The organism is Bifidobacterium olomucense (assembly GCF_012932375.1).
Taxonomy (GTDB): domain Bacteria; phylum Actinomycetota; class Actinomycetes; order Actinomycetales; family Bifidobacteriaceae; genus Bifidobacterium; species Bifidobacterium olomucense.
This window is the reverse complement of record NZ_JAAIIG010000002.1, coordinates 230686-415096: the sequence shown is the minus strand read 5'-3', so window position 1 is coordinate 415096 and position 184411 is coordinate 230686. Positions and strand designations below refer to the sequence as shown.

Annotated in this window: 143 protein-coding genes, 1 rRNA gene and 2 other RNA genes (1 of these 146 cut by a window edge); 107 read left to right on the top strand and 39 right to left on the bottom strand. The window is 58.7% G+C overall.

What is annotated here, in order from left to right; all coding sequences use genetic code 11:
* The first annotated feature begins 10 nt into the window (after positions 1-10).
* Positions 11-127, top strand: a 5S ribosomal RNA gene (gene rrf / locus G1C97_RS03680).
* A 257-nt stretch (positions 128-384) separates the two neighbouring features.
* Here rrf and G1C97_RS03675 read toward each other — a convergent pair.
* A complete protein-coding gene (locus G1C97_RS03675; protein ID WP_169240577.1) occupies positions 385-1212 on the bottom strand; it encodes an aldo/keto reductase in 828 nt (275 codons plus the stop codon).
* Positions 1213-1332: 120 nt separating this feature from the next.
* Here G1C97_RS03675 and G1C97_RS03670 point away from each other — a divergent pair, with 120 nt between their 5' ends.
* The 8 genes from G1C97_RS03670 (at position 1333) to priA (ending at position 9132) form a co-directional block, all read left to right on the top strand.
* Positions 1333-2790, top strand: coding sequence for a xylulokinase (locus tag G1C97_RS03670; RefSeq protein WP_169240576.1), 1458 nt, complete (start codon positions 1333-1335; stop codon positions 2788-2790).
* A 65-nt stretch (positions 2791-2855) separates the two neighbouring features.
* Entirely contained in the window at positions 2856-3140 is a 285-nt protein-coding gene (locus G1C97_RS03665; protein WP_205832505.1) for an acylphosphatase, read from the top strand.
* Positions 3141-3224: 84 nt separating this feature from the next.
* The gene (gene hisD, locus G1C97_RS03660) at positions 3225-4622 is read left to right on the top strand and encodes a histidinol dehydrogenase (protein ID WP_169240575.1); all 1398 of its coding nucleotides are present in this window, start codon (positions 3225-3227) and stop codon (positions 4620-4622) included.
* Positions 4623-4747: 125 nt separating this feature from the next.
* Positions 4748-5920 (top strand): histidinol-phosphate transaminase, encoded by a 1173-nt coding sequence (locus G1C97_RS03655; RefSeq protein ID WP_169240574.1) that lies wholly within the window; start codon positions 4748-4750, stop codon positions 5918-5920.
* A 170-nt stretch (positions 5921-6090) separates the two neighbouring features.
* Positions 6091-6693 carry an imidazoleglycerol-phosphate dehydratase HisB gene (gene hisB / locus G1C97_RS03650; RefSeq protein ID WP_169240573.1) on the top strand — a complete coding sequence of 201 codons (603 nt, stop codon included), beginning with the start codon at positions 6091-6093 and terminating at the stop codon, positions 6691-6693.
* Positions 6693-7484 (top strand): hypothetical protein, encoded by a 792-nt coding sequence (locus G1C97_RS03645; protein WP_169240572.1) that lies wholly within the window; start codon positions 6693-6695, stop codon positions 7482-7484. The genes hisB and G1C97_RS03645 overlap by 1 nt, the downstream gene beginning before the upstream one ends.
* Before the next feature lie 166 nt (positions 7485-7650).
* Positions 7651-8298, top strand: a complete 648-nt coding sequence (gene hisH, locus G1C97_RS03640) for an imidazole glycerol phosphate synthase subunit HisH (protein WP_169240571.1) — start codon at positions 7651-7653, stop codon at positions 8296-8298.
* Between the two features lie 108 nt (positions 8299-8406).
* The gene (priA, locus tag G1C97_RS03635) at positions 8407-9132 is read left to right on the top strand and encodes a bifunctional 1-(5-phosphoribosyl)-5-((5-phosphoribosylamino)methylideneamino)imidazole-4-carboxamide isomerase/phosphoribosylanthranilate isomerase PriA (protein WP_169240570.1); all 726 of its coding nucleotides are present in this window, start codon (positions 8407-8409) and stop codon (positions 9130-9132) included.
* Between the two features lie 321 nt (positions 9133-9453).
* Here the strand turns inward: priA and G1C97_RS03630 are convergent, their stop codons facing one another.
* Positions 9454-10893: a DUF2252 domain-containing protein gene (locus tag G1C97_RS03630; RefSeq protein WP_169240569.1), complete on the bottom strand. Its 1440-nt coding sequence runs from the start codon at positions 10891-10893 to the stop codon at positions 9454-9456.
* 178 nt (positions 10894-11071) lie between these two features.
* Between G1C97_RS03630 and glnA the strand changes: the two genes are divergently transcribed.
* The 7 genes from glnA to G1C97_RS03595 all read left to right on the top strand — a co-directional run bounded on the left by glnA (position 11072) and on the right by G1C97_RS03595 (position 20426).
* Positions 11072-12409: a type I glutamate--ammonia ligase gene (gene glnA / locus G1C97_RS03625; RefSeq protein WP_100495334.1), complete on the top strand. Its 1338-nt coding sequence runs from the start codon at positions 11072-11074 to the stop codon at positions 12407-12409.
* Between the two features lie 232 nt (positions 12410-12641).
* Positions 12642-13880 (top strand): MFS transporter, encoded by a 1239-nt coding sequence (locus G1C97_RS03620; protein ID WP_169240568.1) that lies wholly within the window; start codon positions 12642-12644, stop codon positions 13878-13880.
* A gap of 85 nt (positions 13881-13965) precedes the next feature.
* Positions 13966-14958 (top strand): LacI family DNA-binding transcriptional regulator, encoded by a 993-nt coding sequence (locus tag G1C97_RS03615; RefSeq protein ID WP_169240567.1) that lies wholly within the window; start codon positions 13966-13968, stop codon positions 14956-14958.
* Positions 14959-15151: 193 nt separating this feature from the next.
* On the top strand, positions 15152-16330 hold the full coding sequence (locus G1C97_RS03610) for an ABC transporter substrate-binding protein (protein ID WP_169240566.1): 1179 nt from the start codon (positions 15152-15154) through the stop codon (positions 16328-16330).
* A 188-nt stretch (positions 16331-16518) separates the two neighbouring features.
* Positions 16519-17442 carry a carbohydrate ABC transporter permease gene (locus G1C97_RS03605; protein ID WP_100495338.1) on the top strand — a complete coding sequence of 308 codons (924 nt, stop codon included), beginning with the start codon at positions 16519-16521 and terminating at the stop codon, positions 17440-17442.
* A gap of 5 nt (positions 17443-17447) precedes the next feature.
* Entirely contained in the window at positions 17448-18263 is an 816-nt protein-coding gene (locus G1C97_RS03600) for a carbohydrate ABC transporter permease (RefSeq protein WP_169240565.1), read from the top strand.
* A 90-nt stretch (positions 18264-18353) separates the two neighbouring features.
* Positions 18354-20426, top strand: coding sequence for a glycoside hydrolase family 31 protein (locus tag G1C97_RS03595; protein ID WP_169240564.1), 2073 nt, complete (start codon positions 18354-18356; stop codon positions 20424-20426).
* 129 nt (positions 20427-20555) lie between these two features.
* Here G1C97_RS03595 and G1C97_RS03590 read toward each other — a convergent pair whose 3' ends face one another.
* Genes G1C97_RS03590 through G1C97_RS03580 form a run of 3 tightly spaced genes read right to left on the bottom strand, consistent with a single transcriptional unit; the run spans position 20556 to position 26359 of the window.
* Complete coding sequence (locus G1C97_RS03590) at positions 20556-21533, bottom strand: hemagglutinin (protein ID WP_240950987.1); 978 nt, start codon at positions 21531-21533, stop codon at positions 20556-20558.
* 34 nt (positions 21534-21567) lie between these two features.
* The gene (locus tag G1C97_RS03585) at positions 21568-25713 is read right to left on the bottom strand and encodes a DUF3418 domain-containing protein (protein ID WP_169240563.1); all 4146 of its coding nucleotides are present in this window, start codon (positions 25711-25713) and stop codon (positions 21568-21570) included.
* Positions 25703-26359 carry a class I SAM-dependent methyltransferase gene (locus G1C97_RS03580; RefSeq protein ID WP_169240602.1) on the bottom strand — a complete coding sequence of 219 codons (657 nt, stop codon included), beginning with the start codon at positions 26357-26359 and terminating at the stop codon, positions 25703-25705. The genes G1C97_RS03585 and G1C97_RS03580 overlap by 11 nt, the downstream gene beginning before the upstream one ends.
* Before the next feature lie 203 nt (positions 26360-26562).
* Between G1C97_RS03580 and hflX the strand changes: the two genes are divergently transcribed.
* Positions 26563-28068, top strand: coding sequence for a GTPase HflX (gene hflX, locus G1C97_RS03575; RefSeq protein WP_169240562.1), 1506 nt, complete (start codon positions 26563-26565; stop codon positions 28066-28068).
* A 235-nt stretch (positions 28069-28303) separates the two neighbouring features.
* Positions 28304-29266: an L-lactate dehydrogenase gene (locus G1C97_RS03570; protein WP_100495345.1), complete on the top strand. Its 963-nt coding sequence runs from the start codon at positions 28304-28306 to the stop codon at positions 29264-29266.
* Positions 29267-29616: 350 nt separating this feature from the next.
* Here G1C97_RS03570 and G1C97_RS03565 read toward each other — a convergent pair whose 3' ends face one another.
* On the bottom strand, positions 29617-30564 hold the full coding sequence (locus G1C97_RS03565) for a cation diffusion facilitator family transporter (protein WP_169240561.1): 948 nt from the start codon (positions 30562-30564) through the stop codon (positions 29617-29619).
* A 215-nt stretch (positions 30565-30779) separates the two neighbouring features.
* The gene (gene lexA / locus G1C97_RS03560) at positions 30780-31499 is read right to left on the bottom strand and encodes a transcriptional repressor LexA (RefSeq protein ID WP_169240560.1); all 720 of its coding nucleotides are present in this window, start codon (positions 31497-31499) and stop codon (positions 30780-30782) included.
* A 148-nt stretch (positions 31500-31647) separates the two neighbouring features.
* Here lexA and G1C97_RS03555 point away from each other — a divergent pair, with 148 nt between their 5' ends.
* Entirely contained in the window at positions 31648-32016 is a 369-nt protein-coding gene (locus G1C97_RS03555; RefSeq protein WP_169240559.1) for a LysM peptidoglycan-binding domain-containing protein, read from the top strand.
* A gap of 221 nt (positions 32017-32237) precedes the next feature.
* Positions 32238-32678, top strand: coding sequence for a transcriptional regulator NrdR (gene nrdR / locus G1C97_RS03550; protein WP_100495910.1), 441 nt, complete (start codon positions 32238-32240; stop codon positions 32676-32678).
* Between the two features lie 357 nt (positions 32679-33035).
* Here nrdR and serA read toward each other — a convergent pair whose 3' ends face one another.
* Both serA and G1C97_RS03540 read right to left on the bottom strand, forming a co-directional pair.
* Entirely contained in the window at positions 33036-34235 is a 1200-nt protein-coding gene (serA, locus tag G1C97_RS03545) for a phosphoglycerate dehydrogenase (RefSeq protein ID WP_169240558.1), read from the bottom strand.
* Positions 34236-34246: 11 nt separating this feature from the next.
* On the bottom strand, positions 34247-36526 hold the full coding sequence (locus G1C97_RS03540; protein ID WP_169240557.1) for a HelD family protein: 2280 nt from the start codon (positions 36524-36526) through the stop codon (positions 34247-34249).
* Positions 36527-36937: 411 nt separating this feature from the next.
* On the opposite strand from G1C97_RS03540, the gene mraZ reads away from it, so the two are divergent.
* From mraZ to G1C97_RS03435, 21 genes are all read left to right on the top strand, one after another.
* Positions 36938-37387 carry a division/cell wall cluster transcriptional repressor MraZ gene (gene mraZ, locus G1C97_RS03535; RefSeq protein WP_240950996.1) on the top strand — a complete coding sequence of 150 codons (450 nt, stop codon included), beginning with the start codon at positions 36938-36940 and terminating at the stop codon, positions 37385-37387.
* Positions 37387-38481 (top strand): 16S rRNA (cytosine(1402)-N(4))-methyltransferase RsmH, encoded by a 1095-nt coding sequence (gene rsmH, locus G1C97_RS03530; protein WP_169240555.1) that lies wholly within the window; start codon positions 37387-37389, stop codon positions 38479-38481. The genes mraZ and rsmH overlap by 1 nt, the downstream gene beginning before the upstream one ends.
* A gap of 6 nt (positions 38482-38487) precedes the next feature.
* The gene (gene ftsL / locus G1C97_RS03525) at positions 38488-38940 is read left to right on the top strand and encodes a cell division protein FtsL (RefSeq protein WP_169240554.1); all 453 of its coding nucleotides are present in this window, start codon (positions 38488-38490) and stop codon (positions 38938-38940) included.
* Positions 38937-40739, top strand: a complete 1803-nt coding sequence (locus G1C97_RS03520) for a peptidoglycan D,D-transpeptidase FtsI family protein (RefSeq protein ID WP_169240553.1) — start codon at positions 38937-38939, stop codon at positions 40737-40739. Before ftsL ends, G1C97_RS03520 begins: the two co-directional genes overlap by 4 nt.
* Positions 40740-40763: 24 nt before the next feature.
* Positions 40764-41627, top strand: coding sequence for a hypothetical protein (locus G1C97_RS03515; protein WP_169240552.1), 864 nt, complete (start codon positions 40764-40766; stop codon positions 41625-41627).
* A 171-nt stretch (positions 41628-41798) separates the two neighbouring features.
* Positions 41799-43265, top strand: a complete 1467-nt coding sequence (locus G1C97_RS03510) for a UDP-N-acetylmuramoyl-tripeptide--D-alanyl-D-alanine ligase (protein WP_169240551.1) — start codon at positions 41799-41801, stop codon at positions 43263-43265.
* A 50-nt stretch (positions 43266-43315) separates the two neighbouring features.
* Positions 43316-44422 carry a phospho-N-acetylmuramoyl-pentapeptide-transferase gene (gene mraY / locus G1C97_RS03505; RefSeq protein WP_169240550.1) on the top strand — a complete coding sequence of 369 codons (1107 nt, stop codon included), beginning with the start codon at positions 43316-43318 and terminating at the stop codon, positions 44420-44422.
* A gap of 117 nt (positions 44423-44539) precedes the next feature.
* Positions 44540-45985 carry a UDP-N-acetylmuramoyl-L-alanine--D-glutamate ligase gene (gene murD / locus G1C97_RS03500; RefSeq protein ID WP_169240549.1) on the top strand — a complete coding sequence of 482 codons (1446 nt, stop codon included), beginning with the start codon at positions 44540-44542 and terminating at the stop codon, positions 45983-45985.
* Entirely contained in the window at positions 45972-47189 is a 1218-nt protein-coding gene (ftsW, locus tag G1C97_RS03495; protein WP_169240548.1) for a putative lipid II flippase FtsW, read from the top strand. The genes murD and ftsW overlap by 14 nt, the downstream gene beginning before the upstream one ends.
* Before the next feature lie 16 nt (positions 47190-47205).
* Positions 47206-48396 (top strand): UDP-N-acetylglucosamine--N-acetylmuramyl-(pentapeptide) pyrophosphoryl-undecaprenol N-acetylglucosamine transferase, encoded by a 1191-nt coding sequence (locus G1C97_RS03490; protein WP_169240547.1) that lies wholly within the window; start codon positions 47206-47208, stop codon positions 48394-48396.
* Between the two features lie 63 nt (positions 48397-48459).
* Positions 48460-49998, top strand: a complete 1539-nt coding sequence (gene murC, locus G1C97_RS03485; protein ID WP_205832504.1) for a UDP-N-acetylmuramate--L-alanine ligase — start codon at positions 48460-48462, stop codon at positions 49996-49998.
* 128 nt (positions 49999-50126) lie between these two features.
* A complete protein-coding gene (locus G1C97_RS03480; protein WP_335341325.1) occupies positions 50127-51158 on the top strand; it encodes a cell division protein FtsQ/DivIB in 1032 nt (343 codons plus the stop codon).
* Between the two features lie 149 nt (positions 51159-51307).
* Positions 51308-51704, top strand: a transfer-messenger RNA (tmRNA) gene (ssrA, locus tag G1C97_RS03475).
* A 912-nt stretch (positions 51705-52616) separates the two neighbouring features.
* A complete protein-coding gene (locus tag G1C97_RS03470) occupies positions 52617-55751 on the top strand; it encodes an alpha-mannosidase (RefSeq protein ID WP_169240544.1) in 3135 nt (1044 codons plus the stop codon).
* Positions 55752-56000: 249 nt separating this feature from the next.
* Positions 56001-59144, top strand: coding sequence for an alpha-mannosidase (locus tag G1C97_RS03465; RefSeq protein ID WP_169240543.1), 3144 nt, complete (start codon positions 56001-56003; stop codon positions 59142-59144).
* A gap of 333 nt (positions 59145-59477) precedes the next feature.
* Entirely contained in the window at positions 59478-60773 is a 1296-nt protein-coding gene (locus G1C97_RS03460; protein ID WP_169240542.1) for an ABC transporter substrate-binding protein, read from the top strand.
* Positions 60770-61738 carry a carbohydrate ABC transporter permease gene (locus G1C97_RS03455; protein WP_169240541.1) on the top strand — a complete coding sequence of 323 codons (969 nt, stop codon included), beginning with the start codon at positions 60770-60772 and terminating at the stop codon, positions 61736-61738. The genes G1C97_RS03460 and G1C97_RS03455 overlap by 4 nt, the downstream gene beginning before the upstream one ends.
* Positions 61738-62595, top strand: coding sequence for a carbohydrate ABC transporter permease (locus tag G1C97_RS03450; RefSeq protein ID WP_169240540.1), 858 nt, complete (start codon positions 61738-61740; stop codon positions 62593-62595). The genes G1C97_RS03455 and G1C97_RS03450 overlap by 1 nt, the downstream gene beginning before the upstream one ends.
* Positions 62596-62617: 22 nt before the next feature.
* A complete protein-coding gene (locus G1C97_RS03445) occupies positions 62618-63895 on the top strand; it encodes a glycoside hydrolase 5 family protein (RefSeq protein WP_169240539.1) in 1278 nt (425 codons plus the stop codon).
* Positions 63896-64020: 125 nt separating this feature from the next.
* Positions 64021-66246: a glycoside hydrolase family 3 protein gene (locus tag G1C97_RS03440; RefSeq protein WP_169240538.1), complete on the top strand. Its 2226-nt coding sequence runs from the start codon at positions 64021-64023 to the stop codon at positions 66244-66246.
* Positions 66247-66427: 181 nt separating this feature from the next.
* Complete coding sequence (locus G1C97_RS03435) at positions 66428-67543, top strand: LacI family DNA-binding transcriptional regulator (protein WP_169240537.1); 1116 nt, start codon at positions 66428-66430, stop codon at positions 67541-67543.
* A 98-nt stretch (positions 67544-67641) separates the two neighbouring features.
* Here the strand turns inward: G1C97_RS03435 and G1C97_RS03430 are convergent, their stop codons facing one another.
* The 7 genes from G1C97_RS03430 to G1C97_RS03400 form a co-directional block, all read right to left on the bottom strand.
* Complete coding sequence (locus G1C97_RS03430) at positions 67642-68874, bottom strand: AGE family epimerase/isomerase (RefSeq protein ID WP_169240536.1); 1233 nt, start codon at positions 68872-68874, stop codon at positions 67642-67644.
* Positions 68875-69051: 177 nt separating this feature from the next.
* A complete protein-coding gene (locus G1C97_RS03425; protein ID WP_169240535.1) occupies positions 69052-70350 on the bottom strand; it encodes a glycoside hydrolase family 125 protein in 1299 nt (432 codons plus the stop codon).
* A gap of 375 nt (positions 70351-70725) precedes the next feature.
* Positions 70726-72108: an L-fucose:H+ symporter permease gene (gene fucP / locus G1C97_RS03420; protein WP_205832503.1), complete on the bottom strand. Its 1383-nt coding sequence runs from the start codon at positions 72106-72108 to the stop codon at positions 70726-70728.
* A 129-nt stretch (positions 72109-72237) separates the two neighbouring features.
* A complete protein-coding gene (locus tag G1C97_RS03415) occupies positions 72238-72627 on the bottom strand; it encodes a VOC family protein (RefSeq protein WP_033496225.1) in 390 nt (129 codons plus the stop codon).
* 281 nt (positions 72628-72908) lie between these two features.
* Positions 72909-73805, bottom strand: coding sequence for a carbohydrate kinase family protein (locus G1C97_RS03410; RefSeq protein WP_169240533.1), 897 nt, complete (start codon positions 73803-73805; stop codon positions 72909-72911).
* A gap of 70 nt (positions 73806-73875) precedes the next feature.
* Positions 73876-75090 carry an ROK family transcriptional regulator gene (locus tag G1C97_RS03405; protein WP_169240532.1) on the bottom strand — a complete coding sequence of 405 codons (1215 nt, stop codon included), beginning with the start codon at positions 75088-75090 and terminating at the stop codon, positions 73876-73878.
* A gap of 149 nt (positions 75091-75239) precedes the next feature.
* Positions 75240-76364 (bottom strand): ROK family transcriptional regulator, encoded by a 1125-nt coding sequence (locus G1C97_RS03400; RefSeq protein WP_169240531.1) that lies wholly within the window; start codon positions 76362-76364, stop codon positions 75240-75242.
* A gap of 249 nt (positions 76365-76613) precedes the next feature.
* Here G1C97_RS03400 and nagB point away from each other — a divergent pair, with 249 nt between their 5' ends.
* Complete coding sequence (nagB, locus tag G1C97_RS03395) at positions 76614-77426, top strand: glucosamine-6-phosphate deaminase (protein WP_169240530.1); 813 nt, start codon at positions 76614-76616, stop codon at positions 77424-77426.
* Positions 77427-77570: 144 nt separating this feature from the next.
* Positions 77571-78881 carry an N-acetylglucosamine-6-phosphate deacetylase gene (locus G1C97_RS03390; protein ID WP_169240529.1) on the top strand — a complete coding sequence of 437 codons (1311 nt, stop codon included), beginning with the start codon at positions 77571-77573 and terminating at the stop codon, positions 78879-78881.
* 144 nt (positions 78882-79025) lie between these two features.
* Here G1C97_RS03390 and G1C97_RS03385 read toward each other — a convergent pair whose 3' ends face one another.
* The 4 genes from G1C97_RS03385 to G1C97_RS03370 all read right to left on the bottom strand — a co-directional run bounded on the left by G1C97_RS03385 (position 79026) and on the right by G1C97_RS03370 (position 82511).
* On the bottom strand, positions 79026-79547 hold the full coding sequence (locus G1C97_RS03385) for an NUDIX hydrolase (protein WP_169240528.1): 522 nt from the start codon (positions 79545-79547) through the stop codon (positions 79026-79028).
* Positions 79548-79549: 2 nt separating this feature from the next.
* The gene (locus tag G1C97_RS03380; RefSeq protein WP_169240527.1) at positions 79550-79696 is read right to left on the bottom strand and encodes a hypothetical protein; all 147 of its coding nucleotides are present in this window, start codon (positions 79694-79696) and stop codon (positions 79550-79552) included.
* Positions 79697-79753: 57 nt separating this feature from the next.
* On the bottom strand, positions 79754-81349 hold the full coding sequence (locus G1C97_RS03375; RefSeq protein WP_169240526.1) for an aminopeptidase P family protein: 1596 nt from the start codon (positions 81347-81349) through the stop codon (positions 79754-79756).
* A gap of 169 nt (positions 81350-81518) precedes the next feature.
* Complete coding sequence (locus G1C97_RS03370; protein WP_240950986.1) at positions 81519-82511, bottom strand: hypothetical protein; 993 nt, start codon at positions 82509-82511, stop codon at positions 81519-81521.
* Between the two features lie 935 nt (positions 82512-83446).
* Here G1C97_RS03370 and G1C97_RS03365 point away from each other — a divergent pair.
* Positions 83447-85048, top strand: a complete 1602-nt coding sequence (locus tag G1C97_RS03365; protein WP_169240525.1) for a bifunctional folylpolyglutamate synthase/dihydrofolate synthase — start codon at positions 83447-83449, stop codon at positions 85046-85048.
* 57 nt (positions 85049-85105) lie between these two features.
* A complete protein-coding gene (gene smc, locus G1C97_RS03360) occupies positions 85106-88801 on the top strand; it encodes a chromosome segregation protein SMC (protein WP_169240524.1) in 3696 nt (1231 codons plus the stop codon).
* Positions 88802-88953: 152 nt separating this feature from the next.
* Here the strand turns inward: smc and G1C97_RS03355 are convergent, their stop codons facing one another.
* Together G1C97_RS03355 and G1C97_RS03350 are read right to left on the bottom strand one after the other, a co-directional pair.
* On the bottom strand, positions 88954-89952 hold the full coding sequence (locus tag G1C97_RS03355) for a lipid II:glycine glycyltransferase FemX (RefSeq protein WP_169240523.1): 999 nt from the start codon (positions 89950-89952) through the stop codon (positions 88954-88956).
* Between the two features lie 93 nt (positions 89953-90045).
* Positions 90046-91599: a UDP-N-acetylmuramoyl-L-alanyl-D-glutamate--2,6-diaminopimelate ligase gene (locus tag G1C97_RS03350; RefSeq protein WP_169240522.1), complete on the bottom strand. Its 1554-nt coding sequence runs from the start codon at positions 91597-91599 to the stop codon at positions 90046-90048.
* Between the two features lie 182 nt (positions 91600-91781).
* Here G1C97_RS03350 and G1C97_RS03345 point away from each other — a divergent pair, with 182 nt between their 5' ends.
* Positions 91782-92498 carry a sigma-70 family RNA polymerase sigma factor gene (locus G1C97_RS03345; RefSeq protein WP_169240600.1) on the top strand — a complete coding sequence of 239 codons (717 nt, stop codon included), beginning with the start codon at positions 91782-91784 and terminating at the stop codon, positions 92496-92498.
* Entirely contained in the window at positions 92498-92851 is a 354-nt protein-coding gene (locus G1C97_RS03340) for a hypothetical protein (RefSeq protein ID WP_169240521.1), read from the top strand. Before G1C97_RS03345 ends, G1C97_RS03340 begins: the two co-directional genes overlap by 1 nt.
* Positions 92852-92984: 133 nt before the next feature.
* Here G1C97_RS03340 and G1C97_RS12470 read toward each other — a convergent pair whose 3' ends face one another.
* Together G1C97_RS12470 and G1C97_RS03330 are read right to left on the bottom strand one after the other, a co-directional pair.
* The gene (locus G1C97_RS12470; protein WP_003817083.1) at positions 92985-93059 is read right to left on the bottom strand and encodes a 50S ribosomal protein bL37; all 75 of its coding nucleotides are present in this window, start codon (positions 93057-93059) and stop codon (positions 92985-92987) included.
* Between the two features lie 124 nt (positions 93060-93183).
* Complete coding sequence (locus tag G1C97_RS03330; RefSeq protein ID WP_100495385.1) at positions 93184-94131, bottom strand: aldose 1-epimerase family protein; 948 nt, start codon at positions 94129-94131, stop codon at positions 93184-93186.
* Positions 94132-94292: 161 nt separating this feature from the next.
* On the opposite strand from G1C97_RS03330, the gene G1C97_RS03325 reads away from it, so the two are divergent.
* Complete coding sequence (locus tag G1C97_RS03325) at positions 94293-95288, top strand: 4-hydroxy-3-methylbut-2-enyl diphosphate reductase (RefSeq protein ID WP_169240520.1); 996 nt, start codon at positions 94293-94295, stop codon at positions 95286-95288.
* Between the two features lie 177 nt (positions 95289-95465).
* Positions 95466-96821 (top strand): zinc ribbon domain-containing protein, encoded by a 1356-nt coding sequence (locus G1C97_RS03320; RefSeq protein ID WP_169240519.1) that lies wholly within the window; start codon positions 95466-95468, stop codon positions 96819-96821.
* Between the two features lie 158 nt (positions 96822-96979).
* On the opposite strand, the gene ybaK is transcribed toward G1C97_RS03320, so the two are convergent.
* From ybaK to G1C97_RS03305, 3 genes are all read right to left on the bottom strand, one after another.
* Entirely contained in the window at positions 96980-97489 is a 510-nt protein-coding gene (ybaK, locus tag G1C97_RS03315; RefSeq protein ID WP_169240518.1) for a Cys-tRNA(Pro) deacylase, read from the bottom strand.
* A 296-nt stretch (positions 97490-97785) separates the two neighbouring features.
* A complete protein-coding gene (gene gap / locus G1C97_RS03310) occupies positions 97786-98844 on the bottom strand; it encodes a type I glyceraldehyde-3-phosphate dehydrogenase (RefSeq protein ID WP_100495389.1) in 1059 nt (352 codons plus the stop codon).
* A gap of 216 nt (positions 98845-99060) precedes the next feature.
* Complete coding sequence (locus tag G1C97_RS03305; RefSeq protein ID WP_169240517.1) at positions 99061-99786, bottom strand: thiamine diphosphokinase; 726 nt, start codon at positions 99784-99786, stop codon at positions 99061-99063.
* Between the two features lie 105 nt (positions 99787-99891).
* On the opposite strand from G1C97_RS03305, the gene G1C97_RS03300 reads away from it, so the two are divergent.
* The 25 genes from G1C97_RS03300 (at position 99892) to G1C97_RS03175 (ending at position 126974) form a co-directional block, all read left to right on the top strand.
* Positions 99892-101568, top strand: a complete 1677-nt coding sequence (locus tag G1C97_RS03300) for a spermidine synthase (protein WP_169240516.1) — start codon at positions 99892-99894, stop codon at positions 101566-101568.
* A 372-nt stretch (positions 101569-101940) separates the two neighbouring features.
* On the top strand, positions 101941-102693 hold the full coding sequence (infC, locus tag G1C97_RS03295; RefSeq protein WP_100495391.1) for a translation initiation factor IF-3: 753 nt from the start codon (positions 101941-101943) through the stop codon (positions 102691-102693).
* Positions 102674-102868, top strand: coding sequence for a 50S ribosomal protein L35 (gene rpmI, locus G1C97_RS03290; protein WP_100495392.1), 195 nt, complete (start codon positions 102674-102676; stop codon positions 102866-102868). The genes infC and rpmI overlap by 20 nt, the downstream gene beginning before the upstream one ends.
* Positions 102869-102920: 52 nt before the next feature.
* Positions 102921-103304 carry a 50S ribosomal protein L20 gene (rplT, locus tag G1C97_RS03285; RefSeq protein WP_100495393.1) on the top strand — a complete coding sequence of 128 codons (384 nt, stop codon included), beginning with the start codon at positions 102921-102923 and terminating at the stop codon, positions 103302-103304.
* Between the two features lie 218 nt (positions 103305-103522).
* Positions 103523-104464, top strand: a complete 942-nt coding sequence (xerD, locus tag G1C97_RS03280) for a site-specific tyrosine recombinase XerD (RefSeq protein WP_169240515.1) — start codon at positions 103523-103525, stop codon at positions 104462-104464.
* Between the two features lie 241 nt (positions 104465-104705).
* On the top strand, positions 104706-105545 hold the full coding sequence (locus tag G1C97_RS03275) for a ParA family protein (protein ID WP_165775804.1): 840 nt from the start codon (positions 104706-104708) through the stop codon (positions 105543-105545).
* Between the two features lie 87 nt (positions 105546-105632).
* Positions 105633-106526 (top strand): segregation and condensation protein A, encoded by an 894-nt coding sequence (locus tag G1C97_RS03270; protein WP_169240599.1) that lies wholly within the window; start codon positions 105633-105635, stop codon positions 106524-106526.
* On the top strand, positions 106526-107155 hold the full coding sequence (scpB, locus tag G1C97_RS03265; protein WP_169240514.1) for an SMC-Scp complex subunit ScpB: 630 nt from the start codon (positions 106526-106528) through the stop codon (positions 107153-107155). Before G1C97_RS03270 ends, scpB begins: the two co-directional genes overlap by 1 nt.
* Positions 107156-107268: 113 nt before the next feature.
* Entirely contained in the window at positions 107269-108120 is an 852-nt protein-coding gene (locus G1C97_RS03260; protein ID WP_169240513.1) for an NUDIX hydrolase, read from the top strand.
* A 182-nt stretch (positions 108121-108302) separates the two neighbouring features.
* On the top strand, positions 108303-109757 hold the full coding sequence (locus G1C97_RS03255; protein ID WP_169240512.1) for a purine-cytosine permease family protein: 1455 nt from the start codon (positions 108303-108305) through the stop codon (positions 109755-109757).
* Position 109758: 1 nt separating this feature from the next.
* Positions 109759-110322, top strand: a complete 564-nt coding sequence (locus G1C97_RS03250) for an isochorismatase family protein (protein WP_169240511.1) — start codon at positions 109759-109761, stop codon at positions 110320-110322.
* A gap of 407 nt (positions 110323-110729) precedes the next feature.
* Positions 110730-111233, top strand: coding sequence for an HTH domain-containing protein (locus G1C97_RS12080; protein WP_205832501.1), 504 nt, complete (start codon positions 110730-110732; stop codon positions 111231-111233).
* Positions 111230-112777: a tyrosine-protein kinase domain-containing protein gene (locus G1C97_RS03240; RefSeq protein WP_169240510.1), complete on the top strand. Its 1548-nt coding sequence runs from the start codon at positions 111230-111232 to the stop codon at positions 112775-112777. Before G1C97_RS12080 ends, G1C97_RS03240 begins: the two co-directional genes overlap by 4 nt.
* Complete coding sequence (locus G1C97_RS03235) at positions 112774-114063, top strand: glycosyltransferase (RefSeq protein ID WP_169240509.1); 1290 nt, start codon at positions 112774-112776, stop codon at positions 114061-114063. The genes G1C97_RS03240 and G1C97_RS03235 overlap by 4 nt, the downstream gene beginning before the upstream one ends.
* Positions 114060-115772 carry a glycosyltransferase gene (locus G1C97_RS03225; protein ID WP_277348141.1) on the top strand — a complete coding sequence of 571 codons (1713 nt, stop codon included), beginning with the start codon at positions 114060-114062 and terminating at the stop codon, positions 115770-115772. Before G1C97_RS03235 ends, G1C97_RS03225 begins: the two co-directional genes overlap by 4 nt.
* Entirely contained in the window at positions 115765-117018 is a 1254-nt protein-coding gene (locus G1C97_RS03220) for a hypothetical protein (protein WP_169240508.1), read from the top strand. The genes G1C97_RS03225 and G1C97_RS03220 overlap by 8 nt, the downstream gene beginning before the upstream one ends.
* A complete protein-coding gene (locus tag G1C97_RS03215) occupies positions 117015-117644 on the top strand; it encodes a serine acetyltransferase (protein ID WP_169240507.1) in 630 nt (209 codons plus the stop codon). The genes G1C97_RS03220 and G1C97_RS03215 overlap by 4 nt, the downstream gene beginning before the upstream one ends.
* Complete coding sequence (locus tag G1C97_RS03210) at positions 117641-118822, top strand: glycosyltransferase family 4 protein (RefSeq protein ID WP_169240506.1); 1182 nt, start codon at positions 117641-117643, stop codon at positions 118820-118822. Before G1C97_RS03215 ends, G1C97_RS03210 begins: the two co-directional genes overlap by 4 nt.
* Positions 118819-119850, top strand: a complete 1032-nt coding sequence (locus G1C97_RS03205) for a glycosyltransferase (RefSeq protein ID WP_169240505.1) — start codon at positions 118819-118821, stop codon at positions 119848-119850. The genes G1C97_RS03210 and G1C97_RS03205 overlap by 4 nt, the downstream gene beginning before the upstream one ends.
* Entirely contained in the window at positions 119847-120863 is a 1017-nt protein-coding gene (locus tag G1C97_RS03200; RefSeq protein WP_169240504.1) for a glycosyltransferase family 2 protein, read from the top strand. Before G1C97_RS03205 ends, G1C97_RS03200 begins: the two co-directional genes overlap by 4 nt.
* 92 nt (positions 120864-120955) lie before the next feature.
* A complete protein-coding gene (locus tag G1C97_RS03195) occupies positions 120956-121963 on the top strand; it encodes a DUF6625 family protein (RefSeq protein ID WP_169240503.1) in 1008 nt (335 codons plus the stop codon).
* A complete protein-coding gene (locus G1C97_RS03190) occupies positions 121950-123107 on the top strand; it encodes a glycosyltransferase (RefSeq protein WP_169240502.1) in 1158 nt (385 codons plus the stop codon). The genes G1C97_RS03195 and G1C97_RS03190 overlap by 14 nt, the downstream gene beginning before the upstream one ends.
* Positions 123104-124237, top strand: coding sequence for a glycosyltransferase (locus tag G1C97_RS03185; protein ID WP_169240501.1), 1134 nt, complete (start codon positions 123104-123106; stop codon positions 124235-124237). Before G1C97_RS03190 ends, G1C97_RS03185 begins: the two co-directional genes overlap by 4 nt.
* A complete protein-coding gene (locus G1C97_RS03180) occupies positions 124234-125802 on the top strand; it encodes an oligosaccharide flippase family protein (RefSeq protein WP_169240500.1) in 1569 nt (522 codons plus the stop codon). The genes G1C97_RS03185 and G1C97_RS03180 overlap by 4 nt, the downstream gene beginning before the upstream one ends.
* Positions 125803-125852: 50 nt before the next feature.
* A complete protein-coding gene (locus G1C97_RS03175) occupies positions 125853-126974 on the top strand; it encodes a glycosyltransferase (RefSeq protein WP_169240499.1) in 1122 nt (373 codons plus the stop codon).
* An 8-nt stretch (positions 126975-126982) separates the two neighbouring features.
* Here G1C97_RS03175 and G1C97_RS03170 read toward each other — a convergent pair whose 3' ends face one another.
* Positions 126983-128068 carry a glycosyltransferase family 2 protein gene (locus G1C97_RS03170; protein ID WP_169240498.1) on the bottom strand — a complete coding sequence of 362 codons (1086 nt, stop codon included), beginning with the start codon at positions 128066-128068 and terminating at the stop codon, positions 126983-126985.
* 233 nt (positions 128069-128301) lie between these two features.
* On the opposite strand from G1C97_RS03170, the gene typA reads away from it, so the two are divergent.
* From typA to G1C97_RS03145, 5 genes are all read left to right on the top strand, one after another.
* Positions 128302-130227 (top strand): translational GTPase TypA, encoded by a 1926-nt coding sequence (typA, locus tag G1C97_RS03165; protein WP_169240497.1) that lies wholly within the window; start codon positions 128302-128304, stop codon positions 130225-130227.
* A gap of 193 nt (positions 130228-130420) precedes the next feature.
* Positions 130421-130858, top strand: a complete 438-nt coding sequence (locus G1C97_RS03160; protein WP_169240496.1) for an alcohol dehydrogenase — start codon at positions 130421-130423, stop codon at positions 130856-130858.
* Positions 130859-131127: 269 nt separating this feature from the next.
* Positions 131128-132108: a prephenate dehydratase gene (locus G1C97_RS03155; protein ID WP_169240495.1), complete on the top strand. Its 981-nt coding sequence runs from the start codon at positions 131128-131130 to the stop codon at positions 132106-132108.
* Positions 132102-133106, top strand: a complete 1005-nt coding sequence (locus G1C97_RS03150) for a prephenate dehydrogenase (protein WP_169240494.1) — start codon at positions 132102-132104, stop codon at positions 133104-133106. The genes G1C97_RS03155 and G1C97_RS03150 overlap by 7 nt, the downstream gene beginning before the upstream one ends.
* Positions 133107-133279: 173 nt before the next feature.
* A complete protein-coding gene (locus G1C97_RS03145) occupies positions 133280-133537 on the top strand; it encodes a DUF6725 family protein (protein ID WP_100495916.1) in 258 nt (85 codons plus the stop codon).
* A gap of 35 nt (positions 133538-133572) precedes the next feature.
* Here the strand turns inward: G1C97_RS03145 and G1C97_RS03140 are convergent, their stop codons facing one another.
* Positions 133573-136479: an ABC transporter permease gene (locus tag G1C97_RS03140; RefSeq protein ID WP_169240493.1), complete on the bottom strand. Its 2907-nt coding sequence runs from the start codon at positions 136477-136479 to the stop codon at positions 133573-133575.
* Positions 136476-137396 carry an ABC transporter ATP-binding protein gene (locus G1C97_RS03135; protein WP_169240492.1) on the bottom strand — a complete coding sequence of 307 codons (921 nt, stop codon included), beginning with the start codon at positions 137394-137396 and terminating at the stop codon, positions 136476-136478. Before G1C97_RS03135 ends, G1C97_RS03140 begins: the two co-directional genes overlap by 4 nt.
* 187 nt (positions 137397-137583) lie before the next feature.
* On the opposite strand from G1C97_RS03135, the gene G1C97_RS03130 reads away from it, so the two are divergent.
* From G1C97_RS03130 to G1C97_RS03110, 5 genes are all read left to right on the top strand, one after another.
* Complete coding sequence (locus tag G1C97_RS03130; protein WP_169240491.1) at positions 137584-138564, top strand: tyrosine recombinase XerC; 981 nt, start codon at positions 137584-137586, stop codon at positions 138562-138564.
* A gap of 412 nt (positions 138565-138976) precedes the next feature.
* Positions 138977-140620 carry a peptide ABC transporter substrate-binding protein gene (locus G1C97_RS03125; protein WP_169240490.1) on the top strand — a complete coding sequence of 548 codons (1644 nt, stop codon included), beginning with the start codon at positions 138977-138979 and terminating at the stop codon, positions 140618-140620.
* A gap of 292 nt (positions 140621-140912) precedes the next feature.
* A complete protein-coding gene (locus G1C97_RS03120; protein WP_169240489.1) occupies positions 140913-141839 on the top strand; it encodes an ABC transporter permease in 927 nt (308 codons plus the stop codon).
* A gap of 21 nt (positions 141840-141860) precedes the next feature.
* Positions 141861-142865, top strand: a complete 1005-nt coding sequence (locus G1C97_RS03115; RefSeq protein ID WP_205832499.1) for an ABC transporter permease — start codon at positions 141861-141863, stop codon at positions 142863-142865.
* A gap of 22 nt (positions 142866-142887) precedes the next feature.
* Positions 142888-144903: a dipeptide ABC transporter ATP-binding protein gene (locus tag G1C97_RS03110; RefSeq protein ID WP_169240488.1), complete on the top strand. Its 2016-nt coding sequence runs from the start codon at positions 142888-142890 to the stop codon at positions 144901-144903.
* 384 nt (positions 144904-145287) lie between these two features.
* Here G1C97_RS03110 and G1C97_RS03105 read toward each other — a convergent pair whose 3' ends face one another.
* Positions 145288-146148 carry an exodeoxyribonuclease III gene (locus tag G1C97_RS03105; protein WP_169240487.1) on the bottom strand — a complete coding sequence of 287 codons (861 nt, stop codon included), beginning with the start codon at positions 146146-146148 and terminating at the stop codon, positions 145288-145290.
* A gap of 136 nt (positions 146149-146284) precedes the next feature.
* Here G1C97_RS03105 and G1C97_RS03100 point away from each other — a divergent pair, with 136 nt between their 5' ends.
* From G1C97_RS03100 to acnA, 6 genes are all read left to right on the top strand, one after another.
* Complete coding sequence (locus G1C97_RS03100) at positions 146285-147142, top strand: DUF3710 domain-containing protein (RefSeq protein ID WP_169240486.1); 858 nt, start codon at positions 146285-146287, stop codon at positions 147140-147142.
* 3 nt (positions 147143-147145) lie between these two features.
* A complete protein-coding gene (locus G1C97_RS03095; RefSeq protein WP_169240485.1) occupies positions 147146-147859 on the top strand; it encodes a DUF3159 domain-containing protein in 714 nt (237 codons plus the stop codon).
* 23 nt (positions 147860-147882) lie between these two features.
* Complete coding sequence (locus tag G1C97_RS03090) at positions 147883-149148, top strand: class I SAM-dependent RNA methyltransferase (protein WP_169240484.1); 1266 nt, start codon at positions 147883-147885, stop codon at positions 149146-149148.
* Between the two features lie 107 nt (positions 149149-149255).
* Entirely contained in the window at positions 149256-149861 is a 606-nt protein-coding gene (locus G1C97_RS03085; protein WP_169240483.1) for a hypothetical protein, read from the top strand.
* 127 nt (positions 149862-149988) lie between these two features.
* Positions 149989-152499 (top strand): HAD-IC family P-type ATPase, encoded by a 2511-nt coding sequence (locus G1C97_RS03080; RefSeq protein WP_417852202.1) that lies wholly within the window; start codon positions 149989-149991, stop codon positions 152497-152499.
* 201 nt (positions 152500-152700) lie between these two features.
* Positions 152701-155400 carry an aconitate hydratase AcnA gene (gene acnA, locus G1C97_RS03075; protein ID WP_169240482.1) on the top strand — a complete coding sequence of 900 codons (2700 nt, stop codon included), beginning with the start codon at positions 152701-152703 and terminating at the stop codon, positions 155398-155400.
* Positions 155401-155534: 134 nt separating this feature from the next.
* On the opposite strand, the gene G1C97_RS03070 is transcribed toward acnA, so the two are convergent.
* On the bottom strand, positions 155535-156185 hold the full coding sequence (locus G1C97_RS03070; protein WP_169240481.1) for a GNAT family N-acetyltransferase: 651 nt from the start codon (positions 156183-156185) through the stop codon (positions 155535-155537).
* A gap of 154 nt (positions 156186-156339) precedes the next feature.
* Between G1C97_RS03070 and G1C97_RS03065 the strand changes: the two genes are divergently transcribed.
* On the top strand, positions 156340-158445 hold the full coding sequence (locus G1C97_RS03065) for a GmrSD restriction endonuclease domain-containing protein (RefSeq protein WP_169240480.1): 2106 nt from the start codon (positions 156340-156342) through the stop codon (positions 158443-158445).
* A 102-nt stretch (positions 158446-158547) separates the two neighbouring features.
* On the opposite strand, the gene G1C97_RS03060 is transcribed toward G1C97_RS03065, so the two are convergent.
* Entirely contained in the window at positions 158548-159273 is a 726-nt protein-coding gene (locus G1C97_RS03060; protein WP_169240595.1) for a response regulator, read from the bottom strand.
* 52 nt (positions 159274-159325) lie between these two features.
* On the bottom strand, positions 159326-160546 hold the full coding sequence (locus tag G1C97_RS03055) for a sensor histidine kinase (RefSeq protein WP_169240594.1): 1221 nt from the start codon (positions 160544-160546) through the stop codon (positions 159326-159328).
* Positions 160547-160886: 340 nt separating this feature from the next.
* On the opposite strand from G1C97_RS03055, the gene G1C97_RS03050 reads away from it, so the two are divergent.
* The 3 genes from G1C97_RS03050 to G1C97_RS03040 all read left to right on the top strand — a co-directional run bounded on the left by G1C97_RS03050 (position 160887) and on the right by G1C97_RS03040 (position 163909).
* On the top strand, positions 160887-161699 hold the full coding sequence (locus G1C97_RS03050) for a DUF5067 domain-containing protein (RefSeq protein WP_169240479.1): 813 nt from the start codon (positions 160887-160889) through the stop codon (positions 161697-161699).
* Between the two features lie 177 nt (positions 161700-161876).
* Positions 161877-162773 carry a Bax inhibitor-1/YccA family protein gene (locus G1C97_RS03045; protein WP_169240478.1) on the top strand — a complete coding sequence of 299 codons (897 nt, stop codon included), beginning with the start codon at positions 161877-161879 and terminating at the stop codon, positions 162771-162773.
* Positions 162774-162931: 158 nt separating this feature from the next.
* Positions 162932-163909: a DMT family transporter gene (locus G1C97_RS03040; RefSeq protein WP_169240593.1), complete on the top strand. Its 978-nt coding sequence runs from the start codon at positions 162932-162934 to the stop codon at positions 163907-163909.
* A gap of 116 nt (positions 163910-164025) precedes the next feature.
* On the opposite strand, the gene G1C97_RS03035 is transcribed toward G1C97_RS03040, so the two are convergent.
* Positions 164026-164766, bottom strand: a complete 741-nt coding sequence (locus G1C97_RS03035; RefSeq protein WP_169240592.1) for a GTP pyrophosphokinase — start codon at positions 164764-164766, stop codon at positions 164026-164028.
* A 126-nt stretch (positions 164767-164892) separates the two neighbouring features.
* On the opposite strand from G1C97_RS03035, the gene G1C97_RS03030 reads away from it, so the two are divergent.
* From G1C97_RS03030 to miaA, 3 genes are all read left to right on the top strand, one after another.
* Entirely contained in the window at positions 164893-166305 is a 1413-nt protein-coding gene (locus G1C97_RS03030) for an LLM class flavin-dependent oxidoreductase (protein WP_169240477.1), read from the top strand.
* A gap of 66 nt (positions 166306-166371) precedes the next feature.
* On the top strand, positions 166372-167826 hold the full coding sequence (gene miaB / locus G1C97_RS03025; protein WP_169240476.1) for a tRNA (N6-isopentenyl adenosine(37)-C2)-methylthiotransferase MiaB: 1455 nt from the start codon (positions 166372-166374) through the stop codon (positions 167824-167826).
* A gap of 29 nt (positions 167827-167855) precedes the next feature.
* Positions 167856-168848: a tRNA (adenosine(37)-N6)-dimethylallyltransferase MiaA gene (gene miaA / locus G1C97_RS03020; protein WP_169240475.1), complete on the top strand. Its 993-nt coding sequence runs from the start codon at positions 167856-167858 to the stop codon at positions 168846-168848.
* A 48-nt stretch (positions 168849-168896) separates the two neighbouring features.
* Here miaA and G1C97_RS03015 read toward each other — a convergent pair whose 3' ends face one another.
* Entirely contained in the window at positions 168897-169646 is a 750-nt protein-coding gene (locus tag G1C97_RS03015; RefSeq protein WP_240950992.1) for a Fic/DOC family protein, read from the bottom strand.
* A gap of 183 nt (positions 169647-169829) precedes the next feature.
* Here G1C97_RS03015 and G1C97_RS03010 point away from each other — a divergent pair, with 183 nt between their 5' ends.
* The 8 genes from G1C97_RS03010 (at position 169830) to rnpB (ending at position 177960) form a co-directional block, all read left to right on the top strand.
* The gene (locus tag G1C97_RS03010) at positions 169830-172829 is read left to right on the top strand and encodes a DNA translocase FtsK (protein WP_169240473.1); all 3000 of its coding nucleotides are present in this window, start codon (positions 169830-169832) and stop codon (positions 172827-172829) included.
* Positions 172830-172907: 78 nt separating this feature from the next.
* Complete coding sequence (pgsA, locus tag G1C97_RS03005; protein ID WP_169240472.1) at positions 172908-173591, top strand: CDP-diacylglycerol--glycerol-3-phosphate 3-phosphatidyltransferase; 684 nt, start codon at positions 172908-172910, stop codon at positions 173589-173591.
* A 106-nt stretch (positions 173592-173697) separates the two neighbouring features.
* Positions 173698-174243, top strand: a complete 546-nt coding sequence (locus G1C97_RS03000; RefSeq protein WP_169240471.1) for a CinA family protein — start codon at positions 173698-173700, stop codon at positions 174241-174243.
* Positions 174244-174360: 117 nt separating this feature from the next.
* Entirely contained in the window at positions 174361-174876 is a 516-nt protein-coding gene (locus G1C97_RS02995; protein WP_169240470.1) for a helix-turn-helix domain-containing protein, read from the top strand.
* A 286-nt stretch (positions 174877-175162) separates the two neighbouring features.
* A complete protein-coding gene (locus G1C97_RS02990) occupies positions 175163-175396 on the top strand; it encodes a DUF3046 domain-containing protein (RefSeq protein ID WP_169240469.1) in 234 nt (77 codons plus the stop codon).
* Positions 175397-175665: 269 nt separating this feature from the next.
* Positions 175666-176871, top strand: coding sequence for a recombinase RecA (gene recA, locus G1C97_RS02985; RefSeq protein WP_169240468.1), 1206 nt, complete (start codon positions 175666-175668; stop codon positions 176869-176871).
* 2 nt (positions 176872-176873) lie between these two features.
* The gene (locus G1C97_RS02980) at positions 176874-177551 is read left to right on the top strand and encodes a regulatory protein RecX (RefSeq protein WP_169240467.1); all 678 of its coding nucleotides are present in this window, start codon (positions 176874-176876) and stop codon (positions 177549-177551) included.
* A gap of 34 nt (positions 177552-177585) precedes the next feature.
* Positions 177586-177960, top strand: an RNA gene (gene rnpB / locus G1C97_RS02975) — RNase P RNA component class A.
* A gap of 41 nt (positions 177961-178001) precedes the next feature.
* Here the strand turns inward: rnpB and G1C97_RS02970 are convergent.
* Positions 178002-178331 (bottom strand): transcriptional regulator, encoded by a 330-nt coding sequence (locus tag G1C97_RS02970; protein ID WP_205832498.1) that lies wholly within the window; start codon positions 178329-178331, stop codon positions 178002-178004.
* A gap of 2 nt (positions 178332-178333) precedes the next feature.
* Positions 178334-179098 carry a hypothetical protein gene (locus G1C97_RS02965; RefSeq protein WP_169240466.1) on the bottom strand — a complete coding sequence of 255 codons (765 nt, stop codon included), beginning with the start codon at positions 179096-179098 and terminating at the stop codon, positions 178334-178336.
* A gap of 296 nt (positions 179099-179394) precedes the next feature.
* On the opposite strand from G1C97_RS02965, the gene hpf reads away from it, so the two are divergent.
* On the top strand, positions 179395-180057 hold the full coding sequence (gene hpf, locus G1C97_RS02960; protein WP_169240465.1) for a ribosome hibernation-promoting factor, HPF/YfiA family: 663 nt from the start codon (positions 179395-179397) through the stop codon (positions 180055-180057).
* Between the two features lie 250 nt (positions 180058-180307).
* On the top strand, positions 180308-183244 hold the full coding sequence (gene secA / locus G1C97_RS02955) for a preprotein translocase subunit SecA (RefSeq protein ID WP_169240464.1): 2937 nt from the start codon (positions 180308-180310) through the stop codon (positions 183242-183244).
* 98 nt (positions 183245-183342) lie between these two features.
* Here secA and G1C97_RS02950 read toward each other — a convergent pair whose 3' ends face one another.
* Positions 183343-184411, bottom strand: the 3' portion of a protein-coding gene (locus tag G1C97_RS02950; RefSeq protein ID WP_169240463.1) for an extracellular solute-binding protein. It continues 1187 nt past the right edge of the window; 1069 of the gene's 2256 nt are visible here — the last part of the coding sequence; its start codon lies off the right edge, out of view; the stop codon is at positions 183343-183345.

The following is a 184411-nucleotide window of genomic DNA, read 5'->3' as shown; positions in this document are numbered from 1 at the left end:
ATCTAGGTTTTGCGGTGGTCATGGCCCAGGTGAGACGCCCGGTCCCTTTCCGAACCCGGAAGCTAAGGCCTGGCACGGCGATGGTACTGCACTCGATAGGGTGTGGGAGAGTAGCACGCCGCCGCAATATTCGTCACAGGGGGGTGGTCCCAACAGACCACCCCCCTTTTTTGTATTCGTGTCTTTTGCCGGCCCGCCTCTCGTGCTTGCACGGGAAGCCCGATGAAGGGGATCCCCGGGTTGCCCCTGTGGGGTTGATATTGCCAAAGACCCACCGACTTCCCCGTAGAGAAAATCAATGAACCGTTCATCCGATTTATTGGTACTGATTTATATCAAACCAATAAATCGGATGAACGGTTCGCGCTTATTGTGCAAGCCGTATTAGAAATCGAAGTTGTCCGGGTCGGCGCCGTTGCGCTTACCAGTATTGAGCGCGGTGATCGCGGCCATATCCTCTGGCGAGAGGTTGAAGTCAAACACATCGAAGTTCTGCTTGATACGCTCGGCGTGCGTGGACTTCGGCAGTACGATGATGCCGCGCTGGATATGCCAGCGAATCACCACCTGAGCTGCGGACTTGCCATACTTGGCACCGATTTCAGCCAGCACCGGCTCGGCAAGCAAATTGCCGCCAGTGCCGCCCAGCGGGCTCCATGCCTCGGTGTGAATGCTCTTACCGGCAAGGAAGTCAATCAGCTCCTGATTGGTGAACTGCGGGGAGGATTCGATCTGATCCACCGCGGGCACCACGTCACTGTTCTTCAGCAGCTCCTCGATATGATGCTGCTGGAAATTGCTCACACCAATCGCCTTCGCACGGCCGGACGCATAGATCTTCTGCAGATCATCCCAAGCCTGCTGCCAACCGTCCGCCGGCCAATGAATCAGGTACAAATCCACATAATCCAGTCCCAAGCGGTCAAGGCTTTCCTGGAAAGCGTCAAGCCCACGGTGAGCGCGAATGTCATCATTCCAGAGCTTGGTGGTCAGGAAGAAATCCTTGCGCGGCACGCCGGCACGGCGAATACCTTCGCCTACGGAAGCCTCGTTGCGGTAGATCATCGCCGTGTCGATGTGACGGTAGCCGTTCTCCAGCGCCGTCTGCACAGCGTTGATGGTGGTTTCACCATCAGGAGTCTGGAATACACCCAAGCCAACCTGAGGAATCACCGTGCCATTGTTGAGAGTAATCGTCGATTGAATCGCCATAATGCCTCGCTTAACTCAACGTCAATACTTTCCTGAGCTATTCTACGAAGCAGAGCAGCTGATTATGCGGATTTTGCTGGGTGAGGAATCTCATCACGGCTGAGATAACGGAGCGGATATATGCAATATGCGGCAGCGTTTGATGCGGGAACCACGGCGCTGAAAGGTGCGCTGGTAGCCGAAGACGGCCGGATTGTGGCCAGCACCAGCAGTAATCTCACGCTGGTTATCAACGGTGATTTCCGCGAGCAGGACCCGGGCGAATGGTGGCAGGCATTCTGCGAGGTATCTCAAGCGATGCTGAGTCAAGCGCGGGAATGCGAGCCCGGATTTAATACCTCACAAGTTGCCGGCATCATTTTCAGTGGACAGATGCAGGATGTTATCGCATTGGATGCCGAGCTACAGCCGGTATGTAATGCAATCCTGTATTCAGATGGTCGCGCGGATGCCGAGGCCGAGCAGCTCGGCAGCGCTTATGCAGGTGACACGGCACGATTCCTTGACGTTGTAGGCAATCGTCTGGAAGGTTGCTTGCCGCTGCCAAAGTTGATGTGGCTACGTGATCACGAACCGGAAACGTTCGCGCGTATGCGTCACGTACTGATCGGTTCCAAGGATTATCTCATCGCACAGCTGACGGGTAATTGCATTGGTGATGTGGCCGCGTGCGCTACCGCCGGTGCGATGAACATTCGTGAAGGCCATTGGGATAAGGAATTGTGCGAGGCCGCGGGCATTGATCTTGCATTGCTGCCCGAATTGCATAGACCACAGGATTGCATTGGCACCGTATCTGCTGCAGCCGCGCAATCTATCGGATTTGATACCGGCACTGCGGTGTACGCCGGCATCGGCGACGCCGGTGCCACCACGTTTGCCAGCGGTGTGAGCAAACCCGGACAATACAACATCAATATCGGCACATCCGGTTGGATTGCCACCGTGTCTCCTGAACCATTCGTCAACAAACCTGGTGCTGCGAACTTGGCATTCGGTGTGACACCAGGGTTTGTGAATGCTGTGCCGTTCCTTAATGCCGGCGACGTGCACAAGTGGGTGACCGGCATATTTGCCGGCGGCGATTATGCCGAAGCGCATCAGTTGTTAGAAGCATCGACACCCGGTGCCAATGGCGTGCTCTGCCTGCCGTACTTGGTAGGGGAGCGGTTCCCGGTCATGAACGCTACCATTCGTGGTGCATACGTTGGGATCACTCCAGACACCACCGCAGCGGACTTGGCGAGAGCGGCATTGGAAGGCGTGGCGTTCTCGATTCGTCAAGGCATGGAAAGCTTCGACACCACGCCGGTTTCCATATCCCTGATTGGCGGTGGTGCTCGCGAAAGCGCATGGTGCCAGATCCTAGCCGATGTGCTCGGCCATGCAATCGAGGTCTATGCCAACGCCGATATTCTGCCGGCAGTGGCACTCGCCTCTCTGGTGTTTGATCAGCCCAACCTTGCTGCGACCATCGCCGAAACCACAACCTACGTGCCGAATCCAGCGGCCGTGCGTGCATATAGTGAGTGCTATCCGCAGTTCGCCGAGCTCTACCCGGCATTGCAGGGTCTGTAGTGATCCCACCATGAGTTTTTGGCAAACATGAGATTGCCAGCAGAACACAGTGCGAGGCATTATTGATGAATATGGTGCGTAAACATATTGTCGTCGAAGGATTGGTGCAGGGCGTCGGCTTTCGCTATTTCGCGGTGATGCAGGCTTGCAAACTCGGCATTACCGGATGGGTGCGCAATCGCCGGGATGGGGCGGTGGAAGTCGAGGCACAGGGGAAGCCCGAATCGATGGAGAACTTCGTATCCGCGTTGCGGCAAGGGCCGCGGTGGGCTGAAGTACAGCATGTGAGCGTAACCGATATGACTCCGTCTGATGACGCTTCCCGTGTTTTTTCCGTTCGCATGGATTAACGAAACAGCGTGATATCTCACGATACGGGTGAAAGTGAGCGTTTCAAGGCGCTTCGTGGCTTTACGTTGCTACGATGAGGCGTTATGAGCGAGAACATCATGCGAATCATCGACCTTCGTGGTCAGAAATTGTCCCGTGCCGAACTGCTGGCCGCGATGCCGCGCGCCGCAATGGGCACTTCCGAAGCCACCGATCTGGTGCGCCCGATTCTTGACGATGTCAAGGAGCGCGGTGCCGCCGCCCTGCGTGACTTCGAGGAAAAGTTCGACCATGTACGCCCCAAGAATCTGCGCGTGCCGGCCGAAGCGATTGCCGATGCACTCACCACGCTCGATCCTGAAGTCCGTGCCGCCATCGAGGAGTCGGTGCGTCGCGCCCGTGCCGTAGCCAAGAACCAGGTGCCGAAGGACTTCCACACGGATCTGGCCCCCGGCGCTCGCGTTGCCGAACGTTGGATTCCGATTCAGCGCGTCGGCCTGTACGTGCCCGGTGGCAAAGCCGTCTACCCGTCTTCCGTGATCATGAACGCCGTGCCGGCACAGGCTGCCGGAGTCGAATCCCTGGCCATCGCCACCCCGCCCGCCCGCGATAACGCAGAAGGCCTGCCGAACAAGACCATCCTCGCCACCTGCGCCATCCTCGGCGTCGACGAGGTGTATGCGGTCGGTGGCGCACAGGCCATCGCCATGTTCGCTTACGGTGCCAAGGGCTCCGAACCGCAGGACGGCGACGTGCTGTGCGATCCGGTTGATAAGATCACCGGCCCGGGCAACATTTTCGTAGCCACCGCCAAGTCCCTGGTTTCCGCCTTCGTGGGCATCGATGCCGTGGCCGGCCCCACCGAAATCGGCATCATCGCAGACAAGACGGCGAATCCGAGCTTGCTGGCCGCCGATCTTATCGGTCAGGCCGAACATGACGAGCTCGCCGGTTCCGTGCTGTTCACCGATTCCCCCGAGCTTGCTGAGAAGGTTCAGGAGAACCTCAACTACCGTGTGCCGAAGACCGAGCACGCCGAACGCGTACACACGTCCCTGTCCGGCACCCAGTCCGCCATTGTGCTGACCGACGGTCTTGATCAGTCCATCGATGCCGCCAATGCGTACGCCGCCGAACACTTGGAAATCCAGACCGAAGACGCCGATGCCGTAGTCAAGCGCATCAAGAACGCGGGCGCTATCTTCCGTGGCCCCTATTCTCCAGTGCCGCTGGGCGATTACATGTCCGGCTCCAACCACGTGTTGCCCACCGGCGGCACCGCACGTTTCGCCGCAGGCCTTGGCGTACACACGTTCATGAAGCCGGTTGAGGTTATCGAATACGACGAGGAAGGTCTGAAGGCTCTTGCCGCACGTATCAACGCCTTCGCTGTTTCGGAGGACCTGCCCGCTCACGGCGAGTGTGTGCTGAGTCGTTTCGTGAAGGATCCGTACGACAAGGCTACTCTGCGCGAGCAGGAGATCGAAGCCGGCCTGCGCTGAACCGACTTGAGACAGTTATATCTTGACTCCTCTTACTGGAACATCGTCATCAGATAAACAACGAGATTGCGATGATGATGCACCACAAGAGGAGCCGAGAATATGAAAGGTAATAGGGAAGAGCAATGACTGAAGCAACGAATGCGATCCCGGCGAATCTGCCGCTGCGCAACGATCTGATCGGCGAGGAACCCTACGGCGCGCCGCAACTCGACGTACCGGTATGCCTGAACGTCAACGAGAATCCATATGCGCCGGATCCAGCGGTCTGCGAGACCATCGCCAAGCGTGTGCTGGAGATCGCGCCGACGCTCAACCGTTACCCCGACCGTGAGCATATCGCTTTGCGACAGGCATTCAGCGACTATTTGACCCGCGAATCCGGTACCCATCTGGATGTGGATGAGCTGTGGGGTGCCAACGGCTCCAACGAGATCATGCTTCAGCTGTTCCAGGCGTTCGGTGGCCCGGGCCGTACCGCCTTGGGTGCCGACCCCACCTATTCCATGTATCCGGAATACGCGCGAGACACGTTCACCGGCTGGAAACTGGCGCATCGCAACGCCGACTTCACGCTGAACGTGGACAAGACCATCGAGGCCATCCACGAGGTCAAGCCCTCCATGGTGCTGCTCACCAGCCCGAACAATCCGACCGGTACCCCGTTGCCGATGGAGGATATCGAACGTATTCTTGCCGCTTGTGAAACTGCGGAAGTAGCTGGCGCGCCTGAAGGCGTACATCCGATTTTGGTGATCGACGAAGCGTATGTCGAGTTCCGCAAGCCCGGCACCCCAAGCGCGGTCTGCCTGATCAAGGACCATCCGAATCTGGCCGTCAGCCGCACCATGAGCAAGGCATTCGCCTTCGCCGGCGCGCGTGTAGGCTATCTGGCAGCATCCAAAGGCATCATCGACTGCGTGCGTATCGTGCGCATGCCGTATCACCTGTCCGCTGTAACCCAAGCTGCTGCTTTGGCTGCTTTCGAACATACCGACGAGCAACTGAGCCGCGTGGAACACTTGCGTGAAACACGCGAAGCCACAGCCGAATGGCTCAAGTCGCAAACGTATAAGGGACAGCCGCTCGAAGTAGCCGAATCCGGATCCAATTTCCTGCTGTTCGGCGGTCACTTCGATGATCGTGATGCCATCTTCGACGAACTGCTCAAGCGTGGCGTGCTCATCCGCGTGGTGGGCCCCGATGGCTGGCTACGTGTCTGCATGGGCACCGACGAGGAGATGGAACAGTTCCGCAACGCGCTTGCTGAGACGTTGCGCATCGTCGAATCCAAGTGACTCAACCCTGCTCGGGTCTAGGCGAAAAGCCGCGGCACCCAAGTTGCCGGAGACCGACGGTTGGATGAACGGCGGCAGGCGTTTGATAGGCGGGTTCTTCAGCATTCATTGCCCACCGCCTTTCCGCTGCCGCTACATATCGAATGACCTTTACAAGAAGGAGGGATGACATGGCACGCACCGCGCATATCGTCCGTGAAACCAGCGAATCACATATCGATCTTGAACTGAACCTTGACGGTACCGGACAGACCGACATCGACACTTCGGTGCCGTTCTATAACCATATGATGACTGCGCTCGGTAAGCATTCGCTGATCGATCTGAAGATCCATGCCCATGGCGACACCGATATCGACGTGCATCACACCGTGGAAGACACGGCCATCGTATTCGGCGAGGCGCTCAAGCAAGCTCTGGGAGACAAGCGCGGCATTCGTCGCTTTGCTGACGCCACTGTACCTCTGGATGAAGCGCTCGCCAAGGCCGTGGTGGACATCTCCGGCCGCCCCTACTGTGTGTGCAGCGGTGAGCCGGCAGGGTATGAATACTGCATGATGGGCGGTCATTTCACCGGCTCATTGGTGCGTCATGTCATGGAATCCATTGCGTTCCATGCCGGTATCTGCCTGCACATGCAAGTGCTTGCCGGCCGTGATCCGCATCATATCGCCGAAGCTGAATTCAAAGCCTTGGCGCGCGCATTGCGTTTCGCCATTGAGCCCGATACCCGTATTGAGGGACTGATCCCCAGCACCAAGGGGGCTTTGTGATGTCCGCAAACGACGACGATATCAACAGCAATGGTGTCGGCCGCGGCTCTGACTCGGAATTCAATGCAGACGATGAGTCGCATTTCTCCGACGAGGAGCTGGAGGCGGCTCTGGCTGGTTTCGAGCAGGAATTCGCTGATCAGTCAGCATCGGAGCAAGCGTCGCCACAAGCCGATTCCCAAAGCGGTGATACTGCATCTGATACGACCGACGCTACTGCGGATGACCTCGATGCCGCGTCAGTGGCAGACGCAGTCAACGAGGCCATGGCCGATGTGGTGGACCCCTCGGATGGTTTTGAAAACGAGTTGGCCGGATTGCTCGGCAACCGGGCGAAAACCGCATTGCTGGTTACACGAGTGGCTTCCGCGGATCTGCTGGCCGCGTTCTGTCAGCTGTCAGATATCGCCGCATCTTGTATCGGTTCCAATCAGGGTGCCGTCGCGGTGTTGAAGAATCTTGACGGTGACGGTCCTGAGGCCGCTGCCAAGGATCTGACCACTGTCGTTTCCGGTATGGCGGTTATTCTGGCGGTCAATCGTGCCGACAAGCTTGAAGTGACCATGTATGTACAGGGTGAAGCTGGTCAAAGCTTTGCGCCGCCGGTGCTGTTTACCTCCACTCCTCGGTTCGTGGAGGATTTGATGCTGGGCATCGTGACATTGCCTCAGCTGAGAACCCAAGGATTCGAGGTAGTGGATTCCGCAAGCCTGAGCCATGATCAAGCTATGCAGATTCTGGCTGACCATACCAAACGTGGCCGTGGCGGGCGAGGCAGCCGTATCGAGTAGTGCTGCATCGATTCCGCAAGCTTCGCAGACTCTATGGACGCTCAGAATTCTACGGATCTTGCATATTCACGCTGACCAATCAATCGGATAATCATTCTGCTGCGTCGCCAGACATACGTTGACGATTACAGCAGACTACGAACTTGAAGAGAAAGGCACCAAGACAATGACCACGGCTGTTGTCTTCGATTACGGTTTCGGCAACGTGCGTTCCATGGTGCGTGCGCTATCCAATTTGGGAGTGGACACCACACTCACCTCTGACTACCGTCAGGCACTTGAAGCCGACGGACTGGTGGTGCCCGGAGTCGGCGCGTTCGCGGCCTGCATGGATGGCCTGAAACAAGTGGACGGCGATCGGGTGATCTACGATCGCATCCGTGCCGGCCGACCGGTGCTCGGTGTGTGCGTGGGTGAACAGATCATGTTCGAACATGGTCATGAACATGGTGCGGATGCCGAAGGCGTAGGTCTGATCGGTGGCTCGGTCGATTTGTTGGATGCCGATGTGGTGCCGCATATGGGATGGGATACCGTTGACGCGGCCCCCGGCTCCGTTCTGCTCAAGGGCGTGGAGCAGGAGCGATTCTACTTCGTGCACTCATATGCCGCGATGGGAGTGCGCGCCGCGGATACTACTCGCTTCGAGATCGATTTCGCAGATGCGCCGGAGCATGTGAGCTGGTGCGAATATGGACGTTCACGTTTTGTGGCCGCCTATGAGCACGGGCCGTTGTCTGCCACGCAGTTCCATCCGGAAAAATCCGGAGACGCCGGCGCTCAGCTGCTGAAGAATTGGATCGCTACGTTCTGATCGAGCCAGCTGCTGCGTTTGCCGTGACCGTGCGGTGGCGCTTGAGTCAATGCAACGGTGATTCGTGATTGTTCGTGATTGTTACAGAAGTACAGAAAGGTTGTTCTCATGTCTTTGACGCTGCTCCCCGCCGTTGACGTTCGCGACGGCAAGGCCGTGCGCCTTCGTCAGGGCGAATCCGGCTCCGAAACCGATTACGGTTCACCGTTCGAGGCGGCCCGCACGTGGGTCGAGGCCGGTGCCGAGTGGATTCATCTGGTTGATCTGGACGCCGCTTTCGGCACGGGCAACAACCGTGACCAGCTGCGTGAGATTGTGCATGAACTGGGTGACAAGGTCAACATCGAACTGTCCGGTGGCGTGCGTGACGATGATTCGCTGGAAGCCGCTCTGGAGGCGGGTGCCGCTCGCGTGAACATCGGTACGGCCGCATTGGAGAATCCGGATTGGACCGCGTCGGTGATCAAGAAGTATGGTGATCGCGTGGCTGTCGGTCTCGATGTGCGCGGACATACGTTGGCCGCACGTGGCTGGACCCGTGAAGGCGGAGATCTGTTTGAAACCATGAAGTTCCTTGACTCCGTGGGCTGCTCGCGCTATGTGGTGACCGACGTGGCCAAGGACGGCATGATGTCCGGTCCGAACATCGAACTGCTGCGCGAAGTGGCCGAACGTACCGACGCCAAGGTGACGGCATCCGGCGGCATCTCGAAGCTTGATGATCTCAAAGCCATCAAGACACTGGCTGATTTGGGCGTGGATGCCGCGATTCTCGGCAAATCCCTGTACGCTCGTGCTTTTACTCTCCAAGAAGCGCTGGAAGTGGCGAAGTAAAACTACGGGGGTTGACGGGTTCTATGAATTCGTCAACCTCTGAAGCTCTTTGACGTCTTTTGAACACCACGGGAGTCTATTGTGAAGTCTCCCGGAGTGTTCTGGGGGTTCTTGAAGCTTTTTGGAAGCTATTGGCGCGGTAAATTCTCGAAATGATCCCTAGCTTCGAGAAATTACCGCGCTGAGCAATCGTCAGTGCGGGAAATTCTCGCGCAGTGGGTTGTTCTCGAGAATAAGTTGCACTGAGCAATCGTCAGTGCGGTAAATTCTCGGGAATGACCTTGCTCGTCGCGGGGAACTATGCGCCGAGATCCTCGACCGCTACTTGGTGCACGGCAGCTCGCCGGATTTGATGAGTTTCTTGAATACTGCGTAATCCTCGTCGTTCTGCTCGGCGTAGCTCACGGCGAACGATGCGATGGCTTGGTCGAACTCATCGGTGCCGCCCATGTAATTGGCGATGGCGATGGAATCGCCGGTACGGGCATGCGCATGAGCCAGCGACCAAGCACACATGCGCGACAGATCACTTAAACCCGAAGCGTTGAGATTGTCAATGTCGATTGATCCCTTGCCGTTCCACAGCTGACGCACGTAATAATCGCGTTTGCGACCATCCTCGGCTATGAAGCTCGACCATCCGAGCAGTACATCGGCGGTGCTCTGAATCAGTTTCTGCCCCTGCACCACACGCTCGCCATGTGTGGCGTAACGGGAAGCACCGCAGTAATGTTCAAGCACGGAATATGTGGCCTCCTTCATCTGCAGCATCATCGGATCGTCGATATCGCGGGCGATCCATACCGACGTCCACGCACGCTGACCAACCGACCCGACGCCCACCACCTTGCGGGCGGAGTCCTGATACCTCAGATGATCGAACACCATGCGGCGGTCATCGTACAGGGAATGCTTATAGCTTTCGAGCAGGGTGCTGATACGTGCCTGCAGCGCCTCCGGATCGGCATACTCCTGCAGCTCGTTGATCGGCACCAATTCCGGAGGATTGGACTTGAACCGTAGCTTGCCGCCCTCATAGCGGCATAGTTTGGCAGCCGCCGCATCGTTGTCCTTCAGCAATGCCTTCATCGCGGCTTCTCGCAATACGGGGCTGCGCCTAGAACCACTGGTTTCGAACCGGTCCAATGTTTCCTCAACATCCAGATGCTCGTACCAGGCATCCAGATAGTCCATTTCGGAGAACCATTTCATGCGCTCGCGGTATGTGCGTACGCATTGCAACACCGCGGTACGGCGATCCTTGGTCTTCAACTTATTGGCCCGCCCGCAAATCTCCACGGAAACAGCCAAGCGTTTCAAATCCCATTCCCACGGTCCGATGGCGGTTTCGTCGAAATCATTGATATCGAACACCAGACGGGCGGAAGGGGAACGGAAGATGCCGAAGTTGCCGATATGCGCATCGCCCACGCACTGCACCGGAATGCCGGTAACCGGCGTGGAAGCCAGATCGTTGGTCATGATAAGCACCGTGCCGCGGTAGAACGTGAACGAGCTTACGCTCATGCGCTTATAGCGCAACGGAACCAATTCCGGTACACGAATCGCAGACTGTTCCTCCAGCAAGCTGATGGCTTCACGCCGGCCTTCGCGCACCTGCCAGATGGCATGTGACTCAAGCGGTGCCGAGTTACGTGCCGCAATGCCGGCTCGCGAACGGTCGCGAGGATTAACGGCCTGCTTCCAGCTGGTCACATCAATGGGTGGGTTTGCGGACGGGGCCAGATGATCTTCGCTCATAACCTATAACTGTAACGCCGAACAGCTGTGATAAGACACTGGAGTCGCCGATGCTGAGAATTCGGTGTACATTACGAGCCTCTGATATGGGAGCGGAGGTGCTTAAGCGAAAGGAAGCGCAAGACAAGCATGAGATGTTAACGCTGAACGTAACACGATTATGGAACCATAGGCAATTATGGATAAACAGCAGGAGTTTGCGCTGCGCACGGTCGAAGAACGCGACGTGCGCTTCATTCGTCTTTGGTTCACGGATGTGTTGGGAACATTGAAGTCCGTGGCCATCGCGCCAGCTGAACTGGAGGCCGCATTCGAAGAGGGGCTTGGCTTCGACGGTTCCGCCATCGAAGGCATGACCAGAATCTCCGAAGACGACATGATCGTTCAGCCCGATCCATCCACGTTCCAGATTCTGCCTTGGCGTGGCGGTCCGCAAGGCACCGCGCGCATGTTCTGCGATATTCTGACCCCGGACGGCGAGCCTTCGCTCGGCGACCCCCGTCACGTGTTGAAGCGTGCGCTCGCCAAAGCCAAGGAAAAGGGATTCACGTTCTACGTACACCCGGAGATCGAGTTCTATCTGTTCGAAAGTCAGGATGACTGGTCCAAGGCCCCCACGCCGATCGATGAGGGCGGCTACTTCGATCATGTGCCGCGTAGCCCAGGCATGGATTTCCGTCGTGCCACCGTGAACATGCTCGAACAGATGGGCATCTCGGTGGAGTACTCGCATCATGAGGCGGGCCCCGGCCAGAACGAGATCGACCTGCGATACGCAGACGCGCTCACCACGGCCGACAACATCATGACCTTCCGCACGGTGGTCAAGGAGATCTCGCTGGAGCGTGGCATCCACGCCAGCTTCATGCCCAAGCCTTTGGCCGATGCACCTGGCTCGGGCATGCACACGCATCTGAGCTTGTTCGAGGGGGATTCCAACGCCTTCTATGAGGCCGGTCAGGAATTCAACATGTCCCTGACCGCCCGCCAGTTCGCGGCCGGCATCCTCTACCATGCTGCGGAAATCTGCGCCGTCACCGACCAGTACGTCAACTCGTACAAGCGCCTGTGGGGCGGCAATGAGGCGCCGAGCTACATTTGCTGGGGACACAACAACCGTTCCGCTTTGCTGCGCATCCCGCAGTACAAGCCGGGCAAGGGCAATTCCGCGCGCATGGAGTTCCGTGCGCTCGACCCGGTGGCCAACCCGTATCTGGCGTACTCGGTGCTGCTGGCCGCCGGCCTTGATGGCATCGACAAGCAGATGCAGCTGGGCGAGCCCACCAGCGATGATGTCTGGGAGCTCACCGACGGAGAACGTCAAGCTATGGGCATCCAGCCGTTGCCGCGCTCGCTGGACGAGGCGTTGAAGGTTATGGAGAAGTCCGATTTCGTGGCGGAAGTGCTCGGTGAGCATGCCTTCGGCTACTTCCTGGACAACAAGCACCAGGAGTGGGAGGAATACAACCAGCAGGTCACGCCGTTTGAGTTGAAGAAATATCTGCCTAGGTTGTGATCGGCCGGCCCTCTGCTCAAACCGACACCATACGATGTGAAGTGGCTCTCCTCGGATACTGAGGAGAGCCACTTCACATATCGGCCCCGGCCCCATTTCGCGGACTTGTTTTCATCTGCGGTATGGCTTGCAGGAGGGGGGCGAGTCCATCAGCGTGTCTCGGCATGGCGTTTGTAGACGTTGCCGCATACCATGCAACTCGGTAAACACGAGCACTGAAGGAGCCTCTACCATGGCCAATACGCAGACGCCCACGTCCGAGGCACCGCATGGCGACGTGCGCGAGGATCGATTTTTCACGCTGCCGGTCAACATTTTGATCTTCGCCAGCTTCATGCTCGGCATGAGTGAGTTTGTGGTCGTCGGCATTCTGCCGGATATTGCGGCGGGACTTCAGGTTTCCGAGGTGACGGTCGGCAATCTGGTGGCCATCTTCGCGTTCGTATACGCGCCGTGTACGCCGCTCGGATCGGCGTTGAGCGCGCGATTCCCTCGGTTTGTCACCTATCTGACGTTGATGAGCGTATTCCTTCTCGGCAATGTGTTGTGCGCGTTCGCTCCGAACTATCCGGTGCTGCTGATCGCTCGACTGATCATCGCATCCGTCTCCGGCACATTGGTGGCCATCGCCATGACATTCGCGCCGGATGTGACGCATGAGCGCTACCGCACCAAATTCATCGCATGGGTGTTCTCGGGATTCTCCATCGCCTCCGTAGTGGGCGTGCCGATCGGCACGGCCGTGGCCAATGCGTTCGGATGGCGCTGGACCTTCCATATCATCAATCTGCTGACCGTGGTGTTGCTGATCGCGATGTTCCCTGTCCTGCCGCGCAACAGCCATATCGTACAGGTGGGATTCCTTTCCCAGTTCCGCTTGTTCTTCGATCAACGTATTCATCTGGGCGTGCTGGCCGTAGTGTTCGGTGCCGCGTCCAGCTACGTGTTCTATACGTATCTGACGCCGATCATGCGCGATGAAGTGCATCTGCCTGAGCAATATGTCAGCCTTGGTCTGGTGATCTATGGCGTGGCCTGTCTGTGCAGCAACCTGACCGCCGGAAAACTCGCCGAACATGGCAGGGGAGTGGAGCCATTGTTCCACTTGCGTTGGGTGTACTTGGTTCATGCGGTATTGCTGTGCTCATTGGCGCTGGTTCATTGGGTTCCGTGGTATGGTGCGGCCCTGTTGGTGGTTCTAGGCCTGCTCATGTATCACTTCAACGCTTCGTCGCAGGTGCTGTATATGGATGTGGCTGCACAGTCCCACCCGGGTTCGATGAATCTTGCCTCGTCGCTCAATTCAATGTCCTTCAACATCGGCATCGCCGTCGGTTCGGCGGTCGGTGGCCTGACGAACGACCATCTGGGATTGACCTGGCTGGGGCCGGTGGGCGCTGTATTCGCGCTGCTGGGCATGGCCGTCACCATGGCGATGCGTCCTTATGTGGGACGCCATCTGGAACGTTGACGCGAGTCGTGCAGATGAGTCAACGCATATGCCGGTAAAGTAGCGGGCATAAACAGCGTTGTTATGCAGGTGAAAGGCGTTCCCCATGGTCAATATATCGGATGTGGCCCGGGCGGCGGGAGTATCGAAGGCGACCGTATCGTACGTATTGTCGAACGACCCGAGAATCACCGAGCAGACGGCGAACAAAGTCCGCAAAGCAGTCAAGGAACTGGGGTATACGGTCAATCATGCGGCACGTGCGTTGTCCGCGAACGAAACCAAAACGTTCGGCATCGTCTCCCCGGCCTACCACAGCAACTATCTTTCGGCCCTGTTCGGTCTGCATGTGTATTTGATGTCGGAATGCGCGGCGCAATACGGTTACGATACGTTGTTCATCGGCAACGATGATGGTGCCGAGGCGATGCTCAAGGCATGGAATTCCCGCAAGGTCGATGGATTCATTCTGATGGATGTGCGCGATGACGATCCCCGTATGCGCATCGCTGCGAAAATGAACATGCCGACCGTGGTGTTCGGCTCTCCCAAAGACTCCTTTGGCCTTGATGTCGTCGATTCCGATTTCGTCAAGGAATCGGCGAAAATCATTAACTTTCTTGCATCCGAGAACCATGCCGAGATCACGCTGGTATTGTGGTCGAAGCAGATTTTCAAACGGCACATGGGCTTTGCCTTGCGGTTCTATGATGCAATGACAGCCATAGCCGACCGTCATGGACTTGTTGTGCATACAGTCAGTCCGGATGATGACAACGCCGGTCCGACGCAAATCATCGAGCAGGCTTTGGATACCTATCCGCAATCCACGGCAATGGTGATACATAATGAGCCTGCCACCATAGTTGGCCCGCAGACATTCGCACAACTGGATATCAGAGTTCCCGATGATTTGCGTGTGGTTACGTTGTTCCCCAAACAGTTGACTACCACAATGAAAATACCTTTTGCCACTGTGCAGACCGACGTCAATCAGTTGGCGCAGACCGCCATCCAGCTGTTGATGTCACGAGTTGCCAATCGCGACGCGCCGAAGGCTGAGGTGTTGTTTGATTTTCCTCTAGTGATTGAGCCATAACGGGTTTAGCGCTAACAGTCGCCGGCGGTAATGGTTAATTCGTTGCACTAATTTGCATTTGCGTGATCCGTGGTGTATATTAAATAACTGTTGAACCGGTTAAACGAAATCAGGACAACCGTTCGAGCTCTATGCGATTGTTCTGGAAATATTGTTGCACGCAGTGTTGCGTGGCGATGAAAGGAATCAAGAGATGACCAATTCAACTTCCCGTCGTGCCCTTGCTTTCGTGGTCGCGGCCGCCGCCGTGATGAGCTTGGCCGCCTGTGGTGGCTCCTCGTCTGCCAAGGACGACAAAACCATCGAATTCTGGGATCCGTACCCGCAGAAGACCGCCGACAGCACCTGGCAGGCCTTCGTGGAGAAGTGCGCTCCCGACGGATACACCGTCAAGCGAGTCGGCTACGCGCAGTCCGATCTGCTGAACAACCTCACCACTGCCGTGAAGGCGAACAACGCCCCTGAAATCGCCCTTATCGATAACCCGAAGATGCCGACCGCCGTCGATGCCGGTCTGGTCACGGATATCAAGGCCGCTGGCGTGGACGTCTCCGGATACGACGCGAACATCGAGGGCCCGGGCATCGTGGACGGCGTGCAGTACGGCGTCTCCTATGGCTCCAACGCGCTCGGCTTGTACTACAACCCGACCGTCCTGCAGAAGGCGGGCGTGGATCCGGCTTCCATTACCGATTGGGATTCCCTCAACGCCGCAATCGAGAAGGTCGTGAACGCCGGATTCAAGGGCATCACCTTCGCCGGCATCTCCGGCGAGGAAGGTACCTTCCAGTTCCTGCCCTGGTTCTGGGGCGCGGGCGGCAAGCTGGCGGACGCTTCCGGTTCCACCGCCGAACAGGATGCGCTCGATCTGGTCTCCGGCTGGGTGCAGAAGGGCTGGGCTCCGAAGTCCGTGGCCACCGACAACCAGTCCGCCGCATGGGATCTCTTCCTCACCGGCGAGTACGGCTTCTCCGAGAACGGTTCTTGGCAGGCTGAGTCCGCGGCCCAGGAAGGCTACGAGATGATTCCGATCCCAGGCAAGGACGGCGGCGTCGCCCCGGTGCCGACCGGTGGCGAGTTCATCACCATCCCCACGCAGAAGAACATGAGCGATGAAAAGCTGGCCGCAACGGTCAAGGTCATCGAATGCCTCGTTGACGGTGACAACCTCAAGTCCCTGAACGACGAAATGGTCTACTTGGCCGCCAAGAGCGACGTGCGCGCCCAGCAGGTCAAGGAGAACGAGGTGTGGAAGCCGTGGGTCAAGATCGTGGAAAGCGCCTCCGGCCGCACCACCGACGTTGGCCTCAAGTACGAGGACATCTCCGCTCAGCTCTCCGAGGATCTGCAGGCCGCTCTGAACAAGGCCTGATTCTCAAAAGCCGGAGCAATCCGGCTGGTCCACCATCTTTCTTCCTTTCTCCTTCCTCCTCCGGGTGCCCGGCTCCGAGCCGCTTCCTCTAGCCGGTGCCGGGCACCTTCCTTGTTCACGTCATTGACGACGTTCTCCTGTTCGGATTCTTTCCGTTTTTCGATTTTTGTTTCACGATAGGCGGCATAATGTCAACCACACAAACGCATGCGCCCAAGCCGGCCAAGCGCATCAAACCAACCACTTGGGCGGCCATAGGATTCGCCGCTCCGCTCATCATCTACATGCTGGTGTTCTACGTTTCCCCGTTGGTCCAGAACATCTCGATGAGCTTGCACCGTTACACCCGTCGTACCTTCGTCACCGGAGAAGCTCCTTGGACCGGACTTGACGTCTACAAAGAGGTCGTGTCCACCCCTGAATTCTGGACCACCTTGCGTCAGACCCTGATCTTCGTGGTGCTCTCCATCGTGTTCCAATACTCGATCGGTTTGGCTTTGGCTGTGTTCTTCAACCAGAACTTCAAACTGTCCGCCGGTTTGCGCGGCGCGTTCCTGGTGCCGTGGCTGCTGCCGCCGATGATCTCCGGCACCATCTGGCAGTGGATGATGGACGCGGACAGCGGTCTGGTCAACAACCTGCTCGGTGTATTCGGATTGGATCCGGTCTGGTGGCTGCAGGCCGACAAATCCCTATGGGCCGTGATCATCGCCAACATCTGGCTGGGTATTCCGTTCAACCTCGTGATCCTCTACTCCGGTCTGCAGAACATCAACGGCGATCTGTACGAGGCGGCCTCGCTGGACGGCTGCAACGCCTGGCAGCGTTTCTGGAAGATCACCTTCCCGCTGCTCAAGCCGGTCACGATGATCACCCTGCTGCTCGGCTTCGTCTACACGCTACGCACCGTGGACATCATCTGGATCATGACCAAGGGCACCGGCACCTCCCGCACGCTGGCCACCTGGGCCTATGAGATGGCGTTCGGCAAGGGCACTTCCGCAACCATCAAGTATTCCGAAGCCTCCGTGGTCGGTACGATCCTGATTCTGGTGGCGCTCGCCTTCGCCCTGATCTATCTGTGGGCGCAGGGCAAAGAGGAAGAGAGGTAATCGACATGCAGCATCGTTCAACTTGGTGGAAAACCGCAATCGGCATCGTGCTGACGCTGATCATGCTCTTCCCTGTCTACTGGATGATCAATATCTCCTTCACCCAGCGTCGCTCCATCCGCTCCGGCGACCTTGTCCCGATGGACTTCACGCTGGACAATTACGCCGCCGCGTTCAACTCGCAGCTGCCATACCTCGGTACGTCACTGATCATCGCGCTCGGCTGTGTGATCGTGACCCTGCTTATCGCCCTTCCTTCCTCGTATGCACTGGCCATCCTGCATATCAAGGGGCGTAAAACCCTCAACTTCCTGCTGATCGTAGCCCAGATGATTCCCGCCGTGGTCATGGCACTCGGCTTCTACCAGATCTTCAGTGATCTGAATCTGCTGGACACCTTGCCTGGTCTGATCGTCGCCGACTCGACCATCGCAGTGCCGTTCGCGGTGATGTTGTTGACCGGATTCATGACCGGCATGCCACGCTCGCTGATCGAAGCCGCACAGATCGACGGCGCATCCCAGTGGACCGTATTCACTCGAATTGTGATTCCGCTGAGCCGCAACACCATCGTCACCACCTCGCTGTTCAGCTTCCTGTGGGCATGGAGCGACTTCATGTTTGCTTCCACGCTGGATTCCGGCGGTGGCAAGATGCGCCCGATCACGATGGGCATCTACGACTTCATCGGATCGCAGAATCAGGAATGGGGTCCGATGATGGCCACGGCCGTGCTGGCTTCGGTGCCTACTGCACTGCTGCTCATCGTGGCTCAGAAATATGTGGCTGCCGGTGTGACCGCCGGTGCCATCAAGGATTGATGACATGGGATGCGAGCTGAATTTGAGGCTCGCATCCATATAGACAACACGACAACGTCACCATAGCGATAACGTCAAAGGAGACTTACCATGACACTGCTTACCTTCCACACCGATGGCCACGCCCTGACCTGGACCGGCGACGGCGAATACCTGCGCATCGAACCGTGGGGCGACGATTCCATCCGCGTTCGCTCGGCGCAAATGCACGAGGTGGAGAATCCCGAATGGGCGCTGCTGGATAACCCGAAGCAGGACCCCGATGCCGTATCGGTGAATATCGATGAGGAGCACTCCACCGCCGAGCTGCGCAATGGAGGTATCGTGGTCAAGGCCGAGGCCTCTTACGATGTCTACGGTGGTGCAGGCTATGAGGAGCCCCGTTGCGAGCTGAGCTTCTTCAAGGCGGATGGCACGCCGCTGTTCCGTGAATCGGCGCGCGGTGGTTCGCTGGACTTGCATGCCCGCCGGTTCAAGCCGATCATCGGCGGCGATCACGCCGTGACGGTGTCGTTCGAGGCGCCGACAGATGAACGACTGTACGGTATGGGCGAATACCAGCAGAACGTTATGGACCTGAAGGGATGCACGCTGGAACTCGCCCATCGCAACTCCCAAGCATCCGTACCGTTCGTCGTCTCTTCAGCCGGCTACGGCTTCCTGTGGAACAATCCGGCTGTCGGCTCGGTGACCTTCGGCAAGAACCGCACCGAATGGAAGGCTGATGCCACCAGGCAGATCGACTACTGGATCACCGTGGGCTCCACGCCGGCCGTGATCATGGAACACTACGCGGACGCCACCGGTCATGCGCCGGTGATGCCCGAATGGGGCTTGGGCTTCTGGCAATGCAAGCTGCGCTACTGGAATCAGGAGCAGCTGCTTGAAGTGGCACGCGGCTTCAAGCAGCGCAACATCCCGCTGGACCTCATCGTCATTGACTTCTTCCACTGGCCGTACATGGGCGACTTCCGTTTCGAGAAGGAATTCTGGCCCGATCCGAAGGCCATGTGCGACGAACTGCACGAGATGGGCGTCAAGGTCATGGCCTCCGTGTGGCCGCAGGTCGCCATTGCTTCGGAGAACTACGCCGAGATGAAGGCGAACAATCTGCTGGTGCGCGCCGATCGTGGACAGGACATCGGCATGATGTTCGAAGGCCCCAGCCAGTTCTTCGATGCCACCAACCCGGCAGCCCGCGACTATGTGTGGAGCAAGTGCCGCGCCAACTACGCCGACCTGGGCATTGACGCATTCTGGCTGGACGAGGCCGAGCCTGAATACGGCACCTACGATTTCGAGAACTATCGTTACTATGCCGGCCCCAACCAGCAGGTGGCGAATGTCTATCCGCGCGAATACAACCGCGGCTTCTATGAAGGACAGGCGGCATACGGGCGTACGGACGAGATCGTCAACCTGACCCGTTGCGCTTGGGCAGGCTCCCAGCGCTACGGCGCTCTGGTCTGGAGCGGTGATGTCGGCTCCACTTTCGCCGATCTGAAGGCGCAGATCACCTGTGGCATCCACATGGGCATGGCCGGCATCCCGTGGTTCACCACCGATATGGGCGGCTTCCATGACGGCGACATCAACAGCGATTCGTTCAAGGAACTGCTGGCTCGCTGGTGCCAGTTCTCCTGCTTCTCCCCGGTGATGCGCAACCACGGCGATCGTTCGGCCCTCCAGCCGGACGGCACGATGAAGGAGACCATCACGAACGCCTCCGGTGAGCATCGTTCTCCCTCCGGCGCGGACAACGAACCGTGGAGCTACGGCGAGGACATCGAACGCATCATGGTCAAGTTCATCAACGTGCGTGAACGTCTGCGCGACTACATGCGTGAGCTGTTCGCCGAAGCCCACGAGAGCGGACATCCGCTGATTCGCGGCCTGTTCTTCGAATTCCCGAACGATGCCGCCGCCGCGGATATCGCCGACGAATACATGCTCGGAGCGGATCTGCTGGTCGCTCCTGTGGTCGAGGAAGGCGCACGCTCCCGCGAAGTGTACCTGCCCGGCGACGGCGAGACGAGCTGGACAGATCTGCGCGACGGCACCGTATACGCCGCCGGCCAGACGATCACGGCGAATGCACCGCTCGACTCGGTGCCGGTGTTCGCCCGCAACGGACACGACCACGGTCTGGCGGGAGCACTGTAAACACTGACTTTCAGGTCGCTGCATCAGCCACGCGGTCTGATTGATAACACTTGACCGTACCGGTTTATCCCTGCCGGTACGGTCAAGTCATATGCGGCGCGGCTGATGCATCGGCATGCTGACGCGTGTTCAGTTGCCCGACGAGCGAGCTGTACCGAACCAGCTGGTATAGATCAGTGAGAAATTACGGTTGCCGTAGCTGGAACAGGAATCGCCTTCGCCGTTGCCGGCGGCCAGCGCCGCAGTATTCGGCTGGTAGGGCGTATAGATGTACAGCAATGCGGTGGCTTTGTTCTCGATGTACACCTCGGTGCCGCCGCAAGCCGCATTCGGATGATACTGCACGTAATTCAACGTCTTTGCCTGATATCCGTACTGGCTTTCGTGGGCCACATAATATTGATACCGTTGCGCGGCTCCATACACTTGGCGGAAGAAACCGGCGTATTTCGGATCACAGTTGGCGGTATCCGGACAGCTCAGCCCCATCGCCGCCTGATATTGAAAATCGGTGACGTTGGTGGCTGTGACCAGATGCTGCTCCTTCTGCATTACGGTGAGCAACACTTTGGGACTGATGCCGCATGCTCTGGCCGATTTGACGATGATGGCGGCCGCCCGCTCACCCTTCTTGCCCTCATAGGCATTGCAGTATTCATCGGCCGGCTGATCGGTGGTGTCAAAGGTTTTCGATTTCAAGCAGCTCGTGTCGGTGCATGCCGCACCCTGCTCGTCAAGGAACGATTGCACTTCTGATTCGCTCATCGCATTGCCGTTGAAGAACTGGCCGTCGGAGATGATGTTGCCCGGGTCGAAACCATAGTCCTGCGCAAGCTGCAGCTGACGAGCCTCGGCCGCCTGCACCGAATGCCGCCATCCGACAAACCATACGGTTCCCGTTACCAGCGCCACAATGCAGACCAGTGCCACCACCGTAGCCAGTACGATTTTGATTCGTCGCCATAATGATGCACGACGCCACCGTTTCGCCAACGACAGATGACGCGTGGCTGCGCGTGAGGATCTACGTGATTTTCTCCGCTGTGCCTTCTGTGGTGTTTTATGTGGCGCTTTCCGTCGCGTCTTCCGCTGTTTCGTCTGTGCCATGGAGAGATTGCTTAGTTATGTATCAGTGGAAACCTTATGCCAGAACCTTTTTGATGCGGTTTAAGGACGCCGGCCCCTTGGTGCCAAGCTCCTGCGCCCACAGGCTCACATAAAACTCCTCAAGCATCCATCGGGCCTGTTCGGCCTGTTGCATCAGCGTCTCATGCTTGGGGCCGGCCGGTTCGGCCTTGGCATGCGCCACGGCCTTATCTACCAGCTGTTTCGCTTCGTCGGCCTGCCAGGCCCACTTGACGTCACGGTTCTTGTCGGTTTTCGCCTTGCTCAGTCGGCTCCAATCAGCCTTGAGATATCGACTGATCGAGGTAAGCGCATCCGGGGGAGTGCGGCCTACGAATCCGGGGTAGACCAGTGTGGCGATGTGATCGCGAATCGACTGGAGTACGGAAAGCATCGGCAGATCAGCTTTGCCGGACGTGGCTTTGTCTACTTCTGCGTACGACTTGAGGATGGCGATAACGTCACGAGCCACCTGATAAACGGTATCCTCATACACTTCCTGTACATCAAGTACGGCGTTCGCCAAGGCTTCGTCATTCGCAAGGGTGTCCACCTTGGGCAGCAGACGTTTGACGGCGGCCAGCTGCAGGTCTTCGACCAAGTCGGCAGTGGACTTGTACGGTGCCGAGGCCAACATCAGCGCCTCGGTGCCCAACCAACGTGAAGAGACGCGTTCGGATGGCAGACGCAGCGCATCCAGTGCGCCGCGCCACAACATGACGGCACGTGACTCGGTGGTGGCGCCGGCCTTATGCAGCAGGTTGGCGCGTTGCACCAGCTTGCCTTGTTCACCGGCCTGTTCGGCCTGCTTCTTGACCATCTGACGTGCGGAGGCCTCCGCCTGTTCGGCGAATTTGCGCTGCAGGGCCTTGAGATCCTTGGATGTGCCCAATACCTTGACCGGGCCGCGCGCATGTCTGCGACCTCGCTGATTGCGGCTGGGCGGCAATTGCTGCTCCACTGCGAACGTGACCCTGAGATAGGGGGAGAGTCGTTCGACCAGTTCCGGTCCCAAAACTTCAGGATGAATCTGCGCGCCCACGGTGGCGATGGCCGCCCGCGTGAACACATGCGCCAGATCAGGCCAGAGCGCGGTATCCGCACCCTCTGGCCCAACTGGCGGCAGATTCGGCTTCTGCTGAGAGCCGGAGCCGGGAAGATCGGGATACTGTTCGTCGATCCAGTTGCGAATCTTCTTGGCGGCATCCGGGGCCGGCACGAATTGCACACGCAACTGCTTGGGCAGCGCTTTGATCATCGCCAGAATCAGTTCATCCAGCAGACCAGGCACATTCCAGGTAAACTGTTCCGGGCTGATACGTGAAAGCGCTTTCAACGGCACATGCACCGTCACGCCGTCGGTCGGATCGGCCGGATCGTAGACGTAGCTCAATCGCAGATCGATAGGCTGACCGTCCGATCCGAGCGTATGCCAGTGATCGGGATAGTCATCCAAGCTCACCGACTCGCTGGACGCCAAACGCTCCACTTTGGCGGGGTCGAAGGTCAGCAGATTCGGATGTTCATCATGCTCACGCTTCCACCATTTGGCCAGATCGGCGACGGACGTCACATCTGCGGGAATGACCGCGTTATAGAAGTCGAACAGATCCTCGTCAGACACGGTGTCCGCCAGCTGACGGGTGCGGCTGGCGTCATCGGCGGCATCTTCAAGAATGTCGCGGTTGCCGTTGACGAACTCGTCGTAACTGAACCGCTGCTGGATATCGCCGTCCACCAGACCCTGACGGATCAGGAAATCACGCGCCTCAGGCGGATTGATTCGTCCCCACTGCACCGCGCGGTCCTGCACGATCGGCAGACCATACAGCAGGACACGGGCCGTAGCCACCGCAGAGCCACGGGAAGCGGACCAATGCGGCTCCGCATACGTGGTGCGTGTCAGCTGACCGGCCAAAGGTTCGGCCCACGCCGGATCAATGGCCGCCGAATAACGGGCCCACAGTCGCGAAGTCTCCACCAATTCCGTGCTCATCACCCAAGCGGGTGTTTTCTTGGCCACTGCCGAGGCCGGGAACAGCGCGAAACGAGTGCCTCGGGCACCCTGATACTCGTTCTTCGACTGTTTCTGCGCGCGTTTCATCGCGCGAGCGCGAGCAGCCCCGGTAAGTCCGGCGAAATCGGAGGCCTTCGGTTCGCGAATCACCTGCATGCCCATCATCGACAGCAGACCGGCAAGCATTGATTTGTGGATACCGTCCGCATCCCACGAACAGCATAACGAATGAGCGGCTTGCTGATTCAACGGAAGCTGGCGGATCTGCAGACCAGGGCGGGAGGACGGCAACGGCTCGCCGACCTTGAACTTCAGCTCGTGGCACATCTGCGTCAACTGAGAGACCAGATCCTTCCACTGACGCATACGCAGCCAGCTGAAATATTCGGTCTTGCAGATACGGCGCAATGCGTTGTTGCTGGGATTGCCATCCGCTTGGAATACACGATCCCAGATGTTCAACGCCGTGAGAAAATCACTGGTCTCATCCGCGTACCGATTATGAATACGGTCCGCGTCCTCACGCTTGTCATCCGGACGCTCCCGCGGATCCTGAAGGCTCAAGAAGGAGACGATGACCAGCACGGCGGCCAACGTATTCGGCGAACCGATGCGGGCCGCTTCGATAACCATGCGACCGAGACGCACATCGATGGGGATGCGCGCCAGCTGGCGGCCGATATGCGTCAGCGTCACCTCGCCATGCTTGCGTCCGATGGCCTTGAGCTCGGTGAGCTCGTTGAAACCATCCGATACGGCTTTCATATCCGGCGGATCGATGAAGCCGAAACTGGTGACGTCTTCGGCGGTACGGGCCACGCCCACCGAAAGCATATGCAACACCACAGCGCCCAGCGAGGTACGCAGAATCTCCGGTTCGGTGAAGCGCGGACGAGTTTCGTAGTCCTCGCGCGAATACAAGCGAATCGCAATACCGTCCGCCACACGGCCGCATCGGCCGCTTCGCTGATCGGCGCTGGCCTGACTGATCGGTTCGATAGGAAGCCGCTGCACCTTGGCGGTCTTCGAATATCGGGAGATACGGGCGGTGCCCGGATCGACCACGTAGCGAATGCCGGGCACGGTCAGCGAGGTTTCGGCCACGTTCGTGGCGATGACGATGCGCTGATGCGTATGCGGCTCGAACACCTTGTGCTGGTCGGACGCCGAAAGTCTGGCGAACAGCGGCATGATCTCGATGGCATCCGGGCGGCGCATATCCTCCACGCGCGGCCCGTAATGGTGCCGCAATGCCGCCTCGAATTCGTGGATGTCGCGCTCGCCGGAAGCGAAGACCAAAATGTCGCGGGCTCCACGTTCGTGCGAGGAATGAATCACCAGTTCGGCGCAGGCACGAGCCACGGCGGTGGGCATATCCGTAATGGCGTCTTCGGCATATCCGGCGTTGCTGCGTCCATTGCCCGAATGCGGGCGGTCTTCGGACTGCGCGACCGCGGACGCCAGCTCATCGTAATCGGCGTCACCGGGGCGCGCGCCCACAGCGAAGCCGGGCACCTCGCGCATCAGCGCCGGAGCGGTCCCCAGCGGCTCATACACCACCTGCACCGGGAATGTGCGACCGGAGACCTCGATAACCGGCACCTTCTCGTGCAGCGCATGCTCGAAATGCTCTTGGAATTTCACCGAATCGATGGTTGCGGAGGTGATTACCAGCTTCAGATCGCGTCTGCGGGGCAGCAGCGCGGTGAGATAGCCGAGCAGGAAGTCGATGTTCAGGCTGCGCTCGTGCGCCTCATCGATGATGATCGTATCGTACTGGCTCAGATTCGGATCGCGTTGAATCTGAGCCAGAAGAATACCGTCGGTAACCACGCGCAGACGAGTGTTGGGGGAGCTCTCGTCGGTGAATCGCACCTGATAGCCCACTTCCGCGCCGAGCGGCACGTCCATTTCAGCGGCGATGCGTTCGGCCACGGTACGCGCGGCGATACGACGTGGCTGGGTGTGCACGATCTGCCGGCCGTGCGTGCCGCGCCCCAGTTCCAACAGGATCTTCGGCAACTGGGTGGTCTTGCCGGAACCGGTCTGTCCGGAAACAATAACGACTTGGGAATGCCGGACCGCGTTCGCTATCTCATCGTGTGCGGCGGAAACCGGAAGTTCAACGGGATACTCATATTTCATGACGGACTTCAATAATACGGAAGCCCTTGGAGCTGGCGTATTTGCTTACCGCGAATCCGTCTCCCAGCGCCTCGTCCAGCCAGGGGATCAGCGAATCGGAGCCCAGATTCCTCTGCACCACCAGATAGGCGGCGCCATCATTGTTGAGGCGTGGCAGCCAAGTCATCAGCAAGGTGTGCAACGCTTCCTTGCCGATGCGGATCGGCGGATTCGACCAGATGACATCGAACATGGTGTCGACAGGCACGGCGGCGGCAAACGACGGCTGCTGTGCTGCGGGCAGACAGGCGCCCGTTTCATCGGTCTGCGAGACATGGATATTCGAACGGTTGTTGGACTGCGCGTTGCCGTGCGTCAGTTCCAAGGCGCGTTCGTTGACATCCACCGCCCATACGTTCGCTTCGGGACTCTCAGCAGCCAGGGTCAAGGCAATCGGACCCCAGCCACAGCCCAAATCGAGAAAATCGCCGGTCAACGGCGGCTCCGGCGCATGCTTGAGCAATACGGAAGTGCCCAAATCCAGTCGTGAACCGGAGAAGACGCCGTTGGACACCTGAACCTGTGTGTCACGGCCACGCAGCGAAACGTGCAGCGTGCGCCTGACGTCCTTGGACGAAGGATCCGCGGAGAAATACTGCTCTGCCATCATCAACTCCATTTCCGCGGGGCGTTTCCGCACTCGCCGCAACCGTTTCGTTGCTGTTCTGTGTATTGGTTCTGTGTGTTGGTTCCGTACACTGGTTGTGTGCACTGGTTCTGTGTACTGCGCCCATATCGGGCATGTCACCTCATTTGATGATAATAAGAAGCCATACAAGAATCGGGAACCATTGATTTGAAGAGGCGTCTTTGACTGACAACAACCAGTACACCGACATCGACCACGGCAGCTCCGGCATTACCGCTCAAGGAGTGCTTTCCTCACAGTCGGATGTGTTGCTTGACAATAATCAACGTCCTTCGGGATGGCACGAAGACACCAATCAGGAGTGGGAAGAACGCGAGGCCCGCAACGAGCTCAAGCATGTGGCCGGGCTCGGCGAACTCGAAGATGTCACCGAAGTCGAATATCGCAAGGTTCGTCTGGAACGTGTGGTGCTTGTCGGCGTCTGGTCTTCACGCGAGACCACACAGGCCAAGGCGGAGGAGTCATTGAGGGAGCTTGCCGCGCTCGCCGAAACCGCTGGCGCGGTGGTGTGCGACGGTCTGTTGCAGCATCGTCTGCGCCCGGACGCCGCCACGTATGTCGGTTCCGGCAAAGCGCGGGAGATCGCGGATATCGTGGCGAGGGAAGAGGCCGATACCATCATCGTGGACGATGATCTGCCGCCTTCGCAACGTCGAGCTCTGGAAGATACGGCCAAGGTCAAAGTGGTCGATCGTACGGCTGTGATTCTGGACATTTTCGCCCAGCACGCCACTTCCCGTGAAGGCAAGGCGCAGGTGGAGCTCGCCCAGCTCGAATACATGCTGCCTCGACTGCGCGGATGGGGCGGTTCCCTGTCCCGCCAGGCCGGTGGTCGAGCGGCCGGTGCCGACGCGGGCATTGGCTCACGTGGACCTGGCGAAACGAAAATCGAGATGGACCGCCGCGTGATCCGTACGCGTATCGCCCGTCTGAAACGGCAGATTCGCGAGATGGCACCCGCTCGTGAGGTCAAACGTGGGTCCAGACGACGTTTCGGATTGCCGACGGTGGCTGTGGTCGGGTACACGAACGCCGGCAAATCGTCGTTGACCAATCGGCTGACCGGTTCGGCCGAATTGGTGGAGAACGCGTTGTTCGCCACGCTGGATACGGCGGTCAGACGCGCGAAAACCCGTGATGGACGTGCCTACGCTTATGTGGACACGGTGGGCTTCGTGCGCAGGCTGCCCACTCAGCTGGTCGAGGCGTTCAAGTCAACACTGGAGGAAGTGGCCGAGGCGGATATCATCGTGCACGTGGTGGATGGTTCGCACCCGGATCCGTTCTCGCAGATCGAAGCTGTGAACGATGTGTTGGCGGACATCGAAGGGACCGCATCCATACCACGCGTGCTGGTGTTCAACAAGGCGGATCAGATCGATGATGCGGCTCGCGAACGATTGGCGGCTCTGGAACCGCAGGCACATATCGTCTCCGCGTTCAGCGGAGAGGGACTTGAATCTCTGCGTGCCGCGGTAGAGGATCTGTTGCCGGTGCCGCATGTACATGTGGATGCGCTGCTTCCCTATACTGCAGGATCGTTGTTGTCCCAGGTGCGTGAATACGGCTTGGTGGAACGGGTGGAATATCGCGATGACGGCGTCAAGCTGGAGGCGAATGTGGATTCGCATCTGGCGGCGCGTGTGATTGATCAGGCCATCGGTTGAGCGGGTGACTGAGCGGGTGGCTTAACGGGTGACGAATATCACAGTGTGGATCGAGTCCGCCCGCGTTGGACGCGAAAATCCGTGAGCGCTAACAACGGTTGGAAAATATATGGTTTTGTGATGCTTGTACGGCGGTTCGCTGTGTGGAACGTCGCACTGGGCTTATACAGTAAAGTCGTAAGTGATTAGGCCTGCCCAAAGTCGCAGACCGCCTTTGAAGAGAGGTTAACCTATCATGGCGGAAACTACCGTTAAGCCCACGAAGCTTGCTGTTATTGGTGCCGGTGCTGTTGGCTCCACCCTTGCTTTCGCTGCTGCACAGCGCGGCGTTGCCCGTGAGATCGTGCTTGAGGATATCGCCAAGGAGCGTGTGGAGGCCGAGGTGCTCGACATGCAGCACGGCTCCAGCTTCTACCCGACCGTGTCCATCGACGGTTCTGATGATCCGGAGATCTGCCGTGACGCCGACATGGTCGTCATCACCGCAGGCCCTCGCCAGAAGCCGGGTCAGTCTCGTCTGGAGCTCGTTGGTGCCACCATCAAGATTCTTCAGGCCATTATGCCGAACCTTGTCAAGGTCGCCCCGAACGCCATCTACATGCTGATCACCAACCCGGTGGATATTGCCACCCATGTCGCCCAGAAGATCTCCGGGCTGCCCGAGAACCAGATCTTCGGTTCCGGCACCAATCTGGATTCCGCTCGTCTGCGCTTCCTGATCGCCCAGCAGACCGGCGTCAACGTTAAGAACGTGCACGCCTACATCGCTGGTGAGCATGGCGACTCCGAAGTCCCGCTGTGGGCTTCCGCCACCATCGGTGGCGTCCCGATGTGCGACTGGACCCCGCTGCCTGGCCACGAGCCGCTGGATGCCGTCAAGCGTGAGGAGATCCATCAGGAAGTCAAGAACGCTGCCTACAAGATCATCAACGGTAAGGGTGCCACCAACTACGCCATCGGCATGTCCGGCGTGGACATCATCGAGGCCGTGCTTCGCGACACCAACCGCATCCTGCCGGTGAGCTCCATGCTCAAGGACTTCCACGGCATTTCCGACATCTGCATGTCTGTGCCGACCCTGCTCAACCGTTCCGGCGTCAACACCGCCATCAACACCCCGGTCTCCGATAAGGAGCTCGCTGCCCTGAAGCGCTCTGCCGAGACGCTGAAGGAAACCGCCGCTCAGTTCGGCTTCTGATAAAAATCGTTCCACGGGGCGGTCTCGTCGTTGCGGCATATCTGGCGTTTTCTGTACGCCTGCGTCTGCCGCGTATAGAGACTGCACGCGTGGGACGATTTTTTATAACGAGAGAATCGCTATGTGTGTTGCATGTGTGCTGCGCATATGGCGATTTCCTATATGCCGAGTTGTCCGTTCGCAGTTTCGCGGTATTGTTCTTGTGCGCTTTGCGGCCGAATGGCTGCTTACGTCGATTGACTATGTGTCGATACATTGATTGATATGGGTAGGCGCTGCGCGGATCTGATTTCCATGCAGCGCCTACTCGTTCTGTCTTGATACTGTTCTGTCTTGATACCGTTTTCCGGTTATTCGTGAAAATTGCCGGCTGAGGGCGTGGTGTAGCCTTCCGGTTCGAGTTGGAATGTGGTGTGGGGAACTGAAACCGGAAAGTGTTCGCGTAGGCAGTCTTGCAGTTGGGTGAGGATCTGCGCCGCCTGATCCATGGTGAGTCCTCGTTCCACTACGACATGTGCCATGAGAATCGGCATGCCAGTGGATACCGTGCTGGCATGTAAATCATGAACGGCCACCACATGCGGCACACTTTCCAGATGCGTGCGCACTGCATCCAGATCTAGCCCTTCAGGAGTTTCCTCCAACAACACTTTCACTGCGTTCGACAACAGTTTGACGGCTCGTGGAATCATCAGCAGCGCGATGATGGCACCGGCAACGGCATCGAAGCCATTCCACCCGGTAGACAGCATCACCAGAGCGGATGTCACCACCGCTACGGAGCCAAGCGCATCATTCATGACCTCCAGGAATGCGGCCTTCATGTTCATATTGTCTTCGCGCTGTGAAGCAAGGATGAATATGGAGATAATATTCGCCGCCAGACCGAGCAATCCCACGAAGAGCAGCAGATGTATGTCTTCGATGCCGTCCGGCGTGCCGCCGAACAATCGCATGCCTGCTTCCACCAAGGCATATATTCCGACGATCAGCAGCACAAGCGCGCCGGCGGCTGCCGTCAGTACCTCAAGACGGGCCCAACCCCATGTTCTCGTGTTACTTGGCTTGCGTTGCATCAGAATGGCGGTGACGGTCGAAGCTACCAGCACCGACATGTCGGTAAGCATATGTCCTGCATCTACCAGCAGCGCCAAGGAACCGGTCAAGATTGACGCCACAACTTCAATGAGAAACACGGAGCTGGTCACGCATAGTGTAGCGATGAGGCGGCGTCTGTGCGCCTTCGCTCCCTCGGCTGTAGAAGGAGGCATCTGCGTATGGGAATGTTCGTGAGTCATAGAATCCTTTCATGCCGCGGATGCATTGATCAGCAGTGAAATCGCTTCTCAATACCATTCCCGTTATGGTCTATATACAACAGGACCCCGGTGTATGGCCGGGGTCCTGCTATGCTGTGCGCCACTCTAGCACATGGTGCTGGGCTTGGTGCTCCGATGATTGTTGTGGCGTTTCTGCCGGTGCTGCAGATGAAGTCCGTAGACTTGGCGCCGCATTACAGTTTGCGCAGCACCGTCACGACTCTGCCCATGATGGTGGCGTGGGTGCCATCGATGGGAGAGTACGCAGGATTGTGCGGCATAAGCCAGATATGGCCATTTTCCTTGCGGAATGTTTTGACGGTGGCCTCGTCGTCGAGCAGCGCGGCCACGATATCTCCGTTGACTGCGGTGCTTTGCTCTCTGACCACAACGAAATCGCCATCGCAGATGGCGGCATCTACCATCGAATCGCCGTGAACCTCCAACATGAATAAGGTTCCCCCGCTGCCGGTGAGGCGCTCAGGCAGCCGCATGACATCTTCTACGTGTTGTTCAGCCGTAATGGGAATGCCGGCGGCGATACGACCTACCAGTGGAACATCGCGGGAATCATCAATCGGCTCGGTGGGGAATTGGAATATTTGTGCTGCGGTACCCGGATGAGAAGGTCTGTTCTCGTCATCCAAGGGGGCGGTGACATCGCCGGCGATGACTTCGATGGCACGGCCTTTGTTGGCGTTCACGCGAATGAAGCCCTTTTCCTCCAGTGTTTTGAGCTGATGCTTGACCGAGGAGGGGCTTTTGAGGCCGGCTGCTTCACCGATTTCCCTGAACGAAGGGGCGAAGCCCTGTTCGTTGATGTGCTTGCGTATGGCATCCAGCACTCGGTGCTGACGGTCGGTCAATGCTGACTCGTCTGGCTTGCTCTGTTCGGGGAAGGCCAAGGTGTTCACGTCCGGGCTCCTTTCGGTAATAGCACTAGCATAACGGAATTATTCATAATATCAAACATCTGTTCGAGTGTCGGTTTGACAGTGTCGAACATCTGTGCCATGATAAGAACACCTGTTCGATAGAACACATGTTCGAGAGGTGATTGCGATGACGATTTCTCATGCGATAACGTTGCGTAGCGGCAGGCATGAAGTGGATCTGCCAAATCGTGTGATGCGTGGCGTGGCTGGTCGAAGCAGATCAAAGCATGCTGGTGTGCTTATCGTGATGTTGCTCGTAGCGCTTTACGGTATGGGGTTGGGGGCGATGCTCGGTCAACAGGATGATCATGTTGGCACTGCGCAGGTGACCAGTCATATTGTGCAACCGGGGGAGACGCTGTGGGGATACGCCACACGTATTACTCCTGCCGGGCAGGATGTATCCGAGACAGTGGATGAACTGATGGCGTTGAACGATCTGGATTCCGGGGAGCTGCGAGTCGGTCAGCATATTGTCGTGCCGGTCGAACAGTGATGGACCGTGCAGTGATGGGCTGCATGGTGATGGACTGCATAGTAATGACCGTATGGCTGACGTGGTGATGATTCGTAATATGCGATGACTTTATAAGGCAACTTATAAGTCAATGGATGACGAGAATGGATGGCGAGGTGATGATGCAGCAATGTGGTGTTCGATATAGCGAAACCCCGAAGGAAAATGGGTTTTCCCACCATGCACGTTATTCTTGTGGCATGCATTGTCCTTTTTGCCAGAATCCAGATACCAAAGTCATCGACACCCGCATCAGTGATGACGGCCATTCCATCCGTCGTCGCCGTGTCTGTCCGAAATGCAATAAGCGTTTCACTACGGTGGAGACCAGTATGCTGCTAGTCACCAAGCGGTCAGGGGGTGTAGAACCGTTTAGCCGGGATAAGGTGATCACTGGTGTACGGAAGGCATGTCAGGGACGGCCCGTCAAAGAAGATGCGTTGAAAATGCTCGGGCAAAAGGTTGAGGAGGATTTGCGCTCTCGTGGATTGGCGGAGGTTACATCCGACGAGGTGGGTAAGGCCATATTGAAGCCTTTGAAGGATTTGGATGTCGTGGCGTATCTGCGTTTTGCGAGCGTGTATCAGAATTTTTCCAACTTGGAGGATTTCCAGAACGCCATCGATCAGTTGCGTGATTGATCAATGTGCCGACTGCTGATATGTCGATCCACGGCGTAATGGATTAATGCCTGACGCCATAATGGGTGTTCTGGCTGTCGCGTCGTGAGTATTGCAGTGCGGCCGTGTGATAACGCCCTGTGTAGATGGCAGCCCTTGTGAATGACAACGCTGCGTGTTGATGCCCTGTGTGATGGCGACTTTGCGCTGATCCGCGAGTGGGATCTTCTTATACGGCTCATTGCCGCACGGACTGAACTTGGGGCCGGTAGTAGCAATTTGGGACCGGTAGTAGCAATGGCCTATATGCTGCTTGCCCCATTGCTGTGGCTGGTAGCACATAAGCCATTGCTATCGACGATATATATGGTGCAGCGATCAGCTGATCACGCGCATGCGAATCGTGCCCTCGATATTGCGCAGCGCCTCTAGAGTGTCGGCGCTCGGCTTGGTGGACACGTCGGTGACCACATAGCCAAGCTCACCTTCCGTGGCCAATGACTGGAAGGAGATATTGATGTTCTCCTCACCCAGCACATGGTTGACGCGAGCCAGCACACCGGGCAGATTATCGTGCAGATGCGCAATACGGCAAACGCCCTTGCACGTCCCCAAATTGATTTGCGGCATGTTGACGGACAATGAAGTCGATCCCTTGAACCAGTAATCCTCAAGGCGCTGCGAAACGAAGTGACCGATGGATTCCTGCGCCTCCAACGTGGAACCGCCGATATGGGGCGTCAGAATCATGTTGTCTTCATTCGCCAGAGCGGTCTCAAACGGGTCTCCGCTCTTCTTCGGCTCCACGGGGAACACATCGACGGCGGCACCGGCGAGATGACCGGAATCAAGATGCTGCTTGAGTGCGCCCAAGTCGGCCACGAAGCCACGAGACAAATTGATGAAGATGGCATCCTGCTTCATATGGGCGAACTGGTCTTCACCGAAGAATCCGGTATTCGACTTACGACCATCGACATGCAAGGTCACGGCGTCGGATTGCTCCAGCAGCTCGTTCAGCGTAGCGCAACGATGGGCGTTGCCAAGGGCAAGCTTCTCTTCGATGTCGTAGAACACCACACGCATGCCCAGCGCTTCAGCCAGCACGGACAGCTGGGAGCCGATGTTGCCGTAGCCGATGATGCCCAACGTCTTGCCGCGTACCTCATGGGAGCCGGAAGCGGACTTGTCCCACACACCATGCTTGATGTGGTGGGTATGGGCGGGGATGCGGCGCATCAGGCAGATGATGTCGCAGATGACCAGCTCCACCACGGATCGTGTGTTGGAGTAAGGAGCGTTGAACACGGCGATGCCGTGTTTGCCGGCATACGTGAGATCGACTTGGTTGGTGCCGATGCAGAAGCATCCGACCGCACTCAGCTTCGGACGAGCCTCCAATACACGCGCGGTGACATTGGTCTTTGACCGCACGCCGACCAGATCCACGCCGTCGAGGGCGTCGATGAGTTCGTCCTCGTTGAGCGCTCCCTTCATCGTTTCGACTTCGAATCCATGATCGCGCAGTGATTTCGCCGCATCGGGATGGATATTCTCCAATAACAGTGCTTTGGGCATAATTTCCTACCTTAGATATTCAATGATGTTTCGTCGTCTTTTGTCCGAACTATAACCAGACGCTGGGTCGGACGGGTCATGGCTACATACAAATCGGCAGCCGCCACAAGACGGCTTGGAGCACTGTCTTCGATCAAGCCGGGTTCAACCACCACCACGGCATCGAACTCCAGTCCCTTTACTGTTTCGGTACCGCAGACGCTGATCTGTTCGTCCCATGCGGGCTGCTCAGTCAATCTCTGGAACTCGGCTGCGTCAACCGTTGCGGCCAACTGCTTGCGAACGGTGGCGCGCACCGGATCGATCAACTCATCTGGACAGATCACGGCGATACGGCCCGTGCCATCCGAGGATACGAACTCCTTGGCCAGCTGCACAGCTTGAACGGCGGCTTCGTGCAGCAGTGCATCCCGGTCGGCGACTACACGCCGGGATACGGAGTCTTCAATGGTGCGGACGGCGTTCACCGTGGAGATGTACAGTCCTTCGGATTGCGCGAACCGGGAGGCCAAATCCGAAACTTCTTTCGGATTACGGTAATTGATGGTCAGCTCATTAAGATCCCAGTGGCCCTCCCCGAAGAGACGGTTCATGGTCTTGCTCCAACGACGAGTACCGGCAAGCGCCGAAGTCTGTGCGACGTCACCCACGATGGTGAACGATCGTGACGGGCAGCGACGCATCAGCATGCGCCAGTCCATCGCGGTCAGCTCCTGGGCTTCATCTACCACGATATGACCATATGTCCATTCTCGATCGGCCGCTGCTTTCTGCGCGGTGATTTCAGAGGCGTCTCCATTCATCTGGTCCAGCAGCATCTGGCCGGAGACAATGCCTTGACCGAGACCGGTGGCCGCCAACGTGTCTTTGGCGTATTGTTCCTCGGCGGCACGTCGCGCATCGGCGGCCGCCTGCTTGGCGACGGTCTTGGGATCAGGGCCAAGCAGATCCATGGCCTCATCGAGCAGTGGAATATCGGAGCGGGTCATGGGGGAGCCTTTCGGACGGGCCAGTGCTGCGATATCCTCATCGCTCATCCATCCGGCAAGCGTTTTGAGTCGTTCCGGGCGAGCGAACAGTTGGTCGATAAGCCAAGGCGCTGTCATCGGCAGCCAGCACAGGTTCAGGGTCTTGCGTATCTGTTCGTTCATGCGCAACAGCGACAGGGTGCGGTTCATCTCCGCCTGATCCGGCGTGTAGTCAAGCTGCTCGGCGTATCGGGCGCACATGCTGGCAAGCATGGAACGCACGAAGGTCTCGCGAGCTTTGTTATGAGGCTGACGAGTGCGCTTGGCGTCGGCTTGCGCCTGCTCGATGTCCGCGGCCAGCATCGGCACCGGAATACCGCTGATGGTTACGGTGGGCAGCGACTGCGGCACTCGGATGCGTGAAGCGATGGCGTTGGCGACCACATGCGCCATGCGGCGATCGCCTTTGATCTTTGCTGCCTGTGCGGTATCGGTGCCTTCGGCGGTGATACCGGGAATGAGATCCGCGATGGTGCGGGACACCACTCCGGTTTCGCCCAGAGATGGCAGCACCTGATCGATGTAATGCAAGAAGGTGGAACTTGGTCCCACCACCAGCACGCCGGAGTGTTCAAGCTTGCGCCTATGCGTGTACAGCAGATAGGCGGCACGATGCAGCGCCACAGCGGTCTTACCGGTACCGGGACCGCCTTGCACCACCACGGCGCGATTCATATCGGATCGGATGATGCGGTCCTGCTCGGCCTGAATCGTGGCCACGATATCGGTCATTTTGCCGGTGCGGCGGGAACTTAAGGAGGCGAGCAATGCACCTTCGCCGGTCAAGGTGCCGGATTCGGAGGCTTTGCCGACCTGCTCGGAGTGCACGTCAAGCACTTCATCTTCGACGCCCACTACTTCCCTGAAGCTCAGCGTGATATGTCGGCGCATTACGATGTCGCCATGATTGGACGGTGTGGCTTCATAGAAGGGACGTGCCGCTTCGGCTCGCCAATCGGTGAGTACCGGTTCATGATCGGTGCTGGACAGCCCGATTCGTCCTATGTAACGTCGGGTGCCGTTCATGGTGTCCAAACGGCCGAACACCAAACGATCCTCCACACTGCGTAGCTGCGTAAGCCTGTCCTCATACATGGTGGCAAAGGAATCGCGTTCTGTACGCTGTGTGGGCGATCCATGGGATCCTGCAGCCCGGACGGTGTTCAGGCGCTGCCACATTTCGGCGCGCAAATCGTCCAAACGTCCATAGGCGCGATCGACGGCCTGTTGCTCCTCGTGGAGCTGTGAGGCATAACTCGACATGCTGTTCTCTTCGTTTCCGTTTCTTGGAGGTTGCTGACTCAAGGCATTCAAATTTACCGCACGCTCCCTACGTTGAGGGCGATGACCGAGATTCCTCATAGTGAATTCGTGATGAATATCTGGCTGTCGTGATGGTTTTCACCTTGCGCGGGTCTTGGTCCAACGGGTTGCGGCAGCACTCAACATGCCTGAAATAAGCCGATTTCGTCAAAAAGAGTGCGCAAATCGTGTATGTGTGGGGAAAAATGGGGAATTGTGGGGTAAAGTGGTGAGCCAGTCGGTCGAAGTGTATTTTCAAGCATCCAAACGAGGGGAGGTGGAGCCATGGCACAGGAGCATGATGCCTTTGAAGCCGGTGCCGGCACCGGTGCCGGCGCACAGGGCTCCTCCTCTGCTTCCGTATCCGACCTGATGGCCGGCCTGAACCTGCTGCTGGGCACTTATACACCGAAGATCGACGCAAAAGGTCGAATGGCGCTTCCCGCCAAATTTCGTGCGCAGCTGGGGCAGGGGCTGGTGATGGCCCGCGGTCAGGAGCGGTGCGTGTATCTGCTGCCGTTCGACGAATTCCGCAGAATCGCCGCGCAGATCCAACGAGTCTCTGTCGGCAACAAGGCCGCCCGTGAGTATTTGCGTGTGTTTCTTTCCGGTGCCGTCGATCAGCAGCCGGACAAACAAGGCAGGGTGCTGGTGCCGCAAATGCTGCGCGACTACGCCGATCTCGGGTCGGACGTAGTGGTGATCGGCGTGGGCACGCGCGCCGAACTGTGGAACAAGGACGCATGGGAATCCTATCTGGCCGAAAAGGAAGAAGGATATTCCGATATTGCCGATGATGTATTGCCGGAGGTGGAGTTCTGATGGTGGATGTGACGACGATTCATCAGCCGGTGTTGCTCAACGATTGCGTGAATCTGATGGTGCCCGCGTTGCGCAAGGAAGGCGCGATAGCGGTGGATTGCACCTTGGGACTTGCCGGCCATTCCACGGCCTTCCTCAAAGCCGTCCCCTCGGCCACGCTGATCGGCATTGATCGAGACAGCGAGGCATTGGCGCTGGCGACCCAGCGGATGGAACAGGAAGGTCTGGCTGACCGGTTCATACCGGTGCATGCCGCCTTCGACCAGCTTGACCAGGTGCTTGCCGATCGTGGCGTCGAACGAGTGGATGCCGTATTCATGGATCTTGGATTGTCCAGTCTGCAGATCGATGAAGCCGATCGCGGCTTCTCCTATTCCCATAATGCCCCACTCGATATGCGCATGGACGTCAGCCAGAGTTTGACCGCCGAGCAGATTCTCGCCACCTATGATGCCGCGGATCTGGCGCGTATCTTCACCCAGTACGGTGAAGAACGCTTCTCCCGTCAGATCGCACGCGAAATCGTCGCTCGTCGCTCACGTACGCCGCTGACTACCACAGGACAGCTCAATCAGCTCGTCGACGAAGTGGTGCCACAGGCCCATCGTCCGGCCGGCAATCCCGCCAAGCGTGTGTTTCAGGCGTTGCGCATCGAAGTCAACGGCGAGTTGGACAAACTCGCGTCCACACTGCCGCAGGCCGCGAACCGCCTCAATGTAGGTGGACGTTTGGTGGTCGAGTCCTACCATTCGTTGGAAGACAAAACCGTCAAATCATTCATGGCGCAGGGTTTACGCGTGGACGTGCCCGCCGGCATGCCGGTTATTCCGCCGGATGCGCAGCCGTTCTTCAAAGAACTCACCCGCGGCGCCATCAAGGCGGATGACGAAGAGATCGCGTTCAACCCGCGGTCGGCCTCCGTCCGCTTGCGGGCCGTGGAGGTGAGCCGCCCGATCCCCGAACGGTGGAGAAGCCGCTTCGCCTATGATGCGCAGCACCCCAACGAAAACGCACGGCGTTCGGGACGAAACCGGGCGCATGGCAGCCATGCTGGCGGTCAGACGAACATCAAGAACCATACGAGGAGGGGCTGAAAGCCCATGGCAATGGCACGAAGCATTCGGTCAAATGCGGCTCCGGCACACAATCGGCCCCAATCAAAAGCATCCACTACCTCCTCTCGTCCGGAACTGCGGGTCATCTCCAATCCTCGCCCTGAACCCAGCGGCAACGTGGTGACCCGGGTTCTGGAATGGACCCGCACACGTACCGCTCCGTTGGTGCATGTCATTATCGCCGTGGCGTTTCTTATGGCCACGCTGCTTGGCGCGCTGATGTTGCGTACCCAGATGGTGCAGAACTCGTTCGAAGCGGCACAGATCGAGGCGAATATCAGCCGACTCACCCAGGACGTCGAGGATGATCAGGCCAAGCTGGATCAGCTGGTCGCTTCCCTTCCCGACAAGGCCAGCGATATGGGCATGGTTCCCCAGCAGGGGTCCGTGTCCATCGATTTGAATGGATATCAATCCAGCAAAGGTGGAACCCAGTGAAGACCTTTCAGCGTATCGTGCAGTTCGCGAAGGTGAAGACCTTCGCCTGCAAATGCATCGCCATCGGTGCGGCGCTGGCCGTGGTGGCTACGGCATGCTTGATTCAGCTGGCTTCCACGCAGCTTATCGGCGGCAGACAGACCGCTCAGGCCGCTACGGCCAGCCGTACCCTGACCGTGACGCTCAGCGCGAAGCGCGGACGCATTCTGGACACCAATGGAACGGTGCTCGCCCAAAGCGTCGAACGGTACACGATAGTGGGCAATCCGGAGGCCGCTCAGGAATTCAAACCGATCACCTGCAATGACGACACCCGTGATTACTGCCACGAGATCGATGGCAAGCCGGTAGGCACCACGGGCGCGGCCGCAGTAGGACGTCTGCTTGCCGGTGTGCTTGACATGAATGCCATGGAACTGGGGGCGGCCCTGGCGGGTACCGGACAATACGTGATTCTGAAGAAGGACGTCACACCGCAAGTCAAGCGGAGCATCGAGGCCTTGCATCTGGGCGGCATCATATGGGGTGAGCTGAGCAGCGAACGCCTGTATTCGGACGGTGATCTGATGGGTGCGTTGCTCGGTGGCGTCAACGATGAAGGCACCGGAGTGGCCGGTATCGAACAAATCGAAAACGATGCCCTCACCGGCACCGACGGCCATGAGACCTATCAGCGTGGCAACGGCGGCGAGGAGATTCCCGGAACCATGACCGAATCGGTGGCCGCCAAAAACGGCGATGACGTGAATCTGACCATCGATCGAGACGTGCAATGGTATGTCAAAAAGACGCTGAAGGAAGCCAAATCCAAGTATGGTGCCGCTTGGGCCATCGCCGTGGTGCAGGATGTCCGGACCGGTGAGATTATGGCTCTGGCCGACAGCGATGAGGTGACCGCCGGCACCGATGAGGCGAAGATGGGCACGTCCCGCGCGGTGTCCGAAACGTTCGAACCCGGCTCGGTGGGCAAGGTGATCTCCATGTCCGGCTATCTGCAGACGGGTCTGCACAAGATGACCGACCAGTTCACGGTGCCGGACCATATGACCGTTGAGGGACAGACCTATCAGGATTCGTCCGACCACGGCACCCAGCGCTGGACGCTTGCCGGCATATTGCAGAATTCCTCGAACATCGGCATGATCATGGCCGCCTCGAACTTTACTGACGAACAGCGTTATGAGTATCTGACCAAGTTCGGCATCGGCCAGTCCACCGGGCTCAACCTGCCCGGCGAATCAGCAGGTTGGCTGACCTCGGCTTCCGCATGGGATTTGCGCACGCGCAACACCGTGCTGTTCGGCCAGGGATATACGGTCAACATCATGCAGCTGAACAACGCGGTGGCCACGATAGCCAACAAAGGGGTCAAGGAGCAGCAGTCCATCATCAAATCGACCACGGATGCCAACGGCACGACCACGCAGACCAAAAAAGGCGAATCTACGCGCATCATCGACGAGCAGGTGGCTTCGGATATGATGAATGCCATGGAATCGGTGGCGGAAAGCTACAGCAAATTCGTACACGTCGATGGGTATCGTATGGCGGCCAAATCCGGTACCGCAGAAGTGCAGGGTTCCGACGGCAAACTGTCGTCCATCATCTCCGACTACTCCGTGGTGATTCCGGCGGACAATCCGCGCTATGCGGTCACCGTGGTGATGAAGGATCCTGACGGTACCTATGGCGGCCTGACCGCAGGTCCTGTGTCCGCACAGATTTGTGAGTTCCTTATGCAGAAGTATGAGGTGCCTGTATCCAGTGCCCGTAAAAATGCTATTCCAGTCACGTGGTGAAGTCCGAGGCGGAAAGGTGAAGTCATGAGCGTAGTGAGCGAATCCATCGCCCAACGGGTGACCTTGGGCCTATTGGTCGAACAATATGGTTTTGAACTGGACCCGCCGTTCGCCTCGAACGTTACGGTGACTTCGTTGAGCGATGCCATGGATACGGTGTTTCCAGGTTCGTTGTTCGTCTGCCGGAAGACCGCCGATCTGGCCTATGCCGAGCGGGCGGGGGCGTATGCGGCGTTGATGCCCCGTTCGATGAAAGGACAGGTGCACGCCGATATTCCGGTGATGTACGGTGACTGCGATGATCGTGTCCTGGGCGAGCTGGCGTCAGGCCTTGCGGGAAACCCCTCCAACACCATGGCGTTGTTCGCGGTGACCGGGGTGGATGACGACACTATCGAGGCCGATGTATCGCAGCTTGCCGAATTCCTGCACATGCTGGGCAATCCGGTGGCGGTAATCTCCGCAGCCGGTTCCACCTCCATGACCCACACGATGGCCTTGAACTACCCATTGGGCATTCTTGACGTCGAACGCACGTTGTCGGTGTGCGCCGAGGACGGTGTGGCCGCGGTAATCGTGGCGTTGAACGGCAGGACTCTGGCCAAGCACGCGCTGGCGTCGGTGAATGTGGATGTATTGGGCGCTCAGCATGCGCAATTGATGGAGGATGTCGATGCGCTCAAAGAACGGTACTCATTCGTCGCCGATCAGAAATTGACCATGACCACTACGACGTTCGAATCCGACGAGATCGCAGCGGAATCCCCGGCCATGAACGATCGCGGACGGCTTGGGCATCTGTCTTTGGCCGTGGCCATGGTGCTGGCGGCCGGAGTGAGGAAGAACAATATACGAAGCGCTTTGCGCGTGGCCGGGAACCTGAAGTAACGGCCTGAGCCAAGGAGAGTACCCCCGGTCGGGTGCCGAGGCCGGCAAGGAAGAACGTCATAACGGTCGGCTGCACCATTGGCGAGCGGCATGCTCGCCGTCAGACGGAGCGTCCGGCAGCGCGGTGAGACGGCAGGAACGTAAGAACAACGCAGGGAAGGAATGAGGAACATGGTTCCCATGAATGTGGAGGAGATCGCCGAGGCGGTCAACGGGCGGTTGGTCGCAGGACCGGCGTCGGAGCGCTTGGCCACCAGCGCGGTGAGCGACTCCCGGCAGGCTGGCGAAGGATCGGTATTCGTGGCCATCAAGGGCGAGCGCGTGGATGGCCACGATTTCGTGCCTGCCGTAGCCGCGCAAGGTGCGGTGGCGGCAATTGTGGATCATGAGGTTGCCGATGCCGCCTTGTCCCAGATCGTGGTGGAGGACACCGTCGAGGCGCTGGGTGAACTGGCCAGGCACAATATCGAACGCAGACGTGCGTTGGATACGGATTTCGACATCATCGGTCTGACCGGCTCGGTGGGCAAAACCACTACCAAGGATCTGCTCGCCGCACTGCTTGCACACGTAGGCCCCACGGTTGCGCCGGTCGGTTCGTTCAACAACGAGATCGGTTTGCCTCTGACCGCATTGAAGGTAGATGAGCACACCCGGTTCTTCGTGGCGGAGATGGGTGCCAGCCACCTTGGCGAAATCGCTCGGCTGACGCGTATCGCCCCGCCTGATACGGCCATTGTGCTTAAGGTGGGTGTGGCTCATCTTGGCGAATTCGGCTCCCGGGAGCGTATCGCCCAAGCGAAAAGCGAGATCGTCAAGGGCCTGTTGCCCGGTGGCACTGCAGTGCTGAACGCCGATGATGAACATGTGGCGCCGATGGCTGCTTTGGCTGCCGGCCCGGTGCTCTGGTTCGGCCTTGACCGTACGCGCGACGGTGAAGTGAGCGCGGAGAACATCACCTCCGATCATGCCGATCATGCGCAATTCACCTTGGAGAACGCTCAGGGTGACACGGTGCAGGTGCATCTGGGCATACCGGGACGCCACAATGTGATGAACGCGTTGGCCGCCGCCACAGTGGCGATGCGTTATGGCATGACCATGAATGAAGTGGCTGACGTGCTGGCCGCACAGCACGTGATCAGCCCGCATCGTATGGCATTGTCTACGGTGAAGCGTCAGGATGCCTCGTTCACCTTGATCGATGACTCCTTCAACGCCAATCCCGATTCCATGAAGGCCGGTCTTGAAGGTCTCAAGGCATGGACCAGTGCCGACGGCGGCACTCCGTTCCGAGTGGCGTTGCTGGGTGCCATGTTGGAATTGGGGCCCGACGAGACTGCGCTGCATGCGTCCGTGGGCTCATATGCCGCAGGACTGGGACTGGACGCCATCATCGCTGTGGGGTCTGACCACGATGCTCATCTGGATGCCATGGCCGCGGCTTTGGCCCAAGGTGCAAAGGATGCCGGTGATGCAGCCGATGCTCGCGCCACGGTCGAATGTGTTCATGGCATCGATCAGGCTGAGCGTCTGGTGCTGGCCATGGCCGATGAACATCCGGATACCGTGGTGCTGCTCAAAGGATCCCATGCCTCGGGTCTGAGCGCCCTTGCCGAACGTTGGACAAGCAACTGATGCAGCTGGCATAGTCTGTACGAAGAACGAACGAGAAAGAGAAGCCGCACGTGATTGCTCTGATCATTGGAATGTTGGTGTCGTTGATCGTCACCTTGGTCGGCACGCCGATGCTGATACGTTTGGTGCACCGGCTGCATTACGGACAGTACATCCGTCAGGATGGCCCCAAGTCTCATCTGGTCAAGCGTGGCACACCTACGCTGGGTGGCGTAGTCATCAATTTCGCGATCCTGTTGGGGTGGGCCTCATCTGCACTGTACCGGTACCTTCATTCGGGCGATGTGCCTTCATGGTCTGCGGTGCTGGTGCTGTTCGCCATGATGTCCATGGGCGTGCTGGGCTTCATCGATGATTTCGCCAAGGTGCGTAAGAAGCAGAACGAAGGACTGTCCGTGGCCGGCAAATTCATCGGCCAGTTCATCTTCGCCACCATCTATGCCGTATTGGCGCTGCTGATTCCCACCAAAACGGGATTCCCGAGTGCGCAGGCGGGCATCAGTTTCATTGAAAAGCCGTTCTTCAGCTTCGATTTTGCCGGACGTGCCGTGTCGATCGTGCTGTTCGTGATCTGGGTGAACTTCCTGATGACCGCGTGGACGAATGCGGTGAACCTGACCGACGGATTGGACGGATTGGCCGCCGGATCGTCCATGATCGCCTTCACTGGTTTTGGTGTCATCGCATTCTGGGAAAGCTATCACATTAAAGGCGGAAGCCATGGCGGTTACTCGTACGCTGTTTCGGATCCGTTGGATCTGACCGTTATCGCGATCTGCGCGGCCGTGGCGTGCTTTGGATTCCTGTGGTACAACTCGAATCCTGCTTCCATCTTCATGGGAGACACCGGCTCATTGGCGCTTGGCGGATTGTTCGCCGCGCTGTCGATCGCCACGCATACGGAGTTTCTTGCCGTGATTCTGGGCGGCCTGTACGTCATGGAGGCAATGAGCGATGTCATTCAGGTGGGATACTTCAAGATGACCCACAAACGTGTGTTCAAGATGGCGCCCATCCATCATCATTTCGAGCTGAAGGGATGGACGGAAACCAAGGTGGTGGTACGTTTCTGGATGATCGAACTCATCTTCGTGCTGCTCGCCCTGACCATTTTCTATGGCGATTGGGTTACCCGGTCCGGTCTGCTGTTCAGCTGACGGCACCGGGAATCATCTGGATCGAGGGCATCGAAACACAGCCCGAATCTACGAGGTCGAATACATGGGGCTTGCCGCGGTTCTAGCGCGTGAAAACTCCAATTGCAAGGAGGAACAATGCAGGTAGCAGGTACAACAGTGGTCATCGCCGGATTGGGGGTATCCGGCACATCGTTGGCCCAGGTGTTGCGTGAGCGCGGCGCCCATGTCATCGGCGTTGATGAGCGCAAGCCGCAAGCGGATCTGAAGAGCTTCGATGATGTGGACTGGCAGAACGTCGACTATGTGATGACCTCACCGGTGTTCAACCCACGCACGCCGTTCATCGTGGAGGCTCAGCGACGTGGCATTCCGGTGATGAGCGAGGTGGAGTTCGCATGGCGTCTTCGTGCGGACAATGCTCGCACCGGCAAGCCGGCCCCTTGGATCGGCATCACCGGCACCAACGGCAAGACATCCACCACGGAGATGACTTCGGCCATGTTGACCGCCTGCGGATTGGACGCGCCGACGGCTGGCAATATCGCCTCCGGAGACATGTCGATGAGCCTGTCCCGTTGCGCCACGAATCCGGGGCATGACGTGCTCTGCGTCGAGCTGAGCTCCTTCCAGCTGCATTTCACCGATTCCCTGGAATTGGAATGCGCCGCGATCACCAATATCGCCGACGATCATCTGGATTGGCACGGTGGACGTGAACGCTACGCCGCCGACAAGGCGAAAGTCTTCCACCGCGCCCGTAACGTCGTCGTCTACAATGCGCAGGATACTCAGGTCACTGCACTGGCTCTGGCGGCTGAAACTGCTGAAGGATGCCGCAAAGTAGGCTTTACTCTGGAGTCGCCCGAAGCCGGACAGATCGGCATCGCCGACGGGTGGATCGTGGACAAAAGCGGCGTGGCCGGCGGATCAGCCGAGTCGCCACGTCGCATCGCTCCCATCCGCGAGTTCACGCATCTCGCGGAACCGGACGGTTCTCTGTACCCTCATCTGGTGGCGGACGCGCTAACCGCCTTGGCTCTGGTGCTGGGCCATGGTGCGGATCTTGATACCGCGCTTGCCGCACTGCGTGAATTCAAGCCCGGCGGCCATCGCATCCAGACCGTAGCTGAAGCGAAACTCGCCGACGGTACCGTTCGCTTTGTGGATGACTCCAAAGCCACGAACGCGCATGCCGCACATGCATCGCTGTCCAGCTTCCCCGCCAAGTCCGTGGTTTGGATTGCCGGAGGACTCGCCAAAGGCAGTCGATTCGAGGATCTGGTCAAGAATCAGGCGCATACCATCAAGGCTGCCGTGATCATCGGACGTGATCAGGCACCGATGATCGAGGCTTTCGCCAGCCAAGCACCGGAAATTCCGACTACCGTGATCGACCCGGCAGACAACGCCACGGTGATGGATCGTGCGGTCGAGGCCGCCGGCAGCTATGCGACCGGCGGAGACGTGGTGCTGATGGCCCCGGCCTGCGCCTCAATGGACCAGTTCGTCTCCTATGCGGATCGCGGCAACCGATTCGCCAAAGCCGCCAAGACGTGGAGCGAGGTGCATGGTCTTCACTGAGTCCTCCACGCGCAAAATACGCAGAATACCGGAAGAACCGGCCCTGACCATTACCGATTACACCGGATGGCGAAGTCTGCTCAATCCATTGTGGTGCTATCACGGCTTCCGCATGGCAGTGGTGGGACTGACCTGCTTCGGTCTGATCATGGTGTTCTCCAGCTCCACCGTCACCATGACGGCGCAAGGCAGGTCGCCGTTCGTTCAGCTCATCAGCCAGGGAGGATTCTGCCTGATAGGTCTGCTGGCGGGATTCCTCGTGATGATCATGCCGGTGAAATTCTGGAAGCATGCCGGTGCCATGTTCGTGATCGCCTCTCTGATCGTGCAGGCTCTGACCTTCACGCCGCTGGGCATTGACGTATACGGCAACAAGGGTTGGCTGAATCTGGGCTTCACTACGGTGCAGCCGGCGGAATTCATGAAATTCGCCATGTGCGTCTGGCTTCCTTCGGCGTTGCATGTATGCGCTCAGAGATACCGGCGTGAAGGGATGAGGGCCTACCGTGCTCCAATCCTGATCTATGCTGCCGGCCTGGGCCTTGTCGTCGGCGGCAAGGATCTGGGTACCGCCATGATTCTGGGATTCATCGGCGTAGTGGCTTTTCTGGTGGCCGGATTCCCTGGCAAGTGGATGGCCGCCGGCGTTGTGGCGCTTGTGGGTCTGGTGGCCGTGCTGGCGATTTCCAGCCCTAACCGTATGCGGCGCATTCTGGCCACGTACGGCGACTGCACGGCCGCCGATGCGCAAACGGTGTGCTACCAGTCCACACATGCGAAATACGCCATCGCCTCCGGCGGTTTCCTCGGCGTGGGTATCGGCAACTCGCGCGAGAAGTGGAACTATCTGCCAGCCGCGCACAACGACTTCATCTTCGCCATCATTGGCGAGGAGACCGGATTCGTCGGTTGTGCCGTTGTGCTGTTGTTCTTCATGATTCTTGGATGGTGCATGATCGTCATCGCTCTGCAGGTCAACGACCGTTATGTGGCTATGGTGCTCATGTGCGTCACCATCTGGATCGTCGGTCAGGCCATGGTGAACATTGGCGTGGTCGTAGGAGTGTTTCCGGTGCTCGGCGTACCGATGCCATTTGTCTCGGCCGGTGGCTCGTCGATGATCATGTGTCTGATGGCTGCGGGACTGGTTGTGGGGCTTATGCGCTCGCAGCCGCAGATCAGACAGGCCAGGCAAAGCGCGTAGAGTACACTCGATAACCATGAGTCAGGGCAATATGCATATCGTTCTCGCCGGCGGAGGCACCGCCGGACACGTCAATCCGCTGCTTGCGGTCGCCGGCGCGATTCACGAGCTGGAGCCTTCCGCCCAGGTGACCGTCGTGGGAACGGCGGTGGGGCTGGAGAAAGATCTCGTACCCGCCGCCGGACTGGAACTGGACACCATCGACAAGGTTCCCTTCCCACGCAGACCGAATCTGTACATGCTGAAATTCCCGATGAAGTGGCGTCGGGAGACCGCCAAGGTGCGTTCGATTCTCCAACGTCGCAAGGCGGATGTGGTGGCCGGCTTCGGCGGGTACGCGTCGGCACCGGTGTATGCCACCGCACATCGTATGGGCATACCCATCGTCATCCACGAGCAGAACGCCCGCGCCGGCATGGCCAACAAGCTGGGGGCCCGTTGGGCCGATTTCATCGGCACCGTATATGAACATACCGGTTTGAAGCCACGGCAGGGAGCGGTAGTACAGCGCGTAGGTCTGCCGCTGCGTCCTGCTATCGCAGCATTGGCGAAACAGTTCGAGCAGGATCGTGCAGCTGTGCGTCGTCAGGCTGCCGAAGCGTTGGGCGTGGATCCGAACCGTCCGCTGGTACTGGTCACCGGCGGCTCGCTCGGCGCTCAAAGCCTCAATCGTGCCATCGCATCCGCGGCAGGTGATCTGCTTGCCCATGCCCAGATCATCCATCTGACCGGTCGCGGCAAAATCGACGAGGTGCGGACGCTCGTTTCCAAGTCGGCAGGGGAGCAGGTGCTTACCGGCATCGGCGCTGAGACCGCGGGACAAGGAGACTACCATACCGCCGAATATCTGGAACGCATCGACCTGGCTTTCGCCTGCGCCGATCTGGTGATTTGCCGCGCGGGTGCCGGTTCCGTCTCCGAATTGGCTGCACTGGGTCTGCCGGCCATCTATGTGCCGCTTCCCATCGGCAACGGCGAACAGCGTTTCAACGCCGAACCGGTGGTCAACGCCGGTGGCGGTCTCATGGTGGCAGACAAGGATATGACGTCCGATTGGGTGCGCGCCCATGTGCCCGATCTGCTGGCAGATGCCGATCGTCTGGCCGAATACGGTCGCAAAGCATGGCAGTACGGCATTCGTGATGCCGCGCAGATCATGGCCCGTCAGGTGCTGAATCTCGCGAAGAGAAGCGCGTCAAATCGCTGACCGCTGGTACAAGGTTTGCATGCCGGCCATAATAGATGCCGGGAATTCATGAAGGAGCGTCAATTGTCTCAGGAACAATCCATTGTGCTTGATCCTACTCACGCCGGGTTTGATGCCGATGCGCGACCGTCCGATTTGGGGGCGACGCATTTTATCGGCATCGGTGGCGCCGGTATGAGTGTTCTTGCGGAAATGCTGCATGCGCAAGGCGTGCCAGTGGACGGATCCGACCGTGAGCGCAGCGCCAAAACCGATCGTCTGCAGTCGTTGGGCATCACTGTGGAGTTCGGCCAGCAGGCGGATCATGTGGCGAATGCACAAACCGTGGTCTACTCCAGTGCCATCAAACCAGACAATCCGGAAATCATTGCGGCCCATGAGGGCGGCAAGCGCATCGTACACCGCAGCGACATCCTCGCTCTGCTGATGAACGGCAAGCAGGCGGTTACCGTTGCCGGTGCCCATGGCAAAACCACCACCAGCTCTATGCTGGCGCATATTCTCGTTCATGTCGGTGCCGATCCCAGCTACGCCATCGGCGGTTCCATTCAGGGGCCGGATGGCACGACACTTGATGGCGGCCATGCCGGTCAGGGTTCAGTGCTAGTGGCCGAGGCCGATGAATCGGACGGCAGCTTTGCCAAATATCATCCGACCATCGCGATTATCACCAACTGCGAGGCTGATCATCTGGACCATTATGGCGATGAGGCGCATTACCGTGCCGCTTTCGTACAACACGCCGGTCATGCCACGGGTCATGTGATCATCTGCGCCGACGACGCGGATGCTCTTGCTGTGCTGCAGTCACTGCCGGAAGAGGTCAAGTCGCATACCGTGGCCTACGGCACCACGCCTCAGGCCGAGTTGCCGGATCTTGGCGGCGCAGCATATGTGTCGATCAGCTCCGAAAGCGAGAGCGTCGGCAGTGGTGCCGAGCATATGGTGCTGCACCTGCCGGAAGCGGTGACCGGTGGGGCTCCGGTCGATCAGCATGTGACGTTGAAGGTGCCGGGCATCCATAACGCACGCAATGCGGCGGCTGCAATTACGGCTGCGGTGCTGCTCGGCGTGGCCCCTGCCGAGGCTGCGTCCGCGGCGGGTACATTCCTCGGAGCTGCGCGTCGTTTCCAGATACGCGGTACGGTCAAGCAGGTGACAGTGGTGGATGATTATGCACATCATCCCACCGAAATCGCGGCCCTGCTCGATGCCGCACGACGTCGATATCCGGAGCACGTCATTCGCGTGATCTTCCAACCGCACCTGTTCTCCCGTACCAAATTCTTCGCGAGCCAGTTCGCCGAGGCCCTGTCCAAGGCGGATGACGTCATTGTCACGGGCATCTTCCCGGCGCGCGAGAAGCAGGAGGACTTCCCGGATGTGACCGCCTCCACCATTGTGGACGCGGCCAGCCAGCTCGGCGATGCCAGAACGTCTTCATGGATTCAGGCGGTCGACGACATGCGTCTGGCCGCCCAGATGATGGCCATGCGCGCTCACCATGGCGACGTGATCATCACCGTGGGCGCCGGCGACATCACGCAGATGGATGACGTGCTGCTTGCGGCTCTTGAAGCGCACAGGGAGCGTTGCGAGTAATGGCCTCCCGTACGGTCAGATCGGTCTCCTCGCATACGACGGGCAATCACCACGCATCGGACGAGCCACGTCGATTGCCGCAGACGGGCGAAGCGCATCAGTCGCGTGGGGTGCGACGGCCATATGGTGTGGTTCGCTCATCCCAGAAAACTCGTAAGCCGCATCGTGGACGCACCATCGAATCGTATACGGGATCCAAGGCCAGCGGCGCGCGCTTGGCCCGCAGTCGCAAGCCTCGCACCGTGACCTCGGACGCCAGCGACGTGCAAGCGGAACTCGTGCCTGACGTCACCGTGGCCAATGGGCCCGCCGGGGCGTTCGTAGACGCCAGACGATTGCCGAGCGAGGACTACGTAACCGAGACGCTGCGGCAGACCACCGGCATGCTTGGAGTTGCTTCGCGCCCGAAAGTGGTGAATTTCGCCGAACGCACCAAAGAACATAGGCGCGCGAGCGCGCGGGTGATCGCATTGCGGGCGTTGGTTGCCGTTGCGGTCGTTGCAGCGCTGGTGGCGCTGTTCTGGCTGTTGTTCTTCTCTTCGGTATTTCGTTTGGAAACGAATCGCATCGAAGTCTCCGGTGCCAACGAATGGGTGAGTGCCAGCACGATTCATAAGATCGCGGACCAGCAGTCCGGCAAATCATTGTTTATGGTTTCCACCAACGATGTTGCCGAACAGCTCAAAGACATTCCCGGTGTCTCGCAAGCCAAAGTGACCAAGCATTTCCCCAAGGCGATGAGTGTCGAGGTCACCGCGCAACGACCTGCTGCCATGCTCAAAAGCGGCGATACGCTGGTCGCGGTGGATTCTGATGCGCGTGTGCTCAACTCCGTAACCGCCAAGGACGTCAGTGGCATACCGGTTATCGAAACCAAGGATGCGCAAGCAAGCCTGAAGAATCGTTCGATCAAGGAGGCACTGGCCATTCTGGGTGCGTTGCCGGAATCGATGCGACAGTCCATTACCAAGGTCACCGCAGAAACGCAGGATTCAGTGACCACCGTATTGGATGATGGCGCACGGGTGATCGTCTGGGGTGACTCCTCACAGCTTAAGCTGAAGATGGCTGTGGTCGATAAGATCATCAACGATCCGAAAGTCATCGGCAACAAGCAGCAGGTGGATGTTTCCGCGCCGTTGAAGCCGATTATCAAATGATGATTGCTGTTTCGCGTGGACCGCTGCGTCCGCCCGTGTTCGCTAGCGTCGCCTTCGCGTTCGGCGGAAACATGCAGGTTGCGGATTTAAGGGGAGAGGTGTAGTCTGAAAAGTCCGGTCTGAAGGCCGGAGCTTGATAATTCAAGATTGGGGGCGATCGGTTTCGACGGTGACCTGTTCGCTGCAGGGAAGCGTGCCGAGAACGTCGGGTCCACTCGTGGATGACCCCGACAAAAGAATAAGTGCTAAATCTAACCGCACTGAGTTCGCTCTCGCTGCCTGAGCTTCGCGCCAGGATTAACCAGTGAGCAGCCGCTCCGTTCACTCCTTCTCGTCTTTGGGAGGATGTTGAGCGTCGTTAAGAAGACTTGCTGATACAGCTGAGCCTCAGGGCTGTGTCGGGACTTTAACTGCGGATATGCTCGCCATCAGTTGTCTGCGACATCGATGGGGGCAGAAAAACCGCCGCACGGCCAGCAGACTACGCACGTAGAAGACTGTGGGCTCGGTCATCGGACCGGGGTTCAATTCCCCGCGCCTCCACTATCTCCGCAATCGCGGAAACAAGCCGCAAGGCCTTACGAGAGTAGGGCTTAGCGGCTTTTTGTTTGCTGTTTTCCGAAGGGCTAGGGTTTCGGGTCAAAACGTGGATGTTATCCGCATGCGTCGCCGACGTGGCGTGTGCCGTTTTGAGCGCTCGGGTTTTGGGCCGGGCGTAGTGTTCTTGCTTTGGTTTCCGTTCGGTTTTGGGTGTGGAGGCTTGTTCCGGATGATATGGGTGTTGATTTGGACTTGGCATCCTTGGATTAGGGGGTCTGACGGGTTTTGGCGGGGTTCATGGGGCAACTGTGGAACAAACTCGGTTACAAGGGGCTGGTACACCGGTTGCGCGGAGACCTATCTGCGTTACAAGGGGCTGCACCGGAATGATAACACTCATATTCGGCCCTATGCGCCGACGTAGTTCCGCCGCTCTTCCGTCGAAGTTACTTGGGCATCAGCCCCTTGTAACGCAGATAGGTATTTTGTGCAGCGGAAATTCGCCCCTTGTAAGCGGGAAAGAACAGCAGGGGCATGAACACTGCAGAAAGTTCCTATAGGCCAATAGTCAAACATCCGCACGGATCGGCATCCGGAACGATAAACGGTAATCGTGCCACGCCATGTTACGCCCTGCATTCCGGGAGAATGATTCACGTCAGATTGAAAACCCATATTTTTACTCAACACAAATTCCTGCTATGCCCAAACAATGTGGGCGCAATACAGGCCAATGCAGCAAGAGGAACACGCGCGGGAAGGGGCGGCTTGACATCGCTGGGGAGAGCGTCCAAACTTAATGTACTAAAGCGCTTTAGTTCCGAAAGGGCGGCGCATGCCGAAACGTCCTATGCACCAGGGGCGGCGGCACGATGAGGTGACCGCGAATCGCGGCGACACACAAGGGGAAAGGTCAAGATGTTTCTCAAACCAGAGCAACAGCTCGAACGATGCAAGCGCGTGCTGCGTCAACGAGTCAACCCGCATATTCATCCGGTAATTGAACACCTGAAGGTGGAAGCCTTCGATATTCCCGGTGAACCGATGCCGTCCGACGAGTTCTTCGACAAGGTCGGTCGCGGGGAAATCACCTTCCATCCGTTCACGCTCGGCAACGAATGGGGCACCACGTGGGGTACGGTCTGGTTCCGTCTGACCGGCGCTGTGCCGGCCGGTTATCCTCAGGGCCGCCCGTTGGAGCTGATGATTGACCTCGGTTGGTATCCGCACTCCTGCGGCGGCCACATCGAAGGACTCGTCTACCGTGAGGACGGTACCGCCATCAAGGCCGTGCATCCGCTCAACCATTGGGTGCCGTTCGTGGACGCCGATGGCAATGCCCAGGTGCCGATCGCCGAGGATGGCAGCTTCACCGTATATCTGGAAGCCGCATGCAATCCGCTGCTGCTCGGTGTTCCGCCGTTCATCGTGACCGAGCTCGGCGAGAAGGCCACGGGCAAGCCTGATGAGCCCTATGTGTTCAAGTCCGCCGACCTGACCGAATTCGACCAGCGTTTCGAGAACTATTCCGTGGACCTTGATGTGGTTTCGCAGCTCATGGAGGCGGCCGACAAGCAGTCGCCCCGCTACTGGCAGCTCGCCAAGGCCTTGCAGCGCTCGATCAATGTTTTCGACGAGCAGCGTCTTGACTCCGTGGCCTCGGCGCGCGAACAGCTCGCCGGTGTACTTGCCAAGCCGGCGAACGCCTCCGCGATGAACGTCAGTGCGATCGGACATGCGCATATCGATTCCGCGTGGTTGTGGCCGGTGCGCGAGACCCGCCGCAAGGTGGCCCGTACCGTGTCCAACGCTCTGGCGTTGATGGACGCGGATCCTGATTTCAAGTACGCGATGAGCTCCGCCCAGCAGTATGCATGGCTGGAGGAGGATCATCCCGATATCTTTGCCCGTATGAAGCAGCGCATAGCCGAAGGTCGGTTCATTCCGGTCGGCGGCATGTGGGTCGAGTCCGACGGCATGCTGCCCACCGGCGAATCGCTGATTCGTCAGATCAGCTATGGTCGTCGCTACTTCAAGGAGCATCTTGGTGTGGAGCCGAAGGGCGTTTGGCTTCCCGACAGCTTCGGCTACACGGGCGCATGGCCGCAGATCGCTCGTCGTGCCGGGTACGAGTGGTTCCTCACCCAGAAGATCTCCTGGAACGACACCACCAAGTTCCCGCACCACTCGTTCATGTGGGAGGGCATCGACGGTTCGCGCATCTTCACGCATTTCCCGCCTTCGGACACGTATGCGGCATGGTGCAAGGTCCAGGAGCTCGACTACGCCGAGAAGAACTTCCAAAACAAGGATCTTGCCGACCGCTCGATTCTGCTCTTCGGCTTCGGCGATGGCGGCGGCGGCCCCACGCGCGACATGATGGAGCACCTGCATCGCTATGAGAACCTTGAAGGCGTCTCCCGTGTGAACATCGAGACCCCCAACGAGTTCTTCGACAAGGCGCACCGGCAGATCGAAGAGAACGCCGGACCTGAAATGCCGGTATATAAGGGTGAGCTGTATCTGGAGCTGCATCGCGGTACATTGACCTCCCAGCAGGATATGAAGCGTGGGTGCCGCACGGAGGAATCGCTGCTGCGCACGGTTGAATACCTGGGCGCTGCCGCCTCGATCGCCGATCCAAACTTCGTCTATCCGAGCGAGGAGATGGACCGCATCTGGAAGACGCTGCTGTTGAACCAGTTCCACGATATTCTTCCCGGTTCAGGTATCGCTTGGGTGCATCGCGAAGCGCGTGAGGATTACCGCCGTGATATTCAGCGGCTGCGGGAGATCGCCGAACAGATTTGCGCAGTGCTGCGTGCCTCGCATCCTGATCGCGACCTGTTGCCGGCCGCGCGCATCAGTCAATATCGCGCGGACGGTGGTTCGTGGCAGGTCCGTTCGATTTGCTCGCAAGGGGAGGCGTTGCCGGCGCGGGTCGAAAATCTCGATGACGGTCGCATTCGTATCTCCAACGGTGTACTTTCGACGGTCGTCGAATCGGACGGCAGCATCTCCTCTCTGATCGACGAGGCTCGTGGACGTGAGCTGGTTCCCGCCGGCACTCGTTTGGGGCGATACGAATTGATGAAGGACGAACCTGCAGTCTGGGACGCTTGGGAGATCGAGCGCGAATCCCTGCTGATGGCCGAAGGTCTGAACGGTGAAATCGTTGAGGCGTCTATCGATGAACGAGGTTCTGCCGTAGTCGTTACGCGTACTACTGTGGGACAGACGGTAATCAATACGACGATTACGCTCCGTCCCGGTGCCAAGCAGCTTGATTTTCATACGAGCGTCGATTGGCAAGCCAAGGAACGCTTCCTCAAGGTCGATGTGCCGTTGGCCGTTACCGCTGATCGCGCGGTATACGACTGCCAGTACGGTCTGGTCGAACGTCCGATCGTCAAGAACAGCGCCTCCGATGAAGCCAAGTTCGAAAGCAGCACGAACCGGTTCACGATTCTGCGTGAAGCTGGATATGCGGCTGCGGTGGTGAACGGATCGATATACGGTTCCGATGCACTGCAGCTTCCTGTGGATGCTGCGCGGGGCTTGGGCGGCGGCACGATGTTCCGTCTGTCTCTGGTTTCCGCACCCACCTTCCCCGATCCGCGTACTGATGTGGGACATCACGACTACGACTGGTCAGTCGTGGCCGACGCCACGGTGGAACGCGCTGTGGACGCCGCGTGTGAGCTCAATGCTCCGGTGCTCCATGACGCGCCTGCTGTCGAACCGTTGGTCGGTCTCGATGTAACGGATGGGATGGCTGTGATCGACTGGGTGAAGCTGGCGGATGATGGCTCCGGCGACCTCATTGTTCGCGTCTATGAAGCTGCAGGTGGCCAAGCTGATGCCAGTGTGAATGTGTGCGACGCGTTGCGGGACGCTACGATTCGCGAGACGAACGTGTTGGAAGGCGATGCCATCGCCGCAGATCTGCCCGTGGCCCTTGTCCCGGACGGCATTGACGGTGAGCAGCCCGCCGAAGGCGCTCGCCTGCATCTTGGCCCGTTCCAGCTCGCCACGTTGCGCATTCGCCGCTGACTTGCCTTGCAATGCATGGTGCGGAAAGCATCCTGCGGCGTAGTTGAACGACAGAGCCGAAATCGTGAGATTCATGAAATGAAACCAATTCGCGAGACTGCGTCGTACAGGTTGCGTCACGCCATGCCTGGCATGAGCGATGACTGACATACTGTCGGAGAAGGACTCTGTGCCTTCTTCGACAGTATGTGCCCTGGAAAAACCAATCATTCAATTAATGTACGTATAAGCAAAGGAGCTCAGAATCATATGTTTCTTCTGCCCAATCAGCAGTTAGAGCGCTGCGATCGCGTGATGTGGCAGCGGGTCGAACCGCACATTCATACCGTATTGAGCGCATGCACGCTACGCTCGTTCGATAACCCCGGAGAACCCGTGCCATCAGGAGAATTTCTGGCTAAGGTGCGTGCCGGCGAAATCAATTTCAAACCGTTCTCAATTCCCGGAACATGGGGTACCACATGGGGCACCACATGGTTCGAGGTGACCGGTCGCATCGACCGAGAAGCCACCAAGGGACACAAGGTCGAGCTTATGGTCGATCTCGGCTGGCTCGGTCACCGTGGCCCAGGTTTCCAGTCTGAAGGCCTTGTCTATCGCGCTGATGGTACCGCAATCAAATCTGCGAACCCGAAGAATCATTGGGTTCCGCTTATATATGCGGATGGCGCCAGCACTATTGACCTTGATGATGACGGCCGTTTCACCATCTATATCGAAGCGGCTGCCAACCCATTTGTTGAAGGTCCTACTCCTTTCTCGCCCACCGAACTCGGCGAGGGGCCGACCGGCAAATACGACTTCCCATACACGTTGAGTCGCATGGATGTCACCATCTTCAATGAAGACGTATTCGCCTACTACATGGACCTTGAAACCGTGTCATCGCTCATGCGCGAACTCAAGGACGATGATCCTCGGTATTGGCAGCTTGCCAAGGCGTTGCAGCGTTCACTGAATGCCTATGACGAGCGTGATATCGATGGAACGCTTGCCGCGGCCCGCGAAGAGCTGGCAGGTGTGCTAGCCGAACATGCCTCCTCCAGCGCAATCAACCATATTGCCATTGGCCACGCGCATATCGATTCCGCATGGCTGTGGCCGGTGCGTGAGACCCGCCGTAAGGTGGCCCGTACTGTGTCCAACGTGCTTGCGCTGATGGATGAAGACCCGGACTTCAAGTACGCGATGAGCTCCGCGCAGCAGTATGAATGGCTTGAAGCCGAGCATCCCGATTTGTTCCGCCGTATGATGGAGCGTGTTAAAGAAGGTCGATTCATTCCCGTTGGCGGTATGTGGGTCGAATCCGACAACATGATTCCCGCCGGCGAATCGCTGGTGCGTCAGATTACGTTCGGACGCCGTTACTTCAAAAAACATCTTGGTGTGGAGCCACGTGGCGTATGGCTGCCGGACAGCTTCGGATATACCGGATCGTGGCCGCAGATCGCACGCCGTGCCGGCTTCGATTGGTTCCTCACGCAGAAAATCTCGTGGAACGACACCACCAAGTTCCCGCACCACTCGTTCATGTGGGAAGGCGTCGACGGTACGCGTATCCTCACGCATTTCCCGCCGTCCGATACGTATTGCTCATCCATGAGTATGCATGAGCTTATGTATTCGCAGCGTAATTTCCTCGACAAAGATCTGTCTCGCAACGCGATTCTATTGTACGGTTTTGGTGATGGCGGCGGCGGCCCCACTCGTGAGATGACCGCGCGCATTCGCCGCGACCGAGACCTTGCTGGCACCCCGAAGATCGACTTTGGTACGCCTGACGAGCTGTTTGACCGCGTTCGTAAGGACATCGTCGATGATGCACGCGGTGAGACCCCCGTATTCAAGGGTGAGCTGTACCTTGAGTTGCACCGTGGCACGCTCACTGCTCAGCAGGATATGAAGCGTGGTTGCCGCAACGAGGAATCCATGCTGCGCGTCACCGAATATCTTTGTGCTGCGGCCCGCATCAAGAACCCGGATTATGTGTATCCGCGTGAGGAAATGGACCGTATTTGGAAGACGTTGCTGTTGAACCAGTTCCACGATATTCTTCCCGGTTCGGCTATCGCTTGGGTGCATCGTCAAGCACGCGAGGAATATGCTCGTGACATTGCCCGCTTGCGGCAGATCGCCGCTGAGGCAGGAAATGCCATTGCCGCAGTGGAATCCGATGACGATCTTGTTGCTGATGCGGTCATTGTTCCGTATTCCCGCCAAACATGCGATGCTTGGAAAGTCCGTTCGTCTGCGCCGGTATCGAAATCCGGGCAGGCTGGCACAGTCAGCGTCTCGCATGATGGCGACGCAATTGTCGTTGATAACGGACGTCTTCGAGTGCGAGCCGAACAGGATGGCACGGTATCTTCACTGGTTGACCTCAACGTCGAACGTGAACTGGTTCCTGCCGGAACGCGGCTCGGTCGATACGAATTGCTGAAGGATGAACCATTCCACTGGGATGCTTGGGATATCCAGCGCGACGCCTTCTTGGCGGCAGAGGGACTGAACGATTCCATTGTGGAACACGTGGGCTCTGACGCGGATGGCAGTGTGACTGTGCATACAGCGACTCGTGCCGAAGGTGTGACGATTCGGACCCGCATCACTTTGCGTCCGGATGCTAATGTTCTTGATTTCGCCGCCGATGTGGATTGGCATGCGGCCGAGAAGTTCCTCAAGGTCGATCTGCCTGTGACGGTACAAGCGGTGAATGCGCAATATGAATGCCAGTACGGCATGGTGGAGCGTCCGATTAATAAGAACACGCGATCCGATGACGCCAAGTTCGAAAGCTGCACGCATCGCTTCGTTCGCGTGGCCGATGCCGGATATGCTGCTGCCATCATTAACGCATCGACCTATGGCTCTGACGTAAGTCCTCTTCATGGGGATGCTGCACACGGTTGTGGGCGCGGCACCATGGTGAGGTTGTCGTTGCTGTCGGCTCCGCTGTATCCGGATCCGCGAACCGATCAAGGTAAGCATGCGTTTGCCTGGAGTGTGGTGGCCGATGCCGATATGGATTCCGTGCTGAGCGAAGCTTCACGTTTGAACAGCCCTGTGCTCGAACAACTGCCGGCATTCACGCCGCTTGTCGCGCTTGATGATGTGCATGGATCGCCGGTGGTCGATTGGATCAAGCTTGCGGACGATGGGTCGGGTGATGTCATTGTGCGTCTGTACGAGGCCGCCGGCGGTAACGCCTCGGCTGTGCTGCGTTGCACCGATGAATTGCGCGATGCAGCTGTGCAGGAAGTCAACCTGATGGAGGTGCCTGATCTTCCGGAGGAACTGCCTCGCGCGCTCGCTAAAGAAGGTGATATTCGCGCAGACGGTGCGACTGTGACTCTTGCCCCGTTCCAGTTGGCGACCTTGCGTATTCGTCGTTGATGATGTAAGCCAATTTATTTGAGTTTCGGCCTCCTCTCGAATCATATCGAGAGGAGGCCGAAACCGTTATGGGGCTCTGAATCCGACACGCCGAGGGAGACTGGAGGCATTGATGATTTTGCGTTTTTGAGGTTCGATGCTATTCTGTAACTAAACCGCTTTAGTGAACAGTTTGAAAGGTATCGTCTACTAAAGCGCTTTAGCCTCAGCGATGAGGTGAACGAACCGCAGGAACATCGAAATCCGATATCGGTCCGGTCTTTCAAGGGCTTCCGTTGTTGTGGATGCCTGACGAAGGGCCGGTCGAATGAGGAAAGAAAGAAGGAAGAAACCATGTTCTCTGTCAAGAAAGCCGTGGCCATCGTCGGTGCCGGTGCCATGATCTTCTCTGTGGCTGCTTGTGGCAATAGCTCCTCCAGCAGTGACGGTAAGAAGGAGATCTCTTTCCAGACTTGGAACCTCAAGAACGATAAGTACACGCCGTACTTCACTGAGCTGATTGCAGCCTATGAGAAGGATCACCCGGATGTCAAGATCAAGTGGCTTGACGCTCCTTCCGATGGTTATGAGGACAAGCTGTCCAGCCAGGCCGCTTCCGGAGAGCTGCCCGATATTGTGGATGGCGGCAACTCCATCCTGTACGGCTTGGCAAAGGCCGGGGCCTTGGTCAATATCAATGATGCGGCATCCGATGCCAAGAATGACTACTATGAAGGCGCTTGGGAAGCTGTGACCATGAAAGGCAACGGCATTCAGGAAGGTGCATACGGTCTGCCGTGGTATGTCAATGACGGCCCGACGTATTGGAACACCGCTCTCATGGAGGAATGCGGACTTGATCCGAACAACATTCCGACCACGTGGGATGAGTACTTCGCTGCTGGCGACACCATCGTCAAGAACTGCAAGGATAAGGGCATTTACCTGGGCACCACAATGGGCTACAACGCCGAAGATCTGCTGACCGCTGGCGTCAAGTCCTTCATGAACGATGACCACAGCAAGTACACTTTCAACGATGCCGCCGGCGTTAAGCAGCTGACCCGCTTCGTTGATCTGTACAAGGCCGGTGGCATCCCGCCGGAGGCGCTGGACTCTTCTTGGAGTCAGGCTGCTGATCTCTTCCAGCGTGGCAACCTTGTTGCGATGGCCGGCTCCGCTTACTCCGCCGATGGCTTCAAGCAGAATGCTCCTGATCTGTACAAGAACCTTGCCGTGGGACCTCGTATCTCTGACGACGGTCGTTCCGCATCGCTCGCTTACGAGATGCTCGGCATCAGCGCCACCTCGAAGCATCAGGATGTCGCTATCGATTTCGCTCGTTATGTGACCAACGCCAAGAACCAGGTTGCTTTCGATAAGAAGGCATCTGTGTTCCCGTCCGCTCAGGGTGGTCTTGACGATCCGTACTTCTCCAACATTGATGAAACCACTCTTGAAGGTAAGGCGCTGAAGATCACGCTCGACCAAGTCAAGAACGGCTACGGCTCGCGTCCGGCAGAGTTCACCGACAACAACGGCTACAAGAACTTCCAGCAGCAGATTGCCCTTGCCATGCAGGGCAAGCAGACTCCGAAGGAAGCCCTTGACAAGTCCGTCGAGTTCGCGAACGAGAAGCTTGCACAATGAGCACTACGGCATACGCCGCTGACAGGCCGGAGGCTCGCAAGGCCTCCGGCCGGCCTGAACTGACGAACGCCACCCACGAAAAGCCGCACCGCAGCTTCGGTACTATTATTGCTCCGTATCTGTTTGTTCTTCCGGCATTTGTGATTGTGTTCGTGTTCGTCGTACTTGCGGCATTGAATACGTTCAGGCTTGCCTTCACTGACGCCAGGTTGCTTGTTCCGGGCAAGTTCGTCGGATTTGACAACTTCATCAAACTGTTCCATGACGAGTACTTCCTTACCGCGCTGCTGAACTCCACTTTGTATGTGATCTGCGTGGTGCCGTTCATGGTTATCCTGCCGTTGATTCTGGCCAATCTGGTCAAAGGCAACTCAAAGATCATGGGATTCTTCCGCACGGCTTTCTATATGCCGGTGGTCATGTCCGCTGTTGTGGTGGGTATGATTTGGACCAATCTGTTGGATTCCGCGGGCTTGGTGAATTCGTTGCTCAAGGCCATGAAGATCATCAGCAAACCGATTCCCTTCCTGACTGATCGTTGGGGCGTCTTGTTCAGCTCCATGTTCGTGACGATCTGGCTTGGCCTTGGCTATTACATGGTTATCTATCTGACAGCGCTCGCCAATATCGACGAATCATTGTACGAGGCGGCCGCTCTTGATGGTGCCGGCCCTGTCCGCCAGTTCATTTCCGTGACCATGCCCGGTGTGCGTTCCACCATGATGCTCATCATGATGCTTTCCACCATTGCCGCATTCCGAGTCTTCAACGAAATCTACGTGTTGACCAACGGTTCTGCCGGTCCTGGCGGTATGGATATGACAATGTCCATGTTGATCAAGAGGGAAGGCACGGGCATTCAGGCCCGCACCGGATATGCAAGCGCCATCTCCATCGTTGTGCTCGTTATCGTGGGCACCCTGCTCATTGTTCAGCAGATCATCCAGAAGCGAGGTGAGGACTGATGTCCGCGGATATCGTCAAGCCAAACCGGCATAGGAAAGTAACTGTCGGTAAAGTCGTCCAGTACGTGATCCTGCTGCTCATGTTCCTGTTGCTGGTCGGACCATTCGTCTGGGAGCTGTCTCTGTCATTCAAGGGCAAGGGAGACAACGTCTACGCGGTGCCGCCTTATCTGTTTCCCAAGACTCCGACTATTGACAACTATCTGAGCGTATTCCGTCAGGTACCGGTGTTCCACTATATGCTGAACACCTTGATCGTCTGCGTCATCTCCATCGCGGGAAATGTCATCTTCTCCACGATGGCCGGATATGCACTGGGTCGTTTGAAGTGGCGTGGTCGCGGATTCGTGTTCGCTCTGTTCATGGGCACCATGGTCATCCCGATCGAAGGCGTGATGATTTCTCAGTTCCTTATCATTCGTCAGCTGAACCTGCAGAACACACTGCTGGCAGTGGCTCTTCCTGGTCTGTGTGGTGCCATCAACATTTTGTTGATGACCAATGCGTTCAAGTCAATCCCAATGGAACTCGAAGAGGCAGCTATGGTGGATGGAGCAAACCTGTGGCAACGTTTCTTCCATATCTGCGTTCCTCAGGTCAAGGGCACTATGACTGTTGTGGGCATTTTTGCCTTCGTGGGTGCGTGGAATGACTTCCTCTGGCCATTGATCGCAATTTCCGATGAGAGCAAATACACCCTGACCTTGGGCATGAACCGACTGAAGGGCATGTTCATCCAGGATCCGCGACTTATTGCAGCTGGTGCGCTTGTCTCTCTTATCCCGATCATCGTGTTCTTCTGCTGCTTCCAGCGCTACTTCTTCCGCGGTCTGGAACAAGGTGGTTTGAAGGGCTGATCGCTCGCGAAAGGACAATACTATGAAATTCGGCGTTGACTATACGCCTTCACATGGCTGGTTCCATTCGTGGCTGAATCCTGATTGGTCGAGCATCGACAACGATCTCAAGCAGATCGCTGACCTCGGTATGGATCATGTTCGCATCTTCCCGATCTGGCCGTATCTGCAGCCGAACCGCACCTGGATCAATATGAAGGGTGTCGACGATGTACGCCGCATGGTGCACATGGCCGGAGAGCATGGACTGGATGCATATGTGGATGTGTTCCAAGGGCACCTGTCCAGCTTTGATTTCCTTCCTTCTTGGCTGGTTACTTGGCATAAAGGCAACATGTTCACCGACCCGGACGCTGTGGCCTCCGAGCGTGAGCTGATCACGGTTGTGGCCGATGAGCTCTCCAAGGAGGATGCTTTCAAGGGGCTCACGCTGGGCAATGAGGTCAATCAGCTTTCTGATCGTCCGCATCCGACCAAGATGACGGCTACCAGCGAGCAGATCGACGCATGGCTGGACACGCTGCTGCCGGCCGCCAAGCGCGGCGATGCGCTTTCGCTCTACAGCGTCAACGACGGCACTTGGTTCATCGACGGTCACCCGTTCACGCCGGTGCAGTCCGCCACCAAAGGCGATCTGACCACCATCCACTCGTGGGTGTTCAACGGCATCGGCCAGGGCTATGGCGACAAAAGCGAAGAATGCTATTCGTATGCGCTGTATCTGGCCGAGCTGGCGAAGGCGTTCGGTCCGGCGGACCGTCCGGTATGGCTGCAAGAGGTGGGCGCACCCGAGAACGTGCTCGCTACCGAAGATACGCCGGAATTCTGCCGTCGCGCCGTGACCAAGGCGCTTGACTGCCCGAATCTGTGGGGCATCACGTGGTGGTGCTCGCATGATGTGCCGTCTACGCTGGCGGACTTCCCCCAGCTGGAATATTCGCTCGGTTTGTTCGACGAGCACGGCAATCTGAAGCCCATCGGACGCGAATTCGGCGAACTGGCCAAGCAGTATCGCGATATGAAGCCTGCAGACGCCAAGTCCGTGGCAGTGGTCGTTGACGTGGACGACACCGGCAACCCGGTCCACCGTGGCTCGCTGGGCCCGGGAGGCTCGCTATGCGACCTGTGGATGAAACTCGAAGTCGCCGGCAGACGGCCGACCATCGTCACCTCCACCGTCGCCTCCGATGCAGACGAACTGCGACGCCGCGGCATCGACGAGATCCACCGAGACACGGCTCCGTATCAGGCACGGTTCTATTCGGCGGTCTCTGACCCCGCGTTCGAATCCGTCGACTGATTGAATCACCGGTTGCGGGACTTATCGCAGTCCCCGCGACCGGTTTTATCATTGATAATTCATTTCTTCTTATTCCCTTTCACCTCATTATCAGGGAAATCAGCACTACAGCGAGGTAGAACAATATGGCCAGCAGCCAGCAGAGCATTGAACGCATCATCGCACAGATGAGTTTCACCGAAAAGGTCGGACAGCTCAATCAGCGGCTGCTCGGCTGGAAAACAGTGACCCGAGATTCAGCCGGTCGGCTTATTGCCACTGATGAACTCAAACGCGAAATCGATCGTTGGGGTGGGCTCGGTCTCTTGTACGGACTGTTGCGTGCTGACCCCTGGTCGGGCCAGCATTGGGGCAACGGCATTCGTCCTGAAGAACGAGCGGAAGCGGTGAACCTGATCCAGCAGACCGTGCTGGAACGAGGCAGTCATGGCATCGGCGTGCTGCTCAGTGAAGAGGCGCCGCACGGCCATCAGGCACTGGGCGGCACCGTGTTGCCGACGAATCTTGCACTTGGCGCGACCTTTGACCCGCAAGCCGTGCGAGAAGCCGAAGCGGCTGTCGCTGCGGAATTGGCGGCCAGCGGCATCCATATCGCATTGGTTTCCGGGCTGGACATTGCCCGTGACCCACGATGGGGACGTTGCGAGGAATGCTTTGGTGAAGACCCGCTGATGGCATCTCGCCTGTGCGAGGCCATCGTATTGGGCATGCAAGGCGACAATCGCTCCAAGGTCGGCAACGGGGGAGTGGCCGTGGTGCTCAAGCATCTCGCCGCGCAAGGCGAGGCGGTCGGAGGACGCAACGGACAATCCGCGGTGCTCGGCGAACATGATCTGCATGAGATTCATCTGGCACCGGTTGCGGCCGGCGCCAAGGCCGGCGCTTGGGGCTTCATGGCCGCCTACAACGACATCGATTCAGTACCTTGCTGTGCCAACCCGTGGTTGCTCAAAGACTATCTGAGAGAAACTCTTGGCTTTGACGGCATCGTGATGGCCGACGGTGTGGCCGTGGACCGTCTCGAAGGCATGACCGGCTCCATTCCGGCCGCTGGTCGTGCCGCGCTGCTTGCAGGTGTTGACGTATCACTATGGGACGAAGGCTTCACTCATCTTGTGGAATATGCCGATGACGAAGCTGTAGCCAACGCGGTCGATGCGTCGTTGCGTCGTGTGCTCGAACTCAAATCGCGATTCGGTCTGCTGCCGGAAGAAGGCAAGAACCTTGCCGATATACCAGTGCCGCAGACCGGACAGATCGAATACGCATTGCAGGAAGGACGTGAACACGCCCGCAGCATCGCGCGTGAAACCGTGACATTGCTGAGCGACAACCGTGAGACTGGGACGGCTGCGGCTCCGCTCGACGGCATCGCCGGCGATGTTGTCGTCGCAGGACCTTTCGCGGATGATTTCGATTGTTTCGTGGGTGACTACACCGCACCGGTGCGTCCGGAGGAACGTTCAAGCATCTATCGAGAACTGCGTGATCGGCTTGGAGCGCAGCGGGTGCATCTTGCCGCCTCACCCTCGGATCTGGCGTCGGAAATCTGGAATAAGGCGGCAACGGTGGTATTCGTCTGCGGCGGCACCAGCGAGCGCAGCTACGATAGCGAGTTCGACAACAACGGTGCGGCAAAGGCTGTGGCCGAATATGGCGCAACCTGTGGCGAAGGCGTTGATCTGGCTGATATCAGTCTGCCGTGGCGTCAGGATACGATGCTCGACGAGATTCGTACCTTGACCGATGCGCCGATCATATCCGTAGCGGTATGCGGACGTGCGCATGTGCTGACTCGTGTCAAGGCATTGTCCGCCATGACGGTCTGGGCTGGCTATGCCGGTCAGTTCGGGCCGCAGGTGGTTGCCGATGCCCTTGTTGCCGGTGCGACGATGCCTGGACGGTTGCCGGTCACGTTGCCCGCATTCGCCGGAGCTGTTCCGGTTCGCTATAACGACCGGCAAAGCGCCGCTCACGTCTATAAAGACGCCGTCGAACCGGTATTGTGCGCTTTTGGCTATGGCAAGGGTGCGCTGGACGGTGTGACGGTTACTGATGTCCGGGCTTGGGCGCAGCGCGATGCGGTTATGGTTGTTGCGGATATTCAAGCCGGTGAGCGTAAGGCACAGGGTGCATTGAACCTGTTTGCCCATTGCACCGGTGGACATCGTATTCCGCGACTGTCGATGCTGGTCGATTCCACGTATCTCGATTTAATGCCGAGCGAGCATTGCGAAGCATGCTTCACTGTGCCTGTGGAGCATCTGGCTGATTGCGGGGATGGCGAGGTGCGTGTGAGCTTCTCCGTGTTGGATCAGGCTGACTGTGCTGCCGTGACTGTACGACGCTGAATGGGATGAACTAAATTAGTTTAGTTTGCCGTTCGGTATACTGCTGGTAAACCGTATTCAACGATGCGAACGGGGCAGCCATGGTTGTTGGTCGCATCGTCAGATCGCAGTGCGTGCAGCCGTAATAACAGTGGTGCGACAGGTTGGTCATGCTGACCCCTACCAAAGACAGGAGTGGACGATGAAGTCTTCGAAGGAGCCCTCCCAAACCTCCGGTGCAGGGACTACGCGCGTCAGCCTGAAGGATATCGCCGATGAATTGGGCATATCGCAGACTGCGGTATCATTCGCCATCAACGATCGACCTGGCGTTTCGGCCGAAACCAAGCGGCGAGTCAAGGAGGCGGCCGCCAAACTCGGCTGGACGCCGGTCTACGCCGCTCAGGCGCTGGGCTCCTCGAAAACGATGACCGTGGGCTTTGCCCCGGCCCGATTCAAGCAGGGATTGAACGAGGAAGCGTTCATGCTGCATTTCATGGCTGGTGTACAGGCTTCGCTGAGCCGTAAAGGCTACGGTCTGCTGTACCGGCCGTGCTCTTCCGCCAGAGAAGAGGCTGCGGTGTATCGTGATTGGTCTGCACGCAAGCGTGTGGACGGTGTGATCCTGGTCGACCTGCGCACGGATGATCCCCGTCCCGAACTGCTGACGTCAATGGGCATGCCTGCGGTGCTTGCCGGCGGTCCTGACCCGAACAATCTGATACCTTCGCTGTCCATCGACGATTCCAAAACGATGGATACGATTCTTGACCATCTGCGTTCCATGGGGCATCGCCGCATAGCCTATCTTTCCGGCGATCCCACGCTGGACTATTCGCGTGGCCGTGAGGCGGCCTTCCGTGAATTCGCAGTCAAGAACGGCCTTGAATCCATCTACGTGGAATATACGGATTTTGATGCGGAACGAGCCAGCGAACAGACCTTGGCCCTGCTGCAGTCGTCGAATCCGCCCACGGCGTTCATCTACGAAAGCGAGACGCTGGCGGCGGCGAGTCTGCACTCCATCACCGAATGGTATGTGCTGGACAACTATGAACGGACTGTGCAAGGCGTCGGGGAATTGTCGGGGCCACGTTACCCGTTCAACCTGCCGGCGATCGTGAGCTTCGAGGACAGCTTCGTATGCGAAGCCGCCTACCCTTCAATCACTTCTGTGCATCGTGACGCCAGCGAATACGGTGCCAAAGTCGCCAAACTGTTGCTTAAGATGTTCGCGGGGGACAAAGTCTCAGGCAATCGCAAGATTCTCACGCCGAGCTTGGTGGTGCGCGACAGTACTGCGCGAAGCATCAACTAGCCTTACGGCGCTATGTACGGCAAGGGCCGCAACTCCAACAATAGGTAGGAGTTGCGGCCCTTATCTTTTGCTCAAAGAGCGTCGCTCTGAAATTCGTATCACTCAGCGTTCTTGACGGCCGTCGCGACGGAAACAGCCGGATCGAGGAACGGGATGAGCGTGGACTGGAAGGCGTGGTACAGGTCGGACTTGCCCGGCCATACCGTGCCGATCACCTTGTTGTCCTTGTCGAGCTGGTGGAACCAAGAGCCGCCCTCATGGTCGATGAGATGCTCATCCACGTATTCGGCGAAGGTGGCGTACCAGTTGGCGTACTCCTCCTTGCCGGTGGCCGCGTACAGCGTCGCCGAGGTGTTCAAGCCTTCGGCAAGCGTCCAGTGCATGCGGTCGGTGACCACAGGCTTGCCGGACCAGTCGGTGGTGTAGGCCAAGCCCACGGTGCCATCGGCGTTCCAGCCATCGGCCACGGCACGGGCGAACAGCAGCTCGGCGGCCTCGATGTATGGCTCTGCGCCTTCAGCGTTGGCGAAGGAGCTCAGCGCCCACTGGGTGATCAGGCGAGCCCATTCGATGCCGTGGCCGGGGGTGGCGCCGTACGGCTTGAACTGGTCATCCTTCTTGTCGGCGTTGAACTCAAGGTTGATGGACCAGTCGGAGTTGAAGTGCTCGGGGATGCGCCATTCGTTGTTCTTCGCCCAGCCGATGACATGATCGATGATGCGGCCGGCACGTACGCGGTAGGTGTTGTCTCCGGTGGCATCCGCCACGGCGAGGAAGGCCTCGGTGGTGTGCATGTTGGCGTTGAGGCCGCGATATGGATCCAGCTTGGTGAATTCGGTGTTCCATGTGTCGACGGCAAGACCGGTCTCGTCATCCCAGAAACGCTCGTTGAAGGTCTTCAGAGCCTCGTCCAGCAGCTCCTTGGCTCCGGGACGCCCGGCCAACAGCGCGGAGGATGCTGCGAGAATCACAAAGGCGTGGGTGTAGCAGATCTTGTCCGGGGTGGGGGAGCCGTCCTCGTTGATCTGCGGATACCAACCGCCATGCTCGTCATCGTGCAGAATGCCGGTCAGGCCATTGAGCGCCTTGTCGACCAGTTCGCCGGCGCCGGGGTAGCCAAGCAGCGCTCCGATGGAATACACGTGAGCCATGCGGCAGGTGATCCAAGTCTGCACGCCTTGGGACGGATCCAGCGAACCGTCCCCGTTCAGCCAACCGGAACCGCCGTTCGGGGCGGGGAATCCGGTGCCGAACTTCAACAGCTCATAGGTCTCGGAGGCCATGAAAATGCGGTTGGCTTCGGTGCCGAGAGAATACTTGGGATTGGTCATTGGTTGGATTCCTTCCTTCCTTGGGAGAGATACGTCGTGCGTGTGATTCGTTGTGGAACGTGACCGCACGCACTCCATCCGTGGTCTAGTATTCCACGGCTTGGGTATTTTTCAAGCACGGAATATGGGCTGTGACGCATTGCACATCCCACTGTTCGTCCGTGGATGGAAAGGTCATCAGCGCTTCACGCGAATGTCGAAATAGTCCATGACCAGCTCGCAGAACATCATGTTCGACCAGCTGAACCATTCGCGTGTGTATTTGGTCGGATCATCCACGTCGATGCCTTCATGCATGAGATGCGTGCCGGCGTCCGTGGCTACGAGACGGTCAAGGGTCTCGGCTTCGAATTCCTTGCTCGCGCTGGTCATCGCCTCGATCGACAGCGCGATCGGCCAGACGTAACGTGGCGGCGTGTGCGGCGAGCCGATGCCCTTGAGATATTTGCCCTCGTAATAGTACGGGTTTTCGTCACTGAGTATCGTGCGGCGCGTGGCGAGATACACCGGGTCGTCCGTGGCGCAGTAGCCCAAGTAGGGTGCGGCCATCAGGTCGGGAACGTTGCTGTCCGCCATGATGTTGTAGTTGCCCAGGCCGTCGGTCTCGAAGGCGTAGATTGTTTCGCCGGCGCGATTCGTGGTCTTGCCGTAGGTTTCGATGCCGTTTTTCACCGACGAGCGCAGGGCTGCAGCGCGCTCCGCGATTGCGGGGTCGTTGAGGAGATCCTCTCCGAAGATGCGTTCGAGGTACTCCATCACCACGACGACGAACATGTTCGCCGGTACCAGATAGTGATAGGTGCAGGCGTCATCGCTGGGGCGGAATCCGGACCAGGTCATGCCGGTGACGGCGACGGGTGAGCCCTTGCCATCGTTGTCCAACGTTTCGGTGGGCAGGTCGGTCTGACGAATGAAGAAGTACGGCGACTTTGAGTGATCCTGTTCGGTTTCGAAGACGTCGAGGATCTTGCGCACGCCGGAGACGAATTCATCGTCGAACTGGTCGGTGCGTCCGGTGTTGGCATAGAGCAGCCATGCGAGCTGAATCGGGTAGCACAGGGAGTCCACCTCGTATTTGCGCTCCCACAGCCACGGGCTGGAGAAGTTGGACTGATCGTGCGGGTCCCAGGTATTGCCGTTGGGCTCCTCGTTGAAGGCGTTCGCATACGGGTCGATGTTGATGTATCGGAACTGTCGGCGCACCAGTCCGCAGATCATGTCCGCCAACTCGGGATCGTGTTGTGCCAGCACCAGATACGGACGGACCTGCGCGGTCGAATCGCGCAGCCACATGGCGGGGATGTCGCCGGTGAGCAGGAACGTGGTTCCGTCGTCGTGTCGACGGACGGTGGTGGTCAGCGTGTTGGCGAAGCAGGCATTGAAATTCTCGGCCCAACGGGCGTGTTCGGTGCCGCACAGTTCGGTGATGTGCTGCATGAAGTCCGAAACCGACTTCGGGACTGGGGCTGTGCTCATAACAGTCAACTTCTTTGTTTTTCTTTGGTTGGTATGAATGTGAGATCAAGGGATACATCTCAGGGACGGCACCATTCTAAACCGGTTTAGTTGATCGACACGCCACAGGTGCATGCTTAGGCTGGTCCAGGGCCGGAGCCACGCGTGGCGACGGTAAATAGCTCGGCGGCAATCAGCGGACGATGAACGGTGGGGAGTGGGCGCAAACAATAGGGCATAGCAATAGGGCATGGGCTCTCCGCACGCAATGCGTATAGCGGAAGGCCCATGCCCTATCGCTGTTATGCTGATTGGCTTGTGCGCCGTCAGCGTTGGCTGGTCGCTTGTTCGGCTGTCATGCGGCCGCAGCCATGGACTGACGTCGCAACCGGTGAATCAGTTGGCGATTTCGCCCTTCTCGGTCATTTCCTTGAGCTGAGCCGGAGTGTACTTATCGCGCTTGAATTCGCTGATGAAGTAGAGACCCACAATCAGCAGCTCGATGGCCGGCAGAATGAAGGAGAACTGCATCGAGGTGGCGTCGGAGAGAGCGCCCTGAGCCATCGGCAGGATGGCGCCGCCTACCAGAGCCATCACGATGATGGCACCGGCGGTCTCGGTGTGGCGACGATCCTCGACGGTCTTCAAGGTACGAGAGTAGATCGTCGGCCAGCCCGGGCCGAGGAACAGGGAGACCAGTACGGCCAGCCAGACAGAGGCCATGCCCGGTACGAATGCCGTGCCGATGAGCACCACGCAGCCGACGACCATGTACACCGCCAGAACACGAGTCTCGCGGAACTTCGAAAGCAGGTAGCTGGCAGAGATACGTCCCACGAAGAAGACGATGTAGCTCATGATCATGTAGTTGGCCGAGTCGCGGTCGGTGACCTTGATGCCGGTCTGGTCGGCGACGTTGAGCACCAGACGCATGGTGAACGACCAGATGCCGGTCTGCGCGCCGATATAGATGAACTGGACCGCAATGCCCTGCCAGAAGCGGCCGTTGTGCGCCAGATAGGTCATGGTCTCGCCGAGCTTGGCCTTGGCCACATCGCCTTCCTTGGTCTGCGGGCGGCACTTCGGGAACTTGACGACCGCAAACAGCGCGATGAAGATGAGCATGACGATCATGACCACGATGTACGGCTGCAGCGTACGGCCGAGCTGCTCGGAGGCGAGGTCAAGAGCGGCCTGCGGATTGGTCTTGCGCAGCTCCTCCATCTGGGTGTGCAGGTTGGAATCCTGGAACACGAAGAACTTGCCGAGCAGCACGCCGGTGATCAGACCGAGTGCGTTCATGGTCTGCGCCACATTCAGTCGCAGCGTGCTCAGGCGCTTCGGGCCAAGCAGGGTGGCATAGGTGTCGGCCGAGGTCTCCAAGAAGCTCAGGCCGATGGCCTCAACGAAGATGGCGAACAGGAAGACCTCGTATGTGATCAGACGCGAGGCCGGGAAGAAGATGAAGCAGCCGAGCGCGAAGAACGCGAGGCCGGTCATGATGCCCGCCTTGTAGCTCGTCTTCTTGATGAACAGCGAAGCGGGGATGGCGATGATGAAGTAGCCGGCATAGAATGCGGACTGCACCAGAGCGGTCTGCATATCAGTCAGCTCAAACACCGGCTTGAACTGGGTGATCAGTACGTCGTTGAGGCTTTGGGCGATCGCCCAGAACGCGAACAGGATCGAAGTCATCGCGAACTGCAGAACGGGCGTACGGTCAAGGTAGCCGTCGGAGCTTTCTACCCACGCCTCTTTCTTGGATGTGGTCTTGTCCATGATTGTGTATCCCTTTTTCTCCATATGGACTTGAACGGTTGAATATGACTGAAAACTGTTGACCCATGAGGGGTGCCATAGCGCCGGCGTGTGCGTGGCGCATCTCTGCCGGCGCTATGGCACGTCGACCTACATGATCTGGCAGAACTCGATGACCTCGTGGTTGGGGCCGAGCACGTTGAAGTAACGGATGCCGTGCTCCCAGAAGGTATCGATGTGCTGGATAGAGCCTTCCACGAAGTTCAGGCCGAGCTTCTGCGCTTCGGCGAACGAGGCTTCGATGTCGGTGGAGTCGAGCGCGAAGTGGTTGATTGCGCCATTTTCCATCGGAGTGGGGTTCATGGTCCACACTTCAAGCGTCAGATTGTTCAGACGCAGGAAGGTGCAACGATCTTCTCCGTTGGGGTAGATGCCGAGGCATTCGAAGCCGAGCTTCTCGTAGTAGGCGATGGTGCCCTCAAGATCGGTGGTGGGGATGCCGACATGCTGAACTCCGGTGACGGTATCGCGAATGGACATGATAACTCCTTTGTATATGCCGCGAATACGGCGGCGGTGTGTGCTGATGCAATAACAAGGTGACTGCAACGTCCGCGGAAAGCCGACGAATGCCACGCGTCTGTTGCATGGAATTCGTAAGGTTCGTATGCGACGAATCGCAGTCGTCGCCTCCAAGTGGCGTGCGCATCATTGCTGTGTGCCGTGCGGGGGAGGCGGAAAGGGGAGGGGCTATGCGGGTACAGCCAACATCGTCTGTACCCGCATGAATGCCGTCAGTGTTGAATTGCGGGTGTGGCGGATTACTTGCCGGCTTCGGCCAGATAATCAGGCATCGCGGCCGGGTACTCGGGCCATGCGCCGGCCTGGGTGCACACGAAAGCGGCGGTGTTGACGGCCTTGCGATGTGCTTCAGACAGCGAATCGCCCAGCAGGATGCGTGCGGTGAACGTGCCGGAGAAGGAATCGCCAGCGCCGACGGTGTCGTTCACGGTGACGTGAGGAGTGTCCACAGTGGAGGACTCACCCTTGCGGGAGATGATGGTGGAGTAGGCGGAACCGGCGGTCAGGATCACGTAGTCCAGGTTGAACTCCTCGATGAACCAACGGGAGGCGTCTTCGCCGGAGGTGCCGCGAATGTCGAACATGTCGCGCAGCAGAAGCAGCTCTTCGTCATTGATCTTGAAGACGGTGGCGTAACCGAGCAGCTCTTCGATGAGCTCCTTGGAGTAGTGGTCTCCACGCAGGTTGATGTCGAAGAACTTCATGGCGCCGGGCTTGGCGTGCTTGAGCAGCTCGGTGATGGTGGCATGGGTTTCGGGGGAGCGCAAAGCCAAGGTGCCGTAGCAGATGGCGTCGGCCTTGGAGACCACGTCGATGAGCTGGCGGGTGTACAGGATGTGATCCCAAGCCACGTTCTTGACGATGGTGTACTCCGGAATGCCGTTCTTCAGCGCCACCTCAACGGTGGAGGTCGGCCATGCGTTGCGCTGGATGACGGTGTTGATGCCGGCTTCGTTGGCCTTGGCGATCAGCTCGTCACCGAGCTCGTCTTCGCCGACCGCGCTGATTGCCCAGCCTTCGGTGCCGTTCTTCATTGCATGGTAGGCGAAGTTGACGGGGGCGCCGCCGGCGCGCTTTCCGCTCGGCAGCATATCCCACAGCAGTTCGCCAAGGCTCAGGACGATCGGGGTGGTCATGGTTGGTTCCTTTCCTTTGATTCCTTGTTTGGTGTTTTTCGAATGGAAATCTTTCAGTGGGGTGTCGCGTTCAGGACAAGTCGAAGAACACGGAAGGGTGTTCCAGGAATTGGGTGACCGCAACGGCGGCCGCACCGGAAACCGCCGCATCGGCGGATAGCGCGGACAGGGTGATGGACGTGGATTCGTTGATTTCGGGGATGGCTCGCTCGGCCACCGTGGCGCGCACCTCTTCAAGCAGCATCGGTCCGGCTTCGGACACGATGTCGCCGATGATGATGTGCTTGGGATTGAAGCCGTTGAATATCGTTACGCAGCCGTAGCCTACATATCGGGCGATGGTGCGCACCATCGCGCAAGCGCAGGCGTCGCCTTCGTTCGCCTTGGCGAACAGTGCCCGGGTGGCGTCGGTGTGCGTCATTTCGGCGGCGTCGGGAACGATCTTGCCGTCGCCGATCAGCATGGTGTGGATGGAAGGGGTGGAGCAGTAGCGCTCCAGGCATCCGTAGTTGCCGCAGTCGCAGGGTCTGCCGTTGACGTCGATGGAGATATGCCCTATCTCGGTGGCGGCACCGAGTGCGCCGTTGATAAGGAAGCCATTGTCTATGACGCCGAGGCCGACGCCTTCGCCGACCAGATAATAGGCGAGATTGCCGTCTTCGTGCACGTCGGGATCGAACAGGAAGTGGGCGAGTGCCCCGGCGCGTGCGTCTTGTTCGATGAACACCGGGACACGGAAAGCGTGGGCGAATTCATCGATGAAGTTGATCTTGCGCCAGCCTTGCATGCTGGAAACCACGGCGGTGCGCCCGACGTGACGGAGATACGGGCCGGGAACCGCCATGCCGATGGCCACGATGGCGGGATCGTCGGTGAGCAGACCATTGACTCGCTGGTGGATGATGGCGATGGTGTCGTTGATGGTGTTGTCGTAGACAGTCGGCAGGTTTTCGAAGCTCAGGGCGTTGCCGCACAGATCGAATACGCCGATCTGCACCAACGAACGGGCGAACTTGATGCCGATGATATGGAATCGTGCGGTATCAAGCTTCAAACCGATTGAGCGACGGTTCTTCGAGCCTTCGAGATCCCCTGCCTCCTCGATCATGCCGGCTTCGATGAGTCGTGCGGTGATTTTGGTGATGGCGGCCGGGGTGAGTTCCAAGGCTTTGGCGATTTGCGCTCGCGAGCTGATGCCGTAGTGATAGAGGTGCTTGACGATACGTGAGCGGTTGGATTCGGAGACGCTGGCTTGGGATGTAGCATGATTGGCTTCGTCTGCCATGTGTCCTCCTTGCCTTGCGTCGTTGCGATTAACGTCCGCTCGCCTTCGAATCTGAACTTGATTAAGATATTAACTACGTTAATTGATTCACGCAATCAACTTAGTATCGGCGTGTCGCGGAGTGGGCAGGAGTGTGATGAGGTGACGCACTACTTGGCAAGGTGATGGAGCACGACAGCGATCGCCTGACCTTGAATCGTGATGTCCGGACCACATTCGCACCGGCGTATCGTCGTGTGCTTATGGAAGGCCGAGGCCGTGGCGTCATCCATATACTGTTGCGCTGCATCGATGAATATCGGATTGACGATGTCCGGCTGGCCATATACGCAGACATCCGCCAGGTCCAGCAACCCTACCGGCATGGCGAGGGCTTGGGCGAGACGGTATCCGGCTTGAGTGAGCATGCGCTGCTGTTCGTCGCGTGCGGCGGATTCCATCTGTTTGCGCAATACCGCTCCAGAGATCAGGGTCTCCAGACATCCTCGCTTGCCGCAGGGGCATTGCGGTCCGTGAAGGTCGATGGAAATGTGTCCGATTTCTCCGGCGGCGTGCAATTCGCCGATAATGGGGGCGTCGTTGAGCAATACCGCCGAGCCGATACCCCGTCCAATGCGCACGAACAGCATGTTGGAGCCGCCCTTGCCGAAGAATCGTTCGGTGAGCATGCCTGCGGTGGCGTCGTTGCCGGCGGTGACGTCGATGCCGAAATGTGTTTCGATGGGTGTACGCAGATCGACGTTGGTCCATCCGCGCATCGTTGCGGACAGCACCACGCCGTTGCTGATCACGCCGGGGGATGCGATGCCGATGCCGATGACCGGTCCATCGGCCATGGTCAGCGTCTCTTCGATAAGAGCGATGATGTCGGCTATGGAGACGATGGCATTCGGTTCTAAGGCGATTTCCGTATGGCGTAACGGTTGGCCCAGCAGATTGGTTACTGCGCCGTGAAGCAGGAACTCCTGCGTCAGATCGAGGCTGATGATGCGTAGCCGGTCGGTGTCGACGCTCAGCAGGGTGCCCCGCTTGCCTTTGCCTGTGCTGGGTGCCTGACCGGTTTCGCGCAGCAGCCCTTCTTCCAGCATTTGGCTGACGACTTCGGAGACCGCTACGCGGCTCAGCCCGGTACGCCTTCCCAGTTCGGCGCGGGAGTATTGGTTGGTGGGGAAGAGCAGAGAGAAGATCAGCTGCCTATTGCGTCTGCGCGCATCTGCGGGAGAAGCCTTGCCGTTATGCCCGTCGGGTGTTGGGTTGAGGGCAAACTGCGGCATGATTCCTCCCGGTCGCTGCGCCACGTATGCGGCGAGCCGACTGTGGCGGGCATGTGCGTGGCGATTGTCTGCGATATGCGTAGACAAGTGAATGATACTAACATGACACAGTTTACCGATGAAAAACGAAGCGAAACACCGTGGAAACTCGCGAAATTTTTAATTGTAAGTATTATTAACAATTAACGGGTCGAAGATGGCTCCGTACCACGTTCAACAGATTGCGTTGCAGATAAGAAGGAAAAACCGATGTCGGAAATCATCATTGTGAAGAATCAGTCCGAAGCGGGCGAAATCTACGGCCGCTGCGTGGCGGACCTTATCAAGGCCAAGCCGAACGCGGTGCTGGGCCTCGCTACGGGTTCCAGCCCATTGGCGGCCTATCAGGCGCTTGCCAAGATCGTGCATGAGGAGCACATCGACGTCTCCCAGGTGCGTGGCTTCGCGCTGGACGAGTATCTGGGTCTGCCGCTGACACACCCGGAGTCCTACCACTCCACCATCCACCGCACGGTTGTGGAACCTTTGGGACTTGACCCGGCCAAGGTCCACGTGCCCGGCGACGTGCTGAACGGTGCCCCGCTGGAGGACGGCGACAAGATCGCCGCCGCCGGCCCGGCCTATGACGCGGCGATCGAAGCCGCAGGCGGCATCGACGTGCAGATCCTCGGCATCGGCACCGACGGCCACATCGGCTTCAATGAGCCCGGCTCCTCGCTGGCATCCGCCACGCGCGTCAAGACCCTCGCCGAGCAGACCCGCATCGACAACGCGCGCTTCTTCGACAACGACATCAACCAGGTGCCCACCCACTGCATCACGCAGGGCATCGGCACGGTGTTGAAGGCCCGTCACCTCGTGTTGCTCGCGTTCGGCGCGGGCAAGGCCGAGGCCATCGAGGAGACCGTCGAGGGCGGCGTCTCCGCGTTCTGCCCGGCCTCCGCGCTGCAGCTGCACCCGCACGCCACGATCATCATCGACGAGGAGGCGGCCAGCCGTCTGCGTCACAAGGACTACTATCGTTACGCCTTCGCGCACAAGCCTGCCTGGCAGGGCATCTGATCGGACGATACGTTTACCGTGCGCGATAATCAGCCGTTGCCGCGGTATGCCTGTTTTCTTATGGGAATCAGTGGTCGGGGCGGCGGCTGTTGTCGCGCATGGGGGGCTTTACCCAAGCTTGCAGGCAAAGGAGCATCAGGAAACATGGCGGACAGAAGTGAAATCGTCGCCCAAGTGACGGCGGCGTTGGAGGGCGAGGCCAAGCCGGTCGCGATCCGCGGGGCACGCAAGGTGGACGCCCGTGGCGAGCAATCCGGCTACTGGGTGGTTTCGGACGCGCAAGGCGTGATTGTGGCCACGGGCGCCGCGGCCGCGGACGGCACCGGCGAGGAGGCGTTCGAGCATGCCTGCCGCACGGTCGGCATAGACCCGGCCGCTCCATCGGGCTCGGACGGAGCGGTCATCGACGCGGCCGGCCGTATCCTCACGCCCGGCTATATGGACATCCATTCGCACGGCGCATGGGAGAAGTCGTTCGACGATGGCCCTGACGGCATCGACGTGGCGCGCGCCGGCCATGCGGTCCACGGCACCACCCGTCAGGTGCTCTCGCTCATCACCAACCCGATGGATGTGATCTGCCGCAACATCCGCACCGTGCACGAGAAGATGGCCACCCGCCCCGACATCCTCGGCTGCCACCTCGAAGGCCCGTTCCTCGCCCTGAAGCGCAAGGGCGCGCACGACCCGAACTGTCTCAAGGACCCGGTACCCGAACTCGTGGGAGCCATGCTCGACGCCTCGGGCGCCGACCCCGCCGCGGGGCGTCTCGGCTGCATCCGCCAGATCACCATCGCCCCCGAGCTTGAGCACGGCATCGGTGCCATCCGCCAGTTCGCGGCCGCCGGCGTGGTGCCCGCGGTCGGCCACTGCGACGCCGACTACGCCACCGCCCAGGCCGGCTTCAACGCGGGCGCCGGCATCATGACCCACATGTTCAACGCGATGAACGGCCTGCACCACCGCGAACCCGGTCCCATCCCGGCCGCCGTCGAGGACCCGCGCGTCACCATCGAGCTGATTAATGACGGCTTCCACGTGCAGAACCCGATGGTCAAGCTCGGCTTCGGACTGGCGCCCCACCGCATCGCGTTCGTCACCGACGCCATGGCCGCCACCGACTGCCCCGACGGCGCGTACAAGCTCGGCGAACTCGACGTGAACGTCATCGACGGCCACGCCCGGCTCGTGTCCAACGGCGCCATCGCCGGTTCCACGCTTACCTTGGAGGTCGCGGTCCAGCGCGCGGTCAACGAACTCGGCTTCAGTCCGGTCGCCGCCGTCGAGGCCGCCACCCTCACCCCGGCGCGCGCCTTCGGATTCGACAAGCCCAATGCTGTGACCGGAGCTCCGCTCGGCCTGATCGCTCCCGGATTCGCAGGTGATTTCAACCTGCTTGATGCGGCAAGCTGGAAGGTCGAGCACGTTTGGTGCGCCGGTCGCCGGGTGAGGTAGTGCGTGCTCCATTCCATGGAGTAGCTGCATGATGGCGTGTGCCGGTCGTATTGCCCGGTATGACCAGAACGATTGAGGGAGCCGCGGTTCAGATGCCGTGGCTCCCTCAATCGTATTGTTCGACGAACAGGGCAGTCTGAAATGTCAGTATTGCTTGCCGTCGAAACGGAAGAACGCGTGCGCGTCCCCGTGTTGCTTATTCGTGATGTACTTTTGGAATAGTTGCAAGCGTTCCACCGTACTTTCGGCTAGAGGCTGAGGAAGGTCATCTACATCAAACCAGCCGACGTTGAGGCTCTCCTCGTCTCCAACGAATGGCTTGGCATTGCCGCCGGGCTTCACTTTGCACAGGAACGAATGATCCATGTACATGGTGTTATCGCCATTGGCATAGGTGATGACCCTATCGGAGGAGGTCACGGCCACCAGATCGGTGACGATGGCGTCCACGCCGGTCTCCTCTTTGATCTCGCGTACGACGGTATCCGCAGGTTGCTCGCCGGGTTCGTTGATGCCGTAAACCATGGCCCATTCGCCGGTATCCGAGCGACGGCCGAGCAGCAACTGACCTTGGTCGTTCAGCACGCAGCCAGTTACGCCGTTAAGCCATAGGAGATCATGGCCGATTTTCTTACGTAGTTCGAGTACGAATTCTGGTGTTGGCATGATTATCTTTCTTCCGGCCATGATCCTTCGCGGCTGCTTGTGGTGCAGCCGCTCACTTCGCCTGTAAACAGTCCACTGGACTGTTTACTTAACGGCTCAGCATGGCCGATCTTTTCACGTAGCTTGAGTACGAATTCTGGTGTTGGCATGATTACCGCCTTTCTACACAAAATGGCTCCCCTTGTTGAGGGGAGCCGGAATTCTCGTTACTTAGTGGCGGCGGCGCGGTCGGCAATCCAAGCCTCAACGTCGTCAATTTCCTTCGGGATGCCGGCGGAAATCCACTCAGGACCGTTTTCGGTCATAAGCACGTCGTCCTCGATGCGGATGCCGATGCCGCGGTACTCCGGCGGAATGAGAAGATCATCCTCGCGGAAGTACAGGCCAGGCTCGATGGTGAAGATCATGCCCGGACGAATCGGCGCGCCCTGATAGGCCTCGAAACGAGCCTGCGCGCAGTCGTGCACATCAAGACCCAGATGATGGGCCACACCACAGGCCAGCCAACGACGGTGCTGCTGGCCTTCGGGGGAGAGGGATTCCTCAACGCTGACCGGCAGCAGACCCCAATCGTGCAGACGCTCGGCGATCACGCGCATGCAAGCGTGGTGGATGTCGGAGTAGGTGGCACCGGGCCTGGCAGCCTCGAATCCGGCCTGCTGGGAATCCAACACCGCCTGATACAGGCGCTTCTGCAGGTCGGTGAACTTGCCATTGGTCGGGAAGGTGCGGGTGATGTCGGCCGTGTAAAGGGAATCGACCTCTACGCCGGCGTCCACCAGCAGCATGTCACCGGTTTTCACCACACCGGTGTTGCGCATCCAATGCAGAATAGGAGCGTGAGGGCCGGAAGCCACAATGGAGTCGTAGCCCACTGCATTGCCCAGTTCGCGGGAGACCGCGTTGAACGCGCCCTCAAGAATACGCTCGGAACGCGGCTTATCCAGCGCGGACGGCAGCGAGGACAGCAGACGGTCGAAACCATGCTTGGTGGCGTCCACGGCCTTGCGCATCTCATTGATCTCGTAGGAGTCCTTGACCATGCGCGCTTCAGACGTGAACTCGTGCAGCTTATCGTCCGAAGCGGCGTTCTTGTCCGGATCGGCTGCGCCATTGGCCTCGCGAATCGACTCGACCAAGGCGGTGATCTGCGGGTCGGTCTCACGCATCACGCGGACGCGAACAGCACCAGCTTCCGTACCGACATCCTTGCTCAGCGCATCGGCGAGCTGAGCGATATCGTGGGTTTCGATGCCGGTCATGGCAGTCATTTCCTTCAAGCCGGCACGCGGTCCCACCCAGTACTCGCCATAATGCGGGTTCATGAAGAAGTCCGTGGTGGAATTATCGGCGCGCGGTGCCACGAACAGTTCCGGCGTATGGGTCTGACCGGCCTTGGCCTCTTCGGAATCCGGATCCACCGGGTTCAGCACCAGTACAGCACCGGCCTCGTAATCTACACCCAGACCGGTGTAGTAGGCGAAGGCCGTATCCGGACGGAACATGTAATCGCAATCGTTGTTGCGTACTTTCGGCTGACCCGCGGGAATCACCAGACGTTCACCGGGGAAGGCCTTGCCGAGCGCGGCAAGACGTGCGGGCGTGAACTTGGAGGATTCCAAGGGTTCGATATCGGGCTCGTCATCCGCCCAGCCGGACTTCATGAAATCTTTGAAGGCCTCGGAGCGGGGGCGCAACGAGCGATTGTTCACACGATCGCTCATCGCCTGATCGGCGCCAGGAGCTGCCTTACGCTCTTCGGCCTCGTATTCCTTGTCCTTCTCGGTGACTACCTCACCCATCAATACTCCTTTGGAAGAGTCTCATGTTACCGTTCCCATAGTAGTCACCCGCCCGTCAAGCTTCCCCTGTAATTCAGAAAGCCAAGGTACCGGGTTGTACAATCTCGAACTCTTGTCTTGACGAGTTCCAGCAAGATGTCGCCGAGGAAAGGCCGGTGACGTATGCGAGTCATGACATACCGGCCGTCGTGCCGGTCCTACGGGGTATTCCGGCTTTCAACAGTTTCAGGTGCAGCGGAACTCGATCAATCACTTCGGGATAAGTAACGTGGAGTATCTCAGTAGCTCCGGCGCGCCGTAATCCGTCATCTCGTTCGCGTTCCTTGACAATCATTTCCTGGATGCTGCGATTGCCGGTCATGGACGGATCTATGTATTTTTGCGTTCCGTCATATTCCGCGACTACGACACGTCCGTTGTTTAGCCGCCAGACAAAATCCACCCGGTATTCCGAACTGGTTTTCGGATCCTTGACGGAAACCTGAATGCGCGGCATGACGAATCGGTCCTCATATATGGTTCCGCGCATCAAGGATTCGCCTCCGTTCTCGCTACGAGGATTCGCTTGCTGCAACAGGTGAAAGACCGGGACGATGCTATGGTGCGATTTGCCGTAGGCTTTTATGATTTCTTCGACGGTGACCCCTCGTGCGAGAGCTGAATCGAAGAAAGGCAACGCGAAACGGAAATCATACTCATGGGCGCATTCGATAAGTGCATGGGCAGGCGAAACCAATAGCAACCCAGTGGCGGAATCCCGTCTCGTATGTGCAACGGCCCTTGGCATATATACACGCTTAAGCCCTTGGTGGAGCCGCTGCGTACCGTGATGCCGCGTCGCAATGGAGACTGATCCGTTATGCAGACACCACTGATGCTCAAAACCATATGCGGTTGCGGCCGTCAGACCGCTGAATATCCAATCCGGATGCACGTGTGCCAATCCTTTGGCGATGTGCAGCGTTTGCTCGGGCGGCGTAAGCCGGTTCCAATACGATGAGTCGGAATAGAGGCTGGGGGAGCCTCGATAGGTATTGACAAGTTCCCCTGCTTGCGCGCGACGCTGCAGTGCCGATTGCTCTGAGGGAATATGTGAGTATGCGCATCGGCGTTCGGCTTGCGCATCTTGGAGCAGCTGCATTATGGCTTTGTGTGTTCTCATGACGGTAACGGTATCTGTTGGCGCAGCAGATCACGAGCCGATCCCGCTTATGTGGTTCCAGCTTCATAGTCAACCCGTTCTTGGTGCGTGCAGCGTTGGAATGCAGCGGATTGCGACATTGCGTGACGAATGTGGATAATTCAGCTTGATGATGCCCGAAAGAATCCTGAAGAAGACTGATCGGGGGGTAATCGCGGGGTAATCGAACATATGTATACGCGCTGGAGGCGATGCTTGCCATTATGCGGCACGATACCTTCGCTGTAGTGCTGATAGGAGGGGAGTGCGCCACGTTTTGGCATGACGGCCACGGTATAAGCGCCTCAAATGGGGCATTCGGGCCATTGTCTGGCACGGTGACGTCGCTACATGGTGCTCTGGAGGGTTTAGCATGCCAAAGTCTGGCTGTGAGACGTCAAAAGCGCCGCTTGCAGACGGTATTCTGCCAGGAGCTATTGTGCTGACGTCGCTTTGCCGGGGCTCTGATTGGATCGGATTGGATCGGATTGGATCCCATTAATCTGATCGGCCTGATTGGATGAGCCATCGCAATATGATGAGCCATCATAATCGGCATGATGGCCTGATTCACCGCTCGATTAATCGATATGAAGGCGGAGCGGGCGGTGGATTATGGGGTAAGGACGGCAGAATCCTCTTTGAGCGATGAAGGAGGTGAAAGGGATGGAGGTGATGAAAAGACTATGCCTTAAGCCGATAAACCACCCCGACGGCTAAGATGAGTGAAGTTTGCCTATAGGCATTCCACACGGCGTGATGACCGGACCATGGGAATGGGCCGCAGCGACCGGTGAAAGGAGCGACTGTCGGAAGCTGATGCGAATGTCGCACGAACGTGGCGGCAAGGCCGACGGCGAATCAGGCGGCATAGGCAGAAGGCATCAGACAGAAGGTCAAGAGGAGGAACAGGCGGTATGTCATTCGAGCATCCGAACAGGAACAATGAGACGATCCGAGACGTTGAGCTGGATATCATGAGCCGTCCGCCGGAGCATAACACCACCAATCTCGATCTGGATCGCATGAATCTGATGCTTGACCTGTTGGGACACCCTGAACAGTCGTTCCGCGTCATCCACATCACCGGCACTAACGGCAAGGGGTCTACCGCCCGCATGGCCGAGGCCATTTGCCGTGCCTATGGTATGCGTACCGGCCTGTACACCTCGCCGCATCTGGAGAAGGTCAACGAGCGTATCTGCATCGACGGCCAGCAGCTCTCTGATGATGATTTCATCGACATCTGGGACCAGACCAAGGACCTTGTGGCGCTTGTGGACGCCAAAATGGAAGAGCAGGGCAAACCGAAGATGAGCTTCTTCGAGGTCCTGACCGCCATGGCCATATGGAAGTTCGCCGATGCTCCGGTGGACGTGGCCATCGTAGAGGTCGGCATGGGCGGCGCATGGGACGCCACGAATGTACTCAACGCGGACGCCGCCATCATTGGCCCGGTGGATATGGACCACATGCAGTGGCTCGGGAATACGGTCGAGAAGATCGCGGGCGAGAAGGTCGGCATCATCAAACCCGGTTGCACCGCCGTGATCGGTCCTCAGCCGCATGAAGAAGCGGTAATGCCGATTATCGAAGAGGCTGCCGCGCGCAACCATGCCACGCTGGTACGTGACGGATACGAGATGACCGTGACCGACCGTATGGCCGCAGTCGGCGGACAGGTCGCCACGCTTACCACGCCAAACGGCACTTATGAGGGCGTGCCCATCGCCAAGTTCGGTGAGCATCAGGCCCATAACGCGCTTGCCGCGCTCGCCGCCGCCGAAGTGGTCATTCCGGTCAACGGTCCTCTGGATGGCGATCTGGTGGCCGAAGCCTTGAGCTCGGTCAAGATTCCGGGCCGCATCGAGCAGATTCGCACCTCGCCCACCATCATCCTGGATGGCGGGCATAACGTGAATGCCGCCGAAGCCCTGCGCAAGGCCATTGAGGAGACCTACGATTTCAAGCAGCTGGTAGGCGTGGTCGCCATGATGCGCGACAAGCAGGTCGAAGAGTACCTCGGTGTGCTGGAACCGATGCTGAGTTCCGTGGTGGTGACCGAAAATTCGTGGCGTGATCGTGTGATGCCAGCCGACGAGCTGGAGAAGATCGCCGTGGAGGTATTCGGCCGCGACCGCGTGGTCAAGGAGGCGAACCTGCCGGACGCCATCCAGACCGCCGTGAACATGGTAGATGCCGAGGATGAGCTGGGTGTGGGATATGGTCACGGCGTGCTCATCTGCGGCAGCTTCGTGACCGCCGGAGATGCCCGCACAATGCTTGAAGAGCACGCCAGCCCCACGATGCAGCAGGCGATGGCGATTCATCAGCCGGTGGTCGATCCCGATGGCGAACAGACCCGGCAAGATGCCGATGACCAGGAAGCGGCCGACAATCTCGACGATCAGGTGAGCCCCGACGATTTCGATGTGTTCGATGTGCTCGGCCTTGGGCATGCGTCCGCGCAGCAGCATGGCGATGACGGGACCGAGACGACCGAATCCGATGTGCGGTAGCGCGAAGACTTCGCGTCATCAGCCGGTAGCCATCATCAGGTAACGGAACAGCCCGCCATGTACCTTAAGGAACTCACCTTACGCGGATTCAAATCTTTTGCGTCCGCGACCACGCTGCGCTTCGAGCCCGGTATTACCGCAGTCGTAGGGCCCAATGGCTCGGGAAAGTCGAACATCGTGGATGCGCTGACTTGGGTGATGGGTGAGCAGGGTGCGAAAAATCTGCGTGGCACGTCCATGGAGGATGTGATCTTTGCCGGCACATCCTCCAGACCGCCGCTTGGTCGCGCCCAGGTGAGCTTGACAATCGACAACTCGGATCACACGCTGGATATCGATTACTCCGAGGTGACCATTTCGCGCACCATTTTTCGCAATGGCGGCTCGGAATATGCGATCAACGGTTCAGCTTGTCGTCTGCTCGATATTCAGGAGCTCTTGTCGGACACCGGTCTTGGCCAGCAGATGCACGTCATCGTGGGGCAGGGACGGCTCGATGCGATTTTGAAGGCCGATCCCACCGGACATAGGGCTTTCATCGAAGAGGCGGCCGGCATCCTCAAACATCGCAAACGCAAGGAACGTGCGCTGCGTAAGCTGGCCAACACTGAAGCAAACCTGAATCGGCTGGATGATCTGCTGCACGAGTTGCATCGACAGTTGGGACCATTGGGGCGTCAGGCGCGCATCTCCCGTAGGGCGGATGCGATTCAGGTTTCCGTGCGCGATGCTCAGGCGCGCCTGTACGCCGACGACGCGCAGCGGTCGATGACCCGTCGTGCAACCGTACGCGAAGAACTTGGACAGGTACGCTCCGCACTTGCCGATGCGCAGCAACAACTGGCTCGGCTCAAGGTGCGTATTGAACAGGTCGAAGCGATGGGATCTGAGGCCAGTCCCGCTGTAGCGCGCATTAACCAGCAATGGCATGATCTCGCCCGAATGCAGGAGCGATTGCAATCATTGGCGCAACTCGCCGAAGAGCGCAGCACCTCGATCGCCGGACAGATCACGACGAATCTCGGCGAGGATCCGGATCTGCTTTCCGCCCGTGCAGCCGAACTGGAGGCTCAGGCCGAGCGGCAAAACGGAATTGTGTCAGACATGCGTCTTGCGTTTGACAAGGCCACCGAGGAACGTGCCGGCAACGAAAAACAGCTTGCCGCCATACGCCAGACGTTGACCGAACTGCGTCGAACGGTCCAGCAGCGGGATCAGCAGATCACGCGATTGCGTGAGCTCATCGCCCGAGAGAAATCGGCCGTGGAACTGGCGGAGAACAGATTGCAGGACCATGCCGGACAGCGTGAAACGTTGATGCGCCAGCGTGATGAAGTACACGAACAACTGATGTCGCTGCAAGCCGAAACCTCGACGCACAGCGATGACGATAGCGTCGCGCTCGATGCGGCCCGCGCTCGACTTGCCGAATGCCGGGATACGCTCAATGAGCTCACCAACCGTCAGCGTGACATGCAATCCCGCATCATCTCCCTCAAGGCCAAGGCCGATGCGTTGCAAGAGACGCTTGGCAGTCGCAATGCGTCCGGCGCTTTGGAACATGACGATGCCGTGGATAGCCTGGGGCGACTCACCGATTTCATCCATGTGACTGAAGGATGGGAGGAAGCCGTCGCCCATGCGCTCGATCAGTTCGCCGGCGCGATGGTGGTGCCTGGAATCGACAATATGCTGCATGCGATGGCTCGCGCACGCGAGGATAGGCTTGGCAAAGCCGCGGTGATCGCGATGGACGGCTCTGGTGATATGGCCGACGACATGTCGGGCAATGCGGCAGACAATGCATCCGATGGCGGTTTCCGCACGCTGTCAGACCTGATTATGCCCAATCCCGACGCGCCCGATGCCACGCAGGCCATGGCGGTCGTGCGCGCGGTACGCCGGCTGCTGACCGGTATCGCGGCAGTTGATACAGCGGAGCATGCTCAGCGCGTAGTGAGCTCAGGACAGGCCGTGCGCGCAGTGACGCAACATGGAGAGATATTCGCCTATGGTGTGGCGGCTATGGGCGGTTCTTCCATGGCTCAGTCGGATTTGCTGCTCGCATCCCGACGAGACAAGGCGCTGGCACAGATCAAGGAACTTGATGCCGCGCTCGCCGCATTGGATGCGCAGGTGGTGCCGGCTATGGCCGAATGTGACGACGCCGCACGCCTTGTGGATCATGAGTCGGCTCGGCGTACCGAAACGCGTCTCAAAGCGCAGCAGGTGAAACGTGAACTGGCTGCGGCAGACGCTCATATCACCGCCATCGACAAGCAGCTCAAGCAGCTGGACGCATCCGAAACCGCTGTTGAAGATGATCGGGACGCGCACCGGATGAAACTGGCTGATCTTCATGAGGCGTTACAGGCCGTGCGGCAATCAACCGCGGACCATGCCGACTTCGATACGCTTGCCAAGCGGGAACATGCGCTGGAACAGGCGTTGAGCCAGTCCCGAGATCATGAGATGACGGCAAAGATTGATTGGAATGACGCCAGCCGTAAAGCGGAATCATTGACTCGTCAGGCCGGATTGCTTCGAGACAACGCCAAGGAGGCGGCCGAGAGACGGGCGCGTCTTGAAGCGGTGAACGAACGTCGTCGTGCTGATGTGGCGCGCCTTCAGGCTGTGGCTGGTGATGCGCGCGGGGTGGCCGCCATGATTGCGCGTTCCTTGAACGATGTGGCAACCGAGCGAGACCGTCTGCAAGCAGAAGTATCGGAACATAATGAGGAATTGAAAACCTTGCGCGCCGAGCGGGACGTCCTCGAACCGAAGGTTTCCGATCTGATCGCACGGGAGCATGTTCTGGACGTCAATCGCGAACGTCTGGCTTCCGAAGCCGGCCAGCTCACCCAAAAAGTCGCCGATGAACTCGGCCTGGGACTGGAGGAGCTGATACGTGACTATGGTCCGAATCAGCCGGTTCCGGTACTGGATGAGAACGGTACTCCCATACCGTTGGACGACGATGATCCACAGGGTGGTGAATCGGACGGTGGTGCGATCACAGACGCGGGCATGGCACATCCTATGGAACCTGCAGATTCCGACATCGGACCCGACTCGCGACGCCGATATCAAACCGTGCCCTACGTCCGCGACGAACAGCGCAAGCGTCTGGACAAGGCGCGTCGTGATCTGGCGGCGTTAGGCAAAATCAATCCGCTGGCCACCGAGGAATATGAGGCGTTGGAGGAACGCAACAAATACCTCAACGATCAGCGCAACGATGTCGTCAAATCACGTGACGATCTGATGCAGCTGATCAAAGACTTGGATGCCACGATGGTATCGGTGTTCCAATCGGCATTTGACGATACCGCCCAAGCCTTTGAACAGGTGTTCGCCACGCTGTTCCCCGGCGGCACCGGTCGTTTGCGGTTGGAGAATCCGGACGATCTGCTGACCACAGGCGTGCTGGTGGAGGCTAGCCCTGCAGGCAAACGCGTCAAGCAATTGAGCCTGCTGTCCGGTGGAGAGCGTTCCTTGACCGCGTTGGCTCTGCTGTTTGCGATTTTCACCGCGAGGCCCAGTCCGTTCTATGTGATGGATGAGGTTGAAGCGGCGTTGGACGATGTGAACCTGACACGACTGATCAACGCGCTCAATGAGTTGCGTGAGCATGCCCAGCTCATCATCATCACCCATCAGCAGCGCACGATGTCCATTGCCGACGCGCTATACGGTGTGACGATGCGAGCCGATGGCGTGACCGCAGTCATCAGTCAGAAACTGCGGGAATAATATCGTCGCAAGTCGCAAGACGCGGATGAGCAGCATGACGGACGATACAGCAGAGCAGTAAAAAGGAATCGGCCGGAAACGACCGATTCCTCAAACAGCTTATGGCCTTGCGCAAGACAAGCAGAATGGCACAAGCCAGAACAGGAGATTGGCTACTTGCGCAGCGACTTGCGCACGCTTTGCGCGGTTTGCAGCGCCCAGTAGAAGAGTTTCTTGATCGGCACATCGCGGGCCGGTGCCACCGGGGTGATTTCCTCGGTGAACTTGGTCTTGAACTCGTTCAGACCTTTCAGCGACGGCGCGAAATCGGAGCCGATGCCCATGAGGTCGTAGTCGGCGATGCCCTGAGCTCCCAGAATGCAGCACTCCGAGTAAAGCAGCTTGTCCGTGACGTGAAGACGCATCACCTCACTGCGCATGCCGGCGTAATAGCGCACGGCGCGCGTGCCGTTTACGGTGACAATCGACCACGCCACCACACGGCCCTCGATACGGGCGGCAAACACGCGGCAATGATCGGCGCCCAGCGCGCGAATCATATCGGAATAGTCGCTCATCGGTGCCGGACGGAACCCGTCGCGTTCGCCGGTCTCGACCATCACATCGTAATATTCGGTGAAATCAGCCAACGCCTGCTCGGTCTCATCCGACACTTCGGCCGGGCACTCACGCAACGACTTACGCACATCGCGACGGCCGCGACGCTTCATACGGCTCAGAATTGCATCGTCGCCGCCGGTCACGTCGATGACTACGGTGAAATCGTACGGCACGGTGGAAAGCACCTTCTGCGTGCCGCCGGTATACCACGTGTCGATGCGCAGGAACGCCACCTTGTTGTCGGTTTTCCTGACCATGGCCACGATGGCGTCGATGACCTCGCGCTCTTCGGCCTCGCCGGGCTTGACGGCCCATGCCGGGCCGTGCATCGAACGCAGGTAGTGATAGCCGTGCGTCTCGAAGTCGATGAACGAGATCACAGCGATGAGCTGACCGTCACGCTTGATGAGATAGTCGCCCCACGGTGTGCGTCCCTCGATATCCGCTTGGAACGCCGACCACACCTTGGTCTGCTCGATTGGCAGGGCGATGGCTGCCTTCGCCGCCTCATCCTCCAGGGTCTGTCCGTCAACCTTCTCCAACGTAATCATTGATAGTATGCCTTTTCCTTTTCCTTCGTACTTGCCCGATTACTCGAACCGTCGTTATTGCGCTGTCCGAATGACACTGTCCGAATCCGGCCGTCACAGGCCAAACATGCGTTCGACGATGCGATCGTCACCTTCGAATGGCACATGCTTGTTATGCTCCTTGATCCAACGTTCGTCGCCCTTGCCGATGATCAGCAGGATGTTGAAGCGGTCGGCGTGGGCGCGTGCATCGTAAATGCCGTTCGTAATGGCGGTCGGACGGTCGGAAATCACCGTGGAAGACACGTTCTTGTTCGTAATATAGCCCTGCATCTCCATGCAGATGTCGATGAACGGCTCACTGTCCGTATCCTCGGCCGTGAAGATGAAGCTGCTGATGCGATCCTGCGCGGCCTCGACGATCTCCTTGCGGCGGTCGTACGCCTTGTTGCCGGCCGAACCGGTAATCAACGTGATATGCGGATGCTCGGCTCCCCAACGCTCATATACGAAATCGAGCAGCGCGGTCACGGACGCGAAGTTGTGGGCGTAGTCCACGATCGCCAGCGTATTGGACTGCGGGTCGCGGAACTGTTCCATACGGCCGGCGATCCGTACCGGTTCAACGGCATGCAACGGTTCGGCCTGGTCCAGATTCACGCCTGCCGCGTGAGCGATGGCGATGGCCGCCGCGGCGTTGAGATAGTTGAAATCACCGTCGATGGACAGGTGGAAGTCTCCCAGATCAACGCCGTTCGCGGCAATGCGGAATGTGGAATGCGTGGCGTCGGCAGGACGAGCGGTGACCGTCGCCGCGGTGCCATGGTCACCGGCATCGTGCAAGGCGAATGTGGTGACCGGAATGCCGGCAAGCTCGGCGTCCTGACGAATCAGATCCGCGTGCATGCTGTCGGCACCCAGCACCAGGGACTTCGCGTTGGCCACAATCCGGCGCTTGCAATACAGGTAGTCCTCGAACGTGGGGTGTTCGATGGGGCTGATGTGGTCGGGGGAGATGTTGAGGAAAGCCGCCACGTCGAAGGTGAGTCCGTAAACGCGATCCACCTTGTACGCCTGGGAGGAGACCTCCATGACCAGATACTTCATGCCGTTATCTGCGGCTTCGCGCATCATGCGGAAAGCGTCCATCGATTCGGGTGTGGTCAGATCGGATTCCACATAGGTGTGGCCGTCAAGGCAGTTGTCCACGGACGAGAACAGCGCGGCCTTTCCGTCGGATACGGCGTTGAGCAGCGCCTGCGTGAAGTAGGTGGTGGTGGTCTTGCCCTTGGTGCCGGTGATGCCGATCACCGTCAACTCGTCCTGCGGACGTCCATAGAACGCCGCAGACAGCAGACTCATCGCCTTGCGAGAGTCGTTGACAATCAAGCCGGGGGCGTCGGTCACCGCGGAATAGTCGGTTTCGGCCATGTATGCCTGAAGGCCTTTGCCGTCAATGCCATTCAAGTATTCGGCCTTGAAGCGTCCTTTGCAGCACAGAAGCGTGCCGGGGGTGACCTTGCGCGTGTCGTATGTGATTGCCGTGAATGGTTCATCGGCGGCGGCGATGAGTGCGGCGTCGTCGGTCCATACGTCATGCTGAATAATCTCGCGCAGCAGATGATGCTCCCTGAGCAGCGCGGCGGCAGAAGCCAAAGTCAAAGCCATAAGTCGTTCTCCCTGTTGTTAGCCGATTAGTCATTCTACAAGGAGACTGTATCGTGACATGACTCACGCGGTATCAGCCACGATATAGGCACATGATTTGGCTAGAATGAGCAATCGTGACGACAAGCGAAACGATCGAGCAACCCGGGCGGGAACCCGCGGCACCCGTGGCGGGGGAGTCCATGGCGGCCAAACGTGCGCGATTCGAGCGTCTTGCCATGCCGGCCGTCAATGCTCTGTACCGTCAGGCCATGCGTCTGACCAACAATCCCGACGACGCTCAGGATCTGGTGCAGGACACATTCGAACGCGGGTTCAAAGCATTCGATTCCTTCCAGGACGGTTCGAACTTCGAGGCATGGATGACCACCATCGAACGCAACGCCTACTTCAACCAGTACGCCAAAGCCAAGCGCCGTCCGCAACGAGCCAATGATTCGACAGGCGAGTATGACGACTGGGACATCTACGATGCCGCGGAGCATACGTCGGACGGTCTCAAATCCGCTGAGGAGGAGTATCTGGACGCCTTCGCCCCCGAGGAGATCATGAAGGCGCTCGCCAAGCTGTCCCCCGAACGCCGTCAGGTGTTTATCGACGCGGCCATCGACGGTAAGTCCTACCAACAGGTGGCGGATGAGCAGGGAGTGAAAATCGGCACGGTGATGAGCCGGCTGAACCGTGCGCGTACTCAGCTGAAGCGGGAATTGGCGGCATACGCCCGTGAACGAGGGTATGTGACAGCGGATCAGGGCCGCCAAGCTAGCCGACAGTCGCAATCGCCCGTCGGAGCGAATGCGCCGAGGCGTGCCGGCAGTTCACCGTCCGCGAAGTCTTCAAGCGGCGTTGTTCAAACCACGCGAAACGGCGATAATGAAAATACAGGAAAGGAGATCTGATGAACGAGCGCAATATCGAAACCCGTCATATCTCCATTACCAGTGCGAGCGCCGATGGAACGGTGACCAGAACTGAGGTGCATATCACTTCGCAGCAGCGCCGCATAGACGTTGACGGCGGCTGCGGGAGCGGTGACGGCCGTTATGGTTCGGCTTGTGGCGAAGAGATGCCGTCTTTCACGAATGCTTCGGATGAGGTGAGTGCAGCTGACTGTTTCGACCCCTCCACATGTTGTGATGCGCGTGAACAGGCGTTGATCGCCGCGCTCCGCGCGTACCTGCGACCGGATGAGGCCCCTGAATGCCTGATGGCTCGTCTGAAAGCCACGTTGGACCATTGCTGTGGTGAGTAGCTTGGTCGTCACGGCTGGTTCGATGTGGGTTGATGGCCGTGACTACAAGCAAAAAGCCCGTCTGCATTGCAGATCGACGCAAAATCGATGCAAAGCAGACGGGCTTTTCGTGTTCCTGAAAGGAACTCAAGAATCAGGCGTTAGGACGCTTGCCGTGGTTGGCGGCCTTCTTACGACGATCCTTACGCTTACGTCCGCGCATGCCCATGATGGACTCCTTTACTTCAAGAAAAAATAAGCCTTCGGAATTATGCCACATCGTCGGGACCCGATGCAACACGGGTGTCATCGGGTCCGTATCGCAAGGGGTCTGAGGGGCGGGATCTTGACGATCAGTGCTGCTCGGCTTTGATGAACAGCGTGGTGGTGCTTGACTCGCCCGGCTTGATCACGATGAGATCCTTGCCGGTGTTGAACGCGTTCGCATAGGCGGTCTGCGGTTCAACGGCGGTGCCGGCCGGGTGCATGTAGGCCGGGAAGCCGGTACCGGTGCACACTTGGAAGGAGGTGATGGTCTCATCGCCGCCGACCTTGATCACCAGTCCGTCCGGACGGGTGAACGTGGCGGTCACCGTGCCGTCGGCGTCGTGCTTCAGGTCGGTCCACGCGTCGTCGAACGGCTGCTCGGTCAGCAACGGGTTGGAGTTGAGATCGTACTTGGTGCCGGCCACCGGCTCGGTGCCGGTCGGAATCAGGTTCTCATCCACGGTGACATGGGTTTCGGCGGGCACGGTCAGACGGCACTGGGCGTTCTGTCCGTCGATTTCGTCGCCGTAGCCGTTGAAGCCGTTGTCAAGCCAAGGATGGATCGCCAGGGCCCAAGGTGCATCTACGTCGCCGTTGTTCTCGGCCGTCACTGTGATCTTCAGACCGTCCTCGGTGATCTCATGCGTGGCATAGACCGTGATGTTGAACGGGTATCCCAGCAGGAACGGCGGACGCCAGGACTGGGTGACTGACGTTTCGCTCAGGGACTCCAGCTTCCAGAACGCGCGGTATCCATAGCCGTGGATGGCGGTGTTGCGGTCGTGCTCGTCGATCGGCAGTGTGTACGTCGTGCCCTCGAACTCGTAGGTGCCTGCGGCGATGCGGTTCGGGAAGGGAACCAGCAGCTGGCCATGGCAGCAGGTGACCGGATCGTCCGGGCCGAGCGGCACGATCACGTTCTTGCCCTGATAGGTGACCTTGCGCATGGTGGCACCCAGTTCGGTGATCACGGCCTCGTAATCACCGCAGGAGATGCTGTACTGCTGGCCGGTGCGCGGCATTGTCTTCGTCATAGAATCACTCCCATAGTGAGATGTGGATGGTCGGCAACCGATTGTTACCGCTAACGTAACAGTCTACCGTGCGTTATCGGCATTCGTGCGGGGGCCGGCGCGTGTCTTTGCCTTAGACTTGAGAGCAGTGTTGTGACGGATGCCGTTCGCGAGGAGGAACGATGACCAAAAGTGTGGTGCTGGCCGATCCAAGAGGATTTTGCGCAGGTGTCGATCGGGCGATTCTGACCGTGCAGACGATTCTCAAGGCCGCGCAATCCGCCGGAAAACTGCACCGGGAGGACGGGTTGCCGCCGGTATATGTGCGCCGTCAGATCGTGCATAACAAGCATGTGGTCGAGGATCTGGCCAATCAGGGCGCGGTATTCGTGCAGGAGCTGGGGGAGGTGCCGGATGCTGCGGCGCAAGCCGGCATACCGGTGGTGTTTTCCGCTCATGGCGTATCTCCTGTGGTGAAGGCGGAGGCCGAGCGACGTGGCATGCATGTGGTGGATGCCACCTGCCCGCTGGTGGGCAAGGTGCATCGCGAGGTGCTGCGCTTTGTGAAGGAAGGATACGAGATCGTCTACATCGGCCACAAAGGTCATGATGAGGCGGTCGGCGTGGTGGGGGAGAGCCCCGAGCACGTGCATCTGATCGAGCATGCCGACGACGTAACGTCGCTGGAGTTCGCTCCGGACACCAAATTGGTGCTGCTTTCGCAGACGACATTGAGCGTGGATGAAACGGCTGACACCATCGCCGCGTTGAAGGCACGGTTCCCCTGGATAGAGGAGCCGCCGAGCTCCGACATCTGCTATGCAACTTCAAACCGTCAGGCGGCGGTCAAGCTGGTCGCCGAGCAATCCGACTGCGTGGTGATCGTCGGATCGGCCAATTCCTCGAATTCCGTGCGTCTGATGGAAGTCGCGCAGGAAGGCCTGGGGCAACGCGGCAAGGCGTATCGCGTCGATGATGCCGGAGAATTGGCCCCAGCATGGTTCGATGGCGTGGAATCCGTCGGCATTTCGTCTGGTGCCTCGGTGCCGGACGAACTGGTGTCCGGCGTGATTGAGGCCTTGCGCGATTTGGGATTCACCGGTGTGAAATCCGTGGAAACCATCAAGGAGAACATGCATTTCGTGTTGCCGCCCCAGGTGCGAGCGTTGGCGAAGTGAAGCGACGATGAAATGGTTCGGCAAGGTGGCGGTACAGTGCCGCAGTATGGCCGTCGTAATGCCGGCTCGATGGCTTCGACCTAGTATGGCGTAGACATCGAATGGCGTGCGAAATGGAATAATGCCAGGCGTTTGTGAGATTTGTGAGAGATCGGCGAGGAGAAGAGAGGCCAGGAGATGAGGTTCTGTACCAATTGCGGTGCCCAGCTTGGAGAGAATGACCGATTCTGCATCCAGTGTGGTCAGGAGCAGGAACCGGCGCAGCTCGGAACGACTGCGCCGGTTGCCGGTGCCGGCACGCCGGTGCCGAATGGTGCTGCCGTGCCCGGTGGCGGTCCGGGTATGGCAGCGATGCCGGAACCGGCATCTGATTCCGATGCCACGATGATCGATCCTTCCGCCGCCCTGCCGACTGCGCCGGACGTACCGATGCCCGCACAGTATGCGACGGCTCCCACGCATCCCGCACAACCCATCCAGCCGATGGCCGCGGCTTCTGTACCACCCTCCGCCGTTCCCGGAACATACCCGTCGTCCTCGGGCAAAGCCGAAGGCAAGGGGAAGAAGGGCCGTATCGCTGCCATCATTGTGGCGGTCGTAGCGGTTCTGGCTATCGTTGGCGCTCTGGTGTGGTTCTTCGTAATTCGCCCGCATATGGAAGGTTCCGCTTCATCGCAGAACAGTTCGTCGCAAACCGCGGATGCTTCGGGCAGTGGCGGTAAATCCGATGACAAGAATGCCACGAAATCAGAGAAGGGTGAAAGGGATTCCAAGCAGGCGAAAGCTTGTGACAAGGCACCGGATTTCACTATTTCTTCCCATGCCGTACACGGCACTGATCTGGTGGTTAAGCTGGAGGCTACGGCGTCCTGCGGGGCAGACAGCACCTTGAAGCTGGACGGCAGCACCGTCCGTTTGACGTTGACCGATAACGATAAGGCCACGCTCGCTGACGCCGTATACGACTTTTCCGATGATCCGGTGACTGCCGACGCCGGTGAGTCCGCCAACGTTTCGGTCGCGTTTGTGCAAGGCCAGTACTGGCTTATACCGGATCAGGTCAGCTGGGATGATCTGAGCGTTACTTGCGATCTCAAGGGCACGGCACAAGGCAAGGCGGCAACGCCGAGCAAGTCGGATGATTTTACCGGTGCCGATGCTTTGGACAAGGACGGCAGGGAACAGGTCGCCAAAGCCGCCATTGATCGTCAGATCGAGCATGACAAGGATGCGGTCAGCGATATTGCCAGCACGTATACTACGCAGCTTTCCAGCAAGCAGCTCAACATGCAGGTGGATGGCAAAACCTGGACCTATCAGGATATCTGGCAGCAGTTCGTCGATCTCAAGAACCAGTGGCCGAGCGCATTGTTCGTCTGGTCCGGGGACTGGGGCAACTACCAGCGCAGCGGAACCACCGATTACTATGTGATTCTTTCCGGCGAAAGCTTCTCCGATCGCGATGAGGGCTGGGATTGGTGCAGCGACAATGGTTTCGGCCAGAACGACTGCATGCCGGTCACTGTGGGTTGACCCTAGTCAGTCATCCCGAAGCCAGCCGGTCATGATCGTGCAGCTTCCAAAAGCGCTTTTCAGCATGAACAAGGCGGTTGTCGGACGATACCATGTCGTCCGGCAACCGCCTTGTTCATTCGCCGGCGGAGCGTCAGCATGTGCGTCTCCCAGGGGTGTCACCATGTGCCGATCGGGGCGGCTATAGCGTTTAATACTGTGAGCAGATCCTGAGGATGAACGCCTACGGACAGTCCGCGTTTGCCTCCGGAGACCAGAATCTGATCAAACTGCAGGGCGCTTTCATCCAATACCGTCTTATGGTGGGTTTTCTGCCCGAGCGGGGAGATGCCGCCGACGACATAGCCGGATTCACGCATGGCGACCTTCGGATCCGCCATGGCGGCCTTCTTGGCACCGACTGCCGCGGCCAGCGCCTTCAGATCCATATGCCCGCTGACCGGCACCACACCGACCACACGTTCGGAACCGGTGTCCGCCATCAGGGTCTTGAACACCTGATGCTCGTCGAATCCGAGTTTTGTGGCCGCCTCTACGCCATATCCGTCGTCCATATGGTCGTTCGAATGCTCGTATTCGTATACGTGGAATTCCACGCCGGCCTTCTCCAGCTGGACGGTTGCCGGCGTGGAGCCGGCACCTTTGTCATATTTGTTTTTCTTAGCCATGGTTTCTGTTCTACACCACTGACGGTGACGGATAAAAGCGACTGAAGCTCATCGCGGTCCTTTGTATGTTCGCGCTACTTACGAAGCCGCCGCGAACATACAAAGGTTTGAGGTGGATAAATCCTTTGTATGTTCGCGCAAGTCCCGTAAAGAACGCGAACATACAAAGGATCAAATACGCTTGATCGCCCGGTCGAGGTCTTGCCCGGTATGAAAAATCCCGCCTCACTCAACAGTGGGGCGGGATCCATGAGCTCAGCTCTCACATGAACCTATGCGGGCAGACCCGCACGGATTCACTCGGAGATCTCAGCGAAGTACAGCAGGGTACGGATCATGTTGGAGGTGAAGCCGTACTCGTTGTCGTAGAAGGACACGGTGCGAGCCAGGGTCACGCCGTCAACGGTGTTGACGTCGGTCTGGGTCGGGTCGAAGACGCCACCGTGGGTGTCGCCGAGGATATCGGAGGAGACGATGCCCTCATCGTTGTAGCCGTAGTAATCGGTGTTGGAGAAGGCTTCCTTGAAGGCGGCGTTGATCTCGTCGGCGGTGGTCTCGGTGTTCAGCACGGTGGTCAGCTCGGTGACGGAGCCGTCCGGGACCTGAACGCGCTGAGCGTGACCCTGCAGCTTGCCGTTCACGGACGGAACGACCTTGCCGATGGCCTTGGCAGCGCCGGTGGAGTGGGCGATGGTGTTGATGGCGGCAGCGCGCAGGTTGCGGCCGGTCTTGGTGCCACGCGGGCCATCGAGCAGCATCTGGGTGCCGGTGTAAGCGTGGATGGTGGTCATGAAGCCAGCCTTGATGCCGAACTTCTCGTCCAGCAGCTTGACCATGGCGGCCATGGAGTTGGTGGTGCAGGAGCCGGCAGAGACGATCACGTCGGAAGGCTTGAGGATGTCGTGGTTCACACCGAACACGACGGTCGGGGTGACGTCATCCTTGGCCGGAGCGGAGATCAGGACCTTCTTGGCGCCAGCGTTGATGTGGGCCTGGGACTTCTCGGCGGAAGTGTAGAAGCCGGTGCACTCAAGCACATACTCAACACCGTCGTTCTTGACCCACGGAATGTTGTTGGCGTCCTTCTCGGCGTAGACCTTGTATTCCTTGCCGTCCACCACGATGGAGTCCTCGGTGGCCTTCACATCGACCGGGGTGCCGTCGTCGTGACGGAAGGTGCCGTGGGTGGAATCGTACTTCAGCAGGTAAGCCAGGGTGGCCGGGGTGGTCAGATCGTTGATGGCGGCAACTTCGATGTCACCAGCCTGGCCGCCGCGAGCCTGCAGCTCGAAGATGCGACGGAAGGCGAGACGACCAATGCGACCGAAGCCGTTGATACCAATCTTAACTGTCATGTAATTCTCCCTTGTAGGGTGGCCGTGACATGCAGACGCACGTCGGACCATTGTTTACCAACGCTTGTTACTTTAATGCCTCGCCTGTACACAAATCAACGTTGCAGCATGTGTTTTGGGCAAAATCGTCCGTTTTTTTGTGAGCGTTCACATCCCGTTTGGCATGCGGACGTCCATCGGCTCTCGAAAGGGCGCAGCGCTGGTCTGCGACTACAGTCAGCGCACCAGCAGTTTGGACACTGCGGTATCCAGTTCGCCGATGCCTCCGTCAAAGTCGTGGAGCCGATCCACCTTGGGCAGAGCAACTTCGATGGGGAAGGTGACGATCAGCGTGCCATGGTTCACGCTGATCGTCGCATCCACGTTATCGCGGAACTCGTTGCTGACTCCCTGTACCATCGTGTTGGTCAATGTGCCGTCCCTCAGTTCGTACTTGAGCCCAGGTTCGTTCACGCCAAGCGAAACGTCGGAGTGGGAGAACACCGACACCATACGTCCGTCTTCGGGTACGGGATGCGCGCGGAAGAAGAGACTGCCGTCGGTGATGGCCGTAACGATCAGCCCGTCCCCGTACAGGTATCCGCTCGCCCCGTGGCGCGAAAGCAACGCCATGAGTTGCATGCATGAAATGGAATGGTCAATGCGTCCGCCGAGACCGCCGTAGACGCGGAACTCTCGGCAGCCCGCCGCCCAACCGACCTTGAGCGCGGACAACATATCCGGGTCGTCCTTCAGCGGCGGCAGCGCAATGGTATATGTGCCATCCTGCGGAAGATGTCCCGCCAACGAATCGAAGTCACCCACGATCACGTCGGGCGCGATACCCAACTGACGCGTATGGTCGAGTCCTCCGTCGGCCGCCACCACATACGCGCCGTCCGGCACCATGGGATCGCCGGCGTAGTATTCGCCGGCACCGAAAATTACGCAAATCTTGCTCATGCGTCCAACTGTAGCCCGCCGTGCCGCTCGCCGCCGCATATCGCTGCTAGGCTGGGCGAAGCGAAACAGCATTGGAAACCGGACAGACAGGCGAAGGGGAGAGGCATGGCGCACATTACCGAGGCGAGCGAGAGGCCCATCCTGAAATCAAAGGTGTTCCTGTACGTCACTGAATTCTTCTCGGGGCTTTCGGTTATGGCCGCCGAACTCGGCGCTTCCCGTCTGCTGGCGCCGTATTTCTCCAGCTCGCAGATCGTGTGGACCATCATCATCGGCACCATCATGATCGCCCTTGCTCTGGGTGCCGTGTTCGGCGGACGTTGGGCGGACCGTGATCCCAATCCTGACAAGCTGTACATGCGCATCATGGTGGCCGCCGTATGGATTTCGCTGATTCCGCTGGTCGGCAAATATCTGATTCTGCTGATTTCCGGCATGCTCATCGTCACCGTCTCGACGAACTTCCTGATCATCGCCGCGTTCGTCAGCTGCGCGATCATCTTCGTGCCGCCGCTGTTTCTGTTGGGTACCGTGACCGCCGGCCTTAACAAGTTCGCCACCACGTCCCTGGAAGACAACGCCTCAGTGGTGGGACGCCTGTCCGCATGCAACACGATCGGTTCCATTTTGGGTACTTTCCTGCCCACGTTCGTCACGATTCCCGCAGTCGGCACGTTCGTCAGCTTCCTCATCTTCTCCGGGTCGCTGCTAGTCATCCCGCTGATCTACTTCATCTCCATCCGCGCCCGGCGCGTGACCTGCGCGGTCTGCGCGCTGATCTTCGCCGTCACCAGCTGCCTGTCGCCGCTCACTGGCTTCGCGTTCTGGGAGAACTCCTCGACCCTGGCCTACGAAGGGGAGTCCATATACAACTATCTGCAGGTCAAGAACCTGTCCGACCGGACCATATTGTCCACCAACGTGCTTTTCGGCGTCCAGTCCGTCACGATGAAGGATCGGGGGCTGACCGGCATGTACTACGACACCGCCCTCGCCGCTCCCGCGCTCGCCGACCATGCCGACTCCGCGCTGATTCTCGGCATGGGCACCGGCACCTACGCCCGTCAGCTCAAGCAGTACTACCCGGATATGAAGGTCACCGGCGTGGAGATCGACCAGAAAATCACCGATCTGGCCGGCCGGTATTTCGACGAGCCATCCTCGATTCCGGTCTCCACCTATGACGGCCGCGCCTGGCTGGCGGCATCCGACCAGACATATGACGTCATCATGGTCGATGCGTATCAAGACATCACCATACCGTTTCAGATGAGTTCCACCGAATTTTTCACCATGGTGAAGAGCCATCTCAATCCCGGTGGCGTGATGGTGGTGAACATGAACATGATTTCGGATGGTGCGGGCTCGATTAACGAGGCGCTCACCGATACCATCGCCAGTGTGTTCGGAGAGCGCAACATGCTGACCGCCGACGTGCCGGGCACCACGAATCGCGAACTGTTCGCCAAAACCATCGGCGAAGACAGGTCCACCAAAGGAGCAAGCGACATCAAACGAGACGCCAAGGCCATTCCGCTGCGTTCGGTGACCTATATGCGCACCGGTTCCGAAGACCTCAAATGGTACATGAACAAGGTCGCCGAGCGATTCGAGGAAGTTGAGGCACCGGGCTCGGCTTCGACCATCCTCACCGACGACAAGGCCCCGGTCGAGGTGCTCGGCATGCGCGCCATCGACCAGCTCATCGCCAAGGAGGCCGGCCCATATCGGGAGATTCTGAAAACCGAGGGCATCGGCGGGCTGTTGCGGACCGTGCAGTGATTGCGAGGACGCTGTTGCCGGGTGCTGCGGTTGTTTCGTGCGGCTATCGTGGTCGGCGCTGTCGTTGCGATGCTTGCCGTTGCCGCCGTCAACTGAGCGTTGGTGTCGTGCACTGTGCGTTGACATCGCATACTGTGCGTGTCGATGTCCGAGGCTGTGGTAGACTTTCCATTTGGCTTGAGAAATCAAGAAAGCGGGGCAACCCCACCTGGAAGCCTTTCAAGGCCTCGGGTCCAAGGCAAAAGCCTTTCCGATTGCGAAAACAGTGTACGATCGGTGTGATGCGCTTGTGACGCGTCCGATGTGATGACATGCGTTTGATAAACGCAGGTTTCGGCTTGCCATGGATCTGAAGCTTTGTATGACTTTCTGATGGAGCCTCGCGAGGAACAGCAGAGGATTGGAGTCATCATCAGCGACGAACCACGTATTAACGACGAGATTCGCGTCCCGCAGGTACGTCTGATCGGCCCTAAGGGTGAGCAGGTCGGCGTCATCGCGACCACCGTCGCGCTGAACCTGGCCAAGGAGGCTAACCTCGATCTCGTCGAGGTGGCCCCCAACGCGAAGCCTCCGGTCGCCAAACTCATCGACTACGGCAAGTTCAAGTACAACGAGAAGATCAAGGCTCGTGAAGCTCGCCGCAACCAGAGCACCGCGGAAATCAAGGAAATCCGTTTCCGCCTGAAGATCGACGACCACGATTTCGATGTGAAGAAGGGTCATGTGACCCGCTTCCTGAACGGCGGCGACAAGGTCAAGGTCACCATCATGCTGCGTGGCCGTGAAATCTCCCGCCCCATTGGCGGTGTGGAACTGCTGCAGCGTCTGGCTGACGATGTGGCGGAGTTCGGCACCATCGAGTCCAAGCCGAAGCAGGAGGGTCGCAACATCATCATGACCCTCGCTCCGAAGGGCAAGAAGGTGCATACGCAGTCCGAGCAGCGCCGTCGTGGTGCGGAGTCCCGCGCCGAGCGTCAGGCTCGTCAGGCCGCTCGCCTGGCTGCCAAGCAGGAGGCGCAGGCCCAGGCCGTGGCTGAGGCGAAGGCCTCGGTTTCCCCCGTGACTTCCGAAACGAAGAAGCAAACCAGCAAGGAGGGCAGCAATGCCGAAGATGAAAACTAATTCCGCCGCTTCCAAGCGCGTCAAGATCACCGGCACCGGCAAGGTGAAGCACGTCGGTTCCGCCATGCGTCACAACCTTGAGCACAAGTCCGCTCGCAAGCGCCGCATGCTGTCTGCCGACGACGTGCTGCGCGGTGGCAACGCCCTGAAGCTCAAGCAGCTGCTGGGCAAATGAGCCAGAACTCTCACAAGAACGAATAAGACTTTAGAAAGCTGAGGAATAGATTATGGCACGTGTCAAGCGCGCAGTGAACGCCCACAAGAAGCGTCGCGTTGTTCTGGAGAGGGCTTCCGGCTACCGTGGCCAGCGCTCCCGCCTGTACCGCAAGGCCAAGGAACAGCTGCTGCACTCCTTTAACTACAACTTCCGCGACCGCAAGGCTCGCAAGGGTGACTTCCGCAAGCTGTGGATCCAGCGCATCAACGCTGCCGTCCGCGCTGAGGGCATCACCTACAACCGCTTCATCCAGGGCCTGCGTCTGGCCGGTATCGAGCTGGATCGTCGCGCTCTCGCCGAGATCGCCGTTTCCGATGCCGAGACCTTCAAGACCATCGTCGAGGCTGCCAAGGCCGCTCTGCCTGAGGATGTCAACGCTCCTGCTGAGGCGTGAAACGGACAATCCAGTGGATTGCTTATAGGCTGATATCTTGATAAGACCCCGCACTACGCGGGGTCTTATCATATCCGTTGCCCTTCAGAGGATTCTGCCCACGGTTCTCGATGCCTTTGCGCAACGCACACCGGCAGATGGCACGCGTATTCTTCCGAAAGAACATGTGGTTGTATGACCGTATGACCGTATGACCGTATGACCTACCATAGGACCTCATGACCAGCAGTTTCGACAGACTTACCGAACAGTTCCTCGTCCACATCGGAGTGGAACGGGGACTGGCCGACGCCACGGTAGGTGCCTACAAGTCGGATATCACCAAATACGTGGGCTGGTTGCAATCCCGTGGCATCAGCAACCCGGAAGACATCGGCAGACAGGATGTGGAAGATTACGTCGCCGCGCTGGATATCGCAGGGGAATCCGCCCGTTCCAAAGCACGGCGTCTCGCTTCATTGCATGAATTCCATCGTTTCGCCCTAGCCCAACACATGGTCTCGGATGATGTCTCCGCTTCGATCAAGGCACCCAAAGGAATATCCACACTGCCGGACGTATTGAGCGTCGATGAAGTGGCGCGTCTGCTCGATGCGGTTCTGCCTGACGAAACCGCAGCCGGCGTGAGCGCCGATCCCGTTCAGCTGCGCAACAAGGCGTTGCTTGAATTCATGTATGCCACCGGCTGCCGTGTTTCGGAAGCCGCCGGCGCGAACCTCGACGACATCGACTTGACGGAACATGTCGCCCGGCTCATGGGCAAGGGATCCAAACAACGGCTCGTGCCCATCGGCGGATACGCATGCGAGGCGCTGACCAGGTACCTCAATGCCGCGCGAGGAGAGCTGGAACGCCGTACCACGGCAAAAGTCCCCGAACGGCGCGCTGTTTTCCTCAATAAACGCGGCCGCCGCATCTCCCGCCAATCCATTTGGGAAGTGGTCAAGGAAGCGGGGGAGAAGGCCGGCATCACCCGTCCGCTGCACCCGCACACACTGCGCCACTCCTTTGCCACCCACCTCATTCAGGGCGGGGCAGACGTGCGCACGGTGCAGGAGCTGCTTGGCCATGCCAGCGTGACCACCACGCAGATATATACGCATGTGAGCCCGGAACATCTCATCGAGGCGTACCTCATGGCCCATCCGCGTGCCCGTTAAGAGGTTTGTAAGCGGTAGCGGGCTCACAGGAATCGCATATGCAATAAGTCCCTGGATCACTGGCCGAGCCCCACGAGTAGTCTGGATGAGTGGTGAGCGGTGTGTTCGGCGAGGAGACGAGGCTGGCATGGGTGATTGGCGCGACGATCGAGGAGAGGATTTCCGTCAGGGGACTTTGCCTATGGCGGGAACGTATGTCGTTGCTCCACCTCATGGCGAGGATGTTGATAAGGTAGACGGTATGCCTACCGATCAGCTTGGACGTGAATACGAAACCTTCCCTGCCCCTGCACCCCTGCAGCAGCATGGCCCGGCGCGGGTCATCGCCATGTGCAATCAGAAGGGCGGCGTAGGCAAGACCACCAGTTCCATCAACATCGCCGGCGCGTTGGCCCAATATGGCCGCCGCGTACTCATCGTGGATTTCGATCCGCAGGGTGCCGCCACCGTGGGGTTGGGCATCAACGCGAACGCCGTGGAGAATACCATCTATACGGCCCTGTTCGACATTTCCGTGGACCCGCACGATGTGATACAACACACGGCGTTCGAGAACATCGATGTGATTCCGGCGAACATCGACCTGTCCGCCGCCGAAGTCCAACTGGTTACCGAAGTGGGGCGAGAGCAGATTCTCGCCGGTGTGCTGCGTAAACTCAAGAACGAATACGATCTCATCATCGTTGACTGCCAGCCCTCGCTCGGTCTGCTCACCGTCAACGCGTTGACCGCCGCGGACGGTGTGATCATCCCCGTCGCCGCAGAGTTCTTCGCTTTGCGAGGCGTGGCCCTGCTGATGCAATCCATCGAAAAGGTACAGTCCCGTATCAATCCGTCGCTGGAGGTATACGGCGTGCTGGTGACCATGTACACCAAGACGTTGCACTGCGAAGAGGTCTGCCAACGCATCTACGAGGCATTCCAAGACAAGGTCTTCCACACGGTGATCTCCCGTTCCATCAAACTGCCGGATTCCACGGTGGCCGCGGCTCCCGTGGTGGTGTTCGCCCCCGAGCATAAAACCGCCAAGGAATACCGTGAGGTCGCGCGAGAGCTTGTGGCCCGTGGCATTGTGGCCTGAACCTGCTGCCTGCGATGGCAGATGGCGGGTCGAGTATGTGGCTGAACCGACAAGAGCGGAAAAGAAGCGTCGATGAACGGTTCTGCCATGTCTGACGCGTTTGCCTCCCAGTATGATGATGCTGCTGGCTCGCCGACCATCGGTTTCCGCGTGGATTTGCCGGTCTATTCCGGTCCGTTCGATGCGCTGCTCGGCTTGATCGCCAACAATCGGCTGGAGCTGACCGAAGTGTCGCTGTCCTCAATCACCGAGGAATTCCTGACCTATGTGCGCGCATTGGACTTCACGCGCAACATGGACGAGGCCAGCGCTTTTCTGGATGTGGCCTCGATCCTGGTAGAGGCCAAAAGCGCCGCACTGCTGCCTTCCGGACAGGAAGGCCAACGTGACGAGCAAAGCCTCGCAGCCTTGCGAGAACGGGATCTGCTGTTCGCGCGATTGCTGCAATACCGTGCCTACAAACAAGCCGCCGGCGATTTCAGTGCGCGTATGGCCGCCAATGCCGGCCGGTTCCCGCATCCCGCCATAGTGGATGACACCGTGGCCGCGCTGCTGCCCGAACTCGTCTGGACGGTGAGTGCGGACGAGCTGGCGCGTCTTGCCGCGCGCGTGATCGCCAACGCACCTGTGCAGCAGGTGTCCGTCCACCAGCTTCATGTGCCGTTGGTTGATCTGCGTGCGCAGTCCTTGCTGGTACGCGAACGGCTCAAAGCCGCGCTGGAGCAGGAGAACGCGGACCACGGTGGACCGGATGGCGGCGATGATAATGCCGGCTCGTTGAGTTTCCGCGAACTTACCGCCGATTGCACGACGCGTATCGAAGTGGTGGCTCGATTCATGGCCATACTGTTGTTCTTCAAACAAGGGTCGTTGCGATACCGGCAAGATGGGCCGTTCGAGGATCTTCGGTTACGCTGGGTGCCCGGCGTGCATGACGACGATGACGGGTACGGCGCAGTCAGTGAGGAGGATTTCGCCTGATGCATCAGCAGACTTTCGCCACGAATTCTGTCGCCGGTGAATATCCCGGTGGGCTGCCCGCCTGTTTGGAGGCGATATTGATGGCCGCCGATGAGCCGCAGACCTCAGCCGATCTGGCTCGCATACTCGGTTGCGGAGCGCGTACCGTGGAGTTGGCACTGGAATCCCTCCGCGAGGAATACGAAGGCAACCCGGAACAAGGCGTTCGCCCGCGCGGTTTTGAACTACGTCTGACCGCCAGCGGTTGGCAGTTCGCCAGCCGTGCCGCCTATGAGCCTTTGGTCGGAGCGTTCGTCACCGATGGTCAGACCGCTCGTCTCAGTCAGGCGGCTCTTGAAGCATTGGCCATTATCGCGTATCGACAGCCTGTGACCCGTGCGCAGGTCGCCGCCATCCGTGGCGTTAACTCGGATGGCGTAATCCGCTCGCTGACCGTACGCGGTCTGGTCAAGGAAGATGGCGTCGATCCCGACTCCCATGCCGCGCTGTTGACGACGTCCGCCCTGTTTCTGGACAAGATGGGACTGACGTCGCTTGATGACCTGCCCTCGCTGGCACCATTCCTACCGCCCGTGGACGATGTCACCGGGGATGAGCCGGTGATGCAGCCGGGCCGTGCGGACGATTGACGTGCGATTGCTCGCCACGTCCTGTCTCATATTCGACTAGTTATAGTCATAGTGACTATAACTAGTGCTATGCTGTCCTACCAGGGGGAAGGCTCGCCGGAAGGAGGCATGGCATGGGATTCGGCAACGTATCCGAACGCCGCAACGCGCCGCCGCAAATTGGCGTATCCGTGGTGATTCTCGCACTCGGTCCTCGCTCGCATGACGTTCGCGATACTTCCGCATCGCATTGCCAGCTGTGGCTGCCGCTTGTCAGACGGGTTCGTCAGCCGTTTCTCGGTTGCTGGGCGCTGCCGGGAGGGGATTTGAGGGCGGACCGTTCTTTGGAGCAATCCGCGTACATGGCGCTGGAATCCACCACGTCCCTGCATCCTCGCTATCTGGAGCAGTTGTACACGTTCGGAGACCCGGCACGTTCGCATGGCGGGCTGCCGATGGTTTCCATCGTGTACTGGGCGCTGGTCGAGCAACGTGAGGCGGTGGATGCCGAGGACGACGACAACGTGCGTTGGTTCCCGGAAGACGATTTGCCACCGTTGGCCTTCGACCATCGTGACATCATCGACTACGCGTTGGCTCGTCTTCGTTCCAAAATCGAGTATTCGGATGTGGCTACCCGTCTGCTCGGACCCACTTTCACGTTGCGTCAGTTGCATGGCGTCTATGAGGCCATCGCCGGTCAAAGCCTTGATCTGGCGAATTTCCGCCGCAAGATGCTTGCCTCCGGTGACCTTGAAGATACCGGTCGGAAAGTGCGTGAAGGGCGACAGCGTCCTGCCGCGGTCTATCGGTATGTGCCTTCGGACACTCTGGGCATCGCTTCGCCATGGCAGGGGAATGCTTCAACGTACTCCCGCCAAGACATGATCGAGTCCGCCGATTCGCAGATCGATCATGAAGCGGAGCATGCCACGACTCATGCCGACGACGCCTTGTCTCCGTTGATTCCCGCTGCGCACGGGTGACTCGCCTGTGCGCAGCGTGGACGCACAAGCGGAATGATCGCAATCCGAGGCAAACGCGAATCCAGTGAGAGACAACGCATGTGCCTCGCACGGTCTCAATCGCGGCATCAAATCGGCAGCAATGACTCTTAGCCAAATCAACATAACCAAAACACAAGGAAAACAAGAGAAGAAGGTTCACTATGAGTGACGCCAAGGAGAAGAGCTCCGCGCTCTCCGTGGAGGAGCAGGGCATCGACACCATCGCCGAGTCCGACCGCCACGGCAGCCCGAAGGATCTGTTCTGGCCATGGTTCGCCGCAAACATCTCCGTGCTCGCCATGTCGTACGGTGCATGGGCGCTTGGCTTCGGTATTTCGTTCTGGCAGGCGACGCTCGCCGCCATCCTGGGTATTGTCGTCTCGTTCCTGCTGGTGGGCATCGTATCCATCGCCGGCAAGCGCGCCAATGCTCCGACGATGGTCATCACACGCGCTACCTTCGGCGTCGAGGGAGCCAAGGTCCCGTCCGTGCTGAGCTGGATTGCCACACTCGGTTGGGAGATCTCGCTGACCACCACCGCCGTGCTGGCGCTTGCCTCCACATTCCAGCGTCTCGGCTGGGGAACCGGTGCCGCGCCGAAGATCATTTCCACCATCATCGTGGTGGGGCTTGTGGTGGTCGCCGGCATCTTCGGCTACGACCTCATCATGAAAGCGCAGCAGGCCATTACCGTGATCAGCGGTGTGGTGACCATCGGTTTCTTGGTTCTCGGCTGGTCTCACATTGATTTCGCCGCAGTCGGCGCGTCTCAGGCCGGCTCCGCTCCGGCAGTGCTGGGCGCATTCCTGTTCGTCATGACCGGCTTCGGCTTGGGCTGGGTGAACGTGGCAGCCGATTACTCCCGCTATCTGCCGCGCAAGTCCTCCAACGCCGGCATCGTATTCTGGTCCACGTTCGGCGCCTCGCTGGCCCCGGTGCTGCTCGTCATTTACGGTGGTCTGCTGGCCGTATCCAACCAGAAGCTCTCCGAAGCCGTGGGCAATGACCCGATCGGTGCCATGGCTTCCATTCTGCCGACCTGGTACCTTGTGCCGTTCACTCTCGTGGCGGTGCTCGGTCTCATGTCCGGTGCCATTATGGATAACTATTCCAATGGCCTGGCTTTGCTGAGCTTCGGCATCAAGCTGCCGCGCGTGGCCGCCGCCGGATTGACCGCGGCCCTGACTGTGCTTGGCGTGGTCTACGTCACCTTCTTCTCGGATACCTTCATCGGCCCGTTCCAGGGCTTCCTCATCACTCTGGGCGTACCGATGGCCGTGTGGACCGGTCTGTTCATCGCCGATGTGCTGCTGCGCAACAAGGACTACAACACCGAAGACCTATACAAGGCCGATGGTCGCTACGGTGCGTGGAACGTGAAGTCCTTGGTGATTCTCGTGGTCGGCACGTTGCTTGGTTGGGGCCTTGTGGTCAATACCTCCGCCAGCTGGCTCGAATGGCAAGGATACTTCCTTGGACTTTTCGGAGGCAAGGAAGGCGCTTGGGCGTCCGCCAACCTCGGTGTGATCGTGGCCTTGGTGATTGGTTTTGTGGGCGCAGTGCTGTTCCAGCGTGGCGACATCGCAGCTCAGGAAGCACAGGAAGGGGAGAACTGACATGGCAATTCCGTCCGATGAATGGCTGGTCGTCATCGACCGTCAGAAAGTGTTCGCCGAGTCCGACTGGTCCGACTGGGCCTGCCCCGATGGCTCATTCCACACTACTGACGCTCCGTTCGCCGCGCTCGCCAGGGCTTACGGGGATCGTGTAGCCTACACCCGTTACGTGGCACCCACGCCCGCATTGGACGCATGGGTGGACTACTTCAAAGACTGGCCGCAGTTCCTGGTTCCCCCGGATGATCCGATGTACGACTTGACTGAGGATACGGCCGCGCTTGCCGCAGGCCATCCGATTGTGAGCCGTGATACGTTCGGTAAGTGGGGCAGTGCGTTGTCCGAGGCGATCGGCGGGGCCAAGAAGATTGCGCTTGCGGGAGTCGCCACCGACTGCTGTGTGATCACTACCGCATTGGCCGCCGCGGACGCCGGCGTCGCCGTACGTGTGGTGGCTGACGCATGCGCCGGTTCCAGCCCTGAGAACCATCAACGGGCTCTCGATACGATGGCGTTGTTCGCGCCGCTGATCACCATCACCGATTCGGCTGCCGTACTCGGCTGATCGGTGCCTTTCTTGGCTATATGGCCTGCACGCTTGACGTGCAGGCCATATTTTATACCTATCGACACTCGGCAACCGCTGGCATGAACGGTCAGGCATATGTCATGTCTCATATTTCGACGGTTTATCCCCCTTATGGACACGCCAATAATTGCAATACCTGTCAAGCCCCATACCCCCGAAAACAGAGCTGAAGGGTTACAGTAGTACGTCTCTTAACTTTTGGCCCCGATGTTGGTACGAGCGGGAACGAGTGGTGAATATCATGTGTTGTCGATATGAAATTGCTCGGGGGGGGGGTGCTTTTTATGGCATCCTTCCTTCCAGAAATACAAACGCCTGTTATAAGGGCATCTACCGTCGTTCGGCAATCGGGAATCTTCGTATCTTGCTGTGCATAGGGGTTCATGATGGCTAGCGGCAGGTTCACCGACGAGGAGCGCCGATATCTGCGTTCGCTCGCTGCGGTTTCACGAGTCACCGAAACGCGAATCACATATACCATGGCGTTTCGTGAGGAATGCATGCGTCGATATTGGAACGGCGAATCCAGTACCAAGATTTTTCGCGAGGCCGGACTTGGCCCGGAGATCATCGGCCACAAGCGCATCGAACGGTGCATCGCCCGATGGCGCAATGATGGCGTAGCGTCCGGCGCACATAACGATTATCGTCACCGTTCGATGACATCAGGCGTTGAAAACGAATCGCAACTGCGCCAGCGGGTGAAGGAAGACGAACGCATCATCGTGCTGCAGGCACGCAGAATCCAGGCGCTGGAGGACCAGCTCAATCAATTGCATGCGGATTATCGCAAGTTGAGGCGTGCGGGACTATCCGGACGCTCCATCCATACGGACATGCTCGATCAAGATTCCGATGCCGGGACAGGGGCGGAGCGTGCATCATGAGCATTCAGGACATAATCTCTACGCTCCGCAGACGGTGGAGATTCGAGCTGGTGGTGCTGATCGCGGCGGCTGCCGTTATTGCCGTATACCTCTATGTGCAGGTGCCGGTGTATTCCGCGACGACGCGCGTGTACATCAGCTTCAGCGGGGAGGGCGCCGCCGCCGATGGTCCGGTGGATGACACCGGAGCCAGTGAGCCGGCAACTTCGGGCGTAATCGGAGACTCGTCATTCCAATACACGCCAAGCGAATATGTGAACCAGCAGTTGTCGTTGATCCCCGCGCTGGTCACTACGCCGGCTGTGCTGGATGGTGCGGCTGACCAGCTTGGTTTGCCGTCATCCCAAGGACTGGAGAAGAGCCTGAGCGCAGCCGTGTCCGACGGATATTTCGTCACGATCACCGCCACGGACGAGCAGGCGCAGCATGCGGCGGACATCGCGAACGCCGCTGCATCGAGCTTGGCCAGTCAGCTGGCGTCGCCGAATCGCAGCGATACGAACCTGTACATTCCCTCCCACTTGCGATTGTCCATCGTGAACAAGGCCGAGGCGGAAAAGACACCGTCATCTCCGAACACCAAGGCGATCATCGGCGTCGGGGGACTGGCCGCGTGCGCGTTGGCATGTTTCGCCGGCATCGTTCGTGAACTGTGCGACAACAGGATTCGACGGGCATCCGAGGTGCAACGGCTGCTGCACGCGCCATTGTTGGGCACGGTACCCAAGTCGTCATCCTTCCAACCGGGTGTCCCCGTGATCATTCGGTCCTCCGACACCTTGGAGGCGGAGATGATCCGGCGCATCGCCTCCAACCTGACCTTCGTGGTTCCCGATCGCACCGAATTGTCCAATGTGTTCGTCATCGCGTCGTATGGCCCGGGCGAAGGCAAGACGACGCTGTCGATCGAACTGGCGGCGGCATTCGCCGAACAGGGGCGCAGGGTGCTGCTTATCGGCGCGGATTTCCGTCACCCGTCCATCGCGCAGCGGCTTGGCCTGGCCGATGAGGTGGGATTGAGCCACCTGCTGACCGGTCAGGTCGATATGCGCTCCGCCGCAAGACAGTATTGGAAACCGGGATTCCACGTGCTGCCTGCGGGCCGGCGAGTAGCCAACCCCGGAATTCTGATCAACTCCCAATCCATGCGCACCTTGCTGCACGAGGTATCTCGGCAATACGAATGGGTGATCGTGGACGCCGAACCGATGACGGTGGCCAACGATGCCGCCGTATTCGCCAAAGAAGGAGCGAAACTGGTGCTGGTCGCTGGGCGAGGCCTGTCCGATCGTTCCCAGCTGCGGGACATGGACCGCGAATTTGAAATCATCAACGTACAGCCTGTGGGCGTTATCTGGAATTTCGCCGATCAGGACCGTGGGGCGGTGAAAACCCATGACAAATACTACGGAGGGACGAAGCGCCGTAGCGGAAACGAGCGTGAGGCTCATCCCGAGATCGGTCCTATCCCCGAAACCAGAAACGGCCCCACGGTTGCGCCGGCTGACCAATTGGCGGCCGGTGCCTTGACCGGGAGACCATGATGAACACGACGAAGAGGCATGACGGCACGGCAGTCGCTGATCGTGGAGACGCCCGACTGCGTGTACTGATCGTCCAAGAAGCCATGGGCGGTTGCGGACGGCATGTGGCCGATCTGATAGCCGGACTTGACCATTCACGATTCGATGCGACGTTGCTCTATGGCACAGGACGTGTGGATGCGTATTTCAGATCGCGCATTGCACAACTGCAACAGTGCGCCCATCTGATCGGATGCGACGATCTATGCCGGGAAATCGATCCCGTGCGTGATCTGCGGGCGTTTATCGAAACGGTGCGCGTGATTCGTCGTGTCCGTCCGGATATCGTGCATTGCCACAGTACGAAAGGTGGGGCGATAGGGCGTACGGCGGCGTGGCTATGCCGCGTGCCTGCCGTGTTCTATACGCCGCACGCCTATGCGTTTCAATCGCCACAGGTGAAGTCATGGAAACGGCATCTGTATGTGGCGGTGGAGTTGATATTGGCGCGCGTGGCCACTACGCGCACCTTGAATGTGTCCGCCGGGGAACGCCGTGAAGCGTTGAAGCATCGCTTGGGCCGGCCGGACCGATTCCATGTGGTGATCAATGGGTTGACTGACGTCATGTTACCTCACAAAACCGTGATACGGGAGCGGCTTGGTCTGCCTCAGCATGTTCCTATCGTCGGGGTCGTGGCGCGTCTGGTGGACCAGAAATGTCCGATGACGGCGGCACGTATCGCCCAGCGGCTGATTGCGCATGATGCTCACGTACACGTTGCGTTTGTAGGATCCGGTCCGTTGGAATCCGAAGTACGCGCATTCTGCATCGAAAGCGGCATCGAACATAATGTGCATTTTCTCGGTGAACGGGATGACGCTGACCTGATCGTAGGCGCATTCGATGTGTCTCTGCTGTGCTCCTTGTATGAGGGTCTACCGTATTCGCTTATCGAATCGGTTCGTGCCGGTGTGCCGATTGCGGCAAGCGCTGTGACCGGTAACGAAGACGTTGTCCGGGAAGGGGTTAATGGTTGGACGTTCCCGGTGGAGGATGTCGATGCCGGGGCCGCGGCAGTGGAGCGTCTGCTGATGAACCCACCTACAGCGGATGACATTCGTAAGGACTTCAGCACGCGATTCCGCATCGAGAACATGTTGACGGATATTACCGAACAGTATGAGTCGGTGCAGGATAAGGCCGTACGGCACGAATCCATACGGTATGGATCCGCGTCGTCCTCGTTCACAGCAGTCGCGAAATGGAACAAGACACGTTTCGTGACGGAAACGGGGGAGCAATGACGCTGGTCAAGATGTGGTATCGTCTCGTCGGACTGCTGACCAAACTGCTGTATCGACTGATCTATGGTCGCAAAATCCGCTGGGGCAAGGCCGTGCATATGCGTCACGGCTTCCGTGCCACCGTAGACGGTGACGGCCGGATCGTGATCGGCGATGACGTGTTCTTCAACAACGGATGCGCATTGCATGCCATGCGTGAGATTCGTATCGGAGCCGGCACGGTGTTCGGTGAGAATGTGCTCGTCTACGACCACAACCATCGATTTTCCGAACCCCAGATGTCGTTCAAGGATCAGGGATACAGCATTGATCCGGTACGAATCGGTCGTCATTGCTGGATCGGCTCGAACGCGACCATTCTCAAAGGTGTGACCATCGGCGACAATTGCGTGGTCGGGGCCGGCTGCGTCATCGACCATTCCATCCCCTCCGGCTCGCTGGTCAAACTGTCGAAACAGAACGTGATCGAACGCATCGCATTCTCCGCTCCCATTGCCGAAGCTGGCGAACAGGCGAATGGTGCAGATGCCGCCTCCCACGGTGCGGGCCCGGTGCGGGTGCTGGTACTGGACACGGTGATGGATCGCGGCGGCGCGGAAACCATGACAATGAACTATCTGCGTCATATGGATCGCAGCAAAGTCGTATATGACGTGCTCGTCAACCGGCCGTGGCGCGGTGCCTACGAGGATGAGTTCGAAGAGCTTGGCGGTCGAGTCTGGCGCATGTGCCCGATGTACCCGCAAAGCTTCGCCCGGTACAAGCGCGAGTTCAGAGCATTCCTCAAACAGCATCCCGAGTATCGCATCATCCATTCCAATCTTGAGGAGCGCAGCTATTTCCCGTTGCGTATCGCGGCTGAAGAAGGAATTCCGGTGCGTATCGCCCATGCACACAACCGTCCACGTGGTGTTGATGCGAAACTGGTGTTCCGCGAGTATTTCCGTCTGCGTCTGCGCCTAGGCAAATATGCCACGCATCAGTTCGCATGCGGGCGTGAAGCAGGCGAATGGCTGTTCGGCCGCGCCCGGCGCTCGCAGATGACGTTGCTGCACAACGCCATAGACACCGCGCAATATCGGTATGATCCCGACATTGCCGCCCAAGTCAGACGCGAACTCGGCGTCGAGGATTCCGAGATGCTGGTGGTGGGCCATGTCGGCCGGTTCTTCCCCCAGAAGAACCATACGTTCCTATTGGACGTATTCGAGGCCGTGCATCGCATGCACCCGAACAGTGTGCTATGGCTGATCGGTGGCGGCGAACAGGACGACCGGCTCAAGCATGAGATGCGGCGCAAGGCCGAACGTCTCGGCATCGCCGACGCGGTGCGTTTCCTGGGCGTGCGCAGCGATGTGCCACGGCTTATGCAAGGCATGGACGTATTCGTGCTGCCCAGCCTGTATGAAGGACTGCCGGTCACGATGATCGAGGCGCAGACGGCCGGTCTGCCCTGCGTGATTTCCAGCGCTGTGCCCGCCGAATGCGATGTGACCGGTCGAGTGCGTTCGCTGGCATTGTGCGAGCCAGCCGATCGCTGGGCGCAGGTCATTCTTGACCAAGCCGGATCGAACAAGGGCACGTCATGGCGTATTGAAGGAGCTTCTCTGGTGACGCGTGCCGGGTATGACATCGTCTCCAATGCGCGCCGGATGCAGGATTTCTATCTGAAGGCGCTGACCGAAGTGGAAGGCGACCGTGATGAATGATCGGCGTGCCACCCGGTCAATGCGCCCCCAGTACCGGCATGAATACGTGACGACCTCCCATGATCGGCGCGCTCATCGAATGCGTCGATCGGCCGTGGGGGAGCGGATGCGTAACCTGCTTATCATCGGTACTCCGCTGGTGATGGTTGTGGCGAAACTCATGGTCGCATTCGTACTGCCGCCAAAATACTTCTACGACAACAACCGCATTCTTGCCATGTCCACTGGCCAATCCAGCCCATTGGCCGCATGGGGAGGATCGTACCGTATCGCCGCGGATCTGTTCGCTGCAATCAACGTATTCGATATCGATACGATGATCGGCTGGTCGGTGTCCATGGGCGTGATCTTCACTGTGGTGATGCTGTGGCTGATGTTACGCGCCGACGCGCCGGACATGGCGCAGCTGATGTTCCTGCTGGCCACGGTGGGATTGCTGAACATCTACGTGTTCACCATCGGCAAAGACATCATCCAGTTCATGGTTTTCCTGGCTGTGTATCTGGTGCTGACCATGCCGATTCGGCGTACAGCCGTGAGGATTGTGCTCGCCGCGGTGATTCTGTATGCCGAAAGCCTGTTTTTCCGTGCCTATTACGTGCTGATCGCCGCACTGGTGCTGGCCGTGTATGCGATATTGTTCGCATTCCGCGCCAAAAAACAACGGCTGGGGTCGGCTCATGTGGCGGCGATCATTGCACTGATGATTGCTTCCGTAGGGGTGATGCTGGCTGTATCCGCCCGTGTGATGCCTGCTGACTATGCACAAGTGATGACGTTGCGTGATGGCTACGATCAGGTGATGGACGGCAACGCCGATTCCTCCACCTATATACGCAATCTGGTGCCCGGCGAGGGCTTGCCGGTATTCATGGTCAATTATGTGATCAACGCGCTGCGCATGATGGTTCCGGTGGAACTGGCGATGCGCGGAGCATACTATCTGCCGTTCTTCGTATTCCAACTCATGGTGAGCGCATATTTGGTGAATCTGTTGCGTCAGGTCAACGAGATCCGGGACCCGGCGCTGTTGCTCGCCCTATGCGTGTTCCTTGGCTATGTGCTCGCTTCGTTCATCTTCGAGCCTGACTTTGGCTCATGGACGCGCCACGAAGCAGCCACCTTCCCTGTGCTGCATCTGCTGGTGCTGAACCGGTATCAGCAGATGCCGGTCGCCGGGGTGAACAGCTTCTCGACCCGGTACGAGAGAACGGCGGTGCCGCTGGCGATGAAGGGCGGTGAATGATGAGGAAAGAACATTGCGGCATTCGTGAACTGGACCGCCTGATTCGCTCCGACTGCTACCGTTATGCCGGTTCCGTCACCAACGAAGATCTGATACGGACGTGGTTGGTGCAATGGGGATTCCGATACACCCGTCTGCTGCGCAAGGCGCAAGCTCATCGACACGGTCCGGCATATTGCTGGTATCGGCTGCGTCTGCTCGTGGCCTCCCGCAAAACCGGTTTCCAGATCGGCTATGGCGCTCGCATCGGCGCAGGCCTGTTTCTTGGACACCGAGGAACGATCATCGTCAATGAACAGGCTCGGCTGGGCAGCAACGTGAATCTCAGTCCCGGTGTCGTCATCGGGCAGGAGAACCGTGGCAGCCGTCGTGGTGCTCCCGTGCTCGGCAATCGCGTGTGGGTGGGGCCGAACGCGGTGATTGTCGGCGCGGTGCATATCGGCAACGATGTGCTGATCGCGCCGAATGCCTTCGTCAATCGCGATGTACCGGACCACAGCATCGCACTCGGCAATCCGATACAGATCATCGCGCGAGACCGGGCCACCGAGGGGTATTGCCATCATCTTGTGGCTCCAATGGAATCCGACGACCAATACGCGGTCGGGGAGAAGGGCTTGAGATGAACGACTGTAGCGCTTCATGTCGCCGTGCACCGCATATCGCGTTCTTCTCCGGCGACATCACTCGTTCGGGCGGCACTGAGCGCGTCGCCACATGGCTTGCCGGTGCTCTGGCCGAGGCGTTTGATGCGTCTCGTTCCAGTCAGGGCGTCCGTGGTGCCGCCCGGACCCGTATCTCTATCGTGAGCCTGTTCGAGGAACGTGCCGCGCCTGCTTTCCCCATTGATGCCCGCATACGGCGTTTCACGCTCTACCCGGCCGTCTCGCATGGCATATGGCGTTATTTCGCTACTGTGCGGCGGTTGGTCACCCTCGTTCGGCAGCAGCATATCGATGTGCTGATCGACATTGACGGCATTCTTGACATGTACGCGTTGCCGGTAAAACGTCTGGCTGGCGTTCAGGTCATCTCATGGGAGCATTTCAATTGCCTGACCAATCCGGGTGTGCCATACCGCAAGCTGACGCGACGTTGGGCAGCACGCCGGGCCGATGCGATCGTGACGCTCACCGGCACCGACCGTGCGTTGTACGAACGTCGATTCACGCCGCGTTGCCCGGTCGCTGCCATCGCCAATCCAATGCCGGTCGTCACACCGACACCGGTTTACGACGACAGCTCCCGGCTCATCCTCAGTGCCGGACGTCTGACCCGCCAGAAAGGTTTCGACCTGCTCGTGGATGTGGCCGCACGGGTGCTGCCGAAACATTCCGATTGGCGGTGGGTGATTCTCGGCGAGGGCGAGGAGCGGGCGTTGCTTGAGCGGCGCATCGCGGACGCCGACTTGGATGGTCGGCTGATCCTGGCCGGCCGAACGGACGACATGGACGGTTGGATGCGCCGCGCTGCCCTGTTCGTACTCACTTCGCGCTACGAGGGACTGCCGATGGTGTTGCTGGAGGCCAAAGCGTATCGTGTGCCGATCGTCGCGTTCGACTGCCCGACCGGTCCGTCGGACATCGTTGCGGACAATGTGAACGGACGGTTGATCGCGGGGCTGTCGGTGCCGGCAATGGCCGACGCCATGGAGCCGTTGACGGACGACGATGCGCTGCGGCGACGGTTCTCGCAGCATGCGCAGGATGGCGCGGAACGCTTCGATGAATCCATGATTCTTACGCAATGGATGTCGTTACTGCATGATGTTGCGGCGTATGGCGACAAGGAGCGGGAAGGATGAACAGGCAACCGTTGGTCAGCGTCATCGTACCGGTCTATAACGTCGAACGATTCCTCGACCGGTGCATGAGCAGCATTACGTGCCAAACGTACCGCAATATGGAAATCATTCTCATCGATGATGAATCCACGGATGGCAGCTTGCGCGTTTGTGACGAATGGCAGAGGAAGGATGCTCGGGTACGGGTTATCCATAAGAGCAACGGCGGCGTGGCCTCCGCCCGCAATGCCGGACTGGATGCGGCGGCGGGTGAGTATATCGCTTTTGTGGACCCGGACGACATCGCCGAACCCCATATGATGCAGACCATGCTGGGGTTGGCGACATCGCGGAATTGCCAGATGGTGGTCTGCGGCAACCGTAACGTACGGTATGCCAAAGGAGTCTATCGGGAAACCGGACGGCATGCGATGACCATGCCCGCGACGACATCCCACGAACAGATCAGGCCGCATCTTTTCGACATGATGCGGCAGTACTACCTGAATCCGGTGTGGAACAAGCTGTACGAGCGGTCATTCATCGAACGTAACCATGTGCGTTTCGACGAGACGTTCCATGTCGGCGAGGATCAGCTGTTCAATCTGACGCTGATCGTGGCGGCTGATCGTATGGCATGCATCCCTGACTTGCTGTACCGGTATGTGTCTCGTGCGTACAGTCTCTGCAACACTCTGAGTCGGGATCGGTTCCGTAATCGTCGCATAGCGTATGAGGAGACGCTTCGTCTGATAGGCGGATGGGACGATCGATGCGTCAACATGCTTGGAGACCTGTTTGTGTATCAGACGGGCGTCATCGTGGGACGACTGTACGATCCCGCGAACATGCAGATGAGGCACGCGATGATTGCGGAAATCGCACGGGATAAGACCGTATATGATGCCGCGCGGCGATGTCGAAACGCCATGGATCCGGTGACCGTGTTGACGGCGTGGGCGCTGTCGTTGCACAGTCCCGTTGTACTGAGTCTGTATGGTCGGTGCCGGTGGACGCTGCAGCGTGCGATTGAGTGGGCGAGATCATGAGTGATCAGCCTGTGGTAAGCGTGATTATTCCCGTCTATCGTGTGGCGGCGTATCTTGACGAATGCGTCGCCAGCGTTACGGGGCAGACTTACGGCAATCTGGAGATCATTCTCGTGGATGACGGGTCGGACGATGCCTGTCCCGCAATGTGCGACCGGTGGGCGGCGAAGGATGCTCGTATCCGTACCATCCATCAGACGAATCAAGGACTATCCGCCGCACGTAATGCGGGACTGTCCGTATCGCATGGGCAATACGTCGCATTCGTGGACAGCGACGACATCATCGAAGCAACGATGATCGACATGCTGATGGACGATATGAGCCGGTATCGAGCGGATGTCGCGGTATGCGGCCTGCGCGTGGTTTCGGACGACGGAACGACGACGCTGGACGTGCCCCGATATGAGACGTGTCGGTACACCGGTCTGCAGGCCCTTCTCGATCTGCTGTATATCGGTCGGCGTATTCCCGATGCGGCATGGGGGCGGTTGTATCGTCGGGGCGTATTGGAACGAGGATCGGTGCTGCGTTTTCCGGAGGGGTTGACCAGTGAGGACTATTACTTCAACGCCATCGCCTACTACCGAGCGCATACGGTGCATATGAACGAGCGGCCGCTATACCGTTATCGCATCCGTGAACAATCGATTTGCGCCAACTTCGTAGGAACGATCGAGGACAAGATCGACATCGCCGAGCTCACTGGCGAACGGCTGAACGCGGAAGGATACGAGGACACTGCGGCACTTGCACTCTATCGAACAATGCGTTGCTACGACGTGCTGTTCACCTACCTGATGGGAGGCGAATATCCGCAGGAGGTACGGCGGTATGCGCGAGTCATCCGCGGGTATTCGCGTGCGGTATATGCCGACGTCCGGGTTTCCCTGGCACGCAAGGCGAAAATCTGGATGATCGGGCATATGCCGTATTGCTTCAGATGGTGTGCGCGATCATGGCACTCCGCGAGAAGCCTGATGGGCGTGCGGGAGGTTCCCGATGGGCGATAGGCCGATACGCATGGTGTGGTGGGAAATACGTGATCCCATGGACGGCATGGGGCGGTTGCCATATGACAGAGGACGGGAAGGAGTCAGTGGCCGTGAATAGGTGTGTCATCATATTGCCGTACTACGGTCGTCTTCCGAATTACTTCCAGCTGTTTCTGAACTCGTGCGGCACGAACGCAGACTACGACTGGCTGATCTTCACCGATGATCGAACCCCGTACGCGTATCCCGCCAACGTGACGGTTCATTATGAGTCGTTTGCCGATATGCAGGCCCGGGTGCGAGACGCGTTCGCCTTCGCGCCGGAGATGCGGAGCCCGTATAAGCTATGCGATCTGAGACCGATGTACGGCTATCTGTTCCATGACTATGTGAGCGGATATGAGTTCTGGGGACATTGCGATTGTGATCTCATCTTCGGGAAGCTGAGCCATTTCATCACCAGTGACATGCTTGATCGTTACGACAAGCTATTCCCGGTCGGTCACTTGGCGCTGTACCGCAACACTGAAGAAAACAACCGTCGGTTCATGCTGCCGCTGGATGGGCGAAACCTGTATCGCGAAGTGCTGGAATCATCGCGCGGCTTTACTTTCGATGAAAGTTATCTGCCGGCTAACATCAATCGCATCTATCAGACATACGGTTTCCCGATTTACATGCGGGATCGTTCCGGCAATGCGTCGTCCCGGAGCACATCGATTCGACTGACCCGATATGACGACGATCTCAACATGTTCCTGACGGAACCGCCCCTACGCGCGGTATATGAGTGGGACAACGGCACGTTGCGCCGCAGCTTCGTCAGGCTGGGCACGTTCGAACAGCAGGAGCTGATGTACCTGCATTTCCAACGGCGCGCGATGCGTGTTACTTGCAGCATGGATGCGGACAGGTTCCAGATACTGCCGAACTCGTTCGAACCGATGCCTGTGGAACGGGTGAGCGTGGACAATATCCGCTCCGTGCGATGGCGGCGAAGGCTCGACGGATTACGCCACCGTATCGGAATGATCGCAGGTGATGCGCGGTTCTGGTGGAACCGTCTGCGAACGGTGCTCCCCGTTCGTGTTGGGAAAAGGAGACATGATGGCTGCTGACAAACCGATTCGCATCATGCAGTGGGGTATGTTCGGCTCTATCGGAGGCATCGAGCGATTCATGATGGATCTTTACCGCAACATGGACCGCGACCTGGTGCAATTCGATTTTCTTGCGGCTCATGATGCGCCGAAACTGGCCTTCGAAGAGGAGATTGCCGACTATGGGGGCCGGATCTTCCGGGCGCAGTACTCGCAGTCGGAATCGGCGTATCAAGCAAGGCATTCGTTGCTGAAGGTGTACCGCGAGCATCCGGACATTGTCGGAGTGCATGTACATGCTTGCTTCCCTTATGCCTATCCGCTGGCGGTTGCTCGGGAGTGCGGTATTCGGCTGCGGATCCTGCATGCGCATGGGGCCTTCGATGTGCAACCCAAGCTGGATATCCATAGCAGGGTTGCCGCTGCGGTACGTGACCGACTGGTTCGCGGACAGATCGATCGGCATCCCACCCGATATCTGGCATGTTCGGACAGCGCTGCGCGATATATGTTCCCGGGGAAACCGTATCTGTGGGCGAAAAACGGCATCGATGTCGAGCGGTTCGGATTCTCGCCGGACGTTCGGCAGCGGTATCGGCGCAGATATGACATTGGCGAGAGCACGCATGTTCTGGGGTTCTGCGGATATCTGACTGGTCGCAAAAATCCTTTGCTGGCGTTGGAGGTGTTCGCGCATTATCGCAGGATGCAGCCGGATAGCGTGCTGATGATGATAGGTTGCGGCGAGTTGTCCGACAGGCTGGAGCAACGAGTGCGCGAATTGGCGTTGCCGGAACGGTCTGTATTGTTCATGGGCGGTAATCGTGATGACGTCAACTGCCTGTACCAGATGATGGACGGATTTCTGCTGACTTCGTTGTACGAGGGGCTTCCCATGGTGCTGGTGGAGGCGCAGTGTGCGGGGTTGCCGTGTGTGGCGTCGCGTGAGGCGGTGACTGATCAGGCTGCGATCACCGATCTGTTGCGGTTCTGCTCGTTGCAGGATGATGCCCTGATATGGGCGCGGGCGTTGCGTGAGGGTGTTGTTCGGCGGCGCGATCGTGGGTCGTATGCGTCGCGTGTGGCGATGGCCGGTTTTGACATGCGTGCCACCGCGGCGATGCTGCAACGCATCTATCTGACCGAAGGTGGAAGATCATGACTCGTAATGAGCCGTTGCATATCCTTCAGCAGGGAATGACATGGGTACGCGGCGGCGTCGAGCGGTTCATCATGAATCTGTATCGACGGATCGACCGTGATCTGGTGCAGTTCGACTTTCTGATCCCCTACGACATGTCGCCCATGGCGTACGAGGAGGAAGCGCGCGATCTGGGAGGAAGAATATTCCGCGCCATCTACCCGGCCCGCCGTGCCCCATGGCGCGCCGAGAGGGAGTTGCGGCGTCTGTTCGCCGAGCATCCGGAGATCGGCGGCATACATATGAACGTCTGCTTCCCCTATGTGTATCCGCTGGCGGTGGCAGCGAAAAGCGGCGTGAGCCTGCGCATCCTGCATTCGCATGAGGGCGACGGCTTCTTCGAGAATCAGCATCAGGGATGGCGTGCCCGATTGGTCGAACGTCAGGTGCATCGGTATCCGACCAGATACTTTGCTTGCTCGGACAATGCGGCGTATCTGTTCCCCGGCAAGGCATATACATGGGTGAAGAACGGCATTGATACCGATCGTTTTCGCTTTGATGAAACGGCACGGCATATGGTCCGTGCTTGGTTCGGCATACCGGACGGCGTACACGTCATCGGGTTCTGCGGACATCTGAACAATCGCAAGAATCCACTGTTCGCTTTGGATGTGTTTGCGGCGTATCGCCGAATGGAACCGAAAAGCGTGTTCATCATTATCGGGCAAGGCGAACTGGAAGGTGAATTGCGCCGCAGGATATCGGCGATAGGTTTGCCTGAAGGCTCTGTGTTGATGCTTGGTGGGGGACGCGCGGACATGCATGAGCTGTATCAGGCGATGGATGGATTTGTGATGCCGTCCACCCTTGAAGGTCTGCCGTTCGTGCTGGTGGAGGCGCGGTGTGCGGGGTTGCCGTGTGTGGCGTCGCGTGAGGCGGTGACTGATCAGGCTGCGATCACCGATCTGTTGCGGTTCTGCTCGTTGCAGGATGATGCCCTGATATGGGCGCGGGCGTTGCGTGAGGGTGTTGTTCGGCGGCGCGATCGTGGGTCGTATGCGTCGCGTGTGGCGATGGCCGGTTTTGACATGCGTGCCACCGCGGCGATGCTGCAGCACATCTATCTGACCGAAGGCGGAAGATCATGAACGATCGAGACGACGAACGCCGTCGTCTGGTGATCAGCATGACGGCGACGATCATCGCGTTTCTTGTGCAACTCGGTGTGAACTTCCTGCTCACACCGTACATCATCGCCACGCTTGGGGCGGAGGCGTACGGATTCATCCCACTGGTGAACAACCTCATCGGCTATGCAGGGATTCTTACCAGCGCGTTGAACGCGATGGCCGGACGATTCATCGGCGTCGCCTACAACCGTGGCGACATTGCAAAGGCCAACGAGTACTTCAGCTCGGTGATGATTGCCGATATGGCGCTCGCCATCGCATTCGCCGTGCCGTATGCGCTGATCGTCATGTTCCCGCAAACCGTGATGAACATTCCGTCGAATCTGGTGGAGGATGTGCGTCTGACCTTCCTGTTTTGCGCCATCGGCATGGAATTCGCACTGGTCACGTCCGTGTATGGCGGCGTGTATTACATCAGCGACCGGCTCGACCGCAACGCGGTGCGCAATATAGAAGGCAATGTGCTGCGCGTCGGCGTGCTGTTGGTGCTGTTCTGCCTGTGGAAGCCGATGCTCTGCTTCGTCGCCGCGTCCATGCTGGCGCTCAACCTGTACCAGTGCGTGGCCAACGTGTACTACACGCGCAGACTGACGCCGCAGTTGGCGGTGCGCCGGTCGTCGTTCCGTATGCGCGCGGTTCGTGAACTGGTGAGTTCCGGCGTATGGAATTCGGTCGATTCGGCGAGCTATACGCTGCTGATAGCGTTGGATATCTTTCTGGCCAACCGTTTTCTGGGGGCGCTGGTGGCCGGGCAATATTCCATCGCCAAAACCATGCCGCAGTTCATGACGAACGTGGCCTCGATGCTCTCCTCGGTATTCGCTCCACGTGTGCTCCGCCTGTACGCCCAGGACAGACGGGATGACATGGCCTGTTCTCTGGACCGCGCCATTCGGTTCATGGGATTGACGTTGTCGTTGCCCTGCGGGTTCCTCATCGTATACGGCACGGACTTCTTCCGCCTATGGGCCCCCGGCGAAGACGCCGGATGGCTGCAGTCGATGGGCGTAGTCTCCCTGCTCGCCATGCTGCTCGGCAGCTGCGGGCGTCCCATAAGCAACGTATATACGGCGATGAACAAGGTGAAGGTGCCGTCGTTGATGTTTCTGACGTGCGGCGTACTCAACATCGTGCTGGTGATCCCGATGCTGATGTGGACCGATTGGGGCATCTGGTCGATCATCATCGTGGCCGCCGTACTTGACACGGCCAAGAACATGGTTGCGTTACCGCTGTACGCATCGTGGTGCATGGAAATCCCGGCGAAGCACGTGTTCTCCGCCGAGGTGAGGGGACTGGCCACATTGCCCATCATGCTTGCGGTGACGGTGCTATGCCGTGCCTTCATCCCCGCGCGCAGTTGGGCCATGCTGGTGGCAACGGCGTTGGGCTGTGCGGTGGTGGCGAGCGTGCCATGCGCGTTCGCGGTGTTGCGCCGTGAGGAGCGTGCACGGATATGGAAACTGGCATGCGGATTCGTAACGCCGAGGCACGATGTCGATGAATGGGGCGGGCGGCGATGAACAAGCGTATTGCGGTATGCGGTTGCCACCGTATGCGAGGCGGCACGGAAATGGCGATGTTCAGAATGATGTCGTTATTATGCCGGCAAGGATGCGACGTGGTGTTCGTGACGCGAGCAAATGTCAAGGTGATAGGGGACCTGTTGCCCAAAGGTGCGACGGTGGCATATGTCCGCGCCGATAGCATGCTGAGTCGTTTCCTCGGCACATTGCTGATGAAGGGAGAGCATCCGGAATGGTGGATGCGTCTGATGCGCAAGACGTTGCATCTGCTGAGCGGCAAACGGAACCGTCTGGCGTTCGAATACGCTGGAAGACACCTGACTGGAATTCCTGCAGGACCTTTTGACGCCGTGCTGGATTTCGAAGGATATGACAATATCAACACCATCATCGGCGGGCATATCAGTGCACCGGTTCATGCAACATGGGTACACAATGAGGATGTGGACCTGAAGGACACGTATAGGTGCTTGGCAAGATGCTATGACCGTATTTTCTGCGTATCGAATACGGTATTGGATGCATTCACTCGGCGGTACCCGCATCTTGCCGAGCGTGCCCGCGTGCTGCGCAATCCCGTTGATGCTAATAAAGTCCGTCGTAAGGCGATGCTTGCTGTGACGCCGCCGCCAACGCGGACGAGCGCCGCGGCATTGCGAATCGTAACCGTCTGCAGACTGGTGCGGGAGAAGAATCTTGCATTGAGCGTGCGCATCGCCGCCGCATTGCGTGAACGTGGTTTGTCGTTCCTGTGGGAGGTGTATGGCGAGGGAGTGAGCCGTGATGAACTGCAGATCCTGATCGACGGACTCGGGCTCAACGAACGATTCATATTGCGCGGAGAGGTGCGCAATCCGTATCCATATATGAAACAGGCCGACGTGTACGTGCAGACTTCGCGGTGTGAAGGATTCGGCTTGACGGTGCAGGAGGCGAAGATTCTGGGGGTTCCTGCGGTCGTCACCGATATTCCGGCATTCCGCGAGCAGATCGTCGATGGACAGACGGGATTCATTCGTGCCGCTGATGCGGAGTCGTTTGCCGATGTGATTATCCGTCTGGCCGACCATCCTGAGGAGCGGCAGCGCATAACGGAAAACCTTGCGGCGTTGGATTGGACGGATGCGCAGAACGAATCGCCGCTCTTCGAATTGCTGGGATTGCGCTAAGCCACGAGTCAAGCCATGATACCGGCTTGGCGCCGGGTCATATGCTCGATGAATGCGACAATCGGCGACAGTTTCCAGCGCATCAGTTGCCAGCGTAGACGTGTGCCTAAAGGCAGTCGTGATACATCAATGTGTGTGGCGAACGATTGCGCCAGTGAGTTGACATACCGTGCTTGCGTGGCACTGTCGTCATTGTGTCGATATGAGGAGCGATCTCGCAGCAGGGTGTAATGGCATGCGATGAGGATTTCAAAATAACGGCAACGGATATCCATGGCGTCGTTTTCCGGCAATCCAAGGTCATCGACCGTCTTGAGTATCCTCGTGCAATTCAGAATGGACCCTTGGGTGATGGCTGGATTGTTGCCGTCCATGGTCGAGCCTGCGCGTATGCGATATTGGTAGACGCTGACGGGCAAGTATACGAGCCGCGAACCGTTGGCCATGGCCCGATAGGTGGTGGCAGCGTCTTCCATGACCTGACCTTCGGGAAACCGTACATGGTACGGTCCGTTATAGAGCGTGCTTTTGGCCGCATACGACCACGGGAATGACTCCAGTCGGTTGGTGAGTATCAGGACAAGGGCTTGTTCCCTGTTGAGCGTGACGATGGTGTCATACCGGTTATGCGGGGCATGCCGCTCGATCGGCCGCCCGTTTTGGTCGATATGACTGAACCGAATCGTGGCCATGTCTGCGTCATGGTCCTCCATGCCGCGTACCAGAGTCTCTACGTACTTGCGGTTCGGTATGTCATCCGCGTCCACAAAACAGATGTATTCGCCTTGCGCGCGGTCAAGTCCCGCATTGCGTGCCGCGCTTTGCCCCCGGTTGGTCTGATGGATCACATGTACACGTTCATCTCTCGCGGCGTACACGTCGCAGATCGCCGCCGACCCGTCCGTCGATCCGTCGTCGATCAGCATAATCTCCAGAGTCTGATAAGTCTGGCCAATCAATGCGTCCAAACAAGCCGGCAGATATCGCTCGACGTTGTACACCGGAACAATCACGCTGACGAGATCCCGTGGCACGCTCGACGGCGCGTGCTGTGTACTGTTGAGGGATTCCACGGACGGCGTGACATGTTCCATAGCATGCAATCTATGATGCGGCTGATATTTTCAGGGGTGTACCCCGTCCGGTGACCCTGTCGAGCCTGAACGGAATGGACCATATGCCGGGTTGCGCCAAAGGGTGGGACAATGAGAGTCCGTCGCAACGTGTGGGTATGCTTGTGCCGGTTTGTGTGTGAATGCAGGTAGAACCAAATACACGTACTGAAGAATTACGCAAGCAACGACAATCGATATTAAGAGAGGTTTCGATGGCGGTTCGTGGTGATATTCGAAATGTGGCTATTGTGGCACACGTCGATCACGGCAAGACCACGCTGGTGAACGCGATGCTCCAGCAGTCCCACGTGTTCAACGAGCGTGAGGAAGTGCCGGACCGTGTAATGGACTCCAACGATCTGGAACGCGAGAAGGGCATCACCATTCTGGCCAAGAACACGGCCGTGGAATACACCGGTCCGCTGGCCGCCAAGTATGGTCACCCGGAAGGCATCACCCTCAACATCATCGATACCCCCGGCCACGCTGACTTCGGTGGCGAGGTGGAGCGCGGTATCTCCATGGTCGATGGCGTCGTCCTGCTGGTGGACGCCTCCGAAGGCCCTCTGCCGCAGACTCGTTTCGTGCTGCGCAAGGCTCTGGAAGCCAAGCTGCCTGTCATCCTGTGCGTGAACAAGGTGGACCGTCCGGATGCCCGTATCTCCGAGGTTGTGGGGGAGACCTCCGACCTGCTGCTCGGTCTGGCCGACGACGTGCAGCACGAGGGCATCGACCTGAACCTCGACCAGCTGCTCGAAATGCCGGTCATCTACTGCGCCGCCAAGGCCGGTTACGCTTCCGTGAACCAGCCTGCCGACGGAGGCCTGCCGGACAACGACAACCTTGAGCCGCTGTTCGAGGCCATCATCTCCAACATTCCGGCTCCGGAATACGAGGAAGGCGCTCCGCTGCAGGCTCACGTGGCCAACATCGACTCCTCCGACTTCCTCGGCCGACTCGGTCTGGTCCGCATCTACAACGGCACTTTGGAGAAGGGCAAGACCTACGGCCTGTCCCGTGTGGACGGCTCTCTGGAGAACTTCCGTGTCTCCGAGCTGCTGCGTACCCAGGGCCTTGAGCGTATCCCGGTCGCTTCCGCGGGTCCCGGCGATATCGTGGCCGTCGCCGGCGTCAACGACATCATGATCGGCGAGACCATCGTCGACCCGAACGACCCGAAGCCGCTGCCGCTTATCCACGTGGACGATCCGGCCATCTCCATGACCTTCGGCGTCAACGACTCCCCGCTGGCCGGCACCGAAGGCAAGGACCACAAGCTCACCGCCCGTATGATCAAGGATCGTCTCGATCGCGAGCTCATCGGCAACGTGTCCATCAAGGTACTGCCCACCGATCGTCCGGACGCCTGGGAGGTTCAGGGCCGTGGTGAGCTGGCTTTGGCCGTGCTCGCCGAGCAGATGCGTCGTGAGGGCTACGAGCTGACCGTCGGCCGCCCACAGGTGGTCACCAAGAAGATCGACGGCGTGGTCAACGAGCCGATGGAAAACACCACCATCGACGTGCCGGAAGAGTACATGGGTACCGTCACCCAGCTCATGGCCGACCGCAAGGGCCGTATGGACGGCATGACCAACCACGGCTCCGGCTGGGTCCGTCTGCAGTTCACCGTGCCGTCCCGTGGTCTGATCGGCTTCCGCACCGCACTGTTGTCCGCAACGCGCGGCACCGGCATCTCCTCCTCCATCTCCGCGGGCTACGCACCGTGGGCCGGCGAGATCACCATCCGTCAGAACGGCTCCATGGTTTCCGACCGTAAGGGTGTGGCCACCCCGTACGCCATGCAGCGTCTGCAGGCTCGCGGCAACTTCTTCGTCGAGCCGCAGTCTCCGGTCTACGAGGGTCAGGTCGTGGGTGTGAACAACAAGCCCGACGAGCTGGATGTGAACATCACGCTGGCCAAGCACATGACCAACATGCGTTCCTCCACCGCCGACGTGCTGGAAACCCTCACCCCGCCGATCAAGATGAGCCTTGAGGAGTCTCTGGACTTCGCCAACGAGGACGAGTGCGTGGAAGTGACCCCGGAGTCCATCCGCGTGCGCAAGATCATCCTCGGCCGCGAGGATTGGTACAAGTGGCGCGCCAAGCAGCGTCGTCAGAATAATCAGAACAAGTAGTTCTAATTATTCTGACGACCTTCGCGGATGCCTTGTGGTGGCATCCGCTCACCTCGCCTAAGGAAAGCCCACTGGGCTTTCCGTTGAACGGCTCGGCAGAATAACCAGAAACAAGTAATTTGATTGTTCCGATACATGTTCCGGCTCCCCTCATTCAGGGGAGCCGGTGTGTTTGTGACATAGTATGGGGCATATGAGTATCAGCAGCATGGAATCACTGCCTTGGTCGCATAGGCAGGGTGCATTGGTCAAATCGTTGATCACGATGTTGGCCGGCGCGCTTGCCGCATTTGTGGGAACGTTCGCGCACCGTATGGGCGCTTCCGCCAATATTCCCTATGGTCTGGTTCTTGCGTTCCTGCTCATCATGCTGTCCACATGGTGCGCTCGTTCACGTATGGGGACCGTCGGCCTCGCGCTGCATCTGATCGCATCATCCGCAACCGCTTGGGGGCTGGCCTTGACCACAACATCCGGCAATGCGTTGATCGTGGCGGGATTCCAAAGCGAGATGCCTTTCTTCTCCCAACATGCCGGGTATATCTGGCTATACGGCCTCGTCTTGGTTCAGGTTGCCATGCTGGTGCTGCCCGCACGCTGGTTCACCATCCCCGCAAAGCGCTCCCGCTGATAGGATCCCGTCCTCCCTTGCCTAAGCACACTTTTCGCGCGAAATGTACGTTCGAGGGCGTTAAACCGGTCCATGAGCGCTCTTTTCGTGCGAAAAGTATGTTTGAGGATACTGAACCGGCCCGTGCATGCTCTTTTCGTGCGAAATGTGCGTTCGAAGGTACTAAATCAGTTCGTGAACGCACTTTTCGCACGAAAAGTGCGTTTTGGGACGGGATGAGAGTGCGATTCGCGCGAAAAGTGCATGAAACGCCGCTACGATAGAGCGTTATGGCACGTTTGAAACTCTTCTACTTAGGGCCCGAAGGCACGTTCACCCATCAGGCGGCGATGGAAGCCGCCGATCTGTTCTCGCCCCTCGGTGATTTCGATCTGGTCGCGCTGCCAGACGTGCCCGCCATCATGCGTGCCGTTCAATCACGTCAGGGCTGGGGCGTAATCGCATGGGAGAACAACGTCGAAGGCTACGTGGTTCCGAATTTGGATGCGCTGATCGACGCCACCGATGCAGCCGGTTTCGCACGGGTCAGTGTGGATGTGGCGTTTAACGCGTTCACGGTGAAAGGCCATGCGATCCATGATTGCACTGGCGAGCCGGTAAGCGCTCATCCGCATGGGCTCGCCCAATGCACGAAGTTTATCGCCGAGCATAAGCTCCAGCCCAAGCCGTCATCGTCCAATGCCGCCGCCTGTCGTGATCTCCAACCCGGTCAAGTGGCGCTCGGTCCCAGTATCTGCGGCAAGCTCTACAACCTCGACGTGCTTGGTGAGCATGTGCAGGATTTCGATGGTGCCAGAACCGATTTTCTGGTGATCGCGCCACGTGATGTCGTCCAGGAACTGAACGCCTATGCGCGGCAGAGCGGTGCCAGTGACTTTGAAACGATTATCACGTTCATTCCGCTTGCCACAGGTCCGGGAGTCGTGGCGAATATTCTTGACATCCTGCGCGTTGCGGGTCTGAATATGACCAGTTTCATGTCCCGCCCCATCAAAGGGCATGATGGCACTTACAGCTTCATCGATACGCTGGATGCCGCTCCCTGGGAGCCGCGGTTCCAGAAGGTGCTGGAAATATTGGCTATGAAAGGTATCTGGCTGAAGACATTGGCCGTTTATCCACGCCGTGAACGGCCCAATCCGCCGGTGGATGCGTGGATGTTGCCCGAGGGAGGCGTCCACCTTGAAACCGGCGACATGCCGGAAGGGTGGCAGCATACCGAAGACGTCAGGAGGGAATTGCTGTGGTAGGAACAGTCGGCATTGTGGGACTCGGACTGATTGGCGGTTCGCTGGCCCGACGTCTGGTAAGTCGTGGTGTCACCGTCGTGGCATGGAACCATCGCCCACATCCCTATGATGAAGCCGAAGCCGATGGCATTCGTTGCAAAAGCACGCTTACCGAGCTGATGAACGCGCATCCTGACGTGCTGATTCTCTGCAATCCGCTGAAAGCCATGCCCGCGATACTGCGTGAGCTGCATCCGCTGCTTGCCGACCATCCCGACACGACACTGACGGATGTAGGATCGGTCAAAGGCATGGTCCGCGATCAGGTCATCGCGGCGGGCCTTAGCGCATGGTATGTAGGGGCCCATCCGATGGCCGGCAACGAGCTGTCAGGCTGGCAGGCCGCCGATCCACATCTCTATGATGATGCGCTATGGGCTGTAACCGTTGACGAGACGACTGCATATCGGCGTTTTTTCGCAGTGGCTTCGCTGATCGTCGAAGGCGTAGGCAATCGCATTATCGTGTTGGATGATGAAACCCATGACAAAGCCGCTGCGATGATTTCGCATATGCCTCATGTGGTGTCCACCGCGCTGATCAATGAACTGACCTCCAATCCGGACCGTAATGTCGCCGCAGCACTTGCCGCCGGCAGCTGGCGTGATATGACGCGCGTAGCCTTGACCGATCCGGATCGCACCCGTGCGATGGTCGAAGAGGATGCACTGAATGTGGAGGTGCTGCTTCGCCGTATGGCCGCACGATTGAACGCCGTCGCGGACCAGCTGCACACGGGGAATCAGGTGGCGTTGTCCGAATTCTTCGCGGCCGGAGATCCTTTCCGCAGATACAAGGCGGCGATGAAGTCCGGAGACGAGTTCATCAAGCAGGAGCTGGAAATTCCCGAAGCCGGCTGGCAGCAGACGTTGCTGTTCTCCGCTCGGCGTGGGGAGAACATCGTCGGATTCATCAATCCGCGTCAGGCGGTGGTGCAGCGGCGCCCCTCGGTTCAATAGGGCCCGGCATATCCATCTGGATTGTGCAGAATGCTGCCCCGGCAGGATTTCACGGAACCTGATGGCGAGGCTCTTCACATCAACGGCGGTAACAGAGTAAGGTACATAGTAATCGAATGTTTGGTGCCATCGAAGAAGATGACACCAAACCGATCGTCAAGGGGATGATGGCAATGACGTTACCAAGACAGATTCCTGCGGGTGCCCGTGTGGTGGTGCGCATCACCGAAGGCGTGGATCCTGCGGATGGGCGCATGAAATTCCGTGACTTCGTGGGCCATGTGACCTCATGGGACGGTTATACGTTGGAATTGGTCCGTGACCCGGCAGCCAACGGTTCGCGCCCTGCTCAGAATGTGACCATTCATCAGGAGCAGATTGCCACGTTGAAGCCGGTGCCGGAACGCCCGAAGACACAGCCGAGACCGTAAACGTACATTAGACGTACATTTCGTGGCCGTCCCCGTCATTCCGCGGCGACCGCGTCCAGCACCGGCTGCTTCAAAGCACGGGATGCGGGGGAGACCGAGGCGATCAGTCCCACCAGAATCGAAAGCGCCAGGAAAATGCCGAGCTGGGACCATGGCACACTCAACGTGGAGAGTCCGTTCGCCTCGTATACGACGCGGATCACGGCACCGGCGGCCACACCGACCACCATGCCCAGCACGGTGCCGAACACGGCGATGATCGCAGCTTCGATACCCAGCATGCCGCGAATCTGCGCGCGTGACGTGCCAATCGCACGAAGCAGCCCTATCTCCTTGGTGCGTTCCGAAACCGAGAGTGCCAGTGTGTTCACGATGCCGAATATCGCAATCACAATCGACAGCGCGAGCAACGCGTACAATACCAGCAGAATCTGGTCCACCATCGAACTCATCGTGGATTTGAATTCATCACGGGTCTGCACGTTCACCACATAATACGATTTCACGGCGTTCACCAGACGTGTTTTCAGCGCATCAAGATGCTCGCCGTGAGCCGCATTGATGAACAACATAATGGTGAACATCGTGTATTCGTTCGCGATTTTGCCGGCGGTCTCATCGTTCATCAGCACCATTGAACGGTAGACCGAGTTTTCGATAATGGCACCGATACGCACCTTCACGTGTGTGGTTGTATTTTTGGTTTTCACCAGCGTGCTCGGGTCTACGTTCTTTGCGTCCTCGCCGACCTTCTGCGCCTGAGCGATTTTGGCTTGTGCTCCGGCCGCGTCGCCGGCGGACATCAGCTGTTGTGCTTCGGACTGCAATCCGGCGATGGTCGTCTCTATCTGATGCTGATAGTCGGCCTGAGCCTTGGCAGTGGCCTCCTTATCGACCACGACTTGACGGCCGTTGACCGTTACGGTGTCGCCTACCTTCCAGCCGTTGTCTTTCGCCACGGCGATGCCAACCACCAGTTCGCCGCTGCGCAACGCCTTATCCGCGTCGCCGTCATGGGTGACCGGAGCGAACACATTGGTGAACAATGACGGTTGTTCGGCGAACGTCATGGCCGAGGTCCTGTTATCTCCCGAACCATAGGTAACTGCAAGCAACATGCGTGATTGCGACACCGATCCCACGCCTGAAGTTTTCTCGATCGCTTCGATCGCACCATCAGGGATACGCCCGCTGGCGGCGGACATAGCGGAAAAATCGGATTTCAGCCCGGAATCCACGATACCGGCCACCGATGCCTTGGCCGAGGACGCCACCACACCAAGACAACTGACAATCGCGACGCCGACGAACAGCGCGGCCGCAGTGTTCGCGGTCCGTCGCTTGCTCCGTGCCAGATTGCGCATCGCCAACCGTCCCGTGACCGTGAAGATATGTGCGGGAATCCAACCAAGCACCACGCTCGCCGGCCGGACCAGCGCGGGAGCAAGTACAATGACGCCGACCACCACCAAAGCCGCGCCTATGCCGAGCGGCCATCCGGCGCCCATCACTTCGGCTTTGTCGTCCAGCCAGTTCCATGGCGACAGCGTCGTACCGTCATTATTGGCCACGGCGATGCGCCAGCACAACAGCCAAGCTGCAGCACCGCACACCATCATGACCGTGCCGAGTACGCCTCGCGGCCACACGGCTTTCTCAGGATTCACGGTTTCGTTCATCGCCTGAATGGGCGGAGCCATAGCCGCGCGTCTGGCCGGCAGCGCCGCGCCGAGCAGCGTGACCAGTACGCCGACGATAAGGCCTATGAGCATATCGGTGACACTCGGATTTGAGGAGCCGGTCATTGGCGTGCCCGCCTGAGCCATCAACGCCACGATCGCCTTGACCATGCCCCAACCGAGACCGATGCCGGCCACCGAGCCGATGAGGCCGAGCAGAATCGCCTGCACCACCACCGTTGCGAAGACCTGAGCGGGGGAGGCGCCAATCGAGCGAAGCAATGCATAGCCGCGCATCGATTCGCGTACGATCATCGAGAACGTGTTCGCGATGATGAACGAGCCGACGAACAGGGCGATCACTGCGAAAATCAGAATCAATGGCTGCACGAAGCCCAAAGCTTGTTTGGTGGATTCGGCATTGTCGTCACGCACCTGTTGGCCGGTGATAGCCGTTGCCTTCGCGCTGGCCGGCAATGCTTTGTTGATACGGTCGGCAAGTTGCCGCTGTTGTTCGACGCTCAGCGGCTGCCCGTTGTTGGCCGAACCGTACACACCGAGATATCGTGCGGTGCCTACCTGTCCGGACTGTTGCTGGAAGTAATCCTTGGCCACATCGGGTGCCAGGCCGATGATGATTGCGCCGGCCTGGGATGATGTGGTGTCGAAGATGCCGACGACCTTCACATCCGCGACACCGTCCGGATACACGAGTTTGGTGGTACTGCCCACACCGAGTCCTGCGGTTTCGGCTGCAAAAGCATGCAATGCGATTTCATGATTGTTCGTCGCCCATCGCCCGTGGGTCAACGTGGCGGAACGCCAGGTGTCTTTCGCAAGGCCAAGGCTGACGGTTGGGGTGCCCATGGTGGAGACGGCGTTGCCGTCGCTGCCGACCAAAACCAGTCCGGAGACCTGATATACGGCTTCGGCGGTCGCCACGCCGCTCACCTTGCCAATGGCGCGGGTCAGGTCCACGTCGATGCGGTTGTAGGTTTTGGATTCGGTGGATTGACTGGAGGAACTGGACGATGAGGAGCCCGCGGCCATCATGTCTGACGAGGCGCTGGCGTCTTCTTTGTTGCCGCGCACGTATACGTCATGATCGGAGTTCGAGGCCATCATCTGATCGACCTGATTGTTCATCATTTCGCGGAAGCAGAACGACCCGACCACGAAACTGACGCCCAGCGCGATAGCGATGATGGACATGATGAACCGCCCGAAATGTGCCCGGGCGTCGCGCAGACCGATACGAATCATGCGTCGGCCTCCTGCGAGAAGTCATTACCCGGCCTCGATGCGCCGGTCGCGTTGTCTGGTGTGGTGTCGTCTTGCGTCTCGCTTGTATTGACGTCGCTTCGGACGATGTCATCATCGCCGTTGTCGGCGAATACGTCGAGGATCCGCTCGTAGCTGGGATGATCGAGATCTTCGATGATGTTGCCGTCCGCCAGCACCACCACACGATCGGCATAGGATGCGGCACGTGGGTCATGAGTCACCATGACGATCGATTGGCCGTAGTCCCGGACCGATTGCTTGAGAAAACTCAACACTTCGCGCGACGAACGAGAATCAAGATTGCCGGTCGGCTCGTCCGCGAATATCACGGAAGGGCGAGCCATCAGCGCACGTGCGCAGGCGACGCGCTGCTGCTGGCCTCCGGACAGCTGACTTGGTCGGTGGGAGAGTCGCTGTTCCAGCCCCACCACATGAACAACCTGTTTGAACCATGCGCGATCGATTGGTCTTTTGGCGATCTGCAACGGCAACAGGATGTTCTCCTCCGCCGAGAGCGTGGGCACCAGGTTGAATGACTGGAAGATGAAGCCGATCTGCTGGCGGCGCAGACGGGTCAGTTGCTTCTGGCTCATGGCGGACACTTCCAGACCTTCTACGAACACCTGACCGGAAGTGGGCTGGTCGAGGCCGGCCATGCAATGCATCAGCGTCGATTTGCCCGAGCCGGAAGGCCCCATGATCGCGGTCATTTGACCTCGACGGAACGATATGTTCACCCGGTTCAACGCGGTGACCTGATTGTCGGCGTCTCCGTAGGTTTTCGTCAGATCGATGGCCTTCGCCACCACGTCATCGGCATTTGAATCGGTATCGGTAGCCGGCTTGCTGATTCGTGCGTTATCCTGTGCGTTATCTCGTGCGCTGTGCCGTACCATACGCCTTACATCCTTTTCTTCGCAAGAGCCTCTGCCTGTGCCTCGGAGCGGGGCAGCCACCATATAGTGCATGATCTCATGTCGCATGATCGCGCATGATGCGCTGAGTACATGAACATACTCCGTGCCGGCCATATGCCTATAGTGTAATGAAATGACGGTTGGCGGAAAATGAACAGAGGTGATCATGCGGTTTGAAGGCAGTGTCGATTCCTTTGTTCTTCATCTGAAAGCCAATCGTGGATTGTCCACAAATACGCTGAAAGCGTATCGGGCTGATGTTGAAGCATGCCTGCGTCTTTTCGAACTGCGCGGCGTCGAAGATCTGAACGAAATCACCTTGGACGATTTGCGCAGTTGGATGGCTCAGACATCCCGCAACCATGCCAGAAGCAGCATGGCACGAAAAACCGTGGCCGTGCGTGGGTTTTTCGCTTGGGCGCACGATCATGGTGTGGTGCGGGTCAATCCCGCTGCCACGCTGATGACCCCGACGATTCCGGACACCTTGCCGGCGGTGCTGACCGAATCCCAGGCGGAGCAATTACTGGATACCAACGATTCGTCCAACGGCGGGCGCACGGTGAACGGTGGCAGACACATGCCGGAAAGCGGCAGACGGGCCGAGGCCGAGCATCAGCGTGATGCGGCGGTGCTGGAAATGCTGTATGCCACCGGTATCCGCATCGCCGAATTGGTGGCGTTGGACGTTGACGACATTGATTTTTCCAATCGGACCATACGAGTGATGGGTAAGGGGCGCAAACAGCGGGTGGTGCCGTTTGGAGTACCGGCGTTGCATGCCTTGGAAACATGGCTGGAACGGGGTCGTCCGGCCCTGATGCAGGAGAACGCCGAGACTGCAAAGATGGGGGAGCGGCAGCATGGACAGATCGATGCGCTGTTCTTGGGGGCGCGCGGCGGCAGACTGGATCAGCGTGTGGCGCGGGGCATCGTGCACCGGGCGGCCAGACAGGCCGGCGTGCCGGATATCAGTCCCCATGCGTTGCGTCATTCCGCCGCCACGCACATGCTCGACGGCGGTGCGGATTTGCGTGAGGTGCAGGAGATGCTTGGGCATTCTTCGCTGAAAACCACGCAACGGTATACACACGTGTCCATTGAACAGTTGAAAAGCCGGTATGCGCAGGCCTTTCCGCGGGCGTGAACGCTCGGCATTCGGCGTGGATGGCATCTGCGCTATCCGATCGATTCATCGATGCCGTGCCATGCGCGGATATGTGCTGGACCTGTGTGACATTCACGCATCGATCGATGATTGATCGATGGGCGTGCAGGAACCATGCCGGCAGTGATTCATTTGGGCATGTCCGGAATATGGACATTTGCGAACTGTGTCTTATCTACCTGTGGCGACGCTGAATGTAGCCCTTGAAAGGGCTGCGATTTTACATGGATGTAACATGAAATTTGCTTCTTGTCTCCGAAGTGCGAGACAATGCAATCAATCAGCAACGGGGTTGGTCTTCATGCGACCGCAGGTAAGCGGCGCATAAGCCAACCCCGTTCGCATGAGGTGGGACTGCAACGCCCCACAACCTAATGAATAGGAGAAATCAATGAAGAAGAAAGCTCTTGCTTTCGCGGCCATGGCCTGCTCCGTGGCCATGCTGCTGAGTGCCTGCGGCGGCAGCAACAACGCTTCCACCACGGCCGATGGCGGTGCGAACATCATCTACGCATACAACTCCGAGCCGCAGAACCCGCTGATTCCGTCCAACACCAACGAGACCGGTGGCGGCAAGCCGGGCGACCTGCTGTTCTCCCGCCTCGTCTCCTTCGACAAGGACGGCAACGCCTCCAATGAGGTTGCTGAGTCCATCACCCCGAACGACGACGCCACCCAGTACACCATCAAGCTGAAGTCTGGTTGGAAGTTCACGGATGGCACCCCGGTGACCGCCGAGTCCTTCACCAAGGCTTGGTCCTACGCCGCCAACGCCAAGAACGCCCAGAAGGCCTCCTCCTTCTTCTCCACCATCAAGGGCTACGATGACCTGCAGAAGGATGGACTGAAGGGTGACGAGCAGCTCTCCGGCCTCAAGGTCGTGGACGACAGCACTTTCACCGTTGACCTGAACCAGTCCGATTCCATGTTCCCGGTCAAGGTCGGCTATCTGGCCTTCGCCCCGCTGCCTGAGTCCTTCTACAAGGATCCGAAGGCCTTCGGCGAGGCCCCGGTCGGCAACGGCCCGTACAAGTTCAAGTCCTGGGATCACAACAAGCAGATCGAACTGGTCAAGAACACCGATTACAAGGGCAACGAGGATGTCAAGAACGACGGCGTGACCTTCAAGGTCTACACCGATGACACCGCCGCCTACCGTGACATTCAGTCCAACAACGGCGCCCTCGACGTGATGGAGTCCGTCCCGGCTTCCTTCACCAAGACTTTCAAGTCCGACAAGAAGGTCCAGCCGTACTCCGAGGCCGGCTCCGTGATCCAGACCTTCACCATTCCGTCCACCCTTGAGCACTTCAAGAACGACGAGGAAGGCCAGCTGCGTCGTGAGGCCATCTCTATGGCCATCGATCGTGACCAGATCATCGACAAGGTGCTCAACGGCAACGCTACCGCCGCCACCGACTTCACCTCCCCGAAGACCCCTGGCTACTCCGATTCCCTGACCGGCTCCGACAACCTGAAGTTCAACGCCTCCAAGGCCAAGGAGCTGTGGGCCAAGGCCGACGCCATCTCCAAGTACACCGGCACCCTCACCTTCTCCTACAACGCTGATGGTGGTGCAAAGCCGATCTACGACGCCGTTGTGAACCAGCTCAAGAAGAATCTGGGCATCGACGCCGCCACCAACCCGATCCCGACCTTCCAGGAGTTCCGCGACGCGGTCACCAACCGTCAGATGACCGGTGCCTTCCGTACCGGCTGGCAGCCTGATTACCCGTCCGCCGAGAACTACCTGTGGCAGCTGTACTCCACCGCCGCCGCTGATGGCAAGGGCTCCAACGATGGCGATTACAAGAACTCCGCCTTCGATGATCTGTGCCTGCAGGCCGCTGCCGCCAAGGACACCGACTCCGCCAACAAGCTGTACCAGCAGGCTCAGGAGATCCTCCTCAAGGATCTGCCGGCCATCCCGCTGTACTACTCCAACGCTTCCGGCGTCGCTTCCCTGTCCGTCAAGTCCGGCTTCGGTATGGACTGGCAGAACCTCCCGACCTACACCGAGATGTCCAAGAAGTGAGTTGAATCTCATCTGAACATCGAACGCTAGTTCGGTAATCAAAGGGGCGAGGATCTTTCGATCCCCGTCCCTTTTCGTATTGCAAGAGAGTTTTCGAAATTCTGTGATTGCCGCGTAAAGCAAAGGGTCGAAAACAGTGAAAAAACTTCGTCTACGCCTAATAATCGGCCAAATTAACAGAAGTTTACATACCTCCGTCAAGGCATAGGGTAGACTGTCGGAGTATTTGTCGACCGGCAAGGGTGCACTGTATCCTCCTGACGGCCGGTTCATGAAATAAGGAGCAACCGTTATGGGTAAGTATCTTCTGCGACGCATTCTGCAGATGATCCCCGTGGTTCTCGGCACGACGCTTCTGGTGTATGCGCTTGTCTTCCTGCTGCCTGGCGATCCCGTCAAGGCCATGTTCGGCGACAAGCCCATCAATGAGGCCGTCGCGGCCCAGATCCGCGCGGAATACCACCTCGATCAGCCGTTCATCATCCAGTACTTCATTTATCTGAAGAACGCGCTGACCCTCGACTTCGGCAATACCTTCGCCGGACAGCCCGTCATCGACGAGATCGCCCGCGCCTTCCCGGTCACCATCAAGCTCGGCCTGATGGCGTTCGTGTTCGAGGCCATCTTCGGCGTGACCTTCGGCATCATCTCGGGCCTCAAGAAGGGCAAGTGGTACGACACGGTCATCCTGATCGTCTCCCTGCTCCTCATCTCCGTGCCGACCTTCGTCACCGGCTTCGTGCTGCAGTACCTGCTCGGCATCCAGTGGTCCATCCTGCCGGTGACCGCTGGAGCCGATCCAACCTTCCTTGATTTGCTGATGCCGGCTATGGTGCTTGGCTCAGTGTCAATGGCATATATCATCCGTCTGACCCGCGCTGAAATCTCCTCCAACATCGCCGAGGACTACGTGCGTACCGCCCGCGCCAAGGGCATGAACAACGGTCAGGTGATGCTGCGCCACGTGCTGCGCAACTCCCTGATCCCGGTCGTCACCTACCTGGGCCAGGACATCGGCGGCCTGATGGGCGGCGCCATGATCACCGAGCAGATCTTCAACATCCACGGCATCGGCTTCCTGACCTACCAGTCCATCCTGAAGGGCGAGGCCAATCTGGTGGTGTCCATCGTCACGTTGCTCATGCTGATCTTCGTGGTGTGCAACCTCGTCGTCGACATGCTGTACGCGGCCCTCGATCCGCGAATCCGTTACGCGTGAGAAGGGGAGGAGTGAACGAAAATGACAAACAACACCACTGAAAACGAGCTCAACGAGTCCGGCGAGCCCGGCACCGAGTATTTCATGGAGACCCTGCCCGGCCAGGACCGCTACGTGGCCCCCATCGAGGAGACCCCCCTGCAGGACGTGGACTCCGTGGACGAATCCGCCCCGGCCACCAGCATGTGGGCGGACGCTTGGCGTACCCTGCGCCGCAACCCGCTGTTCATCATCTCTGGCTTGGTCATCATCTTCATCATCGTCGTGGCCCTCGCGCCGGGCCTGTTCACCAAGCAGGATCCGAACGCTTGCGATCTGGCCAACTCGCTGAGCCCGGCCGAATCCGGCCACCCCTTCGGCTTCGACCTGCAGGGTTGCGACGTGTACACCCGCGTGGTGTACGGCACCCGAACCTCCCTGTCCGTCGGCGTGTTCTCCACGCTGATGGTGGTGCTCATCGGCACCCTGATCGGCGCCATCGCCGGTTTCTGCGGCGGTTGGATTGACGCCGTGCTGAGCCGTATCACCGATATCTTCTTCGCACTGCCGATGTTGCTCGGCGCCATCGTTGTGCTGCAGATGTTCAAGTCCTCCAAGTCCATCTGGAAGGTCGTGCTCGTGCTGGCACTCTTCGGCTGGGTTGGTGTATGCCGTATCGCACGAAGCGCAGTGCTCGAAGCCAAGAACCTCGAGTTCAACACCGCATCCACCGCACTGGGTTCTACGCCTATGCGCAACCTGTTCCGCCACATCCTGCCGAACTCGCTGGCCCCGATCATCGTGATTGGCACCACGTCTCTGGCTTCCTACATTGTGGCCGAAGCAACGCTGAGCTTCCTTGGTGTGGGCTTGCCCACCACCACCGTGAGCTGGGGCGGCGATATCTCCAGCGCCCAGACCAACCTACAGACCGACCCGCTCGTGCTGTTCTACCCGTCCGCCGCACTGGCCATCACCGTGCTTGCGTTCATCATGATGGGCGACGCCGTCAAGGACGCTCTTGACCCGAAGAGCCGTACGGCCTGAGCAAGGGAGTAGAGGAAACAATATGACTGACAACTCCAAGGCACAGATGCTGGCCATGCAGAAGGAGCACGGCCCGCTGCTTGAGGTCAAGGACCTCGCCGTCGACTTCACCACGGACACCGGCAAGCCGGTGCACGCCGTGCGCAGCTCCTCCTTCACCGTCTATCCCGGTCAGTGGGTGGCCATCGTGGGCGAGTCCGGCTCCGGCAAGTCCACCTCCGCCATGGCCGTGCTGGGCCTGTTGCCCGGAACCGGTCACGTGGTGGGCGGTTCCATCAAGCTCGACGGCCAGGAGATCGCCGGTGCCAAGCAGTCCGAGTTCGACAAGTTGCGCGGCACCAAGATGGGCCTCGTGCCCCAGGATCCGATGAGCAACCTCAACCCGGTGTGGCGCATCGGCACCCAGGTCAAGGAGGCCCTCAAGGCTAACAACATGGATGTGGCCCATGAGAAGCGCTCCGCCCTCGCCAAGGCCCTGGCCGGCGAGGACGCCGCCGTCGAGCTCAAGGGCAACGACGATGAGACCTTCCTCGGCTCCAAGGACCTGCCCGCCCTGATGGATGAGGCCAAGAAGGCCCTCACTGCCGCCGGTGTGACCGGTGAGGCGTTCGACAAGGCCGTGGCACGTTTCACCAGCGAATGGGTGCCGGGCTCCGAAACCCGCTGGCGTGTGGCCGACGACCTTATCAAGGCTGGAGTGGCTGACGATCAGGCTTGGTACTTGGCCAAGAAGTATGTGACCGGTTCTACCATGGAGGACCGCATCGCTGGTCTGCTCTCCGAGGCCGGTCTGCCGGACGCTGCGACCCGCGCCCGCCAGTTCCCGCACGAGTTCTCCGGCGGTATGCGTCAGCGTGCGCTTATCGCCATCGGCTTGGCCTGCCGCCCCGATCTGCTGATCGCCGACGAACCGACCTCCGCCCTTGACGTGACCGTGCAGAAGAAGATCCTCGATCACCTGCACATGCTCACCGACTCTCTTGGCACCGCCGTGCTGTTCATCACCCATGATCTGGGCCTCGCCGCCGAGCGCGCCCAGCACATCGTGGTGATGTACAAGGGCCAGGTCGTCGAATCCGGCCCGAGCCTCGAAGTGCTCCAGCACCCGCAGCACCCATACACCAAGCGACTCGTGGCCGCGGCTCCGTCCCTGGCCTCCCAGCGCATCATCTCCGCCAAGGAACGCGGCGAGAATGCCGACGCCCTGCTGGACCACAAGATCGCCGATGAGAACGAGCTCGAAAAGAGCGAGCACATCATCACCGTGGACCACCTGACCAAGGAGTTCAAGCTCCCTCGCAAGAAGGAGATGTTCAAGGCCGTCGATGACGTGTCCTTCTCCGTCAAGCGCGGCACCACGCTGGCCATCGTGGGTGAATCCGGTTCCGGCAAGTCCACTGTGGCGAACATGGTGCTCCACCTGCTGGAGCCCACCTCCGGCAAGGTCTTCTACGAGGGCCGTGACACCTCCACGTTCAAGGCCAAGGATCTGCTGGGCTTCCGCCGCCACGTGCAGCCGGTGTTCCAGAACCCGTACGGCTCGCTGGACCCGATGTACTCCATCTTCCGCTCCATCGAAGAGCCGCTGCGCATCCACAAGATCGGCGACTCCAAGTGGCGCGCCAACCGCGTCAAGGAATTGCTCGACATGGTGGAAATGCCTCAGTCGGTGATGGGCCGCTACCCGAACGAGTTGTCCGGCGGCCAGCGCCAGCGCATCGCCATCGCGCGAGCCATGGCCCTGGATCCGGACGTCATCGTGTGCGATGAGGCCGTCTCCGCCCTCGACGTGCTGGTCCAGGATCAGGTGTTGCACCTGCTCAACGACCTGCAGGCCGAGAAGGGTCTAAGCTACCTGTTCATCACCCACGATCTGGCTGTGGTTCGCCAGATCGCCGACGAGGTCGTGGTGATGCAGCATGGCAAGCTTGTGGAGCATGCCACCACCGACGAAGTGTTCGACCACCCGCAGAAGCAGTACACGCGCGACCTGCTCGACGCCATCCCCGGCGGCAAACTCCAGCTCGGTCTGGACTGATTCCAGCTTCCGGCAGTTGCCGGCGAAGCCCGGCATACATAGTGCCCGACACACTCAAGGCCGTTTGGCCAAGCTTACAGTCGGTCACTATGTATGCCGGGCTTCGCCTTATCGCATTAATAATTGTGTTTATATGGCTGATGCGGAGGTGATGGTTGGGGTATGTGTTGCTGGACTGTAAGCTTGGCCAAACGGCCTTGAGTGTGTCCAGCAACGCATACCCCAACCATTACTGGGCTTCGCTTTTTTCGTAGTACTTTTTTCTGCCGCGGAGGTGGAGGCTGGGAGGTATGTTGTCTGACCGTAAAGACTTGGCCTGAGCGGCCCGGAGCGTGTCAGACAACATACCTCCCAACCTCCACCGGCCTCACGACTACCCGAAAATCACACGTCATACGTGATCGTCAGGGGAGCGTGGTCGGACCAGCGCAGGTCGTAGGTCGGCGCCTTGTCGATTACGAATCCGCGGGAGGTTTCCGCGAGTTCGGGAGTGGCGAACTGATAGTCGAGTCGCCAGCCGACATTGTTGTCGAACGCGCGGCCGCGTTGACTCCACCAGGTGTACGGGCCCTGAATGTCGCCGGCCAGATCACGCATCACGTCGACGAATTCGTACTCATCCAGCCATTTGTCGACATAGGCACGTTCCTCGGGCAGGAACCCGGCGTGCGTTTCGTTCGCTTTGGCGTTCTTGATATCCAGGGGAGTGTGCGCGATATTGAAATCGCCGCACAGTACGGACTGTTTGCCGCCACGTGCGGCTTCGTCGCGCAGTTCGCCCATACGAATCAACATGGTGTCCAGAAAACGGTATTTTTGTTCCATTTTGAGCGGATCATCAACGTTGCCGGCATGCACGTAGACGCAGACCACGGTGATCGTATAGCCTTCGGGCGTGCGGATATCCGTTTCGATCCAACGTCCGGAATCCACGTCTTCGGTGAGTCCCGGCAGCCCGTAACGTTGCTCGACCACCGGTAGATCGGACAGCAGCGCCACACCGGCACGGCCCTTGACCCGACATATTTCATTGGTCAGCGTGAAATCCTCAGCCGATGCAATAGCGCCGGCCTGGGCATATTCGAATGCGAACTCGCTGACAATCTTGTCGATGTCCGGCTGCGGGGCGCGTACTTCCTGCATGCACCAGATGTTTGGCGTATGTCTGCCAGCCCACTGTGCGATGCCTTTGCGGTCGGCCGCTCGCAGGCCATTGACGTTGGATGTGGTGATAGTGATGGTCATGGAGCCATAGTATGCAAATCCGCCTACCAACCCGGCCGATCGTTTGCCGATAGTATTGCCGTGCCGATGTTCAGCTTTCTCTAAGACTGGGTGCTAGTGTTAGCAAGGTTGCAACCGTTATACGAAACGAGGAATTATGGGACTGTTCGGATTCGGTAAGAAGAAGGACAAGAAGGAAGCCGAGCCGGTTGAACCTGTCGACGAGGACAAGGTGGCCGCCGAGGAAGCCAACGCCATCGCCAAGGCGCAGAGCGCCGAAACCGTGTTGGCGGAGCCTTCCCGGGAATATGAGGGTCGCGGCGAGGAACGCGGACCGTGGGACGTCAATGACGACAACGTTCCTGATTATGACGATTATCTGGATTTGGGCGCCTACTACCTGCCGTTCCTCCAAGGCATCGAACTGCGCATCAAGGCCAACCGCGCCACTCGTCAGGTGCTCGGCTCGACCATCACCTATGGTGCCTCCAGCCTGGAGATCGAGGCGTTCGCGGCTCCCAAGACCATGGGACTGTGGGATGACGTGCGCGCCGACCTGCTCGAGGCCAACAAGAACGCTTCCGAAACCGAGGGCGTATTCGGTACCGAGCTCAAGCTGCCGGTGAGCGTCAAAGGCGGCAAAACCGTCGAGACTCGCATCGTGGCGGTGGATGGTCCTCGTTGGATGCTGCGCGGCATCTTCTCCGGCAAGGCGGCCGTGGACCCGGATAGCCCTGAAACTGAAGCGCTGAACAAGTTCTTCGCCGATATCGTCGTGGAACGCGGCGACGAGCCGCTTGCCCCGCGTGACCTTATTCCGATGCATCCGCCGGTGGCACCTGCCGAGCGCAAGGCCGCGAAGGCCGCCGCCGCGGCAGCCGAAGGACAGGATGGTGGCAAGGAACACTTCAAGGACATTCCGGACAACAAGCCGAAGGGCCCGTTGAGCCAGGATCAGACCACCGAGGTGAAGACCACGCTGGCCCGTGGCCCGATGTTCTCCGAAGTTCGCTGATCTATGACGGATAAGAAACGCACCGGCTTGTCCGCATTGGCCGACGCCGGCGCGGACAGTGACGATTTCTCCATCATCGAAGCGATCGGAGGCCCGCGAGGCGTTGTCGAATCCATGCTGCCCGGCGTGGTGTTCGTGGTGCTGTTCGTAGCCACGAGCAATCTGAATCTCACCATTGCGGTATCTGCCGTATTGGCGCTGATCCAGGTTTTGGCACGTCTGGTGCAACGCCAGTCGCTGATGGGTGCGCTCTCCGGCTTGGTGGCCGTGGGCATCTGTCTGATTTGGGCGTGGAAAAGCCATGAGGCGCGTAACTATTACATGCTGGGTTTTCTGACCAATACGGTGTATGCGGTGTTGCTGTCCATATCGTTGGCGGTCCGCGTACCCGGATTGGGACTGGTGGTGGAATTCATCCGTCAGATGCCTACGGAGCGTTTTACGGCTTGGTTCCATGATTGGATGGGCGATCGTGATCTGAAACGCGCCTATATGATCATCACCGGATTGTGGACGGGCCTGTTCGCGCTTCGTTTGCTGGTGCAGGTGCCGCTGTATATGACCGATCATGTGGCGGCGCTTGGTGTGGCCCGTCTGCTGATGGGCATCCCGTTCTGGGCGTTGGCCATTTGGGTGAGCTACCTGATCATCGCCACTCCGATGCACCGACATGTCAATAGCTATCGGCGTGATGGCGAGACCGCGGAACACGAGTAAGCACAACAGTAGGAAAGGAAGACATGCAAGCTGAGGTTCGTATCGAACGATACGCCGATCAGGGCCGATGCGTGGCCCATATCGATGGCCGTGTGGTATTCGTGCGTTTCGCGCTGCCCGGAGAATTGGTGCGCATTGAGCTTGATGAGCCGCACGATCGCGACGATCGCTTCTGGACCGGCGAGGTAATCGACGTCATCGAACCGTCCGAGGATCGCGTGACCCCGGCATGGCCTCTTGCCGGCCCATTGGCCATGGGCGGGGGAGTCGGTGGTGCCGATCTGGTGCATGTCTCTCTTGCGGGCCAGCTCAGGTGGAAAGCCATCACCGTTTCCGAACAGATGAGCCGTTTGGGGCATGTCGAAATCGCCGTACCCATCGAGCGAATGCCGAAGGACGAGGATTTCGGCGGACTCAATTGGCGTACTCGCATTGAAATGATCGCCGACGAAAACGGTCTGCCCTCCATGCGCCGCCGAGGCACGCATAACCGTGTGGCCATCGATACGATGCCGCTGGCCACGCACGCATTGCTGGACGTCGCTCAGCGGGAGCATGTCTGGGATGGTGGATTCGAGCCCGGTTCGCAGATTCGTCTGTCGGTGCCCGAGCCTCGTGATGTGGCTTCTGATGCTGAGGGCAATGACAACTACGCTGTGCTGGTTGACGGTGAGTTGCGTGCCGGCTCTCAGTTGTTGACCGAGCAAGTGACCATCAACGGACGGACCTTCACCTACCGCGTGGACGCCAACGGTTTCTGGCAGGTGCATCGTCAAGCCCCGATAGCGCTGGGAACCTATGTGATCGATCAGGTCAACAACCAGTTGCAGGGGCTTACCGCACCGGTGATCTGGGATCTGTATTCCGGCTCGGGTCTGTTCACGCTGCCGTTGGCTACGATGACCGGGGAACGCACCCGCATGCTCAGCGTCGAAGGTGCGCCTATTGCGGTGAAGAACGCCCAACGCAATTTGCGTGCCATGAATCTGAACGATGTGGATGCACGCACAGGGGATGTGTCACGCACGTTGGACCGTCTGCCGGCGCATCTGGCCAAACCGAACGTCGTGGTCTTGGACCCGCCGCGTGCTGGTGCGAGAGCCAAGGTCTGCCGTCAGATCGCCGCTTCCGGTGCCGCCGTTGTGGTGTACATCGCCTGTGACCCGACCAGTCTGGCGCGTGACACCGCCACCCTGATCGCGGAAGGCTACCGGCTGTCGTCCATACGTGCATTCGATATCTACCCGATGACCCACCACGTCGAGACGGTGGCGGTGTTCACTCGTTGATTGTTCCGTTGGCTCGCCTGCCGTTGCCGCCGAATTGTATGTGATCGGCGGTTGGCGGGTGAGCCGCACGCATGCGGATAGGCTGGGTTTTCGTTATCATGCACTCTATGAGACGACGGATTATGGCTATGCTGGCCTGCACGGCTGCGGTACTGTCCCTGACGGCATGCACGCCGGTGGGCAAAGCTGTCGGAGACACGCAGGAGCATAAGCCCGCTGTCGCCCACGATCTGGTCCATCCTACGGACGTCACCGTGGGATTCGTCGGCTCTACGGATACCGACATGGACCGCATGGCCATTGACGCCATCGCTGACGATGGACTTGAAGTGGCGTATGCGGCGCTTGACGCCGAACCGGCAGCTTCCGATAACGATGCCGCATCCGCAGATGCCGAGGCGGCCGCCACCGCCACCGCGCAGAATGCCGTCAATGATTTCACGGACCGTGCGGTCAAACTGGTGATCATCAGTGGCATGAACGTAACGACGACCAATCAACAAAGCTGGCAGGATATCTTGGCTTCCCCACGTAACGCCGGCATTCCCGTAATATTGCTCAATCCCGTATCCGCGCCTGATGACGAGCTGCTGTATGCGGCCACCTTCGCCATCAACGATCGTGACGCTTCCGCCACACCGTTGGCCGATGCCATCATGACCATCATCCGTGACGATCCGCACGGACGAACGATCGCCGTCACCACCCTGTGAGGAAGTCGTAAGGTTTCGGACAGCCATTCCTCACGTCGAGCATACATACGGCGTCGGGCGCGGTAGTCTGAGAACCATGAACGCACCAGCATCATCAGCGATCGACGATTCGGCTTGCCCCGCCTCGATGCCAATTCCGTCCATGCCTAAGGTCGATGAGCCTGGATTACGCAGCGAAGAGGTGCTGAGCCGTATCGAAAACGGACAGACGAACGCGGTCAAAGACGCCACTTCACGGTCCTTCGCGGATATCGTGCGTGCCAACGTGTTCACCCTGTTCAATGGCATCATTCTCGCTGCAATGGTATTGGTGCTGCTCACCGGATCATGGAAGGATTCCGTATTCGGCTTCGTCATCATCATCAACACCGGCATCGGCATCATCACCGAGCTGAAAGCCAAGCGAACGCTCGACCGTCTTTCCATTCTCGTGGCCTCGGATTATCTTGTGCGCCGAGATGGACGTAATCAAGCCGTGCCGCATAACGGCATCGTCATGGATGATCTGCTGTGGGTGCGATCGGGCGAACAAGTGCCGGCAGACGGCGTAGTGGTCACGACATGGGGTCTGGAGCTTGACGAGTCGATGCTGACCGGGGAATCGCGCACCGTTCGACATCGCGAGGGCGAACAGATATATTCCGGTGCCACGGCGGTTTCCGGCATGGCGCTGATTCGAGTGAATGCGGTGGGCGCTCATTCCTATGCCGCGACATTGACCGCACAGGCCAAGGTCTATAAGAAAACCGTGTCCGATCTGAATCGTGGCATCAACACGATTCTCAAATTCATGACTTTCCTGGTGGTGCCGCTATGCGTGTTGCTCACGCTGTCCCAGATTCACGCTGTGGGCGGATGGCATGTGGCGCTTGCCGGCGGTCAATGGCGCAGCGCCGTGGTTTCCGCCGTGGCCGGTGTGGTGGGCATGATCCCCGAAGGATTGGTGCTGCTCACCTCATTGAATTTTGCAGTGGCCGCGATGCGACTCGCCCGCCATAACACGCTTGTGCAGGAACTGGAATCCGTGGAGACGCTGGCACGCGTGGACGCGCTGAATCTGGACAAGACCGGCACCATTACCGACGGAGGCATCGCGTTCGATCGCATCGTACCGATATCCGGTCAATCATCGACCGGTCGGCAGTTGCCGTCCGGGAAGCCGTCCGGTGCGATTTCCGCTCAGGATGTTGCTCAGGCCCTGTACGACTGCTGCGATGAGGAGCAGCCTAACGCCACCGGCAAAGCAGTGCTTGCCGGACTCGCCGAACAGGGATTCTCGGCCGGTGCCGTGCAGGCAAGGGTGCCGTTCTCTTCCGCCCGTAAGTGGAGCGCCGTGATCAAAACCGACGGCATATGGTTCATGGGGGCACCGGAGGTGCTGCTTGCCGCGCTTGACCATGATCGATCGGATGTGCTGGATCAGGCCAATACCTATGCTGCGGACGGCAGCCGCGTGCTGCTGCTGGCGCATCGGTATGTGGACGATGCGGCACCGGCGCAGAACGAAGTCACGGTGATCGACCCGCATGCCGAGCCTGTCTCCCTGGTGCTGTGCGGTGAACGCATCCGCGATGATGCCGAGGCCACGCTTGCATGGTTCCGTGAACAGGGTGTGCGTTGTCGGGTCATCTCCGGTGATAATCCCATTACGGTCGGTGCCATCGCCCGCAAGGTTCGATTGACTGGCGATCATGCTCCGGTTGCGATGGATGCGCGCGAGCTGCCCGACGATGTGAACGAACTCGCTCGCGTGCTCGAAGATGTGGATGTGCTCGGCCGCGTGCTGCCGGATCAGAAGAAGCTTATCGTTGAAGCTCTGCACGCAAGCGGCCATGTGGTGGCGATGACCGGAGACGGTGTCAACGATGCCCTCGCCTTAAAAGAGGCTGATCTGGGCATCGCGATGGGCAACGCCGCATCCGCCACCAAATCAGTAGCACAGGTGGTGCTTGTCGATTCGAAATTCTCCCATCTGCCCGACGTGGTGGCCCGGGGACGTCAGGTCATGGCCAATATGGAGCGAGTAGCCAGCCTGTTCTTGGTGAAAACCGTCTATTCGGCATTGATCTCGCTTGGTGTGGTGCTTACGCAGATACCGTATCCGTACCTGCCACGGCACATCACCTATATCGGAGCGCTGACCATCGGCATGCCGGCGTTTGTTCTGGCGCTCGCGCCGAATACTCGACGCTACATTCCCGGATTCCTGAAACGTGTGGTGAAATTCGCCTTGCCCGGGGGCGTGGCCACAGCCAGCTCGGTATTGGCGGCCTCCTGGCTCCTGCCCGGCATAATGGACTGGAATTTGACCGATGATGCTGATTTGGGGGCCATGCGTGCCACCAACGCCATCATATTGTTCGTGATGGGCGTGTTCGTACTGGCCTGCGTGGCGCGTCCGCTCAATAGCTGGCGTGGGGGATTGGTGGCATGTTTCGCGGCCGCCGGAGTCATCGGCCTGTGCATTCCGTTTGTTGCGGATTTCTTTGCGCTAGTCCGTCCCACCGGCACCACATTGCTCGCCACCGTTATTGCCTTGGTGATTTCCGCCGCGATCTTCGCGCTGTGCCTGTGGCTGGTGCCGCTGATCGGGCATATGGTCGCCCGACTGCTGCGCCGACGGGGCTTCAACATATAGGTGCCGATCAAAGACATAGGAGACATTGTCGAACGATGTTGTGTTGTGGCCACAGCCGTGTCAGTATTTGTGGCATCGACCAAAAAGCGGCGTATTGTCTCATACTTCAAGCCGACACGCCAGAGGAAAAGTAACGTACTCGTACCATGTGAAGCGGATAATCAGCGTCATCATCGGATGATTTCATGATTCGGAGGAAGCATGTCCCTGCGTGACGACCAGCTGACCACCCTTGCGGTGGCCGGTAAGGACTTCGACTATTACAATATCGCCAATCTCGACGGCATCGACCACCTGCCTTATTCGCTGAAGGTGCTTGTCGAGAGTCTGGTGCGCAACATCGATGGTGCCAATATCACTGATGAGCATGTGCGCACGTTACTGAACTGGGATCCGGCCGCCGAACCGAGTCATGAAATTCAGTTCACCCCTTCACGTGTGGTGATGCAGGACTTCACCGGCGTGCCTTGCATCGTGGATCTCGCCACGATGCGCGACGCGGTCAAGGACCTTGGCGGAGACCCTGAGGTCATCAACCCGCAGGTGCAGTCGGATATGGTCATCGACCACTCCGTGCAGATCGACAAGTACGGCATCGCCGACGCCGTTCAGCAGAACATGGACATCGAATACCAGCGCAACGGAGAACGTTACCAGTTCCTGCGCTGGGGTCAGCAGGCGTTCAAGAACTTCCGCGTGGTGCCGCCGGGAACCGGCATCATCCATCAGGTCAATATCGAGTATCTGGCCAAGGTCATTATGACCCGAGCGGGGGAGCGCGGCCGCCAGCTCGCCTACCTCGACTCCTGCGTCGGCACCGACTCGCACACCACCACCGAAAACGGCCTTGGCGTGCTGGGCTGGGGCGTCGGCGGCATCGAAGCCGAGGCGGCTATGCTCGGACAGCCGATCTCCATGCTCGTGCCGCGCGTTGTCGGCTTCAAGCTCACCGGTTCCATTCCCGAAGGCGTCACCGCCACCGACGTGGTGTTGACTATCACCGACATGCTGCGCAAGCATGGCGTGGTCGGCAAGTTCGTGGAGTTCTACGGTGAGGGCATCGCTTCCGTGCCGCTCGCCAACCGCGCCACCATCGGCAACATGAGCCCCGAATTCGGCTCAACCTGCGGCATCTTCCCGATCGATGACGTCACGCTCGACTACCTGCGTCTGACCGGCCGTTCCGAGGAACAGGTCGCGCTCGTCGAAGCATACGCCAAGGCCAACAAGCTGTGGGGAGACGCCAAGGACCCGGATTACGTGGAGCCCGAATACTCCGAATATATGGAACTTGACTTGGGTACCGTGGTGCCGTCCATCGCCGGCCCGAAGCGTCCGCAGGACCGTATCGTCCTGTCCGAATCCAAGAAGACGTTCGAGGACACGTTGCCCGCATACGAGACGGAGAAGACCGTCAAGGAACCGGTCGCCGTCTCCACCGATTTCCGCGGCGACTTCGACCTGACCAACGGTGATGTGGCCATCGCCTCGATCACCTCCTGCACCAACACGTCCAACCCGTCCGTCATGATCGCCGCCGGTCTGATCGCCCGCAACGCTCATGCGCGTGGTCTGAAACCGAAGCCATGGGTCAAGACATCGCTGGCACCGGGCTCTCAGGTGGTTGCCGACTATCTCAAGGCGGCTGGTCTGCAGGACGATTTGGACGCGCTCGGCTATCAGCTCGTCGGCTTCGGATGCGCCACCTGCATCGGCAACTCCGGTCCGCTGCTGCCCGAAATCTCCAAGGCCATCAACGACAATGATCTGACCGTCACCGCCGTGCTCTCCGGCAACCGCAACTTCGAGGGGCGTATCTCACCGGACGTCAAGATGAACTATCTGGCCGCTCCGCCGCTGGTCATCGCCTACGCGCTCGCCGGCACGATGGATTTCGATTTCGAAACCCAGCCGCTGGGTCAGGACCCGGATGGCAACGACGTATATCTGAAGGACATTTGGCCCACCAACAGCGAGGTCGCCGCCGCGGTGGACGGGACGGTCAACCGTGAGATGTTCCTCAAGGACTATGCCTCGGTATTCGAAGGCGATCGTCGTTGGAAGGGACTTGACGTACCCGAAGGCGAACTTTTCCAGTGGGATCCGAAGTCCACCTATGTACGCAAGCAGACGTTCTTCGACGGTATGAAGGCTACGCCGGAGCCGGTTGCGGACATCCACGGTGCCCGTGTGCTGGCATTGCTGGGCGATTCGGTAACCACCGACCACATCTCCCCGGCAGGCGCATTCAAGGCATCCAGCCCGGCAGGCAAATACCTGACCGAACGTGGCGTGGAACCGAAGAACCTCAACTCCTACGGTTCGCGCCGAGGCAACCATGAGGTCATGGTGCGCGGCACGTTCGGCAACATTCGTCTGCGCAACCAGCTGCTCGCCTCCGTGGGCGAGGAGGTGACGCCCGGTGGTTTCACCTATGATTTCACCACCGGCAAGCCGTCCACGATTTTCGATGCTTCGCTGAATTACAAGGCCGCGGGCACGCCGCTCGTGGTGCTGGCCGGCAAGGAATACGGCACTGGCTCCTCACGCGATTGGGCCGCCAAAGGCACGTTGATGCTCGGCGTCAAGGCAGTGATCACCGAAAGCTTCGAACGTATCCACCGTTCCAACCTCATCGGTATGGGCGTGCTGCCGTTGCAGTTCCCTGCAGGCGAGTCCTACACGTCGCTGGGACTTGACGGCACCGAAACCTATGACATTGCGGGCGTGGAAGCGCTTAACAACGGCGTGACCCCGAAGACGGTGCATGTCACCGCCACCCATGCGGACGGTTCCAAGACCGAATTCGATGCGGTGGTGCGCATCGATACGCCTGGCGAGGCCGACTATTACCGCAATGGCGGCATCCTTCAGTACGTGCTGCGCAATCTCATGAAGTAGCGGCGTTCTATGCACCATAGGGCGGACTGCTCTCCGCATTAAGCCGTGAGAGCCAAGCGAGGCCGGTACCTTTCGTCAGGTGCCGGCCTCACTTGTGTGCATTGATACTACATCTGAGTTGCGCCACGTATGCTTCAGCGATTTGAAGCTTCAGGAACCTCGCCTTCATACAGGTAGAAGGACATGGATTCGCGATGATGCTTTGACGTCGAAATGGTAATGGATTCCACTTGGGACAGTCCGGCGTGCTCGTAGAAGCCGACATTGCAGGTGGTGTCGGTGAACAGGAAGAAATTGCGCAGTCCGGATTTACGGAAATCGTCCATCATCGTGCGGAACATGCGCTTGCCGAGACCATAGCCGCGGGCTTCGGGATCCAGCACGAACAACACCACTTCACCGGCATAGTCATGGCCGGATCGCTTCGCGCGGGAGAGCAGCGTATGGTCGATGGCGAGAATGCCAACGATCTCATGTACGGCACGTAGGCCTTCGCGCATGCCCAACAGACGCATCAGTCCATGCACGTACCGGCTCTTATGCCGGTTCCAGATGCCGCGCATATCGCGAGCGTCGATTCTGCCAAGAATCAACGCCACGGGTTTGCCGTCTTTGACGGCGGTATACGCATTGGTGGCGCGCGCCAGACAGTTCTCCCAATCGACTTGTGCCGCGATGAAACCGGTACGTTCGTCGAAGTCGTCATACCAGGCGCGGCGTACGAGATCAATCAGAGTCGGATAGTCGTCACGATGCAGCGGACGTATAGTCACGGATTCACTCATGAACCTCATTATGCCTGATGTCGTTACTTATCGTCGATTGGCGCTCCCCATCGACCGAATTGATCGGCTGGCGAGACGGAACGCTGGTAGGCTGGAAGAGTCGGTAACAACGGATGATCAAGGTGAGATACCGGCGATGAAGGGGCGAACAACCATGACGATCAAAGCGAACGAACTGCCGTTGGGGAAGGTGTTCACCCCCGATTTCCGGTTCATCATCCCGTCTTTCCAACGGGCGTATATCTGGAAGCCTGAGAATATCCTGCAGCTGGTGGGCGATCTCAAAGATGCCTCGGTGGCGCCCGGCGCGCCGTATTTCTTGGGTTCGCTGATTTTGGTGCGCGAGGAGGAAAGCCGTTTTCTGGTCATCGACGGCCAGCAGCGACTGGTCTCCCTGTCCATTATCATCGCCGTGCTGCGTGATCTGGAGCAGGATCCGGATCTGATGCGCCAACTCGATGCGTTGCTGGTCGAACCGGGCGACAAACTGCGTGGCATTGTCAACGAGCCTCGCCTCACCTTGCGTGAACGTGACGCTGCGTTTTTCCGCGAACATGTGCAGGAAGACAATCTTGAATCGGTGTTCGACATGAACGACGCCGATCTGGCTACGGCCGCCCAGCGCAACATTGTGCGCAACGTCAAGAAAACCTACGATGAGATCTCCAACTGGAGCACGCTGGAGCGCCAACGTTTCGCCCAATATTTGGTGAACGAGGTCACACTTGTCATCGTCACTACGGATGATTTGGATGGCGCGCATCGCATTTTCGATGTGATGAACATGCGAGGCCTGCCGTTGACGCCATCGGACGTGTTCAAGGCGCGCGCCACATCCGGTCTTGCTGCTGCGGAACTTGATGCTTATGCAGCCCGTTGGGACGATATCGTGGACCCGATCGGCGATGATCCGCAGACTATTGAAGAGTTCTTCTCATATCTGCATCTGATCCTTACCCATCTGCCGGCCACGGACAAGCTGATCGAGGATTTTCTGGCTGAAGTGCTGCAGCCGTATCTCAATTCCGGTACCGTCGGCTCATTCATCAATGACGTGCTGGCCCCGTATGCCATGGCGTGGCGCATCATCGACCATCCCGGCGAAACCATTCTGCCTCCCGAGGTGCGGCACCGGCTGGAAGCATTGAACGATTATCACATTCACGAGTGGAAGCCCGTGGCCATGTGGGCGCTGGTCCATTCGTATCGCGAACTCGGCGATCCGGATGTTTCGCCATTCGTGCAGCGTGGAGCTCGCGCCGCCCGCCGTACTTCGACGCTGGAAGCGCTCGGTGCACATGATGGACAACGTCTGCTGGATATTCTCAAGGCATTGGAACAGGTAACCGGCATTCGTACGCTGAACCGTACCGGGACGTTGGAACGTCGCGGCTTCGCGAATGCCGCCATACGTGATCTGGATAAAGGCCATCTGGTTGAACGCATCAACGGATTGCGCGTAGGCGACGCCGACCGCGAAGGCGCGTTGGTCAGACTCCATGGCGAGATGCAAGGCGATGACGATCTCATTCGCCTGCTGCTCATCCGAGCCAATGAGCAGCTTGCCGGAGCCCCGTTACCTCGGCCGCGCCGGTTCAGCGCGCTTCCGATCATGCCGTTGAACATCGAGCATGCCGCTTCGTTCGCAGATTGGACACAGGACAGCCATGATTTCTGGATGTACCGACTTGGCAATATGGCACTGGTCCAAGGTCCCGGCGACCAGCTGGACAAACTCGGCGAATACATGCCACGTCGCGACCGCATGCTGCTACGAGCCGACTCCCAACGTTTCCCACTCACTAAGGAATTAGAAGGGTCTAACGACTGCACGCCCACCATGCTGGAGCGCCGGCAGGAGGAAACCATCCGTCTCATCGTGGAATATTGGGGCATTCGTTACGATGCGAACAACAAGGATCTGATCGCACGGCCGCTTGAAGAGCTGAACCGGGGAGCGGTCAAATCTTCGCGCGGTTCCAGACGCGTATCCATTCGTCAAGTGATTCAAGCTGGTCTGTTGACTCCGGGCGAACGCCTGGTATGGGATCGTCCGCGCAAGGGCGAACGCTGGTATGCCACCGTTACCGAGAACGGTCGTCTGCGGTTGGATGATGGTTCCGAATATCCCACACCCACTGCCGCGGCTCGTGCCGCGGCCGGCGGGCGTCGCGGAGGTGGGCTGGACGTGTGGAAACGTGCCGCCAACGGTCAGAAACTGAGCGATATTTGGAAGCAGTTCCGCCTCCAAGTTCAGTGAGCAGGTCTAGTTGAGGCTCCGTGTGCAGGATCGGCGAGCAAAGCTCCGTGAACTGGCGATAGCCGAAGATCGAGCCGGCCGCGTTCAGACTGCAATCATGCCCTACAACCGTGCCGGCAAATCGGCCCGCTCCACCAGACGCGCCATTTGCACGCGCCCCATGTTGAGCCGGTCCGCCGCCGAAGACAGATGCGCTTTCGTGGTCCGTTCGGAAATGAACATACGAGAGGCGATCTCCGCATTCGTATATCCCTCGGCGGCCAGCATCACCGCTTCCCGTTCGCGTTCAGGCAATGAATCCAGTAAGGCACGGGCATCATCCCGGCGCATGCGCGAACGTGTCCGACTCAATTCATCAATGAGTTGGCGCTGGCTTGCGGTGTTGAATTGCGGCGTGCCTTCGGTAACACCGATGATGCGGCGGATAATCTCATCCGGCGCATCCGTCTTGGACACGAACCCCTCTGCTCCGGCCTCGATGGCTCGCTCCACCGTGCCGGACGGACTCAGTGACGTCAGAATCAGCACATGCGGAGCATGGGGGAGCGCTCTCAGTCGGCGTGTGGCCTCGATGCCATCGACACCCGGCATGGCGATATCCATCAACACTACGTCCGGTTGCTGTTCGGTTGCTTGGCGTACACATGCCTCACCGTCCGCAGAGGTAAAAGCCACGGCAAGTCGTCCCTGCGAATAGTCGGTGAGAATCAGGCTCATCGCCTGACAGATCATCGGGTCGTCGTCGATGACACCGACCCGAATCGGCTGTACGCGACCGCTTTCATCCGTTTCACTCTGTGCAAGGCCCGTGAAATGCTCTGCATGCATGGTGTTCCCGGCCGGATTCGTCCCTTTGCTCTGCTCGCTCACGCTAGCCATCTTAGCCGTGCCACGGCAGCTGAACATCCACGTGGAAAAGATGCCGCTCATCCATCCCGTACCGGCATTGGCCTCCCACCGACTGCACCCGGGCCGCGAGTCCCGGCAACCCTGCGCCATGCGTGGCGCTCGCTTGTGTCATCGGATTGCTGATATGCAGATGAACACCCGTTGCCGGTCCGGCTGCAATCTCCAATGAAACCGGTGCGCCGGGCGCATGACGGCGCGCATTGGTCAGTCCTTCCTGCAACGCACGATACGATACCTTGCCAATGGTGTCGTCCAAACCGCTGAGTTGTTGGATATCGATCCACGTGTTGAGTTGCGTGCCGGAATTGCGTACGTCGGCGATGAGCGCATCCAACGATTCTCGGGTGAGTGAGGTGTCGTCGTTTGGTGCCAACTGTTCCCACGCCTGCTGTGGATTACGGAGCATGTCGATAATCGCGTGTGCCTCATCCAACGCGCCTGCCGATTGTCTGCGAATGTCCTCTGCCTTGCTAGCCAAAGCACGAGCCTCGGGGGAATCGCCCAGCTTGTCCGCTTCGGCTTTCAAAGCGCTGGCGTTCAAGGCCATGAGCGAAAGCGAATGGGCGAGCGTGTCGTGCGCCTCGGCGGCGATGGCATCCGCCAGCTGCTGGTTGTTGAGATCGGTTTGCAATGTGGCCACATGATTGGTGGCTGCGTTCGCCACGGCGTTCGCTGTGCGTAGGCGGGCTCGTGAACGGATGTGCAGACCTGTCAGGATGGCGATGGTAGAAGCCAATAGCGCTGTAATGATAGCGGTGATGAGAATGGTGGGTTCCTGAACCAACATGACGATCGGCCGTCCGGAATCGCCTCCGGTATTCGGTTTGGCGAAGATAGTGTGCCACAAGGAGGCTTCGGGAGGTTGTCTGGCGTCACGTAGCTGAGACCATAGCGTTGCTGCAGTTCCTGCGATTGCGGCTCTCGTGCTGATCGCACGGCTGGATTTGCGTGCCAACAATGAGCTCATTGCCATAAGGACGATTAACGAATCAAAGGGGAGCAGAACAACGAGTGCGCATGAGATCCAAAACGTAAGTTCGGGATATTCGGAACGGGCCAGCAGAAGAAACCCGGAAGGCAATGAAATCAATGTGCATATGATGGCGAATACGTAGCCCGGAGAATCCTCGACATAATTCTGTGCGAAAAACGCGGTTTGCGTAAGACACATCAGACTTGCCAAAGGCACCATGACGACAGAACACCACATGCGCGTATGCACCAGCACATCGTCGGCTCTCATCTGCGTCTTGCCGAGCGGACCTGGATGATGGCTGGTCGGCGTCGGGTTGGCATACTGCGGTGTCCTCATGAATACCACTGTATGGCGTGATGAGTGGAAGCGCCACTGGACATAAAGGCATGATAACGAGTCCGAGATTGCCCGAAAGTGCATTAAGAAATGACCATTAGTCCACTGATGATCATTGTGCAAAACCGGTAGCGTCGGAATCGTCAACGTTCTTGCATCGCGGATTGTGCATGGTGCGCATATTGTCACGCGGATGCAGGGCATGAGGAAAGAAGAATCCATGACCGACCAGATCATCATGCCGGCTCCAACGGGGCAACCATCTCAACAAGCACATGCTCACCAACGTCAGCAGCCTGTCCACACCACGGTTTGCGGTATCGTAGGCGTGGTGTTCGGCGCTCTTGGAGTGGTGCTGAGTTTCATTCCCATCATCAACAATATCGCCGCCATATTTGGATTCGTGGGCGTTGTGCTTGCGATTGTCGCGATGGTAGGCACCTTCCGCGGCAAAAAGCGAGGCAAAGCGTTGTCGATAGTGGCAGCCGTGCTATCGGTTTTGGCGATTGTGATTACGCTGGCGATGCAATCCGCAGCCACCAAAGCCATTGACGATTCCCTGAAGGCGGCGAAGGGGGTCGATACTTCGCAGACCGATCAATCGCAGTCCAAGAATGACTCCTCACAGCAGTCGTCCGAGCAGAAGCAGGGAGCGCAGGACACGGAGGGCGATATCGAAGGTGCCCATGTGAAAATCGTATCGGCGGTCAAAAGCACCAATGACTATGAGGACAACCCCACGGTACTGGTCACCTACGAATGGACCAACACTACAACGAAGAACAATTCGTTTGCCGTGCTGGCGCATCCGCAGGTATTCCAGAACGGTACCGCTTTGGATACGGCGATCTATATGAATGCGCCTGAAGGATACGATGCGAATTCATATATCGCCGAGTCTCAACCCAACGCCAAGGCAACCGTCACGCTCGGGTATGTGTTGCAGGATGATTCGCCGGTTACGGTTGAAGTGTCCGCGTTAGCGTCGTTGGACAGTGACACCAAAGTGACTCATACGTTCAACTTGCGGTAGATGCAGGAACGAGTCATTGCCAAGACGAACAATGTGCCAGCGCATGCTTCGGCAGGTTGGAAGATTGACGTCTGCGGAAGACTTCTCTATTGCCCGTTATGCTCTCAGGCAACGAATTCATGGAACGTTCAGGTTTGTTCCCTTACTATGGTCAGGAACGAATACAAAGGAGCGACTATGACATTCGGTCAGCAGCCCCGCAATAACGGGCAATACAACCCGCAGTACAATACCCCTGACTACAACGCCGCGCAGCAGGCCGGCTATGGACAGCAGTACATGCAATCCGACTACGGCCAGTACGGCCAGAATTACCAGTACGCCCAGCAGCAGGGCTCCGCATACCAGTACGCGCCGGCTGGCAACAGTGCCGCGACTATGGATACCACCATGGCCTACAGCTACGAACAGGCTCGTCGTGTTTCCGTGAGCAAGGTATACGGTGAGATGACCCTGGGGCTCATCGTCACCGCGGTAGTGGCGGTACTTGGCCAGATGACGGGTGCCTACTACGCCTTCCTGATGACCACCGGCATGTTCGGTCTCATAGCGCTGTGCGTCGCGCAAATCGCGCTCGCCATTGCGCTCGGTGCTCGCGTCACCAAGATGAAGTCCTCCACCGCACGCGTGATGTTCTACGTGTACGCGGCGTTGATGGGCTTCACGTTGAGCTCCATCTTCATGGTCTATGACCTCGGTTCGATCGGTGTGGCACTGGGCGTGACCGCGGCGTTCTTCTTCGCTCTGACCATGTTCGGCATGACGACTAAGTTCAACATGCTCAAGGCCGGTCCGATTTTGATGATTGGCCTTATCGTGCTTATCGTCTCACAGCTGGTGCTGATGTTCCTGCCTGTGGATGGTATGACCCGTGTGGTGTGCGCCATCGGTCTGGTGCTGTTCGCTGGCATGACCATCTACGATGCACAGTCCACTCGCGCCTTGCTGAACGAATATGAGGCGCAAGGTCCGGAGATGGTCAAGAAGATCTCCATTCTGTGCGCATTGAATCTGTACCTCGATTTCGTAAACATGTTCCTGTACATCCTGCAGCTGCTTGGCAACAGGGACTAGCGTTGGTGAATCCACAGTTCGCAAGCGTGAGCGTTTGAACTCAATGTGGCGTATGTAAGTCGCCAGAAAAGCCCGACCACAATGTGGCCGGGCTTTTTCATGCCCGTCATACGGGCGGGTTAGGTTGGAACACCATGAGAAGACAAGAATTCATCGGTATGTTCTGCTTGTTACTGACTGCGCTGATCTGGGGGTTCGCGTTCGTGGCGCAGGTTCAGGGCATGGATTCGATGTCGCCGATGTTCTTCAACGCCACGCGATTCACCCTGGGTGCGATTTCATTGGTGCCGGTTCTGCTGTGGCAACGGGGAAACGGCAACGCGGTGGAACCAACCGATGTCGCCGTTTCAGGTTCCGTTACCCACGATACGGCTTCAAGCGGCACTGTGCCGGTATTCCGTGAACAGGTCGCCGTCTCGCTGTTCAAGGCATGGGTCGCCAACCCTATTATCATCTCCGTGATCTGTGGCATCGTGCTGTTCACTGCAAGTACGCTGCAGCAGTATGGCATTCTCTACGGCAAATCGGCCGGCCGAGCTGGATTCCTCACGGCTCTTTACATTGTGATGGTGCCGCTGCTGGCATTCGTATTCCTGCGCCGTCGTATCGGTGTACTGGTGGGGGTTGCGGTGGCCCTGTCCATTATCGGATTCTATCTGTTGTGTATCACGGACGGGTTTGGGTCGCTGGGGCTTGCGGATATCCTGCTGGTATTCACCGCTGTGCTATTCGCCGCGCATATCCTTATCATCGACGAACTGGGTGCCAAAGTGGATGCCATCAAGCTTTCGTTTGGTCAATTCTGCACCACCGCCGTATTGAGCTGGGCGGGATCTCTGATCGAAGGCTCGGTTGACTGGTCCGGTGCTGCGCATTCCTGGGTGCCGATTCTCTACGCCGGCATCGGTTCGGTAGGCATTGCCTACACGTTGCAGGTGGTGGGGCAGCAGTGGGTGCCGCCCACCCGCGCCAGTCTGCTCATGAGCCTTGAATCGTTCTTCTCCGCGGTCGGAGGCGCGGTTTTCCTTGGTGAGGTGATGAGCCCGCGCGGTTATGCTGGATGCGCATTGATCTTCATCGGTACCCTCCTCGCACAGGCTCCTGCCAAGCTTCCCCGGTTCCTGCGGAAGGAATAAAAAAGATTTCTGTGATGGAAACGTCGATCGCATCGCTCAGGCTCCCCTCGTAAGAGAAGAGCCTGAGTCGAAGATGGCAAAATGACTGGGAGACGCTAATCAGGCGGCCGGTACGATCAGTCCGTGGTTTTCGGCGCCTCACCCACCTGTGGTGCGCCGTTGATATCGCGGTGGATGTTCTGCATCTGCACCTCGATGTTCTGCAGACTGCGTGAACAGTCCAACAACGTCTGCGAGTGCTCGTTCAAACGGGCATCCGGCAAATCGGTTTTGTAACGCAACGCATGTTCCAGCGATGCCCAGTAATCCATGGCGATGGTGCGGAACTGCACTTCGACCGGCGTGTAATGTGCTCCTGAAGAAAGGAATACCGGCACCGCGTAGATCACATGCAACGAACGGTAGCCATTCTGTTTCGGATTCTTGATGTAATCCTTCACTCGCAACACTTGGATATCTGATTGCGAAGACAGATAGTTTGAGACGGAATACACGTCGTCGCGGTAATTGCAGATCACGCGGATGCCGGCCACGTCGAACAGATTGTCTTTGATGGAGTTGACGCTCACAGGCAGTCCCTTGCGTTCAAGCTTGCCGATGATGGAATTCACCGACTTCAGTCGACGTTCCATATGGTGAATCGGATCATGGCTGAAGCGTACTTGGAACTCATCATCGAGAATCTCCAGTTTGGTGCTGATCTCATACATCGCGCCTTCATATACCTGCATCTGATCGATGAACTCGGTGATTTCATCGGCGCTGAATCGGCCTTCCGGCAAGTCCAGCATCTTCAAACGGGCGTTGAGATCTGCGGTGTTGAGTCGATTATGTCGGTCAAGTATCACGATTTCCATCATAAACCTGCTGCTTCATCAACACTGGGTAACGGCTGGGAGCGGTGTAATCTGCGTCACATCCATCAATAAATCAGGGTGCTGGGTCTGGCGCGTATACCGCCGGTGCATATACGTTGAGCAACCATGGGGAACAACATCAAAACACAGGCTGCACCATTATCGTCATCAGGCAATCGACGCATACGGCTCAATGCGTTCGATGCCAACTGCATAGGGCACCAGCTGCCCGGTTTGTGGCGTCATCCACGAGATCATTCGCGTGAGTACAAGGATCTTGCTCACTGGACCGAATTGGCGCGTCTACTGGAACGGGGGCTCTTCGATTCGATCTTCATCGCCGATGCGTTGGGCCCGTACGACGTATACGAGGGCAACGCTGACGCCGCATTGCGTGCGGCCGCGAAAATCCCGATCAATGATCCGATGATGCTGGTCAGCGCCATGGCGGCGGTAACCGAGCACTTGGGCTTCGGCATAACCGCCGGCACCGCCTATGAGCATCCGTACCCGTTCGCCCGCCGCATGTCCACGCTCGACCATCTCACCAATGGGCGTATCGGTTGGAATGTGGTGACCGGCTATCTGCGGTCCGCCGCGAACAATATGGGTCATACTGACCAAATGTCGCACGATGAGCGCTACGATCACGCCGATGAGTACATGGAGGTCCTCTACAAGCTGTGGGAGGGTTCCTGGCAGGATGACGCCGTGGTGATGGACGCGGAACATGACACGTTCGCCGACCCGGCAAAAGTGCATCCCATCAATCATCATGGCAAGTATTTCGATGTGCCGGGCATCCATTTGTGCGAGCCCAGCCCGCAGCGTACCCCGGTGATTTTCCAAGCGGGAGCTTCGCCGAGGGGTATCCGTTTCGCTGCACAGCATGCCGAAGCCATGTTTGTCGCCGCGCCGACGAGAGCGCAGTTGGCACGTACTGTGGCCGACATGCGCGATGCGTTGGAGGCTTCGGGTCGTGGGCGCTATGACGCGCGTATCTACGCATTGATGACGGTGGTGGCCGATGAGACCGACGAATTGGCCCAAGCCAAGTATCGTGACTACTTCCGCTACGCGTCCGAAACCGGTAATTTGGTGCTCAACTCCGGATGGTCGGGAGTGGATCTGTCCAAGGATGATCTTGACCAGCCACTCGATCCGGTGGCGACGAACGCGATCCAGACCACAGTCTCCAGCCTCTCCGGTGCAGCTGGCCCGGATGGTGAACGTTGGACGTTGCGCGACAGCGCACGTATCAATGCAACCGGTGGTCCTGTGGTGGTCGGATCGGGCGAAACCGTCGCCGATGCCATGCAGCAGACCGTTGCCGAGACCGATGTGGACGGTTTCAATCTGGCCTATGTGGTCGAGCCCGGCACCTGGGAGGACATCATCGATTACGTGGTGCCGGTATTGCAGCGTCGTGGCGTGTATCCGACGGCATATGAGGGGAGCACGCTGCGTGATCGTCTGTTCGGCCGTGGCGATCGTCTGCCGGAAAACCACATCGGATCCCATTATCGCCATCTCGCATAGGTTTGCTGGGCGCGATGTTTTGTTCGTCCGGCTGTCTGTGACGGCCGGACGATAGAATCGGTCGTTATGAATGAAGACATGATGACCGAGGCGGAGCGTGCCTCGATTGCAGCCGGTGGAACTGATAGTCTGCTCGGGGAGCGGGGCAAAGGCGTATTCCATATCCATACGCTCGGCTGCCAGATGAACGTGCATGATTCCGAACGTATCGCCGGCGTACTCAAAGCCGACGGCTATGTGCCTGCCACCCAGGAGCAGATCGATTCCCATGATTTCGATGTGATTGTGCTGAACACGTGTGCGGTACGTGAGAATGCGGCCGAACGCATGTACGGAACCATCGGTCTGTTCAACCGCATCAAACTGCAGAGGCCGAATCTGCAGATTGCCGTGGGTGGCTGCATGGCCCAGCTCGACCGTGAGGAGATCGCCAAGAAGAAGCCATGGGTGGCCGCCGTATTCGGCACCAAAAACATCGAGGATCTGCCGAAGCTGCTCGACCAGAATCGAGCCACCGATAAGCCTCAGGTGAGGGTCAGCGATCAGCTTCAGGAGTTCCCAAGCCAGCTGCCGGCTGCACGCGCCTCCCGCGTGAGCTCGTGGGTGGCGATTTCCGTGGGATGCAACAACACCTGCACGTTCTGCATTGTGCCGACTACGCGCGGCAAGGAAAAAGACCGTAGACCGGGCGATGTGCTTGCCGAGATCCGCCAATGCGTAGCTGACGGGGCCAAGGAGGTCACGTTGCTCGGTCAGAACGTGAATTCGTATGGTTATGGCATCGGCGATCGTTATGCGTTCAGCAAGTTGCTGCGCGCATGCGGCGAAATCGAGGGTTTGGAACGTGTACGATTCACGTCTCCGCATCCGGCCGCGTTCACCGACGATGTGATCGCCGCGATGGCTGAAACGCCGAACATCATGCATCAGCTGCATTTCCCACTGCAATCCGGTTCCGACCGTATTCTGCGCGCGATGCGCCGTTCTTACCGTTCGGCCAAGTTCCTCGACATTCTTGGACGAATCCGTGAAGCCATGCCGGACGCGCAGATTTCCACCGATATCATCGTCGGTTTCCCGGGGGAGACAGAAGAGGACTTCCAAGCCACGTTGGATGTGGTGCGTAAGGCGCGATTCTCCACTGCGTTCATGTTCATCTACTCGCCGCGCCCGGGTACGCCGGCCGCTCAGATGGAGCAGATTCCGCGTGACGTGGTGCAGGAGCGTTTCGATCGTCTGGTGGCCCTGCAGGAGGAGATTACGCAGGAGAATCTTGAAGGGTTCGTGGGTCGTGACGTCGAAGTGATGATCACCGGCAAGCTCGGCAAGAAAGATTCCGATACGCACCGCGTCTCCGGCCGTGAAAAGACCGGCGTACTGGTGCATATCGGCGTGCCTGAAGGCCAGCCGGTGCCGGAGATCGGTGATTTCGTCACGGTGACCGTAACCCATGCCGGTCGCCATAATCTGCTTGCCGACCCGGATATCGCGGCAGGCCAGACCTATTCGGTCCGCCACTGAGCAGTCAACGGGAGAAAAGAAACGAAGTTATGACAACGCCACGAGTCGTATCCGTCGTAGGTCCGACCGCATCCGGCAAGACCGGGTTGGGCATCGCCATCGCCAAACGATTGGCTGAGCAAGGTGAGCGAGCCGAGATCGTAAACGCCGACGCCTATCAGATGTACCGCGGCATGGATATTGGTACCGCCAAGCCCACTGCCGAAGAGCAGGCGGCCGTGCCTCACCATCTCATCGACATCATCGATCCGGAAGAGTCGATGAGCGTGGCCCGATTCCAACAGCTTGCGCGAGAAACCATCGCCGACTTGAAGTCGCGCGGTATTCGCCCGATTCTGGTAGGTGGATCCGGATTGTATGCGCGCGCTGCCATCGACGACATCACCTTCCCCGGTACCGATCCGCAGATCCGTAACAAATATGAGGAGCGGGAGAAAACCGAGGGCGCCGGTGCGTTGTTCGATGAGTTGAAGGCCAAGGATCCCGAGGCCGCTGCTCGAATGGATCCCCATAATCCCCGTCGCACCATCCGTGCGCTGGAGGTCATCGAACTGACCGGGCGACCGTACTCGGCAAGTCTGCCGCGCTACCGATACGTGATTCCCTCGGTGCAGATCGGCTTGGATCTAAGCCGCGAGGACTTGGACCGGCGTATTGATCTGCGCACCAAACAGATGATGACCAACGGTTTCGTTGAAGAGGTCGAACGCCTGCGGCCTCGCCTCGGTGCCACAGCCGTCCGTGCGCTTGGCTATCAGCAGATCATCGACCTGCTGGACGGCATTTGGGATGAGTATGACGCGTTCGGCGACATCGCGCAGAAAACCAAGCGTCTCGCCCGCAAACAGATGGGCTGGTTCGGCCGTGATCCGCGTATCCATTGGCTGCAGGCCCTCAATCCCAAGCTCGTGGACAATGCGATGGCGATTATCGCCCATGCGGACGCCGGCGACTACGACCCCATCGATGCCCATGCCGATGAATATGTACAACATCATCTGGGGGATATCGCCTGCGAATAGCGGTGCATGAACGAATCGATGAACCGAAACGAATCGATCGCGAATCGATCAGTGGGCGGGACCTTGATCCCAACCGGCGATGAGAAACACTCGTGTGGGATTCGCTGGACGCAGCATCGATGCGAACATGCGCTCAAACGCGGAGATATCCCCACGATACGCCGTATGTTTGGCCGTACGATATGCGGTTCTGGTTACTTCACCCCAATCAAGGTCCCATCCGGCGTCATGTGCGAGCCGAGAGCCGAATATGCGCAGCACCATGGCATTGCCGCCTCGGAACGGGTGCAGGTAGCCTAACTCGTCATAAATCGACGCGAACGCATGCACGAACACGTCCCTGTCCATGGCATGCAGGTTGCGTTTCTCCGCCAATTCCATCGCGATGTTGTGCGCTCCGGTCTCGATCAGTGCAGCGGGGAAGAAGACCTCGGGATTGGATGCCAATGCCCGGTCACCGGTCACTTCCCGTGTGGTATTCGCCGTACGCAATTTGCCGGCGTCGTCAAAGACGCCTTCGAAAAGCCCACGGTGAATGGCAATCAGCTCATCCAAATCACCGGACGGATTCCACCGACGTTCCGCCAACAGTACGGTTCTGGCAAATACGGCGTCGGCGCGGTCCGTGGCATGATCATCCAGACTGCCGTCGGCAAGTCGATCGCCGGCGGCAGAGCCGGCAGCGGTATGCAAACGTATGGCGGTTTGCTCGTCGGCTACATCGATAAGATGCGTCACGTCTTCATGACCGCGTTCGTAGGCAGCCGCGGCGCGCATCGTTGCCTCGCCCGGCGTCATAGCTTCCAATGCGCAGTTCCTGAGTGCAAATGCGACTGCGCTCGCACGCTCTGCGGGTGTCATGCAACCCATGATAAAGCATGATTGCACGCGTGTGAGGTATCAACGCATGAAGTTCATCGCCATGCGGGGCGGCGGAAGCGGCCCGCTAAGACCGCGTCACCGAGTAGAATCAAACCCGTTATGGCACGAACAGCATCCTCCAATAGTACGAAATCCCGAAAAACCAAAGGGTCGATGGACGCCACGCATGATGGCGAGACCCGGGTCCAACCGGAAGTGGATCTTGAACCCGAGCCGATGGGCAAGAAGATTCTGCTGGCGATTCCGCGCGCGTTCGGTGCCGGCGTACGTGCCGTCACCGGCGTCGGCGAATATGATCCGGCCTATCGGCGTGACGGACTGTGCTTCCTCCTGCTGATATTGGCCGTGTTGTTCTGTGCGTCCGAATGGTTCCGCGTCAACGGGGTGTTCGGCCAGTTCCTGCACGCCATCGCGGCCGGTGTGCTTGGCGTGATGAGCGTGGTGCTTCCGGTGTTGCTGGCAGGCATCGCGTTTCGACTTATGCGCAATAGCGGCAAGAAATCGAATAATCCTCGTGTCGTGGCCGGTTGGGTGCTGCTCATGTGGTCGATTTGTTCGATTATCGATGTGGCCGTTGCCGCCGATCATGTCAAGTTCGATATCCGTATCCTGCAATCCGCCGGAGGGCTGGTCGGTTTCGCGCTCGGCTCTCCGTTGGCTTGGGGACTTTCAAACGTATTCGCCATCATTGTGTTCGTGGTGGTCGGATTGTTCTCCGTACTGATGATCACGGGCACGCACGTCACCGATCTGCCGGATCGTGCCCGTTGGCTGCTGGCCAAATTGCGTGGCGACGAGTACCGCAAGGAAGGCCAGGGGAGCGGCGAAGGCGATCAATTCCCCAATGAGGTGCGTCTGGGGGACGCCACGTTGGCTTTCGCCGACGGTGTGCCGTCTCATGACGGCAGTGAATCCGAAACCGACGTGGACGCATCCCCAGGTTCGGGCAAGCCGGGATTGTTTGCGCGTCTGTTCGGACGCAAGCATGGCAAGGAGGATGATCGCAGACTGGACAGGTATGCAGCCGATGATCCGTTTGACCGTGCGGCAAGCCAGCATGGTGCCGCTGCCGAGACGCCGTTGGTTGATCCCGGAACCGGCGAGATCATGGGGAACATTGGCCGTACTATAGCGTCTTCCTCTTATGAGGGGCATGCGCATGGCGCTGCTGGTGAGGCTTTGCGCGCGGGTGGTGCGCTTGCCTCTGGCGTTGCCGATGCCTCGTCCGCCGTGGCAGAGCCCCGCATGGTAGCCGGCGGCGGTACCGTGGTTATGCCGGCCGGCGGTGACGGAACGGTGATGATGCCAGCCGGTGCCGCTGGAACCACTGTTGAGCCGGGAGACGATCCCTGGGCTCCAAGTGCCCTGCAAGCCGCTGGTGCCGGCACCGGCACTGTGGCTTTGTCGGGGGCGGGCATGGGCGTCGGTGCCGCCGCTACGTCTGCCGGAGCATCTGCGGGTGCGACCGGTGCTTATGCCGGGGCTGACGCAGATGGCAGCGGCGCTGGGAACGCGGATGTCAGCAGCCCTGCTGACGGTGATGGGCCGAGTGCCGATGATGAGGCCAACAAGCCGTATCAGCTGCCTGATCTGAACCTGCTCGCCAAGGGTCAGCCGCATGCGATGCGCACGCCGGCCAATGATCGCGTTATTCGCGCCCTGACCAGTACGTTCCAGCAGTTCAACGTGGATGCGAAAGTGGTCGGCTTCCTGCGTGGTCCGTCCGTTACTCAATATGAGGTGGAGCTCGGCCCCGGCGTCAAGGTGGAGAAAGTCACCAACTTGCAAAAGAACATCGCCTATGCGGTGGCCAGTTCGGATGTGCGCATCCTTTCCCCGATTCCAGGCAAGTCGGCCATCGGCATCGAGATTCCGAACGAGGACCGTGAGATCGTGCATCTTGGCGATGTGCTGCGCTCCGACAAGGCGGTCGGTGACCCGAACCCGATGCTTACCGGTATCGGCAAGGATGTGGAAGGCCACTTTGTGACTGCCGATCTGACCAAGATGCCGCATCTGTTGGTGGCCGGTGCCACAGGTTCCGGTAAGTCCAGCTTCATCAATTCGATGCTGACTTCGCTGATCATGCGCGCCACTCCTGATCAAGTGCGTCTGATCATGGTGGATCCCAAGCGTGTGGAGCTTTCGGCGTATGCGGGCATCCCGCACCTTCTGACTCCTATTATCACCGACCCGAAGAAGGCCGCACAGGCTTTGGAATGGGTGGTCAAGGAGATGGATGCCCGGTATTCCGATCTGGAATTCTTCGGATTCCGCCATGTCAAGGACTTCAACGAGGCCGTGCGTGCCGGCAAGGTACATGCGCCGCTTGGCTCCAAACGCAAGGTGGCTCCATACCCGTACATCCTTGTGGTGGTGGACGAGATGGCTGATCTGATGATGGTGGCCAAGAATGATGTGGAGAGCTCCATCCAGCGCATCACGCAGCTCGCCCGAGCTGCCGGCGTGCATCTCGTGCTCGCCACCCAGCGTCCGTCTGTGGACGTGGTAACAGGTTTGATCAAGGCGAATATTCCCTCCCGCCTTGCTTTCGCCACGTCTTCGGCCACTGATTCCCGAGTCATTCTCGATACGACCGGTGCCGAGACGTTGATCGGCCAGGGTGACGCCCTGTTCCTGCCGATGGGTTCCGCCAAACCAATTCGTGTGCAAGGCTCGTGGGTTTCCGAATCCGAGATTCGCAAGGCCGTGGAGTTCGTGCGCACCCAACGCAAGCCGAAGTATCGTGAGGACATCGAACAGATGGCCAAGGAAGCCGAGAAAAAGGATTCCATGGAGCCGGACGAGGAGATCGGTGACGATATGGATGTGCTGCTGCAGGCTGCCGAGCTGGTGGTCACTTCGCAGTTCGGCTCCACATCCATGCTGCAAAGGAAGCTGCGCGTCGGCTTTGCCAAGGCCGGTCGCTTGATGGATCTGTTGGAGTCTCGTGGCGTAGTCGGTCCGTCCGAAGGTTCCAAGGCGCGCGAAGTGCTCGTCCAGCCGCAGGATCTCCCGCAAGTCTTGGCGTTCATCCGCGGTGAAACCAGCTCGCTCACGCCCTCCGCCCCCGAACAAGGTGAACTTGGGGGAGCATGACAGTCGATTGCTGGTACCAAGTCAACGCATCATGTGGATTGCCGTCTAAGGTAGAAGTGTAAGGGTAGTGTGAGCGATATGAGTAGTGAATCAACGGATAAACAGGCCGAGGTCCAAGCCGAAGCCAAGGCGTCGATTTTCGATGGTTGGAATGCGCCGCCGAATCTGGTCACGTATTCGCGTATCGTGCTGGTGGTCATTTTTCTGGTGCTGGACATCATGGCCGGCGCATGGGGCGCAGATAATCTGACGCTGCGTTGGGTCGCGGCGGTGCTGTTCATCATCGCCGCCTCCACCGATAAGATCGATGGATGGATGGCCCGTACATACAATCAGGTCACTGAAATGGGCAAGCTGATGGATCCGATCGCGGATAAGCTGCTCACCGGTGGTGCGCTGGTGGTAGCCGCAGCTTTCAACGAGTTCGGCAATCCTATCTGGGGCTGGATAGTCGTGGTCCTGTTCCTGGTTCGTGAGATCGGCATCACCGTCATGCGCTTCTTCGTGATGGAGCGTCCTGGCGGCAAGGTTATCGCCGCCGCATGGCCGGGTAAGCTGAAGACCGTGTTCCAATGTGTGGGCCTGTCCATGCTGCTGCTGCCATTCTGGTCGTTTGCCGCAGGACAGACCACGCCGATGTGGATCACCGTGTACTATGTGCTGACCTACGCCATCATCTATGTGGCGCTGGTGCTGTGCCTGTATTCCGGTGGAGTGTACCTGTACAACACGTTCGCGGCGCCGAAGCGGGCGGAGCGGTAATGCTTCCGAATCCGAGCAGATGAGATATGGGGTGGGATGCGGCATGAGCTGCATCCCATTTTTGTAATTAGGATGACTGGATCCTATAGGTGAAAGTGATGTTGTCATGGGTGATGCGACTTGTGTTGAGATACAGCAGGCTTGTGATGTCGCCGCTGCGAGAATTCTGCACATCTGCGAAGCACGTGGAATAAAGATCGCCTGCGCCGAATCATTGACCGGCGGTTTGCTTGCGGATGCCTTTGTGCGCATACCCGGTGCGTCACATGTATTTCTGGGGTCGGCGGTTACGTACGATATCAAAGCCAAAGCGTCCGTACTTGACGTCGATCGTGACTTGCTGGAACGAGAGGGCGCCGTGCATCCGCAAGTGGCTTGTCAGATGGCGCAGGCTACTGCTGCCCTGTACGATCAGGCGGAATATAATGGTCGGATTATCGGATTGTCCACTACGGGAGTGGCGGGACCTGGTCCGGATGGTGACAAGCCGGCCGGCTTGGTGTATATCGGATTGCGTCTGCCGGCTGGGTACAAGTCAGGCCGAGGGGAATCAGTCGAAGCGGTGGAGCTGCGTCTGACTGGCACTCGCGAAGCGGTTCGTATGCAGACGGTATGCAAGGTGCTGCAGCGCCTTGAACAGCTGTTGCAATAGCGCATCAGCAAAACTTGAGTCTATTGTCAGCAAGTTTTCAGGAATAAAACCGGGGCATGCCGGTGTTGAACTCAATAGAACAACTACGGACTGACTGTGTAGAGGGGGCCTAAGGCTATGGAAACGATGACCCGTGTGAATGAGCGGACGAAGAAGCTTGATGCGTCGGCACCGGTAAGGCCGGGCATGGCCAGGATGAACGAACTGACCCCGGCCCAGCGCCGTGCGGTGATGTTCGCGCAGCAGCAGGTGCTGAAGGCTCAGGCTGCCAGGAAGGCCAAGGATGAACGCATCGCTGCGCGCGATCGCATGCGGCGCGAGGAAGATTCCGCCGAACGCGTGGTCGCCGTTGCTTCCGCCGAGCAACCGAAGACGTTGCAGAACGAGCCGCATGATGTGTCATTGCGCGAGGCCATCGGCCATGTGTTGCGTGACCTGCGCACTCGCGACCGTCGCACGTTGCGTGAGGTTTCCGAGAAGGCCGGCGTGTCCCTTGGATATCTTTCCGAAGTGGAACGCGGGCAGAAGGAGGCCAGCTCTGAGTTGCTGGCTTCCATCGCGCAGGCGTTGGGCGTCTCTGCAGCGCAGATGTTGCGTATGGTCGCCGATTATCTTGACGAGGTTCAGCAGTAACGGTTGCGGTCGCTGTCGTGGCTGATGAATGTTCGGTGGTATATGGCGTCGGGTGAGACGCGCTCGTCTTGTCGCCGCTATGCGTGCGTGCTGTAATTCGCCGAATGCGATTATGCCTGGTTTGCGACTGCTTCGGGTGGGGCTATGGCGTTCGGCTATGGCCCCGCTTTTTTGTGTTGCATTGTGCGCGACGTGTTGTGAGACCGTCTACGCGCGGGTTGTGCAGCGCCATGAGGCTGTGCCGGCGCCAAACCTTTGTTCGTCGGGTGGTGGCACACTGGCTCGTATGCGTGAACGAGAATTCTGGGAACTGCTTGAAGAGGTGTTCGGTCGTACCTACGGTCGTTCTCTTGCGCAGGATCAGAGCCTTCCGGCGCTTGCGAATATGACGGTGGTGGAAGCGCTGGATGCGGGTGAAGAGCCCCGCGTGGTCTGGAATGTGCTGTGCGACCAGATGGATATTCCCGATGCCCAGCGATGGGGGCGTGACCATAACGCTCCGCCATTGCCGGCCGCCTGAGGATGATGCCAAGACACGCCAGCTCAATGAGTTTCGAACATATGTTCGTGTCTGTGGTTATAGTTATGCACAGCAACAGGCTGATATGACGATATGCGTATCGGTCCGCGGATTGCCGTAAAGCCTTGCGCGAGTAAGGCGGAGATGTTGTGGCTGTCAAAGTCCGGCAAGCTGGAACCACAATAGTCGGTTTCGCTTGCCTTGTGAGGGCATCGACCCATACGGTAGAAAGCGAATCGTATACGTACGTCTTCGATAAGGAGAAGATCATGGCAACCGAAACCAAGTCGGCTAAGAATCCGGCGAACGGTACCGCGCACGAGCTGGATCCCAAGCGCAAGGCTGCGTTGGATACCGCGCTGGCACAGGTCGAAAAAAACTTCGGCAAAGGCTCGGCCATGCGTCTGGGAGATAGGCCGGAACAGAATGTGGAGGTGATCTCCACCGGCTCGTTGGCACTGGACATGGCTTTGGGAATCGGAGGCTTGCCCAAGGGACGCATCGTGGAGGTGTACGGTCCTGAATCCTCCGGTAAGACCACACTTGCTTTGCATGTGGTCGCCAATGCACAGCGCAACGGTGGCGTGGCCGCATACATCGATGCTGAGCATGCGCTTGACCCGGCCTATGCGCGCAAGCTTGGTGTAGACACTGATTCGCTGATCGTCTCCCAGCCGGATAATGGTGAGCAGGCTTTGGAAATCGCCGATATGCTGATTCGCTCCGGGGCTCTTGACGTTATCGTCATCGATTCGGTGGCCGCCTTGGTGCCAAAAGCCGAAATCGAAGGCGATATGGGCGACAGCCATGTCGGTTTGCAGGCCCGCTTGATGAGCCAGGCGTTGCGTAAAATGACCGGAGCATTGGCTCAGGCTGGCACTACCGCTATTTTCATCAACCAGTTGCGTGAGAAAATCGGTGTGTTCTTCGGCAATCCTGAAACCACCACAGGCGGTAAGGCGTTGAAGTTCTACGCCTCGGTGCGTCTCGACATCCGCCGCATCCAAACTATTAAGAACGGTGAGGAGGCTGTGGGCAACCGCACTCGCGTCAAGGTGGTCAAGAACAAGATGGCTCCGCCATTCAAGTCCGCCGAATTCGACATGCTCTATGGCGAAGGCATTTCCCGTGAGGGTTCCGTCATCGACATGGCCCAGCAGGTCGGTGTGGTCAAGAAGTCCGGATCCTGGTTCACCTATGATGGCGATCAGCTTGGCCAGGGACGTGAGAAGGTCCGCCAGTTCCTGAAGGACAATCCCGCCATCACTGAGGAGATCGAAAACAAAGTCAAGGCTGAATTTGGTCTGATTGCTCCTTCTGATCAGTTCGCGGAAGACGAGGAGGCCGCAGCGGCAGCAGCCGTAAGCGAGGCCGCAGCGGCCGATGCGGCTAAGGACGGTAAGGTTGCCGCGGCCAAGCAGCAGACCAAGACGGTCAAAGCGGCCTCAGCCAAAGATGCGGCTGGCCGGTCCTGACGATGATTGATGCCGAGGCATTTCTGCGGGGCAGGTCCATGGTGATTGCTCCGCAGCATAGTGATGACGCTGCTTCGACTACATCGTCTGCGTCGTTAATGCGCGATGGCGGTATCGGTCATGCGAACTCTGCAGCACAGCGGTCTGCGGGAGCCGGCGAGAAACCAGATAGTGTGCGGCGGCCGAATGTTGGCACTGCTCTGTGTGGACCGGACGATATTGCCGATGATAAGGAAGCCTGCCGGGAATCGGCGTTGCGGCTATTGGATGCGGCACCTCGTTCGTCCAGCGCGTTGCGCGATCGTTTACTCGGCAAAGGATACGCGGAGGATACGGTCGCTCAGGTCGTCGAACGGTTGATTGCAGTGCGGCTGTTGGACGACGAGGAATACGCCGAATCGGTAGTGCGGATTTGCGCAGGTCGTATGATGGGGCGTCGCGGGACGCTGATGGAGCTCTCACGCAAAGGCGTGGATCGTGTGTTGGCTCAACAGGTGACTGACGAGGCCGATCAGCAGGGCGTATTCGAGGATGCGGCTTGGGAACTCGGTCGTCGCGTAGCCCGTAAAACGCAAGGGCTCGATCGTCAGGTGCGTCAACGCCGTTTCTGGTCGGCCGGCGGGAGGAAAGGGCACAATCCGGAAACGCTCCGTCGCGTCGCGTCGGAATTGCTTCGCTGAGTCGTTCTCCACGGCGTATGTATAATTGTCGGCTTGAGACCTCTTGATGGCCGCGGCCGTGATCTTCATTGGGATCGGCTGAGGAACTTCCGGGCTCCGCAGAGCACGATGGCGGATAACGTCCGCCCAGGGTGACCTGAGAGATAGCGCAGCAGAGAACAGACCGCCCGCGCGAGCGGGTAAGGGTGAAACGGCGGTGTAAGAGACCACCGGGCCTCTGGTAACAGTGGGCCGCATGGCAAGCCTCATCGGGAGCAAGGCCAAGCAGATGGCGGTAAGGGCTGCTCGCCCGTGCCATCGGGTAGGCTGCTAGAGCCTGACGGCGACGTCAGGTCGAGATGGATGGCCATCCGTCTTACGGCGTTCGCGCCGAAGGCGACAGAACCCGGGGTATAAGAGGTCTCACTTCATCTTTTTGTTTTCCATGGAGTAACTGTCCTTTGGCGGTGGCTAGTCGACGATGCCGCCGGCGATGCGCTTGATTTCGGCAAGATGAGCGTCGAACGCCTTGCGGCCGACCGGCGTCATCGCATACCATCGCACCATGTGTCGGCTATCGTCCGCCTCTCGTTTGGACACGGACACGTATCCGCAATCGACTAGTGTCTTCAGATGCTTGGAACAGGCGGCGTCGTTCATGCCCAGCGTGTCCCTGACGGCGGCGAACTGCAACTCATCCACCGCGGAGAGGATGCCGCAGATACGCAACCGCATCGGCTCGTGAATCACCGGATCGAAGTGTGGCTCGACCGCCGTATGCTTTGACCTCCTTGGTGGCATGGCTATATCTTCGCCAACGCCTGGGACGCAAGACGGTCATAGCCGGTCTCGCTCGCCACGAAGAAGACGGACCACAGCGCGGTCGCCACCATGGCCCACCATGCGGTGCGGAACGGGTCCCCGCCGCTCCAGTTCAGATACGTGAGCGAGCCCGCATAGGCGACGAGCATGACGACCATCGTGGCGTGCAACACATGCATGCGGGTGTTCATCGGCCGCACGCCGAACGTGAGGAACCAGGGCCACAGCAATGGGACGCCGGCGCTGCGTCGGTCGTCCGCCCCCTGCATGCCGGCCAGCCAGCGCATCATCTGATAGGCCACGACGATGCATACCAGATCGATCGCCAGACACAGCCACACGCACCATTGGCTGTATTGGCCGTACCTTAGCGTTTCGTCAATCAAGGGCTTGAAATAGTCGTCGATTTCCCCGACAGGGATGTTCCGGTACGACGCCTGGCTGATCGCCGCATCATATGCATCCCGAAGTTCCGCAAGGCGGTCGCCGGTCCAGGAATCGAACGCGCTGCTGATCTGGAGGCCCAGCACGTCGAAGGCCACGAGCAGCGCGATTGTCGGATACAGCCATCGGGGCGGAGACAGGCGCGCGGCCAGCGCCGTGCGGTCGCGCTCGATGCTGTTCAGGATCAGTCGTGCGTCGTCGGCCGTCGTCGGGGGAGTCTCGCCGGGGAGTGGTCCGGGCGTGTCGTTCCCGTACGATGCGTGGGCGATGTCATGCGTGGCATTGCGGGTGGAGCGCTTCATCGCGGTTTCCTTTCTAAAGGCTTTTGTGCCGCGTCATCATTGACGTTGGGTCGGTCAGGAGTGGTTTGTTTTCCTTACAGGAAAGTATAAGGCTTTCCTCCAAGGAAAACAAACCGACCCATCAGGCTACGTCGTGGCATGTTTCGGAACCGTGTCGGGAAAGAATAAGTTTTCTCTTGGCGAGTTGCCGAGGATTTACCCATTGTTCGTCTACAATGAAACTTACCCGCACGGTAATGATGCTGTACGGGACGCATATAGCGGGTAAAACCGCTTGAGTCATATAGGAGGTCAACATGGAAATCGTCGTTACCGGACGCCACACGCAGGTCAAGCAGAGGTTCCGTGATGTCGTCGAGACCAAGATGAATCGTGTGACCGCTATCGCCCCGGATGCGCAGCGTGCGCAGATCGTGCTGACCCACGAGGGCAACCCGCGTCAGGCCGATACCGCCAAGCGCGTGGAAATCACTGTTATCGCCGGCCGCACCGTGGTGCGTGCCGAGGCCTCCAGCACGGACGAGTTCAGCGCGCTGGATATGGCTCTGGACAAGCTGACCCTGCGTCTGCGCCGTACTCGCGATCGCCGCAAGGATCATCGCCGCGGCTATACGAACCCGGTGCCGGTGGATCTGGGCGTGGTCGCTCCGGAACCCGAGGTCGAAGAGGCCGAGGAGGAGCCGAACAACAGCCCGGAGGCCGCAGTGGCTTCCGATCTTGGCCCCGGCGAGTCCGTGGAGGTTCAGGTTGGGGACACTCCGATTGTCATTCGTCGCAAGCTGCACATCGCCGAGCCGATGAGCATCGACGAGGCGCTGTACGAGATGGAACTGATCGGACATGACTTCTTCCTGTTCGTCAACAAGGAGACCGGTCGTCCCTCCGTCGTCTATCACCGTCATGGTTGGAGCTACGGCGTATTCGAGATCGATACCCCGGAGAATGTCAAGAAGGACTGAATCTTCGGATAGCTCGTTGCCGACTGTAGTCGGTTGATGTTGGCCGCTTCCTGCGCGATCGGGAGGCGGCCTTTTTGTGTTGTCGGCGATTGTTTTGCGTAGCGCAAAAGGTGATGTGCATCGTCTTTGATGCGGTGGAATGCGCGTATGGCACCAATTTTTCGTAATATGGTCGAAAAAATCAGAGAAGTATGTATGCGTGCGGTATCGTGGTGGATGGAACCACCGCAAATAGTCAAGGGAGAACCCAGTGGTCGATATTATTGACAAAGCCCTGCGTATGGGCGAAGGCCACCAGCTGAAGAAGCTGGAGAACGTGGCCAAGGCCGTCAACGCGCTGGAGGACGAAATCTCTGCCCTCTCCGACGAGGAGCTCAAGGCGCAAACCCCCAAGTTCAAGAAGATGCTTGCCGACGGCAAGAGCCTGGACGATATCATGCCCGAGGCGTTCGCCACTGTGCGTGAGGTCTCCAAGCGTACCCTTGGCCAGCGCCACTTCGATGTGCAGCTGATGGGCGGTGCCGCCCTGCACTGGGGCAACATCGCCGAGATGAAGACCGGTGAAGGCAAGACGTTGGTGGCCACCCTGCCTACCTATCTCAACGCCTTGGAAGGCAAGGGCGTTCACGTGGTCACCGTCAACGATTACCTTGCCAGCTACCAAAGCGAGCTGATGGGCCGCATCTACCGCTTCCTGGGCATGTCGGTCGGCTGCATCATCACCGAACAGAAGCCACCGGAACGTCGTAAGCAGTACAACGCGGACATCACCTACGGCACCAACAACGAGTTCGGCTTCGACTATCTGCGTGACAACATGGCTTGGGAGAAGGCCGACCTCGTACAGCGTGGTCATCATTACGCCATCGTCGATGAGGTCGATTCCATCCTTATCGACGAGGCCCGTACCCCGTTGATCATCTCCGGTCCGGCGGAAGGTGACGTTACCCGTTGGTATCGCACCTTCGCCAAGCTGGTTCTGAAGCTTACGCGCGACGAGGATTACGACGTCGATGAGAAGAAGAAGGTCGTCGGCATTCTCGACCCGGGCATTACCAAGGTCGAAGACTTCCTTGGTATCGACAACCTGTACGAGCCGGCCAACACCGCACTGATCGGCTACCTGAACAACGCCATCAAGGCCAAGGAACTCTTCCTGCGCGACAAGGACTACGTCGTCACTCAGGGCGAAGTGCTGATCGTCGACGAGCACACCGGCCGTATCCTGCCGGGTCGCCGTTACAACGAAGGCCTGCATCAGGCCATCGAAGCCAAGGAAGGCGTGGAGGTCAAGGCCGAGAACCAGACCTTCGCCACCATCACCCTGCAGAACTACTTCCGTATGTACGACAAGCTTGCAGGCATGACCGGTACCGCCGAGACCGAGGCCGCCGAGTTCATGAACACCTACAAGCTGGGCGTGCTGCCGATCAAGACCAACAAGCCGATGATCCGTAAGGATCAGGACGACCTCATCTTCCGTACCAAGAAGGAGAAGCTGGCCGCCATCGTCAAGGATGTGGCCAAGAGGCACGCCAAGGGTCAGCCGGTGCTGCTCGGCACCGCATCCGTGGAAAGCTCCGAAGTGGTCTCCACCCTGCTCGACGTGGCCAAGATCCCGCATCAGGTGCTCAACGCCAAGCAGCATGAGAAGGAGGCGGCCATCGTCGCTGTCGCCGGTCGTAAGGGCGCTGTGACTGTGGCCACCAACATGGCCGGTCGTGGTACCGATATTATGCTCGGCGGCAATGTCGAGTTCCTGGCGGATGCCAAGCTCAAGTCCGAAGGCTATTCTCCGGAAGACACTCCGGAAGAGTATGAGAAGCGTTGGCCGGGCACCTTGAACGAAATCAAGGCGCAGGTCAAGGATGAGCACGAGGAAGTCAAGGAACTTGGTGGCCTGTATGTGCTGGGCACCGAGCGTCACGAGTCCCGCCGTATCGACAACCAGCTGCGCGGTCGTTCCGGCCGTCAGGGCGATCCCGGCGAATCCCGCTTCTACCTGTCTCTGGAAGACGATCTGATGCGTCTGTTCAACACCCAGCTGGTGGCTCAGGTCATGGCCAAGGGCATGGAGGAAGGCCAGCCGATCGAGGCCAAGTCCGTGACCAAGGGTGTTCGCACCGCGCAGAAGGCCGTGGAATCCCGTAACTACGAGATTCGTAAGAACGTGCTCAAGTACGACGACGTGATGAACAAGCAGCGTACTGTCATCTACTCCGAGCGTCAGGCCGTGCTGAAGGGCGAGGATATCCACGAGGATATCGAGCGTTTCATTGCCGACACCATCGAGTCCTATATCAAGGGTGCCAACAACGGCTCCGACAAGCCCAAGGACTGGGATTGGGAAGGCCTGTTCAAGGCGCTCAACACCGTGGTGCCCACCAAGGTGATCGTGGACGAGGCCAAGGACGCCGCCGGCAAGCTCAAGGGCGAGAAGGCCGTCGAGGCCGTGCGTGACCTCATCGTCAAGGACGCCGAGGACAAGTACGACGAGCTGGAAAAGACCATCGGCGAGAAGGGTCTGCGCGACCTTGAACGCCGCGTGGTGCTCGCCGTGCTCGACCGCAAGTGGCGCGAACACCTTTACGAGATGGACTACCTGAAGGACGGCATCGGTCTGCGCGGTATGGGCCAGCGTGATCCGCTGGTCGAATACCAGCGCGAAGGCTACCAGATGTACAACTCCATGATCGAAGCGATCAAGGAGGAGTCCGTCCAGCTACTGTTCCACATCGACGTCAAGCAGGTGGCCGCCACGCAGGATCCGAATTCCACCGATGACGAGGACGCCGCCGTGGATGCCGCCGAATCCGTTGCCGGCATCACCGCCGGCTCCGAGGGTGCCGATTCCGCAGCCACCGTGGCCGCCGGTCCGGATGAAGACGGTGAATCCGAAGCTGAAGCCGCCGACGGCGAGGTTGAGGAAGAAGACGAGGAGGAGAAGGCGGCAATCGCCGAATCCGCCAAGGCTTCCGAAGCTGGAGAGGTGACCTCCGCGGTTTCCGGACCGGCTCCGATCAGCCATGCCGCAGGCAAGGTCCCGGCCAACAAGCGTCCGAAGAGCGAAGAGCTCAAGACCCCATGGGCCGATGGTCGTACCTTCCCGGGCACCGGCAAGAACGCTCCGTGCCCGTGCGGTTCCGGTCGCAAGTACAAGATGTGCCACGGACAGAACGAGAAGTGACGCATCAGCCGTAGGCATGTAGCCTGTACGGCTGGTTGAAAGCCGGGGAGCCTTTCTTCGAATACAAGAAACCGCTCCCCGGCTTTTGTGATTGTTTGTCACCGCACGGTGAAACCTTGGGACGTGGCATAGATCTTCAGCCGGCGTTCCCACTCTCCGAACAGTTCAGGACTACGACCGCCTGGTCTGAGGGCCGGTACAATCAGTCGAGCGAACTCGGCGTCAAGCTGGCTGTAGAACGGCAGGTTGTCCCAGTCGCGGTTCACTCGTGCGGCCGACTTGGCATAGATGTCGTAGATCGGCTGATTGAAATATGAATCGACGGTGCCGCGGCGTGTCAGATCCTCCACGTAGCCGGCAGCCGCAGACACGCCGCCTGGCGCGCGCAGTTCGATGGAAGCCGGGTCGAGCTGGAACCAGCGGATGAACGTCATCGCGGCCTGCTGACGAATCTTCGACAAACCGGCGCTGATAGCCATCATGGAACCACCGATCTCTGCGGTCTGCATCTGGCTTGGATCGCTCAAGCTGGGCGGCATCGCCACCTTCCATAGCCCTTTATCCGCCGGATAGGAGGAAGCCAGAATCTTACCTAGCCAGTTCGCATATGTGATGGTCAAGTAGGTGTCGGATTTCGGCAGCATGTACCTGTTGTCCCACATTGGTTCCGCGTTGAGCACGCTGGCATCGAGACCCTGTTGAACGAAGTCGGCGATGATGCGTGCCGGCTCATCGGTCATGTGGAAGGTGATGGTTGAATCGTTTTCCACGGTCCATAACTTGACGCCGGCCGAACGGAAGGTGGCGAGATAATGCTGTACATTCGTAGTGTCGATCAGTCCCATGTATCTCTGAGGGTTGCGTGCATGCAGGTCGACGCCTTCCTCATAGAATTGGTCCCAGGAGATGGGAACCTCCAGTCCATACCGTTCGAGCAGATCGGCGCGGTAGAACATTACCGTTTGCGATTGATCACCGGGAATGCCGTATAGCTTCCCGGCATAATGAGCCGATTGCCAAGCGGCCCTGTTGACCAATGTGCCGACCTCCTTCTCGATATGTTCGCTGGACAGATTCTGCAATACTCCGGAAGCCGCCAGCTGAGGGAGTGCGGTACGCTCCACATTGATGATGTCCGGTACCGAACGATGATTGATCACACGCTCC

What these genes read in the sequence shown, in the direction of transcription:
- G1C97_RS03675 (WP_169240577.1), bottom strand. Translation starts at nt 1,212, where the DNA reads ATGGCGATTCAATCGACGATTACTCTCAACAATGGCACGGTGATTCCT.
- G1C97_RS03670 (WP_169240576.1), top strand. Translation starts at nt 1,333, where the DNA reads ATGCAATATGCGGCAGCGTTTGATGCGGGAACCACGGCGCTGAAAGGT.
- G1C97_RS03665 (WP_205832505.1), top strand. Translation starts at nt 2,856, where the DNA reads ATGAATATGGTGCGTAAACATATTGTCGTCGAAGGATTGGTGCAGGGC.
- hisD (WP_169240575.1), top strand. Translation starts at nt 3,225, where the DNA reads ATGAGCGAGAACATCATGCGAATCATCGACCTTCGTGGTCAGAAATTG.
- G1C97_RS03655 (WP_169240574.1), top strand. Translation starts at nt 4,748, where the DNA reads ATGACTGAAGCAACGAATGCGATCCCGGCGAATCTGCCGCTGCGCAAC.
- hisB (WP_169240573.1), top strand. Translation starts at nt 6,091, where the DNA reads ATGGCACGCACCGCGCATATCGTCCGTGAAACCAGCGAATCACATATC.
- G1C97_RS03645 (WP_169240572.1), top strand. Translation starts at nt 6,693, where the DNA reads ATGTCCGCAAACGACGACGATATCAACAGCAATGGTGTCGGCCGCGGC.
- hisH (WP_169240571.1), top strand. Translation starts at nt 7,651, where the DNA reads ATGACCACGGCTGTTGTCTTCGATTACGGTTTCGGCAACGTGCGTTCC.
- priA (WP_169240570.1), top strand. Translation starts at nt 8,407, where the DNA reads ATGTCTTTGACGCTGCTCCCCGCCGTTGACGTTCGCGACGGCAAGGCC.
- G1C97_RS03630 (WP_169240569.1), bottom strand. Translation starts at nt 10,893, where the DNA reads ATGAGCGAAGATCATCTGGCCCCGTCCGCAAACCCACCCATTGATGTG.
- glnA (WP_100495334.1), top strand. Translation starts at nt 11,072, where the DNA reads ATGGATAAACAGCAGGAGTTTGCGCTGCGCACGGTCGAAGAACGCGAC.
- G1C97_RS03620 (WP_169240568.1), top strand. Translation starts at nt 12,642, where the DNA reads ATGGCCAATACGCAGACGCCCACGTCCGAGGCACCGCATGGCGACGTG.
- G1C97_RS03615 (WP_169240567.1), top strand. Translation starts at nt 13,966, where the DNA reads ATGGTCAATATATCGGATGTGGCCCGGGCGGCGGGAGTATCGAAGGCG.
- G1C97_RS03610 (WP_169240566.1), top strand. Translation starts at nt 15,152, where the DNA reads ATGACCAATTCAACTTCCCGTCGTGCCCTTGCTTTCGTGGTCGCGGCC.
- G1C97_RS03605 (WP_100495338.1), top strand. Translation starts at nt 16,519, where the DNA reads ATGTCAACCACACAAACGCATGCGCCCAAGCCGGCCAAGCGCATCAAA.
- G1C97_RS03600 (WP_169240565.1), top strand. Translation starts at nt 17,448, where the DNA reads ATGCAGCATCGTTCAACTTGGTGGAAAACCGCAATCGGCATCGTGCTG.
- G1C97_RS03595 (WP_169240564.1), top strand. Translation starts at nt 18,354, where the DNA reads ATGACACTGCTTACCTTCCACACCGATGGCCACGCCCTGACCTGGACC.
- G1C97_RS03590 (WP_240950987.1), bottom strand. Translation starts at nt 21,533, where the DNA reads ATGGCACAGACGAAACAGCGGAAGACGCGACGGAAAGCGCCACATAAA.
- G1C97_RS03585 (WP_169240563.1), bottom strand. Translation starts at nt 25,713, where the DNA reads ATGAAATATGAGTATCCCGTTGAACTTCCGGTTTCCGCCGCACACGAT.
- G1C97_RS03580 (WP_169240602.1), bottom strand. Translation starts at nt 26,359, where the DNA reads ATGGCAGAGCAGTATTTCTCCGCGGATCCTTCGTCCAAGGACGTCAGG.
- G1C97_RS03570 (WP_100495345.1), top strand. Translation starts at nt 28,304, where the DNA reads ATGGCGGAAACTACCGTTAAGCCCACGAAGCTTGCTGTTATTGGTGCC.
- G1C97_RS03565 (WP_169240561.1), bottom strand. Translation starts at nt 30,564, where the DNA reads ATGACTCACGAACATTCCCATACGCAGATGCCTCCTTCTACAGCCGAG.
- G1C97_RS03555 (WP_169240559.1), top strand. Translation starts at nt 31,648, where the DNA reads ATGACGATTTCTCATGCGATAACGTTGCGTAGCGGCAGGCATGAAGTG.
- nrdR (WP_100495910.1), top strand. Translation starts at nt 32,238, where the DNA reads ATGCATTGTCCTTTTTGCCAGAATCCAGATACCAAAGTCATCGACACC.
- serA (WP_169240558.1), bottom strand. Translation starts at nt 34,235, where the DNA reads ATGCCCAAAGCACTGTTATTGGAGAATATCCATCCCGATGCGGCGAAA.
- G1C97_RS03540 (WP_169240557.1), bottom strand. Translation starts at nt 36,526, where the DNA reads ATGTCGAGTTATGCCTCACAGCTCCACGAGGAGCAACAGGCCGTCGAT.
- mraZ (WP_240950996.1), top strand. Translation starts at nt 36,938, where the DNA reads ATGGCCGGCCTGAACCTGCTGCTGGGCACTTATACACCGAAGATCGAC.
- rsmH (WP_169240555.1), top strand. Translation starts at nt 37,387, where the DNA reads ATGGTGGATGTGACGACGATTCATCAGCCGGTGTTGCTCAACGATTGC.
- ftsL (WP_169240554.1), top strand. Translation starts at nt 38,488, where the DNA reads ATGGCAATGGCACGAAGCATTCGGTCAAATGCGGCTCCGGCACACAAT.
- G1C97_RS03515 (WP_169240552.1), top strand. Translation starts at nt 40,764, where the DNA reads ATGAGCGTAGTGAGCGAATCCATCGCCCAACGGGTGACCTTGGGCCTA.
- G1C97_RS03510 (WP_169240551.1), top strand. Translation starts at nt 41,799, where the DNA reads ATGGTTCCCATGAATGTGGAGGAGATCGCCGAGGCGGTCAACGGGCGG.
- murD (WP_169240549.1), top strand. Translation starts at nt 44,540, where the DNA reads ATGCAGGTAGCAGGTACAACAGTGGTCATCGCCGGATTGGGGGTATCC.
- ftsW (WP_169240548.1), top strand. Translation starts at nt 45,972, where the DNA reads ATGGTCTTCACTGAGTCCTCCACGCGCAAAATACGCAGAATACCGGAA.
- G1C97_RS03490 (WP_169240547.1), top strand. Translation starts at nt 47,206, where the DNA reads ATGAGTCAGGGCAATATGCATATCGTTCTCGCCGGCGGAGGCACCGCC.
- G1C97_RS03470 (WP_169240544.1), top strand. Translation starts at nt 52,617, where the DNA reads ATGTTTCTCAAACCAGAGCAACAGCTCGAACGATGCAAGCGCGTGCTG.
- G1C97_RS03465 (WP_169240543.1), top strand. Translation starts at nt 56,001, where the DNA reads ATGTTTCTTCTGCCCAATCAGCAGTTAGAGCGCTGCGATCGCGTGATG.
- G1C97_RS03460 (WP_169240542.1), top strand. Translation starts at nt 59,478, where the DNA reads ATGTTCTCTGTCAAGAAAGCCGTGGCCATCGTCGGTGCCGGTGCCATG.
- G1C97_RS03455 (WP_169240541.1), top strand. Translation starts at nt 60,770, where the DNA reads ATGAGCACTACGGCATACGCCGCTGACAGGCCGGAGGCTCGCAAGGCC.
- G1C97_RS03450 (WP_169240540.1), top strand. Translation starts at nt 61,738, where the DNA reads ATGTCCGCGGATATCGTCAAGCCAAACCGGCATAGGAAAGTAACTGTC.
- G1C97_RS03445 (WP_169240539.1), top strand. Translation starts at nt 62,618, where the DNA reads ATGAAATTCGGCGTTGACTATACGCCTTCACATGGCTGGTTCCATTCG.
- G1C97_RS03440 (WP_169240538.1), top strand. Translation starts at nt 64,021, where the DNA reads ATGGCCAGCAGCCAGCAGAGCATTGAACGCATCATCGCACAGATGAGT.
- G1C97_RS03435 (WP_169240537.1), top strand. Translation starts at nt 66,428, where the DNA reads ATGAAGTCTTCGAAGGAGCCCTCCCAAACCTCCGGTGCAGGGACTACG.
- G1C97_RS03430 (WP_169240536.1), bottom strand. Translation starts at nt 68,874, where the DNA reads ATGACCAATCCCAAGTATTCTCTCGGCACCGAAGCCAACCGCATTTTC.
- G1C97_RS03425 (WP_169240535.1), bottom strand. Translation starts at nt 70,350, where the DNA reads ATGAGCACAGCCCCAGTCCCGAAGTCGGTTTCGGACTTCATGCAGCAC.
- fucP (WP_205832503.1), bottom strand. Translation starts at nt 72,108, where the DNA reads ATGGACAAGACCACATCCAAGAAAGAGGCGTGGGTAGAAAGCTCCGAC.
- G1C97_RS03415 (WP_033496225.1), bottom strand. Translation starts at nt 72,627, where the DNA reads ATGTCCATTCGCGATACCGTCACCGGAGTTCAGCATGTCGGCATCCCC.
- G1C97_RS03410 (WP_169240533.1), bottom strand. Translation starts at nt 73,805, where the DNA reads ATGACCACCCCGATCGTCCTGAGCCTTGGCGAACTGCTGTGGGATATG.
- G1C97_RS03405 (WP_169240532.1), bottom strand. Translation starts at nt 75,090, where the DNA reads ATGGCAGACGAAGCCAATCATGCTACATCCCAAGCCAGCGTCTCCGAA.
- G1C97_RS03400 (WP_169240531.1), bottom strand. Translation starts at nt 76,364, where the DNA reads ATGCCGCAGTTTGCCCTCAACCCAACACCCGACGGGCATAACGGCAAG.
- nagB (WP_169240530.1), top strand. Translation starts at nt 76,614, where the DNA reads ATGTCGGAAATCATCATTGTGAAGAATCAGTCCGAAGCGGGCGAAATC.
- G1C97_RS03390 (WP_169240529.1), top strand. Translation starts at nt 77,571, where the DNA reads ATGGCGGACAGAAGTGAAATCGTCGCCCAAGTGACGGCGGCGTTGGAG.
- G1C97_RS03385 (WP_169240528.1), bottom strand. Translation starts at nt 79,547, where the DNA reads ATGCCAACACCAGAATTCGTACTCGAACTACGTAAGAAAATCGGCCAT.
- G1C97_RS03380 (WP_169240527.1), bottom strand. Translation starts at nt 79,696, where the DNA reads ATGCCAACACCAGAATTCGTACTCAAGCTACGTGAAAAGATCGGCCAT.
- G1C97_RS03375 (WP_169240526.1), bottom strand. Translation starts at nt 81,349, where the DNA reads ATGGGTGAGGTAGTCACCGAGAAGGACAAGGAATACGAGGCCGAAGAG.
- G1C97_RS03370 (WP_240950986.1), bottom strand. Translation starts at nt 82,511, where the DNA reads ATGAGAACACACAAAGCCATAATGCAGCTGCTCCAAGATGCGCAAGCC.
- G1C97_RS03365 (WP_169240525.1), top strand. Translation starts at nt 83,447, where the DNA reads ATGTCATTCGAGCATCCGAACAGGAACAATGAGACGATCCGAGACGTT.
- smc (WP_169240524.1), top strand. Translation starts at nt 85,106, where the DNA reads ATGTACCTTAAGGAACTCACCTTACGCGGATTCAAATCTTTTGCGTCC.
- G1C97_RS03355 (WP_169240523.1), bottom strand. Translation starts at nt 89,952, where the DNA reads ATGATTACGTTGGAGAAGGTTGACGGACAGACCCTGGAGGATGAGGCG.
- G1C97_RS03350 (WP_169240522.1), bottom strand. Translation starts at nt 91,599, where the DNA reads ATGGCTTTGACTTTGGCTTCTGCCGCCGCGCTGCTCAGGGAGCATCAT.
- G1C97_RS03345 (WP_169240600.1), top strand. Translation starts at nt 91,782, where the DNA reads ATGGCGGCCAAACGTGCGCGATTCGAGCGTCTTGCCATGCCGGCCGTC.
- G1C97_RS03340 (WP_169240521.1), top strand. Translation starts at nt 92,498, where the DNA reads ATGAACGAGCGCAATATCGAAACCCGTCATATCTCCATTACCAGTGCG.
- G1C97_RS03330 (WP_100495385.1), bottom strand. Translation starts at nt 94,131, where the DNA reads ATGACGAAGACAATGCCGCGCACCGGCCAGCAGTACAGCATCTCCTGC.
- G1C97_RS03325 (WP_169240520.1), top strand. Translation starts at nt 94,293, where the DNA reads ATGACCAAAAGTGTGGTGCTGGCCGATCCAAGAGGATTTTGCGCAGGT.
- G1C97_RS03320 (WP_169240519.1), top strand. Translation starts at nt 95,466, where the DNA reads ATGAGGTTCTGTACCAATTGCGGTGCCCAGCTTGGAGAGAATGACCGA.
- ybaK (WP_169240518.1), bottom strand. Translation starts at nt 97,489, where the DNA reads ATGGCTAAGAAAAACAAATATGACAAAGGTGCCGGCTCCACGCCGGCA.
- gap (WP_100495389.1), bottom strand. Translation starts at nt 98,844, where the DNA reads ATGACAGTTAAGATTGGTATCAACGGCTTCGGTCGCATTGGTCGTCTC.
- G1C97_RS03305 (WP_169240517.1), bottom strand. Translation starts at nt 99,786, where the DNA reads ATGAGCAAGATTTGCGTAATTTTCGGTGCCGGCGAATACTACGCCGGC.
- G1C97_RS03300 (WP_169240516.1), top strand. Translation starts at nt 99,892, where the DNA reads ATGGCGCACATTACCGAGGCGAGCGAGAGGCCCATCCTGAAATCAAAG.
- infC (WP_100495391.1), top strand. Translation starts at nt 101,941, where the DNA reads ATGGAGCCTCGCGAGGAACAGCAGAGGATTGGAGTCATCATCAGCGAC.
- rpmI (WP_100495392.1), top strand. Translation starts at nt 102,674, where the DNA reads ATGCCGAAGATGAAAACTAATTCCGCCGCTTCCAAGCGCGTCAAGATC.
- rplT (WP_100495393.1), top strand. Translation starts at nt 102,921, where the DNA reads ATGGCACGTGTCAAGCGCGCAGTGAACGCCCACAAGAAGCGTCGCGTT.
- xerD (WP_169240515.1), top strand. Translation starts at nt 103,523, where the DNA reads ATGACCAGCAGTTTCGACAGACTTACCGAACAGTTCCTCGTCCACATC.
- G1C97_RS03275 (WP_165775804.1), top strand. Translation starts at nt 104,706, where the DNA reads ATGCCTACCGATCAGCTTGGACGTGAATACGAAACCTTCCCTGCCCCT.
- G1C97_RS03270 (WP_169240599.1), top strand. Translation starts at nt 105,633, where the DNA reads ATGTCTGACGCGTTTGCCTCCCAGTATGATGATGCTGCTGGCTCGCCG.
- scpB (WP_169240514.1), top strand. Translation starts at nt 106,526, where the DNA reads ATGCATCAGCAGACTTTCGCCACGAATTCTGTCGCCGGTGAATATCCC.
- G1C97_RS03260 (WP_169240513.1), top strand. Translation starts at nt 107,269, where the DNA reads ATGGGATTCGGCAACGTATCCGAACGCCGCAACGCGCCGCCGCAAATT.
- G1C97_RS03255 (WP_169240512.1), top strand. Translation starts at nt 108,303, where the DNA reads ATGAGTGACGCCAAGGAGAAGAGCTCCGCGCTCTCCGTGGAGGAGCAG.
- G1C97_RS03250 (WP_169240511.1), top strand. Translation starts at nt 109,759, where the DNA reads ATGGCAATTCCGTCCGATGAATGGCTGGTCGTCATCGACCGTCAGAAA.
- G1C97_RS12080 (WP_205832501.1), top strand. Translation starts at nt 110,730, where the DNA reads ATGATGGCTAGCGGCAGGTTCACCGACGAGGAGCGCCGATATCTGCGT.
- G1C97_RS03240 (WP_169240510.1), top strand. Translation starts at nt 111,230, where the DNA reads ATGAGCATTCAGGACATAATCTCTACGCTCCGCAGACGGTGGAGATTC.
- G1C97_RS03235 (WP_169240509.1), top strand. Translation starts at nt 112,774, where the DNA reads ATGATGAACACGACGAAGAGGCATGACGGCACGGCAGTCGCTGATCGT.
- G1C97_RS03225 (WP_277348141.1), top strand. Translation starts at nt 114,060, where the DNA reads ATGACGCTGGTCAAGATGTGGTATCGTCTCGTCGGACTGCTGACCAAA.
- G1C97_RS03220 (WP_169240508.1), top strand. Translation starts at nt 115,765, where the DNA reads ATGAATGATCGGCGTGCCACCCGGTCAATGCGCCCCCAGTACCGGCAT.
- G1C97_RS03215 (WP_169240507.1), top strand. Translation starts at nt 117,015, where the DNA reads ATGATGAGGAAAGAACATTGCGGCATTCGTGAACTGGACCGCCTGATT.
- G1C97_RS03210 (WP_169240506.1), top strand. Translation starts at nt 117,641, where the DNA reads ATGAACGACTGTAGCGCTTCATGTCGCCGTGCACCGCATATCGCGTTC.
- G1C97_RS03205 (WP_169240505.1), top strand. Translation starts at nt 118,819, where the DNA reads ATGAACAGGCAACCGTTGGTCAGCGTCATCGTACCGGTCTATAACGTC.
- G1C97_RS03200 (WP_169240504.1), top strand. Translation starts at nt 119,847, where the DNA reads ATGAGTGATCAGCCTGTGGTAAGCGTGATTATTCCCGTCTATCGTGTG.
- G1C97_RS03190 (WP_169240502.1), top strand. Translation starts at nt 121,950, where the DNA reads ATGATGGCTGCTGACAAACCGATTCGCATCATGCAGTGGGGTATGTTC.
- G1C97_RS03185 (WP_169240501.1), top strand. Translation starts at nt 123,104, where the DNA reads ATGACTCGTAATGAGCCGTTGCATATCCTTCAGCAGGGAATGACATGG.
- G1C97_RS03180 (WP_169240500.1), top strand. Translation starts at nt 124,234, where the DNA reads ATGAACGATCGAGACGACGAACGCCGTCGTCTGGTGATCAGCATGACG.
- G1C97_RS03175 (WP_169240499.1), top strand. Translation starts at nt 125,853, where the DNA reads ATGGCGATGTTCAGAATGATGTCGTTATTATGCCGGCAAGGATGCGAC.
- G1C97_RS03170 (WP_169240498.1), bottom strand. Translation starts at nt 128,068, where the DNA reads ATGGAACATGTCACGCCGTCCGTGGAATCCCTCAACAGTACACAGCAC.
- typA (WP_169240497.1), top strand. Translation starts at nt 128,302, where the DNA reads ATGGCGGTTCGTGGTGATATTCGAAATGTGGCTATTGTGGCACACGTC.
- G1C97_RS03160 (WP_169240496.1), top strand. Translation starts at nt 130,421, where the DNA reads ATGAGTATCAGCAGCATGGAATCACTGCCTTGGTCGCATAGGCAGGGT.
- G1C97_RS03155 (WP_169240495.1), top strand. Translation starts at nt 131,128, where the DNA reads ATGGCACGTTTGAAACTCTTCTACTTAGGGCCCGAAGGCACGTTCACC.
- G1C97_RS03145 (WP_100495916.1), top strand. Translation starts at nt 133,280, where the DNA reads ATGACGTTACCAAGACAGATTCCTGCGGGTGCCCGTGTGGTGGTGCGC.
- G1C97_RS03140 (WP_169240493.1), bottom strand. Translation starts at nt 136,479, where the DNA reads ATGATTCGTATCGGTCTGCGCGACGCCCGGGCACATTTCGGGCGGTTC.
- G1C97_RS03135 (WP_169240492.1), bottom strand. Translation starts at nt 137,396, where the DNA reads ATGGTACGGCACAGCGCACGAGATAACGCACAGGATAACGCACGAATC.
- G1C97_RS03130 (WP_169240491.1), top strand. Translation starts at nt 137,584, where the DNA reads ATGCGGTTTGAAGGCAGTGTCGATTCCTTTGTTCTTCATCTGAAAGCC.
- G1C97_RS03125 (WP_169240490.1), top strand. Translation starts at nt 138,977, where the DNA reads ATGAAGAAGAAAGCTCTTGCTTTCGCGGCCATGGCCTGCTCCGTGGCC.
- G1C97_RS03120 (WP_169240489.1), top strand. Translation starts at nt 140,913, where the DNA reads ATGGGTAAGTATCTTCTGCGACGCATTCTGCAGATGATCCCCGTGGTT.
- G1C97_RS03115 (WP_205832499.1), top strand. Translation starts at nt 141,861, where the DNA reads ATGACAAACAACACCACTGAAAACGAGCTCAACGAGTCCGGCGAGCCC.
- G1C97_RS03110 (WP_169240488.1), top strand. Translation starts at nt 142,888, where the DNA reads ATGACTGACAACTCCAAGGCACAGATGCTGGCCATGCAGAAGGAGCAC.
- G1C97_RS03105 (WP_169240487.1), bottom strand. Translation starts at nt 146,148, where the DNA reads ATGACCATCACTATCACCACATCCAACGTCAATGGCCTGCGAGCGGCC.
- G1C97_RS03100 (WP_169240486.1), top strand. Translation starts at nt 146,285, where the DNA reads ATGGGACTGTTCGGATTCGGTAAGAAGAAGGACAAGAAGGAAGCCGAG.
- G1C97_RS03095 (WP_169240485.1), top strand. Translation starts at nt 147,146, where the DNA reads ATGACGGATAAGAAACGCACCGGCTTGTCCGCATTGGCCGACGCCGGC.
- G1C97_RS03090 (WP_169240484.1), top strand. Translation starts at nt 147,883, where the DNA reads ATGCAAGCTGAGGTTCGTATCGAACGATACGCCGATCAGGGCCGATGC.
- G1C97_RS03085 (WP_169240483.1), top strand. Translation starts at nt 149,256, where the DNA reads ATGAGACGACGGATTATGGCTATGCTGGCCTGCACGGCTGCGGTACTG.
- G1C97_RS03080 (WP_417852202.1), top strand. Translation starts at nt 149,989, where the DNA reads ATGCCAATTCCGTCCATGCCTAAGGTCGATGAGCCTGGATTACGCAGC.
- acnA (WP_169240482.1), top strand. Translation starts at nt 152,701, where the DNA reads ATGTCCCTGCGTGACGACCAGCTGACCACCCTTGCGGTGGCCGGTAAG.
- G1C97_RS03070 (WP_169240481.1), bottom strand. Translation starts at nt 156,185, where the DNA reads ATGAGTGAATCCGTGACTATACGTCCGCTGCATCGTGACGACTATCCG.
- G1C97_RS03065 (WP_169240480.1), top strand. Translation starts at nt 156,340, where the DNA reads ATGACGATCAAAGCGAACGAACTGCCGTTGGGGAAGGTGTTCACCCCC.
- G1C97_RS03060 (WP_169240595.1), bottom strand. Translation starts at nt 159,273, where the DNA reads ATGCATGCAGAGCATTTCACGGGCCTTGCACAGAGTGAAACGGATGAA.
- G1C97_RS03055 (WP_169240594.1), bottom strand. Translation starts at nt 160,546, where the DNA reads ATGGTGCCTTTGGCAAGTCTGATGTGTCTTACGCAAACCGCGTTTTTC.
- G1C97_RS03050 (WP_169240479.1), top strand. Translation starts at nt 160,887, where the DNA reads ATGACCGACCAGATCATCATGCCGGCTCCAACGGGGCAACCATCTCAA.
- G1C97_RS03045 (WP_169240478.1), top strand. Translation starts at nt 161,877, where the DNA reads ATGACATTCGGTCAGCAGCCCCGCAATAACGGGCAATACAACCCGCAG.
- G1C97_RS03040 (WP_169240593.1), top strand. Translation starts at nt 162,932, where the DNA reads ATGTTCTGCTTGTTACTGACTGCGCTGATCTGGGGGTTCGCGTTCGTG.
- G1C97_RS03035 (WP_169240592.1), bottom strand. Translation starts at nt 164,766, where the DNA reads ATGGAAATCGTGATACTTGACCGACATAATCGACTCAACACCGCAGAT.
- G1C97_RS03030 (WP_169240477.1), top strand. Translation starts at nt 164,893, where the DNA reads ATGGGGAACAACATCAAAACACAGGCTGCACCATTATCGTCATCAGGC.
- miaB (WP_169240476.1), top strand. Translation starts at nt 166,372, where the DNA reads ATGAATGAAGACATGATGACCGAGGCGGAGCGTGCCTCGATTGCAGCC.
- miaA (WP_169240475.1), top strand. Translation starts at nt 167,856, where the DNA reads ATGACAACGCCACGAGTCGTATCCGTCGTAGGTCCGACCGCATCCGGC.
- G1C97_RS03015 (WP_240950992.1), bottom strand. Translation starts at nt 169,646, where the DNA reads ATGACGCCGGGCGAGGCAACGATGCGCGCCGCGGCTGCCTACGAACGC.
- G1C97_RS03010 (WP_169240473.1), top strand. Translation starts at nt 169,830, where the DNA reads ATGGCACGAACAGCATCCTCCAATAGTACGAAATCCCGAAAAACCAAA.
- pgsA (WP_169240472.1), top strand. Translation starts at nt 172,908, where the DNA reads ATGAGTAGTGAATCAACGGATAAACAGGCCGAGGTCCAAGCCGAAGCC.
- G1C97_RS03000 (WP_169240471.1), top strand. Translation starts at nt 173,698, where the DNA reads ATGGGTGATGCGACTTGTGTTGAGATACAGCAGGCTTGTGATGTCGCC.
- G1C97_RS02995 (WP_169240470.1), top strand. Translation starts at nt 174,361, where the DNA reads ATGGAAACGATGACCCGTGTGAATGAGCGGACGAAGAAGCTTGATGCG.
- G1C97_RS02990 (WP_169240469.1), top strand. Translation starts at nt 175,163, where the DNA reads ATGCGTGAACGAGAATTCTGGGAACTGCTTGAAGAGGTGTTCGGTCGT.
- recA (WP_169240468.1), top strand. Translation starts at nt 175,666, where the DNA reads ATGGCAACCGAAACCAAGTCGGCTAAGAATCCGGCGAACGGTACCGCG.
- G1C97_RS02980 (WP_169240467.1), top strand. Translation starts at nt 176,874, where the DNA reads ATGATTGATGCCGAGGCATTTCTGCGGGGCAGGTCCATGGTGATTGCT.
- G1C97_RS02970 (WP_205832498.1), bottom strand. Translation starts at nt 178,331, where the DNA reads ATGCCACCAAGGAGGTCAAAGCATACGGCGGTCGAGCCACACTTCGAT.
- G1C97_RS02965 (WP_169240466.1), bottom strand. Translation starts at nt 179,098, where the DNA reads ATGAAGCGCTCCACCCGCAATGCCACGCATGACATCGCCCACGCATCG.
- hpf (WP_169240465.1), top strand. Translation starts at nt 179,395, where the DNA reads ATGGAAATCGTCGTTACCGGACGCCACACGCAGGTCAAGCAGAGGTTC.